The sequence below is a fragment of the Thauera propionica genome (assembly GCF_002245655.1).
Classification (GTDB): Bacteria; Pseudomonadota; Gammaproteobacteria; order Burkholderiales; family Rhodocyclaceae; genus Thauera; species Thauera propionica.
In genome coordinates, this window is record NZ_NOIH01000002.1 from 1 (window position 1) to 209,173 (window position 209,173).

The 209,173-nt window shown below is 66.8% G+C and carries 190 protein-coding genes, 4 tRNA genes, 1 pseudogene and 2 riboswitches; of the genes and pseudogenes, 124 read left to right on the plus strand and 71 right to left on the minus strand.

The annotated features are described in order from the left end of the window. Nucleotides 1-375 precede the first annotated feature (375 nt). The 6 genes from CGK74_RS19365 to CGK74_RS00445 all read left to right on the plus strand — a co-directional run bounded on the left by CGK74_RS19365 (nt 376) and on the right by CGK74_RS00445 (nt 4,198). A complete protein-coding gene (locus tag CGK74_RS19365; protein WP_004335670.1) occupies nt 376-555 on the plus strand; it encodes a prepilin-type N-terminal cleavage/methylation domain-containing protein in 180 nt (59 codons plus the stop codon). A 28-nt stretch (nt 556-583) separates the two neighbouring features. Further along, complete coding sequence (locus CGK74_RS18720; RefSeq protein WP_133091746.1) at nt 584-1,024, plus strand: hypothetical protein; 441 nt, start codon at nt 584-586, stop codon at nt 1,022-1,024. 624 nt (nt 1,025-1,648) lie between these two features. Further along, nucleotides 1,649-2,026, plus strand: a complete 378-nt coding sequence (locus CGK74_RS19095) for a hypothetical protein (protein ID WP_240498580.1) — start codon at nt 1,649-1,651, stop codon at nt 2,024-2,026. Beyond that, nucleotides 2,026-2,874, plus strand: a complete 849-nt coding sequence (locus CGK74_RS00435; RefSeq protein ID WP_094266434.1) for a hypothetical protein — start codon at nt 2,026-2,028, stop codon at nt 2,872-2,874. The genes CGK74_RS19095 and CGK74_RS00435 overlap by 1 nt, the downstream gene beginning before the upstream one ends. Before the next feature lie 66 nt (nt 2,875-2,940). Further along, nucleotides 2,941-3,240 carry a nucleotidyltransferase domain-containing protein gene (locus CGK74_RS00440; RefSeq protein ID WP_094266737.1) on the plus strand — a complete coding sequence of 100 codons (300 nt, stop codon included), beginning with the start codon at nt 2,941-2,943 and terminating at the stop codon, nt 3,238-3,240. Nucleotides 3,241-3,295: 55 nt separating this feature from the next. Continuing rightward, nucleotides 3,296-4,198: an ABC transporter ATP-binding protein gene (locus CGK74_RS00445; protein WP_094266435.1), complete on the plus strand. Its 903-nt coding sequence runs from the start codon at nt 3,296-3,298 to the stop codon at nt 4,196-4,198. 36 nt (nt 4,199-4,234) lie between these two features. On the opposite strand, the gene mobB is transcribed toward CGK74_RS00445, so the two are convergent. The 5 genes from mobB to CGK74_RS00470 all read right to left on the minus strand — a co-directional run bounded on the left by mobB (nt 4,235) and on the right by CGK74_RS00470 (nt 9,688). Then, entirely contained in the window at nt 4,235-4,726 is a 492-nt protein-coding gene (gene mobB, locus CGK74_RS00450) for a molybdopterin-guanine dinucleotide biosynthesis protein B (RefSeq protein ID WP_094266437.1), read from the minus strand. Continuing rightward, nucleotides 4,723-6,834 carry a sensor histidine kinase gene (locus tag CGK74_RS00455; protein WP_094266439.1) on the minus strand — a complete coding sequence of 704 codons (2,112 nt, stop codon included), beginning with the start codon at nt 6,832-6,834 and terminating at the stop codon, nt 4,723-4,725. The genes mobB and CGK74_RS00455 overlap by 4 nt, the downstream gene beginning before the upstream one ends. Before the next feature lie 39 nt (nt 6,835-6,873). Next, entirely contained in the window at nt 6,874-8,295 is a 1,422-nt protein-coding gene (locus CGK74_RS00460; RefSeq protein WP_094266441.1) for a sigma-54-dependent transcriptional regulator, read from the minus strand. 24 nt (nt 8,296-8,319) lie between these two features. Beyond that, nucleotides 8,320-8,730 carry a CopD family protein gene (locus CGK74_RS00465; protein ID WP_094266443.1) on the minus strand — a complete coding sequence of 137 codons (411 nt, stop codon included), beginning with the start codon at nt 8,728-8,730 and terminating at the stop codon, nt 8,320-8,322. Between the two features lie 79 nt (nt 8,731-8,809). Next, complete coding sequence (locus tag CGK74_RS00470) at nt 8,810-9,688, minus strand: NAD-dependent epimerase/dehydratase family protein (protein ID WP_094266445.1); 879 nt, start codon at nt 9,686-9,688, stop codon at nt 8,810-8,812. Between the two features lie 21 nt (nt 9,689-9,709). Between CGK74_RS00470 and CGK74_RS00475 the strand changes: the two genes are divergently transcribed. The 4 genes from CGK74_RS00475 (at nt 9,710) to CGK74_RS00490 (ending at nt 16,209) form a co-directional block, all read left to right on the plus strand. Then, complete coding sequence (locus CGK74_RS00475) at nt 9,710-10,732, plus strand: CDP-6-deoxy-delta-3,4-glucoseen reductase (protein ID WP_094266447.1); 1,023 nt, start codon at nt 9,710-9,712, stop codon at nt 10,730-10,732. Between the two features lie 34 nt (nt 10,733-10,766). Further along, nucleotides 10,767-11,903, plus strand: coding sequence for an EAL and HDOD domain-containing protein (locus CGK74_RS00480; RefSeq protein ID WP_094266449.1), 1,137 nt, complete (start codon nt 10,767-10,769; stop codon nt 11,901-11,903). 96 nt (nt 11,904-11,999) lie between these two features. Then, nucleotides 12,000-13,988 carry an ATP-binding protein gene (locus CGK74_RS00485; protein WP_094266451.1) on the plus strand — a complete coding sequence of 663 codons (1,989 nt, stop codon included), beginning with the start codon at nt 12,000-12,002 and terminating at the stop codon, nt 13,986-13,988. A gap of 52 nt (nt 13,989-14,040) precedes the next feature. Further along, nucleotides 14,041-16,209, plus strand: coding sequence for an EAL domain-containing response regulator (locus tag CGK74_RS00490; RefSeq protein WP_094266453.1), 2,169 nt, complete (start codon nt 14,041-14,043; stop codon nt 16,207-16,209). Nucleotides 16,210-16,299: 90 nt separating this feature from the next. On the opposite strand, the gene CGK74_RS00495 is transcribed toward CGK74_RS00490, so the two are convergent. The 3 genes from CGK74_RS00495 to CGK74_RS00505 all read right to left on the minus strand — a co-directional run bounded on the left by CGK74_RS00495 (nt 16,300) and on the right by CGK74_RS00505 (nt 19,124). Continuing rightward, complete coding sequence (locus CGK74_RS00495; protein WP_094266738.1) at nt 16,300-16,608, minus strand: c-type cytochrome; 309 nt, start codon at nt 16,606-16,608, stop codon at nt 16,300-16,302. A 171-nt stretch (nt 16,609-16,779) separates the two neighbouring features. Further along, entirely contained in the window at nt 16,780-17,625 is an 846-nt protein-coding gene (queF, locus tag CGK74_RS00500; protein WP_094266455.1) for an NADPH-dependent 7-cyano-7-deazaguanine reductase QueF, read from the minus strand. Beyond that, nucleotides 17,625-19,124 carry a cobyric acid synthase gene (locus CGK74_RS00505; protein ID WP_094266457.1) on the minus strand — a complete coding sequence of 500 codons (1,500 nt, stop codon included), beginning with the start codon at nt 19,122-19,124 and terminating at the stop codon, nt 17,625-17,627. The genes queF and CGK74_RS00505 overlap by 1 nt, the downstream gene beginning before the upstream one ends. Before the next feature lie 173 nt (nt 19,125-19,297). On the opposite strand from CGK74_RS00505, the gene cbiB reads away from it, so the two are divergent. From cbiB to CGK74_RS00525, 4 genes are all read left to right on the plus strand, one after another. Further along, nucleotides 19,298-20,242 carry an adenosylcobinamide-phosphate synthase CbiB gene (gene cbiB, locus CGK74_RS00510; RefSeq protein ID WP_094266459.1) on the plus strand — a complete coding sequence of 315 codons (945 nt, stop codon included), beginning with the start codon at nt 19,298-19,300 and terminating at the stop codon, nt 20,240-20,242. Further along, the gene (gene cobD / locus CGK74_RS00515) at nt 20,235-21,224 is read left to right on the plus strand and encodes a threonine-phosphate decarboxylase CobD (protein WP_094266461.1); all 990 of its coding nucleotides are present in this window, start codon (nt 20,235-20,237) and stop codon (nt 21,222-21,224) included. Before cbiB ends, cobD begins: the two co-directional genes overlap by 8 nt. 59 nt (nt 21,225-21,283) lie before the next feature. Further along, nucleotides 21,284-22,222 (plus strand): cobalamin-binding protein, encoded by a 939-nt coding sequence (locus CGK74_RS00520; protein ID WP_094266463.1) that lies wholly within the window; start codon nt 21,284-21,286, stop codon nt 22,220-22,222. Nucleotides 22,223-22,345: 123 nt separating this feature from the next. Further along, nucleotides 22,346-23,392: an MBL fold metallo-hydrolase gene (locus tag CGK74_RS00525; protein ID WP_094266465.1), complete on the plus strand. Its 1,047-nt coding sequence runs from the start codon at nt 22,346-22,348 to the stop codon at nt 23,390-23,392. A gap of 13 nt (nt 23,393-23,405) precedes the next feature. Here the strand turns inward: CGK74_RS00525 and CGK74_RS00530 are convergent, their stop codons facing one another. Beyond that, the gene (locus CGK74_RS00530) at nt 23,406-24,431 is read right to left on the minus strand and encodes a M48 family metallopeptidase (RefSeq protein WP_240498581.1); all 1,026 of its coding nucleotides are present in this window, start codon (nt 24,429-24,431) and stop codon (nt 23,406-23,408) included. A gap of 412 nt (nt 24,432-24,843) precedes the next feature. On the opposite strand from CGK74_RS00530, the gene CGK74_RS00535 reads away from it, so the two are divergent. The 6 genes from CGK74_RS00535 to CGK74_RS00560 all read left to right on the plus strand — a co-directional run bounded on the left by CGK74_RS00535 (nt 24,844) and on the right by CGK74_RS00560 (nt 34,452). After that, a complete protein-coding gene (locus CGK74_RS00535) occupies nt 24,844-26,388 on the plus strand; it encodes a DEAD/DEAH box helicase (RefSeq protein ID WP_094266468.1) in 1,545 nt (514 codons plus the stop codon). 201 nt (nt 26,389-26,589) lie between these two features. Continuing rightward, nucleotides 26,590-28,833 (plus strand): putative bifunctional diguanylate cyclase/phosphodiesterase, encoded by a 2,244-nt coding sequence (locus CGK74_RS00540; RefSeq protein WP_094266470.1) that lies wholly within the window; start codon nt 26,590-26,592, stop codon nt 28,831-28,833. Next, nucleotides 28,830-29,930 (plus strand): ABC transporter substrate-binding protein, encoded by a 1,101-nt coding sequence (locus tag CGK74_RS00545; RefSeq protein WP_094266472.1) that lies wholly within the window; start codon nt 28,830-28,832, stop codon nt 29,928-29,930. Before CGK74_RS00540 ends, CGK74_RS00545 begins: the two co-directional genes overlap by 4 nt. Beyond that, nucleotides 29,930-31,864 (plus strand): sensor histidine kinase, encoded by a 1,935-nt coding sequence (locus CGK74_RS00550; RefSeq protein WP_094266474.1) that lies wholly within the window; start codon nt 29,930-29,932, stop codon nt 31,862-31,864. Before CGK74_RS00545 ends, CGK74_RS00550 begins: the two co-directional genes overlap by 1 nt. 79 nt (nt 31,865-31,943) lie before the next feature. Beyond that, nucleotides 31,944-33,242 carry an acetyl-CoA hydrolase/transferase family protein gene (locus CGK74_RS00555; protein ID WP_094266476.1) on the plus strand — a complete coding sequence of 433 codons (1,299 nt, stop codon included), beginning with the start codon at nt 31,944-31,946 and terminating at the stop codon, nt 33,240-33,242. Between the two features lie 103 nt (nt 33,243-33,345). After that, on the plus strand, nt 33,346-34,452 hold the full coding sequence (locus CGK74_RS00560) for an HPP family protein (RefSeq protein WP_094266478.1): 1,107 nt from the start codon (nt 33,346-33,348) through the stop codon (nt 34,450-34,452). A gap of 30 nt (nt 34,453-34,482) precedes the next feature. Here the strand turns inward: CGK74_RS00560 and CGK74_RS00565 are convergent, their stop codons facing one another. From CGK74_RS00565 to CGK74_RS00575, 3 genes are all read right to left on the minus strand, one after another. After that, complete coding sequence (locus CGK74_RS00565; RefSeq protein WP_094266480.1) at nt 34,483-34,917, minus strand: CBS domain-containing protein; 435 nt, start codon at nt 34,915-34,917, stop codon at nt 34,483-34,485. 233 nt (nt 34,918-35,150) lie between these two features. Continuing rightward, the gene (gene asd, locus CGK74_RS00570) at nt 35,151-36,005 is read right to left on the minus strand and encodes an archaetidylserine decarboxylase (protein WP_094266482.1); all 855 of its coding nucleotides are present in this window, start codon (nt 36,003-36,005) and stop codon (nt 35,151-35,153) included. Between the two features lie 103 nt (nt 36,006-36,108). Then, entirely contained in the window at nt 36,109-36,714 is a 606-nt protein-coding gene (locus CGK74_RS00575) for a LysE/ArgO family amino acid transporter (protein WP_094266484.1), read from the minus strand. 124 nt (nt 36,715-36,838) lie between these two features. On the opposite strand from CGK74_RS00575, the gene CGK74_RS00580 reads away from it, so the two are divergent. Continuing rightward, the gene (locus tag CGK74_RS00580) at nt 36,839-37,723 is read left to right on the plus strand and encodes a LysR family transcriptional regulator ArgP (protein WP_094266486.1); all 885 of its coding nucleotides are present in this window, start codon (nt 36,839-36,841) and stop codon (nt 37,721-37,723) included. A gap of 25 nt (nt 37,724-37,748) precedes the next feature. Here CGK74_RS00580 and CGK74_RS00585 read toward each other — a convergent pair whose 3' ends face one another. The 6 genes from CGK74_RS00585 to CGK74_RS00610 all read right to left on the minus strand — a co-directional run bounded on the left by CGK74_RS00585 (nt 37,749) and on the right by CGK74_RS00610 (nt 44,531). Continuing rightward, a complete protein-coding gene (locus CGK74_RS00585; RefSeq protein WP_094266488.1) occupies nt 37,749-39,044 on the minus strand; it encodes a cobyrinic acid a,c-diamide synthase CobB in 1,296 nt (431 codons plus the stop codon). 36 nt (nt 39,045-39,080) lie between these two features. Next, nucleotides 39,081-39,929 carry a uroporphyrinogen-III C-methyltransferase gene (gene cobA / locus CGK74_RS00590; protein ID WP_094266490.1) on the minus strand — a complete coding sequence of 283 codons (849 nt, stop codon included), beginning with the start codon at nt 39,927-39,929 and terminating at the stop codon, nt 39,081-39,083. A gap of 120 nt (nt 39,930-40,049) precedes the next feature. Further along, the gene (locus CGK74_RS00595; RefSeq protein ID WP_094266492.1) at nt 40,050-40,844 is read right to left on the minus strand and encodes an ABC transporter substrate-binding protein; all 795 of its coding nucleotides are present in this window, start codon (nt 40,842-40,844) and stop codon (nt 40,050-40,052) included. A gap of 10 nt (nt 40,845-40,854) precedes the next feature. Beyond that, nucleotides 40,855-41,664 carry an ABC transporter ATP-binding protein gene (locus tag CGK74_RS00600; RefSeq protein ID WP_094266494.1) on the minus strand — a complete coding sequence of 270 codons (810 nt, stop codon included), beginning with the start codon at nt 41,662-41,664 and terminating at the stop codon, nt 40,855-40,857. Beyond that, a complete protein-coding gene (locus CGK74_RS00605) occupies nt 41,661-42,641 on the minus strand; it encodes a FecCD family ABC transporter permease (RefSeq protein ID WP_094266739.1) in 981 nt (326 codons plus the stop codon). The genes CGK74_RS00600 and CGK74_RS00605 overlap by 4 nt, the downstream gene beginning before the upstream one ends. Nucleotides 42,642-42,695: 54 nt before the next feature. Next, complete coding sequence (locus tag CGK74_RS00610) at nt 42,696-44,531, minus strand: TonB-dependent receptor domain-containing protein (protein WP_094266496.1); 1,836 nt, start codon at nt 44,529-44,531, stop codon at nt 42,696-42,698. Between the two features lie 131 nt (nt 44,532-44,662). Further along, nucleotides 44,663-44,904, minus strand: a riboswitch (cobalamin riboswitch). Between the two features lie 92 nt (nt 44,905-44,996). Here CGK74_RS00610 and cobU point away from each other — a divergent pair. From cobU to rfaE1, 5 genes are all read left to right on the plus strand, one after another. Next, complete coding sequence (cobU, locus tag CGK74_RS00615) at nt 44,997-45,545, plus strand: bifunctional adenosylcobinamide kinase/adenosylcobinamide-phosphate guanylyltransferase (RefSeq protein ID WP_094266498.1); 549 nt, start codon at nt 44,997-44,999, stop codon at nt 45,543-45,545. A gap of 61 nt (nt 45,546-45,606) precedes the next feature. Next, nucleotides 45,607-46,653, plus strand: a complete 1,047-nt coding sequence (gene cobT / locus CGK74_RS00620) for a nicotinate-nucleotide--dimethylbenzimidazole phosphoribosyltransferase (protein ID WP_094266500.1) — start codon at nt 45,607-45,609, stop codon at nt 46,651-46,653. 10 nt (nt 46,654-46,663) lie between these two features. Further along, nucleotides 46,664-47,470 (plus strand): adenosylcobinamide-GDP ribazoletransferase, encoded by an 807-nt coding sequence (locus tag CGK74_RS00625; RefSeq protein ID WP_094266502.1) that lies wholly within the window; start codon nt 46,664-46,666, stop codon nt 47,468-47,470. Between the two features lie 11 nt (nt 47,471-47,481). Further along, nucleotides 47,482-48,033, plus strand: coding sequence for an alpha-ribazole phosphatase family protein (cobC, locus tag CGK74_RS00630; RefSeq protein ID WP_094266504.1), 552 nt, complete (start codon nt 47,482-47,484; stop codon nt 48,031-48,033). A 67-nt stretch (nt 48,034-48,100) separates the two neighbouring features. Next, nucleotides 48,101-49,414, plus strand: coding sequence for a D-glycero-beta-D-manno-heptose-7-phosphate kinase (gene rfaE1, locus CGK74_RS00635; protein WP_094266506.1), 1,314 nt, complete (start codon nt 48,101-48,103; stop codon nt 49,412-49,414). A 42-nt stretch (nt 49,415-49,456) separates the two neighbouring features. Here the strand turns inward: rfaE1 and CGK74_RS00640 are convergent, their stop codons facing one another. From CGK74_RS00640 to CGK74_RS00660, 5 genes are all read right to left on the minus strand, one after another. Next, nucleotides 49,457-50,785 (minus strand): UDP-glucose dehydrogenase family protein, encoded by a 1,329-nt coding sequence (locus CGK74_RS00640; RefSeq protein WP_094266508.1) that lies wholly within the window; start codon nt 50,783-50,785, stop codon nt 49,457-49,459. Between the two features lie 76 nt (nt 50,786-50,861). Continuing rightward, nucleotides 50,862-51,524 carry a sulfotransferase family 2 domain-containing protein gene (locus tag CGK74_RS00645; protein ID WP_004263223.1) on the minus strand — a complete coding sequence of 221 codons (663 nt, stop codon included), beginning with the start codon at nt 51,522-51,524 and terminating at the stop codon, nt 50,862-50,864. Between the two features lie 39 nt (nt 51,525-51,563). Beyond that, nucleotides 51,564-52,661: a glycosyltransferase gene (locus CGK74_RS00650; RefSeq protein WP_094266510.1), complete on the minus strand. Its 1,098-nt coding sequence runs from the start codon at nt 52,659-52,661 to the stop codon at nt 51,564-51,566. After that, complete coding sequence (locus CGK74_RS00655) at nt 52,658-53,767, minus strand: glycosyltransferase (RefSeq protein WP_094266512.1); 1,110 nt, start codon at nt 53,765-53,767, stop codon at nt 52,658-52,660. Before CGK74_RS00655 ends, CGK74_RS00650 begins: the two co-directional genes overlap by 4 nt. Beyond that, nucleotides 53,764-54,882 carry a glycosyltransferase gene (locus CGK74_RS00660; RefSeq protein WP_094266514.1) on the minus strand — a complete coding sequence of 373 codons (1,119 nt, stop codon included), beginning with the start codon at nt 54,880-54,882 and terminating at the stop codon, nt 53,764-53,766. Before CGK74_RS00660 ends, CGK74_RS00655 begins: the two co-directional genes overlap by 4 nt. 102 nt (nt 54,883-54,984) lie before the next feature. Here CGK74_RS00660 and CGK74_RS00665 point away from each other — a divergent pair, with 102 nt between their 5' ends. The 7 genes from CGK74_RS00665 to CGK74_RS00695 are packed head-to-tail and all read left to right on the plus strand — an operon-like array spanning nt 54,985 to nt 62,094. Further along, nucleotides 54,985-55,812 (plus strand): sulfotransferase domain-containing protein, encoded by an 828-nt coding sequence (locus CGK74_RS00665; protein WP_165770022.1) that lies wholly within the window; start codon nt 54,985-54,987, stop codon nt 55,810-55,812. Between the two features lie 24 nt (nt 55,813-55,836). Further along, nucleotides 55,837-57,165, plus strand: a complete 1,329-nt coding sequence (locus CGK74_RS00670; protein WP_165770023.1) for an O-antigen ligase family protein — start codon at nt 55,837-55,839, stop codon at nt 57,163-57,165. A gap of 12 nt (nt 57,166-57,177) precedes the next feature. Then, nucleotides 57,178-58,113 (plus strand): hypothetical protein, encoded by a 936-nt coding sequence (locus tag CGK74_RS00675; RefSeq protein ID WP_094266520.1) that lies wholly within the window; start codon nt 57,178-57,180, stop codon nt 58,111-58,113. After that, nucleotides 58,097-59,167 carry a glycosyltransferase family 9 protein gene (locus tag CGK74_RS00680; RefSeq protein ID WP_094266522.1) on the plus strand — a complete coding sequence of 357 codons (1,071 nt, stop codon included), beginning with the start codon at nt 58,097-58,099 and terminating at the stop codon, nt 59,165-59,167. Before CGK74_RS00675 ends, CGK74_RS00680 begins: the two co-directional genes overlap by 17 nt. Continuing rightward, nucleotides 59,164-60,252, plus strand: a complete 1,089-nt coding sequence (locus tag CGK74_RS00685) for a glycosyltransferase (RefSeq protein WP_094266524.1) — start codon at nt 59,164-59,166, stop codon at nt 60,250-60,252. The genes CGK74_RS00680 and CGK74_RS00685 overlap by 4 nt, the downstream gene beginning before the upstream one ends. After that, nucleotides 60,249-61,319, plus strand: a complete 1,071-nt coding sequence (locus CGK74_RS00690; RefSeq protein ID WP_094266526.1) for a glycosyltransferase — start codon at nt 60,249-60,251, stop codon at nt 61,317-61,319. Before CGK74_RS00685 ends, CGK74_RS00690 begins: the two co-directional genes overlap by 4 nt. Before the next feature lies 1 nt (nt 61,320). Further along, nucleotides 61,321-62,094: a polysaccharide deacetylase family protein gene (locus tag CGK74_RS00695; RefSeq protein WP_094266528.1), complete on the plus strand. Its 774-nt coding sequence runs from the start codon at nt 61,321-61,323 to the stop codon at nt 62,092-62,094. Nucleotides 62,095-62,147: 53 nt separating this feature from the next. Here the strand turns inward: CGK74_RS00695 and msbA are convergent, their stop codons facing one another. Further along, the gene (gene msbA / locus CGK74_RS00700) at nt 62,148-63,935 is read right to left on the minus strand and encodes a lipid A export permease/ATP-binding protein MsbA (protein WP_094266530.1); all 1,788 of its coding nucleotides are present in this window, start codon (nt 63,933-63,935) and stop codon (nt 62,148-62,150) included. A gap of 344 nt (nt 63,936-64,279) precedes the next feature. On the opposite strand from msbA, the gene CGK74_RS00705 reads away from it, so the two are divergent. From CGK74_RS00705 to rfbC, 25 genes are all read left to right on the plus strand, one after another. After that, entirely contained in the window at nt 64,280-65,581 is a 1,302-nt protein-coding gene (locus CGK74_RS00705; RefSeq protein ID WP_094266532.1) for a nucleotide sugar dehydrogenase, read from the plus strand. 1 nt (nt 65,582) lies between these two features. Beyond that, complete coding sequence (locus CGK74_RS00710) at nt 65,583-66,641, plus strand: Gfo/Idh/MocA family protein (protein WP_094266534.1); 1,059 nt, start codon at nt 65,583-65,585, stop codon at nt 66,639-66,641. A gap of 3 nt (nt 66,642-66,644) precedes the next feature. Then, nucleotides 66,645-67,685, plus strand: coding sequence for an FAD-dependent oxidoreductase (locus CGK74_RS00715; RefSeq protein ID WP_094266536.1), 1,041 nt, complete (start codon nt 66,645-66,647; stop codon nt 67,683-67,685). Continuing rightward, nucleotides 67,682-68,272 carry an acyltransferase gene (locus CGK74_RS00720; protein ID WP_004263264.1) on the plus strand — a complete coding sequence of 197 codons (591 nt, stop codon included), beginning with the start codon at nt 67,682-67,684 and terminating at the stop codon, nt 68,270-68,272. Before CGK74_RS00715 ends, CGK74_RS00720 begins: the two co-directional genes overlap by 4 nt. Continuing rightward, the gene (locus tag CGK74_RS00725; RefSeq protein ID WP_094266538.1) at nt 68,269-69,375 is read left to right on the plus strand and encodes a DegT/DnrJ/EryC1/StrS family aminotransferase; all 1,107 of its coding nucleotides are present in this window, start codon (nt 68,269-68,271) and stop codon (nt 69,373-69,375) included. Before CGK74_RS00720 ends, CGK74_RS00725 begins: the two co-directional genes overlap by 4 nt. After that, nucleotides 69,365-70,459: a non-hydrolyzing UDP-N-acetylglucosamine 2-epimerase gene (gene wecB, locus CGK74_RS00730; RefSeq protein ID WP_206186146.1), complete on the plus strand. Its 1,095-nt coding sequence runs from the start codon at nt 69,365-69,367 to the stop codon at nt 70,457-70,459. Before CGK74_RS00725 ends, wecB (CGK74_RS00730) begins: the two co-directional genes overlap by 11 nt. A gap of 96 nt (nt 70,460-70,555) precedes the next feature. Further along, nucleotides 70,556-71,338: an ABC transporter permease gene (locus CGK74_RS00735; RefSeq protein ID WP_094266540.1), complete on the plus strand. Its 783-nt coding sequence runs from the start codon at nt 70,556-70,558 to the stop codon at nt 71,336-71,338. A 31-nt stretch (nt 71,339-71,369) separates the two neighbouring features. Then, entirely contained in the window at nt 71,370-73,127 is a 1,758-nt protein-coding gene (locus CGK74_RS00740; RefSeq protein WP_165770024.1) for an ABC transporter ATP-binding protein, read from the plus strand. 12 nt (nt 73,128-73,139) lie between these two features. Beyond that, the gene (locus tag CGK74_RS00745; RefSeq protein WP_094266544.1) at nt 73,140-74,636 is read left to right on the plus strand and encodes a sulfotransferase family protein; all 1,497 of its coding nucleotides are present in this window, start codon (nt 73,140-73,142) and stop codon (nt 74,634-74,636) included. 20 nt (nt 74,637-74,656) lie between these two features. Beyond that, nucleotides 74,657-75,718, plus strand: a complete 1,062-nt coding sequence (gene wecB / locus CGK74_RS00750; protein ID WP_206186151.1) for a non-hydrolyzing UDP-N-acetylglucosamine 2-epimerase — start codon at nt 74,657-74,659, stop codon at nt 75,716-75,718. Between the two features lie 170 nt (nt 75,719-75,888). Beyond that, complete coding sequence (locus CGK74_RS00755) at nt 75,889-76,740, plus strand: glycosyltransferase family protein (RefSeq protein ID WP_094266548.1); 852 nt, start codon at nt 75,889-75,891, stop codon at nt 76,738-76,740. 19 nt (nt 76,741-76,759) lie between these two features. Then, complete coding sequence (locus CGK74_RS00760; RefSeq protein ID WP_165770025.1) at nt 76,760-78,178, plus strand: glycosyltransferase family 4 protein; 1,419 nt, start codon at nt 76,760-76,762, stop codon at nt 78,176-78,178. A gap of 250 nt (nt 78,179-78,428) precedes the next feature. Then, nucleotides 78,429-80,345 carry an asparagine synthase (glutamine-hydrolyzing) gene (gene asnB, locus CGK74_RS00765; RefSeq protein WP_094266552.1) on the plus strand — a complete coding sequence of 639 codons (1,917 nt, stop codon included), beginning with the start codon at nt 78,429-78,431 and terminating at the stop codon, nt 80,343-80,345. Then, complete coding sequence (locus CGK74_RS00770; RefSeq protein WP_094266554.1) at nt 80,338-81,567, plus strand: glycosyltransferase; 1,230 nt, start codon at nt 80,338-80,340, stop codon at nt 81,565-81,567. The genes asnB (CGK74_RS00765) and CGK74_RS00770 overlap by 8 nt, the downstream gene beginning before the upstream one ends. A gap of 84 nt (nt 81,568-81,651) precedes the next feature. Next, on the plus strand, nt 81,652-83,553 hold the full coding sequence (asnB, locus tag CGK74_RS00775) for an asparagine synthase (glutamine-hydrolyzing) (protein WP_094266556.1): 1,902 nt from the start codon (nt 81,652-81,654) through the stop codon (nt 83,551-83,553). After that, a complete protein-coding gene (locus CGK74_RS00780) occupies nt 83,550-84,806 on the plus strand; it encodes a glycosyltransferase family 4 protein (RefSeq protein ID WP_094266558.1) in 1,257 nt (418 codons plus the stop codon). Before asnB (CGK74_RS00775) ends, CGK74_RS00780 begins: the two co-directional genes overlap by 4 nt. Continuing rightward, nucleotides 84,803-85,705 carry an NAD-dependent epimerase/dehydratase family protein gene (locus CGK74_RS00785; protein ID WP_094266560.1) on the plus strand — a complete coding sequence of 301 codons (903 nt, stop codon included), beginning with the start codon at nt 84,803-84,805 and terminating at the stop codon, nt 85,703-85,705. Before CGK74_RS00780 ends, CGK74_RS00785 begins: the two co-directional genes overlap by 4 nt. Nucleotides 85,706-85,887: 182 nt before the next feature. After that, entirely contained in the window at nt 85,888-86,439 is a 552-nt protein-coding gene (locus CGK74_RS00790; protein ID WP_094266562.1) for a sugar transferase, read from the plus strand. Nucleotides 86,440-86,455: 16 nt separating this feature from the next. Further along, the gene (locus CGK74_RS00795; protein ID WP_165770026.1) at nt 86,456-88,291 is read left to right on the plus strand and encodes a polysaccharide biosynthesis protein; all 1,836 of its coding nucleotides are present in this window, start codon (nt 86,456-86,458) and stop codon (nt 88,289-88,291) included. Between the two features lie 165 nt (nt 88,292-88,456). Then, complete coding sequence (locus CGK74_RS00800; protein ID WP_094266742.1) at nt 88,457-88,972, plus strand: nucleotidyltransferase domain-containing protein; 516 nt, start codon at nt 88,457-88,459, stop codon at nt 88,970-88,972. Continuing rightward, on the plus strand, nt 88,962-89,405 hold the full coding sequence (locus CGK74_RS00805) for a hypothetical protein (RefSeq protein ID WP_094266564.1): 444 nt from the start codon (nt 88,962-88,964) through the stop codon (nt 89,403-89,405). Before CGK74_RS00800 ends, CGK74_RS00805 begins: the two co-directional genes overlap by 11 nt. A 135-nt stretch (nt 89,406-89,540) precedes the next feature. Next, nucleotides 89,541-89,819 carry a type II toxin-antitoxin system Phd/YefM family antitoxin gene (locus CGK74_RS00810; RefSeq protein ID WP_048706766.1) on the plus strand — a complete coding sequence of 93 codons (279 nt, stop codon included), beginning with the start codon at nt 89,541-89,543 and terminating at the stop codon, nt 89,817-89,819. Continuing rightward, complete coding sequence (locus CGK74_RS00815; protein ID WP_094266566.1) at nt 89,816-90,169, plus strand: type II toxin-antitoxin system RelE/ParE family toxin; 354 nt, start codon at nt 89,816-89,818, stop codon at nt 90,167-90,169. Before CGK74_RS00810 ends, CGK74_RS00815 begins: the two co-directional genes overlap by 4 nt. A 45-nt stretch (nt 90,170-90,214) precedes the next feature. Continuing rightward, nucleotides 90,215-91,096 carry a glucose-1-phosphate thymidylyltransferase RfbA gene (rfbA, locus tag CGK74_RS00820; protein WP_094266568.1) on the plus strand — a complete coding sequence of 294 codons (882 nt, stop codon included), beginning with the start codon at nt 90,215-90,217 and terminating at the stop codon, nt 91,094-91,096. Beyond that, nucleotides 91,096-91,644: a dTDP-4-dehydrorhamnose 3,5-epimerase gene (gene rfbC / locus CGK74_RS00825; RefSeq protein WP_094266570.1), complete on the plus strand. Its 549-nt coding sequence runs from the start codon at nt 91,096-91,098 to the stop codon at nt 91,642-91,644. The genes rfbA and rfbC overlap by 1 nt, the downstream gene beginning before the upstream one ends. Before the next feature lie 40 nt (nt 91,645-91,684). On the opposite strand, the gene gmhA is transcribed toward rfbC, so the two are convergent. Both gmhA and polA read right to left on the minus strand, forming a co-directional pair. Next, a complete protein-coding gene (gene gmhA / locus CGK74_RS19555; protein ID WP_094266572.1) occupies nt 91,685-92,740 on the minus strand; it encodes a D-sedoheptulose 7-phosphate isomerase in 1,056 nt (351 codons plus the stop codon). 115 nt (nt 92,741-92,855) lie between these two features. Next, complete coding sequence (polA, locus tag CGK74_RS00835; RefSeq protein ID WP_094266574.1) at nt 92,856-95,609, minus strand: DNA polymerase I; 2,754 nt, start codon at nt 95,607-95,609, stop codon at nt 92,856-92,858. Between the two features lie 85 nt (nt 95,610-95,694). Here polA and CGK74_RS00840 point away from each other — a divergent pair, with 85 nt between their 5' ends. From CGK74_RS00840 to CGK74_RS00895, 12 genes are all read left to right on the plus strand, one after another. Continuing rightward, nucleotides 95,695-96,420, plus strand: coding sequence for an LOG family protein (locus CGK74_RS00840; protein ID WP_094266576.1), 726 nt, complete (start codon nt 95,695-95,697; stop codon nt 96,418-96,420). A gap of 96 nt (nt 96,421-96,516) precedes the next feature. Then, complete coding sequence (locus tag CGK74_RS00845; RefSeq protein WP_094266577.1) at nt 96,517-96,837, plus strand: DUF2782 domain-containing protein; 321 nt, start codon at nt 96,517-96,519, stop codon at nt 96,835-96,837. Then, nucleotides 96,834-97,379 (plus strand): DNA-deoxyinosine glycosylase, encoded by a 546-nt coding sequence (locus CGK74_RS00850; protein ID WP_094266579.1) that lies wholly within the window; start codon nt 96,834-96,836, stop codon nt 97,377-97,379. Before CGK74_RS00845 ends, CGK74_RS00850 begins: the two co-directional genes overlap by 4 nt. 31 nt (nt 97,380-97,410) lie before the next feature. After that, complete coding sequence (locus CGK74_RS00855; protein ID WP_094266581.1) at nt 97,411-98,364, plus strand: homoserine kinase; 954 nt, start codon at nt 97,411-97,413, stop codon at nt 98,362-98,364. Beyond that, nucleotides 98,361-99,173: a BPSS1780 family membrane protein gene (locus CGK74_RS00860; protein WP_094266582.1), complete on the plus strand. Its 813-nt coding sequence runs from the start codon at nt 98,361-98,363 to the stop codon at nt 99,171-99,173. Before CGK74_RS00855 ends, CGK74_RS00860 begins: the two co-directional genes overlap by 4 nt. Nucleotides 99,174-99,183: 10 nt before the next feature. Then, the gene (locus CGK74_RS00865) at nt 99,184-99,987 is read left to right on the plus strand and encodes a BPSS1780 family membrane protein (RefSeq protein ID WP_094266584.1); all 804 of its coding nucleotides are present in this window, start codon (nt 99,184-99,186) and stop codon (nt 99,985-99,987) included. Continuing rightward, nucleotides 99,971-100,657 carry a nicotinate-nucleotide adenylyltransferase gene (gene nadD / locus CGK74_RS00870; RefSeq protein ID WP_094266585.1) on the plus strand — a complete coding sequence of 229 codons (687 nt, stop codon included), beginning with the start codon at nt 99,971-99,973 and terminating at the stop codon, nt 100,655-100,657. The genes CGK74_RS00865 and nadD overlap by 17 nt, the downstream gene beginning before the upstream one ends. 83 nt (nt 100,658-100,740) lie before the next feature. Further along, nucleotides 100,741-101,103 carry a ribosome silencing factor gene (gene rsfS / locus CGK74_RS00875; RefSeq protein WP_094266586.1) on the plus strand — a complete coding sequence of 121 codons (363 nt, stop codon included), beginning with the start codon at nt 100,741-100,743 and terminating at the stop codon, nt 101,101-101,103. A gap of 1 nt (nt 101,104) precedes the next feature. Then, the gene (gene rlmH, locus CGK74_RS00880; protein WP_094266587.1) at nt 101,105-101,575 is read left to right on the plus strand and encodes a 23S rRNA (pseudouridine(1915)-N(3))-methyltransferase RlmH; all 471 of its coding nucleotides are present in this window, start codon (nt 101,105-101,107) and stop codon (nt 101,573-101,575) included. 24 nt (nt 101,576-101,599) lie between these two features. Continuing rightward, on the plus strand, nt 101,600-102,211 hold the full coding sequence (locus tag CGK74_RS00885) for a Maf family protein (RefSeq protein ID WP_094266588.1): 612 nt from the start codon (nt 101,600-101,602) through the stop codon (nt 102,209-102,211). A gap of 84 nt (nt 102,212-102,295) precedes the next feature. After that, a complete protein-coding gene (rng, locus tag CGK74_RS00890; protein WP_094266589.1) occupies nt 102,296-103,750 on the plus strand; it encodes a ribonuclease G in 1,455 nt (484 codons plus the stop codon). Then, on the plus strand, nt 103,747-104,700 hold the full coding sequence (locus CGK74_RS00895) for a prenyltransferase (RefSeq protein WP_094266591.1): 954 nt from the start codon (nt 103,747-103,749) through the stop codon (nt 104,698-104,700). Before rng ends, CGK74_RS00895 begins: the two co-directional genes overlap by 4 nt. A 38-nt stretch (nt 104,701-104,738) precedes the next feature. Here CGK74_RS00895 and CGK74_RS00900 read toward each other — a convergent pair whose 3' ends face one another. The 6 genes from CGK74_RS00900 to CGK74_RS00925 all read right to left on the minus strand — a co-directional run bounded on the left by CGK74_RS00900 (nt 104,739) and on the right by CGK74_RS00925 (nt 110,196). Next, complete coding sequence (locus CGK74_RS00900) at nt 104,739-105,362, minus strand: Crp/Fnr family transcriptional regulator (protein ID WP_165770027.1); 624 nt, start codon at nt 105,360-105,362, stop codon at nt 104,739-104,741. 190 nt (nt 105,363-105,552) lie between these two features. After that, nucleotides 105,553-106,269 carry an ABC transporter ATP-binding protein gene (locus CGK74_RS00905; RefSeq protein ID WP_094266595.1) on the minus strand — a complete coding sequence of 239 codons (717 nt, stop codon included), beginning with the start codon at nt 106,267-106,269 and terminating at the stop codon, nt 105,553-105,555. Beyond that, nucleotides 106,266-107,015 carry an ABC transporter ATP-binding protein gene (locus CGK74_RS00910; RefSeq protein WP_094266597.1) on the minus strand — a complete coding sequence of 250 codons (750 nt, stop codon included), beginning with the start codon at nt 107,013-107,015 and terminating at the stop codon, nt 106,266-106,268. Before CGK74_RS00910 ends, CGK74_RS00905 begins: the two co-directional genes overlap by 4 nt. Next, nucleotides 107,012-108,013: a branched-chain amino acid ABC transporter permease gene (locus tag CGK74_RS00915; protein WP_276206030.1), complete on the minus strand. Its 1,002-nt coding sequence runs from the start codon at nt 108,011-108,013 to the stop codon at nt 107,012-107,014. Before CGK74_RS00915 ends, CGK74_RS00910 begins: the two co-directional genes overlap by 4 nt. A gap of 8 nt (nt 108,014-108,021) precedes the next feature. Beyond that, complete coding sequence (locus CGK74_RS00920; protein ID WP_094266600.1) at nt 108,022-108,942, minus strand: branched-chain amino acid ABC transporter permease; 921 nt, start codon at nt 108,940-108,942, stop codon at nt 108,022-108,024. 93 nt (nt 108,943-109,035) lie between these two features. After that, on the minus strand, nt 109,036-110,196 hold the full coding sequence (locus tag CGK74_RS00925; RefSeq protein WP_094266602.1) for an ABC transporter substrate-binding protein: 1,161 nt from the start codon (nt 110,194-110,196) through the stop codon (nt 109,036-109,038). 301 nt (nt 110,197-110,497) lie between these two features. On the opposite strand from CGK74_RS00925, the gene ruvA reads away from it, so the two are divergent. The 3 genes from ruvA to CGK74_RS00940 are packed head-to-tail and all read left to right on the plus strand — an operon-like array spanning nt 110,498 to nt 112,540. Continuing rightward, a complete protein-coding gene (gene ruvA, locus CGK74_RS00930; RefSeq protein WP_094266604.1) occupies nt 110,498-111,097 on the plus strand; it encodes a Holliday junction branch migration protein RuvA in 600 nt (199 codons plus the stop codon). A gap of 9 nt (nt 111,098-111,106) precedes the next feature. After that, nucleotides 111,107-112,162 (plus strand): Holliday junction branch migration DNA helicase RuvB, encoded by a 1,056-nt coding sequence (ruvB, locus tag CGK74_RS00935; RefSeq protein ID WP_094266606.1) that lies wholly within the window; start codon nt 111,107-111,109, stop codon nt 112,160-112,162. 21 nt (nt 112,163-112,183) lie between these two features. Continuing rightward, nucleotides 112,184-112,540: a hypothetical protein gene (locus CGK74_RS00940; protein ID WP_094266608.1), complete on the plus strand. Its 357-nt coding sequence runs from the start codon at nt 112,184-112,186 to the stop codon at nt 112,538-112,540. A gap of 18 nt (nt 112,541-112,558) precedes the next feature. On the opposite strand, the gene CGK74_RS00945 is transcribed toward CGK74_RS00940, so the two are convergent. The 6 genes from CGK74_RS00945 to CGK74_RS00970 all read right to left on the minus strand — a co-directional run bounded on the left by CGK74_RS00945 (nt 112,559) and on the right by CGK74_RS00970 (nt 117,634). Next, the gene (locus CGK74_RS00945; RefSeq protein ID WP_094266610.1) at nt 112,559-113,056 is read right to left on the minus strand and encodes a hypothetical protein; all 498 of its coding nucleotides are present in this window, start codon (nt 113,054-113,056) and stop codon (nt 112,559-112,561) included. A 204-nt stretch (nt 113,057-113,260) separates the two neighbouring features. Then, complete coding sequence (gene xerC / locus CGK74_RS00950) at nt 113,261-114,196, minus strand: tyrosine recombinase XerC (protein ID WP_094266612.1); 936 nt, start codon at nt 114,194-114,196, stop codon at nt 113,261-113,263. A 34-nt stretch (nt 114,197-114,230) separates the two neighbouring features. Beyond that, the gene (locus tag CGK74_RS00955) at nt 114,231-114,866 is read right to left on the minus strand and encodes a DUF484 family protein (protein WP_094266614.1); all 636 of its coding nucleotides are present in this window, start codon (nt 114,864-114,866) and stop codon (nt 114,231-114,233) included. Between the two features lie 87 nt (nt 114,867-114,953). After that, nucleotides 114,954-115,787, minus strand: a complete 834-nt coding sequence (dapF, locus tag CGK74_RS00960; protein ID WP_094266616.1) for a diaminopimelate epimerase — start codon at nt 115,785-115,787, stop codon at nt 114,954-114,956. A 102-nt stretch (nt 115,788-115,889) separates the two neighbouring features. Further along, entirely contained in the window at nt 115,890-116,762 is an 873-nt protein-coding gene (locus tag CGK74_RS00965) for a lysophospholipid acyltransferase family protein (RefSeq protein ID WP_094266618.1), read from the minus strand. After that, a complete protein-coding gene (locus tag CGK74_RS00970; RefSeq protein WP_094266620.1) occupies nt 116,759-117,634 on the minus strand; it encodes a lysophospholipid acyltransferase family protein in 876 nt (291 codons plus the stop codon). The genes CGK74_RS00965 and CGK74_RS00970 overlap by 4 nt, the downstream gene beginning before the upstream one ends. A gap of 303 nt (nt 117,635-117,937) precedes the next feature. On the opposite strand from CGK74_RS00970, the gene metK reads away from it, so the two are divergent. After that, on the plus strand, nt 117,938-119,101 hold the full coding sequence (gene metK / locus CGK74_RS00975) for a methionine adenosyltransferase (protein WP_094266622.1): 1,164 nt from the start codon (nt 117,938-117,940) through the stop codon (nt 119,099-119,101). A gap of 124 nt (nt 119,102-119,225) precedes the next feature. Continuing rightward, nucleotides 119,226-120,305 carry a calcium/sodium antiporter gene (locus CGK74_RS00980; RefSeq protein WP_094266624.1) on the plus strand — a complete coding sequence of 360 codons (1,080 nt, stop codon included), beginning with the start codon at nt 119,226-119,228 and terminating at the stop codon, nt 120,303-120,305. 23 nt (nt 120,306-120,328) lie between these two features. Here the strand turns inward: CGK74_RS00980 and CGK74_RS00985 are convergent, their stop codons facing one another. Then, nucleotides 120,329-121,963 (minus strand): methyl-accepting chemotaxis protein, encoded by a 1,635-nt coding sequence (locus CGK74_RS00985; protein ID WP_094266626.1) that lies wholly within the window; start codon nt 121,961-121,963, stop codon nt 120,329-120,331. 210 nt (nt 121,964-122,173) lie between these two features. Then, a riboswitch (S-adenosyl-L-homocysteine riboswitch) is annotated at nt 122,174-122,273 on the plus strand. Between the two features lie 102 nt (nt 122,274-122,375). Between CGK74_RS00985 and ahcY the strand changes: the two genes are divergently transcribed. From ahcY to CGK74_RS01020, 7 genes are all read left to right on the plus strand, one after another. Further along, complete coding sequence (gene ahcY / locus CGK74_RS00990) at nt 122,376-123,791, plus strand: adenosylhomocysteinase (protein WP_094266743.1); 1,416 nt, start codon at nt 122,376-122,378, stop codon at nt 123,789-123,791. A gap of 21 nt (nt 123,792-123,812) precedes the next feature. Beyond that, complete coding sequence (locus tag CGK74_RS00995; RefSeq protein WP_094266628.1) at nt 123,813-124,670, plus strand: TlyA family RNA methyltransferase; 858 nt, start codon at nt 123,813-123,815, stop codon at nt 124,668-124,670. Beyond that, the gene (metF, locus tag CGK74_RS01000; protein ID WP_094266630.1) at nt 124,667-125,500 is read left to right on the plus strand and encodes a methylenetetrahydrofolate reductase [NAD(P)H]; all 834 of its coding nucleotides are present in this window, start codon (nt 124,667-124,669) and stop codon (nt 125,498-125,500) included. Before CGK74_RS00995 ends, metF begins: the two co-directional genes overlap by 4 nt. Nucleotides 125,501-125,651: 151 nt before the next feature. Beyond that, entirely contained in the window at nt 125,652-127,676 is a 2,025-nt protein-coding gene (locus tag CGK74_RS01005) for a TonB-dependent receptor plug domain-containing protein (protein ID WP_206186148.1), read from the plus strand. A 43-nt stretch (nt 127,677-127,719) separates the two neighbouring features. After that, complete coding sequence (locus tag CGK74_RS01010; protein ID WP_240498584.1) at nt 127,720-128,250, plus strand: YfiR family protein; 531 nt, start codon at nt 127,720-127,722, stop codon at nt 128,248-128,250. Beyond that, entirely contained in the window at nt 128,247-131,015 is a 2,769-nt protein-coding gene (locus CGK74_RS01015) for a response regulator (RefSeq protein WP_094266632.1), read from the plus strand. The genes CGK74_RS01010 and CGK74_RS01015 overlap by 4 nt, the downstream gene beginning before the upstream one ends. Before the next feature lie 102 nt (nt 131,016-131,117). Beyond that, a complete protein-coding gene (locus CGK74_RS01020) occupies nt 131,118-133,034 on the plus strand; it encodes a sensor domain-containing diguanylate cyclase (RefSeq protein ID WP_094266634.1) in 1,917 nt (638 codons plus the stop codon). Nucleotides 133,035-133,040: 6 nt separating this feature from the next. Here CGK74_RS01020 and CGK74_RS01025 read toward each other — a convergent pair whose 3' ends face one another. Together CGK74_RS01025 and CGK74_RS01030 are read right to left on the minus strand one after the other, a co-directional pair. Then, on the minus strand, nt 133,041-134,546 hold the full coding sequence (locus CGK74_RS01025; protein ID WP_094266636.1) for a helicase HerA-like C-terminal domain-containing protein: 1,506 nt from the start codon (nt 134,544-134,546) through the stop codon (nt 133,041-133,043). A gap of 37 nt (nt 134,547-134,583) precedes the next feature. Continuing rightward, on the minus strand, nt 134,584-135,228 hold the full coding sequence (locus CGK74_RS01030) for a hypothetical protein (protein WP_133091748.1): 645 nt from the start codon (nt 135,226-135,228) through the stop codon (nt 134,584-134,586). Between the two features lie 134 nt (nt 135,229-135,362). On the opposite strand from CGK74_RS01030, the gene CGK74_RS01035 reads away from it, so the two are divergent. The 8 genes from CGK74_RS01035 (at nt 135,363) to CGK74_RS01070 (ending at nt 138,478) form a co-directional block, all read left to right on the plus strand. Continuing rightward, nucleotides 135,363-136,088: a YebC/PmpR family DNA-binding transcriptional regulator gene (locus tag CGK74_RS01035; protein ID WP_094266640.1), complete on the plus strand. Its 726-nt coding sequence runs from the start codon at nt 135,363-135,365 to the stop codon at nt 136,086-136,088. 76 nt (nt 136,089-136,164) lie between these two features. Continuing rightward, nucleotides 136,165-137,046 carry a DMT family transporter gene (locus tag CGK74_RS01040; protein ID WP_094266642.1) on the plus strand — a complete coding sequence of 294 codons (882 nt, stop codon included), beginning with the start codon at nt 136,165-136,167 and terminating at the stop codon, nt 137,044-137,046. A gap of 31 nt (nt 137,047-137,077) precedes the next feature. Further along, the gene (locus CGK74_RS01045) at nt 137,078-137,395 is read left to right on the plus strand and encodes a heavy metal-binding domain-containing protein (protein ID WP_004293210.1); all 318 of its coding nucleotides are present in this window, start codon (nt 137,078-137,080) and stop codon (nt 137,393-137,395) included. Beyond that, on the plus strand, nt 137,392-137,940 hold the full coding sequence (ruvC, locus tag CGK74_RS01050) for a crossover junction endodeoxyribonuclease RuvC (protein ID WP_094266644.1): 549 nt from the start codon (nt 137,392-137,394) through the stop codon (nt 137,938-137,940). Before CGK74_RS01045 ends, ruvC begins: the two co-directional genes overlap by 4 nt. Before the next feature lie 93 nt (nt 137,941-138,033). Next, a tRNA-Lys gene (locus CGK74_RS01055) sits at nt 138,034-138,109 on the plus strand. 78 nt (nt 138,110-138,187) lie between these two features. Continuing rightward, nucleotides 138,188-138,262, plus strand: a tRNA-Thr gene (locus CGK74_RS01060). 28 nt (nt 138,263-138,290) lie between these two features. Next, nucleotides 138,291-138,366 (plus strand) — tRNA-Gly (locus tag CGK74_RS01065). A 35-nt stretch (nt 138,367-138,401) separates the two neighbouring features. Next, a tRNA-Asp gene (locus tag CGK74_RS01070) sits at nt 138,402-138,478 on the plus strand. A 133-nt stretch (nt 138,479-138,611) separates the two neighbouring features. Here CGK74_RS01070 and CGK74_RS01075 read toward each other — a convergent pair. Then, nucleotides 138,612-139,193 (minus strand): phasin family protein, encoded by a 582-nt coding sequence (locus tag CGK74_RS01075; RefSeq protein ID WP_094266646.1) that lies wholly within the window; start codon nt 139,191-139,193, stop codon nt 138,612-138,614. 109 nt (nt 139,194-139,302) lie between these two features. Between CGK74_RS01075 and CGK74_RS01080 the strand changes: the two genes are divergently transcribed. Beyond that, the gene (locus CGK74_RS01080) at nt 139,303-139,986 is read left to right on the plus strand and encodes a methyltransferase family protein (protein WP_094266648.1); all 684 of its coding nucleotides are present in this window, start codon (nt 139,303-139,305) and stop codon (nt 139,984-139,986) included. An 8-nt stretch (nt 139,987-139,994) separates the two neighbouring features. Here CGK74_RS01080 and CGK74_RS01085 read toward each other — a convergent pair whose 3' ends face one another. The 6 genes from CGK74_RS01085 to CGK74_RS01110 form a co-directional block, all read right to left on the minus strand. Next, on the minus strand, nt 139,995-140,816 hold the full coding sequence (locus tag CGK74_RS01085) for a proteasome-type protease (protein WP_094266650.1): 822 nt from the start codon (nt 140,814-140,816) through the stop codon (nt 139,995-139,997). Nucleotides 140,817-140,889: 73 nt separating this feature from the next. Then, nucleotides 140,890-141,837, minus strand: coding sequence for an alpha-E domain-containing protein (locus tag CGK74_RS01090; RefSeq protein WP_094266652.1), 948 nt, complete (start codon nt 141,835-141,837; stop codon nt 140,890-140,892). Between the two features lie 37 nt (nt 141,838-141,874). Continuing rightward, on the minus strand, nt 141,875-143,305 hold the full coding sequence (locus tag CGK74_RS01095; RefSeq protein ID WP_094266746.1) for a circularly permuted type 2 ATP-grasp protein: 1,431 nt from the start codon (nt 143,303-143,305) through the stop codon (nt 141,875-141,877). Nucleotides 143,306-143,464: 159 nt separating this feature from the next. After that, nucleotides 143,465-144,400 (minus strand): transglutaminase family protein, encoded by a 936-nt coding sequence (locus CGK74_RS01100; protein WP_094266654.1) that lies wholly within the window; start codon nt 144,398-144,400, stop codon nt 143,465-143,467. Between the two features lie 16 nt (nt 144,401-144,416). Then, nucleotides 144,417-147,074 (minus strand): circularly permuted type 2 ATP-grasp protein, encoded by a 2,658-nt coding sequence (locus CGK74_RS01105; RefSeq protein ID WP_094266656.1) that lies wholly within the window; start codon nt 147,072-147,074, stop codon nt 144,417-144,419. 6 nt (nt 147,075-147,080) lie between these two features. Next, nucleotides 147,081-150,557, minus strand: coding sequence for a transglutaminase family protein (locus tag CGK74_RS01110; protein ID WP_094266747.1), 3,477 nt, complete (start codon nt 150,555-150,557; stop codon nt 147,081-147,083). Between the two features lie 296 nt (nt 150,558-150,853). On the opposite strand from CGK74_RS01110, the gene CGK74_RS01115 reads away from it, so the two are divergent. From CGK74_RS01115 to CGK74_RS01125, 3 genes are read left to right on the plus strand one after another with little or no spacing between them, the layout of a single operon-like run. Then, entirely contained in the window at nt 150,854-151,954 is a 1,101-nt protein-coding gene (locus CGK74_RS01115) for a VanZ family protein (protein WP_094266658.1), read from the plus strand. 60 nt (nt 151,955-152,014) lie between these two features. Beyond that, nucleotides 152,015-152,338 (plus strand): (2Fe-2S) ferredoxin domain-containing protein, encoded by a 324-nt coding sequence (locus tag CGK74_RS01120; protein WP_004292657.1) that lies wholly within the window; start codon nt 152,015-152,017, stop codon nt 152,336-152,338. Next, nucleotides 152,335-153,000, plus strand: a complete 666-nt coding sequence (locus CGK74_RS01125) for an alpha/beta hydrolase (RefSeq protein WP_094266660.1) — start codon at nt 152,335-152,337, stop codon at nt 152,998-153,000. Before CGK74_RS01120 ends, CGK74_RS01125 begins: the two co-directional genes overlap by 4 nt. 9 nt (nt 153,001-153,009) lie before the next feature. Here the strand turns inward: CGK74_RS01125 and CGK74_RS01130 are convergent, their stop codons facing one another. Genes CGK74_RS01130 through CGK74_RS01140 form a run of 3 tightly spaced genes read right to left on the minus strand, consistent with a single transcriptional unit; the run spans nt 153,010 to nt 158,125 of the window. Then, nucleotides 153,010-155,715: a PAS domain-containing hybrid sensor histidine kinase/response regulator gene (locus CGK74_RS01130; protein WP_094266662.1), complete on the minus strand. Its 2,706-nt coding sequence runs from the start codon at nt 155,713-155,715 to the stop codon at nt 153,010-153,012. Nucleotides 155,716-155,733: 18 nt separating this feature from the next. Beyond that, complete coding sequence (locus CGK74_RS01135) at nt 155,734-156,870, minus strand: response regulator (RefSeq protein ID WP_094266664.1); 1,137 nt, start codon at nt 156,868-156,870, stop codon at nt 155,734-155,736. After that, a complete protein-coding gene (locus tag CGK74_RS01140) occupies nt 156,863-158,125 on the minus strand; it encodes an HD-GYP domain-containing protein (protein ID WP_094266666.1) in 1,263 nt (420 codons plus the stop codon). Before CGK74_RS01140 ends, CGK74_RS01135 begins: the two co-directional genes overlap by 8 nt. Before the next feature lie 231 nt (nt 158,126-158,356). Between CGK74_RS01140 and CGK74_RS01145 the strand changes: the two genes are divergently transcribed. The 7 genes from CGK74_RS01145 to nusB all read left to right on the plus strand — a co-directional run bounded on the left by CGK74_RS01145 (nt 158,357) and on the right by nusB (nt 164,125). Then, nucleotides 158,357-158,968 carry a glutathione S-transferase gene (locus CGK74_RS01145; protein ID WP_094266668.1) on the plus strand — a complete coding sequence of 204 codons (612 nt, stop codon included), beginning with the start codon at nt 158,357-158,359 and terminating at the stop codon, nt 158,966-158,968. Nucleotides 158,969-159,074: 106 nt separating this feature from the next. Next, nucleotides 159,075-159,401 carry a divalent-cation tolerance protein CutA gene (gene cutA, locus CGK74_RS01150; RefSeq protein ID WP_094266670.1) on the plus strand — a complete coding sequence of 109 codons (327 nt, stop codon included), beginning with the start codon at nt 159,075-159,077 and terminating at the stop codon, nt 159,399-159,401. 34 nt (nt 159,402-159,435) lie between these two features. Further along, complete coding sequence (gene dsbD / locus CGK74_RS01155) at nt 159,436-161,280, plus strand: protein-disulfide reductase DsbD (RefSeq protein WP_094266672.1); 1,845 nt, start codon at nt 159,436-159,438, stop codon at nt 161,278-161,280. 58 nt (nt 161,281-161,338) lie between these two features. Further along, nucleotides 161,339-161,953, plus strand: coding sequence for a riboflavin synthase (locus tag CGK74_RS01160; protein ID WP_094266674.1), 615 nt, complete (start codon nt 161,339-161,341; stop codon nt 161,951-161,953). A gap of 60 nt (nt 161,954-162,013) precedes the next feature. Beyond that, on the plus strand, nt 162,014-163,102 hold the full coding sequence (gene ribBA, locus CGK74_RS01165) for a bifunctional 3,4-dihydroxy-2-butanone-4-phosphate synthase/GTP cyclohydrolase II (RefSeq protein WP_094266676.1): 1,089 nt from the start codon (nt 162,014-162,016) through the stop codon (nt 163,100-163,102). Nucleotides 163,103-163,121: 19 nt separating this feature from the next. After that, nucleotides 163,122-163,625, plus strand: coding sequence for a 6,7-dimethyl-8-ribityllumazine synthase (gene ribH / locus CGK74_RS01170; protein ID WP_094266678.1), 504 nt, complete (start codon nt 163,122-163,124; stop codon nt 163,623-163,625). Continuing rightward, nucleotides 163,622-164,125, plus strand: coding sequence for a transcription antitermination factor NusB (nusB, locus tag CGK74_RS01175; RefSeq protein ID WP_094266680.1), 504 nt, complete (start codon nt 163,622-163,624; stop codon nt 164,123-164,125). Before ribH ends, nusB begins: the two co-directional genes overlap by 4 nt. A gap of 9 nt (nt 164,126-164,134) precedes the next feature. On the opposite strand, the gene CGK74_RS01180 is transcribed toward nusB, so the two are convergent. Together CGK74_RS01180 and CGK74_RS01185 are read right to left on the minus strand one after the other, a co-directional pair. Further along, the gene (locus tag CGK74_RS01180; protein ID WP_094266682.1) at nt 164,135-164,809 is read right to left on the minus strand and encodes an Lcl C-terminal domain-containing protein; all 675 of its coding nucleotides are present in this window, start codon (nt 164,807-164,809) and stop codon (nt 164,135-164,137) included. Nucleotides 164,810-164,924: 115 nt separating this feature from the next. Then, nucleotides 164,925-165,911, minus strand: coding sequence for an META domain-containing protein (locus CGK74_RS01185; RefSeq protein WP_094266684.1), 987 nt, complete (start codon nt 165,909-165,911; stop codon nt 164,925-164,927). 125 nt (nt 165,912-166,036) lie between these two features. Here CGK74_RS01185 and hypA point away from each other — a divergent pair, with 125 nt between their 5' ends. The 10 genes from hypA to CGK74_RS01235 all read left to right on the plus strand — a co-directional run bounded on the left by hypA (nt 166,037) and on the right by CGK74_RS01235 (nt 174,591). Further along, on the plus strand, nt 166,037-166,378 hold the full coding sequence (gene hypA, locus CGK74_RS01190) for a hydrogenase maturation nickel metallochaperone HypA (protein WP_094266686.1): 342 nt from the start codon (nt 166,037-166,039) through the stop codon (nt 166,376-166,378). A 53-nt stretch (nt 166,379-166,431) separates the two neighbouring features. Then, the gene (gene hypB / locus CGK74_RS01195; RefSeq protein WP_094266688.1) at nt 166,432-167,388 is read left to right on the plus strand and encodes a hydrogenase nickel incorporation protein HypB; all 957 of its coding nucleotides are present in this window, start codon (nt 166,432-166,434) and stop codon (nt 167,386-167,388) included. Further along, nucleotides 167,385-168,680, plus strand: coding sequence for a Kae1-like domain-containing protein (locus tag CGK74_RS01200; protein ID WP_165770028.1), 1,296 nt, complete (start codon nt 167,385-167,387; stop codon nt 168,678-168,680). Before hypB ends, CGK74_RS01200 begins: the two co-directional genes overlap by 4 nt. A 2-nt stretch (nt 168,681-168,682) precedes the next feature. Continuing rightward, nucleotides 168,683-168,943 carry a HypC/HybG/HupF family hydrogenase formation chaperone gene (locus CGK74_RS01205; RefSeq protein WP_094266690.1) on the plus strand — a complete coding sequence of 87 codons (261 nt, stop codon included), beginning with the start codon at nt 168,683-168,685 and terminating at the stop codon, nt 168,941-168,943. Next, nucleotides 168,940-170,115 (plus strand): hydrogenase formation protein HypD, encoded by a 1,176-nt coding sequence (hypD, locus tag CGK74_RS01210; RefSeq protein ID WP_094266692.1) that lies wholly within the window; start codon nt 168,940-168,942, stop codon nt 170,113-170,115. The genes CGK74_RS01205 and hypD overlap by 4 nt, the downstream gene beginning before the upstream one ends. After that, nucleotides 170,112-171,173, plus strand: a complete 1,062-nt coding sequence (gene hypE / locus CGK74_RS01215; protein WP_094266693.1) for a hydrogenase expression/formation protein HypE — start codon at nt 170,112-170,114, stop codon at nt 171,171-171,173. Before hypD ends, hypE begins: the two co-directional genes overlap by 4 nt. 275 nt (nt 171,174-171,448) lie before the next feature. Then, nucleotides 171,449-172,045 carry a YXWGXW repeat-containing protein gene (locus tag CGK74_RS01220; RefSeq protein ID WP_165770029.1) on the plus strand — a complete coding sequence of 199 codons (597 nt, stop codon included), beginning with the start codon at nt 171,449-171,451 and terminating at the stop codon, nt 172,043-172,045. A gap of 136 nt (nt 172,046-172,181) precedes the next feature. Then, a complete protein-coding gene (locus CGK74_RS01225) occupies nt 172,182-172,985 on the plus strand; it encodes an amino acid ABC transporter substrate-binding protein (protein ID WP_094266697.1) in 804 nt (267 codons plus the stop codon). A gap of 180 nt (nt 172,986-173,165) precedes the next feature. Continuing rightward, nucleotides 173,166-173,816, plus strand: coding sequence for an amino acid ABC transporter permease (locus tag CGK74_RS01230; protein ID WP_094266699.1), 651 nt, complete (start codon nt 173,166-173,168; stop codon nt 173,814-173,816). 22 nt (nt 173,817-173,838) lie between these two features. Next, nucleotides 173,839-174,591 carry an amino acid ABC transporter ATP-binding protein gene (locus CGK74_RS01235; protein WP_094266701.1) on the plus strand — a complete coding sequence of 251 codons (753 nt, stop codon included), beginning with the start codon at nt 173,839-173,841 and terminating at the stop codon, nt 174,589-174,591. A 31-nt stretch (nt 174,592-174,622) separates the two neighbouring features. On the opposite strand, the gene CGK74_RS01240 is transcribed toward CGK74_RS01235, so the two are convergent. Then, nucleotides 174,623-175,498 carry a LysR family transcriptional regulator gene (locus CGK74_RS01240; protein ID WP_094266703.1) on the minus strand — a complete coding sequence of 292 codons (876 nt, stop codon included), beginning with the start codon at nt 175,496-175,498 and terminating at the stop codon, nt 174,623-174,625. Nucleotides 175,499-175,611: 113 nt separating this feature from the next. Here CGK74_RS01240 and CGK74_RS01245 point away from each other — a divergent pair, with 113 nt between their 5' ends. Further along, nucleotides 175,612-176,214 carry a cysteine hydrolase family protein gene (locus CGK74_RS01245; protein WP_048706892.1) on the plus strand — a complete coding sequence of 201 codons (603 nt, stop codon included), beginning with the start codon at nt 175,612-175,614 and terminating at the stop codon, nt 176,212-176,214. A 108-nt stretch (nt 176,215-176,322) separates the two neighbouring features. On the opposite strand, the gene CGK74_RS01250 is transcribed toward CGK74_RS01245, so the two are convergent. Together CGK74_RS01250 and CGK74_RS01255 are read right to left on the minus strand one after the other, a co-directional pair. Beyond that, nucleotides 176,323-177,633: a DEAD/DEAH box helicase gene (locus CGK74_RS01250; protein WP_094266705.1), complete on the minus strand. Its 1,311-nt coding sequence runs from the start codon at nt 177,631-177,633 to the stop codon at nt 176,323-176,325. Nucleotides 177,634-178,123: 490 nt separating this feature from the next. Further along, nucleotides 178,124-178,444, minus strand: a complete 321-nt coding sequence (locus CGK74_RS01255; RefSeq protein ID WP_276206031.1) for an HU family DNA-binding protein — start codon at nt 178,442-178,444, stop codon at nt 178,124-178,126. 186 nt (nt 178,445-178,630) lie between these two features. On the opposite strand from CGK74_RS01255, the gene CGK74_RS01260 reads away from it, so the two are divergent. Then, nucleotides 178,631-179,791, plus strand: coding sequence for a hypothetical protein (locus CGK74_RS01260; protein WP_094266707.1), 1,161 nt, complete (start codon nt 178,631-178,633; stop codon nt 179,789-179,791). 24 nt (nt 179,792-179,815) lie between these two features. On the opposite strand, the gene CGK74_RS01265 is transcribed toward CGK74_RS01260, so the two are convergent. Next, nucleotides 179,816-180,313 (minus strand): flavin reductase family protein, encoded by a 498-nt coding sequence (locus tag CGK74_RS01265; RefSeq protein ID WP_094266709.1) that lies wholly within the window; start codon nt 180,311-180,313, stop codon nt 179,816-179,818. A 130-nt stretch (nt 180,314-180,443) separates the two neighbouring features. Between CGK74_RS01265 and mutY the strand changes: the two genes are divergently transcribed. After that, on the plus strand, nt 180,444-181,511 hold the full coding sequence (mutY, locus tag CGK74_RS01270; RefSeq protein WP_094266711.1) for an A/G-specific adenine glycosylase: 1,068 nt from the start codon (nt 180,444-180,446) through the stop codon (nt 181,509-181,511). 7 nt (nt 181,512-181,518) lie between these two features. Here mutY and CGK74_RS01275 read toward each other — a convergent pair whose 3' ends face one another. The 10 genes from CGK74_RS01275 to CGK74_RS01320 form a co-directional block, all read right to left on the minus strand. Then, a complete protein-coding gene (locus tag CGK74_RS01275; protein ID WP_094266713.1) occupies nt 181,519-182,130 on the minus strand; it encodes an LON peptidase substrate-binding domain-containing protein in 612 nt (203 codons plus the stop codon). After that, nucleotides 182,130-182,765: a flavin prenyltransferase UbiX gene (locus CGK74_RS01280; protein WP_094266715.1), complete on the minus strand. Its 636-nt coding sequence runs from the start codon at nt 182,763-182,765 to the stop codon at nt 182,130-182,132. Before CGK74_RS01280 ends, CGK74_RS01275 begins: the two co-directional genes overlap by 1 nt. 35 nt (nt 182,766-182,800) lie before the next feature. Further along, a complete protein-coding gene (locus tag CGK74_RS01285; RefSeq protein ID WP_094266717.1) occupies nt 182,801-183,967 on the minus strand; it encodes an ABC transporter substrate-binding protein in 1,167 nt (388 codons plus the stop codon). A 100-nt stretch (nt 183,968-184,067) separates the two neighbouring features. Continuing rightward, nucleotides 184,068-185,042 (minus strand): branched-chain amino acid ABC transporter permease, encoded by a 975-nt coding sequence (locus CGK74_RS01290; protein ID WP_094266718.1) that lies wholly within the window; start codon nt 185,040-185,042, stop codon nt 184,068-184,070. Then, nucleotides 185,039-185,914, minus strand: coding sequence for a branched-chain amino acid ABC transporter permease (locus CGK74_RS01295; RefSeq protein ID WP_094266719.1), 876 nt, complete (start codon nt 185,912-185,914; stop codon nt 185,039-185,041). The genes CGK74_RS01290 and CGK74_RS01295 overlap by 4 nt, the downstream gene beginning before the upstream one ends. Before the next feature lie 87 nt (nt 185,915-186,001). Next, complete coding sequence (locus tag CGK74_RS01300) at nt 186,002-186,976, minus strand: NAD(P)H-dependent flavin oxidoreductase (protein ID WP_094266720.1); 975 nt, start codon at nt 186,974-186,976, stop codon at nt 186,002-186,004. A gap of 139 nt (nt 186,977-187,115) precedes the next feature. Next, nucleotides 187,116-189,281, minus strand: coding sequence for a phage holin family protein (locus tag CGK74_RS01305; RefSeq protein WP_094266721.1), 2,166 nt, complete (start codon nt 189,279-189,281; stop codon nt 187,116-187,118). Between the two features lie 107 nt (nt 189,282-189,388). After that, nucleotides 189,389-190,030, minus strand: a complete 642-nt coding sequence (locus tag CGK74_RS01310) for an MBL fold metallo-hydrolase (RefSeq protein WP_094266722.1) — start codon at nt 190,028-190,030, stop codon at nt 189,389-189,391. Between the two features lie 150 nt (nt 190,031-190,180). After that, on the minus strand, nt 190,181-191,524 hold the full coding sequence (gene gdhA / locus CGK74_RS01315) for an NADP-specific glutamate dehydrogenase (protein WP_094266723.1): 1,344 nt from the start codon (nt 191,522-191,524) through the stop codon (nt 190,181-190,183). 243 nt (nt 191,525-191,767) lie between these two features. Next, nucleotides 191,768-192,247 (minus strand): OmpA family protein, encoded by a 480-nt coding sequence (locus tag CGK74_RS01320; protein WP_094266724.1) that lies wholly within the window; start codon nt 192,245-192,247, stop codon nt 191,768-191,770. 190 nt (nt 192,248-192,437) lie between these two features. Here CGK74_RS01320 and lysM point away from each other — a divergent pair, with 190 nt between their 5' ends. The 3 genes from lysM to CGK74_RS01335 all read left to right on the plus strand — a co-directional run bounded on the left by lysM (nt 192,438) and on the right by CGK74_RS01335 (nt 194,831). Beyond that, the gene (lysM, locus tag CGK74_RS01325; protein WP_094266749.1) at nt 192,438-192,920 is read left to right on the plus strand and encodes a peptidoglycan-binding protein LysM; all 483 of its coding nucleotides are present in this window, start codon (nt 192,438-192,440) and stop codon (nt 192,918-192,920) included. Nucleotides 192,921-193,012: 92 nt separating this feature from the next. Next, nucleotides 193,013-193,444, plus strand: a complete 432-nt coding sequence (locus tag CGK74_RS01330) for an acyl-CoA thioesterase (protein ID WP_094266725.1) — start codon at nt 193,013-193,015, stop codon at nt 193,442-193,444. 37 nt (nt 193,445-193,481) lie between these two features. After that, nucleotides 193,482-194,831: a TIGR03862 family flavoprotein gene (locus CGK74_RS01335; RefSeq protein WP_094266726.1), complete on the plus strand. Its 1,350-nt coding sequence runs from the start codon at nt 193,482-193,484 to the stop codon at nt 194,829-194,831. 79 nt (nt 194,832-194,910) lie between these two features. Here CGK74_RS01335 and CGK74_RS01340 read toward each other — a convergent pair whose 3' ends face one another. Further along, nucleotides 194,911-195,936 (minus strand): TRAP transporter substrate-binding protein, encoded by a 1,026-nt coding sequence (locus CGK74_RS01340; RefSeq protein WP_094266727.1) that lies wholly within the window; start codon nt 195,934-195,936, stop codon nt 194,911-194,913. A 33-nt stretch (nt 195,937-195,969) separates the two neighbouring features. Next, nucleotides 195,970-197,274 carry a gallate dioxygenase gene (locus tag CGK74_RS01345; protein WP_094266728.1) on the minus strand — a complete coding sequence of 435 codons (1,305 nt, stop codon included), beginning with the start codon at nt 197,272-197,274 and terminating at the stop codon, nt 195,970-195,972. A gap of 145 nt (nt 197,275-197,419) precedes the next feature. Here CGK74_RS01345 and CGK74_RS01350 point away from each other — a divergent pair, with 145 nt between their 5' ends. The 4 genes from CGK74_RS01350 (at nt 197,420) to CGK74_RS01365 (ending at nt 201,435) form a co-directional block, all read left to right on the plus strand. Then, on the plus strand, nt 197,420-198,337 hold the full coding sequence (locus tag CGK74_RS01350; RefSeq protein WP_094266729.1) for a LysR family transcriptional regulator: 918 nt from the start codon (nt 197,420-197,422) through the stop codon (nt 198,335-198,337). A gap of 78 nt (nt 198,338-198,415) precedes the next feature. Further along, nucleotides 198,416-199,828, plus strand: coding sequence for a prephenate-dependent tRNA uridine(34) hydroxylase TrhP (gene trhP / locus CGK74_RS01355; protein ID WP_094266730.1), 1,413 nt, complete (start codon nt 198,416-198,418; stop codon nt 199,826-199,828). A gap of 60 nt (nt 199,829-199,888) precedes the next feature. Beyond that, nucleotides 199,889-200,557 (plus strand): DsbA family oxidoreductase, encoded by a 669-nt coding sequence (locus CGK74_RS01360; protein ID WP_094266731.1) that lies wholly within the window; start codon nt 199,889-199,891, stop codon nt 200,555-200,557. Between the two features lie 80 nt (nt 200,558-200,637). Beyond that, complete coding sequence (locus tag CGK74_RS01365; RefSeq protein ID WP_094266732.1) at nt 200,638-201,435, plus strand: EcsC family protein; 798 nt, start codon at nt 200,638-200,640, stop codon at nt 201,433-201,435. On the opposite strand, the gene CGK74_RS01370 is transcribed toward CGK74_RS01365, so the two are convergent. Further along, nucleotides 201,432-203,987, minus strand: coding sequence for an EAL domain-containing protein (locus CGK74_RS01370; RefSeq protein ID WP_094266733.1), 2,556 nt, complete (start codon nt 203,985-203,987; stop codon nt 201,432-201,434). The two genes, CGK74_RS01365 and CGK74_RS01370, sit on opposite strands and share 4 nt — an antisense overlap. Nucleotides 203,988-204,201: 214 nt before the next feature. On the opposite strand from CGK74_RS01370, the gene CGK74_RS01375 reads away from it, so the two are divergent. From CGK74_RS01375 to CGK74_RS01385, 3 genes are all read left to right on the plus strand, one after another. After that, nucleotides 204,202-204,405 (plus strand): heavy-metal-associated domain-containing protein, encoded by a 204-nt coding sequence (locus CGK74_RS01375; RefSeq protein ID WP_094266734.1) that lies wholly within the window; start codon nt 204,202-204,204, stop codon nt 204,403-204,405. A 76-nt stretch (nt 204,406-204,481) separates the two neighbouring features. Beyond that, nucleotides 204,482-205,900 (plus strand): 3'-5' exonuclease family protein, encoded by a 1,419-nt coding sequence (locus CGK74_RS01380; protein WP_094266735.1) that lies wholly within the window; start codon nt 204,482-204,484, stop codon nt 205,898-205,900. A 141-nt stretch (nt 205,901-206,041) separates the two neighbouring features. After that, nucleotides 206,042-208,699 carry a bifunctional diguanylate cyclase/phosphodiesterase gene (locus CGK74_RS01385; RefSeq protein ID WP_094266736.1) on the plus strand — a complete coding sequence of 886 codons (2,658 nt, stop codon included), beginning with the start codon at nt 206,042-206,044 and terminating at the stop codon, nt 208,697-208,699. A 243-nt stretch (nt 208,700-208,942) separates the two neighbouring features. On the opposite strand, the pseudogene CGK74_RS01390 reads toward CGK74_RS01385, so the two are convergent. Then, nucleotides 208,943-209,143: pseudogene (locus CGK74_RS01390) on the minus strand (transposase domain-containing protein); the annotation flags it as partial. Between the last annotated feature and the right edge of the window lie 30 nt (nt 209,144-209,173).

The window sequence follows — 209,173 nt, forward strand, 5'->3', positions numbered from 1 at the left end:
ACGAACAGCCGGTTGTCTTTGGCCGAACGCCCTCTATCGCCGGGCTTGCCGGGTAGAAGCCCTTCGATTGTCTGCCACTGTTCATCTGTCAACACCATCCGAAGCATCCTGATCTCCGCCCAAAGATCAGGATGTAAACACAAATCAGCTAATGTGAACAGCCCCTAACGCGGCCGAGAGAGATGTCGGTTTGTTTTTTTACTTTTCTCGTTTGTCCACTTCTGACATTCGACGACGCGTTTGTCATGGGTGAACCCTATCGAGTGTCAATCCGCGGCACTCCGTCACGGAAATCGCGGGTTTTCGAGCTGGCACGCCCTTTGCGTATATGACGACAAGCGGAAACGACCGCCGAACCTCGAAGGAGAAACTTCAATGAAAAAGATTCAGAAGGGCTTCACCCTGATCGAACTGATGATCGTCGTGGCGATCATCGGCATCCTGGCCGCCATCGCGATTCCGCAGTTTAACGAGTACCGCGCAAAGGCGAACGACACCTCCGCCGTTGCTGATGCCAAGAACGGTATTACAGCGATCATTTCGTCGCTTCGCTGATCCACGCCAAGCATATCGGAGATATACGATGAAGAAAATTTCTGCCCTCCTTTTTGGTCTCCTTATTTCGAGTGCAACTTTCGCCCAAGTCGCCGGCGGCACTTATCAACTCGAAGGCTCGGGCCCTATCACTACTGATCAATGCGGCCTCTTGAACGAGAACGTCACGATTAACCTCACCACAGGTGTGAATGCGGGCGTGGACTGCGACGGGGAGCGTATTGCAATTAGCGCATGCCATACTGCTGGCCGAACCGTTGCACGCCAAGTCGACAGACCGACGCCGGTTGGCTGCGGGGTACCAGACCCGACTACTGGTGAAACTGTTGCATGCACGGGAACTGAACGAGTAACCGCAACTGGTGCAAGCATGGCGACGGCCACGACCCTTGCCGGTACGGTAACGCCGGAATATCCTGGGGAACTCTGCAGCGCTGCTGCTGCTGCTGCCACCGCAGCTGAGCAATAAGACAAGCTCTCACCCTAATAGCTATTGACAAGGCATACAATAGCTATTCCATTAAAATTGGAAATAACAGGCCGCAAAGCATTAAGCTTACGCGGCCTGTTTTTTAGTGGAATTTAGTTACTACGTTACAAAGACACCCTCACCCTCACGATCGATCCAGAAAAAATACGAAAACATCGTGGATAAAATCTCATGCTATACCAAGCTCATTTCCGCAGTGCATTTCGCTTATGTGCAAGCACAAGATTTTTCCCCACCGTAGCGTGGTTAAGCGCCTCTTTAATTGTGGCAGCACTAGTTGCTGCACAGTTCAGCGGGCGCCAACCCTCAAGTGTCGCTCTTGATGTTGGCATTTCGGCTATCCGAATTTTGCTACCAGTGCTCGCCACTCTTCTAGTTCATGACTTATTGTTTCGAGAGTTCGATCGAAAGCTCTATCTAACGTCTATGACGTACCCACTCCCGAGGCAGGCGTTTCTCCTGAGTCGAGTTTTCGTTGCCGCCTTACTCCTTTTTAGTTTACTTATTGTTTTAGCCTCTGCTCTGGCCTGGCTTACCAATTGGGTCGGGCATGGCATTTCTCAGTCGAAACCGCCGGCACTAGGCCTGCCTTACGTTGTCACGATGGCCTTCATTGCGCTGGATCTTCTGGTCGCGCTCGCCATTGGAACGCTGATCGCCGTCACCACAACTACGCCCAGCTTTGTGCTGATCGGCACCATCGGCTTCATGGGGGTGGCTCGCTCCTATTCGGCCATCGTCGCGCTGCTGACGCGCGACAGCACGTTGGTCGGGAACGCCGACACCTACCAGTCTTCCCTCAGCCTGCTCGGCTACCTGTTGCCCGACCTGGCCGCGCTCGATGTGCGCATGATTTCGCTCTACGGCGACTGGCAATTCCTGCCCGACGACTGGCCGCTGCGCGTCGTCTCCACGCTGGCTTATGCTGCGGCCCTGTTCGCACTGTCGGTGTGGGCGCTGAACCGGAAGAAGTTCGCCTGATGAATGCGCGCAACGCATTGCCGCTCGCAATTGCAGCACTGGGATTCGGCCTTTTCGCCGCGATCTGGGCCATGCGGTCGCCTGCCAGCACCGAGCCGCCACCCGAAGTATTCGACCGCGTGGTCGTCTCGGCCCCGGTACAACTGCTGCTCGCCGGCGGCGACCGCTTTCTGGCCGCCAACATCGAATCCATCCGCGCCGTTGCGACCACCAGCGACAACCCCGAAGCGGCCGAAGCCAACGCCTCCTTCGCCATCCGTGCGCGTCGCGTGGTCGCGCAGTTGAACCCCTGCCACGAAGACAACTACTACCAGGGCAACGCCCTGCTGACCTGGGGCGGGGCGGTGGCCGAAGGCAACGACTTGCTCAAGCGCGCCACCGAGTGCCGCACCTGGGACGAGATCCCACCCTTCTTTTACGGCTTCAACCTGTATTTCTTCCTGCACGACGTCGAAGGTGCTCGCGCCTCGCTGGAGATTGCCGCCGAACGCGCCACCGACAACGCCGCCGGCTTCCGCAAGTTCGCCATCATGCTCGCAGCAGGCGAACTGAAGGACGACAGCGCCGCGCTCGACTTCCTGCAGCAGGAGCGCGCGCAAACCAGCGACTCCAAGTTGCAAGGCATGCTCGACAAGCGCATCGCCCGCCTGCAAGGCCTCATCACCCTGCGCGCTGCTCAGCAACGCTACGAAGCTCGCTTCGGCCAGCCCCTGACCAACCCGCAGGCGCTGATCGACAGCGGCGAACTTGAGGCCTTCCCCAACGATCCGCTGCGCATCGGCTACGAATTCGCCGATGGCCGGTTCCGGCTGAAGGAACTCAAGATCGCCGGGCTGGAGCGGCCTTAGTCCGCGAGACTTTCCTGTTTTTCGACTGCAGCTTACTCTATGGCTCACGCCAATGAGACGGACGCCATGCGACTCAGCACAGAACAACGCCACTTGATCCGCACTGCGGCTGCACGCACACTCGGCCCGGGTATCGACGTGCGGCTGTTCGGATCTCGAGCGAACGCAGACGCACGAGGTGGGGATATCGACCTGTTCGTAGAACTGGAGGGCGAGGCCGGCGAGGTGCTCGAACGCGAACTGAAGTTCTACGCAGCCTTGCAGCGTGCGCTGGGTGAGCAACGCATCGACATCGTAGTCCATCGAAAGAACACACCGCTGCGCCCCATCGACCGCGAAGCCATAGAAAATGGAGAGCCGATTTGATCAGCGAACATAGGCGCCTGTGGCAACACGCCATGCAGCAACAACACCGCTATCCATGACCCCCGCCCTCGAATTCCATTCCGTCAGCAAGACCTTCCGCTCCCGCGGCAAGACCGTACAGGCGCTGCGCAACGTCAGCTTCGATGTCACCGAAGGCGAGGTGTTCGGCTTCGTCGGCCCCAATGGTGCGGGCAAGTCCACCACGATCAAGGTGATGCTGGACGTCATCAACGACTACGAGGGCGAGGTGAAGCTGTACGGCGTGTCGGCGCGCGAGGCGGAGTCGCGCAAGGGCATCGCCTACGTGCCCGAATCGCCCGCGCTGTACGAACAATTCACACCGCTCGAGATCCTGCGCATGGCGCTGGACATGTACGGCATCCGCCGGCCGGATGCCGACGCCTGGTGCATGCAGTGGCTGGAACGTTTCTCGGTGGCGCAGAACGCCAGGCGCCGCATCCGCGAGCTGTCCAAGGGCAACGCGCAGCGCGTGGCGCTGGCCCATGCGCTGGTCGTCAGTCCCCGCCTGCTGGTGCTGGACGAGCCGCTGTCGGGCCTGGACCCGGTGGGGCGCAAGGACGTGGTCGACATCCTGGCCGAATACAAGCGCGACGGCGGCGCGATCTTCTTCACCTCGCACGTGCTGCACGACGTCGAGCGCATCGCCGACCGCTTTGGCTTCATCCATCAGGGCGAACTGCTGACCACCCGCTCGCCGCGCGACCTGGTAAGCGAGCGCGCCGACCGCTTCATCGTGCGCTACCAGGCCCGTGCCCCGCTGGATGGCGAACACGCGGCGATCCGCGAAGGCGAATACGAACAGGAACTCGACGAAGCCGCCCTGCCAGCCTTCCTGACGCGGCTTCAGGCCGAAGGCGGCCGGCTGGTGACGGTGAAGCCGGCGGTGTCGCTGGAGACGGTGTTCTTCAAGATTCTGGAAGGGCAGAAGCCGGCTTAAGCCGGCTCGCCCTCGACGGCCACTCGTCGCGCGCGATCAGAGGGCCAGATACCCCACCACGAAATCCGCCACCGCCTCGGGATCGTTGATGTCCAGCGTGGGCAGGGTGGTGGACACCTCGGTATCCGTCGCCACGGCGACGATGCGGCCGTCCTCCGGGAACAGTAGCGGCTCGGTCACTACGGCGCGATGCACCTCGATCTTGGGGATTTCGGCGCGCTTGAAGCCTTCGACGAGGACCACGTCGCAGGGACCGAGCTTGTCGAGCAGTTCGTCGAGCGTCGCCTCGGGCGCGCCGCGCAGCTCTCGCGTGAGCGACCAGCGCTGGCCGGAGCTGACCATGACCTCGCGGCAACCGGCCTGACGGTGGCGCCAGGAGTCCTTGCCGGCGTGGTCGATGTCGAAGCTGTGGTGCGCGTGCTTGACCAGCGAGACCGCGTAGCCGCGCGCCGTCAGCACGCTGATGACCTGCTCGACCAGCGTCGTCTTGCCACTGCCGGACCAGCCGGCAAAACCCATCACTTTCATGTTGCGTGTGCGTCCGTTGAGTCGTCGGCGCCCCGGCCGTCCGGGGCGGTGTCGTTGTGATAGACCGGTTCGGCCAGCAGGCTGACCGTGAAAGCCGTGCCGAGGCCGGGCGTGCTGTCGACCTCGATGCGGCCGCCGTAGCGCTCGACCAGCGTATGGCTGATCGACAGGCCCAGCCCGGTGCCCTGCCGCTTCTTGGTGGTGAAGAAGGGATCGAAGATGCGCGCCATGTCCTCGCCGCGGATGCCGCTGCCGGTGTCGCGCACGGTGATGCGCACGCCGCGGGCGTCCGTCGCGGGGTCGCGGTCGGCCGTCGCGAGCGTGAGGGCACCGCCCCCGGGCATGGCCTGCACGGCATTGACGATGAGGTTGATCAGCACCTGCTGCAGCTCCTGCAGGTTGATCTGCACCCGCTCGCGCGCCTGCAATTGCTGCACCACCTTCACGTCGGCGCGCGCGAGGTGCTGACGCGTCAGCACCAGGCAGTCGGCGACCGCGGGATTGACGTCCACCGCCTCGACATAGCCGGCGAACTCGTCTGGCCGCGCAAACTGAAGCAGCTTGGTGACGATGACGCGGATGCGATTGACCTGCTCGTGGATCAGCCGCATCTCGTTGGCGACCGGCTGTGCGGCGGCGCCGAGTTCCTCGCGCATCAGGTCCAGGTTGCCCTGGATGACGGCGGTGGGGTTGCTGATCTCGTGGGCGACGCCGGCCGTCAGTTCGCCGATGGCAGCGAGCTTCTCGCGCATCACCAGCTGGCGTTGCGCGGCGCGCAGTTCCTCGTTGGCGGCGGCGAGGTCGGCAGTGCGCTCGGCCACCTTGCGGTCGAGCGCGGCGTTGAGCGACTGCAACTCGGCACGCTGCGCAGCCTGGCTGTCGAGCAGCCGGTCGAACTCGGTCGCCAGTCGCCCGAGCTCGTCGCGGCTGTCGATATGGCCGACGCGCGCCGTGGCGTCGCCGGCTTCGATGCTGCCGATGGTGGCGTGCATGCGCTCGATCGGGCGGAAGACACTGCGCGCCCAGTGCAGCGTCCACAAGGCGCCGAGCCCGCTGATGATCAGCGAAATCGTTGCGACCACGGCCAGCGCGAGGTATTTCGCTGCACGGTAGGGCGCCTCCTGGAAGCCGACGTAGAGCATGCCGACGCGTTCGCCCAGGCTGTCGACCACCGGCTCGTAGCCCGACACGTACCAGTCGTTCACGACGAAGGCGGTCTCCAGCCAGGTGCGCCCATCGCGCAACACATGGTCACGCACGACCTGCGAGGCGCGCGTGCCGAGCGCGCGCTCGCCCTCGAACAGGCGCACGTTGGTGGCGATGCGCGCATCGTCCAGGAACAGCGTGGCCGTGCCCTTGCCGCCCAGCGGCAGCGTGCCCTCGCGATAGACGATGGCGTTGATGTTGTCGACGAAATCGAGATTGCCGTTGAGCAGCACGCCGCCCTCGAGCACCGCGACCAGGTTGCCGCTGCCGTCACGTACCGGCGCCGCCGCATGGATGACCATGCCGCGCTCTTCCACCCTGCGCCCGTCCTGGACCGCGCGCGGGGTGTCAATCAGCGTCAGGCGGGCCCGCTCACGCAGGGCGGGCGACAGCGCGCCAAGTTCGTCCGCCGGAAACAGGTCGATCACGCTGCTGCTGCCCGAGCGGATCGCCTGCGCCACCACCGGCCACCCCATGCGGTCGCTGCCCGGGGCGAGGTTGCCGGAAGACTGCAGCACGCGGCCGCTGACGTCGAGCAGGTTGAGGAAATCGAGCGCGTGTTCGGCGCGGCGCGCCTTCAGTACCGCATCGAGCATCTCGAGCTGCAGAGCCAGCGCCAGTTCGTGCGAATTCGCGAGCCCGGTCACGCGCATGCCGACATTGTCGATGACGCGCTCGAAGTAGCCGTGCGCGGTCGACATGTCGCTGCCGACCTTGGACACCATCAGGCGATGGTAATAGGTCTCGCCCCAGTACCAGGTCAGCCCCATGATGATCGGGAAGCCGAGCATCAGCGGCGCCAGCACCAGGAACAGCAGCTTGGCGCGCACCGACGCGCGCAGCGCAGCAAGCGGGCTGCGCCAGGTGACTGACGGGGACGACGCGGGGCGCGACGGGGTCATCGGATGCGTGGCATTCGGCAGCGAGCGCAGGCAGCGCCCTCAGGCGCGGCGCTCCAGCGTGTCGGCAAGGGCGGCTTCGCTCCACTCGGCGAACTTGCGCTCGAGCGTCTTGCGCGACACGCCCAGCCGGCGCGCAGCCTCGGTCTTGTTGCCACCACAGGCCTCGGTGACGCGCTCGATGTGGCGGCGCTCGACCTCGGCCAGGCTCAGCTCCAGCTCGCCGGCCGGGGGCGGCGGCACCACGTCGGCACCGGGCACCGGCTCGGACGGGAAGCTGCCGAGGATCATCGAGCGCTCGACATAGTTGCGCAGCTCGCGCACGTTGCCGGGCCAGGGATAGGCGGCCAGCCGGCTCACCACCTCGTGCGACAGCGGCAGGGGCGCGACGCCCAGCTGCACCGACAGTTGCTGCATGAAGTGGCGCATCAGGTCGGGAATATCCTCGCGGCGCTCGCGCAGCGGCGGCATGCGGATATCCACGACGGCGAGGCGGTAGTACAGGTCCTGGCGGAAACGGCCAGCCCTCACTTCGGCCGCGAGATCGCGGTTGGAGGCGGCGATGATGCGCACATCCACCGGCACCTCGCGCTCGGAGCCGACCGGGCGCAGCTTGCGCTCCTCCAGCACGCGCAACAGCCGCGTCTGCATGGCCAGCGGCAGCTCGCTGATTTCATCGAGGAACAGCGTGCCGCCGTGGGCGTAGTAGAACAGGCCGTTGCGGGTTTCGGTGGCGCCAGTGAAAGCGCCCTTCACATGACCGAACAGTTCGCTTTCGATCAGCTCGGACGAGATCGCCGCGCAGTTCAGCGGCACGAAGGGACGCTGGGCGCGCGGGCTGGTCTGGTGCAGCGCGCGTGCGACGACCTCCTTGCCGGTGCCCGATTCGCCCAGCAGCAGCACGGTGCTGGGCATCTGCCCGACGCGCCGCACCAGGCCGCGCAGCTGCTCGATCGCCGGCGAATGCCCGACCAGACCGATGGGATCGGCGGCCAGCCCGGCCAGCTCGCGCCGCAGCACGAAGTTCTCGCGCGCCAGGCGGGCACGCTCGAAGCAGCGCTTGATCGAGTTGAGAATCTGGTCGACGCGGAAGGGCTTGAGGATGAAGTCCGACGCGCCGCCGCGCAGCGCGTCGATGGCGGTCTCCATGTCGGCGAAGGCGGTGACCAGAATGACGTCACCGGTATAGCCGTGCTCGCGCAGTTCGTGCAGCCACTCGATGCCGGACTTGCCCGGCAGCGCGATGTCGAGGATCAGCAGGTCGAAATGCAGCCGCGCCATCAGCTCGGCGGCGTGTTCGGCGTCGGCCGCGGCCTGCACCATGCCGCAGCGCCGCGCGAGCGTGCGCTCGAGGAAGTTGCGCATGCCCTCCTCGTCATCGACCACCAGCACCGAATGGGCCTGCCAGTTGTATTCGGCCAGCTCCACCGGTCTTTCCATGCCCGTTGCCGTCTGCTGCGGCATGTCGTCTCCTCCGCGGACCATGGATCAGAAGGGTTTCAGCACGACGAGGAAGACCACCACCGCAAGCACGATCACCGGCACTTCGTTGAACACACGGAACCACACGTGGCTGCGGGTATTTCGCCCGGCCGCAAAGTCGCGCAGCAGGCGGCCGCAGTACAGGTGATAGCCGATCAGGAAGATGACCAGAAGGGTCTTGGCATGCAGCCAGCCGCCGGCGAAGCCGTAGCCGAACCACAGCCAGAAGCCGAAGACCACGGCCAGAATGCCCAGCGGGGTCATGAAGCGGTAGAGCTTCATCTCCATCATCGCCAGGCGTTCGCGCGTGGCGGCGTCCTCGACCATGGCGTGGTTGACGAACAGGCGCGGCAGGTAAAAGAGGCCGGCGAACCAGCTCACGACGAAGATGATGTGAAGGGCCTTGATGGTCAGCATGTCGATTGAAGAAGTTCCGAGTCAGTCGTAAGTGGGGTTTGTACGATGCCTGCCCGGCCGGACAAGATAGCCCGCCCGTTCAGGCACTGCGGCGCACTGCGTCACGCAGTCCGTCGGCAATCGTCGGATAGCGCAGCACGGTGCGCAGTTCCCGCTTGAGGCGGCGGTTGTCCAGCCGACGCGATTCGCTCATGAAGGACAGGGTCAGCGGCGACAGGCGCTGCCCGATCTCGCCGCGCGACAGCCGCGGCGGACGCGGAAGCTTGAAGGCGTCGGCAACGGCGTCGAAGTAGTCACCCATCTTCAGGTCGGAATCGTCGGCGGCGTTGTACACCCGCCCTGCCGGCGCTCGGAACAGGGCCAGACAGGCGAGCCGCGCCAGATCCTCGGCGTGGATGTGGTTGGTGAAGACGTCATCGGCGGCCGTCAGCACCGGATCCCCGCGCTGCAGGCGGTCGAGCGGCAGACGGTCGGCGGCATAGATGCCGGGCGCGCGCAGGATGGCAACGCGCACGCCACTGCGGCGGCCGAAATCGCGCAGGCGACGCTCGGCATCGACGCGACGCTGCGCGCGCGCGGTACTGGCGCGACAGGGACGCGTTTCATCGACCAACGCGCCGCCGCAATCGCCGTAAACCCCTGTCGTGCTTATGTATACGAGGCCCTGTGGTAGACTCCGGCCGGCTCCCAGCGCCGCCAGAAGCCGCGCCATACGGGGGTCTCCGGCTCCTTGCGGGGGGGGCGGCGCGAAGTGCAGCACGGCATCGGCCAGCCCCGCCAGCCGCATCAGGCTGCGACGGTCGTCGAGATCGGCTTGCACCGGCACCGCACCGGCCGCACGCAGGCTGGCAGCCGCCGCGCCACGGCGCACCAGCGCGAAGACGCGGAAGCGACGTGTCAGCCAGGGCAGGCAGCGAGCGGCAACGTCACCGCTGCCGACGATCAGGATTCTTTTCATTTTGTAATTATCACACGCACCATGACCTACCGGATTTCCCTCCAGCCCGGCGGACACGAATTCGAAGCCGCTGCCGACCAGACCGTGCTCGAGGCCGCGCTCGGCGCCGGCCTGTTGCTGCCGCACAGCTGTCGCGACGGTGCCTGCGGCGCCTGCAAGGGCAAGGTGCTCGAAGGGACGGTGGATTACGGCAAGTTCTCCGCCGGGGCACTGAGCGAGTCCGACCGTGCCGAGGGCTATGCGCTGTTCTGTTGCGCCAGACCGCAGTCGAATCTGGTCGTGGAGGCGCGCAACGTCACCCGCGCCGGCGACATCCCGGTCAAGAAGCTGCCGTGCCGCGTGCAGAAGCTGCAGCGCCTGGCGGACGACGTGATGCTGATCGACCTCAAGCTGCCTGCCAGCGAGAACTTCCAGTTCCGCGCCGGCCAGTACATCGACATCCTGCTCGCCGACGGCCAGCGCCGCAGCTTCTCGATCGCCAACGCACCGCACGACGGCGGCCACATCGAGCTGCATGTGCGCCGCATCGACGGCGGCAGGTTCACCGCCCACGTGTTCGAGGCGATGAAGGAGAAGGAGATCCTGCGCTTCGAAGGCCCGCATGGCAGCTTCTGGCTGCGCGAGGATTCGGCGCGTCCGATCGTGATGGTGGCCGGCGGGACCGGCTTCGCACCGATCAAGGGCATCGTCGAGCACGCCATCGCGATCGGCGTGAAGCGCCCGATCACGCTCTACTGGGGGGCACGCGACCGCGCCGGCCTCTACCTGGACGAACTGGCACGCAGCTGGGAAGGCGCGCTGCCCGGCTTCCGCTACATCCCGGTGCTGTCGGATGCTTCGGCCTCCGCCGACTGGTCCGGCCGTCGCGGCCTGGTGCATCAGGCGGTGCTCGACGACTTCACCGACCTGTCGGGCCACGAGGTCTACGCCTGCGGCGCACCGGCCATGATCGATGCGGCCCGTATCAGCTTCTGCGGCCAGCGCGGCCTGCCGGAGGACGCCTTCTACGCCGACGCCTTCACCTTCGCCGCGCCCACGAACTGACCCGACGCACCACGCGCCCGACACCGGAGCCCCCATGAGCCAGACCACCCTGCTGACCCGCGAACCCGTGGTGAACAAGAGTCGCGCGATCACCGCCAACCGCCTGATCGCGCACGGCCCCAACGTGGGGGCGGTCGTCGAGACGCTGAACGCGCTCGGCGACGTCTGGCCGACCCATCATCCGGTGTTCGTCAGCCTGGGGCGCCTGGTGCCCACGCCCGAGCTGATGGACTGGAAGATCCCGGACAACGCGACGATCGAAATCCCCGCCCAGACTCTGGCCCACCCGCAGACGCAGGCCTTGATGCCCCGGCTGCGCGACAGCGGTGTACCGATGAACCTGACCTGGTTCACCGCCGGCGCTGCGTTGCCGCCCGGCATCGACTGGCGTTTCGCGATCCTCGACGTGCGCCGAGGCATGGCGCCCGCGGGTGCCCCCGGGCTGAAGCTGGCCTGGGGCCTGCCCGACGTGAATGCCTTCCGCCAGGCAGTGGGCGCGGGCTTCGATGGCGCCTCGGGCTGGTTCTTCCTGCACGGCAACCCGCCCGCCAAGGAGCTGTCGCCCGGCCACGCGCAGATCGTCCGCCTGCTCAACCTGGTACGCAACAACGCCGAGATCCGCGACATCGAGAACGTGCTCAAGCAGGACGTGGCGCTGTCGTACAAGCTGCTGCGCTACATCAACTCGGCCGGCTTCGGCCTGATGTGCGAGATCCAGTCCTTCCGCCACGCGGTCAGCATCCTGGGCTACAACGCGCTCAACAAGTGGCTGTCGCTGCTGCTGGTCACGGCCAGCCGCGACCCCAGCGCGCCGTCGATGATGCAGACCGCAATCGCCCGCGGCCGCTTCATGGAAGAGATCGGCGCCAGCTACTTCGACGCCTCCGAGCGCGACAACCTGTTCATCACCGGCGCCTTCTCGCTGCTGCACCTGTTGCTCGGCACTTCGATGCAGGCCGTGCTCGACGAGATGAACCTGCCGGCCAGCGTGACCGACGCGCTGGTGCACGACGCGGGCGAATTCGCCCCCTTCCTGCGCCTGGCCCAGCACTGCGAGGCCTTCGACGGCGCCGGGCTGACCAAGGCCGCCGAAGAGCTGCACCTGCCCTTCGACAGTGTGAACCGCGCGCTGCTGACCGGCCTCGCCTTCGCCGACAGCCTGCAGGCTTGAGGCCCGACGCAGCGTCCACCGCAAACTGCGTCACGCTGTGCGTCTATTCGGCCGTCTAGAATCGGCTATCCAGTCCGACTAGCGGCCGTAGCCCCCATGCATCCTGCCGTTTCCAACCAGCCAGAGCTTCAGCCGCGCGCAGACGGCGCAGCGACGATCCTGCGCCTATTGTCGGCCAGTTCGCCAAACTGGCCCGAGGTCGCGCTGGTCGTTGCGCGCGACCCCGCACTGAGCCTGGCGCTGCTTGTCGCACAGCCACTGGCTGAAGGCGAGCTGGCGGACGGCCTCAACACGGTGCTGCGCCACCGTCTCGAGCGCATCGGCAGCGACCTGCTCCGCGCCTGGCTGCTCGGACTCGGCAGCCGCGGCAGCGCAATCGACGCCGCGCCCGATCGCGCACTGATGCGAGCCGAATGCGCGCTGCATCTGGCAATGGAGACCGGCTACGCCCGGCCCGACGAGGCCTATCTCGCGGGCTTGTGGCGCGGATTCGGCGCCTGCGCACGCAGCCGAGGCAACACCTCGGCCGACACGCGCCGCGCCGCGCGAACGACGCGTCCGCTGGCGGAACTCGTGCGTGACTGCGGCCTGCCGGCCAGCCTGGGCGACGCTCTCGAGCTGGGCGCCGTCATGGAGGAACAACTGCAGGGCGCACATCCGTTGTTGCGCCTGAGCGTTGCCGCGGAACGTCTCGCCGATGACGACTGGCAGGAGCGACTCGACGAGATTGGACGTCTGAGCGGACTCGCCGAACCGACGCTGACCAGCCTGCGCACCGACATCGGCTACATCGTGTCCGGCCACGCGGCCTACCCCCCGCCCGCCGCAGGCAGCACCGCGCTCGACGCGCGACCGCCGGCCAGCCTCGCCGAGGATCCTTATCGCAGCGCGGGCATGCTCGGCCTGCTGACCGCGGCCTTCGTCGACCTGGAGCGCACGGAGATCGAGGACCGGCTGGCCATCGCCTGTCCCCTGTTCGGCCTGCCTGCAGCACCCGTGCTGCTGTCGGCGGACGCCGCCGGGCGGCTGGCGCCGATGCTCGACACGCCGCCCGGATCGCCCACCGCGCTGATCGAGGAACTGCACCTGCGCCTGGACGACGAAGCGAGCATCATCGCGCTGTGCGCGCGCAGCGAGCAGGTCACCGTCTTCGCCCCGCAGGGCGGGCGCCCCGGCCGCAGCCTGGCCGACTGGCAGGTCGCCCGCTGGCTTGGCGGAGACGGCTTCTGCTGCCTGCCACTGACCACCAACGGCCATCCCTCGGTCGCGCTCATCGCCATCGATCACGGCAACGAGCTGGCCAGCGAACTGCAGTGGCGCTACGCCGCCCTGCTCGGTGCCGCCGTCCGCGCCCTGCGCGCCGCACTGCGCCAGCAGCACGCACTGGCCGACCGCGAGGCGCTGCTGCAGCAACGCTTCCGCGAGCATGTGCGCAAGATCGCCCACGAAGCCACCAACCCACTGACGGTGCTCAAGAGCCGCCTTGAGATGCTCGGGCTGGAGCGCCCGGAGGATGCGCCGCTGCAGAACGAGATGGTGCTGCTCAACACCGAGCTCGACCGCATCGACAACCTGCTGCGCAGCGCCGGCGACCTGCCGGTCGAAACCGTCGAGGCTGCCCGCTGCCGCGTGCCCGAACTACTGTTGGACCTGCGCTCGATCTACGGCGACGCGCTGTTCAACGAGCACGGCATCCAGCTCGAACTGCGTGCGGCAAAGGGCGTACCGGTCGCAGCCATTCCGCCATCGGCACTGAAGCAGGTACTGCTGAACCTGTTCCGCAACGCCTCCGAAGCGCTGCTGCCCGGCCAGCGCCTGGTGGTGTCGGTATCGTCCCAGGTCTCGGTCGACGGCAAGTCCTGCGTCGAGATCCGCCTGGTGGACAACGGCCCCGGCCTGCCCACCGACCGCGTGGCCGACCTGTTCTCGCCACGCCCGAGCAGCAAGGGCGGCGGACACCAGGGCGTGGGCCTGTCGATCGTGCGCGAAATCCTGTCGCAATGGAATGCGACGATACTGTGTCGCAGCCAACCGGGCAGCGGCACCAGCTTCCAGATCTTCCTGCCGCTGGAACATTCCGTCTGAGTGTTGCATTATGCCCGTTGCGACCAATCCTCCTGACGAGCGCTGACGCGACATGTCGATTCCGGGTGATCAACCCTTCCAGCCCCCGCGAGATGCAGGCGCCAGCGCAGCCGTGTTCCGCATCCTGATCGTCGATGACGATCCGGCGCTGAGGCGCACCTTCCCGCACGTCCTGGCCAATGCCGGTCGCACGTTCGACGAGACCGGCAGCATCGCCGAGGCCATCGATCATCTCGAGCGCCAGCACTACGATCTGGTGCTGCTCGATTACCGCCTGCCCGACGCCACGGGTCTGGCGCTGCTCGACTGGCTGGTCGAACACCGCCGCGACGAGGCCGTCATCATCATCAGCGGCGAAGACGCCATCGACGCAGCCATCGGCGCACTGCGCCGCGGCGCCGATGACTACGTGCGCAAGCCCTACCACGTCGCGCAGTTGCAGCGCGCGGTCGACAGCGCCCTGCACAAGGCCGCCCTGGAGAAGGCCAACCGCGCCATGAGCCAGCGCCTGAAGGCCTCGGAACGCCTGCACCGCTACCTGGTGGAGAGTTCGCCTGACCTGATCTTCACGCTCGATTCGGAAGGCCGCTTCAGCTACATCAACCCGCGGGTCAAGGCACTACTCGGCTACGAACGAAACAACCTGATGCGGCGCCCCTTCACCACGCTGGTGATGCCGGAGGATGTCGAGCGCATCTGCACCCTGCTGGCGCAGCCGAGCTCGCTGCCAGGCGAGAGCTTCAGCGTCGAACTGCGCCTGCGACGCGACCGCAGCGCGACGCATGAGGACGACAGCGTGACCGTCTCGCTCACCGGCATCCCCATGCAGGCACAGGGCGCCGACCCACGCAAGGCGGGCCTCTATGGCGTGGCGCGCGACATCTCCGAGCGCAAGCGCGCCGAGGAAATCATCTCGTTCCAGGCCTATCACGACCAGCTCACGCATCTGCCGAACCGCGTGCTGTTCAAGGACCGGCTCGAGCTCGCGATCGCCCAGGCCCAGCGCCGCACCGGCGCGCTGGCCGTGATGTTCGTCGACATCGACCGCTTCAAGCTCGTCAACGACACCTACGGCCACGCCGAAGGCGACGCGCTGTTGCGCGCCATCGCCGCACGACTGTCGGCCACGCTGCGACGCGGCGACACGCTGGCGCGGCTCGGCGGCGACGAGTTCACGGTGCTGCTGCCCGACATCAACACGCCCGAAGACGCCGAAGTCATCGCCAGCAAGATCCTCGAGGCTCTGGCCGCGCCGATCATGCTCAGCCAGGGCGAATACCGCGCCACTGTCAGCGTCGGTATCTCGCTGTTTCCGCGCGACGGCGCCACCGCCGAGGACCTGACGCGGCATGCCGACATCGCGATGTACCAGGTCAAACGCTCGGGCAAGAACGCCTTCCGCTTCTTCGACCCCGCTCTGAACACGCATCACCGCGAGCGCATCACGCTCGAGAACGACCTGCGCAACGCCCTCGGCCGCGCGGAGTTCGAGCTGCACTACCAGCCCCAGGTCAGCCTCGCCCAGCGCCGGATCGTCGGCCTCGAGGCCCTGCTGCGCTGGAACCATCCGGTGCTCGGCAGCCTCGGACCATCCGGCTTCATCCAGGTCGCCGAGGAACTCGGCCTGATCGGCGAAATCAGCACCTGGGTGCTGGAACAGGCCTGCGCACAACTGGCGCAGTGGCGAACCGAAGGCCATGACGGACTGCGCATGTCGGTTAACCTGTCGCCTTTCGATTTCGACAAGCGCGACATCGTCAGCTCGGTCACCGAATGTCTCGAGCGGCACGACGTGCCGGCCTCGCAGATGGAGCTGGAGATCACCGAAAGCATGATGATGAACGACTCGGCCGGCGTCGCCGCGAAGGTGCGCGCCTTGCGCGCGGCCGGCGTCAGCGTCGCGATCGACGACTTTGGTACCGGCTACTCGGCGCTGGCCTACCTGCAGAAATTCCCGGTCAGCACGCTGAAGATCGACCGCAGCTTCGTGCGCGACCTTGAAGGGCCGATGACCAACCCGATCATCTCGGCCATCACCGGCATTGCGCGCGGTTTCGATCTCGACATCGTCGCCGAAGGCGTCGAGCAGGCGGAACAGGCCGAAGCGCTGCAGATGCTGGGCTGCGACATCATGCAGGGCTACTACTTTGCCCGCCCGGCGCCCGCAGCCGAAGTGCGTTCGTGGCTGCAGCAACCGTCCATGGTGTTCCCGGTGCATTGAATCGGATGTGATCGGTCCGGTGAACGAAAAAGGCCGACGCTATGTCGGCCTTCTTGTTCCGGGCCTGCCGTGCAGGCCCGATGCGCAGAATTACTTCTGCGCCAGGATCCACTCGACCAGCGCCTTGGCGTCGGCGTCGTTGACCTGCGGGTTGGGGGGCATCGGGATCTGACCCCAGGCGCCCACGCCACCCTTCTGCACCTTGGTCGCCAGCTTGGCGACGGCGTCGGCCTGGCCAGCGTACTTGGCAGCCACGTCCTTGTAGGCCGGGCCAACCAGCTTCTTGTCCACCGCGTGACAGGCCATGCAGTTCTTGGCCTTGGCCAGATCCGCACTGGCGAAAGCCGGAGCGCTCGAGAGAAGACCCGCGGCAACCGCGGCTGCGACGAACAGTTTCATATTGCTTTCCTCGTTGATGTGTTGGCCCATGCAAGGCAGAGCCGATGTTAAACCACCGATGATCATTTTCCCACTTGCGAACATGATCGGAAACACCTTTTTCGACCGAAAAATGGTGAAAAAAGTCATGGTTTTAACGCAAATCAAGAACGCGTCCCGACATCGCGCCGGTCATTGCCGGACCTCCATACGTTCGTCCGCGATCAATCCGGGACGGCTGGCCCGGAACGGGTTGATGTCAAGCCCGCCGCGCCGGGTGTAGCGTGCCCACACCGCAAGCTCACGCGGCTGGCAGCGCTCGAGCACGTCGCAGAACACACGTTCGACGCATTGCTCGTGAAACTCGTTGTGCTCGCGAAAGGACACGATGTAGCGCAGCAGGCCTTCGCGCGAGATGGCTTTCCCGGAATAGCGCACCACCACCATGCCCCAGTCGGGCTGACCAGTAACCAGACAGTTGGACTTGAGCAGGTGCGAATACAGCGTCTCGCTGACCTCCGCCCCGCCCGCCGTCAGCAGTTCGGGCGCGGGCTGGTAGGTATCGATGGCAACGTCGAGCGTGTCGAGGCAGACCCCGTCCGGATAGCCGAAGACGCGCTGCGGGCGCAGGGCGAGCGGCTCGACCTCGACGCCGACCTCCGCGCCTGCCGCCGCCGACAGGTCGCGCGCGATCATCACCTGCACCTCGGCCGCGTCGGCGCAGCGCTGCTGGTTGAAGGCGTTGAGGTAGAGCTTGAGCGATTTCGACTCGATCAGCCGCGGCGAGGACGCCGGCACACGGAAGCGCGCCAGCGCCACAACCGGCTTGCCGCGCGGGTCAAGCCAGGACAGCTCATAGGCGTTCCACAGGTCCTCGCCGACGAAGGGCAGCGCACCGGGTTTCAGGCCCAGCTCGTCGCGCTTCAGCTGGCGCTCGATCGGGAACAGCAGCTCGGGCGCGTAGGTGTCGCGGTAGGCGACCGGCTTGCCAAGCGGGGAGGATTCGGCGCCATGCAGGCGCGGGGTGTCGGTGCTCATCAGGACGATTTCGCAGGCAGGAGGTTGTCGAACAGAGCGTCAATATCGCAATAGGTTTCAACCGCGTCGGCCAAGCGGTCGAGATCGGCTTCGCGCCGGGCGGCGAGATCGACCCGATGGGCGTCAGTCAGCCCCGCCCAGGCCAGCAGCGCAGCCTGTGCGTCGGGCGAATCGAACAGGCCGTGCAGATAGGTGCCAAGGATCTGGCCGTCGTCCGACATTGCACCGTCCGCACGCAAACCCTCGTCCGACGCCAGCCACAGCGCCGGGCGCTGCAGCGCCGCACCGCGCGAAACGCCCATATGGATCTCGTAACCCTTGACCGCCACAGCCTCAGCGCCGAGCGCGGCATCGAGATGGCCGTAGGCGTTGACGAGCTGCTTCTCGGCCTCGAGCACCGTCTCCATGTCGAGCCAGCCGAGGCCGGCGCTCGCACCCGTGCCCCCCTCGAGCCCGAGCGGGTCGGCCAGGCTGCGGCCGAGCATCTGGAACCCACCGCAGATGCCGACCACCTTGCCGCCATAGCGCAGGTGGTGGCGGATCGCCTCCTCCCAGCCCTGTGCGCGCAACCAGGCCAGATCTGCCTGCACGCTCTTCGAGCCGGGCAGCACGATCAGGTCGGCAGGCGGAATCGGCTGGCCCGGCCCGACCCAGCGGAAATCGACCTGCGGATGCAGGCGCAGCGCATCGAGGTCGGTATGGTTGGAGATGCGCGGGTACACCGGCGCCACCACGCGCAGCGCGCCCTCGCCCGCCTTCACGTCGGCCGCGCCGTCGGCCAGCGCATCCTCGGCATCCAGGAACAGGCCATGGAGGTAAGGCAGCACGCCGAACACCTTGCACCCCGTGCGCGCCTCCAGCCAGTCCAGGCCCGACTGCAGCAGACCAATGTCGCCGCGGAAGCGGTTGATGATGAAGCCTTTCACCCGCGCCTGCTCGGACGGCGACAGCAAGTCGAGCGTGCCGACCAGATGGGCGAACACGCCGCCGCGGTCGATGTCCGCCACCAGCACCACCGGCACGTCGGCCGCTTCGGCGAAGCCCATGTTGGCGATGTCGCGGTCGCGCAGGTTGATCTCGGCCGGGCTACCCGCGCCTTCGACCAGCACCGCCTCGTACTGCGCGCACAGGCGATCCCAGCTCTGCATCACCGCCGCCATCGCGGTGGGTTTGTAGGCGTGGTAGTCCCGCGCCGACAGGCTGGCGACGGCTCGGCCGTGGATGATGACCTGGGCGCCGATGTCGCTCGAGGGCTTGAGCAGCACCGGGTTGAAGTCGGTGTGGGGCTCGACGCCGGCGGCAAGCGCCTGCAGCGCCTGTGCGCGACCGATCTCGCCGCCATCGACGGTCACGGCCGAGTTCAGTGCCATGTTCTGCGGCTTGAAGGGCGCCACACGCAGGCCGCGGCGGCGCAGTGCACGCGCCAGGCCGGCAACCAACGTGCTCTTGCCGGCATCTGAGGTGGTGCCCTGCACCATCAGGGTGATCGGAGGAGACATGGCGTAGAATCCGGGGTCCTCGGTTTGGGGGACGGATTATCGCCGATCGCGCGGCCGTAAGCGCGAACGCTGGAGACAGGCAGGCGCGCGAACCGGTCCAACAGTGGCACCCCACGCCCGCGCCGCCTTCGCGGCAGTGCAGCATCGCGTTTCGATTTCGACTCCTCCCGTTCATGTCCTTTGCCCTGATCCTCGTCGCCAAATTCGCCGCCGGCCTGCTGGCCGACCGCCTGTTCGGCGAGGTGCGCCGCTTCCATCCGCTGGTCGGCTTCGGCCGCTGGTCACGCTCGGTCGAAGACGCAGTGCGCCGCGTCGTCGGCGAGCATCGCCTCGCCGGCTTGCTGGCGTGGGCGCTCGCAGTGCTGCCGTGGGTGGGGCTGGCGCTGATGGCGAGGGCGGCGCATCCGCTGGCGCACTGGCCGGTGGATGTCGCCCTGCTTTACTTCAGCCTCGGCGGCCGCAGCCTGGCCGAGCACGCCGAAGCCGTCGCCACGCCGCTGGCCGCGGGCGATCTCTCCGCCGCGCGCGAGCGCGTGGGCTGGATCGTCAGCCGCGACACGCGCGAACTCGATCCTGCAGGCGTCGCCCGCGCCGGCACCGAATCGGTGCTGGAGAACGGCAACGACGCGGTGTTCGGCGCCCTGTTCTGGTTCCTGCTCGGCGGCGGCGCCGGTGCGCTGCTGTTCCGGCTGGCGAACACCCTGGACGCGATGTGGGGCTACCGCACACCGCGCTACCTGCGCTTCGGCTGGGCGGCCGCGCGCATCGACGACGTGCTCAACGCCCTGCCCGCGCGTCTGACCGCGCTGACCTACGCCCTGCTCGGCAACACCCGCCGTGCACTCGCCTGCTGGCGTTTGCAGGCGCCGGCCTGGGACAGCCCCAACGCCGGCCCGGTCATGGCTGCCGGCGCCGGCGCCCTCGGCGTGGCGCTGGGCGGCGGCGCGATCTACCACGGCCAGTGGGAGGAGCGGCCGCCGCTGGGCGAAGGACCGGCACCGGATGCCGGCTCGATCCGGGCCGCCATCGCGCTGGTGCGCCGCGGCGCGTTGCTGTGGCTGGCCGTCGCCACCAGCGTCGCGCTGATCCTGCACTTCACGGGACTACCTCATGCTTGAGCACGGCGGCCGCCTGCGCCGCGCGGCGCAACGCTACGGCATTCCGCTGGACGACTGGCTCGACCTGTCGACCGGCATCAATCCGCACGCCTACCCTGTGCCGGCGGTGCCCGCATCGGCCTGGCACCGCCTGCCCGAGGACGACGACGGGCTGGAGACTGCGGCCGCGGCCTACTATGGCAGCGCCGCGCTGCTGCCTGTCGCCGGCTCTCAACCCGCGATCCAGTCCCTGCCTTCGGTACTGCCCGGTGAACGCGTGAGCCTGCTGGCGCCGAGCTACGCGGAACATGCACATGCCTGGTGCGAGCGCCAGCCGCGCTTCTTCACGGCCGACACCGGCGCCGCGGAAGCCGCGGTGGACCAGAGCGACATCGTCGTGCTGGTGCAGCCCAACAACCCGACCGGTGCACATTTCGAGCGCACCCGGCTGCTCGACTGGCACGCCCGCCTCGCTGCCCGCGGCGGCTGGCTGGTGGTGGACGAAGCCTTCATCGACGACACGCCGGCGGCCAGCCTCGTCCCGCTCGCGGGCGCCGACGGACTGGTGGTGCTGCGCTCGCTGGGCAAGTTCTTCGGCCTGGCCGGCGCGCGGGTCGGCTTCGTCTTCGGTCCCCACGCCATGCGCACGCGGCTCGAGGAACGCCTCGGCCCATGGACGATCGGCGGGCCCGCACGGCACGTCGCGCGCGCGGCCCTGAACGATACCGTCTGGCAGGCAGCCATGCGCGAGCGGCTGGCCCACGAGGGCGAGCGCCTCGCGCAGGTGCTGAACGCCGCAGGACTCGGCACCGCAAGCGGACCTTCCCTGTTCAAATCGGTGCTGCGCGCCGACGCCGCGCAGCTGCACGACGCGCTGGCGCGACGCGGCATCCTCGTCCGCCTGTTCGAGCAGCCCGCTTCGCTGCGTTTCGGCCTGCCGGCTGACGATGCCGGCTGGGCGCGCCTGGAGCAGGCCCTGGCGGAATGCCTCAGGGAACAGTGAGACACGAGCGGGCAAGACTTTCGACGCCCGTCCCCGACAACCTCAACGGACTCCACGCAATGAACCGACCCTCACGCCATCTCGGTCCCGCCCGCAGCTTCGCCCTTTCCGCACTGTGCGTCGCAGCCGCCCTTTCGCAGACCGCAAACGCAGCCATCGAGCTCACCGACGACGCCGGCAACGCGGTGCGGCTGGAAGCGCCGGCCAAGCGTATCGTCAGCCTCGCGCCGCACATCACCGAGCTGCTCTTCGCCGCCGGCGCCGGACCCGCGGTCGTCGGCGTGGTGGCCTACAGCGACTACCCGCCGGAGGCGAAGGCGCTGCCCCAGGTGGGCGGCTACACGAAGGTGGACCTGGAGGCGGTGGCGGCACTACGCCCCGACCTCGTTGTCGCCTGGCGCAGCGGCAACCGCGATACGCACCTCGACCGCCTGCGTGCACTGGGCATCCCGGTGTTCATCAACGAGCCGCGCAGCCTGGACGACGTCGCCCGCAGCATGGAACAGATCGGCCAACTGGCCGGATCGGAAGGTACGGCGAACGAGGCTGCGCAGGCGTTCCGCGCGCGCCATGCGGCACTGGCCACGCGCTACCGCGAGCGCCCGCCGGTGCGCACCTTCTACCAGATCTGGGACCGGCCGCTGATGACCGTCAACGACGAACACCTGATCGCCGACGTCATCCGCCTGTGCGGCGGACGCAACGTCTTCGGCGAGCTAGGCACGCTGGCCCCGACCGTCGGCGTCGAGGCGGTGCTGGCGGCCAACCCGGAGGCCATCGTCGCCAGCGGCATGGGCGTCGCCCGCCCGGAATGGCTGGATCAGTGGAAGCGCTGGCCCGACCTCAGGGCCAATGCCGGCGGCAACCTGTTCTTCATCCCGCCCGACATCCTGCAGCGCCACACGCCGCGCATCCTGGAAGGCGCCACGCAATTGTGCGAGCAGCTCGAGACGGTGCGCGTGCGCCGTGGCGACGCGCCTGCACCGGCCGGACAGTAAGGCAGGGCCCACCACCGCGGCCCCAACGCCGGATGCCGTCCCGTCGACGGACGCATCCGGCACGATCGATCAGTTTTCGTTAATATTCTGCGCACTCGCTCCATACCGCAGCAGGAGACTCCGATGCGCACACCCACCCCGCTCCCGCCCCCGACCACGATCTCGCGCAGGCGCTTCCTGCAGATGGGGCTTGCCGGCGCGGCCGGCGTCGGCCTGACTGCGAACTGGGCCGACCTGTCGGCCTTCGCCGCCGACCTGCATGACTTCATCCGCGGCCCGGCCGTGCCCGACATCGCGCCCCAGCGCCTGTCCGAGCACGTGTGGATGATCTGGTCCAAGGACGGCTTTCCCACCCCCGAGAACCAGGGGATGATGAGCAACATCACCTTCGTCGTGACGCAGAAAGGCGTGGTGATGCTGGACCCCGGCGGCTCGGTGCAGATCGGTGAGATGGCGCTGCGCATGATCCGCACCGTCACCGACAAGCCGGTGGTGGCGATCTTCAACACCCACTACCACGGCGACCACTGGCTCGCGAACCACGCCTTCGAGGATGCCTTCGGCAAGGACCTGCCGATCTACGCTCATCCGGTGACGAAGAAGGAAATCGAAGGCGTGCAGGGCAGCATGTGGCACAGCCTGATGGAACGATGGACCAACCAGGCCACCGCGGGCACGCGCATCGTCGCCCCCAACCACACGGTCGAGCACGGCGCGAGCTTCGACTATGGCGACGTCACGCTGCGCATCCATCACTACGGTGTCGCCCACACGCCGGGCGACATCTGCATCGAGGTGGTCGAGGACGCGCTGACCCACGTCGGCGACATCGCCATGGACCGTCGCATCGCCAACATGGACGACGGTTCCTACGTCGGCACCTTCCGCTTCTACGACGCGCTGGAGAAGAGTGCACCATCGAAGATCTGGGTGCCGGGACACGGCCACGCCAGCGCCGAGGTGCTGAAGTGGAATCGAGAGTTGTTCGAGGGCATCTACGAGAACTGCGTGAAGGCCGTCGAGGACGGGCGCGACATGGCGAGCGCGCGCGGGGCCGTGCTCAAGGACCCACGCGTGGCCGGCAAGGCGTCGGACACGGCAGGCTTCGACTCGAACATCGGCAAGTACGTCAGCCTCGCCTACCTCGAGGCGGAGAAGGAAGCCTTCTGACCCCTGGCGGGGCTCAGTCCTCGCGCACCATCTCGTAGCGCGCGCGATTGCGGCGCTGCCGGCGATTCTCGCGCGCCATGCGCCACCAGGCGCGATCGAACACCCAGGCCAGGCTCGGCAGCAGCGGCGCCAGGTAGCGTTCAGCCGCCGAGACGACCTCACCCTCGGGCACGCGACAACGCACGCCGAGTGCGCTGAGGCGCTGGTGCAGCGAAGGATGGAGGGCGAAGCGCTCGCCGCCGGCCTCTTCCAGCGCGACTGCATGCTCGGACACCGTGCGCGTGAAGCCGGCCTGCACGCCGAGTGCGAGGTCGCGATACGGGCGCAGCCGCGGCCGACGACGGCGGGAACCGTGCGCATCGACATGGGGCCAGAAGTCGCGCTCCAGAAAGCGCGCCTTGAGTCCCACTTCGACCAGGGCATCCCCCATCAGGCCATGACCGACAAGGCTCGCCGCCAGCGCATCGGCCTCGAACTCCTCGATTCGCGCAAGGCGCAGCATCGTGATGCAGTAGCGCTGCGTCATCCGTTCGAGCGGCGCGTCGAACCAGGGGAAGCGATCGACGGCACGATCGATCGTACGCACCCACCACGCCCGCAGATGCGCGCCGACTCCACCCCAACCCTGCCGCTGCGCGGCCAGGTGGGCCAGCTCGTGAGCCAGGACTGCGCCGAACTGCGCCGGCGACAGGCTGTGAACCAGCGGAAGTCCGATCATCAGGCAGGTCTGCAGCGGCCCGACACAACCCCAGCGCGGCCGCTGCGCGACATGGGCGTTCATGTGGTCGGTGACGAACACATGGCGCACCGGGTCGATGCCCAGGCGCGCGGCCGTGTCGTCGAGCAGGGCGAACAGATCCTCGGCCGCCCTGCGCGGCAGGCGGATTCCCTCGGGCCGAGGCGGCGCACTCAACAGCACCCCCCCGAGCGCACACGTCGCGAGCCCCGCCAGCACGGCCAGCAAGCTCCAGAGGCCGGAAACGACGGGGTCTCCGGCATTGATGGCGGCCCAACTGCTGCCCAGGGCATGAAGCGTCAAGGCCGCAAATGCCGCCGTCAGTGCAGCGAAGGCGCCCAAGCCGGCCAACGCACCCAAGGTCAATTGCCGGGCGAGCCTGAATCGCAGCGCAAAGAGCCTTCGGGGACGGACGGAGAGGGACATGAATGACGCCTTCAGAGCGAATTTGTAACTATACGTCAGTTGAGCTTGGGTCCGGTATCGACCGTGACATGGCGACTCCCCACGACGAGCGGTCGGCCGACGTGCGCTGCATTGCACAAAATGCTCGCTTCCCCCGCAGCAAGCCTCTATAGTGCCGGTTCGCCGCGAGTTGACCGATCGATCGCGGCAGTTCCCCCAACGATCCGGCGGCACCCTGCCACGGATCTCTCCCGCCAGTCCGGATTGGTGTCGCCACGAAGCGCGACGGCCTGGCGCCGGAAACCACTGAATGAATTCCCAAGTCACTTTCGCCAGCCTCGGGCTGGCAGAACCCATCCTGCGCGCCATCGGCGAGGCGGGCTACACGCACCCCACCCCCATCCAGGCCCAGGCCATCCCGCAGGTGCTCGCGGGCGGCGACCTGCTCGCCGCGGCCCAGACCGGCACTGGCAAGACCGCCGGCTTCACGCTGCCGCTGCTGCACATCCTGTCGCAGACCCACGCCCACCCGCATCCGCCGGGCCGCCCGCGCTGCCTGATCCTGACGCCGACGCGCGAACTCGCCGCCCAGGTCGAGGAGTCGGTGCAGACCTACGGCAAGCACCTGCCGCTGAGCTCGCTGGTGATGTTCGGCGGCGTCAACATCAACCCGCAGATCAGCGCACTGAAGAAGCGTGTCGACATCCTCGTCGCGACCCCTGGCCGCCTGCTCGACCACGTCGGCCAGCGCACGCTGGATTTGTCCGGCGTCGAGATCCTCGTGCTGGACGAAGCCGACCGCATGCTCGACATGGGCTTCATCCGCGACATCCGCAAGGTGCTCGCGCTGCTCCCGAAGAAGCGCCAGAACCTGCTGTTCTCGGCCACCTTCTCGGACGAGATCCGCGAGCTGGCACATGGCCTGCTGCACAACCCCGGCACGGTCGAAGTGGCGCCGCGCAACACCACCGCCGAACGCGTCGACCAGGCCGTCTACATGGTCGGCCAGAAGCACAAGCGCGAACTGCTCGCCCACCTGATCAAGGAAAAGCAGTGGTTCCAGGCGCTGGTGTTCACCCGCACCAAGCATGGTGCCAACAAGCTGGCCGAGTACCTCAGCAAGCACGACATCCCGGCGGCGGCGATCCACGGCAACAAGAGCCAGGCCGCGCGCACGCGCGCGCTGTCGCAGTTCAAGGACGGCTCGCTGCCGGTGCTGGTCGCTACCGACATCGCCGCTCGCGGTCTGGACATCGACCAGTTGCCGCAGGTCGTGAACTTCGAGTTGCCCAACGTGCCCGAGGACTACGTGCACCGCATCGGCCGCACCGGTCGCGCCGGAGCCGCAGGCAACGCGATCTCGCTGGTCGATAACGAAGAGGCGAAGCTGCTGACCGCCATCGAACGCCTGATCAAGCGCCGCATCGACCGCGCGGTGGCCGAGGACTTCGTTCCCAGCGCCGGCGCCGAAGCGGCGCACGACGCCGATCACCAGCGTGAGCCCATGCCGCGCCGCGGCGGCGGTCGTGCAGGCCAGGGCCGAGCCAGCGAGCGGCCGTCGACCGGCGGACGCAACACCGGCGCTGGCAAGCCTGGCGGCCGCGCACCGCAACGCCCGCGCGGCGAGGTCGATGGCAATCGCGCCCCCGCCCAGACCCAGCGCCGCGAGGTGGATGGCAACCGGATCACGCCGTCCCGCCCCGAGGTGGACGGCAACCGCGGCGCCCAGCAGCGTCGCCCCGAAGCGGACGGCAACCGCCGTCCCGGTGCCAGCCAAGCGCACCAGGGCCGCGACCGTCGCCCTGCGCCGCGCGCCGCGCTGTTCTCCGCCAAGCCGGGGGACGGCAACCGCTGAGCGGAGCCGGCTGGACCTGCCCCGCTCACCTTGGGGAAGGGCGCCACGCCGCCAGGTCGACAACGCTGGCGAAGCGCGTGAGTAAATGATTACACTGGATTTCGGCCGGGGTCGCGCGCGAGCGTGGCACCGGCCGAGCCATGTGCCGGGCTTGCTTGCTCGGCCTTTCCGATCCAGTGCAGCTCGCGGGCCCTACCCGACATGACGCAAGACGGCGACGACCTTCTCGATTTCCTCGACGATGCTCCGGGCTCGGCGCCCGCCCCTCGAAACGGTCGCCCGCCCTGGAAGGTGCTGGTCGTAGACGACGACCCCGATGTGCATGAGAGCACCGCCTTCGCCCTGCGCGGACTCGAGATCGAGGGCCGTGCGCTGCACTTGCTGCATGCCAGTTCGGGCACCGGGTGCATCGCCACGCTGCGCAGCGAGGAAGACGTCGCCGTCGTGCTGCTGGACGTGGTCATGGAGCAAAGCGACGCCGGGCTCATCACCGTCGGACGCATCCGCGACGAACTCGGCCTGCACCACACCCGCATCATCCTGCGCACCGGCCAGCCCGGCCAAGCGCCCGAGATCGACACGATCCGCCGCTACGACATCAACGACTACAAGACCAAGAGCGAGCTCACCCGCCACAAGCTGTTCACGACGCTGACAACGGCGATCCGCTCGTACGCACAGCTCTGCCGACTCGAAGAGAGCCGGCGCGGTCTGGAACAGATCGTCGTCGCCAGCTACGACCTGATGGCACGCGACGGCCTGGCCGGCTTTGCCGCCGGTGTCATCACGCAGATCGCCGGTCTGCTCGGCATTCCCTCGGAAGGCTTGGTGTGCGCGAGCCTGACCGACCCCGCGGCCGACATCTCGCCCGAGCACCTGCTCATCATCGCGGCGGCGGGCTGCTTCAGCCACCTCGTCCAGCACCCGGTGTCGGAGATCCAGGACCCGGAGATCGTCGCCAACCTGACGCAGGCCTTGCGCGAGCAGCGCAACCTGGTCACCCAGCGCAGCGTCACGCTGTGCTTCAACGGCCGCGAGGGTAGCCGCTTCGCTGCCTTTGTCGATTCGCCCGAACCGCTGGGCGAGGTCGACCGCCGCCTGCTCGAGGTGTTCTGCACCAACATCTCGCTCTGCGCCGACAACGTCGAACTGGTCGCCCGCCTGCGCGATACCGCCTTCGTCGACGCACTGCTGGGCCTGCCCAACCGCTCGGCGCTGATCCAGCGCCTTGACGATCTCATCCACGGTGGCTGCATTGCCGAGCACACCCTGGTGCTGATCGACGTCGACCAGTTTGCCGAGACGAACGACATGTTCGGCAACGTGTACGGCGACCGCCTGCTCGCCGCCATCTGTGATCGCCTGCGCAGCGCGCTGCCCGCCGACTGCCTGATCGCCCGCATCGCCAGCGATACCTTCGCGGTGCTGGGCCGTGCGGCAATGGTCGATGGCGCCGCCCTGTGCCCACTGTTCGAGCATCCGTTCGATGTCGAAGGCATCGAACGCCTGGTCTCGGTGAGCATGGGGTTCGCCCGCGGCGAAGGGCGCAGCCGGCACGGAATGGAGGTGCTGAACAACGCCTCCATCGCCCTCAAGCGTGCCAAGGCGCTCGGTCAGGGCGCGCAGCAGTGGTATTCACACGACATCGGCGAGGAAAGTCGCGCCCACATCCGACTGCTGCATGGCTTGCACCAGGCATTCGAGCGGAACCAGCTTTTTCTCGCCTTCCAGCCGCAGGTGTCGCTTGAGTCCGGCCGCGCTGTGGGGGTCGAGGCCCTGCTGCGCTGGCGTCGCGAAGACGGCAGCTTCGTACCACCCGACCAGTTCATCCCGGTTGCCGAGCGCTCGGGCCTGATCGTCGCACTCGGCACCTGGGTGCTGCAGACGGCGCTGGCAGCGCGGGCACGCCTTGCCGAGGCGGGACATGGCGATGTGCGCATGGCGATCAACGTGTCGCCCGTGCAGTTGCGCGATCCGGCCTATCTCGAGGCACTCGACGCCCTGCTGGCGCGCAGCCCGATCGCACCGGGCCGGCTCGAGTTCGAGATCACCGAATCGGTCGCAGTCATGGGCGTCGCACGCGCGTCGGGCCTGCTCGCCGGCATCAAGGCGCGCGGCATCGAGCTGGCGATCGACGACTTCGGCACCGGCTTCTCGTCGCTGTCGTACCTGGACAAGCTGCCCGTCGACCGGCTCAAAATCGACCGCAGCTTCGTCGGCCAGCTCGACAGCGCCGACTCGGGCGGCCGCATCGCCGAGATGATCGTCCCCCTCGGCCAATGCCTGGGCATGGGCGTCGTCGCCGAAGGCGTGGAGACGCCTGAGCAGGCCGAGCGCCTGCGAGCCCTGGGGTGCAAGGAAGTGCAGGGCTACCTCTACGCCCGCCCGATGCCGTTCGAGGAGCTGCTCGGCTGGCTTCAAACCCGCAAGGAGATGCACGCATGAGGCTGCGCACGCTACTGACCGCCCTGCTTGCGCTGCTGCTGGCCGCCTGCGGTGCCGACGAACCAATCCGCATCGCCTTCATCGGCGGCCTGTCCGAGCGCACGAACGACACAGGCGAGTCCGGTCGCAACGCGCTGATCCTCGCCATCGAGCAGCGCAACGCTGCAGGCGGCATCAACAGCCGCCCGCTCGAGCTCGTGGTCGGTGACGATGGCCAGGACCCCGACACGGCACGCAAGGCGATGAGCGAACTGCTCGCGGCGAAGCCGGAGGTCGTCGTCGGCCCCTACACCAGTTCGATGGCCGCCGCGGTCCTGCCGCTGGCCGACAGTGCCGGGGTTGTGCTGCTCAGCCCGGTGATCACGGCGCTCGACTTTGCCGGCAAGGACGACATGCTGATCCGGCTTAACCGGACCACGCGCGATAACGCCCGCGACTACGCCCGGGTCCTGCTGGCGCGCGGCCAGAAGCGCCTCGCCGTCGCCTACGACGTGCGCAACCGCGCCTTCACCGAATCCTGGCTTGCCGAGCTGGCAGCCGCCTATGAGGGCCAGGGCGGAGAGCTGGTCGCAAGGGTCGAGTTCACCTCGGCGGCCAACACGCCGTTTGGCGAGGTCGCCGAACGGCTTCAGGCGCCTTCTCCGGATGGCATCCTGTTCATCGCGGCAGCGGTCGACGTCGCCCGGCTTGCGCAGCAAGTGCGCAAGCTCTCGGCCGATACGCCGCTGAGCGCAGTCGAATGGGCCTCCACGGAACAGCTGCTGGAGTTGGGTGGCCGCGCGGTCGAAGGCATGCTGCTCGCCCAGTCGCACAACCGGGAGGACACCAGCCCCCGCTTCGTGGCCTTCCGCGACGCCTTCCGCGCACGCTTCCAGCGCGAGCCCGGCTACAGTGCCATCGCTACCTACGATGCGGCGATCGTGCTGTTCGATGCCCTGGCGAAGCGCGGCAGGGGCCAGCCGCTCAAGCAGGCGATCCTCGACAACGCCCCCTACCCCGGCCTGCAGCACGAGATCCGCTTCGACCGCTTCGGCGACAGCTACCGCGACATCTTCTTCGCCGAAATCCGCGACGGCCGCTTCGAACTGGTGCGCTGATGGCCGCGCGCGAGTGGAAGCTGCGCAGCTTCATTGTCGCGATCATGATCGTGACGACGCTGATCACGGTCTTCCTGGTCAGCGCGGCGGTACTGCTGCTGCGCATCCCGGTGATCGAGGCCGAGAACCAGCGCGAGGTGCAGCTGCATGCCAACGAGTACGCGGCCCACGTGCAGGTTCTGCTGGGCGGGATCGAGTCGCGGCTCGATGTCCTCGCCAACACCCATGCGCGGCTCTCCCCTTCGCAGTTCGAGGCGCTGCTCGAACAGATGGCACAGGGCACACGCGGCATCCACGCCCTGTATCTGGTCGCACGCGACGGCACGGTCGTGGCCGCCGGGCTGGGCGACAACGTCGAAATCTTCCGCGGGGACATCCTCGGTAGCGATCTTTCAGCCACGCCCTTGTTCCGGCGCGTCATCGACCGGGGACAGCGCCAGTGGAGCGACACCTATCTGTCCGCGCTGTCGGGCAACCTGACCGTCGGCCTGGCCACGCCAGCGGGCCCCAACCACGTGCTGATCGGCGAAGTCCCGCTCGCCAGCGTGCTCGACACCGTGAAGATGCTCGCACGCAAGTACGCGCCGCCTCTATGGGTGCTCGACAGCAGGGGCGAGGTCATGATCGAGACCGGCAACGGTCCGCGGGCAGGGCGTTCCAACCTGAAGGGGCTTCCGATCCTGCAAGCGGCCGGTGACGGGGAAGCACGCACCGCAGACCTCGAGTTCGGCGGCAAACGCTATCACGCCGGCGTGGCTTATTCGGAAGCGCTGCACTGGCACTTCGTCACCACGACGCCGGCGGGCCTGGACAACCCCCGCGTGCTCAGCACGGTGCTGATCGTGATCGGGGCCTTCGGTGTCGCGATTCTCGTCAGCATCTTCCTGTCGCCCACCTGGGCGCAGCAACTGGCGGCTCCCCTCGACCGCATTGTCGCCCAGGCCCGCGAAACGGCGCAGGGCGGCAACGGACGCTGGCCGCGAGGCCGCATTGCCGAGCTCAACGCCCTGTCTGCCGACCTCGAATCCATGGCCGGCGCGCTGCGCGAGCTGAACGTCGAACTGGAACACCGGGTGGAGAAGCGCACGCAGGCGCTGGCCGAGAGCAACGAATCGCTGTCGAATACCCTCGCCCGCCTCGAGCAGGCCCAGCACGAACTCGTGCGCGCGGAGAAGATGGCCGCGCTCGGTGGCCTCGTCGCCGGCGTGGCGCACGAGCTCAATACGCCGATCGGCAACGGCCTGATGGCGGTCAGCACCCTGAGCGACCAGGCGCGCGAGTTCCGCCGCACCATGCAGGAGGGACTGCGTCGCTCCGACCTCGAGCATCTGCTCGGCAGCGTCGAGCAGGCCACCGACATCGCCGCACGCAATCTGAGCCGTGCGGCCGACCTGGTGACGAGCTTCAAGCAGGTCGCGGTGGACCAGGCCAGCTCGCAACGCCGGCGCTTCGAGCTCGCCGAGGTGGTCGGAGAAATCGCAGTCACGCTCGGCCCGTCCCTGAAGCGCACGCCCTACGTGCTGACGACGAACGTGCCCGCGGGGCTGGCGCTCGACAGCTACCCTGGCCCGCTCGGCCAGACGCTCGCAAACCTGATCAACAATGCCCTGCTTCACGCCTTCGACGGCCGCGACGCGGGCCACGTCCACATCGCCGCACGCCTGGCGGACGACGGCATGATCGAAGTGGACGTGACGGACGACGGCAAAGGCATCCCGGCCGGGCTGATCGGACGCATCTTCGACCCCTTCGTCACCACGCGCATGGGACGCGGCGGCACCGGCCTGGGCTTGCATATCGCCTACAACGCAGTGACCCACGTGCTGGGCGGCTCGCTGCAGGTCGATAGCGCCGAAGGCCAGGGCGCACACTTCCGGCTGCGACTGCCTGCCGTCGCGCCGGCCGCGGCGGCAGGCGACATCCACGAAGTCTAGGCGCACCGCCATACGCACCGGTATGGTGCACGCTATAATCCGGGCGATACCAAACCGAGAAACCGCGCCCGGAGACAGCATGAGCACGCCGGAATCCCTGTACCAGCAAAAACGCATGACCGCCCCGGATGCGGTTTCCATGATCCGCGACGGCGACACCGTCGTCGTACCCACCGGCGTCGGCGAGCCGCCCGCGCTGTTGCATGCCCTGTCCGACCGCCGCCACGCGCTGCGCGACGTGGCGGTGAGCCAGATCCTGCCGCTGCGCAAGTTCGCCTACCTCGATCCGGAGACACGCGCCAACGTCCGCCACGACGCCTACTTCTTCGGCGGCGCCACCCGGGCCGGTGGCCAGGCGGGCTGGGTGGACTACGTCCCCGCCTACTTCTCCGAACTGCCGATGCTGATCGACCGCGGCCTGTCGCCCGCCGACGTCGTCGTGTCGATGGCCTCGCCGATGGACGAGCACGGCTACTTCAGCCTGTCGCTGGCGCCCGACTACACCATGGCAGCGATCCGTCGCGCGCGCGTGGTGGTACTGGAGGTGAATCCGAACGTGCCCTTCGCCAACGGCGACTGCCACATCCACATATCGCAGGTCGCCGGCCTGGTCGAGAGCGACGAACCGCTGTTCGAAGTCGGCCTGCCGCAGATCGGCGCAGTGCAGGAAGCCATCGGCAAGTACGTCGCCGACCTCATCGACGACGGCGCCACGCTGCAGATCGGCTACGGCGGCATCCCGGACGCGGTGGTGATGCAGTTGCAGCACAAGCGCGACCTCGGCATCCACACCGAAATGATCGGCGACGGCATCCTGTCGCTGATCGAATCCGGCGCGGTCACCAACCGCCGCAAGACTTTCATGCCGGGCAAGACGGTCGCCACCTTCGCGCTCGGCTCGAACCGCCTGTACCGCAAGCTGCATCGCAACCCGGCGATCGAGATGCATCCGGTGGATTTCACCAACGATCCCTGGATCGCCGCGCGCAACGACAAGCTGTGCGCCATCAACGCCACGCTGCAGATCGACCTGCTCGGCCAGTGCGGCTCGGAGAGCCTGGGCCACGTCCCCTACTCGGGCACCGGCGGCCAGGTGGATTTCGTGCGCGCCGCCAACCGCTCGAACGGCGGCAAGGCCTTCATCGTGCTGCCGTCGACGGCCAAGGACGGGACCGTGTCGCGCATCGCGCCGGTGCTATCGCCGGGCACCCATGTCACCACCAGCAAGAACGACATCAACTACGTCGTCACCGAGTACGGTGTCGCCCAGCTGCGCGGCAAGACCGCCAAGCAGCGCGCCGAAGCACTGATCGGCATCGCCCACCCGGATTTCCGTGGCGAACTGCGCGAGGCGGCGAAGCGCCTGAACCTCGCCTGACGCCGCCGAGGGCATGCACCACCTTGGAGCAGGACGCGGGCCGCGCTAGAATCCAATCCCCTTGTCCCGCTTCACCCGGCCACCTTCCTGACCGGGACATCTCGTGCCCTCCCTGCTTGACTGGCTGAAGACCTTCTGGCCGGCGCCGCTGCCGGTCAGCCTGCGCGAACGTACCTTGAGCGGGATCGGCGCGCTCCTCGGCCTGCTGGCCACGGAGATCGTGAGCAGCAGCGTCCTGGGCGCGTCCGTCCCGTGGTTCGTCGCACCAATGGGTGCCTCGGCCGTGCTGCTGTTCGCCGTGCCCGCCAGCCCGCTCGCACAGCCCTGGTCCATCGTCGGCGGCAACCTGCTGTCGGCGCTGACCGGGGTCGCCTGCGCCCGCTGGATCGACGACCCGGCGCTGGCCGCGGCGCTCGCCGCCGGCCTCGCCATCGTCCTGATGTTCCAGCTCCGCTGCCTGCATCCGCCTGGCGGCGCGGTGGCGCTGACCGCCGTGATCGGGGGCCCGGAAGTCGAGGCGCTGGGCTTCGGGTTCGCGCTCGTGCCCGTCCTGCTCAACTCGCTGTTGCTGCTGTTGATCGCACTGCTGTTCAACGCCGCCATGCGCCGGCGCTACCCGCAGCGGATCGCGGAAAAGCCCGCGGCCCGCACCCACCACACCGCCGACAGGCCACCGAGCGACCGGCTGGGCGTTCGCCCCGACGACCTGCAGGCGGTGCTCGAGGAGCGCGGCGAGATGATCGACATCAGCCGCGCCGACCTCGAGGAGATCCTGCTCGCCGCCGAACGGCGCGCCTGGCGTCGGCGCTTCGGCGACATGCGCTGCGCCGACGTGATGTCACGCGACGTCGTCACGATCACACCCGACGCCACGCTCGAGGTCGCCTGGTCGCAGCTCGCTCATCATCGCGTAGAGGCGCTGCCCGTGGTGCAGGCGGGCGAACGGCTGGTCGGCATCATCACCCTGCACGACTTCCTCATCGCGCAGGACATGCCGTGGCGGACGGTGGGCGAGGTGATGACGCAGGATGTGTTCTGCGCCAGCCCCGACAGGGCGATCGTCGAACTGGTCCCGGTCTTCTCGGACCGCGGCCTGCATCAGGTACCGATCGTCGAGGCGGACCGGCGCGTCGTCGGCATACTGACGCAGTCCGATCTCGTCGCCGCGCTGTTCCAGGCGGGGCTCGACCAGGCGCTCGCGGGCCGCTAGCGCCACGGGCGCGTGCAGCCCGCGGGGGCCTCAGAGGATGACCGTGATCTCCTCGCGTCGCACCAGTTCGGCGCCAAAGTCGAGCGCATCCAGCGCCAGGGCGTCGCGCGCGGTGACGACGCCGAGCGGACGCTTGTTGGCATCCACCACCGGAACGTGGCGCACACCGTTCTCGTACATCAGGTGCAGGGCGTGGCCGAAGGGCTTGTCCTCGGTCAGCGTCTGCGGGTTGTGGGTCATGACGGCGCCGACCGTCGTGGTCTCGGGATCGAGACCTGCGGCCAGCACGCGGAAGGTGGCATCGCGCTCGGTGAAGATGCCGGTCAGCACACCATGCTCGACGATCAGTGCGGCACTGCGCTCCTGCGCGTTCATGAGACGGGTGACGGCACTGACCGGCATTTCGGCCGGTACGCAGACGAAGGGGCGGTCGGCAAGGATCTGGTGGATCGGACGGCTGGGCATGATCTGTCTCCTGATGCTTATTGTGGAAAGGCACGGAAAGCCAAGCTTCAATCGTGCCAACTTGAACGCACTTGCCGAAGATCGGAAAGTCGCGCCCAAGCCACTGTTTTATCTCATCTTTCTTTCAGTTCGATGACCATGCCGAAGTGCTGCATCGCAGCATCCGGGGCTGCGCACGCACCCTCGCCGTGCATCCGCCCGCGGCGGCGCCCCGCGCCGGTGCGTGGCCGGGCTCAGGCCGACGGCGGACGCTGCCCCATCGCCTCGCCCAGGCGCACCGGACGCGCCGCCGCCCAGTCGGACGCGAAACGCATCGTGCCCTTCGGGAACAGCATCACCACGGTGGAACCGAGCAGGAAGCGCCCCATCTCCTCGCCCTGGCGCAACGCGACCTCGCCGGCCGCGTAGGCGTGCTTCTCGATGTCGGACTGGCGCGGCGGATTGACCACGCCATGCCAGGTCGTCGCCATGCTGCCGACGATGGTGGCGCCGACCAGCACCATCACGAAGGGGCCGGCCTCCCCCTCGAACACGCACACCACGCGCTCGTTGCGCGCGAACAGGCCGGGCACGCCGCGCGCGGTGGCCGGATTCACCGAGAACAGCTCGCCGGGCACGTAGATCATCTGCGTCAGGCGACCATCGCAGGGCATGTGGATGCGGTGGTAGTCGCGCGGACTGAGGTAGAGGGTGGCGAACTCGCCATCCTCGAACTGCGCGGCCAGGCTGCGGTCGCCGCCGATTAGCGTGGTGGTGGTGTAGAAGTGACCCTTGGCCTGAAAGATCTGGTCGCGTTCGATCGGACCGAACTGGCTGATCGCGCCGTCGACCGGGCACAGGTAGTCAGCCTCGGCGAAGGGCCGTACGCCTTCGCGCAGCGGGCGGGTGAAGAATTCGTTGAAGGTCGGGTAGCTGGCCGGGTCGGGGTTTGCCGCCTCGTCCATGTTGACGCCGTAGCGCCTGATGAACCAGCGGATCACCGCGGTCGTCGCCTTGCCGCCCTGCAGGCCGGCAAGCTTCCCGGCGAACTGGGTCAGCAGGTGCTTGGGAAGCGCGTATTGCAGGGCGACGGTAAGGCGTTCGGACACGGCGTGATCCAGCGGAAATGAGGACGGCGAATTATAGCGCCATCATCCGACCCGCCCCGGGCGAGGACGGTTCCCGCACGGCCGCGGGAGCCGTGGCCGCCGTTCAGGCCAGCAGCAGCGAGGCAGCGATCCCCCACAGCATCAGGGCCACCAGCGCGTCGAGCACGCGCCACGCAACCGGTCTGGCGAACAGCGGCACCAGCAGGCGGGCGCCATAGCCGAGCGCCACAAACCACACGACAGACGCCGTGATCGCGCCCGCGGCGAACAGCGGGCGCAGGTCCTCGGCCTGCTGGCTGCCGACCGAGCCGAGCAGCACCACCGTGTCCAGGTAGGCATGCGGATTGAGCAGACTGAAGCCGGCCGCCGCGAGCAGCGCCTGGCCGCGCGACATGCGCGCGTGTTCGGCGAAATCCATTGCCCGGCCGCCACGCAAGGCGGAGCGCAGCGCACGCGTGCCGTACCACAGCAGGAAGGCCGCGCCGCCATAGCGCGCCGTCGCCATGAGGTCCGGGCTGGCGACGAACAGGCTGCCCAGGCCGGCGATGCCGAGCGTGATCAGCAGCATGTCGCACAGCGCCGACACGCACACCGTCAGCAGCACATGCTCGCCGCGCAGTCCCTGGCGCAGCACGTGGGCGTTCTGCGCCCCGATCGCCATGATCAGGCCCAGCGTCAGCAGGAATCCGTTGAAGTAGACGTGGCTCATGATGCATTCCGTTGTTGTTATGGCCGGCCGCCTGCAGCGACGGCGCGGCAGGTCGGAATGCTAGGCCCGGAGGCGCTGGCGATTAAGTAGAATCGATTTAATTCTATTCACTCCATTTTTTCTTATGATCGACCACCGCCTGATCGCCTTCGAGGCGGTCCTGCAGGAAGGGAGCTTCGAGCGCGCCGCGCGCCGGCTGGCGCTGACGCAGTCCGCCATCTCGCAGCGCGTGAAGCTGCTCGAGGCCGAGCTTGGCCAGGTGCTGCTGGTGCGCAGCAAGCCGGTACGGCCAACGCCGGCGGGTCGTCGCCTGCTGCCCTATCTGGCCCAGCTGCGACTGATGGAGAGCGAGGCGCGCCGCGCGCTTGCGCCGCGCCAGGCGCACGGCCCGCTGCGGCTCGCGGTCGGGGTCAATGCGGATTCGCTGGCCACCTGGTTCATCGGCGCGGTCGCCGAGGTCGTGAAGGAGGAAGACCTGGTGCTTGATTGCGTGGTCGACGACCAGGACCACACCCACGCACTGCTGGCCGATGGCGAGGTGCTCGGCTGCGTGTCCACCCGCCCCGACCCGATCCGCGGCTGTGCCGCCGAGCGCCTGGGCGTGATGCCCTATCTGTGCGCCGGCTCGCCCGAATTCCGCGCGCGCTGGTTTCCGCACGGCCTCACCCGCAGCGCACTGGCGAAAGCGCCGGCGATCGTCTTCGGCCGTCACGACGACATGCACGACGCCTTCCTGCGCCGCCACTTCGGGCTCGACGCCGGCCAGTATCCGCACCACGTCGTGCCCTCGTCCGAGGGCTTCATGGCCTTCGCGGTGGCCGGGTTGGGCTACGGCTTCATTCCCGAGGTCCAGGCGCGCGAACACCTGGCGCGCGGCGAGCTGGTGGACCTGACGCCCGAGCGCGAGGACGTGGTGCTGTACTGGCATCACTGGCAGGTGCAGTCGCCGGTGATGGCGCGGCTGGCAAAGGCGATCGGCGAGGCGGCCGGACGGGCGCTCACAGGCTGAACGCCGCACCTGCGCGCTCGTGCGCTCAGGCGGCGCCGAACAGCGCGGCTACCGCCGCCGGCTTCGACGGGAACCAGAAATGCACGTAGGACGCGGTGATCGACCCGAGGCGATACACCGCCTCGCCCTCACTGCCGTCGGTGCCCTGCGCATGCAGCCAGGGCGCTAGCGGTGTCTCGGTCCTGGAGTAATGGAAGGTGTGGCCGGTCATGCGCCCTTGCGGCAGGTCGACCGCCTGCATGCCCAGCGCCGCGAGCCGCTTCTGCATCACCGCGCGACCGGGCAGCAGGCCGCCGAAGGCGTGTTCGACGCCAGCCTTGTCGACAATGCTCTGCAGCAGGCTCATCAGCCCGCCGCACTCTGCCAGCAGCGGCTTGCCCGCAGCGACATGGGCGCGCAGGTCGTGCCAGAAGCGCGTGTTCGCGGCCAGCGCTTCGCCATGGAGTTCGGGGTAGCCACCCGGCAGCCACACAGCATCACAGGTCGCAGGCAGGGTGTCGCCGGCCAGCGGCGAGAAGAAGGCGAGTTCGGCCCCAAGCGCCTGCAAGGTATCGAGGTTGGCCGGGTAGATGAAGCCGTAGGCCGCATCGCGCGCGACCGCGACCCGCTTGCCGGCCAGCAGCGGCGGAACGGCCGGCGCCGGCACGGCGGGAAACTCGACCGCGGGCGGCAACTCGGCTGCCCCGGTCTGCAGCAGATGGTCCGCCAGGCGGTCGAGACGCTCGCCCAGGTCGGCGATCTCCTCGGCCTGCATCAGCCCCAGGTGGCGCTCGGGCAACGCGGCATCGGCGTCGCGCATCACCGCGCCGAACCAGCGCATGCCGTCCGGCAGCGCTGCGCGCAGCATGTCGGCGTGGCGCGCGCTGCCCACGTGGTTGGCGAGGACGCCGGCAAACGGCAGGCCGGGCTGGTAGTGTGCCAGCCCGTAGGCCACGGCACCGAAGGTCTGCGCCATCGCCCGCGCATCGATCACCGCCATCACCGGGATGCCGAAACGGCGCGCGATGTCGGCGCCCGAGGGCGCACCGTCGTACAGGCCCATGACCCCCTCGACCAGGATCAGGTCGGACTCGCACGCGGCCGCATGCAGGCGCCAGGCGATGTCCTCCTCGCCGCACATGCCGAGGTCGACGTTATGCACCGGCGCGCCACTCGCCACCGCATGGATCTGCGGATCGAGGAAATCCGGCCCGCACTTGAACACCCGCACCCGGCGTCCGAGCCGAGTGTGCAGGCGCGCGAGCGCGGCGGTGATGGTGGTCTTGCCCTGGCCGGACGCGGGCGCGGCGACAAACAGCGCGGGGCAGCGCACGGCGTTCATGGGCGGGGCTGACGGGGTGTTCGATTCGGGCACGGCTCAATCCTTGTTGTTCGAATGCACGATCGCACAGCCGGCATGCGGCAGCGGCGAGGACGGTGGTGGTTCGCCCGGCTGGAACCAGGTCAGGCGCGGATACAGGCTGACGACGTCGCCCACCACCGTCAGCGAGGGCGGGCGGATGCCCTGGCGCAGCACCTCGTCGGCCAGCGTAGCGAGGTCGGCCCTGGCCACGCGCTGGGCGTGCGTCGTGCCGCGCTCGATGACCGCCGCTGGCGTGGTCGCCGGCAGGCCGTGGGCCACCAACTGGGCGCAGATCTCCGCCAGGCGCGACACGCCCATGTAGATCACCAGGGTCTGGCCGCGGTGGGCCAGCAGCGGCCAGTCGAGATCGAGTGCGCCGTCCTTCATGAATCCGGTGGTCAACACCACCGACTGCGCATGATCGCGGTGCGTCAGCGGAATGCCCGCATAGGCCGCCACACCCGCCGCCGCGGTCACGCCCGGCACAACTTCGACGGTGATGCCCGCTTCGAGCAGGTCCTCCATCTCCTCGCCGCCGCGACCGAAGATGAAAGGGTCACCGCCCTTGAGGCGCACCACGCGCTTGCCGACCCGCGCCAGACGCACCAGCAGCGCGTTGATCTCGTCCTGCGGCAGCGTGTGGTCGGCCGCCTTCTTGCCGACGTAGATGCGCTCGGACGCGGCAGGCGCGAGGTCGATGATGGCCGGCGCGACGAGGTTGTCGTACACGATCACGTCCGCACCGGCCACCAGCCGCACACCGCGCAGCGTGAGCAGTTCCGGATCGCCCGGCCCGGCGCCGACCAGATAGACGTGGCCGGGAAGCGGTCCGGGGCGGAAGCTGGAAAGATCGGGGAGACTCATACGGCACCTTTCGTATCTGCGTTTTGATGGAGTCTGAAAGCGGCGCCACGCATGTCCGCTGCAATCGCCCCGGACGTCGGTCTCGACCAGTTCACGCGCGGCTGTCGCGATCCTGTTCGCTCATTGTTTGGCTTGCTCCGCGAGTTGGGCAAGGCCGGTCAGCAGCGCCGGGCCGGGATGGAAGAAATGCCGTCCTTCGAGGCCGACCACGGGCACCGACACGAGACCGAGTTCGGCGCTGCAGGTCTCGGCATTCTCGGGGGTCAGCGAGAACAGCAGCTCGGGCTTGAAGCGTTCGACCGCCGCGACGATGCCCGGGATCTCCTCGCCGGGGCGCAGGTGGCGGATGCGCTCGGCGGTCTCCACGACCTCGAAGCCGGCGTGGGCGAAGGCATCGCCCACCACATGGCCACGGCCAAAGGAATAGGGCTGGGCCGAGCAGGCCGAGATCACCAGGACGCGCTTGCCGCCGCCTTTCACCGCCGCCGCGCGGGCACGCCATTCGCGGGCGTAGGCGGCGACCTTCGCCTTGCCGTCGGTCACGCCCGCTGCCTCGGCCAGACTCGTCAGCATCGCCTCGGTCTCCGCCATCGAATCGAAGCCGTCGACCTGCAGGATGCGCGCCTCGGGCTCCAGCATGTCGAGCAGGGCGGGATCAGTACCCTTCGACACAACGACCAGGTTGGGGTTCAGCGCGGCAATGGCACCGACGTCCGGGTCCTTGACACCGCCGGTGCGCGGCAGATCGCGCTTGTCGTAGCGCGACACGCCGACGATGCAGTCGCCCCGCCCGAGCCAGTCGAGCGCATGGGTGATGTAAGGCGACTGGCTGACGATGCGCGGGCAGGCCGCAGCGGCCGGCAGGGCCAGGGCGAGCAGCAGGCCGCCCAGCAGGTGGCGAAAAGTGTGTTTCATGATGAAAATCTCAATCCGGAAGGAAAACCACCCGCCCTTCGCTTTCGAGGCGGCGAAGCGGATGGCCAAAGGCCTGGCTCAGCAGGTCGGCGCGCAGCACGGTGTCGCGGTCGCCCGCCTTCACGCCGCCGCGGCCGTCGAGCAGGATGATGTGATCGGCGTAACGGGCGGCGAGGTTGATGTCGTGCAGCACCATCACCGCGCCATGCCGCAGCGCCTTACCCGCGTTCGCGCCGCGCACGGTGGTGCGGAACAGTTCGAGCGTGGCGATCTGGTAGTGCAGGTCGAGGTGGTTGAGCGGCTCGTCGAGCAGGAAGAGCTGCGGCGACTGCGCCAGCAGGGTGGCGATCGCGACGCGCTGACGTTCGCCGCCGGACAGCGTCAGCACGTCGCGCGTCTCGAAGCCCTGCAGCCCAACATCGGCCAGCGCCTGGCGGGCAATGGCCTCGTCCTCGGTCGTCTCCCAGCCCCAGCGGCCGAGGTGAGGGTGACGGCCGATCAGCACCGTCTCCAGCACCGAGGCGGCGAAGTGATCCGGCTGCTGCTGCGGCAGCAGGCCGCGGAAGCGCGCAGCCTCCAGCGGCGACCAGGCCGCATAAGGCAGGCCGCCCAGCCGCACCTGCCCCACCGAGGGTTCCCGCAGCCCGGCCAGGGTGTGCAGCAGGGTGGTCTTGCCTGCGCCGTTGGGGCCCAGCAACGCCAGGCATTCGCCCGGCGCCAGACTGAGGCTGAACTCGCAGCACAGCCAGCGCTCGCCCACCTGCAGCGCGAGGCGCTCGGCCTCCAGCAGCGGCACCGCGTCGGTGCGCGTGGCGCTCACCGCGGGTGCCTCGCGAGCAGGAACAGGAACACCGGCACGCCGATCAGCGCGGTGAGCACGCCCACCGGCAGCTGCTGCGGCGCGATCACGGTGCGCGCCGCGGTGTCGGCCAGCGTCAGCAAGGTGCCGCCGGCCAGTGCGGCGGCGGGGACCAGCACACGCTGGTCGTTGCCCAGCACCAGCCGCACCAGGTGCGGAATGATGAGGCCGACGAAGCCCACCGAGCCCACCAGCGTGACCGCGGTCGCGGTCAGCAGCGAGGCCAGCACGTACAGGCCCATACGCAGCTTGCGTACGCTGACGCCCAGCGCGCGCGCGTTCAACTCGCCGCGCGCGAGCACATTGAGGTCGCGCGCGAACGGCATCACCGCGGCCAGGCCCAGCACCAGCACCGCCAGCCCCGGCCAGGGCCGCGCGGCACCACTCGCATCGCCCATCAGCCAGAACAGCATCGACTGCACCCGCGTATCGGGCGCCAGCGCCAGCATCAGCGTCACCGCCGCGCCGCAGCCGGCGGCAACGATGACGCCGGTCAGCAGCAGCCGCGTCTGCGTCCAGCTGCCGTCGCCATGCGCCAGGCCGAACACCAGCAGCATCGCGGTGAGCGCGCCGCCAAAGGCCAGCGTATCGACCCAGATCGAGGCCGCGCCGAGCGTGAGCGCCACCAGCGCGCCCACCGCCGCGCCGCCGGAAATGCCCAGGATGTAGGGATCGGCCAGCGGATTGCGCAGCAGCACCTGCATCAGCGCGCCGGCGGTGGCGAGCAGGCCGCCGCAGACGAAGGCGGCGACGGCGCGGGGAAGACGGAGCTCGCGCACGATGTCCGCCGCCATGCCCTCGCTGCCGCCCAGCGCAGCAAACACCTCGGACAGCCCGATCGGCATGTCACCCGCCACCAGCGCCCACAGCAAGGCCAGCGCCGCCGCCGACAACAGGCCGGCGGCGAGCAGCGTGGGATGGTGGCGGCCGGGCCGCATCAGGACCCGGCCCCCGCCGACACGGGGACGGTCGGTGGCGACGAGCATCGCGGCTTAGTGCATCGCGTAGCGCACGGCCACGAAGGCATTCGCCCCTTGGGTGCCGTAGTTCTGGGCAAGCTCGTAGTCCTTGTCGAGGATGTTGTTGGCGCGCACTTCCACGCTCCAGTCCGGCGCCAGCGCGTAATGCACGTAGGCGTTCAGCAGGCCGTAGCCCCCCATGCGGTTGGCCGGGCTGTTCGGAGTGCGATCATACCGCCGCCCCTGCCCGTTCCATTCCACCCCCCAGGTCCACGGCCCGGTGGCACGCTCGATACCGAGCGAACCGCCGATGCGCGCGCGGCGGCCGAGTTCGTCGCCGGTCGCCTCGTCCTCGGTATCGAGAAAGTCGATGCTGGCGCGCACGCGGTAGTCCCACAGCATCGCGCTGGCGGCCAGCTCGACGCCCTGGATCGACGCCTGCGCCACGTTGGCCGGCGCCCAATTGCCCATCGGGTCGGCCGGATCCACCGGCGCCCATGCGATCAGGTTGTTGATGCGGTTGTTGAAGTAGGTCGCGCTCAGGCTCGTTCCGTCGCGCTCCCACACCAGGCCGGCCTCGCGGTTCAGTGCTTCCTCGGGCTTCAGGTTCGGGTTTCCGCTGAAGGGGAAGTAGAGGTCGTTGAACGTGGGCGCCTTGAATGCCGTGCCGATGCTGGCATGCGCACGCCACTCCGGCGTCAGCCGATAGCCATAGGCCAATGTGCCGGTGGTCTTGCTGCCGAACTGCGAATCCTCGTCATGGCGGGCGTTGACCTGCACGTGATGCCGGTCGAACTGCCCGCTCCAGCCGAGCAACACCGAATTGGTATGGCGGCGGGTCTTGTCATAGTCGGAGGTCGAATCAACTTCCTGTTCGAGGTACTCATAGGCGGCCAGCAGCGAGCCGACGCCCAGGGCGATGTCGTGCTGCCAGGTGAACTGCCGCTGCTCGGTCTCGAACGTGGACTTGGCGTTGCGATCCGAGTTGTTGTGCGACTCGTCGGCGCCATAGCCGAAGCGCATGGTGCTGGTCCAGTCGGCGGTGATCTGGTTGCGCATGTGCAGTCCGAGCGCATCGGTACGTTTGTCCAGATACGAGTCGAACACCTTGGCGTTGTCGTACCAGTTGCGCATGTCCGAATGCATCACGGTCAGGCCGATCTCGTCGGCGTCGCGGAAACCGAGCGACACCGAGCCGCTGAAGTACTCGTTGCGGAAACCATCGTCGTCGCGATCGCTGCCGCGCGTCGACTTGGGCTTGGCATCGATGCCATCGCTGCGTTCATTGCCCGCGGACACGCTGTAGCGCAGCCGCTCGACCCCGCCCGCCAGCGTCGCACCCAGCGTGCGTGCGCCGTCGGTACCAATGCCTGCGCGTACGCTGGGCTGGAAGCCCTCGCGGCCCTTGCGCGTGAACACCTGGATCACGCCACCGATCGCGTCCGAGCCGTAGAGCGCGCTTGCCGGGCCACGCAGGATCTCGACGCGATCGATGAGCTCGAGCGGAATGTTCTCGAGCGTGGGCGAGCCGCTGGTCGCCGACCCCACGCGCACGCCGTCGATCAGCAGCAGGGTGTGGCCCGAATTGGCGCCGCGAATATAGACGCTGCTGCTCGAGCCCGGACCGCCATTGCTCGTCACCTGCACACCGGGACGACCGGCCAGCAGTTGGACCAGGGTGGCATTGCCCGCACGGGCGATCTCGTCGCGGTCGATCACGTCGACGCTGGCAAGCGCCTCGTCGGCACTGATGGGCTGGCGGGTGGCCGTGACGACGACGTGGCCGAGTTGAGTATCGTCGGCCTGGGCCGGAACAAACGGGTAAGCGAGCGCACACGCGGAGACGAGCGCGGAAACACGGATCTTCATTGTCGGAACTCCCTGCGCCATGGCGCGCGTCCCCGCACGTCATGGCAACTTCACATGGACGCACCGCGAGCAGGGGAGAACCGAAGAGAGCAAGACAAACCGCGCCCGTCGCCGCCACCCCGCGGCACATCCGCCATTTCGCGTTCCGGCCGGTCTCCGGGCTCGTGCGCTGTACCGGCCACAGGGCCGGACGGGTGGATCGCCTTCCCGGGAGTCGTCCTCCCAGTGGCTGCGTGATCCGCCTTGCGCGCACTTACCGTTGCGGGGGCAGCACAGGCATTGCGGCCATCAAGCAGAGGATGGTCCGCGCACCTGTTTCCCGTTTAACCCTGGGCGAGAATCGCCCGTGGGCACCGATAACGCGCCGCCCCTTCCGGGGCAGTGGGGGCGGATGATACCGTACGGGCGGGTATCGTGCACTGCAATAAATGACAGTCCGCTTTGAAGACAGGAGTCATAAGAACAATGACATGCGAGCTGATCCTGGGCGGCGCGCGCTCGGGCAAGAGCCGCGAGGCCGAACGCCGCGCGGCCGAATCCGGGTTGGCGGTGACGGTGATCGCGACCGCCGAGGCGCTGGACGACGAGATGGCGGCCCGCATCCGCCGTCACCAGACCGACCGACCCGCGGGCTGGCGCACGGTAGAGACGCCAGTGGCGCTCGCCGACACCCTGCGGCGCGAAGCCGCCCCCGACCGCTGCCTGCTGGTCGACTGCCTGACGCTATGGCTGAGCAACCTGCTGGCGGACGCCGACAGCCTGCCGCCCGGTGCGGATGCCGAAGCCCTGCCCCTGTTTCGCGCGCAGCGCGACGCCCTGCTTGCGACCCTGCCGCAACTGCCCGGCCGCATCATCCTGGTCGCCAATGAAGTCGGCCTCGGCCTGGTGCCGGAGCACCCGCTCGGCCGCCTGTTCCGCGACGAGGCCGGCCGGCTCAACCAGGCGGTCGCCGCGCTGTGTCCGCGCGTAGTGTTCGTCGCCGCCGGCCTGCCGCTGGTGCTGAAGCAGGACTAAACTCGCCCCCTATCCGGCCGCCGCGGCGGCCCCGACACCGACTTCCCGGGAGTCTCGCCCCATGGACTACGCCATCACCCCGCCCGACCAGACGATTGCCACTGAGCTTCGGCACAAGATCGACCGCAAGACCAAGCCGCTCGGTGCGCTCGGCCGGCTCGAGCCGCTGGCGCTGCAGATCGGCCTCGTGCAGCAGACGCTGACGCCCGAACTGCGCCAGCCGCACATCGTCGTCTTCGCCGGTGACCACGGCGCGGCACGCGCGGGCGTGTCCGCCTATCCACAGGACGTGACCTGGCAGATGGTGGAGAACTTCCTGGCCGGCGGCGCGGCAATCAACGTCTTCAGCCGGCAGATGGGGCTGGGGCTGACGGTCGTCGACGCGGGGGTCAATCACGACTTCGGCAAGCGCACTGGCCTCATCGACGCCAAGATCGCACCGGGCACGGCGAACTACATCGAAGAAGCGGCGATGAGCGCCGAACAACGCGATGCAGCCCTGCAGCGCGGGCGCGAGATCGCGCATGCGCTGGCGGACAACGGCTGCAACTGCGTCGGCTTCGGCGAGATGGGAATCGGCAACACCGCGTCGGCCTCGCTGCTGACGCACTGTCTGGTCGGCGCCGAGCGCGGCGCCGACCTCTACACCGTGACCGGCCGCGGCACCGGGCTGGACGACGCCGGCCTCATCCACAAGCGCGCCCTGCTCAAGCAGGCGCTGGAGCGCAGCGACCGGCCGGCCGATCCGCTGGCGGTGCTGGCCGAATACGGCGGCTTCGAGATCGCGATGATGGCCGGTGCCATGCTCGGCGCCGCCGAACGCAGGATGCTGGTCCTGATCGACGGTTTTATCGTCACCTCGGCACTGCTGGTCGCGCACGCCATCGACCCGAACGTGCTGCCCTACTGCGTGTTCGCCCATCGTTCGCAGGAACCCGGCCACCGCGTCCAGCTCGACCATCTGCTGGCCGAGCCGCTGATGTCGCTGGACCTGCGCCTGGGCGAAGGCACCGGCGCCGCGCTGGCCTGGCCGCTGGTGCAGGCGGCCGTGAGCTTCCTCAACGAAATGGCGAGCTTCGAGTCGGCCGGCGTCAGCGATCAGGGCTGAAGCACGCGGCATGCGCTACCAGCTCGAACTGTTCTTCACCGCGCTCGGCTTCTTCACCCGCCTGCCAGTGCCGGCCTGGGTGCCGTGGTCGCCCGAGCGGCTGAACCACGCAGCGCGCTTCTTTCCGCTGGTCGGCTGGGTGGTGGGGGCCGTCGGCGCGGCCAGCTACGCGGTGTTCGCGCTGGTCCTGCCGGCCTCGCTGGCGGTGATCCTGTCGATGGCGGTGACGATCCGCCTCACCGGCGCCTTCCACGAGGACGGCTTCGCCGACAGCTGCGACGGCCTCGGCGGCGGCTGGGACAAGGCGCAGGTGCTGGCGATCATGAAGGACTCGCGCATCGGCAGCTACGGCACCATCGGCATGGTGCTGATGCTGATGGCGAAGGCGGCGGCACTGATCGAACTCACCCGTCTCGGCGCGACTGCCCCGCAGGGCACCGCGGCCGGCGTCGCCGCCGCGCTGCTCGTCGCCCACCCGCTGTCACGCCTGGCGGCGACCAGCCTCATCCACCTGCTGCCCTACGTGCGCCAGGACGACAGCGCCAAGTCCAGGCAGCTCGCCCGCCGCCTGACGCCGATGGAGCTCGCCATCGCCGGCACCTGCGGCCTGCTGCCGCTGGCCCTGCTTGCACCCTCGGAGGCGCTGGGCGCACTGGTCGCCGTGGTCGCCGTCACCGTCTGGGCCGCCCGCCTCTTCGTGCGCCGGCTGGGCGGCTACACCGGCGACCTGCTCGGCGCGACCCAGCAACTAGCCGAACTCGCCGCCTACCTCGGCCTGCTCGCCGCCCCGCGCCTCGCTGCCTTGGCCGCCGCATAGGACGCCCCGCCATGGAACTGCACCTCATCCGCCACCCGCGACCGGCAATCGAGCCGGGCATCTGCTACGGCCAGCACGACATCGGCCTGGCCGAATCCGCCGCCGAGGTCGCAACCCGCCTGCGCCCGCTGCTGCCCGGCCGCTTCGCGCTGCACGCCAGCCCGCTGATGCGCGCCCGGCTGCTGGCCGAGGAACTCGGCACCCCGCGACTGGACGCGCGCCTGAAGGAGATCCACTTCGGCGAATGGGAAGGGCGCACGTTCAGCGCCATCGGCACCGCCATCGACGACTGGGCCGCCGACCCGCTCGGCTTCCGCGCACCGGGTGGCGAATCCGCGCGCGAGATGACGACCCGCGTGCTGCACTGGCTCAGCGACCTGCAGCTTTCCGCCCCCGACGAGCCGGTGGTGATCGTCGCCCACGGCGGCCCGCTGCGCGCCATCGCCGGCCACCTGCTCGGCCTGCCGCCCGAGCGCTGGCTGGGGCTGGATTTCGGCTGCGGGCAGGTGACGCGGCTGGACGTGGAGAACTGGGGCGTGGTGCTGCGGTGGTTCAATCGCTGAGCCGGTGCGCCTGACGGCACGCCGCTTCGTGGGATAATCCGGCGCTTCCACCGCTTTCGGTCCGCCCATGCTTTCAGCGCTGCCCCAATTCGCCAACGCCCGCGTGCTCGTTGTGGGCGATCTCATGCTGGACCGCTACTGGCACGGCGCGACCGCGCGCATCTCGCCCGAGGCGCCGGTACCGGTGGTGCAGGTACGCGATGACGAGGTGCGCGCGGGCGGCGCCGGCAACGTCGCGCTCAACACCGCAGTGCTCGGCTGCACGGCCCGCCTCGTCGGGCTCGTCGGCGAGGACGAAGCCGGGCGCCTGCTCGCCGAGCGCCTTGCCGCCCGTGGCGTGGAGTGCCGGCTCCAGACCGTTGCGGATGCGCCCACCATCACCAAGCTGCGCGTCATCAGCCGCCACCAGCAACTCATCCGCCTCGACTTCGAGGAGCGCTTCGCCCAACGTCACGCGGCACGCGTTACCGCGGCCACGCACGACGCACTCGAGGGCGTGCAGGCGATGATCCTGTCGGACTACGCCAAGGGCACGCTGAGCGATACCCAGGCCCTGATCGGTCTGGCGCGCGAACGCGGCGTGCCGGTGATCGTCGACCCCAAGGGCCACGATTTCGGCCGCTACCGCGGTGCCACGGTGGTCAAGCCCAACCTTGCCGAGTTCGAGGCGATCGTGGGCCCGTGCGCAGACGACGCAGAACTGGTGGAACGCGGCACCCGGCTGTGCGCGGATCTCGAACTGGAAGCACTGCTGATCACCCGCAGCGAGCGCGGCGTGACGCTGATCCAGCGCAGCCAGCCCGCCTGGCACCTGCCAGCTCATGCGCGCGAAGTGTTCGACGTCACCGGCGCCGGCGACACGGTATCGGCCACACTGGGCTGCAGCCTCGCCGCCGGCCTGTCGCTGCGCGACGCCACCGCACTGGCCAACCTCGCGGCCAGCATCGTGGTCGGCAAGCTCGGCACGGCCACCGTGTCGGTGGATGAACTGCGCGCCGAACTGAACGCACACGCCCCGCGCCCGCGCGGCCTGATCGAAGCCGCCGAAGCGCGCGACGCCATCGCCACCGCGCGCCGCCTGGGCGAGCGTACGGTGGTGGCGGTCGGCCCCTTCACCCCCTTCGACACGCAGCGTCTCGCCTACCTCGAAGCCGCCGCCGCGCGTGGCGACCGGCTGCTGGCGCTGCCGCTTGCCGACGACGCCGGCGCCGGACTGCTGCCCGCACTGCGCATCGTCGACTGGGTGGTGGCGGCCCGGGACGCGGCGGAACTGCACGCCCTGCTGCAGACCCTTCAGCCCGACCTCATCGCCCTGCCGGCCACCCACGCCGGGAATATGCCGCAGACGACCGCCGAAGTGGTCGTGCTGCCCGGCGGCTGATCCTTCGGGACGGACCAGTCGCCGGCATGCAGCGCCGCGTGCTCAGACGCGGCCGATGCTGTAGTAGGTCCAGCCCTCGCTGCGCAGGCGCTCGGGGTGGTAGAGGTTGCGGCCATCGACGATGACCTTGGCGCGCAGGCGGTTCTGGATCTCGTCGAAATCCGGCGCGCGGAACTGCTGCCACTCGGTGCAGATCGCCAGCGCGTCGGCGCCATCCAGCGCCGAATACTTGTCCGCGGCGAGGCTGAAGGCCGGCCCTTCGGGATAGATGCGGCGCGTCTCCTCCATCGCCACCGGGTCGAAGGCCTGCACCTTCGCACCCGCCTGCCACAAGGCTTCGAGCAGCGTGCGGCTCGGCGCCTCGCGCATGTCGTCCGTGTTGGGCTTGAAGGACAGCCCCCACACCGCGATCGTCTTGCCGCGCAGCGCCTCCGGCCCGCCAAAATGCTTCGCCAGCTTGGCGAACAGCACCTGCTTCTGCCGATTGTTGACCGCCTCCACCGCCTTCAGCAGCGGCGCTTCGTAGCCGATCTGCTGCGCGGTACGCTCGAGCGCCTGCACGTCCTTCGGGAAGCAGCTCCCGCCGTAGCCGCAGCCCGGGTAGATGAAGTGGTAACCAATGCGCGGATCGGCGCCGATGCCCTTGCGCACCTCCTCGATGTCCGCCCCGAGGATCTCGGCCATGTTGGCCAGTTCGTTCATGAAGCTGATCTTGGTCGCCAGCATCGCGTTCGCGGCGTACTTGGTCAGCTCGGCGCTGCGCACGTCCATGAACATCGTGCGCTCATGGTTGCGGTTGAAGGGTTCGTACAGCTCGCGCATCAGTTCGCGCGCGCGCGGCGAGACGGTGCCGATGACGATGCGGTCCGGCTTCAGGAAGTCGCCGACGGCCGCCCCTTCCTTGAGGAATTCCGGGTTGGAGACGACGTCGAACGGCACCTCCGCCTTGCGCTCGGCCAGCACCTGCTCGACGCGCGCGCGCACCCTGTCTGCCGTGCCCACCGGTACCGTCGACTTGTTGATGATGACGCGGTAGCCGTCCATGTTGCGGGCGATGCTCTCGGCCACTGACAGCACGTACTGCAGGTCGGCCGAGCCGTCCTCGTCCGGCGGCGTGCCGACGGCGATGAACTGGATCTCGGCATGCTTGACGGCCAGCGCGGTGTCGGTCGTGAAGCGCAGGCGGCCCTCGGCAACGTTGCGTTCGACGATCGCCTCGAGGCCGGGCTCCCAGATCGGCAGCACGCCGCGGTTGAGGTTGTCGATCTTGCGCTGATCGATGTCGATGCAGACGACGCGGTGCCCCACTTCCGCGAGGCAGGCGCCGGTGACGAGGCCGACATAGCCGGTACCGAAGATGGTGAGTTTCATGATGGGCGACGTAGGAAGAAGAAAACGGTTGGATTCATGACCCGGCGATGTTACCCGCCGATGTCCGGCAAGGGGCTCATTCGGGATCGAAACGGTAGCCGAAGATGCGGATGTCCGGCTCGAAATGGCGTGCCACCATCTCGGCCAGCTCGTCCGTGTAATAGCTGCGGTAGTCCTTCTTGCGGTCGGTGGCCTGGCGCTTGTGCAGCAGCGCCGGCGGCTTCACGCCGATGCGACGGCAGGCCTCGTCGAAGTCCGCAGCCAGGTTCTCGTAGCGCCCCATGAAGTCGACCAGCACCTTGCCGTGCAGGTCGATGACGTAATCGCTCTGCAGTTCGATGCTGGTATCGACGTGGAACTGGTAGGGTCGCTCCGGATCGAGCTTCCAGCGCATGAACTGGTCGAAGGTCTCGATATGGCTCATCAGGTGCGGCCGCTCGCGCCGGATGTGATGGAAGGAGCTGACCTGCAGGTCCCACGGGTTGCGCACGAAGACGAACTTGAACAGCGTGTCGAAGGTCTCGGCCGGCAGCATCTCCTTGGCGGCGATGATCTTCGAGTGACGCGGAAACTTGATGCCGAGGCGATGACCGGACAGCGCCGACAGGCGCGAGCACAGGAACTGCACCGGGTACCACGGATCGCGCAGCCGCAGCGGACGCAGGGAATCGCGCACCGAGGTGCCGCCGGTCTTGGCAATGTGGACGAACAGGAAGTTGTACTTCAGCGACAAGAGCATTCAGGCATCTCCACAACCCGCAACCCGCGGGCCGAGCATTCACACCAGGCCGAGGGCCTCGAGATAGGCGGCCGCCGACGCATCGCGGTTGTAGGCCGCCACGGCGCCTTTCAACGCATCGGCCGGCAAGGGCGCATCGAGGGTACGCGCCATCGCGTCCCCCAATGCATCGGCGTCGCCCACGGCCACCAGGGGGCCGAAACGACCGCCGGCCAGCACCTCGCGCGGTCCGCTCGGGCAGTCGGTCGCCACGCTCGGCGTACCCAGCGCCAGCGCCTCGGTCAGTACGTTGGGCGATCCCTCCCACGCCGAACTCAGCACGAACAGGTCGGCGCGCGCCATCCACGCATAAGGGTTGGGCGTGAATCCCGGCAGCGCAACGTCCGCGGCCACGCCGAGTTCCGCGGCGAGCGCCTCCAGTCTGCCCCGGTGGCGGCCCTCGCCGAGGATCACCAGGCGCGCCGGGCGCTGACGCCGCAGGCGGGCGAAGGCACGCACCAAGGTCGGGAAGTCCTTCTGCTCGGTGAGCCGGCCGGCGCCGAGGATCAAGGGTTGCGCACGGTCGCCGAACCACGGGTGGTCGACCACCTGCGCCGCCAGCTCGGCCAGGCGCGGCGTCACCACCGGATTGCGGATCACCTGCAGGCGCTCGCGCGGCAGGCCGGTCAGGCGCATCGTGTCCTCGAGCACGCCATCCGATACGCACACCACACGATCGACCGAGGTGTAGAGCAGGCGCATCGGCGCCACACGCAACCAGCGGGCAACGCCCGAACGCCCCTCGAGCGCAGCCGACAGGTTCGTGCCGAGCCGGCCGACGATGCGCACCGTGCTGCCGGCAAGGCGGCGCGCCATCACCGCGGCCCGGATCGCCCTGTCCTTGGCAGCGAGCAGCGCATCGGGCCGGCTCTCGCGCAGGTAGCGCGCCAGCGGCCACACCGCCAGCCCGCTATGGCGCACACCGAGGTCAATTAGGCGTACCCCGGGCGGCAGCGTGCCGAGATGCGCGCTGTCGGCACGGATCGCGAGCATGTCGACCTGCACGCCGCGCGCGGCGAACCCTTCGATCAGGTTCAGCACCATGCGCTCGACGCCACCCTCGCCAGAGAACGAGATGAACACCGCCAGACGACTCATTGGAACTCCCTGAAGCCAAGCGCGGCAAGGTAGGCGCGGGCGCTGGATTCGTCCGTGTACCCCTGCACCGCGGCGCGCGACGCCGCGGCGGAGGTCGGCGCGTCGAGCTGCCGCAGCAGGCCCGCCGCCAAGGCATCGACAGCGCCCACCGGCACCAGCGGACCATGACGGCCCCCCTCCAGTACCTCGCGCGGCCCGCTCGGGCAGTCGCACGCCACGCTCGGCACCCCCAGCGCCAGCGCCTCGATCAGCACCACGGGCATCCCCTCCCAGCGCGAGGTCAGCGCGAACACGGCCGCGCGCGACATCCACGCATAGGGGTTGGAGCAGAAGCCGGGCAGCGCCACGTCGGCCGACACGCCCAGTTCGACCGCCAGCTTCTCCAGCTCCCCGCGGCGGCGGCCTTCACCGAGAATGAGCAGGCGGCAGGGGCGCTGCGCACGCACGCGGGCGAAGGCACGCAACAGGGTGGCGAAATCCTTGCGCTCGGAAAGTTCGCCGACGCCGAGGATCAGCGGCGGCTCGCCGGCGCCCAGCCACGGATGCTCGACGGCCTCTGCCGCCTTGGCGGTCATCGCCGGGGTGATGATCGGGCTCGGGACGACGCGGATGTGATCGCGTGCAAGGCCCGTATAGGCCGCGAGATCGTCGGCCACCCCGCGCGAAGGTACCAGCACGGCTTCAGCCGCGGGATACATCCAGCGCATCGACGTGCGCTGCAGCCAACGCTCGAAGGCGCCGCGGCTCGCCAGATTGACCGACACCGTCGTGCCGAGGCGCACCCCGACCCGCGTGGGCACATGCGCCATCCAGCGCGCGAACAAGGCCGCGCGGTTCACGCGGTCCTTGTCCGACAGCATCGCCTGCGGCCGCTCGCGGCGCAGGTAGCGGACCACACCCGGAATCGCCGTGTTCACGTGACTCACGCCTAGCGGCAGGTGACGGACGCCGTCGGGCAACGCATCGAACCTAGGCCCATGTCCGTCGACGCCGAGCACGTCGACCCGCAGGCCCAGACGCGCAATCGCCGGCACCAGATTGCGCAGCACGCGATCGACGCCGCTGTGGCCGGAGGTGGCCGCGAAGATGGCGAGATCGGTGCTCACGCGCGCGCCTCCCCGCCCGCCAGCAGGCGTTGGAGCAACTCGTGGTATCGCCGGGCGCAGGTCTCTACGGTGTACTCGCGCACGGCTTCCCTGCGGCGTACAGCCTCGCCAGGTGTGCGGAGCGCCCCAGCAATTGCGACCGCCATCGCTTCTACATCGTCCACTGGAACCAGAGGGGCTACCGCACCGCCCTCCAGGACTTCACGCGGTCCCGAGCGACAATCGGTAGCCACAACCGGCACACCGATCGCCAGCGCCTCAGTCAAAGCATTGGGCGACCCCTCCCAGCGCGAGGACAGCACGAAAACCGCAGCCCGGGCGAGATAGCGGTAGGGGTTGGGGTCAAATCCCGGCAGTGCGAAATCGGCTTCCACCCCGAGGCTGGCCGCGAGCGCGAGAAGATCGTCGCGCAAGTGCCCATCGCCAAGGATCATCAGGCGGCAGGACTGAGCGCCCCGCACGGACGCAAAAGCCCTCAGGAGGCAATCGAAGCCCTTCTGCCGGCGCAGGCCGCCAACACCGAGAATGACCGGAGGCTCTCCGCGCGCAAACCAGGGATGATCCAACGGCTCGGAGGCCTGCTGGAGAAGGTCTGGCGTCACGACCGGATTGCGGATCAGGTGCATTTTCTCCGGCGTAACCTGCGCAATCCGGGCGATGTCCTCGACCACTCCCTCGGAGTTCCCGACCACAGCGGCAGCAGAGCGATACGTGCTGCGAATCAGATGAAATGCGCGCCAGCGCTTCAATGCGTTGCGGCCGGCGACACGCTCGGAGACCGTCGTACCGGGACGCATCACCAGCCGGAACGGCACCCCTGTGATGCGACGACCCAGCAACGCAGCACGGGCGGCCTTGTCCTTGCCGCAAAGCACGAAGTCGGGGCGAGACGCCCGCAGATAACGGCAGAACGCCGGCTGCACTGACCAGAGGCCAGAAGATCGCGTCTCTATCAGCCGGACGGACGGATCGAGCCGGTTGAGGTAAGGTTCCCGCCCGCTCCGAGTCAGAAAGTCCACCTGCACGCCGCGCTGGACGAGCCCCCCCGCCAGATTGACAAGCATCCGCTCGACGCCACCATCACCGAAAGATGGCATGAAGATTGCAAGACGCATTGGGCCTGAAGGGATTAAAAAGGGAGCATGTTATCATGTGAAGCTTTTCACTTCGCCTAATGCCTCGCAGGCTCGCGCGCGACGACCAGGAGGATTTTAATCGTGCTCATTACCTGGAACCTCAGCCGGCGACGGTGGCGCTACAGCCGCCCCGATGTATTGGTCCTTTCAGTCGGCAAGAGCGGCAGGACCTGGTTGCGGGTCTTGCTGAACAAATATCTTTCGCTCCGCTTTAACACGGATTTCTCGCTCGACGATCTGCACGCCGTTGACCAGCGAATTCCGAGCATCGGCTACGAACACGAGCACTGGTCGCACCATGCTCTGTCGAACTGGCATGAGCGTCTGCGCGGCAAATTTCTGGTGCCGGCAGACATCCTGCGCAAGAAGCGCGTGATCGTCCTTTACCGCGACCCACGCGACGTCGCCGTATCCCTTTATTTCCAGAACCAGAAGCGCTCCAACAACCGGATTGACTGCACGCTCGAGGAGTTCGTGCGCCTTCAGGGACGCGGCGTCCGAGGCATCGTCACGGTCATGAATGCATGGCGCAAGCGTCTCGAAGGCCACCCCAACTGCCTTTGGGTCAGCTACGAAGCTCTCCGTCGCGACACGGCTTCGGAGTTGCGACGTATCGTGGACTTTCTCGGCACTGCGACCACATCTCCCGAACAGGTTGAAGAGGCTGTAGCGTTCGCCTCGTTCGACAACATGCAACGTTTGGAAGCGAGTGGGGGTTTCTCTCGCGGAATGCTCAAACCTGGCGTACCGGGTGACCCATCCTCCTTCAAAGTGCGCTCAGGCAAAGTCGGCGGCTACCGCGAACGTTTCTCAGCGGAAGATCTGCGCTTCCTGGACGAATCCGTCGCTGCTCTCGATCCATTCTTTGGCTACGCAGCCAACCCTGCAGCCGCGACCGAGCGGTCCTGACCCTTGCCTCGGATGAGTGTGCCCATGGATGCACGCAACCATGGCCTGACAAAGCCATCCGACCTGCTCGGCCTTGCAGGTCTTTACCTGTACGCACTGGGTGCAATGCCCAGCACCGTGGCGGCGAAAACCGCGCTGCTCTGCATGGCCATCGGCGCGGCGCTGCAGTGGCGCAGTTTCTGGCAGGCACTGCGCTCACAGCCCCTGTTCTGGCTGCTGTTAGCTTTCGCTGCTTACCTGGCCATCGGCGCCGTCATCGCCTCACAGGCCTTCCCACAGACGTCGGACGACCAAAGGCGCGCTGTCCTTGACCTTCTCGCAGCTAGTGGCCCTCCCCTGCTCCTCGGCGCGTACTGGCTGAGGCATGACGGGCAGCCAAGACGAAGAACGACACACATTCTCCTACTGGCAGCGGTAGGACTACTGCTTACGATAACGTACAAGGGAGCGTGGTCTTCGCTGGTGCAGGTCGCCAACTCTTCAAGATTCACCATGGGCATGAGCCCGAACGCGGCAGGCATTCTCGGGGGAGTGCTATTCTGGGGCGCACTGCTCGGCCTGCTCTCTTGCATCAGGCTGTCCGTTGCGATCCACATGCGGTGGCCATTTGCCTTGTCCATGCTCGCACTCTGCCTGCTCGGCAGCATGATGCTCGTGCTGTCGGGCTCGAAATCCGCTTGGGTCGCAACCGCGCTCGCGCTGCCTCCGCTCGCTCCCCTTTACATCCGGCATGCGCTCTCTCAGCGGCAACGGCGGGTTGCGCTAGCGGTGCTCGCCATTGGGGTCTTACTGGTCGCGCTCTACGCCTCGACACTCGGTCGGGGCGTCCTCGAAACCCGAACCGGCAGCGCGATCACCGCCTTGGCGCAGATCCTTGACGAAGACTCGATCGACGTGAAGGACGGCTCGATCGGCCCTCGCCTTCAGATGTGGAATGAGGCGATCGCGAACGTCGAGCAACACCCCCTCACCGGCTGGGGCCCCGGCAGCACAAAGATGCTGCTGCGCAATAGCGAAAACCCCGAGATCCGCAACTTCCCCCACTTCCACAATTTGCCGCTGCATTTCCTCGTGAGCCTCGGACTGCTGGGCACCCTGCTCTTCTATGCAATCCAGGCCGGACTGGCGCTGAAGGCATGGCAGTCGTTCAGAAGCGGCGCTGCCGCGGCGGAACATGCTTTCTTCACCCTCGGCGGGCTGGCGCTTTTTCATGTCGCCCATCTGTTCCAGTACCGCCTGAACAATACGCCGGGTCAGTTCCTGCTTACGCTGGCCGGCATGGTTGCGCTCAGCGCTGCCCTGCAGCACCAACGACATGACGCTCGCAACGAATCGCCCGCAGCCCCCCACTGACGAATCCGCGCAATGCCCCTCCCGACCCTCGTACATATCGGCTATCACAAGACGGCCACCAACTGGTTTCAGCGCATCTTCTATCCGGCAGTGAGCAACTACAGCTACGTGCATCGGAAACGCTCGCGCGCCGCCTTCACAGAAGATCACGCGTTCCAGTTCGACCCTCAGGCTGCATTCGCCAGGCTGGAGATTCCCACCGCGGAAGGGCTCATCCTCTGCGAGGAAGAGCTCTCGGGCAATCTGCACAACGGCGGCCTGTTCGGTTTCATGTCGAAGGAAATTGCACACCGGATCAAGGCAACTTTGCCCGACGCACAGATCATCATCTTCATCCGCAGTCAGACGGAAATGATCGGGTCCGTTTACAAGCAGTACGTCAAGGAAGGCGGAACCCATTCGCCGCGCCGCTACCTGTTTCCCTTCGATAGCCTTGACCCCCACGGCTTCTCTCCGAAGAAAACGCCGCTGTTCGCGTTTCAGCACTACGATTACCGCTTGCTCATCAATCATTACCGCGAGGTCTTCGGCGCTGAGCGAGTACACGTCTTCCTGTATGAAGAGTTCAGCCGCAACCAGGCAGCATTCATGACGCGCTTCATCGAGCGCTTCGGCTTCGAGGTAAACCTGGAAGCGGTCCCGAAGACGCGACTGAACGTGTCGAACAAGAAGTTCAGCCTATGGGTTTCACGCCTGATGAACCGTTTCGCCTACCGCAACGTCATCGACAAGCACTACTTCTTCAACGTGCCAGGCATGTACCGTCTGCGCGGCAGGGTCGTCGCCCCACTACTCGATCGCATCGCGTTCTTCAGTGGCCCCGCGCGACCTCGCGATATCCTCGGCCCGGACATCGTTCGCCACATCGAGGACACCTACCGGGAGTCGAACCGCCTCCTCGCCGAGGAACTCGATCTCCCCCTCGCAAAGCATGGCTATCCCGTCTGACGCGCCAATAGCGCGCCTCCTCATTGTCCGCACCTCCGCCATCGGCGACGTCGTCTTCGCGTCGCCCTTCGCTGCGGCGGTCAAGCGCACGTGGCCGCAGGCGCATGTAGCGTGGCTGGTCGAGCCGGGCATCCACGAGCTGCTCGCGGCCGACCCCTGCATCGACGAGCTGATCCTGTGGCCGAAGGGCGAGTGGAAGCAGCTCTGGCAGGCGCGGCGGTTCGGAGAGCTGTTCCGACGCATCCGTGCATTCCGCGCCCTGTTGCGGGCAAAGCGCTTCGACACCGCTATCGACATGCAGAGCCTGCTGAAAAGTGGCCTGCTGACCTGGCTTTCAGGCGCACCGCGCCGCATCGGGCTCGGTTCGCGCGAGGGGAGCCAATGGCTGATGACCGAGCGCGTCCCCAAGGGCGGCATCGCGCGCCGCATCGGTTCCGAGTACCGCTACCTGGCCGAACAGCTCGGCCTCGATGCCGGCGAGTTCCTGCCGCGGCTGTGCGTCGGCGACGATACCGAGGCGAAGGTGCAGGCGCTGATGGCGGCACAAGGCCTGGCGCGGAAGCGCTTCGCCGTGTTTGCCCCCTTCACCACGCGACCGCAGAAGCACTGGTTCGAGGACGCCTGGCAGGCGCTGGTGCCAAAGGTGCGTGACGAACTGGGGCTCACACCCGTCATCCTCGGCGGCCCGGCGGACCGCGAGGCCGCGGCGCGCATTGCCGGGAGCACGCCCGGGGTGATCTCGCTGGCCGGCGCCACCCGCCTGCCCGAGGCGGCCGCGCTGATCCGCCATGCCGGCCTGCTGGTCGGCGTGGACACCGGACTCACCCACATGGGCACGGCCTTCGCCACCCCCACCGTCGCGCTGTTCGGCTCCACCCGCCCCTACCTCGACACCGGCCGCAGCAACGGCCGCGTGATCTGGCTCGGGCTTCCCTGTTCGCCCTGCCGCCGCCGCCCGACCTGCGACGGCGCCTTCACCTGCCTGCGCGACATCACCGCCGACCGGGTCATGGACGAAGCCCGTACCGTGCTCAGCGTGGGACATGCATCATGAAGGTGCTGCACGTCGAGGCCGGCCGCCACCTGTACGGCGGCGCCAAGCAGGTGCTCTACATCCTCGAGGGTGTGGCGCGGCGCGGCGTGGAGAACCTGCTCGCCTGCCCGACCGGCGCCCACATCGCAAGCGCTGCGGGCGCCCATGCCCGCGTGTTCGAGATGCCGATGAAGGGCGACGTCGACATCGGCCTTGCCTTCCGCCTGCGCCGCCTGATCGCCACCGAGCGCCCCGACCTCGTACACATCCACAGCCGCCGCGGTGCTGATCTGTGGGGTGGGCTGGCGGCCCGACTGGCCGGCGTGCCCTGCGTGCTGTCGCGCCGCGTGGACAACCCCGAGGCACGCTGGATGGTGGCGGCAAAATACCGGCTGTACGATCACGTCATCACCATCTCGGACGGGATCCGCGACGTGCTGCTGGCCGAGGGTCTCGCACCCGACCGGGTGTCCTGCGTGCGCAGCGCGGTCGACCCGGCGCCCTACCTGATCGACTACGACAAGGCCGGCTACCGGGCGCAACTCGGGCTGCCCGCCGACACCCTGCTCGTCGGCATCGTCGCGCAGCTGATCGCGCGCAAGGGCCATCGCCACCTGCTCGCGGCGCTGAAGGACGTCCTGCCCCACCACCCCCACCTGCAGGTGCTGGTCTTCGGACGCGGCCCGCTCGAGGCGGAACTGCGCCAGGCCATCGCGGACGGGGGACTCGCCGGCACGGTCCGCCTGATGGGCTTCGTCGACAACCTGCCCGACATCCTCGGCTGCCTCGACCTGCTGGCCCACCCGGCCGACATGGAAGGCCTGGGCGTGTCGCTGCTGCAGGCCTCGGCAGCGCGGGTGCCGATCATCGCGAGCCGGGCCGGTGGCATGCCCGAGGCCGTGCGCGATGGCGAGAACGGCCTCCTGATCCCGCCGGGCGACGTCCCGGCCCTGGCCGCAGCCATGAACCGCCTGCTCGGCGATGCGGACTTGCGCGCCCGCATGGGCGAAGCCGGCCGCGCCCTGGTGCTGCGCGAGTTCTCGACCGAGGCGATGTGCGACGGCAACCTCGCGATCTACCGCAAGGTCCTGGAGGAACACCGATGAAATCGCTGCACATGATCGGCAGCACCCACATGGGCGGCGCCGAGCGCTGGTTCACGCGCTTCCTCGCCGCCATGCTGCGCCAGGGCGAGGAAGTCGAGGCTGTGGTGCGACGCGGGTCCGAACTCGCCCAGCATCACCTCGCCGGCATTCCGCATCACGAGCTGCCGTTCCGCACCGTCTGGGATCCGTTTTCGCGCCATGCCGTGTCGCGGCTCATCGCCCGCAGCGACGCGCCCATCGTGCAGACCTACATGGGTCGCGCCACCCGCCTCACCCATCTCAAGCGCGGCCGCGGCAAGGTCCATGTGTCCCGCCTTGGCGGCTACTACAAGCTCGCCCCCTTCCGCCACGCCCATGCCTGGATCGGCAACACCAAGGGCCTGTGCGACTGGATGATCCAGGGTGGCCTGCCCGCCGAGCGCGTGTTCCACATCACCAATTTCGCCGATCCGGCCCGTGCGGTGGCCGCGGACGAACTGCATGCCCTGCGCCAGCGCATCGGCGTGCAGCCCGAAGACTGGGTCATGGTGACCGCCGGGCGGCTGATCGACGTCAAGGGACACCGCTACCTGGTCGACGCGCTCAGCCGCCTGCCCGCCGAGATCGACGGCCAGCGCCTGCGGCTGGTGGTCCTGGGCGACGGCGACCTGGCTGCGCCCCTTGCCGAGCAGGCGCGCCAGGCGGGCGTGGCCGATCGCATCCTGTGGGCGGGCTGGCAGCATGATCCGGCACCCTGGTTCCACGTCGCCGACATGGTGGTGTTCCCCTCGCGCGACGCCGAGACCCTGGGCAACGTCATCCTCGAGGCATGGGCCTACGGCAAGCCGCTGGTCGCCAGCGCCTTCCGTGGCGCGCGCGAGATCACCCGGCCTGGCAAAGACGCCTGGGTCGTCCCGTGCGACGATGGCGCAGCACTCGCGGCCGGCATCGAACACGTCATCCGCAACCCCGGCCTGCAACGACAGATGGTGGCGAACGGCCTCGCCCGCATCGAGCGCGACTTCTCCGAGGCCGCGGTGATCGCACAATACCGTGCGCTCTACGCCCATTTGCTCGACAATCGCTGACATGAGCAACGGCATCAACATCCTCATGTACCACCAGGTCGGCGAGTTCGCACCGATGAAGGCGCACCGCTCGACCTACTGCGACCATCGCCGCTTCGCCCGCCAGATGGCCTTTCTGGCGCGCTTCGGCTACACCGTGCTGTCGATGGACCAGGTGCTGGCCTGCCTGCGCGGCGAGGCGCCCGTCCCGCCCAAGGCGGTGGCGCTGACCTTCGACGACGGCTACGAGAACTTCTACGAGTACGCCTTCCCGGTGCTGAAACAGCACGGTTTCCCGGCGATGGTGTACCTGATCTCGGGGCTGCTCGGCCAGCCCTCGAGCTGGTTCGCCAAGGACGGCCGCGACACCCCGCCGCTGATGAGCGCCGAACGCGTGCGCCAGCTGCATCGCGAAGGCATCGACTTCGGCTCGCACTCGGCCACCCACGTCAAGCTGGCCGAACAGGACACGAACCGCATCCGCGAGGAAGTCACCCGCTCCAAGCGCGAACTGGAAGACGTGCTCGGCGCCGCGGTCACGCATTTCTGCTACCCCTACGGCAGCCACGACATGCGCGCGGTCGAAGCCGTGGCCGAAGCCGGCTACCAGTGTGCAACCACCTGCGTGCGCGCGCCCGCCACGACCGACGATGACCCGCTGACCCTGCCACGCAAGGCCGTGTCCTGGGGCGACAACCTCATCGGCCTGTGGTGGCGCCTGCACATGAAGAACACGCCCAAGCAGGCACCGATCAGGCGGCCGGACAGCAGCTTCAGCGCCGCAGGCAATCGGTAGGCAGGTCGATCGCGCCGGCCCGGCGGACCCTCAGCACCGGCCCTCAGCTGACCTCAGTTGCCGTACTCCTCGCCCCCTACGGCCTGCAGCCGCGCATAAGGGCCGCCGCGAACAGACAGTTCGGCGTGCGTGCCACGTTCGACGATGCGGCCGTTCTCCATCACCAGGATCTGGTCCGCCTTCTCGATCGTCGACAGCCGGTGCGCGATCACGATCGTGGTCCGCCCCACCATCAGGCGCTCGATCGCCGCCTGGATCAGGCGCTCGGACTCGGTATCCAGCGCCGAGGTCGCTTCGTCGAGAATCAGGATCGGTGCGTTCTTCAGCAGCGCACGCGCAATCGCCAGCCGCTGCCGCTGGCCGCCGGAGAGCATCACGCCGTTCTCGCCGATCTCGGTATCCAGCCCATTCGGCAGCCGGTCGATGAACTCCTTCGCCGCGGCGGCCTCCACTGCCGCCTCGATCGCCTCGCGCGGCGCGTCGGCCAGGTCGCCGTAGGCGATGTTGTTGGCAACCGTATCGTTGAACAGCGTCACCTGCTGCGACACCAGCGCCACGTGGCGGCGCAGGTTGCGCAAGGTGTAGTCACGCACGTCCACACCATCGATACATAGCTCGCCGCAGTCGTGGTCGTAGAAGCGGGTGAACAGGCTGGCCAGCGTGGACTTGCCGCTGCCCGAGCGCCCCACCAGCGCCACCATCTGCCCGGGTTGTACGTCGAATGAAAGCTCGTGCAGCACCTCGCGCTCCGTTCCCGGATAGCGGAACGACAGCCCGCGCACCTCGATGCGCCCCTCGACCCGCTCGCGCGCCACCGTACCGCTGTCGGCCTCCGAAGGCTCGTCGAGCTGCTCGAAGATGCTCTCCGCCCCCGCCACGCCACGCTGGATCTTGGAGCTCACCTCCGACAACTGGCGGATCGGCTTGGGCAGCATCGCCGCCGCGGTGATGTAGGCGACCAGGTCGCCCGCGCTAGCGTCGCCGCGCAGCAGCAGCACCAGGAACAGCACCACCGACATCGCCGAATAGATGACCACCTGCAGCATCGGCGTGTAGGTGGCGTTGGTCTTGCCCATGCGCAACTGCTTGCGCGTGTTGTTCTCGCTCGCCTCGCGAAAACGGCGCGACTCGTAGTCCTCCCCGCCGAAGCTGCGCACCACCCGGTAGCCCTGAATGGTCTCGGACACGACATGGGTCACGTCGCCCATCGCACGCTGGATCTTCTTCGCCTGCTTGCGAAACTTGCGCGACGCCCGCGACACCAGCACGCTGATCACCGGCAGCACCGCCACCATCACCAGCGTCAGCTTCCAGTTCATCCAGATCAGGTAGCCGAACAGGAAGACGACACTGAGCCCTTCGCGGATCACGATCTTGATCGCATCGGTCGCCGCCGCGGTCACCATCGTCACGTTGAAGGTGATGCGCGAGATCAGGTGCCCAGAGTTGTGGCGGTCGAAGTAATGGTTGGGCAACCGCAGCATGCTGTCGAACAAGGCCAGGCGCAGGTCATGCACCAGCCCGAGCGACACCTTGCTCATGAAGTAATTGCCCAGGTAAGACCCCACCCCCTGCCAGATCGCGATCAGCACGATCATCACCGGCACGGCCTTGACGAGGTCAATGCCATCGAGAAACGGCACGCCGAGCTGCAGACCCTCCGTCGCCCCCCCCAGGCCATCGACGAAGTACTTCATCACCCCGGCCAGCATCGGCTGGGACGAGGCGAAGATCATGAAGCCGAGGATGCTGACCGCGAACGTGCCGACGTAGGGGCGCACGTAGCTTAGGAGGCGGAAGTAGATGCGCAGGCTGGAGGGGGGGGAAATCACTGAAGCCATTGGGAATAAAGCTCATTTGTACAAAAAACAGCGCGAGTTTGGCGCCGCCTCAACTACTGTTGATAAGGCAAGAAGGCATCATACGTGACGTCACGTGACACCCCCCAACCGAACTAAGCCCTTTGTTTGAGATTTTCCATTTCATACATTTATCACTTCATACTCTTTGTAGGGATGCAATGTTGCTGCGATAATTTCGGGTTTTCACTTCCTCATGACTGACGACCAAGGCGACGCACAGATGCGGCGCATGGTTGTCTTTTTTGACTCTTGACATTGGAATCACTTGGCGCCTCCGCGCTAAGCAAGCACGTTTCAGTAACTCACATTCAGAGATTCAAAGCATGCCCAAGCTCTCGGAAATAAAACTTGCAGTCATAGGACTCGGCTATGTCGGCCTCCCCCTCGCGGCCGAGTTCGGCAAGCGACGTTCGGTGGTCGGTTTCGACATCAACCACAAACGCATCGAAGCGCTCCAGGCTGGGCACGACTCGACGCTCGAAGTCTCGGATGATGAGTTGCGCGAGGCGACCGGCCTCACCTACAGCGCCAATCCTCAGGACCTTGCCGCCTGCAACATATTCATCGTCACCGTTCCCACGCCCATCGACGAACACAAGCGGCCCGATCTGACACCGCTGGTGAAAGCCTCGGAAACGATCGGCAAGGTTCTGAAGAAGGGCGACATCGTCATCTATGAATCCACCGTCTACCCCGGCGCCACCGAGGAGGACTGCGTCCCGGTGCTCGAGCGGTACTCCGGCCTCAAATTCAACGTCGACTTCTACGCGGGCTACAGCCCCGAACGCATCAACCCCGGCGACAAGGAGCATCGCGTCTCCACCATCAAGAAGGTCACCTCGGGCTCCACCGCCGAGGTCGCGGACTTAGTTGATGCGCTGTACCGCGAGATCATCGTGGCGGGTACCCACAAGGCACCTAGCATCCGCGTTGCAGAGGCAGCGAAAGTGATCGAGAACACCCAGCGCGACCTGAACATTGCGCTGATGAACGAACTGTCGGTTCTGTTCGCGCGTCTCGACATCGACACGCTTGCCGTGCTAGAAGCGGCCGGCACCAAGTGGAACTTCCTGCCCTTCCGCCCGGGTCTGGTCGGCGGACACTGCATCGGCGTCGACCCCTATTACCTCACCGACAAGGCCGAGAAGGTCGGTTACATCCCGCAGGTCATCCTCGCTGGGCGCCGCATCAATGACAACATGGGACGCTACGTCGCACGCACCACAATCAAGAAGATGGTGCAGAACAAGATCGATCTTTCGAATGCCTCCGTCGGGGTGCTGGGTCTCACATTCAAGGAGAACTGCCCCGACATTCGCAACAGCAAGGTCATCGACATCATCCGCGAATTCCAGGACTTCGGCATCCGCGTCGTCGCGACCGATCCTTATGCAGATCGGCAGGAACTGGCCCACGAATACCCTGGCGTCGACATCGGGACGATCGATGCCAACGCCCCCGTCGACGCGCTGATCGTCGCGGTTGCCCACAATGAATACGCAACCATGGATGCGAGAGCGATCAAGCAGCTTCTCCGGGGCGCTGCCCCCGTCGTCGCCGACGTGAAGAGCCTGTTCGACCTCGATCAACTCAAGCAAGCCGGCATTACCGCCTGGAGACTCTGACATGCATTTCGCCCCCCCGATCACCGACCGCAAGATCCGCTTCGCCCTCGTGGGTTGCGGCCGCATTGCGCAGAACCACTTTGCCGCAATAGAAAAGCACGCCGACCGCTGCGAACTCGTCGACGTCTGCGACATCAACCCCAGCGCACTTGCTGCAGCAGTCGAGAAGACCGGCGCCCGGGGCCACGCTCGCTTGGCCGATCTGCTGGAAACGACCACCGCCGACTGCGTCATCCTTACCACCCCGAGCGGCCTGCATCCGACGCAAACCATCGAGGTGGCGGAGGCCGGCAAGCACGTGATGACCGAGAAGCCCATGGCCACCCGCTGGCAGGATGGCCTGAAGATGGTCGAAGCCTGTGACAAGGCTGGCGTACGCCTCTTTGTCGTCAAGCAGAACCGCCGCAACGCCACGCTGCAGTTGCTCAAGCGTGCCGTCGAACAGAAGCGCTTCGGCAAGATCTACAGCGTGGGGGTAAACGTCTTCTGGACCCGCCCCCAGGACTACTACGACAGCGCCAAATGGCGCGGCACCTGGGAATTCGACGGCGGTGCCTTCATGAACCAGGCCAGCCACTACATCGACCTTCTCGACTGGCTGATTGGCCCGGTCGAATCCGTCATGGCCTACACCGGTACCTTGGCGCGGGACATCGAGGTTGAAGACTCGGGCGTCGCCGCGCTACGGTGGCGCAGCGGAGCAATGGGCACGCTCAACGTCACCATGCTCACCTACCCCAAGAACCTCGAGGGCAGCATCACCATCCTCGGCGAAAAGGGCACGGTTCGCGTCGGCGGCGTGGCGGTAAACGAGATCCAGCACTGGGAGTTCGCCGAAACCCTACCCGAAGACACGGAGATCAAGCAGGCCAACTACGCCACCACCAGCGTGTATGGCTTTGGCCACCCGCTCTACTACGACAACGTTATCAACACGCTGCGTGGCGAAGCCGAGGCTGAGACCGACGGTCGCGAAGGCCTCAAGAGCCTGGAACTCCTGATCGCGATGTACCTGTCTGCACGCGACGGCAAGCGCGTCGCCCTGCCCCTGGAATACTGATCCGTGCGTGTTGCCGTAGTCGGCGCCGGCATCGTGGGAGCGTGCACTGCATGGGCGCTCGTACGCAAAGGCGCGGAAGTGAGCCTGTTCGAGCGCAAGCACCCCATGACCGAAACCAGCCGCGCGTCGTCGAAACTGCTGCATGGCGGTCTTCGCTACCTCGAGGGCGGCCACCTCTGTCTCGTGCGCAAATCATTACAGGCCCGTGCGGTATGGCTTCAGCAGGCACCACACCTTTGTGAACCCCTGCAGTTGCTGCTACCCGTGTACGCCGACGTCGGGCGCCCGCGTTGGATCGTCGGCATGGGCATCCGGCTCTACGATCTGCTGGCGCGGGGCAGCGGCTTTCCGAAGGGCCGATGGCTGTCGGCGGAGGAAGTTGCAACACTCCAGCCCGGACTGCTCCGGAAAGGTTTGCAGGGCGCCTATGCCTTCTACGACGCACAGATGGATGACCAAGCCCTGGGCAACTGGGTCATCGAGCAATTCTGCGCCGCGGGCGGTACGCTGCAATGCGAGCATGAGATCGCTCAGATCGACGCCCTGAGCGGCTTCGACCGAATCGTCAATGCCGCGGGGCCATGGGCGCTCGATCTTCGCAGGACCCAGCCCGGCCCGCCGTCCTATGCACTGGACTGGGTGCGCGGCAGCCACATCGTGCTCGACCGCCCCTGCCCGGCAGCCATGTTGTTGCAGATCCCCGGCGAGAAGCGCATCTTCTTCGTGCTGCCCAGACGGAATCAGACCCTCATCGGCACAACCGAGGTCCGCCAGCCTGGCCCCGACAACCCTGGCCCAAGCGAGAAGGAAATCGACTACCTACTCGACGCACACAACCACTACCTGACGCCGGTTGCCCTACGCAGCGACATGGTCGAAGCGTTTTCAGGCGTCCGCCCGCTGCTACGCAGTGCAGACAACCCCTCGGACGCTACCCGGGAATGGGCCTTCGAACGCGTCGGCAAGGTACTCCATATTTACGGCGGCAAATGGACAACCGCCCAACTGCAGGGCGAGGAAGCCGCAACAAGGATTCTCCAATGACACAACCCAACTACACGGCACATCCTAGCGCCATCGTCGACGACGGCGCGCAGATCGGCGAAGGCTCGCGCGTCTGGCACTTCGCCCACGTCTGCGCCGGCGCCCGCATCGGCAAGGGCGTTTCGCTCGGCCAGAACGTCTTCGTCGGTAACAAGGTCGTCATCGGCGACAAATGCAAGGTCCAGAACAACGTCTCGGTCTACGACAACGTCACCCTGGAAGAAGGCGTGTTCTGCGGCCCTAGCATGGTCTTCACGAACGTTTACAATCCGCGCTCGCTCATCGAGCGCAAGAGCGAATACCGCGACACTCTGGTCAAGCGCGGCGCCACCCTGGGCGCCAACTGCACCATCGTATGCGGCACCACCATCGGCGAATTCGCCTTCGTCGGCGCCGGCGCCGTCATCAACAAGGACGTCAAACCCTACGCCCTGATGGTCGGCGTGCCAGCCCGCCAGGTCGGCTGGATGAGCGAATACGGCGAACAGATCCCGCTGCCGGTGAAAGGCAAGGGCGAATACACCTGCCCGCACACCGGCCAACAATATCGACTCAACGACCAAATCCTGGAGCGCATCAGCAAATGAGCATCCCCTTTATCGACCTCAAGGCCCAGTACCGCGCACTGCAACCGCAGATCCAGGCCCGCATCAATGCGGTCCTGGAGCACGGCCAATACATCATGGGGCCCGAGGTTCGCGAACTCGAAGAGCGCCTCGAGGCCTACACCGGTGCAAAGCATTGCATCACCGTCGCCAGCGGCACCGAGGCCCTCCTGATCAGCCTGATGGCCTTGGGTATCGGCCCCGGAGACGAAGTCATCACCACCCCGTTCACCTTCGTGGCCACCGCAGAGGTCATCGTCCTGCTTGGTGCCAAGCCGGTCTTCGTCGACATCGAACCCGACACCTGCAACATCGATGCGAACCTGATCGAAGCCGCAATCACCCCGCGCACCAAGGCCATCATGCCGGTCAGCCTGTACGGCCAGCCGGCAGATATGGATGAGATCAACGCCATCGCCGCGCGCCACGGCAATATCCCGGTGATCGAAGACGCCGCGCAGAGTTTTGGGGCCGAGTACAAGGGACGCAAGAGCTGCAACCTGTCCTCCATCGGATGCACCAGCTTCTTCCCGAGCAAACCGCTGGGCTGTTATGGCGACGGCGGCGCAATCTTTACCAGCGACGACGCGATCGCACAGGCCTGCCGCGAGATCCGCGTTCACGGCCAGAGCAAGCGTTATGTGCACACCCGCGTCGGCGTCGGTGGGCGCATGGATACGCTGCAATGCGCGATCGTGCTCGCAAAGCTGGAGCGATTCGATTGGGAAATCGCACAGCGGCTCGAGATCGGTGCGCGATATAACCAGCTACTCGACGAAATCGGTTTCAAACGCGTAATCCAGCGCCCCGACCGTACTTCTGTATACGGCCAGTTCACGGTGCTCTGCGAAGACAGGGAGGCGGTTCAGTCGTCATTCCAGAAGGCGGGCATCCCGACAGCGGTGCACTACCCTGTTCCGCTGAACGAACAGCCGGCCTACAAGCATCTCTGCTGCCCGGATTGCACGCCTATTGCCAAAGAAACAGCAAAGAAGGTTATGAGCTTGCCGATGAGCGCGGACTTTTCGTACGAAGATCAACGGACAGTCTGCAATCTCCTCAAGACTGGAGTTCATGATGCTTAAGATCCTCACTATCGTCGGCGCCCGCCCGCAGTTCATCAAGGCGGCAGCCGTGTCGCGCGTCATTCGCAATGACCATGCAGGCACCATCGAAGAGTTCCTGGTTCATACAGGACAGCATTACGACACAAATATGTCGCAGGTCTTCTTCGACGAGCTCGACATTCCACACCCGAAGTTCAATCTCGAGATTTCAGGCGGCACTCACGGTGTAATGACCGGGCGCATGCTGGAAGCAATCGAGAATGTGCTGCTGTCGGAGAAACCTGATTGGGTTTTGATTTACGGCGATACCAACTCCACACTAGCCGGCGCACTGGCCGCGGCTAAGCTGCATATTCCTGTCGCCCACGTGGAGGCTGGACTGCGCTCGTTCAACATGCGGATGCCCGAAGAGATCAATCGCATCCTGGCGGACCGTGTCTCCAACCTGCTTTTTTGTCCTACTGAAGTCGCAGTGGAAAACCTGGCACGGGAAGGCGTTACGAAGGGCGTATCACTCGTCGGTGACGTGATGTACGACGTATCCCTGTACTACCGTGATGTCGCGCGATCGCGTAGCGATGCGCTCGATCGCTTCAACCTCAAGGAAGGTGAATACGTGCTCGCAACCTGCCATCGGGCAGAGAACACGGACGATCCTACCCGGCTTCGCGAAATCGGACTCGCACTTGCAGATCTTGCAGCCAATCAAGCAGTGATCCTTCCGGTTCACCCACGAACAGCGAAGATAATGGCAGACCAAGGACTCATCGCAGCTATGCGAAACGTAAAGCTGGTCGATCCCTTGCCTTTTCTCGACATGATTCGCCTTGAACAGTCCGCGCGCGTGATTGTCACCGACTCAGGTGGCGTGCAGAAGGAGGCTTTTTTCTATGATGTCCCTTGCGTCACGATGCGTGATGAAACCGAATGGGTGGAAACCGTGGAACTGGGCTGGAATGTTCTGACAGGTGCATCACGGGAACGAATCCTGTCAGCTGCATCCTCGCCTGCTCGACCTGTAGGGAAGGGCCATCATCCATACGGACACGGAGACGCGAGTGCCATGATCGTCAGACAGCTTCTTGCAGGCGGACTCTGCTAACCGAGCTCTTGTTTTTGACGACTCTCTCAGAGGGGACAGCCCTCTTCCATTCGCGACAACCTTTGCTGCCCTGTGCCCTAGCCAGATACGATAAATATGAAAGCTGCATTTGAATTGTGGAAATACCGGCGAACACTGTTCGCAACCGCATGGAGCGACATCCGCGGGAAGTATCGCGGGACCTTCCTCGGCATGGGGTGGAGCATCTTATACCCTATCGTTTTTCTTATTCTCTACGCAGTCGTTTACCTTTTTATTTTCAAGATCCGACTTCCAAACTATACACCTTTTGAGTACATACTTCTCATATTCTCAGGGCTAATCCCTTTCCTCGGTTTTTCGGAGTCATTATCCACAGGAGTCGGCTCAGTACTTGCCAATCGGGGACTGATTCGCAACACAATGTTCCCGATTGAGCTGGTACCCGTAAAAGCCGTCCTCGCCTCCAGCGTCACTATGATAGTGGGCCTTTCCATATTGCTGCCTATCCTGTGGCTACGCGGAACGATACTCCCTAGCCAAGCCCTTATTCCTCTCCTTCTTGTTCTGCAGCTCGTCTTTACTATCGGGTTGATTTGGCTCCTTTCTGCGCTGAATGTATTTTTTCAGGACATAGGACAGATGACTGGCGTTATGATTCTTTTCCTGATGCTAGTGTCGCCGATTGCTTATACACAGGACATGATACCAGCAGCCCTTATGCCGTTGATGTATCCTAATCCGCTCTTTTACATGATCATGCTCTATCGCGACACAATCATTCTCGGTGAAATCCCATTGGACCTGCTAGGCATCTTCACCTTAATTTCCCTAACTACCTTTTTCTCCGGGTACTACGTCTTCAATCGCCTCAAGTCCCTCTTTGCTGACTATGTCTGATATCGCCATTCGCGCAACTCGCGTCTCCAAGATGTACAAGATGTTCAAGTCACGCCGGGACCAGGTTATCGACCTACTCGGATTGCCTTTCTTCAAGGGACGTCATGATGAGTTCTGGGCACTGAGGGATCTCGATCTCGTGGTCCCACGCGGCGGCAAAATCGGCATCATTGGGCACAACGGAGCAGGCAAGAGCACGCTCTTAAAGATCATTGCCGGTCAAGTCACACCAAGCTCAGGCCAGGTCGAGGTAAATGGCAGGGTTCAGGCCCTTATGGAGTTGGGAACGGGATTCCACCCAGAATTCACCGGTAGGGAGAACGTTTTCTCGGCCCTTAGCTATCAGGGCATTGTCGGTACCGCAGCGCGGAGAAGATTCGATGAGATCGTCGAATTCTCTGAACTGGAGGAATTCATCGACAACCCCGTAAAGACTTACTCGGCAGGAATGTACGCACGCCTTGCCTTTTCTGTCGCAACTGCAATAGAGCCAGAAATACTCATTATTGATGAAGTCCTCGGTGCAGGTGACGCGTACTTTGCAGGAAAATGCGTTGACCGCATGAACGAGATAACTCGGAAAGAAGGAGCGACCATCCTCTTTGTGAGTCACGACGCCTCTTCAGTCTTGCGCCTATGCGATCGCTCAATTTGGATGAAGAAGGGCCGCTGTATCATGGACGGCCCAGCGCACGAGGTCGTAAAGGAGTATGTCGATGCAATGCGGTTCGAAACAGAACTTCGGCACCGATCCCGCGAAATGCATCTCGGAAAGGGGACCGCTCGAGGCATCATGGCCTCAAGCGACGCATTTAAAAAATTTCTTTTTCGCTTCAAGGTTAACGGTGAGCATCCGCAACGCAGTCATCTCATACGCCGAATAACGCTCCAAAAGGGGGAATCCGCCCTATCAAGCCTAGACGTCGGCGACGCGATGGATAATGCGATTCAAGAACCCAATTACATCATTTCCGAGAAAGATGCAACCGATTGGTCCCAACCCATCCAAGACAATGGTGGTCTTGCGCGTCTCTATTGCGACTGCCGGGGTACCGAGCAGCACGCTCCATTCGTGCTGTCGGTCCCTGCATATCTTAGGAGCGAACTTCCGGAACTTCTATTGGTGGTAGAGGGTGATGTCGATGCGCGGGAAGAGGTTTTCGTCGAGATCTGGGATGACGCGGGTCATTACACACGTGTTGGGACACTGAATGACCAAGGCAACGGGCGATATGCTATCCCGCTATCAGACCGCGCAATCGATGAACCGAATACGCCATCGGCTTGCAAAAGTAGTGCTGTCTCCAAAACGCAATCCCAAACGGAGGACGAATTCTCTCCAGATCGAGTACTGGCGATCACGCAAGTAGAGTTGACCGACTCCACGGGCACATCAAAGCGCGTCTTCCCAATGGGGACAGAACTCGACGTCACGATTCACTATGAGGCATTTCGTGAGGTTAAAGATCCTGTCTTCGCGGTCACGTTCCATCGCCTCGACGGGGTGCAGATGGATCATAAGAACAGCAAGCTACTTAACTTCAACATAGGCAATGTAATGGGCACTGGCGTTGCGAAATTTTCCTTTTCGCCACTACGACTCGGCCCAGGAGACTATCTCGTTACAGTTGCAGTTTTGAAATATTTAGATATCGATAGCTGGATCGATCAACCACCCAGCTATGACCGTCACGACCGACGCTATTCATTCTCTGTTTTCTCGACTCTCCCAGGAGCAAAGAACTTAGGCGCGGTCTTCCAAGACTGCTCCTTCATCTTCACTAATTGACAAAACAGCCTCATGAGCATGCAGATAGAGAGAACGGTGCTAATTGGGGGCACACCTAGCAGTGGATCGACGCTTTTGAGCGTAATGCTCGACGCTCACCCTGAGATACATTGCGGCCCCGAGATCGGGCTACTCGCAAATTCTGCCCTATACTCGGCTGATTTCAGGGCAACAGCCCAAAATCTGTGCAAACGTCTGCAGCCACATGAGTGGCAAAAGAACGACGCGCTTGCGAATCTCGAGGCAGGGTTTTGCCCTTATGCACTCATTGATGAATCAAACCTTGCGTCTTATGACCATAGCTTGGGTTCGGTATTGCATCTGCTCTCATATTGCGAGTCGGTGACATCCTTTCTAGAGCGCCTTTATATGAGCGCGTACTCAAGGCACGGCAAAGCCATATGGGCTGAGAAGACGCCATCTAATCTTTATGCTTTCGAGGCCTTCCTAAACCACTTCCCGGCAGGACGAGTCCTCTATGTCGTTCGCGACCCTCGCGCGGTCATTGCAAGTCTTCTCAAGCGGGGGATGAGTCTACGTCGCGCTATATCGATCTGGTTAGTTGAGGTTGCGATATGCGAGCGACTTGCCAGTCATCCACGTGTATTGCGCGTGAAGTATGAAGAGCTGGTACAGGACACAGCGAGCACCCTCCACAGGGTAATAACATTTCTGAATGTCGCTCCAGAAATCAGCACGATGCTCCGTTACAACGAGACGTCTGATCGAATTAATAACGACACTACCCTCAAGTCCCTGGAAAGCTGGAATGCCAACCCAACACAGCCTATTACGAAGAAGGCGCTTGACGCCTGGAGAGGGGATCTTGACTCCACAACGTTGAGCATTTTGGCTCACAGTGAAGTGGTGCGCGCGCCTGATCAGATGCAGTGGGCTGAGGGCATCAGACTTTTCGACCTCGCAGCACGGCTCGGGTATGCTTTAGATCATGCGCCTGCCAGCGAGGCGGACGTATGGGAAAGGCTTATTGGCGAGCGCCTGCTTTGTATAAAGGAGCAGGTGTTCGACTCCAATGTTTTTCATGAGCGCTTTGTTGAATCGCACCCAATCCTCACGCGAAAATTGAGCGCAAACCTCTGGACGGCTGTCGTCGATGGAACAAGAGCCTCCTATGGCATTGACAGGCAGTTGCATGATGAGCTTCGGCGCGTTCGCTCAGTCTGCGACCATTGGTATCATGAGCACTCAAAAGCCAATCAAGCGTTGTCTGAAATGAGCGCCTCGAAGGATGATCTTGAGCGTCGGTTCGCATCGATCGTCACCGAAAACGTAAGCCTCAAGGCCGAAATAGCTAAGCTTAAGTCGGTTTATACGCAGCAAAGCCCAGTAGCTGACAGCCAGAGTTCCGACATTCTACAATTCGACGAGAAAGATTTCGCAGACGTGCGTTCTCAATTCCGCCACGAATCGACCACGATACGAGTCATCTTTAGAAGGATGCATCGTCGAATCCGAAGATTCGCGAAGCGGATTATTGATTCAATATAGAGGTATTTTCAATGATTCTAATGAGAGTTGTAGGTGCGCGGCCACAGTTCATGCAGGAAATCGCTTTTCGCCACGAAGTAGATATACGAGGCTATCGCGAGATCTTAGTGCATACCGGGCAGCATTATGACGAAAAAATGAGCCAGATCTTCTTCGACGACCTAGGCATACCTAGACCCGATATCAATATTGGCGTCGGCTCTGGTAGCCATGGCCATCAGACTGGGCGCATGCTCGGGTCGCTCGACGACATTATTGAAGAGTATCGACCCGACGTGCTCGTTGTAGACGGAGACACAAACTCAACACTAGCAGGCGCGTTAGCTGCCGCCAAGATGCACGTGCCTCTGGTACATGTAGAAGCCGGCTTACGCAGTTTTGATCGCAGAATGCCGGAAGAGGTCAATCGCGTTATTGCAGACCACCTCGCTAATCTCCTTTGCGCCCCTACACCGACCGCAGTCCGCAACCTTAGCCAAGAGGGGCTCAGCGACCATGTCGTGCTAACTGGCGACCTCATGTATGACTGCTTCATGCACTTCAGGGATCAAGCCGACAGCACAGCAATCTCCCGGTGTGGAGTAGCTGACACTGACTTTCTGCTCGCAACAGTCCATCGAGCGGAAAACACCGATAACCCTGAGCGTTTCGCAGAAATTATATCTGGACTTATGTCGCTGCCTCTCCCCGTGATCATCCCCGCTCACCCGCGGATTCGCGGTCAGCTCGAACGCATTACTAAAACGCTAATCGGACGAGATAATCTGATCATTATTGATCCGGTTGGCTATCTCCAAATGCTTGCGCTCGAGCAACAAGCGAAATGTATTCTGACAGACTCCGGCGGAGTACAACGAGAAGCATTCTTTGCGGGCAAGCCATCAATTATTCTCCGTGACACCACGGAATGGAGGGAGCAGATTGACAGTGGCTGGTCATATCTCTCGGGAGCGAGCGCAAGCGCTATCTCCCTTGCTTACGAATCGGTCTGTGGATGCGACATGCCGACTCAGCCCCAGATATACGGGGACGGCAAGGCGGCAGCAAAAGTCTTGACTGCCATCGAGGAGTTCCTTCGGTGAGAATCCTGCATGGCCCCCAGAATATCGGCGGCATGGCGGGGGTGCTTGCGAGGGCACAACGGCTATGTGGGATCGATGCATACTCCTACTGCTACCCGACTGGGAACTTTCAGTACTCGGCCGATCGACTTATTCAAAGCAACGGGTCTGGCGCTCGCGCCCGAGAAATCATGGACTTTTTCCTCCACGAGGGTAGGTCTTACGACGGATTTCAGTTTTATTTCGGCTCATCTTTCGCAGGACTCAGTCTAGCTGACGTTCCCATCCTCAAGGCCTTGGGCAAAAAAGTTTACTTCTATTTTTGCGGCTGCGACGTGCGCGACAGCAAGATTACGATTCAAAAGTATAGATTTAGTGCCTGTCATCACTGCTGGCCAATGCTCTGCAGCCCTAATCGCGCCAAGGCAATTGAGGTTGCGGAACGCTATGGTGACGCCGTTTTCGTGAGCACCCCCGATCTTTTGGAGTTCGTTCCAGGCGCGGTGCTGTTGCCCCAGCCAATCGATCTCGAGATGTTCGGTCCAATTCGTGAGCAGGCTCTGCTTCGGGCCGCGACTCGATCGGCCGCGGATCCAGTCCGGGTTGTACACGCACCGTCCAGTCAAGCGATCAAGGGGACCAGATTTTTGCTTGATGCAATCGAGTCGCTCAAGAATGGAGGAGCCCATATCGAGCTCGTTCTAGTCGAAGGAAAGAGTTATGCAGAAGCGATGCGGATTTGCGCTTCGGCTGACATCGTCGTTGATCAGTTGCTTGTGGGAGCATATGGACAGTACGCCGTTGAGATGATGGCGCTCGGCAAACCAGTCGTCTGCTACATTCGCGAGGATCTTTTGAAGCATTACCCGAACGAACTCCCGATTGTCTCTGCAAACATCGAGAACATTGCCTATGTCCTACGTGATTTGATTGATGATCGCGCAAGATGGGCTGAATTGGAGAGGCGGGGACTGGAATATGTTGAGCGCAATCACGAAAGCACAGCTGTTGCGCGAAAGTCAATAGAGAACTATGTGAGATGAGGCGCCAATGAGAATTGTCATGCTCACCGACGATATACAGGTCGATCGCCGGATACTGCTTGAAGCGGAGTCGCTCCATCGCGAGGGCCACGAGATCATCCTACTCGCCGAGCATGCGGAGGGTTGTAGGGATTTCGAGCGACTAGGCAACGTCAAGGTCGAGCGGTTACGAGCTTCAGGGCCATCTCGCGAGGAGCTCGTGGTGCTGAAGGCGTTAAACTTTGTCAACAGGGGGATTGGTTTTTTTAGTTCCTTAGTACAACGGGGACTGAGTTCTTTATCACGCCTAAGTTCCGCTTTTTTTTCTCTTATCATTCAAGCTATCCAGCGAATTGTCGGACTCTTCAGTTCCGTAGTGCAGACGGGGTTAAGTCTTTTATCACGTATAAGTTCTGTTTTTTTTTCCCTTCTCATTCGAGCAAATCAGAGAATTAGCGTCTTTTTCCTTAGAGCTATTCGCCACGCAAAGCGCCTCCCTCCGCGCGAGCAGACGATGGTTGAGCGGATAGTTTTTTACCGTGCGGATGTTATCCATGCGCACGATCTACCGCAACTTCGCGCCGGCGCTGTCGCAAAGAAGCTGCTGAAGGTACCGCTTATTTACGACGCACATGAGCTCTACCCGGAGATCGGAACCCTCACTTCGGACCAGAAGCGGGCTCTTTCTCGCCGAGAACGACGTTACGTGCGATGTGCCGATGCAGTTATTACTGTGAACAAGTACATCGCCGAGGAGATGAAGAAGCGGTACTCGATTGACCTTCCTCACGTGATCCTCAATGCGACGAATTGGCCGACTGAACCTAGGCTGCGGGAGCATGCTGACAGGTTCCGCGAGAAGTTTCACATTCCCCTCGATCATCGGATCGTGCTGTTCCAAGGATGGATGTCATCGCAGCGAGGGCTTCAACCAATGGTCAAGGCGATGCGCATGCTTCCCGCCGAGTTTCATCTTGTCTTCATGGGGTACGGCGAAGGGAGAGACGAGCTGATACGTATCGCACATGAAGAGGGGCTGACGTCGCGAGTTCATTTCATGGATGCTGTACCTCAGTCCGAATTGCTCAACTGGACGAGTTCAGCTGATGTCGGCGTGATTCCTTATCAGCCGATCGATTTGAACAATTACTACTGCTCCCCAAATAAACTCTTTGAATTCATACAAGCTGAACTGCCTATCATCGCCAACGATCTCCCGTTCTTAAGAGACGTGGTGATGGGTGAGGGCTTCGGACTCGTGCATCGTTTGGAAGAACCGTCAGACTACGCAGCGGCTGTGTCCCGCATGTTTGACGGAGACACACTTACGCGCTGTAAGGGCCAGCTGAGATCAAGAAGCTCAGAGTATTCCTGGGACAAGGAAGAGAAGATTCTGATTGAAGTGTACTCGAAGCTTTCCATAAGAGAGGACGCCTCTCCAGCGCTGCAAGCGCCTTAGTATGGCTCTTTTCCCTATCCGTTGATTAAATGCGCCTTTCTTTTAAGGGTTTTTCAAGGCGCTTTCGAAGGCGCCACTGAGCTTTAACACGAGTAGTCGGCAGTATTCTGTCGCCTAATGTGGCGAAGGGCTTGATGCACCCATCCGGGATATGAGTTTCGTGCGCTGTGTACGCACGCTGTCTTTCTACTGATAGATTCGAGTCTTTTCCAAGTAAGGATTGACTCGTTTGAGTGCGGGAGTACAAAGTATGTGTGGTTTTGTTGGACTGCTCGGCCATAATTCTGAGAGCGAGGAAGCTGGTGCAGTTTTGCGGCGCATGATGGCCAGCATTGGACATCGGGGGCCTGACGGCGAAGGTGAGTTCAGGGAGATAAGCCCACGCATCCACCTCGGACATCGGCGCTTGGCAATCATCGATCCGGAGCACGGCAGGCAGCCGATGAGCACTGAGGATGGTGAGCTTACTATTGTGTTCAATGGCGCGATCTACAATTATTTGGAGTTGCGGCGCGAACTCCTTCGAATGGGACATCCTATCCACTCCTACTCCGATACGGAGGTATTGCTTTACGCGTATCGTCAGTGGGGCGAGCACTGCGTTGACCGCTTTCTTGGGATGTTTTCTTTCGCGATCTGGGATAGGCGAAATCGACGTTTGTTTTGCGCACGTGATCGGATCGGAATCAAACCCTTCTACTACGCATTTGACGGAAGAACGCTTGCGTTCGGCTCCGAGATCAAGGCAATCCTCGCGTCTGGCGTGGTGAAAGCGGAGGCGGACAGGCCAGGACTGCAGGACTACCTCACGTTCCAGTTCTGCTTGGGCGACAAGACGCTCTTCAAGAATATCCTCAAGCTGGAGCCGGGCCATTGCATGACGGTCCAGTTCGATGGCGATCGCCTTTCGCTGCATACGCGGCAGTACTGGGATCTCAGGTATGAGATCGACGAAGGGCACGACGAGCGCTGGTTTGTGGACCATCTCGCAGGCCTGATCGAAGACGCCACCCGTATGCATTTGCGTTCGGACGTTCCGCTGGGCGCACATCTCTCCGGCGGCCTGGACTCAAGCACCGTCGTATGTCTGGCCGCCGGTCTGTTGCAGGGTGAACGGATCAAGACCTTTACCGGGGCCTTTCCGGAAGGTCCGCAGTTCGACGAAACGGGCTATGCGAAAGAGGTATCCTCGTTTGCGGGGACAGACTACAAGGAGATCTACATTCAGGGCTCTGAGCTGCCCGATGTTCTCCCGAAGCTGATGTACTACATGGACGAGCCGCTGGCGGGGCCAGGAGTCATTCCGCAGTACTACGTGTCGAAGCTCGCATCGGAGCATGTGAAGGTCGTACTCGGGGGGCAGGGTGGCGACGAACTCTTCATCGGCTATACGCGCTATCTGGTTGCGTACCTCGAGAAGTGCCTTGCCGGCGCGATCTATCAGACCGCTGACCAGCATCGATACGCGGTCTCCCTGGAATCGATTGTCCCGAACCTGCCGCTTCTGCAGACCTATCGCCCAATGCTCCAGGGGTTCTGGAGCAAGGGGCTATTCGATGCACCTGACAAGCGCTACTTCAGCTTGATCGACCGTAGCGAAGGCATGAACCACCTGTTCAGCAACGACCTGTTCTCGAGTGGCTATTCGCCCTTCGAGTCTTTCCAGCAGATCTTCAATCGCGATGGACTGCATTCGCTCATCAATCGGATGACCTATTTCGATCTGAAGGGCTCGTTGCCGGCTTTGCTCCACGTGGAGGATCGCACGAGCATGGCGGCATCGATCGAGTCGCGCGTCCCCTTGCTGGATCACCGTATCGTGGAGTTCATGGCGACCATTCCGCCGAATATCAAGTTCGCCGGCGGTCGCATGAAGCATCTGTTCAAGGAAGCCGTTCGTAACACGGTGCCGAAGAAGATCTTCGACCGTCAGGACAAGATGGGCTTCCCGACACCGCTCGCGCAGTGGACGAAGGGCGTAGCACGCGAGTTCGTACGGGATATCCTGCTTTCCGATCGAGTTCGGCAACGGGGTATCTATAACGTCAATGCGATCGAACGTGCAATTGACAGCGAACGCGAGTTCGGGCGCGTGGTCTGGGGGCTGCTGTGTCTCGAGCTCTGGCACCGGATCTTCATTGACGGAGACATGAAGGTCAATGCCTGAGTCGAAGCATGCAGCTAAGTCGGTAGTGATGCTAACCGCCGACCGTCAGATCGACCGACGCATTCTGCTCGAGGCAGACAGTCTCGAGGCCGCAGGTTGGGTGGTTACGATCGTCGCGATGCCCCTCGATTCGGCACGGGATGACGGGGACCGTCGGATCGTGCGACTGTCTGCCGGCAGCGCGGCAACGCGTGAGAACCTGGTTCTACAGGCCTATCGTTGGATCAGGGGTACGATTCCGATGAATGGATTCGCCATGCGCACGCTGAAGCGTCTGACTTGGCGTTATCTGGTGGATCAGGAGGCGTTCTTTGTCCGACTCTTCGCGGCTACGGCAGCACGCTACTCGCCTGATGTGTTTGTGGCGCATGACTTGCCAATGCTCGCCGTTGCCCGACTGCAGGCGGAACGCTGTGGGGCGAAGCTCGTCTATGACAGCCATGAACTCTACTGCGAGCAGGAGTTCTCCGAACGCGAGCGGAAGCGCTGGGCTCAAATCGAAGCAAAGCACATCCGTGCCTGTAATGCGGTGATCACGGTCAATGCGTCAATTGCAGCGGAACTTGAAAAACGGTATGGAATAGGCCGTGTGGGCGTGATCCACAACGCGGACCGTGCATCAGCGCCGCCGGAGCCCACCAAACTCTTCCATACGCGATTCAAGCTTCCAGAGTCAACGCGGATTCTGCTCCTCCAGGGAGGGTTGTCGGCGGGACGCAACCTGGAATCGCTCGTTGCAGCGATGGCCCATGTCCGCGACGATTCGATTGCACTGATCATCCTCGGCGATGGTGCGCTCTCTAAACCACTGGCGGCGAAAGTGAAGGAGCTCAAGCTAGGCGGTCGTGTTTTCTTCCACCCTGCCGTCGCACAGGAAGAACTGCCACGTTACACGGCGGCTGCAGATGCTGGCGTCATCCCCTATCAAGCTACGTGTCTTAACAATTACCTCTGTACGCCAAACAAGCTCTTCGAGTTCATCGCCGCCGGGCTCCCGATCCTTGCCAGTGATTTGCCTGAGATAACGAAAATGGTCAAAGGGCGCGACATTGGCCTGGTTGGCGACATGAGCGCCCCTGAAACCATAGGCCGATTAATTGAAGATTTTTTTGGTGACACGACGCGCCTCTCAACGTGGAAACGAAACGTGTCTCTTGTACGGAACGATGTTTGCTGGGAAGTCGAGGGTCAGAAGCTTGTCGCTATCTACGACGAACTTTGATCAGTCAATCCCCAGCATGCTTTTTGGGCAACGCCCGATGGGGAGTGCAGTTGAGATGATCGGTCGAAACGCGGGGGCATTCTGATGTGCGGAATTGCTGGGCTGGTATCCAGGAATGTTCGTGATCTGCGCTCGATCTTCGCGATGACGGCCGTGCAAGCTCATCGCGGCCCGGACGGGGCCGGTCACGTGTTGTTCGATGACAAAGGAAATGCAGGCCTCTGGCGCGAGCAGCCAGACCTGTCCAACGCATCCATCGGCCGCCTTGCCTTGGGGCATCGGCGTCTTTCGATCATTGATTGCACGGACAGTGGTCATCAGCCGATGAGCTATGACGGGGGCAGATACTGGATCACATACAACGGCGAAGTCTACAATTATCGCGAACTGCGTGAGGAACTCCGAAGACGAGGTTGCACCTTTCGGTCTGAATCGGACACGGAAGTGATCCTTGCAGCCTATTCCGTATGGGGTGCGGATTGTTTTTCGCGGTTCAACGGAATGTGGGCCTTGGCCATCTGGGATAGCGTCGAGCAATGCCTCGTTCTCTCTCGCGATCGCTTTGGCGTCAAGCCACTTCATTTCTGCACCCAGAACGGATCACTCTGGTTTTCGTCCGAAATTAAAGGCTTGCTCGCGGCCGGCACTCTACCCATCAAGACGAATGACCAAGCCATCTACGATTATCTTGTTCACGGGACCGTCAATACCTCCAATCACACGTTCTTCGATGGCATCGTTGCCTTCCCATCCGGTTGCTATGCGGTCGTTTCACCGCAGGACCTCACGGTTTCGCCCAAGGCATACTGGCAGCTAGACCTCTCTGCGCCTGCGGAAAACTTAGCTTCTTTCGAACAGGCCTGCGATACCTTTCGGGAGTTGATCACGTCAGCAGTAGCGTTGCGCATGCGTAGTGACGTTCCTGTCGGCGCGTGCCTTTCCGGGGGACTGGATTCGTCAAGCATCGTCTCGCTAATGGCGAGGATGACGAAGGGATCTCTCCATACGTTTACTGCGCGATTCCCTGAGCCCGAATTCGACGAGGGGCCATGGGCACAACGTGTCATCGATGCCGTGGGTGCCTCGGGGCACATGTCCGAGCCGACCGAAGCAGGATTGATCTCGGATTTCGCGCAACTTGTCTGGCACCAGGAAGAACCCTTCTCGTCTGCCAGCCTGTATGCCCAATGGCTGATCATGCGACAGGCTCGCGAAGCAGGGATCCCCGTACTGCTCGACGGCCAAGGGGCCGACGAGATCCTGGGCGGCTATAGAAAATTCTACGCCTTCTACGTAATGTCGCTGTTGCGGCAGGGACGTGTCATCGACGCGTCTAGGGAAGTACTCGCATTATTGCTGAAAGGTGATCGCGGATACTGGCGCTGGCATGAAGGGTCGCGTTATCTCCCGCGTGTTCTTCGCCGACACAGCTTTGATATGGAGCGTTTGCTGCGACCGACCACGCACGCCCTGAGCACGACGAGTGCGGTCTCACTAGGCGCGACGCCGGACATACGGCAGCGGCAATTGCTCGATCTCAATCGCTACAGCGTACCAAGCCTCTTGCGTTACGAGGACCGTAACTCCATGGCCTGGTCAGTCGAGAGCCGTGTCCCCTTTCTGGACTATCGCTTGGTGGAGTTTGCGATCAGGCTTCCAGTCGAGCACAAACTTCGTGCCGGGCAAACAAAGGCTGTGCTGCGGGCCGGTCTGCGCGGCATCGTGCCCGACGCAGTGCTCGATCGGCGAGACAAGATGGGATTTGTTACGCCCCAATCTCGTTGGATGAATGGTGCGCTAGGCGAGCATATCGAAGCGGTTTGTCTCGATTCCGCATCAACCCTGGACCGTTGGGTCGACTTGCGAGCCGCCTTGCACGTCTGGCGCACTGCTTCTCCATCGGGGCGGGAGATCGGTCAGTCCCTCGTCTTCCGGCTCGGTACGCTTGCGCATTGGCTGAATCGATTCAAGGTTTCTGCATCTTGAGCGCCCCGAACATCTGGTACATCCATCCTTATGCCGGAGGCCCCGGGGTCGGTCGTTACAACCGCCCATATGAACTGTCTCGCGCCTGGCAGCATCAGAGGGCAAACCCCATGGTCATCACGGCCGGCTTTCATCATTTGATGGACTCTCCAGGTGCGCTTCGGGGTAGCCATGACATCGAAGGCGTGCCGTATGAGTTTCTCCCAACCCCCGCGTATCAGGGCAACCGTGCCGGACGAATCCTGAACATGGCTTCGCTTGCTGCGTTGCTACCCTTTCATGCTGATCGCCTAGCACGACGATACGGTCGCCCATCGATGGTCGTGGCCTCTTCACCGCATCCGTACGTATTCGCCACCAGTCATCGTGTCGCGCGCCGCCTGGGCGCCCGTTCGGTTTTTGAAGTACGTGATTTGTGGCCTCTTAGCCTTACGGAACTCGCAGGCGTACGGGCCAGCCATCCACTCGTGCTTGTAACGGAAAGACTGGAGCGATACGCATACACGCATGCAGACGCAGTCGTCTCACTGCTTCCTGAAACCTTGTCTCATATGGCCGAACGAGGGCTGGCTCCTGAACGTTGGCACTACATCCCCAACGGCGTCGACACTCATGCACCGCGGGTCGGAGGCTCGAGCGGCGAGGCTCTGACGCGAGCGCTAAGGTGGCGTGCCGACGGCCGACTGGTCGTCGTCTATGCGGGTGCATTGGGAGCGCCGAACCACGTCGAATCGTTGATTGAAGCAATTGATTTGCTGCACCAACGCGGGGAACAGCGTGTCGTCGCAATTGTCGTCGGACGAGGGGAAAGAAGCTCCGCGATCGCAGCTTCAGTTGTTACGAAGGGGCTGTCGGATCGAGTCGCCATTTTTGACCAGATCCCGAAGCGAGAGATTCCCACGCTGCTGGAAGCCTGTCAGGTTGGCTACATTTCCTTACGCCCAGAGCCGCTTTTCCGTTTTGGCGTCAGCCCGAACAAGCTGTTCGACTATATGCTGGCGCGGCTGCCCGTATTGTTTGCGATCGATGCTGGAAACAATCCAGTGGCGGAGTGCGATGCAGGATTGTCCGTTTCTCCCGGAGACATCCCCGGAATTTCAGAGGCACTCGCCAGTTTTGCAGAAATGCCAATAACTGAACGTGTGGCCATGGGTGAGCGCGGGTACGAGTATGTGATCGCAAGGCACAGTTACGATGCGCTCGCTGCTCGTTACCTGGAGTTGCTCGACGTCCCCCCCAGGGAAGGCACATGAAACTCATCATTGCTGGAGCTTCCGGCTACATCGGACGTTCGTTGGTGCATCTTGCCGTCGAGCACGGTCATCAAGTCCTGATGTTATTACGGCGCAGGAGCGAGACACTGGCACCGTATGGTGAGCAAGCATCTATCGACGAAGCTAAAGACCTGATCGGCAGTTCGGCTGATGCGCTCATCAATGCGGCCGGAACAGCACATGTACGCGGAACGATCGCCGACTTCGACATCGCCAATCGGCGGCTGCCATTGGAGCTTGCTGCTTGCGTACTGCATGGACGGGTCGGTCGAATGATTCATCTCAGTTCGTTGGGAGTCTACGGGAACTGGAGCGCCCAACCGATTACAGAGATGTCGGAGCCATCTCCGATGACACCTTATGCCGAGTCAAAGTTGAGGGCGGACCATGAGCTCGCGGCGCGATTCAGATCCGATAAAGACCGTCTGACCGTCGTGCGGCCTCCAATGGTCTACGGTGCAGGATGCCCTGGCAACTTTACGCGTCTCTGCCGTTTAGTGAGTAGTGGCATTCCTCTGCCCTTTGGTGCCGCGCATGCTCGACGATCCTTCATCTTTGTGAACAATTTGGTCGATTTCCTCCTTCAATGCAGCGAAATGAACCGGCCTAGCGGGCTATTCGTGCTTGGCGATGGCTCCGATTACAGCACGTCAGAGTTGATCCGGGAGATTTCGCTGATTCTCGGAAACCGAGCGATCAATATTGCGGTACCAGTTCCGTGGCTTCATGTGCTCGAAAAAGCGCCCGGTGTGAGCCGGGCCATGGACAGTCTGACCCGCCCGATGCTCGTCGATTGGACTTCCGCTCGCAACCTGATTGGTTGGACGCCGCCGGTGCGTCCCGCTGACGCGATGACGATGGCGATTTCGCCGCGATAGGCGTTGAGCGTCTCTGTGTAAATGTATAGAGACCGACCACGACTCAATGGTAGACGTGCATCGCAAGAGTGCTGGTATAACAAGCTTCAGGCATGAATCAACCAAATTCATACGACGTCGAGATGAGCGTCTTTCTATCCTTAAGGATTAGTCAAGTCTTACGTTAGGCTTAATTTAGTTCGATGATCCGCATTCTCGATATTCTATTTTCCTCGTTGGGCCTGGCACTGGGATGGCCTCTACTGCTGCTGATCGCATGCGTTGGTAAGTTGGACACGGGCTCGCCCATGTTTCGCCAGCAACGTGTGGGGCGCTTTCAACAACCGTTCACGTTGATAAAGTTCCGCACAATGCGTCCCGGGACAGCATCGGTCGCCACGCACCTTGCAAGCGCCAGCGCCGTCACCCCCTTCGGTCGTTTCCTGCGCCGCACGAAGCTCGACGAGTTACCTCAGCTGTGGAACGTGTTGAAGGGAGAGATGAGCCTGGTCGGGCCGCGGCCGTGCCTATTCAACCAGCACGAGCTGATCGAGGAGCGTGCGCGGCGCGGCGTCTTCGATGCGCGTCCGGGCATTACCGGCCTGGCGCAGGTCAATGATATCGACATGTCAACACCGAAGTTGCTGGCCGAGACGGATGCGCGCATGCTGCGCTCCCTGAACACGGCGGCCTATTTCCGCTACATCCTCCTGACGGTGACCGGCAAGGGGGCCGGCGACCGGATTCGTTCCTGAGACCCTCTCGTTCTTCATGATCACTCGCCACGCGCGATCGACGCTCGTTTTTCTCTTCGACCTTCTGGCCGCCATCGTCGCGTGGGTTGGAGGTTTCCTGCTGCGCTTCAACTTGGAATGGCCGGCGCATTACGAGAGCAAGCTGCTTGTGGCTGGCGCGATGCTCTTGTTCATACATGCAATCGGATGCCGGGTCGCGGGTCTTTACCGCGGCATGTGGGTGTTCGCCAGCCTGCCCGACCTGAAGCGGGTCCTGAAAGCGGTGGCCCTCTCCGCGCTCGCGCTGACCATTCTGATCGCACTCGACCGCGGCGTCCCCGCGCTGCCGCGGTCGATGATCGTGCTTTACCCGATGCTGTTATTGATGATCATGGGCGGCGGGCGCGCGGCCTGGCGCATGTGGAAGGAGCACCGCCTGTACGGCGATCTGGTCGCGGCAGGCAAGCCGGTGATTGTGGTCGGCGCAGGCCGGGGCGGCGCCATGCTGGTCCGGGAACTCGAGCGAAGCCCCGACTGGCGCGTCGTGGCGATGGTCGATGACAATCGCGACAAGTGGGGTCTTGAACTGAATGGTCACCCCGTTGCGGGTGGCATCCATACGCTGCCGGCCGTGCTCAAGGAGTACCGCGCTAATCACGTCATTCTCGCAATGCCGTCAGCGGCGTCGGACGCCCTGAAGCATGCGACCGATCTCGCGGTACGTGCGGGTGCGCATGTGTTCACCGTGCCGGGCATCGAGGACCTCATGAACGGCAACGTGGCGATCAACGCCATGCGTCCGGTCGACATTGAGGACTTGCTGGGCCGGGCCCCTGTGCACATCGACACCGCACACGTCCACCACATGATTATCGGCAAGACCGTGCTGATCACCGGCGCCGGAGGCTCGATCGGCAGCGAACTCTCTAGACAACTCGCCCGCTTCGAGCCCGCACGGCTGGTGCTGGTGGAATCGAGCGAGTTTGCGCTCTACAGCATTGAGCAATGGTTTCGTGTGCATCGGCCCGAAGTCGAGATCGTGCCGCTGGCCGGCGATGTGAAGGACGCGGCGCGACTCGAGGAGATCTTCGCGACCTGGAAGCCGCAGCTCGTCTTCCACGCCGCCGCCTACAAGCACGTGCCGCTGATGGAAGTGGGCAACGCCTGGCAGGCAGTACGCAACAACGTGCTCGGCACGCTGCTGGTGGCGGCGCACGCGCAGCGCCACGGCGCCGAGCGCTTCGTGCTGATCTCCACCGACAAGGCGGTGAACCCCACCAACGTGATGGGCGCCACCAAACGCCTCGCCGAGATGGCCTGCGAGGCACTGCACAGTTCGGGCAAGGGCGGCACGCAGATGGAGATGGTGCGCTTCGGCAACGTGCTAGGCAGCACCGGCAGCGTGATCCCCAAGTTCGCGGAACAGATCGCCCGCGGCGGACCGGTGACGGTGACCCACCCCGAGATCAACCGCTACTTCATGTCCATCCCCGAAGCGGCACAGTTGGTACTACAGGCCGCGGCCATGGGCCATGGCGGCGAGATTTTCGTGCTCGACATGGGCGAGCCGGTGAAGATCGTCGACCTCGCACGCAACATGATCCGGCTGTCAGGCTATGCGGAGGACGAGATCCGCATCGAGTTCACCGGGCTACGGCCGGGCGAGAAGCTGTACGAGGAGTTGCTGGCGGATGCCGAGGAGACCCGTGAGACGCCGCACCCCAAGCTGCGCATCGCGCGCTCGCGGCCGGTGGCCGAGACCTTCCTGGACGAGTTGGGCACCTGGCTGTCGCAGACGGGGCCGGTGAGCGATGATGAGGTGCGCGAGGGTCTGAAGCGCTGGGTGCCGGAGTATGAACCCGCGAGGCATTGAGACGACGCGGTCGCAAGCAGGAACAGTGCTACACCGGCCGACGTGCCCTACAATACCCTTGTTTCTCATTAGGCAACATTCGTTTCTTTTTTGAAAACATACGCCCCCGCCTCCGACCTGCTCTTCCCAAACCAGTACCGGCGCAAGGTGTTGGGACTGTTGCTCATGCGGCCCGACCAGCAGATTCATTTACGCGAGCTTGCAAGGATGATCGGGGCCGCACCGGGAACACTGAAGAAGGAGCTGGATGCGCTTTGCGAAGCGGATTTGCTGCGTGCCGAGCGCACCGGCAACCAAGTGCGGTTCTGTGCAAACACCGAACATCCCGTATTCCCCGAGTTGCAGGCCTTGATCAGAAAGACGATAGGTCTTGCCGACACCCTGAGGCTGAGCTTGGCCCCGCTCGCCGACCGGATCGACGCAGCCTTCATCTTCGGCTCCATGGCCAGCGGAACTGAAAACGCCAGTAGCGACATCGACCTCATGGTGGTCGGCAATGCCAGCTTCGCCGAAATCGTCGATGCGACCTACGAGGCACAACTCGCGCTAGGGCGCGAGATCAATCCCAAGGTGATGAGCACGCGCGAGTGGCAGACGAAGAAGGCCGAGCGCAACGCCTTCCTTCAGGACGTGCTGCACAAGCCCCGGATCATGCTGATCGGAAACGCCGATGCCCTCTGACGCTGCTCTCGAAAACCTCGCCCGCATCGGTCAGCTGGACAAGGTGCCGTTCTCGCAGGATCTGATGACCAGGATGCTGGCGACCGCACGAAGCAGACTGACTGATGCCCAACGCAACGAGAACAGCACGGAGACCCGCTTCGACTGCGCTTACACCGCGATTCGTGCGATCGCGGACGCAGCATTGCTGGCGCACGGTTACCGGACCTCTACGAGCAAGCCCGGACACCACCAGACGACGATTCAGTGCTTGACGCACACGCTCAGCGTGAGCGTTGGCATCGTGCGGGTACTCGATGCGCTCAGGAAACAGCGAAACCTCAGCGACTACGATGGCGAATCGATCACCGAACAAGCCCTGACGGAGTGCATCGATCAAGCATTGCGCCTGCAGGAGCTCGCTGTGGCGAAGCTCCCTGGTGCTGGGACGTGACTCGAAGGTAAAAATGATGCACTTCGACAACGTACTCTTGAGGAAGACCGGGGACCGCCCCCGATTTGCCCCTACGCGTTGCAAAGGACCGTAAAAAGACTATATTCAGTCCCATCTAGCCTCCGGATTGCAGCCATGCGCTACTCAACACAGGTCAAACCCATAAGCTACCTCAAGGCCCATGCGGCCGAGGTGCTGGTTCAACTAGCCGAATGCCGGGAGCCCTTGGTGATCACCCAGAACGGTGAAGCCAAGGCGGTATTGCAGGACGTGGCAACGTTCGAGGAAACGCAAGAGACCTTGGCCCTTCTGAAGCTCTTGGCGCTGGGCAACCAGGAGGTCACGGCAGGCAAGGTCAGACCAGCGACCGAGGTCATTTCCCGCCTGCGCTCGAAGCGAGCCAGCGCGGAGTGAGGGAGTCGTCCTCCACGTTCGAGGTCTTGCTCACCGAAGGCGCCGAGCAGGACCTCGAGTCGATCTACGACTACATCGCCCAGTTCGACTGTGCAGCGAGCGCTGACTACGTACTCGACCAGCTTGGCAGCGTCATCGAAAGCTTGGCAACGTTTCCCGAGCGCGGCAGCCATCCCAAGGAATTGCTCGCGCTCGGCATCAAGGAATACCGGCAGACTTCGTTCAAGCCGCATTGGGTGATCTACCGCGTCATAGGCAGGCAGGTTGTCATCTACGTGATCGCCGACGGCCGGCGCGACATGCAGTCGGTGCTTGCGCGAAGACTGCTCAGGGGCGGCGAGCTGCGCTGAAGCGCTGCTGAAAAGCCATCTGCTCGAAACCAGGAATATGACCTTATGACCCGCAAAGGCATCATCCTCGCCGGCGGTTCCGGCACCCGACTCCACCCGGCCACGCTGGCCATCAGCAAGCAATTGCTGCCGGTGTTCGACAAGCCGATGATCTACTACCCGCTCAGCACCCTGATGTTGGCGGGCATCCGGGACATCCTCATCATCTCCACGCCGCAGGACACACCGCGCTTCCAGCAGCTGCTCGGCGACGGCGCGCAGTGGGGCTTGTCGCTGCAGTACGCCGTACAACCCTCGCCGGACGGCCTGGCGCAGGCCTTCCTGATCGGCGAATCCTTCCTGGCGGGCGGCGACTGCGCGCTGGTGCTCGGGGACAACATCTTCTACGGCCACGACCTGCATCGCCTGCTCGACAGCGCGATGGCCCAGCGGGACGGCGCCACCGTGTTCGCGTATCACGTTCAGAACGCCGAGCGCTATGGCGTTGTCGAGTTCGATGCGCGGGACCGCGCACTGTCGATCGAGGAAAAGCCGGCTCAGCCGAAATCAAACTATGCGGTAACGGGGCTCTACTTCTACGACGGGTCGGTGGTCGATCGCGCAAAGCGCCTGCGCCCCTCGGCACGGGGCGAACTGGAGATCACCGACCTCAACCGTCTTTATCTGGACGACGGCGCGCTGCAGGTCGAGATCATGGGGCGCGGCTACGCGTGGCTGGATACCGGAACGCATGAATCCCTGCTCGACGCGAGCCAGTTCATCGCCACGCTGGAACGCCGCCAGGGGCTCAAGGTGGCCTGCCCGGAAGAGCTCGCCTACCGCCAGGGCTGGATCGACGCGACGCAGCTCGAACGCCTGGCCCTGCCCCTGGCCAGGAACGGCTACGGCCAATACCTGCTCCGTCTGCTGACCGAGCGGCCCTACTGATGCAGGCCACACGACTCGCGATCCCGGATGTGATCCTGCTCGAACCCAGGGTATTCGGCGACGATCGCGGCTTCTTCATGGAGACTTTCAACCAGCGCGACTTCGAGGCCACCACCGGCTTGCGGCCTCACTTCGTGCAGGACAACCATTCACGCTCGCAGCGAGGCGTGCTGCGCGGCCTGCACTACCAGATCCGGCAGCCGCAGGGGAAGCTGGTACGGGTCGTGGGCGGTGAGATCTTCGATGTGGCCGTCGATCTGCGGCGGCGTTCCCCAACATTCGGCCGCTGGCTGGGCTGTGTGCTTTCTGCGGACAACAAGCGGCAAATGTGGATCCCCGAGGGCTTCGCGCACGGCTTTCTCGTGCTCAGCGAATCCGCCGACGTGCTCTACAAGGCAACGGACTACTACGCCCCGGCGCATGAACGCTGCCTGGCGTGGAACGACCCGAGCGTCGGCATCGAGTGGCCACTGGAAGGCATCCAGCCCCTGCTGTCCGCGAAGGATCAAGGCGGCCTTCCACTGACCGACTGCGACACGTTCGACTGAACTCAGCCCGGCGCCGTGGCCAGCCAGCCAAGAGGGGAGCTCAGCCCCCCTCGCGGATCCGCTCGATCAGCCCGGTCGTCGAATGCCCTTCGACGAAGCCCAGCACCTTCACCTCACCGCCGGCACGGCGTACGCATTCGCCGCCCGCGATCTGGTCCGGCGTGTAGTCTCCGCCCTTGACCAGCAGGTCGGGGAGCACTGCGCAGATCAGGCGCTCGGGCGTGTCCTCGGCGAAGGGCACGACCCAGTCCACGCAGCCCAGCGCGACCAGCATGCGCAGGCGGTGGGGCAGCGCATTGACCGGGCGACTGTCGCCCTTGAGGCGGCGCACCGAGTCGTCGTCATTCACCGCGACGATCAGGCGGTCGCCAAGGGCGCGAGCCTGTTCCAGGTACTCGATGTGACCGGGATGCAGGATGTCGAAGCAGCCGTTGGTCATCACGACCCGTTCGCCGGCCTGGCGCGCGGCGCGCACGGTCTCGATCGCCTGCGCCTCGCTCAGCACGCCAGCGGAGGAATCGCTGCTCGCCACCGCTTCGGCAAGGTGGGCATCGACATGGGCGCACCATATGTGGCCGACCATGATGTGGCATTCCTGGATGTGCGCCGTCTCGGCCACGCCGATCGTCACCGCCAGGTCCACCAGCTCGCGCAGCTTGCCGCCATCGCGCCCGAGCAGGCCGACGACCTGCACGCCACGTCTCCGCGCCGCCTCGACCGCGGCGATCACGTTGGGACTGTTGCCGCTGGTGGAGATGCCGACCAGCACGTCGCCCGGCTGGCCGAGGGCCTCGACCTGGCGCGCGAAGACGTCGTTGAAGCCGTAGTCATTGCCGACCGCGGTGAGGATGGAGGTGTCGGTGGTCAGCGCGATGGCCGGCAGGCCGCGACGCTCGGCGACGAAACGGCCGACGAGTTCGGCGGCGATGTGCTGCGCGTCAGCCGCGCTGCCGCCATTGCCGCACAGCAGGACCTTGTTGCCGCGGTTGATCGCGGCGCTGATGCACTGCGCGGCAGCCTCGACCGCCGGCTCGATGGCACGCAAAGCGTTGACGGCGGCGAGGTGCTTGTCGATGTACTGTGAGATGAAACTCATGGCGTCTCTCGCGTTTGGCCCGGGGGTGCGGTCGGGCCGGAGCAGTTGAATCGGGGAAGATGCTAGCACGCCGGATTTCGACGGGTCGCTATCGGGGTCATTGACGCAGCGGGGCTCAATGCGCCTCATCCCAGTTGTCCCCCGCCCCCACCTCCACCAGCAGCGGCACCTTGAGATCTGCCACGCCGCCCATCAGCCTGGGCAGTTCGGCGCGGATGGTATCGAGCTCGGCCTTCGGCACCTCCAGCACCAGTTCGTCGTGCACCTGCAGCACCAGCTTCGACTTCAGCCCCGAGCCCGCCAGCCAGTCGCTCACCGCGATCATCGCCTTCTTGATCAGGTCGGCGGCCGTGCCCTGCATCGGCGCGTTGATCGCCGCGCGCTCGGCGGCCTGGCGGCGGCCGGCCTGGCTGGCGCGGATGTCGGGCAGGTAGAGGCGGCGGCCGAACACGGTCTCGACGAAGCCCTGCTCGCGCGCCTCGACGCGAGTGCGCTCCATGTAGTCGGCGACGCCGGGGTAGCGGGCGAAGTAGCGGTCGATCCAGCCCTGCGCCGCGGCGCGCTCGATGCCGAGGTTCTTCGCCAGGCCGTGCGCGCTCATGCCGTAGATGAGGCCGAAGTTGATCACCTTGGCGTAGCGGCGCTGCTCGCTGGTGACCTCCGCCGGCGGCACGCCGAAGACCTCGCCGGCGGTGGCACGGTGCACGTCCTCGCCGTGGGCGAAGGCTTCGAGCAGGCGGGCGTCGCCCGACAGGTGGGCCATGATGCGCAGCTCGATCTGCGAGTAGTCGGCCGATACGATGAAGTGGTCCTTCGGCGCGATGAAGGCGGCACGGATGCGGCGGCCTTCCGGCGTGCGGATCGGAATGTTCTGCAGGTTGGGCTCGGCGCTCGAAAGCCGGCCAGTGACGGCGGTGGCCTGCGAGAAGCTGGTATGCACCCGGCCGGTCTTCGGATTGACCATGCGTGGCAGCTTGTCGGCGTAGGTGCTCTTGAGCTTCGACAGGCTGCGGTGTTCGAGCAGCAGCTTGGGCAGCGGGTAGTCCTCGGCAAGCTTTTCCAGCACCTCCTCGTCGGTGGAGGGCTGGCCGGTTGCGGTCTTCTTGACCACCGGCAGGCCGAGCTTGCCGAACAGGATCTCGCCGAGTTGCTTGGGCGAACCGAGGTTGAAGGGCTGGCCAGCCAGGTCATGGGCCTCGCGCTCCAGCTCGTGCAGGCGGCGGCCGAGTTCCTCGGAATGCTGGCTGAGCAGGAAGGGATCAATCAGCACCCCGGTGCGTTCCATCTGCTGCAGCACCGACAGCACCGGCAGCTCGATGTCGCGGTACAGCGCGGCAAGCTGCGGCACCGCTTCGAGCTGCGGCCACACTTTTCGATGCAGGCGCAGCGTGACGTCGGCGTCCTCGGCAGCGTATTCGGTGGCGCGGTCGATGGCGACCTCGTCGAAGCCGATCTGCTTGGCGCCCTTGCCGCACACCTCGGTATAGGGGAGGGTCGTCAGGCCGAGGTGGCGCTTGGCGAGCGAATCCATGTCGTGCGGCTTGTCGGACTCCAGCACGTAGGACTCGAGCAGCGTGTCGTGGGCAATGCCGCGCAACGTGATGCCGTGGTTGGCGAGCACGTGGGCGTCGTACTTCAGGTTCTGGCCCAGCTTGGCGTGATAGTCCGATTCCAGCCAGGGCTTGAGCTTGTCCAGCACCTCGGCCAAGGGCAGTTGCACCGGCGAGTCTGCCGCGCGATGCGCCAGCGGCAGGTAAGCGGCTTCGCCCGGCTCGGTCGAGAAGGACATGCCGACCAGTTGCGCGACCATCGGGTCGAGGCTGGTGGTTTCGGTGTCGAAGGCGGTGAGTTCGGCCGCGGAGATCTTCGCCAGCCAGGTGTCGAAACTTGCCCAGTCGAGAATCGTGACGTAGCCGCCGCGATGCGCCCCCGACTCGCCCGGCGGATCGTCGGCCACCTCGGCCGGCTCGGCGGCGAAGCGGCGGCTGTCGGTCGCCGCCTTCGACACCGCGACGCTCGCCGCGCCGCCGTCCAGGTCCTTCAGCCAGCCGCGAAACTCGAAGCGCTCGTACAGCGCGCGCAGCGCCGCCTTGTCGTCCTCGCGTGCCGGCAGCTCGTCCAGCGCGACCGGCAGTTCAACGTCGGTCGCCACCGTCACCAGCTTCTTGCCCAGCGGCAGGAAATCCAGGTGCTTGCGCAGGTTCTCGCCCACCTTGCCGCCGACCTTGTCGGCGTTGGCGACCAGGTTGTCGAGGGTGCCGTACTCGGTCAGCCACTTCACCGCGGTCTTGGGTCCGCACTTTTCCACGCCCGGCACGTTGTCCACCGTGTCGCCGACCAGCGCCAGATAGTCGACGATGCGCTCGGGCGGCACGCCGAACTTCGCTTCGACGCCGGCGGCATCCAGCACTTCCTCGCTCATCGTATTGACCCACCGCACGCCGGGGCGCACGAGCTGGGTGAGGTCCTTATCCCCGGTGGAGATGACGACTTCCCAGCCGCGCTCGAGCGCCTGACGGGTGAGCGTGCCGATGACGTCGTCGGCCTCCACGCCCTCCACCGACAGCAGCGGCCAGCCCTCGGCCTGCACCGCTTCGTGCAGCGGCGCGATCTGCGCGCGCAGGTCGTCGGGCATCGGCGGGCGGTGCGACTTGTACTCGGGATACCAGTCGTCGCGGAAGGTCTTGCCCTTGGCATCGAACACGCAGGCGCGGAATTCCGCCTTGTAGTCGCTTTCCAGCCGACGTAGCATCGAAAGCACTCCCCGGATTGCCCCTGTCGGCTCGCCCTGCGAATTGCGCAGGTCGGGCAGCGCATGGAAAGCGCGATAGAGATAACTGGAGCCATCGACGAGCAGCAGGGTCGGCATCGTGGAAAATCCTTGCGGGGAAACCGCGTGGGCAAGGCCGCACTCCAACCGACGTGGGCGCCCGACGCACAATCAAGAGAACAACATGACCGCGAAAGAAAAACTCCCCCGCAGCGTGCCCGACAGCACCGCGCCGCGCTACAACGCGCGCGAGTCCTGGCGAATCTTCGGAATTATGGCAGAGTTCGTCGAGGCGACCGAACGGCTCGCCGCGATCCGCCCCGCCGTGTCGATCTTCGGCAGCGCGCGCACGCCGCCCGACCACCTGTACTACATACTCACCGAGCAGATCGCCCGCCTGCTGTCGGATTCGGGCTTCGCCGTCATCTCCGGCGGCGGCCCGGGCATCATGGAAGCGGCCAACAAGGGCGCCTATTTCGGCAAGAGCCCGTCGGTGGGTCTCAACATCCAGCTACCGCTGGAGCAGAGCGCGAACCCCTACCAGGACATCTCGCAGACCTTCCAGCACTTCTTCGCGCGCAAGTTCATGTTCGTGAAGTTCGCCGCGGCCTATGTCGTGATGCCCGGCGGCTTCGGCACGCTCGACGAACTGCTCGAGGCGATGACGCTGGTGCAGACGAAGAAGAGCCGCCGCATCCCGATCATCCTGGTCCACCGCCCGTTCTGGCAGGGCCTGCTTGACTGGCTGCGCGACCGCCTGGTCGCCGAAGGCATGATCAGCGCCGAGGATCTCGACCTCGTGCAGGTCATCGACAAACCCGAGGAGGTCGTCGAGGCCATCTTCAAGCACTACGAGCGCCGCGGCTTCCAGCCCCTGCCGGCCGAACACGAGATGATGCTGAACCTGTGAGCGCCGCCATCGGCGTCCCTCTGACCGGCAGATCGGCACCGGCACAGCCTTGCGCGGCTTAAACCGCTAGAATTACGGCATCTCCAGGAGAACACCATGCGCCGCACCCTGATCGCCCTGCTGCTGGCCGCCACCGTCCCGGCTTTCGCCCAGCAGCCCCCCGCCCTCGAGCCCATCCCCGAGCCGCCGCCGATGCCGGCCGGCGCCGAGGCCGACGAGCCCGAGGTGACCATCGTCAAGCGTGGCGAGGACACAGTCACCGAATACCGCATCCGCGGCAAGCTCTACATGGTCAAGGTCACGCCACCGCATGGCGTGCCCTACTACCTGATCGACAAGGAAGGCAACGGCCAGATGGTGCGCCACGACGGTGCGGCCGATCTCGCCGTGCCGATGTGGGTGATCAAGTCCTGGTGAGCACACCGGCGCCGCCCCGCCTGCGCAGCTTCGCACCGGTCGCGCGCGCCGATGCGCGGGTGCTCGTGCTCGGCAGCATGCCGGGCGCGGCCTCGCTGGCGGCAGCCGAGTACTACGCGCACCCGCGCAATGCGTTCTGGCCGATCATGGGCGCGCTGTTCGGCGCCGGCCCTGCCCTGCCGTACGCCGAGCGCCTGCAACGCCTGAACGCGGCCGGCATCGCGCTGTGGGATGTCATTGCCGCCTGCGAGCGTGACGGCAGCCTCGACAGCGCCATCGCGCCCGACAGCGTCGAACCCAACGACTTCGCCCGCCTCTTCCGCGACTGCCCGCACATCGCCCACGTGTTCTTCAACGGCACGGCCGCCGAGACCGCCTTCCGCCGCCACGTGCGCGGTCGCATCGCCCTGCCGACCCTGCGTTTCACCCGCCTGCCCTCGACCAGCCCGGCGCATGCCGCGCGCGGCTTCGACGCCAAGCTCGCCGCCTGGCAGGTCGTGCACGAAGCTGCGCGCACGGCCGATCACGCGCTCGCGGCCTGAACCCTTCCAGCGTTTCGCTCCCGGAGCCCGCATGTCCGTCTTCACCCCCGTTCCCGAACCCATTCTCGCCGACTGGCTGAAGGACTACGCCGTCGGCCGGCTGGTGGAACTCAAGGGCATCTCCGCCGGCGTCCAGAACAGCAACTTCTTCGTCACCACCACGCTCGGCCGCTACGTGCTGACGCTGTTCGAAGGCATGCCGCGCGCCGAACTGCCCTACTACCTGCACCTGATGGCCCACCTCGCGCGCCACGGCCTGCCGGTGCCCGGCCCCATCGCCAACCGCCACAACGAATACCTCGGCACCCTGCAGGAGCGTCCCGCCGCGCTGGTCGTGCGCCTGTCGGGCGCCTCCGAGATGAACCCCGGCGCGGCGCACTGCGAAAAGGTCGGCGCCATGCTCGCCGGCCTGCACCTGGCCGGCCAGTCTTACGGCCGTCGCCAGGAGAACCCGCGCGGCACCGGCTGGCGCAGCGCCACGGCCGCCCTCGTGCGCCCCTTCCTGCCCGCCGACGAACAGGCCCTGCTCGACGCCGAGCTCGCCTTCCAGGCCAGCGTGGACATCGAATCGCTGCCCGCCGGCGCCATCCACGCCGACCTCTTCCGCGACAACGTGCTGTGGGACAACGACGACGGCACGCCGCGCATCGGCGGCGTCATCGACTTCTACTTTGCCGGCTACGACGCCCTGCTGTTTGACGTCGCCGTCACCGTCAACGACTGGTGCGCCCAGCCCGACGCAGCGCTCGATCCGCAGCGCACCGCCGCCCTGCTCGAGGCCTATCACGCTGAACGCCCCTTCACCGACGCCGAACGCGCAGCCTGGCCCGCCATGCTGCGCGCCGCCGCGCTGCGTTTCTGGCTGTCACGCGCGGCCGACTTCCACCAGCCGCGCACCGGTGAGATGGTGTTGGTGAAGAACCCCAACGAGTACCGCGACATCCTGCGCCTGCGCGCCGCCGGTGTGCCGCCCCTGCCGCTATGAATTCGCACCGACACCACCCGCCCCCGCCCGCCCCCGGCGACGTCGTGCCGGGCCACGCCCTGCAGTGGCTCGCCGACGGCTGGCGTCTGTTCATCAAGGCACCCGGCGTGTGGGCCATCCAGGCCCTGATCCTGTTCGTGATCCTCACCGCGCTGACGTTCCTGCCCTTCCTCGGCTGGGCCGCGGCACCGATCGCACTGCCCGTGCTGGTCGGCGGCATGCTCGCCGGCGCGCAGGCGCTCGACCGCGGCCAGACACTGCGCGTCGACCACCTGTTCGAGGGCATCCGCCGTCATGCCGGCAACCTGCTGCTGGTCGGCGTATTCCACCTGCTCGGCGCACTCCTGGCGGCGCTGATCGCCGCGGCCATCGGCGGCAGCGCCGTGCTCACCGGCATGATCGTCGGCGCGGTGCCCGGCGCGGGCGTTGCCGCGGGGGGCATGATGCTCGGCGTGCTCGTGTTCACCGTGTTGTGGGCGCTGCTGATGATGGCGCTGTGGTTCGCCCCGGCGCTGGTCATGCTGCACGACGTCGCCCCGCTTGACGCCATGAAGCTGTCGGCGCGCGCCTGCCTGCACAACCTGCTCGCCTTCCTCGTGCTCGCCACCCTGCTCTACGTGCTGGTTTGGGTGGCGATGATCCCCGCCGGACTCGGCATGCTGGTGCTGATCCCGGTGATCGCCGGTGCGCTGTATGCGGCCTGGCGCGAAACCTTCGCGCCCGCGCTGCTCGCACTGCCGTCGCCGGACGCAGTCACCGCCGACGAACCCGCCACGCCGCCCCCCGGCGACGTGCCGCCCCAGAACTGAAGACCCCCTCATGCAAGCGAACCAACTCCCCTCCCAGCGCGGCTGGGCCTGGCTGCGCGAAGGCCTGCAGCTGTGGCGCCGCAACCCGGCGCTGCTCACCTTCGCCGCCTTCGGCTACCTGCTCGCCCTGGTCGTGATCAGCGTCGTGCCCTTCATCGGCCAGCTCGCTTCCTCGCTGGTCATGCCGGCGCTGTCGGTCGGCGTGCTGAACGCCTGCCGCGCCATCGACGCCGGCCGCAAGGTCGGCCCCGACGTGCTGTTCTCGGGCTTTCGCACCAACCTGCAGGCGCTCGTCACCATCGGCGGCATCTACCTCATCGGCACCCTCGTCGTGCTCTTCCTGGTCGGGCTGGTGGACGACGGCACGCTGAGCGAAGCGCTGCGCAGCGGCGAGGTGGACGAGCAGGCCGCGGCCGACTCCAACCTCGGCTTCTCGCTGCTGGTGGCACTGCTGCTGTCGACCCCGCTGATGATGGCCTACTGGTTCGCGCCGATGCTGGCCGCATGGTGGAAGGTGCCGGCACCCAAGGCGATGTTCTTCAGCTTCTACGCCTGCCTGCGCAACTGGCGCCCCTTCCTGGCCTACGCGGTGGGGCTGCTGCTGTTCGGCGCCTTCGTCCCCGGCCTCATCATCGGCATCCTCGGCCTGGTGTCGCCGACGCTCGCCACGCTGGCGTCCTTCCCGGTACCGCTGATCCTGATCCCGGTACTGTTCGCCAGCTTCTTCGCCAATGCCCGCGACGTGTTCGGCCTGCCCGAGGGCAACGCCGCGCACGTGCTGAACCCGCCCGACAACGATGGCCCCGCCGACTGAACAGCCGGACGGCAACGGCCCGCTCGGCCTGCTCGGCGGCACCTTCGACCCGATCCACCTCGGCCATCTGCGCCTGGCCGAAGAGGCGCGCGAAGCCCTCGGACTGGCGCGCGTCCGCCTGATCCCCGCCGGCCAGCCGCCCCACCGCAGCGAACCCGGCAGCACCGCCGACGACCGACTGGCGATGGCGCGGCTCGCCGCGACAGGCAACCCCGGGCTCGAGATCGACGATGGCGAGGTCCGCGCCGAACGCAAGAGCTACACCATGCTCACACTCGAGCGCCTGCGCACCGAACTCGGCCCGCAGCGCCCGCTGGTCCTGATTCTCGGCGCCGACGCCTTCGAAGGCCTGCCGACCTGGCACCGCTGGCAGGAGATCTTCGGTCTGGCGCACATCGCCGTTGCCAACCGTCCGGGCTATTCGCCGCACGCCCGCCGCTGGCCCGCCACGCTGTCGCCGGAACTGGCCGCCGCGTGTCAGGACCGCCACACGGCGGATCCGGCCGACCTGCGGCACACCCCGGCTGGCCACGTCATGCCGTTCGACATGACGCCGCTGGCCATTTCCGCCTCGCTGATCCGCGACCTCATCGGCAACGGCCACAGCGCGCGCTATTTGCTGCCCGATTCCGTTCTCGACTATATTGGGTCGCATGGGCTTTACCGCTGAGGCGGTCACGAGCCCTTTTGTTTTTTGCTGTCCTCCCTGTTTCTGTCGTCCCTTACCCAACCAACCGGACCTGCCCCCACTTGATGGATACCCCCGCCCTGCAGCAGATCGTCGTTTCCGCCCTCGAAGACATCAAGGCGCGCGACATCGAAGTCATCGACACCTCGCGTCACACCCCGCTGTTCGACCGCATCATCGTCGCCAGTGCCGAATCGAACCGTCAGACCCGCGCCCTCGCGCGCAACGTGCACGACAAGGTGCGCGAAGCCGGCGCAGACGTCATCAGCATCGAAGGCGAGGACACCGGCGAATGGGTGCTGGTCGACCTCGGCAGCATCGTCGTCCACATCATGCAGCCCGCGGTGCGCAGCTATTACCGCCTGGAAGAGCTGTGGAACACCGCCCCCGCCTCGCGCAAGCCGGCCCACGCAGCCGCAGGCGAGTGAGTTGAAGCTCTTCGTCGTCGCCGTCGGCCACCGCATGCCGGCCTGGGTCGAGGCCGGCTTCGACGAATTCGCGCGCCGCATGCCGCGCGAACTACCGCTGCAGTTGGTGGAGGTGAAGGCCGAGCCGCGCACCAGCGGCAAGACGGTGGATGCGATGATGACCGCCGAAGCCGCGCGCATCGAGGCAGCCCTGCCACCGCGCTGCCGCCGCGTCATCCTCGACGAGCGCGGCGCCGACCTCACCACCGTGGCGCTGTCGCGCAAGCTCGAAACCTGGCAGGGCGAGGGCCAGGACGTGGCGCTGATCGTCGGCGGCCCCGACGGCCTGTCGCCCGCCTTCAAGGCCACGGCGCACGAGGCGATCCGCCTTTCCAGTCTGACCCTGCCGCACGCCCTGGTGCGCCCGCTGCTGGCCGAAGCGCTCTATCGCGCGTGGACGGTACTGCGCAATCACCCCTATCATCGCGAATAAATATTCTTTGCTGCCAACGCACCGATGAGCCCGCGCATCTACCTTGCCTCCACGAGCCCGCGCAGACGAGAGCTGCTTCGCCAGATCGGCGTGCAGTTCGACGTCCTGACCTTTCGCAGCGGCGAACGCGGCGAAGACGCCGACGTTGATGAAACCCCGCTCGCCGGCGAAGCCGTCGAGCACTACGTCGAGCGCCTCGCATTGGCCAAGGCCGAGGCGGGCGTGCGCCGCATCCAGTGGCGCAAGATGGTGCGCCGCCCGGTGCTGGCCGCGGACACCACGCTCGATCTCGATGGCGAAATCATCGGCAAGCCGGTGGATGCCGCCGACGCCCAGGCCATCCTACGCCGGCTCTCGGGCCGCAGCCATCGCGTGCTGACCGCGCTCGCCGTCAGCGACGGCGAGCGCACCCGCAGCAGCATTTCGATCAGCACGGTTAAGTTCCGCGAACTTTTGGACAGCGAGATCCGCCTCTACGTCGCCAGCGGCGAGTCGATGGACAAGGCGGGCGCCTACGGCATCCAGGGCAAGGCGGCGATCTTCATCGAGGAGATCCAGGGCAGTTGCTCCGGCATCGTCGGACTGCCGCTGTTCGAAACCGCGCAATTGCTGAAGGGCTTCGGCTATTCTCTGTAGCCTGCGCGCGATGAGCCATGCGCAAGGGCGGCCAGCGTCGAGAGACGGGCCGCCCTTGCGCATTTCCCATTGACGCAGGCTTTCATGAGCACCGAGTTCCTCATCAACTTCACCCCGCAGGAGACGCGGGTCGCGATCATCGAACAAGGCGTGGTGCAGGAGCTCCACGTCGAACGCACCGCCAGCCGCGGCATTGTCGGCAACGTATATCTGGGCAAGGTGGTCCGCGTGCTGCCCGGCATGCAGTCCGCCTTCATCGACATCGGCCTCGAACGCACCGCCTTCCTGCATGTGGCCGACATCTGGAGCGACCGCCAGAATGGCGAGCCGGCCCGGCCGATCGAGAGGATCCTGGCCGAGGGCCAGAGCCTGATGGTACAGGTGCTGAAGGACCCGATCGGCACCAAGGGCGCGCGCCTGTCGACGCAGATCAGCCTCGCCGGCCGGCTGCTGGTCTATCTGCCACAGGAAAAGCACATCGGTATCTCGCAGCGCATCGAGGACGAGGCCGAGCGCGAAGCCCTGCGCGGCCGCCTGACCGCGCTGGTGCCCGAGGACGAGCCCGGCGGCTTCATCGTGCGCACGATGGCCGAATCCGCCTCGGACGAGGAACTCGCCGCCGACATCGCCTACCTGCGCAAGCTGTGGCGCGAGGTGCAGAACAGCACAACCGGCCTGCTGCCGCCCAAGCTGCTGCACGAGGACCTCAGCCTTGGCCAGCGCGCGTTGCGCGATCTCGCCAACGAGGAAACCGCCCGCATCCGCGTCGACTCGCGGGAGAACTACCAGAAGCTCACCGCCTTCGCGCAGGAATACACGCCCAAGGTACTGCCGCTGCTCGAGCACTACAGCGGCGAGCGCCCGCTGTTCGAGCTCTACAACGTCGAGGAGGAGATCCAGAAGGCGCTGGCGCGGCGCGTGGACCTCAAGTCCGGCGGCTATCTCATCATCGACCAGACCGAGGCGATGACCACCGTCGACGTGAACACCGGCGGCTTCGTCGGTGCGCGCAACTTCGACGACACCATCTTCAAGACCAACCTCGAAGCCACCCAGACCATCGCCCGCCAACTGCGGCTGCGCAACCTGGGCGGCATCATCATCATCGACTTCATCGACATGGAGAACGCCGAGCACCGCGAGATGGTGCTCGACGAGTTTCGCAAGGCCTTGTCGCGCGACCACACCAAGATGAGCATCAACGGCTTTACCGCGCTCGGTCTGGTGGAGATGACGAGGAAGCGCACCCGCGAATCGCTCGCTCACCTGCTGTGCGAACCCTGTCCCACCTGCGGCGGGCGTGGGGAAGTGAAGACGGCACGCACCGTGGCCTACGAGATCCTGCGCGAACTGCTGCGCGAGGCGCGCCAGTTCAACGCCCGCGAGTTCCGCGTGCTCGCCGCGCCGGACGTGATCGACCTCTTCCTCGACGAGGAAAGCCAATCGCTCGCCATGCTGTCGGACTTCATCGACAAGAAGATCTCGCTGCACGCCGAGGCCAGCTACACCCAGGAACAGTACGACATCGTGTTGCTGTGAGCCCCCGTCCTGCCCCGAACCCGGCCGAGCCGCAGCCCGACAGGTTCGGCAGCCCGCTCGGCCGATACTTCGCCGCCACCCGCCCTGCCTTCCTGTCGGTGACGCTGGTCGCCTGCCTGATCGGGCTCGCCTCGGCATGGCGCAGCGGCATCGCACCCGACGCGGCCACCGCGATCGTGACGGTGCTGTTCGCGCTCGTCGCGCACGCGGCGGGCAACGTCATCAACGACTATCACGATGCCGTGAGCGGGGCCGACGACGCCAACACCGGGCGCCTGTTCCCATTTACGGGCGGCAGCCGCTTCATCCAGAACGGTGTGCTCGGCCTGCGCCAGACCGGCGTGTTCGGCTACGGCCTGCTGGCCACGGTGGTGCCCGCCGGCCTGTGGCTGAGCTGGCAGGCCGGACCAGGCCTGGTGCTGATCGGGCTGGCGGGCCTCGTACTCGGGTGGGCGTATTCGGCACCACCGCTCAAACTCGTCAGCCGCGGCCTGGGCGAACTGGCGATCGCCGCATGCTGGCTGCTGGTGGTGGTGGGCACCGACTACGTCCAGCGCGGCGCCTTCGATGCGCTGCCCTTCGTCGCCGGCCTGTCGTACGCGCTGCTGGTGGCCAACCTGCTGTTCATCAACCAGTTCCCCGACCACGCCGGCGACGCGGCGGCCGGCAAGCGCACGCTGGTCGTGCTGCTCGGCCCACAGGTGGCCAAGTGGGGTTACCTGCTGATCGCGATCCTCGCCTACGGCTGGCTCGTGGCGATGGTCGGCAACGACACCCTGCCGCAGAAGACGGCCGCGGCGGCGATGACGCTGGTGCTGTCCTTTTCCGCCGGACGCGACCTGCTGGAATACGCCTCGGAGCCGGCTGAACTCGTGCCTGCGATCAGGCGAACCATCCTCGCGGCCAACCTCCACGGCCTGATCCTCGCCGCTGCGCTGGCGTTCGGCTGAGCTGCACGGACGCCGTGAACGGTTGCCGGAAGCCTCCGCTATCTGCCTGAAGCGTCTTTTTCCTTCTCCGCCGTAGATTGCCCGTCCGTGAGGCCCGGCAAACCCTCGCCACGGAGTTGCTTGATCGTGCGTGACACAGTCTCGATGGTCAGGCCCGTGATTTCCGCAATGTCCCGGAGGCGGGGCAATACCTGACCGGCCAGGGTACGTCTGCCAACGACACCAAAACTCATGATCGAAAGCAGACGCGCAACGCGATCGGCTGCGCGCCCCGTACGCAGGGCGAGAATGTCGGCAAAACGCTGCTCCGCCCGCGCGAGTGCTTTCAGCAGACCCTCATGCCCGGGACGCTCGCCGTACTCGTTCCACGGGATGAGCGTGCAGTCGGAAAGCGCTCGCGCCGTGAACGTATAGCGCCCGAACAACAGCGTCTCCGCGCCGATGATGTCCCCGACTACGGCGAGGCTGGCAAGGGCGTCGTTGCCGTCCCCATCCTGCCCGCGGTCAAGACGGACCGTGCCGGCGACAACCCGCCACGCGCCCCCTTTCTCGCCCGCCTGATAGATGGAATAACCGCGCGGAAAATGCCTGGGCGTGTTCACGACCAGATCGGAAAGATCCCCAGTCATCCCAAACCCGTCCGATCCGCTGAACTCCACCATCCTGCGCTGCTCCATGCCACGGCGAGGCCGACGCAGCCTCGCGAAGGACGAGATTGTCCGTGTACGGCGCGCCAAGGCAAGGCCGTTCCCCCGAATGCAATCGCGATCCTTCTGAAATTTGATCCATGTCAAAAAACATGGTCGAGACGGTTCTTGCGAACGACACCATGCCGCCCGCTCCGCCCGGGCATCAGACGCCCAGATAGCGATGCCAGACCTCGCGCTGCGCATCCAGCTCGGCCGAACTGCCCTGCCAGGCGATGCGCCCGCGCTCCAGGATCAGGTTGCGGTCGGCCAGCGGTAGCAGCTTCTCGACGTACTTGTCGACCACCAGCGTGGTCTGGCCCTGCGCCTTCAGCAGCGCGAGGCAGCGCCAGATCTCGTCGCGGATCACCGGCGCAAGGCCTTCGGTGGCTTCGTCCAGGATCAGCAGGCGCGGGTTGGTCGAAAGTGCCCGCGCGATCGCCAGCATCTGCTGCTCGCCACCGGAAAGCTGGTTGCCCATGTGGTCGGCGCGCTCGGCCAGGCGCGGGAACAGGCCGTACAGGCGCTCCAGCGTCCAGGGCTCGGCCACGCCGTTGCGGCGGTCGGCGAAGGCGACGAGGTGCTCGCGCACGGTCAGGTTGGGGAAGCACTGCCGGCCCTCGGGCACGATCGCCACACCCAGGCGGGCGATGTGGTCGGCGCGCGCGGCCTGTATCGGCCGGCCGTCGAACAGGATCTCGCCGCGTTGCGGGCGCAGGCCGCCGACGATCGTCCTGATGGTCGTGCTCTTGCCCATGCCGTTACGCCCGAGCAGGGCCATGACCTCGCCCGGGCGTATCTCGAAGTCGAGTCCGAACAGCACCTGGCTGGCGCCGTAACCCGCCTCCAGGCCGCGGCAGCTGAGCAAGGGAATAGCGCTCATGCGTGCCCCTCGGTGCCCAGATAGACCGACTGCACCTCGGGATGCCCCTTCACGTGCGCCGCGTCGCCGGAGGTCAGCACGCGGCCGTACACCAGCACCGAGATGCGGTCGGCAAGCTGGAACACCGCATCCATGTCGTGCTCGATCAGCAGGATCGCCGCGTCGCGCCGCAGGCGGTCGATCAGTGCCACCATCTGCAGCGAATCCTCCGGCCCCATGCCCGCCATCGGCTCATCGAGCAGCAGCAGCTTGGGCCGCGCCGCCAGCGCCAGCGCGACGTCGAGCCTCTTCTGCATGCCGTGCGGCAGCGTGCCGGCCGGACGGTCGAGCACCTCGGCCAGGCCGACCTTGTCCGCCAGCGTCAGGGCACCGTCCATCAGCACGGTCTCGGCCTCGCGCCGCCGCAGGCAGCGGAAGCTGGAACCGGCCTGGGCCTGCACCGCCAGCAGCAGGTTGTCGCGCACGGAATCGTTGCGGAACACGCTGGTGATCTGAAAGCAGCGCGCCAGGCCGTGGCGCACGCGTTGGTGCGGGGCCAGTGCGGTGAGATCGACACCATCGAGCACGATGCGCCCGGCGTCGGCCGGTATCAGGCCGCTGATGAGATTGACGAGCGTGGACTTGCCGGCGCCATTGGGTCCGATCAGCGCGTGGATCTCGCCCGGCGCCACCGTCAGGTCGACATGGTCGGTGGCGAGCAGGCCGCCAAAGCGCTTGACCAGGCCTTCGGCCACGAACAGGCTCATGCCGCGCCCCCCTGGCGGTCGCCACGGCGCTCGAGCAGCGCGGCCAGCCCCTGCGGCGCATGGAACACGACCAACAGCAGCAGCACGCCCAGCGGCCAGTGCCAGTAGTCGGTGTGCATCTTCAGCGCTTCCTCCAGCGTCAGCCACAGCGCCACGCCCAGCGGCGCGCCCCAGCGCCGACCAAGACCACCGAGGATCACCATCACCAGCAGCAGCGCGGACTGCGTCCAGTGCATCATGCCCGGGCTGACGAAGGTGTTGTGGCTGGCGAGCAGGCCGCCGGCCAGCCCCGCAACCGCGCCGGCGGCGACGAAGCCGGCGAGCTTGAGGCGGAAGACCGGGTAGCCGAGCGCGACCATGCGGGTCTCGTTGTCGCGGATGCCGCGCAGCGCATGGCCATAGCGCGAATGCGCGACCCGACTGAAGAGTGCGAACACCCCGGCCGCGATCGCCAGCACCACCCAGTAGAAGACGTCCGGATGCGCGCCGTCGAGCCAAGGGCCCATCGCCAACGGCGTGTATAGCCCGTAGCCATCGTCGCCGCCGTAGGTGCGCAGCGATACCGCCAGGTAGTACAGCATCTGCGCGAAGGCGAGCGTAATCATGATGAAGTACACCCCGCGCGTGCGCAGCGACACCGCGCCGATCAGCGCCGCCGCCAAGCCACCGAACACCAGCGCGCCACCCCATGCCAGCCAGGCTGACGAGACGCCCGCCTCGACCAGCGCCACCACCGTGTAGGCGCCAACGCCGATGAAGCCGGCATGCCCCAACGCCGCCATGCCGCCGTAGCCGAGGATGAAGTTGAGGCTGGTCGCGGCGATGGCGACGATCAGCACGCGGCGCACGAAACCGACGTAGTACTCCAGCCCCAGCGTCGGCGCCAGCAAGGGAAAAACGGCCAGCAGCGCGAGCACCAGCCAGGGCAGGCGGCGCACCGCACCGGGAAAGCGGGTGGCGAAGGCAGGTTGCGCCACGGCGGAAACAGGATTCGTCACGACGGTCTTCAGGCGCGGGCGGGGAACAGGCCCGCGGGTTTGAGCGTGAGCACGGCCGCCATCAGCACGTACATCGCGATGCCGGCCAGCGCCGGCCCGAGATCGGCCGCCACCGAAGGCGGCAGTACCGCGCGCAGCGCCGGCGGCAGGAAGGCGCGGCCGGCGGTGTCGACCAGCCCGACCAGCAGCGCGGCAACGAAGGCGCCGCGCACCGAGCCGATGCCGCCGATGACGATGACCACCAGCGCCGGGATGAGGATGGCCTCGCCCATGCCGACCTGCACCGAGCTGATCGGCGCCATCAGCGCCCCGGCCAGCGCCGCGAGCCCGGCACCGAGCGCGAACACGAAAGAAAACACCGCCCCCACGCGCACGCCCATGAACTCCGCCATCTGCCGGTTCGAGGCCCCGGCGCGCACCAGCATGCCGACACGGGTGTTGTTCACCAGCAGGTAGAGCCCGAGCGCCACCAGCAGGCCTGCACCGATCAAGAGCAGGCGGTAGGCCGGATATGGCAGGCCCTCGAACAGCTGCACCGGACCGGCGAGCGCGGCCGGCGTCGAGGCCATCAGCGGCGCCACGCCCCAGATCGCCTTTACCGCATCGTCGGCGATCAGGATGATGCCGAAGGTAGCCAGCACCTGCACCAGATGGTCGCGTCGATAGAGGTGGCGCACCACCAGCAGCTCGAGCAGGGCCGCGACCGCCACGGTGACGAGGACCGCCGCCAGCACCGCGCCGGCGAACGAGCCGCTCGCCTCGTGCACGCGCGCGGCGACGTAGGCGCCGGCCATGTAGAGCGAGCCGTGGGCGAGGTTCATCGTGTCCATGATGCCGAACACCAGCGTCAGGCCGGCGGCGATCAGGAACAGCATCAGGCCGTAGCCGAGGCCGTTGAGCAGTTGCTCGAAGACGAAAATGGCATCCATCGGGGAGATCCGGAGGCGATGCGGCAAGGCGCGCGGCATCGCGCGGCGGGACGGACACAGGCACGGGAACGCCTGCGCCCGTCGCGCGCGGTCTTACATCTTGCAGGCGCCGACGTAGGCGTCCTGGTGCTGCTCGAGCGTGGTGCCCACCAGCTTGTTGGTGATGCGGCCGTCGGCGTCCTTGCCGACTTCGCGCAGGTAGTAGTTCTGCACCGGGAAGTTGTTGACGCCGTACTTGAACTCGCCGCGCACCGACGAGAAGCTCGGGCTCTTCAGCGCCTTCAGCACCGCCTCGCGGTCGGCAACCTTGCCGCCGACGTCACGCACCGCGGCATCCATCGCCATCAGGGTGTCGTAGGCCATCGCCGCATACACCGAGGGGTAGCGGCCGTCGTACTTCTTGCGGAAAGCGGACACGAACTCGGCGTTGGCCGGATTCTGCAGATCGTGGGTCCAGTGCGCGGTGTTGAGCACGCCGATCATCGGCTCGCCCACGGCCTGGATCACGTCCTCGTCGGCCGAGAAGCCGGGGGCGATCAGCGGGATGTCCTTCAGGCCGCCGCCGACGAACTGCTTGACGAAGTTGATGCCCATCGCGCCCGGCAGGAAGAAGAACACCGCATCCGGCTTGGCGGCGCGGATCTGCGCGATCTCGGCGGCGTAGTCGATCTGGCCGAGTTTGGTGTAGATCTCGTCCTTCACCGCGCCCTTGTACAGGCGCTTGAAGCCGTTGAGGTGGTCCTTGCCCGCCGGGTAGTTCGGCGCGATCAGCACCACGTTCTTGTAGCCCTTCTCGTTGGCGACCTTGCCGGCCGCCTCGTCGTAGGTGTCGTTCTGATACTGGGCGAAGAAGTACGGGCTGCACTTTTCGCCGGCGTAGGCGCTCGGGCCGGGGTTGGCCGACAGGTAGGGCACCTTGGCGGCGAACAGCGCCGGCCCCACGGCGAGCGCGGCGTTGGAACCGATCGGGCCGGTGAAGAAGTCGATCTTGTCGCGCTGCAGGTAGCGGGCGACGAGCTGGTTCGCCTGCTCCGGGTTGCCGCCGAAGTCGGTGCGCAGGAACTCGGCCGGCTGGCCGCCGAGCTTGCCGCCCAGCTTCTCGATCGCCAGCTCGAAGCCGTCGCGCGCCTCGGCACCGAGCGCCGCGAACGGGCCGGAAATGTCGAGCGCGATGCCGACCTTGATGTCGGCAGCGTGGGCGGCGGCAGCGCCGCACAGCGCCAGGGCGACGGCCAGGTTCTTCATCTGCAGCATTGAGTGTCTCCTCGGTTTGTATCGACAGGGGTACGGAAACGGCGCGGCATCGCAGGGATCGCCCACGATCGGTGCAATCGCGCGAATTTGCCCGATTCTAGCCTGAGCTCGATGCTCATCAGCAGGAAAATCCCCTGCACGGCGCAGGACGCAAGCTCAGGAGAGCGTGCCCTGCCAACGGTGTGGGCCCACGGCACGCCCCACCTGTATGAAATTTCACCTCGCAATGCAGGCAGCGACCGACGGCACTGGTAGACTTGCGCATCCTCATAGTGACAGCCCGCAGCCCAGGACCGCGATCATGATCGGACGCATTACCGGCACCTTGTTGGAAAAGAATCCGCCGCAGATCCTCGTCGACGTGCACGGTGTCGGCTACGAGATCGACGTGCCGATGAGCACCTTCTACAACCTGCCCGCCACAGGCGCCCAGATCAGCCTGCATACCCATCACGTGGTGCGCGAGGACGGACATTTCCTCTTCGGCTTCGCCACCGACGAGGAGCGCGCCGCCTTCCGCCAGCTGCTCAAGGTGTCCGGCGTCGGCGCGCGCATGGCGCTGGCGGTGCTATCGGGGCTGTCGGTCAATGATCTCGCGCAGGCCGTGGCGCTGCAGGAAGCCGGGCGGCTGGTGAAGATCCCGGGCATCGGCAAGAAGACCGCCGAGCGCCTGCTGCTGGAGCTGCGCGACAAGCTGGGCAAGGCACTGCCGAACATGGCCGGCGCCCGGCTCGTCGCCGCGCCGGGCGCCGCGCCCGATGCGAAAAGCGACATCCTCAACGCGCTGCTGGCGCTGGGCTACAACGAACGCGAGGCGCTGGGCGCGATGAAGGGTCTGGACGAGGCGGTCGGCGTGTCCGATGGCATCCGCCAGGCGCTGAAGCTGCTGTCGAAGGGCTAAACTGCCGCCATGATCGAGACCGACTCGCTGCGCGCCGGAAGCCCCGAGCGCCTCATCTCCGCCCAGCCCGCCGACCGCCAGGAAGACGCGATCGAGCGCGCGCTGCGGCCCAAGCGCCTCGCCGAATACGTCGGCCAGGCCAAGATCCGCGAACAGCTGGAGATCTTCATTCAGGCCGCGCGCAACCGCAGCGAGGCGCTCGACCACGTGCTGCTGTTCGGCCCGCCCGGGCTGGGCAAGACCACACTGGCCCACATCGTCGCCGCCGAGATGGGCGTGAACCTGCGCCAGACCTCCGGCCCGGTGCTCGAGCGCGCCGGCGACCTCGCCGCGCTGCTGACCAACCTCGAGCCGCACGACGTGCTGTTCATCGACGAGATCCACCGCCTGTCGCCGGTCGTCGAGGAAATCCTCTATCCGGCACTCGAAGACTTCCAGATCGACATCATGATCGGCGAGGGCCCCGCGGCACGCTCGGTCAAGCTCGACCTGCCGCCCTTCACCCTGGTCGGCGCCACGACCCGTGCCGGCATGCTGACCAACCCGCTGCGCGACCGCTTCGGCATCGTGTCGCGGCTGGAGTTCTACACGCCGGAAGAACTCGGCTTCATCGTCGGCCGTTCGGCGCGCCTGCTCAACGTCGAGATCGACGACAGCGGTGCGCTCGAGATCGCCCGACGCGCGCGCGGCACGCCGCGCATTGCCAACCGCCTGCTGCGGCGGGTACGCGACTACGCCGAAGTCAAGGCCGGCGGCCACATCACCGCCGCAGTGGCCGATGCCGCGCTGCGCATGCTGGATGTGGACAACCTCGGACTCGATCTGATGGACCGCAAGCTGCTGTCGGCCATGCTGGAGAAATTCGGCGGTGGCCCGGTCGGCCTGGACAACCTCGCCGCGGCGATCGGTGAATCCACCGACACCATCGAGGACGTCATCGAGCCCTACCTGATCCAGCAGGGCTACCTGCAGCGCACGCCGCGCGGGCGCATGGCCACGCACTCGATCTGGCAGCACTTCGGGATTGCGCCGCCACGCAGCGGCGGCGACCTGTTCAACGCCTGACACGCAAGCCGTAAACTGGCGATGCGCTCGGTTCAGGTCGTGATGTTCATGCTGTGCGTGCTCGGCGGGCTGTACCTGCTGACGCAGGCGCCGGCCTTCTTCCTGCCCAGTCGCGGAGATCCCGCCATCGGCCTGCAGTTCGACGCTGTGGCTGCTCGACTGCTGGGTGCCGGGCTGCTCGCACTGGCGGCCCTTGGCAGCCTGTATCTGCGCACGATGTACTATTCGGCGGGCCAACGCCGCCTGCCCGGCCCGGGTGAGCAGCGTCGCTACTTCGGCCTGCTGCTGCTGGCACTGGCCCTGCTGCTGGCAGCCTTGCTCAGCGCCGAGATCGGCCCGAACCCAGACTACCGGCCACGGGTACAACAGACCAACTGAAGCCGCAGTCGTGCAGCCTCACTCTTCGAGCAGCTTGCGCGCGCGATCCGCAATTTCGATGACTTCCGACAATTCGCGCGAGGTCAGCACCTTGCCGAAATGATCGAAAGCCGTTTCGGTGACGAACAGATGCCCATTGCCGCGCCGCTCGATCCAGCCAAGTTCGACCAGGCGCACGATCTTGCGCCGCACCGTCTCACGCGGCAGCCCGGTTGCGGCGGCGATCGAATAGGCGTTGCAGGGGCGCAGCGTACACGTGCGCCAGGCATCGGGGCTGCCAGGCAGGCTTTCCTCGGGACGCCCGTTGCGGCCGCCGTTGCCGTTCGCCGACGCGTGTTCGAACGCGCCAGTGTTGTGCATCGCGATCTCACCGAGCAGGATCGGCAGCAGGATGTCGCGATCGAACTCCTCGAACCAGCGCCGCAGGTTGCGGATCTCGTGGCGCATGAGCAGCAGCGCCACGGTGCGGATGGCAGCATGCGTCGAGTCGGGGGACTGCTGTTCAGTCTCGACCATTCCCTCGCTGGTCGAGCTCGCCTTGGGGGGGGCTGTGTTTGACATGTTTTCCCGAGCGGAGCCGTGCTCCTGTGATGGGCAGGCCGCGTGAGCTTGGAATATTAGATATTTATCAACTGCTCCAAGACTAAAAGCATAACGCAAGCCCTCAATAAGCTTCCGTTAAAAAATGCCCAATTTGGGCAAAAACGCGGGAATTGCGAATCACTTGCGCGCGCGCGGGTGCGCCTTGTCGTAAACGCTCGCCAGATGCTGGAAATCGAGGTGGGTATAGACCTGGGTGCTGCGAATGCTCGCGTGCCCGAGCAACTCCTGCACGGCACGCAGATCCCCGCTTGATTGCAGCAGATGACTGGCGAAACTGTGGCGCAGCATGTGGGGATGAACATGCACGCCAAGGCCGAGCGCACGGGCGCGATGCGCCAGCCGGCTGCGGATGCCGGCTGGCGACAGCCGCTGCCCGGTACGACTCAGGAACAGTGCCTTCTCTCCTGCGGCGGCAAGCGGCCCGCGCACCGTGAGCCATTGGCGCAGCGCCTCGAGCGCCTTCCCGCCCACCGGAACGCTGCGGCTGCGCTGACGCTTGCCGGTGACGGTGACCATGGCCTCTTTCAGGTCGAGACCGCCGTCGACGTCGAGTGCGGCCAGCTCGGCCAGGCGCAGGCCCGAGGAATAGAACAGCTCGAACATTGCCACGTCGCGCAGCTCCAGCGGCCCCTCGGCCTCGGGATCGAGCAGGGCCTGGGCCTGATCGGGCGACAGCGCGCGCGGCAGCGTGGTGGCCGATTTCGGTGCACGGATGCCCTCGACGGGATTCGCCTTCAGGCCATGATGACGGGCGAACCAGCGATACAGGCCGCGCCAGGCCGACAGGTTGCGGGCAATCGAACGCCCCGACAGTCCTTCGCCGTGCAGACGGGCGACGAAACGGCGAATGTCGTGCACCGCCAGCGTCGGCAGCGGCCGTCCTTCGGCCAGACGAAGCAGGTTGCCAAGATCGCGCCGATAGGCCGCCAGCGTCAGCGGCGATGCGCGTCGTTGACTGGCCAGCCAGCCCAGCCAGGCCTCGGCCTCATCCGGCAGGGGCAGCCCTGCGGCTGCCTGTGTTGCTGGGGACGAGCCCGTGGGCAGCGCGCTCATGCGATGTCAGCGAAGGGCTGGCGCCGTGCCGGCATCAGGGCTGCGGCTTCAGGGCCGCCGCGGCAAGCTCGCCGATGCGGCCGAGGTAGAGCGTGCCCATCTCGGCGTAGAAGCGCTCGGGCTCGGCGCCACCGAGTGCCAGCAGGCCGAATACGGCACCGGCCGCGCGCAAGGGGATCAGCGCGACGGAGCGGACGTGAGGCGCGGATTCGCCGAAGCAGGCCAGCAGCTCCATGCTCTCGGGCGCCCCGCAGTAGGGATGGCGCATCGCCTCGATCTGGCGCTGCACCGAATCGGGGAAGCGGCAGGGCACGTCGCCGGCTCCCCACAGTTCGAGCGCGACATAGGGCACGGCAAAATCCTCGCGCAGGCTCTCCGCCAGAAGCTGCCCCGCCAGCCCGGGCTCGCGCGCCTCCAGCAACTGCACCGCCAGGCGGTGCACCTTGGCACTGATGTCGTCGTTCTCCTCGCCGAAGCGGATCAGCTCGACCAGCTTCAGCTCGAGCTGGCGAATCTTGTCGCGCAGTGCGTACAACTGGCGTTCGGCAAGGGAAATCGCCTGGCCGCCATGCTGCGGATGCGGCACCGTGAGCTGGGTGAACAGCTCGCCGTGCTCGGCGAGGAAATCGGGGTTGTCGCGCAAGTAGCGGGCGACGTCTTCGGCGTTCATCGGCAATACTCCCGTCGGGCGACGCATGCGCCCGGCATCATACATCGCACAGCGGCCGGCGGCCGCTGCGCAGCGAATTCCATGGATTCAGTCGAGCGACATCTCGCCCTCGAACACCGTGACAGCAGGCCCGGTCATCAGCACCGGCGTACCCGGACCACCCCAGGCGATCTCGAGTTCGCCGCCGCGGGTCTCTACCCGCACCGGCGACACCACCAGATTGCGCACGATGCCCGTGACCACGGCGGCGCAGGCGCCGGTGCCGCAGGCAAGCGTCTCGCCCGCGCCGCGCTCGAACACGCGCAGTCGCACCCGGTTCGCGTCGACGACCTGCAGGAAGCCGGCATTGACCCGTGCCGGGAAACGCGGGTGGCACTCGATCAGTGCGCCCTGCTCGGCCACCGGAGCGGCGTCGACGTCGGCCACCACCTGCACCGCGTGCGGGTTGCCCATCGACACCGCGGTGATCGCCACCGTGGCCTCGCCCACCTGCAGCGGTTGCACGAAGGCATCGGAGTCGGACACGAAGGGCACCTTCGCCGGCGTCAGCTCGGGCACGCCCATGTCGACCGTGACGAGCCCGTCCTCGCGCAGGCACGGCGCGATCACGCCGGACTTTGTCTCGACGCGTATCTCGCGCTTGTCAGTCAGGCCCTTGTCGTGCACGAAGCGCACAAAGCAGCGCGCGCCGTTGCCGCACTGCTCGACCTCACCGCCATCGGCATTGAAGATGCGGTAACGGAAGTCGACGCCGGGCTGGGTCGCCGGTTCGACGACCAGCAGCTGGTCGCAGCCGACACCGAAGTGGCGGTCGGCGATGGCCTTGACGCGCGCCGGCGTGAGATCGACCTGGGTGCGCGTGGCATCGATGACGACGAAGTCGTTGCCGAGGCCATGCATCTTGGTGAAGCGCAGTTTCATCGCAGCTCTTTCAGGAGTAGGCGGTTGCAGGGCAGACAGGGTCTGCAGGCGGCGATTGTCCTCCACTGCGCCGACCAGCGTCCACCGGACCGGCACGCCCTCTCAGTAAAAGCGCGGCTCGCCCTTGGGCCGCGTCTTGAAGCGGCGGTGCACCCAGTAGTACTGCTCGGGCATGGTGCGCACTACGCCTTCAAGCCAGCGGTTCATGCGCAAGGTATCTGCCTCGACGTCGTCGGATGGATAGTCCGCCCACGGCTCGCCCAGTTCCAGCACGTAGCCTGCGCCGCCGGGCAGCACGCGCGCGATGCTGGGCACCACTGCCGCACCGGCCAGGCGCGCGAGGCGCGGCAGGCCGGTGATGGTGGCGGCCGGTACGCCGAAGAAGGGCACGAAGATCGATTCGCGGCGGCCGTAATCGAGGTCGGGCAGGTAGTAGAGCGGGCGGCCGGCTTTCATCGCCTTCACCGTGGATCGCACACCATCGCTGCGCGACAGCAGCAGCTGGTCGTTGAAGCGGCTGCGGCCGTGGTGCAGCCAGCGGTCGAAGACCTTGTTCTTCTGCCGGGCATAGACGCTCACGAAGTCGCCTTCCATCGACAGCCGGGTGCCAGCCATGTCGAGGCCGACGAAGTGCGGTGTGAGCAGGATCACCGGCCGTCCCGCAGCCTTCAGCGCGTTCAGGCGCTCGAGGCCCTCGATGCGCACCAGTTTGCGCAGGCGCTCCGGGCTCGCCCACCAGGCCAGGCCGCGCTCCAGCATGCTGCGCCCGGTCACGGCGAAGTGCCGCCGCGCCAGCGCCCGGCGCTCGGCCTCGGACAGTTCGGGAAAACACAGCCGCAGGTTGGTCAACGCCACCTTGCGCCGCGGCACCACGAAGACATATAGCAGCAGCCCGAAGGCTTGGCCGATGCGCGACAGCACCGACAGGGGCAGCCAGTGGAGCAGCCAGAAGGCTGCGATGGCGAGGCGGCTCATTGCCCGGCCTCCCCGCTGTCGGCCGCGGCGGCACGCTCGCCGCGCGGCTGCTTGTAACGGTTGTAGCCCCACAGGTATTGCTGCGGGCATTGCAGGATGATGCGCTCGACCTCGCGATTGATGATGGCGACGTCGGCCTCGAGTTCGCCGGTCAGCGCCTCGGTCGGCGCCTGCAGACGGAAGACGTAGCCTTCGCCGCGCGGCAGACGCTCGGCCCAGGTGTAGATCACGCGCACGCCCTTCACCGCCGCCAGGCGCGCCGCCAGCGTCATTGTCCACGCCGGCTTGCCGAAGAAAGGCACCCACATGCCTTCGCCTTCGCCGGGCACCTGGTCGGGCAGCATGCCCACCGCCTCCTGGCTGCGCAGGGTCTTGACCAGCTTGCGCACGCCCGACAGGTCGGCCGGCGCGGTGCGCATCTGGCCACGCGCGCGGCCCGCTTCCATCAGCGGCTGCAGCTCAGGCTTGCGTGGTGGCCGGTAGAGCACCGTGATCGGAATCTTCGCCGCGATGCACTGCGCGGTGATCTCGAAGCAACCCAGATGCGGCGTGATGAACAGGATGCCCGCCCCATCGGCGCGCGCCTGTTCGACGAGCTCCCAGCCTTCGGTGCGCACGGCAGCCGCCACGACCTCCTCGGCCGGACGCAGCCAGATCCAGGGCAGCTCCAGCGCCTGGCGCCCGGCTTCGGCGATGGCGGCACGCAGCACGCCTTCATCCTCACGACCCAGCGCATTGAACAGGTTCTCGCGCAGGCGGCGCGCATACGAGGGCGAGGCGCGATACACGAGCCAGCCCGCCCAGCTGCCGAGGCGATGCAGGCAGGACAGGGGCAGGCGGGAGAGAAGACGGAACGAAAGGTCGACCAGCACGTCAGAGTCGGGCGAGAGGAAATCCAGAAGGGAACGGGGCCGCCGCAGCCGGACGACCAGGATCGGGTGCCCGGCGCAATACCTCACACCGGGCGCAGGGGTGAATGCTTACACAGCCGACGATCCGGGTCTATAATCCGTGCGACCGCCGAGTTAAATCGACAACTTGCAGGGCGGTGACGCGGCAACGATGCCCGCGCGACAAATACTGCTAAAGCGTCGGCTGCTCGACGAAATCCCCGGAGCTGGCCGCAGACGCAAGGCCATAACGACGGGGATTTTTGTTTTTCAAGGAGCAGCAGCATGGCAGAGTTTCTCTTCACCTCCGAATCGGTCTCCGAAGGCCATCCGGACAAGGTCGCGGACCAGGTCTCCGACGGCGTGCTCGACGCCATCCTGGCCGAGGACCCCAAGGCGCGCGTCGCCTGCGAGACGCTGGTATCCACCGGCCTCGTCGTGATCTCGGGCGAGATCACGACCACCGCCCACCCCAACTACCGCGAGATCGCGCAGGACGTCATCCGCCGCATCGGCTACGACAACTCCGACATCGGCTTCGACTACAAGAGCTGCGCGGTGCTGGCGGCGATCAACCGCCAGTCGCCCGACATCGCCCAGGGCGTCGATGCCGCCAACGACGACCCGCTCGACCAGGGTGCCGGCGACCAGGGCCTGATGTTCGGCTACGCCACCAACGAGACCGACAGCCTGATGCCGCTGCCGATCTACTACGCGCACCGCATCATGCAACGCCAGGCCGAAGTGCGTAAGGATGGCCGCCTGCCGTGGCTGCGCCCGGACGCCAAGAGCCAGCTCACGGTGAAGTACGTCGACGGCAAGCCGGTGGCGATCGACACCGTGGTCGTTTCCACCCAGCACGACCCGGACGTGACCCAGGAGCAGATCCGCGAGGCGGTCATCGAGCTGATCATCAAGCCGGTGCTGCCCAAGGAGTTGATGCAAGGCGATGTGCGCTACCTGGTCAACCCCACCGGCCGCTTCGTGGTCGGCGGCCCGCACGGCGACTGCGGCCTGACCGGGCGCAAGATCATCGTCGACACCTACGGCGGCGCGGCCCACCACGGCGGTGGCGCGTTCTCGGGCAAGGACCCGTCCAAGGTCGACCGTTCGGCCGCCTACGCCGGGCGCTACGTGGCCAAGAACATCGTCGCCGCCGGCCTGGCGGACAAGTGCGAGGTGCAGGTGGCCTACGCCATCGGTGTGGCACGCCCGGTGTCACTGATGGTCAACACCTTCGGCACCGGCAAGATCGCCGACGAGAAGATCGTCGCACTGGTCTGCAAGCACTTCGACCTGCGTCCGAAGGCGATCATCCAGACGCTGGACCTGCTGCGTCCGATCTACTCCAAGACCGCCGCCTACGGCCACTTCGGCCGCGACGAGCCGGAGTTCAGCTGGGAACAGACCGACAAGGCCGCCGCGCTGCGCGCCGACGCCGGGCTGTAAGCTGCCCCACCCTGGCGCCCCCCGCCGGCAACGGCGGGGGGCGCCTTGCTTGAAGGCTGCCGCGGCGGCGAACGCCCGGCCTCCTATACTGTCTTTCGTTATCCCCAACACATCCGATCCGCCCATGCTCCAGCAAGTCCTGATGTTTGTCCTCGGTCTCACCGTCCTCGTCATCGGCGCCGACGTGCTGGTGCGCGGTGCCTCGCGCCTCGCCGTGTCCTTCGGCGTGTCGCCGCTGGTGGTCGGCCTGACCGTCGTCGCATTCGGCACGAGTGCGCCGGAAATGGCGGTATCGGTCGGCTCGGCGCTCAACGGCAACCCCGACCTCGCGATCGGCAACGTCGTCGGCAGCAACATCGCCAACATCCTGCTGATCCTGGGCATCTCGGCGCTGATCACCCCCTTGCTGGTCGATGAGCAGATCATCCGCCAGGAGATCCCGATCATGATCGGCGCCTCGGCGCTTCTGGTGGTGATGGCGCTCGACGGCAGCATCGGCCGCATCGAGGCCGCAGCGCTGTTCGGCCTGGTGGTCGCCTACACGGTGTTCCTGATCGTGCAGTCGCGCCGCGCCTCGAAGAACGTGCAGGACGAGTTCGAGACCGAGATCCCGACCTCCAACTGGGACCGCCACTGGGCGGTGCAGGTGGCGCTGATCGTGGTCGGTCTGGTCATGCTGGTGCAGGGCGCCGGCTGGCTGGTCGACGCTGCCGTCGCCTTCGCCCGCGCCTTCGGCGTCAGCGACCTGGTGATCGGCCTGACCGTGGTCGCCGTCGGCACCTCGATGCCCGAGATCGCCACCTCGATCGTCGCCGCGATCCGTGGCCAGCGCGACATCGCCGTCGGCAACGTCGTGGGCAGCAACGTGTTCAACATCCTCGCGGTGCTCGGCGTCACCGGGCTGGTGTCGAGCGGCGGCCTGCCGGTGTCGGATGCCGCGCGCAACTTCGACCTTTGGGTGATGCTGGCCGTCGCCTTCGCCTGCCTGCCGATCATGATTTCGGGCCGCGAGATTGCGCGCTGGGAAGGCGGTGTTTTCATCGCCTACTACGCCATCTACACCGCCTGGCTGGTGCTGCAGGCACAGCAGCACAGCAGCCTGCCGGCGTTCTCGGGGGTGATGCTCAGCTATGTGCTGCCGATCACCGTGATCACGCTGGTCGTCTCCATGGTGCGGCAGCCCGGCAAGAGCGCCAGCCACTAAACCCGGCCGGCGGCGCCGGCTGATCAGGCAGACACGCGGAAGCGGCGCACCGCCTGTTCGAGGGCGTCGGCGAGCTGGCTCAGCTCCCCGGCGCGCTGCAGCGAATCGCGCGTCGCGCCGTGGCTTTCCTCGCTCATGCGGGCAATGCGCTCGACGCTCTGGGCGATGTCGGTACTGGCCTGACGCTGCTCGCCGAGCGCGACGCTGATCGAACCGACCACCTCGCGCACCTCGACCGCGCCGCCCTCGAGCGCGGCCACGGCAACACGCGCACGCTCCGCATTCTCGGCTCCGCGCTCGGCCAGCTGACGGCCGTCCTCCATCGTCCCCACGGCCTGGCGGGCATTGGCCTGCACGCGCTCGATCATGGCGTTGATCTCGTGCGTCGACTGGCGGGTGCGCTCGGCCAGCTTGCGCACCTCGTCGGCGACGACGGCGAAGCCGCGCCCCTGTTCGCCCGCGCGCGCGGCTTCGATCGCCGCATTGAGCGCCAGCAGGTTGGTCTGCTCGGCGATCTCCTGGATGACCTGCGCGATGTTCGAGATGCTCTCCGCACTGACCCCCAGATCCGTCACCACGGCGGCCGACGCGGTCATGCGCTGCGCCACCAGGCCGATCGTCTCGACCGCCTGGTTGATCACCGCGACGCTGTCGCGCACCTGTGCCTCCGAGTTGCCGCTGAGCCGGTCAGCGTCGTTCGCATGCTCGGCCACCACCGAGATGCTGGTGCTCAGCTCCTCGATCGAGGCCGCGATGGCCTGCGCGGCATCCGTCTGCGCCAGCGAGGCGGCGGCCACCTTCTCCTCGTTGCTGCGCAGCGTGTCCGCCGCGGCGACGAGTCGCGCGGCATCGGCACGGATGCCACGGATGATGGTCTCCAGCCCACCCTGCATGTCCTGCATGGCCGCAAGCAGGCTGCGGCGGTCGCCACCGCGGATGACGACGCGCTGCTGCAGGTCGCCGTCGGCGATGCGGTGCGCCACCTCCGCCGCATAGGCGGGCTCGCCACCCAGGCGGCACAGCACATTGCGCGTCACCAGCACCGAGGCCACCACGCACACCAGCAGCGCAAAGGCCCCCAGCCCCAGCACGACGAGGCGGCTGCGCTTCAAGGCCTCGGCCGAATCCGAACGCATGCCGGTGGTCAGCTTCTCGAGATGCTCGATCTGCTTCATCAGTTCGCCACGGATCTCGCGCCAGGCCGGCGTCTCGCCACGCACCAGCACCTCGCGCGCGGCCTGCAGGTCATTGGCCCGCACGTTCGCGATCACCTGCGCCTGCAGCGGCGCCCAGCGCTGCACGATCTCCTGCATGCGTGCGGCCGCCGCGGCGCCACCTTCGAGGACGTGCCCGCGCGCGACGATCTGCGCGAGCATCCCGTCGAACTGCTTCTTGGCCTGGTCGAAGTTCTCGTAGGCCTTCGGGTTGGCCGGATCGAGCAGGATGTTGCGCAGCGCCTGGCCCATCTGCAGGCCCTGCGCATAGGTGCGTGTCACGTCGCGCTCGACGGCGAGTTCGGTGTCGATGAAGCCCGACAGGCGCTCGCCGCCAAGCTGCATCTGCCAGAGCGCGCCGCCCAGCGCAAGCAGGAAGAGACCGCAGGTCGAGGCGGCCAGCAATACGAGTTGCGATCGTACGGAAAGGGTCTTGGATGCCATCTTCGTTCTCGTGCGTGCAGTAAGGGAGTTCGACCCGGTACCGGAGTCCGGGCATAAATAAGAATATTTTCATAAGCATATCGGCAGCATGACGGAAGCCTTTAGGCACGATGTCACGCCCGGGACGCAGATAGCGCATTGACCACCACTGCGCCTGCATCCGCCACCTGCATCACGATCCACGCCGGTCGCCATCAGCTATAATCCAACGACTCCGAGGAGCGCTGCGAGGCGCCGGGCCGTCCGGCCCAGGCCCCCAGGCTCGGACCCCGCCCCATGGCGGGTTGCAGTTCAACGGCGCTCACCCTGCTAATCGTCTTCAACCCTGCCGGGTTCGGGATGTCGGGTGAGCCCCTCGCAGCCAGTTCGCGCTGCCCTCCCCCTCCCGCCCGGCCATAGCATGGAGCTCCACATGAACGCTGTGGCTGACAAGAACTTCACCGATTTCGTCGTCGCCGACCTGTCGCTCGCCGACTGGGGCCGCAAGGAAATCCGCATCGCCGAAACCGAAATGCCCGGCCTGATGGCGATCCGCGAGGAATACGCCGCCAGCCAGCCGCTGAAAGGCGCGCGCATCACCGGCTCGCTGCACATGACCATCCAGACCGCGGTGCTGATCGAGACGCTGACCGCGCTCGGCGCCGAGGTGCGTTGGGCCTCGTGCAACATCTTCTCGACCCAGGACCACGCCGCCGCCGCCATCGCCAAGGACGGCATCCCGGTGTTCGCGGTCAAGGGCGAGTCGCTGGCCGACTACTGGGACTACACCCACCGCATCTTCGAATGGGCGGACGGGGGTTACTCCAACATGATCCTCGACGACGGCGGCGACGCCACGCTGCTGCTGCACCTGGGCGCGCGCGCGGAAACCGACCTTTCGGTGCTGGCGAAGCCGGGCTCGGAAGAGGAGACCGTGCTCTTCGCCGCCATCAAGGCCAAGCTGGCGCAGGACCCGACCTGGTACTCGACCCGCCTGGCGCAGATCAAGGGCGTGACCGAGGAGACCACCACCGGCGTGCACCGCCTGTACCAGATGCACGCGCGCGGCGAACTGAAGTTCCCGGCGATCAACGTCAACGATTCGGTGACCAAGTCCAAGTTCGACAACCTGTACGGCTGCCGCGAATCCCTGGTCGACGGCATCAAGCGCGCCACCGACGTGATGGTCGCCGGCAAGATCGCCGTGGTGTGCGGCTACGGCGACGTGGGCAAGGGCTCGGCGCAGGCGTTGCGTGCGCTGTCGGCCCAGGTGTGGGTGACCGAGATCGACCCGATCTGCGCGCTGCAGGCCGCGATGGAAGGCTACCGCGTGGTGACCATGGAGTACGCCGCCGATAAGGCCGACATCTTCGTCACCGCCACCGGCAACTACCATGTGATCACCCACGACCACATGGCGAAGATGAAGGACCAGGCCATCGTGTGCAACATCGGCCACTTCGACAACGAGATCGACGTCGCCTCGGTCGAGAAGTACCAGTGGGAAGAGATCAAGCCGCAGGTCGATCACATCATCTTCCCTGACGGCAAGCGCATCATCCTGCTCGCCAAGGGCCGCCTGGTTAACCTCGGCTGCGCCACCGGCCACCCGAGCTACGTCATGTCGAGCTCCTTCGCCAACCAGACGATCGCGCAGATCGAGCTGTTCACCCGCACGGCCGACTACCCGGTGGGCGTCTACACCCTGCCCAAGCACCTCGACGAAAAGGTCGCCCGCCTGCAGCTGAAGAAGCTCAACGTGCAGCTCACCGAGCTGACCGACGCGCAGGCGGCCTACATCGGCGTGCCCAAGCAGGGCCCGTACAAGACCGACTCGTACCGCTACTGAGCGACGCCGGAGGCCGTCCCGATGAGCATGAACTCCTTCCATGCCCGCCAGGGACGGCCGCGCCATGCGGCCGAGCACAAACAGCCGGTCGATCGCCACGGCCTGCTGCGGGTCGACCAGCTGCTGGTGGCGCAGGGGTTGGCGCCGTCGCGCACCGCGGCGCGCGCGCTGATCGAGGCCGGACGGGTGAGCCACGAGGGCCAGACGGTCACCAAGCCCGCGCACGAGCTGCCGCCGGATGCCCGGCTCGACGTGGTTCCGGACGACAGCGACCGCTTCGTCTCCCGCGGCGCGCTCAAGCTCGAAGGCGCGCTCGCGCGCAGCGGCCTGGATGTGCGCGGCGCAGCCTGCCTCGACATCGGCCAGTCCACCGGCGGCTTCACCGACTGCCTGCTGCAGGCCGGCGCGACGAAGGTGGTCGGGGTCGAGGTCGGCCACGACCAGCTCCATCCGCGCCTGCGCAAGGATCACCGCTGCGTCACGCTCGAAGGCCTCAACGCCCGCCAGCTCACCGCAGCGGATCTCGGCACGCACTGCCCGCCGCACGGGTTCGACCTGCTGGTGTGCGACGCCAGCTTCATCTCGCTCGCCCTGCTGCTGCCGCAATGGGCTGCGCTGCTGTCAGCCAACGGCCATGTGCTGGCGCTGGTCAAGCCGCAGTTCGAAGTCGGCCCGCAAGGCCTGGGCAAGGGCGGCATCGTGCGCGACGCCTCGCTGTACGCCGAGGTCGAAACCCGCCTGCGCGAAGCGGCCCACGCCGCCGGGCTGATCATCCTCGACTGGTTCGACTCGCCGATCACCGGCGGCGACGGCAACCGCGAGTTCTTCTTCCACGCCATCCGCACACCGGATGGCGACACCGATCCGGACACACCATGAGCATCGACATCTCGATCGAGTTCTTCCCCCCCAACACCGCGGAAGGCGCCGAGAAGCTGCGCGCCACACGCGACAAGCTGGCAGCGCTGAAGCCCGCCTTCTTCTCGGTGACCTACGGCGCCGGCGGCTCCACCCGCGAGCGCACCTTCGCCACCGTCAAGGAGATCGCCGCCGCCGGCTACGAGGCCGCACCGCACCTGTCGTGCATCGGCTCCACCCGCGACAGCATCCGCGAGATCCTGCAGGAATACGCCGACGCCGGCATCCGCCGCATCGTCGCGCTGCGCGGCGATCTGCCCTCGGGCGCCGGCGCCGCAGGCGAGTTCCGCTATGCCAACGAGCTGGTCGAGTTCATCCGCGCCGAGACCGGCGATCGCTTCCTCATCGAGGTTGCCGCCTACCCGGAATGGCACCCCCAGGCCCGCAGCCCTAAGGACGACCTGCTCGCCTTCAAGCGCAAGGCCGAGGCCGGCGCCAACTCCGCGATCACGCAGTACTTCTACAACCTCGACGCCTACCTGTACTTCGTCGATGCGGTGCGAAAGCTGGGCGTCGACATCCCGATCGTGCCCGGCATCATGCCGATCGGCAGCTTCAGCAAGCTGGCACGCTTCTCCGACGCCTGCGGTGCCGAGATCCCGCGCTGGATGCGCAAGACCTTCGAGAGCTACGGCGACGATGCGGATGCGATCCGCGCCTTCGGCCTCGACGTCGTCACCCGCCTGTGCGAGAAGCTGATCGCCGAGGGCGCGCCCGGACTGCACTTCTACAGCATGAACATGGCTGGCCCCACGACCGAGATCTGCCGCCGACTCGGACTGCATAACTGAAGCCGCTCACGGTCGCAGTTCAGCCTGCGGCCGTGACCAATCGCACTCGGGCAGGCGGTCTTGCGGCATATGATACGGGGTGAATTTTCGCATCCGCACGGGCACCCGATGCCCCCGGACCCGGCCCGACATCCCGCAGACCCGTCCGCTCATGACGCGACACGCTTCCGCTAACGCCCAGCCGCCCTGCGCACGCCCTGCCCGCGAGGCGCGCCATCGTGCAGTCACCTGCGCCCTGCTGATTGCCGGTCTGATCGGCACGACGGCCGCATCGGCCGCCGGTGAACTCACCGGCATGAGCCTCGAGGACCTGATGGCGGTCAACGTCGTCGGCGCCTCACGCTACGCGCAGACACAGCGGGAAGTCGCCGCAGCGGTCAGCGTCATCACCCGCGACGAGATCAAGGCCTTCGGCTGGCGCACCATCGACGAGGCGCTCGCCAGCCTGCCCGGCATCTTCACGACCTACGACCGCCAGTATTCCTTTCTCGGCGTGCGGGGCTTCGGCACGCCGGGCGACTACACGACGCGGGTGCTGATCGCGATCAACGGCAACCGCTTCAACGAGCCCCTCTACGACGGTGGCCCGACCGGCCGCACGCTGCCGCTCGACATGAGCCTGATCGAGCGCATCGAGTTCATTCCCGGCCCAGGCGGCGCCATCTACGGTCAGAACGCGATGCTGGGCGTGGTCAACATCGTCACGCGCACCGGCCAGACGGTCGATGGGAGCGAGGTGGCGGTGTCCTACCGCTGGCCGCAGGCCGAGCGCACGGCGCGCGCCACCTGGGGCAAGCTGCTCGACAACGACCTCGAGGTGCTCGTGTCGATGTCGGGCCTGGTGTCGCGCGGCGAGGATCATTTCTACGACTTCGGCGCTGCGGGCGTGCGCGGCACGGCGCGCGGCATGGACGGCGAACGCGACGCCGACTTCAACGCCTTGCTGAGCCGCGGCCCGTGGAAGCTGGAGTTCATGAGCGGTGACCGCCGCAAGGACGACCCCACCGCGGCCTTCATGTCCGACCCGCTCAGGGACGGCCAGAAGCAGCGCGACCGCTACACTGGTGCCCAGCTCCAGTACCGCGACCAGATCGGCGACGACCTGACGCTGTCGGCTCGCCTGTACGGCACGGACTACCGCTACGAAGGCCGTTTCTTCTACGACGGGGCGCCCTACGGCTACACGTCCGTCAGCGAACAGCGCGGCATCGAACTGCAGCTGATCTCGACCGCTTTCGCCGGTCACACGCTGTCCTTTGGCGCCGAGTACCGCAACGAAGGGCGCATCGACCAGTATGTCCACGACCTGACCTACCGCGCGAACGACACCGCGATCGAACGCGATGGCTACCGCGCGGGCCTCTACGTGCAGGACGAATGGCGCCTGAGCGACACACTGTCGAGCACCGCAGGCCTGCGCGTGGACCGCAACCGCGACGGCGACATCGAGCTGAGCCCCCGCCTGGGCCTGATCTGGGCCGCACGTCCCGACACCACGCTGAAGGCGCTACTGGGCCGCGCACACCGCGAACCGAACGCCTACGAACGCGACTACGAGGAAGACGGCACCCAGGCGGCCAACCCCAACCTCGACGGCGAGTCCATCGACACGGTCGAACTCGTCATTGACCATGCCGCAACCGATCAGCTGCACCTGCGTGCCGCGCTCTATCGCTGGCAGATCGAGGACATGATCCGCCTCGGCGAAGACCCGGTCAGTGGCCTGCCGCAGTTCCAGTCGGCCGGCCGGGCCCGCGCCAAGGGCATCGAGCTGTCGGCGAGCCAGAGCTGGCGCACGGGGGCGCGCCTGCGCACGAGCCTGGCTCTGCAGAAGCTCGACGCCGAATACGGCGACAAGGTCGAGAACTCGCCCGAAGTGCTCGCCAAGCTCAACTTCTCGACGCCCATCCCGCACACCTCGCTGCGCCTCGGCTACGAACTGCGTCACGACGGCAGCCGCTACAACGGCGTCGGCGACAGGATTCCCGGATACTGGCTGTCGAACCTGCACCTCGTCGCCGAACGCTGGGCGAAGGGGCTCGAGGTCTCGCTCACCGTACTGAACCTGTTCGACCGCGAGTACGCGCATCCAAGCGCCATCCCGCGCCTGAACTGGCAGCGCGACATCGAGCAGGACGGCCGCAGCGTGCGCCTCGGACTCGAGTACCGCTTCTGAGGCCATGATGCGTCTGTCCGCGCCTTCACGCCTCCGCTATGGCATGCGTACCTTGACGGTGCTCTTGTCGGGCTGCCTGCTCGCGGCGTTCTCGCTCGGTGCGATGCCGCGCGCGCACGCCGACAGCGCGGAGGAGTACCGGCTGAAGGCGGCCTTCCTGTACAACTTCGCCAGCTTCACCGACTGGCCGGAGACGCTCGGCGACACGCTGGCCTTCTGTGTCTATGGCGAAGACCCCTTCGGTGCCCATCTCGACGCGCTTGCCGGCACCGCGATCGGCAGCCGCCGTATCGCCGTGCATCGGGCACGCAGCGTCGAGGCGCTGCCGCGCTGCGACCTCGTCTATGTCAGTCCGGCCATGGTCGGCAACCTGCCGCGCCTGTTCGACGTGCTGGGCCGCAACGCCACCCTGGTCGTCACCGACGCGCCAGGCAGCCTGCAGCACGGCGCCATGCTGAACATGAATACCGCCGCCGGCCGTGTCACCTTCTCGGCCAACCTTGCCGCCACCCGACGCCAGGGCCTGAACCTGAGCGCCAAGCTGCTGCGGCTGGCCACCGAGGTCGTGCAATGACCCCGCCCGCCCCGCAGACACCGGAGTCGCCGCTGCCGATCACGCTCGGCAAGCAGATGCGTCGCGCCAACCTGATCGCGCTCGGACTCGCGGTGGGGCTCGTCGCGTTCATCCTCATCATCGGCAACCTCGTCATCAGCGCCCTCGCCCTCGAGTCGAGCACGCGCACGATGGCGCGTGTGCTGGCCGACAACGCCGCAGCCAGCCTCATGTTCGACGACGCCGAATCGGCCCGCAGCGTCCTCGACACGCTGCAGCAATCGCCCGACGTGCTGCACGCCGCCATCTTCGACAACGACCACGCCCTCGTCGCCGAGTACAGGCGGACCGGGCAGGCGGCGGATCAACGCCGTTTCACCCCCCTGCCCGCCGGGGAAACGGGCCGCTTCACGCTCTCCGCGCTGCGAGTCGCCAAGCCGATCACCCAGCAGGGCCGCACACTCGGCACGCTGCAACTCGACGTCCAGCTGCGGCCGATCTACCTGCAGGCCGCAAGCTACGCGGCCATCACGATCCTCGCCGCGCTGCTGGCGATGACGGTCGCGGCGACGCTGCTGCGCCGCCTGAACCGCAGCATCCTGTGGCCGCTGGCCGGCCTCACCGCACAGATGGAGCGCGTGGCGCACGACGACTACGAGGCCCGCGCCGAGCGCAGCCACATCGTCGAGATCGACGCCCTGGCGCGCGGTTTCAACCGCATGCTCGAGCAGATCGCCGAACGCGACACCCGGCTTGCCCAGCACACCCAGGAACTGCAGCAGGCCAAGGACGCCGCCGAGGCGGCAAGCCTGGCCAAGAGCCACTTCCTGGCAACCATGAGCCACGAAATCCGCACGCCGATGAATGGCGTGCTCGGCATGACCGAGCTGCTGCTGGCCAGCCCGCTCGACCGGGAGCAGCGGCGCTTCGCCGAGGCGGTCGACAGCTCGGGTCGACACCTGCTGGGCATCATCAACGACATCCTCGACTTCTCGAAGATCGAGTCCGGGCGGCTCGAGCTGGAACAGGTCGAGTTCGATCTCGGTGAGCTGCTCGAGGAGTGCGTGTCGATGTTCACCCGACCGGCCGAGGAGAAACAGCTCGAGCTCGTCCTCGACCTGCCGGCCGACACCGCGCGCCGCGTGCGGGGCGACCCGTTCCGCATCCGTCAGGTCATCGCCAACCTGCTTAACAACGCGATCAAGTTCACCCTGCAGGGCGAGGTCGTGGTGCGAGCCCGACTGCTTGCGGAAACGCCCGCTGGCTGCCGCCTGAAGCTCCGTATCGAGGACACCGGCATCGGCATTCCGCAGCATGCCCAGCAGCGCATCTTCGAGCACTTCGCGCAGGTCGATGGCTCCACGACGCGCCGCTACGGAGGGACCGGACTCGGGCTCGCCATCTGCCGCCGCCTGGTCGAGCTCATGGACGGCCACATCGGCGTCGACAGCGAACCCGGCAAGGGCTCCTGTTTCTCGATCGAGCTCACCCTGCCGGCCGGCGCCAGCGCCAAGCCGACCGAGGCCGGTGAGCTTGCCGGCCTGCGTGTCCTGGTCGTGGACGACAATCGCACGCAGCGCGAGGCACTCCGTGCGCAGTTGCAGGCCTGGCAGATGCTCGTCGAGTGCGCGGACGGCGGCGAACATGCGCTCGCGCCCCTGCGCCAAGCCGCTGCGGGCGGTACGCCGTTTGCCCTTGTGCTCATCGACCTGCAAATGCCCGGCATGGACGGCATGGCGCTGGCGCGCGAGATTCGCAGCCTGACGGCGTTGTCGGCAACGCCGCTGGTCATGATGCGCACCAGCCACGCCCGTGCCGAACTGCGCGAAGGCGGGCAGGCGCTCGCACTCACTTGGCTGCACAAGCCGGTATTCCGCGCCGAACTGCGCCAGGCGCTGCTCGCCGCCCTGCACCCGCAGACAACCGTCGGAATGACGTCCGCTGCAGCCACCGAAGCCGCCGAGGCACCATCGCCAGCAGCGCTGACGGGCCGGGTGCTGCTGGCCGAGGACAACCCGGTCAACCAGCATGTGGCACGGGCGATGCTGACGCGGCTGGGGCTGGAGGTGACCGTCGTCGGCGACGGCCTGGCGGCGAGCGAGGCCGCTGCGCAGGACGCGTTCGACCTCATCCTGATGGATTGCCACATGCCGCGGATGGACGGTTACGAAGCCAGCGGCGCCATCCGCGAGCGCGAGGCGGGCAAACGCCGCATCCCCATCATCGCGCTGACGGCCAATGTGATGGAGGGCAACCGCGAGCGCTGCCTCGAGGCCGGCATGGACGATTACCTCGCCAAACCCTATTCACTCGACCAGCTCCGCGCGGCGCTGGCGCGCTGGATCGCGATCCCGGCAGACAAGGCCGACGATGACGGCCCTCCGTCGGCGGCCCCTCCGCAGCCCGAAACCGCCCGCGACGCTGCATTGCCGGCCATCGATCGCGGGTTCCTCGCGCAGTTCCGCGAACTCGATCCGCAGGGCGGCATGAAGCTCGCGGGCCGGATCATCGGCATCTACCTCGGCTCCAGCCCCGAGCTGCTCGCCAACATCGAACACGCGCTGGCCAGCGGCGACGGAACCGCCGTCCACCGTGCAGCGCACAGCCTCAAGTCGAGCTCGGCCAACGTCGGCGCAATGACGCTCCACCAGCTGCTGATCGACCTCGAACGCGCCGGCAAGGACGGCCGACTGGAGGAAGCCCGAACCCTGTTCGCGCGCGCTCACGACGAGTACCGGCGCGCGACCGCCGAACTGCTGCCGCTGCAGGCCGAGCTGGCGCGATGAGGAAGCCCAGCGCGCACATCCACCGCCCGCCCCCTCCTTCCGCCGTCCGGTTTAACATGCCGGCATCAAGTGCGGCATGTACCCACGTCTGACGAAAGCCTCATGCTCAAGAAACTGCAACACATCCCGCTGACCGGCGAGCTGCCGAGCCCGAAGGGCGTTGCGCTCGCAATCCTGGAGATGTGCCGCAAGGACGACACCACGATCACCGAGATCGCGCACATTGCGCAGACCGACCCGGCATTGGCGGGGCGGCTGATCCGCAATGCGAACGCGGCCAGCACCGGCGGCGGCCGGCCGATCGCCTCCGTCACCGACGCGATCATGCGCCTGGGCATGGGCACGGTGCGCAACCTGGCGATGGGCTTCTCGCTGATCGACCAGTACCACTCCGGTCCCTGCGCGGGATTCGACTACGAGCGCTTCTGGTCGCACTCGCTGCTGGTGGCGCTGGCGATGCAGGAATTCAGCCAGATGACGGGCGCGGGCGCGGCCGAGGAGCTGTTCGCCTGCGGCCTGCTTTCGCAGATCGGACGGCTTGCGCTGGCGACCCTCTATCCGCAGGAGTACGCCACGCTGCTGAAGGAGGCGGACGCGGCGGACAGGCTGGCCGAACTCGAGCACGAACGCCTGCACACCGACCATAACGAACTGACGGCGGCACTGCTGTCCGACTGGGGCCTGCCGCTGGCGCTGATCGAGCCCATCTACCATCACGACGCGCCAGACAAGGCCCCGTTCACGCCCGGCTCGCGCCCGCACCAGCTGACCCAGCTGTTCTACCTCGCCAAGCGCATCGGCGACCTGGGCATTTCGCCGGACCCCGAGCGCAACCGGCACACGGCCGACCTGCTGCTGCTGGGCGGGAAGATCGGCCTCGACGCCGACCAGTTCGGCGCCCGCATCGACGGCATCGTGGCCGCCTGGCACGAATGGGGCGAACTGCTGAAGGTGCCGGCTTCGGCGCTGCCGAGCTTCAAGCAGATGTGCGCCGGCCAGGCCCCGCGCCCGGAGGACAGCAACAGCCCGGCCGCGCTGCGCGTGCTGCTGGTGGATGACGATGCCACGATGCGCTGCATGCTCGAAGGCGTGCTGGGCGATTCGCTCGGCCACACCGTGCAATCGGCAAGCGGCGGCGAGGAGGCCCTGGCGATGGCGCTGCAGTTCATGCCGCAGATCGTCATCACCGACTGGCTGATGCCCGGGATGAGCGGCATCGAGCTGTGCCGTGCCCTGCGCGCCACCGAATGGGGCCAGACGATCTACATCATCATGCTGACCGGCATCGACACCCGCGAGGAGGTCACCGAGGCCTTCGAGGCCGGTGTGGACGATTTCCTCACCAAGCCGGTCGACCTGCGCTCCCTGCGCGCCCGCCTGCGTGCCGCCTGGCACTACGTGCAACTGCTCGAGGCCTGGGAGAAGGACCGCGCACAACTGCGCCAGTTTGCCGCCGAGCTTGCGATCAGCAACCGTCGCCTGTCGCATGCGGCAATGACCGACCAGCTCACCGGCCTGCCCAACCGCCGCGCCGGCATGAGCGAGCTAGACAAGGCGTGGAGTGCAAGCGGACGCTCGGCGCAGCCGATGGCGGCGCTGGTCATCGACGTCGACCATTTCAAGCGCATCAACGACAGCTACGGCCATGCCGTGGGCGACCAGGTGCTGCGCGAGGTGGCGCAGACCCTACAGCATTCGGCGCGCCGCGACGACGTCGTCTGCCGCCTCGGCGGCGAAGAATTCCTGATGGTGTGCAACAACACCGACCTGCGCGCCGCGCTCGGCGCCGGCGAACGTCTGCGCAAGCTGGTGGAGGTGCTCGCGATCAAGGTCGGCGGGCACGAGATCCAGCTCTCGATCAGCGTCGGCATCGCCGCCCGCGACGCCTCGATGAAGGACGCGGACGAGCTGGTCAATGCCGCGGACCGGGCGCTCTACCGTGCCAAGGAAAGCGGCCGCAACCGCAGCTGCATCAGCCTGAAGGGACAGCTGCGCTGCGGCCCCTGGCAGGCGGGCTGAGCGGCTTCAGCGCCGGCTGCTGCCACCGAGCAGCGAACCCAGGATGCCGCGCACGATCTGACGGCCGATGCTGCTGCCGATCGTGCGCGTCACCGTCTTGGCCGCGATCTGCACCAGCCCGTCACGCTGGCCGCCACGCGGGCCGGTGGATCCGAACAGGATTTCGTTGAGCCCGCCGCCCTGACCGGCCTTCGCGGATTCGGCGGCCTGCGACCCGGCGCGTGCCGCCGCACCCTCCGCCTGGGCACGCAGCATCTCATAGGCCGACTCGCGGTCGACCACCTTCTCGTAGTGGCCATAGATGACCGAGCCGGCGATCGCTGCCCTTCGTTCGGCCTCGGTCAGCGGGCCGAGGCGCGAATCGGGCGCGATGACGAAGCAGCGCTCGGTGACCTGCGGCCGGCCCTTCTCGTCGAGGAAGGAGATCAGCGCCTCGCCCACGCCCAGTTCGGTGATCGCCGCCACCGCATCGAAGGCCGGGTTCGGGCGCATGGTGTCGGCCGCGGTCTTGACCGCCTTCTGGTCGCGCGGCGTGAACGCGCGCAGCGCGTGCTGCACGCGGTTGCCGAGCTGGCCGAGCACCGTCTCGGGCACGTCGAGCGGGTTCTGGGTGACGAAATACACGCCGACGCCCTTGGAGCGGATCAGGCGCACCACCTGCTCGATCTTCTCGACCAGCGCCTTGGGCGCATCGTTGAACAGCAGGTGGGCCTCGTCGAAGAAGAACACCAGCTTGGGCTTGTCGGGGTCACCGACCTCGGGCAACTGCTCGAACAGCTCGGACAGCATCCACAGCAGGAAGGTGGAGTAGAGCTTGGGCGAGTGGAAGAGCTTGTCGGCCGCCAGTACGTTGATCACGCCGCGGCCGTCGGCGTCGGTCTGCATCAGGTCGGCAATGTCGAGCATCGGCTCGCCGAAGAACACGTCGCCGCCCTGCTCTTCCAGCGCCAGCAGGTTGCGCTGGATGGCGCCGATGGACGCGGTGGAGATATTGCCGTACTCGGTGGTGAAGCTCTTCGCGTTCTCGCCCACGTACTGCACCATCGCGCGCAGGTCCTTGAGGTCGAGCAGCAGCATGCCGTTGTCGTCGGCGATCTTGAACACCAGCGTCAGCACACCGGTCTGGGTGTCGTTGAGGTTGAGCAGGCGTGCGATCAGCAGCGGCCCCATGTCGGAGATGGTCGCCCGCACCGGGTGACCCTGCTCGCCGAACACGTCCCAGAACACCGCAGTGTTGGCACGCGGCGTGAACTCGGTGATACCGATGGCGGCCAGGCGCTGCATCAGCTTGTCGGACTTGACGCCCGCGGCCCCGATGCCCGACAGGTCGCCCTTGATGTCGGCCACGAACACCGGCACGCCGATGGCTGCGAAGGACTCGGCGAGCTTTTGCAGGGTCACCGTCTTGCCCGTGCCGGTCGCCCCGGTGATCAGGCCGTGGCGGTTGGCCAGCCGCGGCAGCAGGTGGATCTCCTTGTCGGCGGTCTTGGCAATCAGCAGCGCTTCGGTCATCGCATCCCCCGGGGTGGTCGTATTGCGCCCGAGTGTATCAGGGCGCTCCGCAGCCCGCGATGCAGCTCGCGTAAGCCGATTCGCAATCGGCGCAGCGGCCTGCCGCGCAGCGCGCCTGGCAGCGGTAGAGCGGTGCGGCGCAGGCGCGCACGCAGGCATTCCAGCCCGGCTGGCCGGCCGCCGGTTCGCCATACAGCCCTCGGCCCGAACCGGACGGGCAGGCGTCGAGCGTGAAGCCGCGGCGCGGACCCGGCACCCACGCCCATTCGTCCTCCGCCAGCTTCAGATCGGCTTCGAGGGCGGGCTGGGCGCCCGCCGCGAGCAGGCCGGACCGGCGCAGACTGTCGGCGGCCGCGCAGTCCGCCCGCCGCGCCTGGTCGGCATCGAGTTCGCCAAGCGCCGGATAGCCGAGGTTGATGCGTGCGCAAGCCTGCGCGAAAAGGAAGCTGCGGGTCACCGGCAGCAGCCGCGGCAGCGCGGCCGGGTTGTAGCGGATCACGGCCCGCCCCGCCTCGATGCCGGTGGCGACCACCGCAGGCAGCTGGTCGTCGCTCAGGGCCGGCACTGCCGCCCCTCGCGCATCCACGCAGCCACCGTAGATCGGCTCGCCCGCATCCGTGGCGCATACGCCTCCCGCCAGCAGCGCAAGCGCCATCCCCACGATCCACATCGCTTTACGCATCGTCCCTCCCGTCGAAATCCCTTGTCATTATCGCGGTTCGGCCGCATGTTCCGCGTCCCGCGCAGGTGCAGCCGACCTTCCCCGGGTTGTATACTGCGCCACTTTCAACCGCTTACGGCAGTATCGAGGGTCATATGGCTGGTCATTCCAAGTGGGCCAATATTCAGCACCGCAAGGGGCGTCAGGACGAGAAGCGCGGCGCCGCGTTCTCCAAGCTGGCAAAGGAAATCACCGTCGCCGCCAAGATGGGCGGAGGTGACCCGGGCTTCAACCCTCGACTGCGCCTGGCGGTGGACAAGGCCAAGGGCGTGAACATGCCCAAGGACAAGATCGACAACGCGATCAAGAAAGGCACCGGCGAACTCGAGGGCGTGAGCTACGAAGAGATCCGCTACGAAGGCTACGGCATCGGCGGCTCGGCGGTGATGGTCGACTGCCTCACCGACAACAAGACCCGCACCGTGGCCGACGTGCGCCATGCCTTCTCGAAGTACGGCGGCAACATGGGCACCGACGGCTGCGTGGCCTACCAGTTCAAGCACTGTGGCCAGTTGCTGTTCGCCCCCGGCACGAGCGAGGATGCACTGATGGAAGCCGCCCTCGAGGCGGGCGCCGAGGATGTCGTCACCAACGAGGACGGCTCGATCGAAGTCATCACCGGCCCGTGGGAATTCACCACGGTGAAGGAAACGCTGGAGAAAGCCGGCTTCACCGCCGAGTTCGGCGAAGTGACGATGAAGCCGGAGAACGTCATCGAACTGGCCGGCGACGACGCGGTGCGCATGCAGAAGCTGCTCGACGCCCTCGAAGGCCTGGACGACGTGCAGGAAGTCTATACCTCGGCGGAGTTCGACGAGTAAGCTGTCGCCACTCGTTCCGCATCCCCCGCAAAGCGGCGCCCGGCGCCGCTTTTGCTTTTCCGGCCCCCTTACCGACATGACGACCGCCTCCCTGTTCCAGCGTGTCACGCCCCTGCTCTTCGTGCTGCTGTGGAGCACAGGCTTCATCGGTGCCAAGTTCGGCCTGCCCTATGCCGAGCCGCTGACCTTCCTGAGCACCCGCTACGTGCTGGTGATCGCACTGATGACGCTGCTGGCGCTGGCGATGCGCGCACCCTGGCCTGCCAGCCCGCGCGAGGCCTTCCACATCGGCGTCACCGGGCTGCTGGTGCATGCGCTGTACCTGGGCGGGGTGTTCATGTCCATCCATCGCGGGCTGCCGGCCGGCGTGTCGGCCCTGGTCGTGGGCATGCAGCCGCTGCTGACGGCTGCCGCCGCGGGCCTGTTGCTGGGCGAACGGGTATCGCGCTGGCAATGGCTGGGGCTGGCGATGGGCTTTGCCGGCGTCGGCCTGGTAGTGGGCAGCAAGGCCACGATCGACGCGGCAGCCCTCGCCGAGCTCGGCCACATGCTGGCGCCGGCGCTGGCCGCGCTGGTCGGCATCACCGCCGGCACGCTGTACCAGAAGCGCTTCTGCCCGCGCTTCGACCTGCGCACCGGCTCGGTGGTGCAGTTCGTGCCCTCGCTGGCGGTCACCGCGCTGCTCGCCAGCCAGACCGAGACGATGGAGATCGCCTGGGACGGCGAATTCGTGTTCGCCCTGCTGTGGCTGGTGCTGGTGCTGTCGCTGGGGGCCATCAGCCTGCTCAACCTGCTGATCCGCAGCGGCAGTGCGGTGAATGTCGCCAGCCTGTTCTACCTCACGCCGCCCACCACGGCGCTGATCGCGTGGGCGATGTTCGGCGAGACCCTGAGCGCGCTCGCGCTCGCCGGCATGGCCATCGCCGTGGCCGGAGTCTGGCTGGCACGCAAGGGCTAGAATGCACGCTCCACTTCACGGAGGGACCACCATGCTGATGACCACCACCGCCACGCTCGACGGCCGTCCCGTGCGCCAGTACCTCGGCGTCGTCAATGGCGAAGCCATCATCGGCGCCAACCTGTTCAAGGACATGTTCGCATCGATCCGCAACGTCGTCGGCGGCCGCGCCGGCAGCTACGAGCGCACGCTGGCCGACGCACGCCGCATCGCCATGGAGGAGATGCAGGAAGAGGCGAAGAAGCTCGGCGCCAACGCCGTGATCGGCATCGACGTCGACTACGAGGTGCTGGGCGCCGACAACGGCATGCTGATGGTGTGCGTCAGCGGTACTGCGGTGCAGGTTTGAGCACCGCCTCGCGCAACGTCGCCACGCGCATCCTCGGGCTGGACCCGGGGCTGCGCATCACCGGCTTCGGCCTGGTGGACCAGCTCGGCAGCCAGCTGCGCTACGTCGCCAGCGGTTGCATCAAGACCAGGGACGGCGAACTGCCCGGCCGCCTCAAGACCCTGCTCGATGGCGTGCGCGAGGTGATCGCCACCTACCAGCCCGACGTGGTCGCGGTGGAGAAGGTGTTCGTCAACGTCAACCCGCAGTCCACCCTGCTGCTGGGCCAGGCACGCGGCGCGGTGATCTGCGGCGCGGTGTCCTGCGACCTGCCGGTTGCCGAATACACCGCGCTGCAGGTCAAGCAGTCGGTGGTGGGCTATGGCAAGGCCGCCAAGGAGCAGGTGCAGCACATGGTGCAGCGCCTGCTGACGCTCGACGCCAGCCCCAGCCCCGACGCCGCCGATGCGCTGGCCTGCGCCATCTGCCATGCGCACGGCTCGCAAGGCCTGGGCGGCCTCGCCGGGGTCGGCACGCGACGCCGCGCTGGCCGCATCCTGGCCTGAAAAAATTCCGTTGCAGGTGTTGCGCTGCGGGAAAGTCATCGGTATCATTCGCGGCTCTTGATCGACGGTAACGGCGATCAGCCGCAAGGCACCGGGGGTATAGCTCAGTTGGTAGAGCAGTTGACTCTTAATCAATTGGTCCTAGGTTCGAGTCCTAGTGCCCCCACCAGATTAGATGAAAGGCCGATTCGCGAGGGTCGGCCTTTTTGCTCCCGAAGGTAGCAGGTTCGGGAGCAGGCAGGGGTCTGCCCATGTAGCTCAGTGGCAGAGCACTCCCTTGGTAAGGGAGAGGCCGGCAGTTCAATCCTGCCCATGGGCACCAAGCGGGCCCTGCCGACATACGGTTTCATGCGGGAATAGCTCAGTTGGTAGAGCGCAACCTTGCCAAGGTTGAGGTCGCGAGTTCGAGACTCGTTTCCCGCTCCAGTTTCACTGCTGTACGCCGCAAGGCATGCAGCCCCGGAGTGGTAGTTCAGTTGGTTAGAATACCGGCCTGTCACGCCGGGGGTCGCGGGTTCGAGCCCCGTCCACTCCGCCACGCATCGCAAGCAAAACGCCAATCCTTCGGGGTTGGCGTTTTGCTTTTGCGCGCCCGCCTGCGGCAGAAGCGATCCCCGGGCGTAAAAAAGCCAGCCGCGCGGGCTGGCCTTCCTGTCTTGCGGGCGAAACGATCAGGCTGCGGTCTTGAGCAGCGAGACGGTCGCCGTCGTGCCCTTGCTGACCGCGTCGAAGGTGGCCGCTGCAGCCTGGTCGACGTTGGCCTGGGCCACTTCGGACACCTGCCGCACCAGCTGGGTCGCGCCTTCGTAGGCGGACGAAGCATTGACCACGGCGGTCTTCAGCGCAGTGACGGCAAGATCCGAACCCATAGGCGCATTGCGGTTCAGGCCTTCGAGGGTCACGATCACGCCCTGCAGCCACTGCGACATGCCGGCCTCGACCAGCTTCAGCAGTTCAGCCTGGGTCTGGCTGGCGACGCTGCCGACCGTCTTGGCATAGGCGAAGCTCTTCTGCAGCGCCGGAGTGATGGTGCCGAGCTGCAGCTCGATCAGTGCCTTGGGGTCGCGCGCGGCGAGCAGGGCCTGGCTTAGCGCGATGCCGTCGTCGAGCAGGGCGCGCGTGGTGTTCAGGTTCAGGGCGGTCAGGTGCTCGGCGGCCGACATCAGGCTGTCGCCGGCGGCGGACAGGTCGGAGACGCGCGCTTCAGCGGTGGTCTTGAGGGAGGCGAGCATTTTCTCGGGCGAGGCGTTCATGGTGTACTCCTTTGCGTAGGTGACACCGAAGCAGTCCTGCGGTGTGGTTTTATGTTGCACTGCAACATGGATTTACGCAAGCGTTTTTTATGCGGGAATTTTCGAAACCATGACGCTGTCGGCGGATCAACTCGTACTTCTGGTAATGGCCTGGAGCGCGTACGCGGTACTGCATTCCGCGCTCGCATCGCTGACGGTCAAGCGCTGGGTCGCCGCGCGCTGGCCGCGCCGGGCGCATGGCTACCGGCTGGGCTTCAACCTGCTGGCGGTGCTGTTGCTGCTGCCCCCGCTGTGGCTGACCTTCGCCTGGCGCGGCTCCCTGCTGTGGAGCTGGGGTGGCGTGTGGGCCTGGGTGGCCAACGGGCTGGCGCTGGCGGCGGTGGCGGGCTTCCTGTGGTCGCTGCGCTACTACGACATGGCGGTGTTCAGCGGCAGCGCACAGTGGCGCAAGGCGCACCGCGCGGCCGAAGACCCCGGCCGCCTGCGGCTGTCGCCGCTGCATCGCTACGTCCGCCACCCCTGGTACAGCCTGGGCCTGGTGATCCTGTGGACGCGGAACATGGACGAGGCACGACTCGTGAGCACGCTGTGCATCACGCTGTACCTGTGGCTCGGTTCGCTGCTCGAGGAGCGCAAGCTGCTCGCCTTCCACGGCGAAGCCTACGCGGCGTACCGCCGACGCGTAGCCGGTCTGCTGCCCTGGCCAGGGCGCATCCTGGGCCGCGAGGAGGCACGCGACCTGGAGGCACGGACAGCGGATGCCGGAGCGACGCCGCCGCGGCCCCGCGACTGAAGCGCGCCTCAGTCGGCGGACACGTCGCCCGCGGCCGGTTCGCGCAGAGGCACCCCGGACCCTTCCTGGATGCGCGGCCGCGGCTCGATCTCCTGCGGCCAGGTCGTCCAGTCGGGGTCGGGCAGTTCGGCGAACACTCGCCGCAGGCTGGCACCCCACTGGCCGTGGATCATGTCGAAATAGGGGTTGTCCCAGTCGATGCTGACATGGCGGCTCACCTTGAGGCCATCGCGCTTGTAGATCAGCAGGTCGAGCGGCAGCCCGACCGACAGGTTGGAGCGGATCGTCGAATCCATCGAGATCAGCGCGCACTTGGCGGCCTCGTCGAGCGAGGTACGACTGCTGACCACGCGATCGAGGATCGGCTTGCCGTACTTGGACTCGCCGATCTGGAAATACGGCGTGTCGCTGGAGGCCTCGATGAAGTTGCCGGCGGCGTAGATGTTGAACAGCCTCGGCGGCTCGTCGGCGATCTGGCCACAGAGGATGAAGGAGGCGTTGAAGTCGACGCCGAACTGCTGCAGGGCCTCGGCATCGCGCTGGTGCACGCGGCGGATCGTGTCACCGACCAGGCGCGCGCACTCGAACAGCGTCGGCGCGTTCCACAGGCTCTGGCGGTCCTGCACCGCCGCATGCTCGCGCAGGATGTTGATGACCGACTGCGTGATGGCGAGATTGCCGGCGCTCATCAGCACCAGCACGCGGTCGCCGGGGCGCTCGAACACCGTCATCTTGCGGAAGGTGTTGATGTGGTCCACGCCCGCGTTTGTACGCGAGTCGGACAGACAGACGAGCCCCTCGTCGAGGCACATCGCAACGCAGTAGGTCATGCAGGCAATCCTGTCAGGTCATTGCTCGACGACGACGCCCGGCGGATCGGCGGGCGGCAGCGCCATGAAGCGTTCAGGCGGCGACCGGAACGAGAAAGTTGTCGCCGATGCGGTCCCCCAGGCGGTTGATGCGCTCGAGGAAACGCTCCAGCCACGGGTGCAGGCCGGTGTCGAAGATGTCGTCCATACGGCCATAGTGCAGGGTCGCGTGCAGTTCGCCCGCCTGGCGTGCGGCCTCGGCCGAATGCAGGTTGGCGATCTGGCCGAGGATGTCGTTGACCGCGTCCACGCAGGAATGAAGCGAACGCGGCATGGCATCGTTGAGGATCAGCAGCTCGGCGACCTTGTACGGCGTGATGACGTCGCGATAGACATGGCGGTAGGTCTCGAAGGCCGAAACCGAGCGCAGCAGCGCCCCCCACTGGTAGTAGTCAGTGGTGCTGGTCGGGCTTTCGTTCTGCGGCAGCAGGCTGTGGTACTTCACGTCGAGCAGGCGCGCGGTATTGTCGGCGCGCTCGAGGAAGGTGCCCAGGCGCACGAACTGGAAGGCGTCGTCGTGCAGCATGGTGCCGAAGGTGACGCCGCGCAGCAGGTGCGAGCGGAACTTCACCCACTCGAAGAACTCGCCCAGGTCGGTGGCCTGCAGCTTCTCCGGCGTCATGTCGCGGATCTCGAGCCAGGTGGCGTTGGTGGTTTCCCACATCTCCGCGGTGAGCGTGCCGCGCACCGCGTGCGCGTTCTCGCGCGCGGCGCGCAGGCAGTTCCACACGCTCGACAGGTTATTGCGGTCGAGTACGACGAACTCGATGACGTCGCGCGGCGTCAGCGGCCGCCCGGTGCGGGCGAAGGCCTCGGTCAGCTCGCTGATGGCGAGGATGGCCCCCCAGCCGTCGTCGTGGCTACCGTTGTTGCGCGGCAGCAGCGACATCCGGTAGGACACGTCCAGCATGCGCACGGTGTTCTCGGCACGCTCGGTGTAGCGTGCCATCCAGTACAGGTGGTCGGCGGTGCGGCTCAGCATGATGATTCTCCCGGCGTGATTCGATGCGCGATCGGATTCAATTGACGACCCAGGTGTCCTTGGTGCCCCCGCCCTGCGAGGAGTTGACCACCAGCGAGCCTTCCTTCATCGCCACGCGGGTCAGGCCGCCGGGCACCATGCGGATCTCCTTGCCCCCGGACAGCACGAAGGGGCGCAGGTCGATGTGGCGCGGTGCGATGCCGGCGTCGACGAAGGTCGGGCAGGTCGACAGGGACAGCGTGGGCTGGGCGATGTACTTCTCGGGCGCAGCGAGGATGCGCAGGCGGAAGTCCTCGATCTCGGCCCTGGTCGCGGCCGGGCCGACGAGCATGCCGTAGCCGCCGGCGCCATGAACTTCCTTCACCACCAGCTCGGGCAGGTGGGCCAGCGTGTAGGCCAGGTCGTCCGGCTCGCGCAGCATGTAGGTCGGCACGTTGTTGAGGATGGGTTCCTCGCCGAGGTAGAAGCGCACCATCTCCGGCACGTAGGGGTAGATCGACTTGTCGTCGGCCACGCCGGTGCCGACCGCATTGGCCAGCGTCACCCGCCCGGCGCGGTAGGCGGACATCAGGCCCGGTACGCCCAGCATCGAGTCGGGGCGGAACACCTCCGGGTCGAGGAAGTCGTCGTCGAGACGGCGGTAGATCACGTCGACCCGGCGCGGGCCCTGGGTGGTGCGCATGTAGACCGTGTCGTCCTTGACGAACAGGTCCTGCCCCTCGACCAGCTCGACGCCCATCTGCTGGGCGAGGAAGCTGTGCTCGAAATAGGCACTGTTGAAGGCACCCGGCGTCAGCACCACCGCCGTCGGGTCGAGCACGCCGGCGGGCGCGACCGCACGCAGGGTCTCGAGCAGCAGATCGGGGTAGTGCTCAACCGGCTGCACGTTGTAGCGCGAGAACAGGTCAGGAAAGAGCCGCATCATCATCTTGCGGTTCTCGAGCAGGTAGCTCACGCCCGAGGGCACGCGCAGGTTGTCCTCCAGCACGTAATACTCGCCCTTGCCGTCGGCGCCCGCGGCACGCACCAGGTCGATGCCGGCGATCATCGCGTACAGGCCGCCCGGCACCTCGACGCCCTTCATCTCGGGGCGGAACTGGGCGTTGTTCAGCACCTGGTCGGCCGGCAGGCGGCCGGCGCGCAGGATCTCCTGGCCGTGGTAGATGTCGGCGAGGAAGGCGTTGAGCGCCTTAACGCGCTGGCGCAGGCCGGCTTCCAGCGCCGTCCATTCGTCGCCCGGAATGATCCGGGGCAGCAGGTCGAACGGGATCAGGCGCTCCTTCCCCCCTTCGGCGCCATACACGTTGAAGGTGATGCCGACGCGGTGGAAGGCGACATCGGCTTCACTGCGCTTGCGCTCGATACGCTCGCGCGGCGTATCGGCCAGCCAGTCGGCGTACGCGAGGTAGTGCGGACGGACCGAGCCGTCAGGGGCGTGCATCTCATCGTAGGGTTTCGCGGCGGTCATCTTGCTGTCTGCGGTCATGATTGGGCTCCCTTCGGGGGCCATTCAGCAGAAAGCGTGCCAACCCCGCCAAGCACGCACGGATGCGGCTTCGCGACGAGATGCACGGCCGCAACCGCGGCGGGCACTGCGGTGGTGCGCACCACCACGGCATCCGATGCATCAATGTGGTGCGCGAATGTCGTCGCATGCGGCCTCCACCGGCATCACCGTCACCGCCACCTCCGCCGCATGCCCGGCCCCTCCGAGGATGACACCGCGCAGCGGACACACGTCACCATAGTCACGTCCCCAGGCCAGCGTGATGTGGCCATCCCCCGGCTGCATGTCGTTGGTCGGATCGAACTCCACCCAGCCCACGCCAGGACACCACACGCCCACCCAGGCGTGCGAGGCGTCGGCACCGACCAGCCGCGCCTGCCCCGGCGGCGGCTCGGTCAGCAGGTAGCCCGATACATAGCGCGCCGCCAGCCCGAGCGAACGCAGGCAGGCGATCATCAGCTGCGAGAAGTCCTGGCACACGCCGCGCCGCGCGGCGAAGACCTGGGCGACCGGCGTGGCGACGTCGGTCGCCGCAGGATCGAAGCGGAAGTCCGCGTGGATGCGCGCCGACAGCGCGGCGGCCGCCTCGAGCAGCGGACGCTCGGGCGTGAAGCACTGCAGGGCGTAGTCCGCGTAGCGCGCCGCCTCGGCACCGAGCGCCACGAAGGGCGAGGCGAAGCGGTACTGCCCGGCGTCGCGCGCCTCGGCCTGCAGCGGCGCATGGCCCGACAGGGCGTCGAGCAGGTAGTCGCGCGCCGCCTCCCACGGCAGGCTGGCGGCCGGGGCCGGCCAGTCCGGCGCCAGCACGCCAACGCGGCTTCGCGCCCGCACCGTCAACCGGTCGTGCGGGGCGTAAAGACTGAAGCAGCTCACCGGGTTGCCGAAGAAATCCGTCCGCTCGCGCCGCTGCGCCGGCGCCGGATCGATCTCCAGCACGTACGACACCAGCCGCTGGCGCAGGATTTCACGCGGCCGCAGGTGCGCGACCTGCTGCGACAGCAGCACCGGGCTGGTGTAGCGGTAGGTCGTGTCGTGAAGCAGCTCATAGAACTGCATCGCGTCGGCAGGCCGTTCAGCGGGAGGCCGTGGCATGGCTGCGCGCGTCCAGGTGGGTGAAGTAACGCTGCGAAATGGCGTCCGACAGCGCGTTGCCGGCAGACCAGATGCGCTGGAGCAGCCCGAAGACCGCGCCGCAGGCTGCGGCGTCGTGCGTCGCCTGGCCGTCGGCGGCAAGGCCGGCAAGGCAGTCGCAGTCCGTGACCGCGTCCAGCTCCCGCATCAGCGCCGCAAGGGGTTCGCCCAGCGCGGCGCCGTCGGGCAGGCGCGCCAGGTGGTCGATCAGTGAATCGAGCTGGTAACGCAGCGCGCGCGGATTGTCGCCGTCGAACATCACCAGTTCGGCCACCGGCCGCGGCGCCAGTCCGCGCGCATGGCGGCTGCGATAGCGGATCTCGCCGTCGGTCACGGCCAGCAGGGCCTCTAGGGCGCCGCGGTGCGGCACGGCCAGCAGCACCGCGAGCGCCGAGGCGAGGAACTGCAGGCGCTCGATGCGGCGGCCGATCGACAGGAAGCGCCAGCCGGCATCGCGCGGCATGCTCTCGATGACGAAACCCGACAGCGTCACCAACGACAGCAGCGATTCGTCGAGGCGGTGCATCGCCTCGCCCAGGCCGGGCGCCTCGGTCACCGGCGTCGCAAACCCCGCCAGGCGGTTGTAGATGCGCCAGCTGTCGGGAGACAGGCGGTCGCGCAGTTGCGAGGCCAGCCGCAGCACCATGCGCAGGTTGGTGACGACGCTGCCGCTGCGCGCGTCGTCGAACAGGGCGCACGCCAGCACCTGCGCGGCAGCGCTGCCTTCGACCCTTTCGGTCCCCTCGCCGCCCTCCGTATCCTCGCCTGCCCGCGGCAGCACGCCGCAGCGCCGGCACAGCTCGGCCAGCGCAGCCACCGTGGGCGAATCCGCCTGCGCACCTGCCTCGCCGGCGGCCGGCCCGACGTGATCGAGCACGGCCAGCCCGCCGAGGCGGCCCAGCGTCTCGCGCCCCAGGCGCGCTGCGCCGTCGGCACGCTCGCTGTAGCGCCCGAGCCAGAAGAAGCTTTCCGCCACGCGGCTGGCCAGCCCCGGCGCGGCGAGGCTGCGCTCGCGCAGCGCGATCTGCCCCGGCACCGCGGGGCGCCGACTTGGCCCCGTCGCTGCGGCCGGGCCGCTGAGCACCCACGCATCCTTGCTGCCGCCCCCGTGCTGCATGGACACCACACGCATGTCGGTCTCGGGCGCAACCCGCACCAGGCCGCCCGGCATCACGCGAAAACCGTCGGGGCCGACCGCCGCGAACACCCGCAGGCCGATGTTGCGCGCCACCAGGCCCGCGGCCGGTTCGTCCTCGGTCGCCAGCACCGGCGCCTGCGAAATGTTCACCATCTCCTGCGCGACGAATTCGAACGGGCGAGCGGCAATGCGCGCGGCAAGGGCGTCGAGCTCCGCCGCCGGCAGGTCGCGACAGAACAGCGGACCGGCGCCCACGGTCGGGTAGGCCGGCTTCACCACCAGTTCCCGCAGGTGCTTCAGCGTGTAGTCGCAGGCCGCCTTCTCGCCGCACCACCAGGTCGCGACCGAAGGCATCTTCAGCTTCTGGCCGAGCAGGTGTTCGGCCAGGCGCGGCAGGTAGCCCAGCAGCGCACCGGTCTCGAGGATGCCGCTGCCCAGCGCATTGGCGACCGCAACCTGCCCGGCACGCACCGCCGCCACCAGTCCGGCCACCCCCAGCGCCGAATCGTCGCGCAGCTCGAGCGGGTCGCACCAGATGTCGTCGACGCGGCGCAGGATGACATGCACCCGGCGCAGGCCCTCGAGCGTGCGCAGGAAGACCTTCTCGTCGCGCACCGTCAGGTCCTGCCCCTCGACCAGCGGAAAGCCCATCTCGCGCGCCAGGAAGGCGTGCTCGAAATAGGTTTCGTTGTAAGGGCCGGGCGTCAGTACGACGATCAGCGGGGCGTCGCCGTCCTCGGTCCTGCCCTCGCCGCCCTTCTCCTCTGCACCGGCCTCCGGGGCCAGCGTCGCCAGCCCGTCGCGGAAGGTCTCGAAGAAGGGCACCAGCGGCTGAACGCCGGCGGCGCGATACAGCTCGGGCAGCGCCCGCGCCACCACGCCGCGGTTCTCCAGCGCGTAGCCGGCGCCGGAAGGGGCCTGGGTGCGGTCGGCCACCACCCACCAGCGGCCATCCGGCGAGCGCGCCAGGTCCACCGCGTACAAGTGCAGGAACAGGTCGCGCGGGGGCTTCGCCCCCACCAGCGGACGCAGGAATCCGCTGTGGCCGTAGATCAGCGCCGGCGGAATCAGGCCCTGCTGCAACAGGCTCTGCTCGCCGTAGAGGTCAGCGAGGATGCGGTTGAACAGCGTCGCGCGCTGCAGCACCGCCGCCTCGATCTGTGCCCATTCCGCCGCCGGCAGGATGTAGGGCAGCAGATCGAGCTCCCACGGCCGTTCGAAGCCGCGCGGATCGGCATACACGTTGTAGGTGATGCCGTTCTCGTGGATCTGCCGGCGCAGGGCCGTGCGCCGCGCCGCGGTCTCGGCCGCCGGCATCGCGGCCAGGCCGTGGAAGAAATCGCGCCAGTGCGGACGCAGCACCACCACACTGCCGATGCGCTGGCACAGCTCGTCGTAGCGATCGGGCCGTGCAGCGTAGTCGGCGAGCAGCTGGGGCGGGCTGTGCGGCTGGACCTGCATGCTTCGTCAGCCCTGTCGACGCAGGTCGAGCGTGAACGGGAAGTCGGCGTTGCGCTCCGCCGCCGCCGGCGCGATCCGGCCCGGCGTATGGCCGGTGGTGGTGAAGCGCGCCAGGCGCCGGCCCTCGGCCTCGTACGGGTTCACCGGGTAGCTCTCGTAGTTGCGCCCGCCCGGATGCGCCACGTGGTACATGCAGCCGCCCATCGAGCGCTGCATCCAGCCATCGACCAGATCGAACACCAGCGGCACATGCACGCCGATGGTCGGATGCAGGCAGGACGGCGGCTGCCAGGCGCGGTAGCGCACGCCGGCGACGAACTCGCCGACCACGCCGGTCGGCTGCAGCGGCACGGCGCGGCCGTTGCAGCTCAGCACATGGCGGTCATCGTTCAGTCCCGACACCTTCACCTGCAGGCGCTCCACCGAGGAATCGACATAGCGTACCGTACCACCGGGCGCCCCCTCCTCGCCCATCACGTGCCAGGGCTCGAGCGCCATTCGCAGCTCGACCTGTACGCCGCGCGCGGCGAACTCGCCGTACTTCGGGAAGCGGAACTCGAAGTGCGGCGCGAACCAGTCGAACTCGATCGGATAGCCGGATTCGCGCAGCTCGGTGACGACGTCACGGAAGTCCTCCGCCACCCAGTGCGGCAGCAGGAAGCGGTCGTGCAGTTCGGTGCCCCAGCGCCGCAGACGGCCGGGCGCATAGGGCTGCTGCCAGAAGCGCGCGATCAGCGCGCGCAGCAGCAGTTGCTGGGCGAGGCTCATGCGCGCATGCGGCGGCATCTCGAAGGCGCGCAGCTCGAGCAGGCCGAGCCGCCCGGTGGCGCTGTCCGGGCTGTAGAGCTTGTCGATGCAGAACTCGGCGCGGTGGGTATTGCCGCTGGCGTCGATCAGCAGGTTGCGCAGCAGGCGGTCGATGAGCCAGGGCGGCACGGCCTTGCCGACCTCGGGGAACTGCTGGAAGGCGACCTCCAGTTCGTGCACCGAGTCGTGGCGCGCCTCGTCCACCCGCGGCGCCTGCGAGGTCGGGCCGATGAACAGCCCGGAGAACAGATAGGACAGGCTGGGGTGGTTGTGCCAGTAGCTCACCAGGCTGCGCAGCAGGTCAGGCCGGCGCAGGAAGGGCGAATCGGCCGGCGTGGCACCGCCGAGCACGAAGTGGTTGCCGCCGCCGGTGCCGGTGTGGCGGCCGTCGAGCATGAACTTCTCGGTCGACAGCCGCGACTGGTGGGCTTCCTCGTACAGGGTGGTGGTGCGCTCGACCAGTTCGTCCCAGCTTGCGGCAGGGTGGATGTTGACCTCGATCACGCCCGGATCGGGGGTGATGCGGAAGCTCGCCAGGCGCGGGTCGGACGGCGGCTCGTAGCCCTCCAGCACCACCGGCAGCTTGAACTCGACCGCGGTGTCCTCGATGGCAGTGACGATCTCGAGGTAGTCCTCCAGCGCCACCGTCGGCGGCATGAAGAGGTAGAGCAGGCCGCCGCGCGGTTCGGCACACAGCGCGCTGCGGGTGATCCAGGCGGCGGACTCGAAGGGCGCCGGGCGGCGCGCCGGGTCGACACGTTCGTCGCGGCTCGCCAGCGCGGCCTCGGCGGCACCGGGAAGCGGCATGGCGGCCTCGCCCTGCACGCCATGGAAGCCGGCATGCTCGGCCCGGCCGGGCGTCCAGCCGCCGCCGTGGGCGGTAAAGCCAAGGCCACTGTCGGCGCCGACGGTCACCCCGGTCGGCCGCAGTTGCTGGCGCAGTTCGGCGTGGGCGGGCAGCGCAGGGAAGGCCTGGTTGGGGTCGGCGGCATGGATCCACGGGAAGTCGCCCCTGCCCACCCAGGGCTGCGAATCCAGCGGCAGGCGGTAGCCGATCGGCGAATCGCCCGGGATCAGGTACAGGCGTTCGGCACGCAGGAACCACGGACCGCTCTGCCAGCGGCCGGCACCGCCGTGATTGCGCACGATCGGCAACACATGGCCGATGACCTGCTTCAGGCCCCGGTCGAAGACCTTGGTCAGGCGCGCGCGCTCGAGCGGATCGTCGACGCGCGAGTCGTGCGGGTCCACGTTGGTCGGCAGCCGGCGCTCGCGCCACAGGTAGTACCAGGCGTCCTCGAAGGCCGGCATCATCCACTGCGCATCCACGCCCAGGCGCTCGCCGACGCGGGCAAGGAAGCGCGCCGCCATGGCCTCGTCCACCGCGGTGTCCGAGAGTTCGCGCGCAAACAGCTCCGGATCGCGCCAGATCGGTTCGCCGTCACGGCGCCAGTAGCAGTTCAGCGACCAGCGCGGCAGCTGCTCACCGGGGTACCACTTGCCCTGGCCGAAATGCAGCAGGCCCTGCGGTGCATAGTGATCCTTGAGGCGGAACATCAGGTCCTCGGCCAGCGTACGCTTGCTCGGCTTGCTGGCATCCCGGTTCTGCGGGTCGAGCGCGTCGCTGTTCCAGGCCGCGCCGTCGCGGTCGTCAAGCGACACGAAGGTCGGCTCACCCCCTTGCGTGAGGCGTACGTCACTGGCCGTCAGGTCGCCGTCGATACGGTGGCCCAGGGCCTCGATCGCGGCCCACTGTTCGTCGGTGTAGGGCTTGGTGACGCGCGGCGCCTCCCACACCCGCTCGACCTTCATGATGTGCTCGAACTCGCACTCGCATTCGTCGGTGAAGCCGGTGATCGGCGCCGCCGACGAGGGCTCGGGCGTGCACGCCACCGGGATGTGGCCCTCGCCGGCAAAGAGGCCCGAGGTCGGGTCGAGGCCGACCCAGCCCGCACCGGGCAGGTAGACCTCGCACCAGGCGTGCAGGTCGGTGAAGTCCACCTCGGTGCCGGACGGCCCGTCGAGCGACTTCACGTCGGGGGTGAGCTGGATCAGGTAGCCGGACACGAAGCGTGCCGCCAGCCCGAGGTGGCGCAGCAGCTGCACCAGCAGCCAGGCCGAGTCACGGCAGGACCCGCTCGCCAGCGTCAGCGTCTCCTCCGGCGTCTGCACGCCGGGTTCGAGCCGCACCAGGTAGCGGATGTCCTGCTGCAGGCGCTGGTTGAGCCCGACCAGGAAATCGACGCTGGCCTTCGGCTCGCGCGGGATGGATTCGAGGTAGTCGAGGAACTTCGGTCCGAGCGCATCGGCCGGCGCCTTCAGGCGATAGGGCGCCAGCTCCACGCTCAGACCCTCGTCGTAGGCGAAGGGAATCTTCTCCGCCGCTGGCTCGAGGAAGAAGTCGAAGGGGTTGATGACCGACATCTCGGCCACCAGATCCACCTCGATGCGCAGTTCGGTCGCCTTGTCCGGAAACACCAGCCGCGCCAGGTAATTGGACTGCGGGTCCTGCTGCCAGTTGATGAAATGCCCGGAGGGCTCGACCTTCAGCGAGTAGGCATGGATCGGTGTGCGGCAATGCGGCGCCGGACGCAGGCGCACGACCTGCGGCGACAGGCTGACCGGGCGGTCGTAGCGGTAGTGGGTGACGTGGTTCAGCTTGACGTGGATGGACACGAAGGCCTCGCGATGCGCAGATGGGCAATGCCGTTCCGACAGCAAGAAGCGTGCGCGGACGGCGATGCGCCCCCACCCTCGCTGCGGGTCCGTGGACACCGGCTCCACCCCCGCCAGCGCGCACCAGCCCGGCGCATCACGCACCACCCCGGTGCGGCGTCGCCTCGCCGCACACATCAAGGAATGCCGCGCCGGGAACTGGCAGAATCGGGACAGCTCAGAAAACGGCTGGCCCGGAAACGACACGGGGCAGCTTCGCGAACCCAGCCGGCGCCGTCTGCCGACGTTCCATCCCGATGACCCGAACCGCGCCCGCCTCGCTGCCCCGCAACCTCGCCCTCGCCTACGCGCTGCTGATCGCCTACGCCTGCCTGCATCCGCTGACCGGCTGGCAGGCGAGCGGACTGCCGCTGTTCGACTACCTGCTCGCCCCCTGGCCGAAGTACTTCATCCTCGAGGACTTCATCTTCAACATCCTCGGCTACCTGCCCTTCGGCTTCCTCGCCGCCGCGGCGATGCCGGCCGGATGGCCCGCAGGGCGCGGCATCGTACTGGCCACCCTGCTCGCGGGCCTGCTCAGCCTCGGGCTCGAGACTGCGCAGAACCTGCTGCCCAGCCGCATCGCCAGCAACCTCGACCTGGGCGGCAACATCCTCGGCGCCCTGCTCGGCGCAATGCTGGGCGTGCGCTGGGGACAGGCGTGGTTCGGCGCACGCGGCATCTTTCACCGCTGGCGGACGGAATGGATCATCGGCGGACGCACCGGCGAAGCCGGGCTCATCCTGCTCGGGCTGTGGCTGCTCGGCCAGCTCAGCGCCACCGACCTGCTGTTTTCCAGCGGCGACCTGCGCAGCCTGCTGGGCATTGCCGCGCCGCTGCCCTTCCAGCCCGAACGCTTCATCGCCTTCGACACCGCGCTCACCGCGGCGTCGATCCTCGCCGTCGGGCTGTTCGCACGCTGCATGATGCGCGGGCGCAACCCGCTGCCGATCGTGCTGCTGCTGGCGCTGGGCGTCGGCGCCAAATCGCTGGCGACCGCCACCTTCTTCGAGCCCGGCGCGCCGCTGGCCTGGCTCACGCCGGGTGCCGAACGCGGCCTGGTGATCGGGGGCGCCGTGCTCACGCTGACGCTGCTGCTGCCACGCCTGCTGCAGCACGCGCTGGCGGGCACCGCGCTGCTGGCCGCGACGGCGCTGGTCAACCTGATGCCGGAGAACCCCTACCTGGCCTACAACCAGCGCCTGGCCCAGTTCAGCAACATCCTCAACTTCCACGGCCTGACCGAACTCGTCGACAGCCTGTGGCCCTTCGTCGCGCTGGCCTACCTGTCGGCGCTCGGCCTGTGGCGCGGCGAACACCTGACCGCCCGGGCGGGGCACAGCACACGCGGCCTATAATCCGTCCTCCCTTGGTGCGCCGACCGGTGCACCCGAACCGCTGCGAGACACCGAGACACCATGAGCTACTTCAAACACCACGTCTTCTTCTGCTGTAACCAGCGCGCCGCCGGCGAAACCTGCTGCAACGACCACCAGGCCAGCGAGCTGCAGACCTACGCCAAGGAGCGCACCGCCGCGCTCGGTCTGAAGGGCAAGGGCAGCGTGCGGGTGAACAAGGCCGGCTGCCTGGGCCGCTGCGACGAAGGCCCGGTGCTGGTCGTCTACCCGGACAACGTCTGGTACACCTACGTCGACAAGGAAGACATCGACGACATCATCGACAACCACCTGGTGCATGGCCGCGTCGTCGAGCGCCTGCGCCTGCCGGAGGACGCTGCATGAGCCGCCCGCTGCCCACCGAATCCGCCCTGCTGCGCGGCCCCGAAGGCCAGATCGAGGTGCTGATCGACACCCCGGAGACGGTGCGCGGCATTGCGCTGGTGTGCCATCCGCACCCCCTGTTCGGCGGCGCCAACACTAACAAGGTGGCGCACACGCTGGCGCGCAGCTTCCGCGACCTGGGCTTCGCCGCGCTCCGGCCGAACTTCCGCGGCGTGGGCAAGAGCGAAGGCACGCACGACGAAGGCGTCGGCGAAACCGAGGACATGCTGTCGGTGCTGAGCTGGGCGCAGTCGCGCTGGGGCAGCCTGCCGCTGGCGCTGGGCGGCTTCTCCTTCGGCAGCTACGTGCTGACGCGCGTCGCCAACCGCCTCGCCGACGGCATCGCGCCGCCGCGCCAGCTGATCCTGGTCGGCATGGCGGCCGGCGCGACCACCGGCAGCGGACGCCACTATGAGACGCCGACAGCGCCGGCCAACATCCCGACCCTGGTCATCCACGGCGAGAACGACGAGACCGTGGCGCTGGCCAACGTGCTCGACTGGGCACGGCCGCAGGAGCTGCCCGTCACCGTGGTGCCCGGCGCCGACCACTTCTTCCACGGCAAGCTGCACGTGATCCGCGATGTGATCGCGCGCAACGTCAGCCGTGCCGACACGGCCTGAGCGCGACGCTCAGTGCCTGAGGCGCGGCTCGCGCGCGACCAGCGCCTCGAGTTCGTGCGCGGCCTCATCCAGGGTGAAACCCTGGATGTGCGCGGTGAGCGGCGCGAGGGTCGCACCGAACAGGCCCTCCAGCGCTGCGCGGCAGCGGTCGAAAGCCTGCAGCGCCTCGATGTCGTCCTCGGCCAGCAGGCGGGCCAGCGTGGCGACCTGGACGCGCAGCGCGTCCCAGTCGATCGCCTCGACCGCCGACGGGGCAGCAAATGCGCCGGTCCGCGGCGCCGGCACGGCGGGCAGCCAGCGGCGTAGCGTTTCGTAGAGCATCTGCGGCTCGACCGGCTTGGGCAGGTGGGCGTTCATGCCGGCGGCCAGGCAGGCCTCGCGGTCTTCCTTGAAGATATTGGCGGTCATGCCGAGGATCGGCACGCTGCAAGCGCCTTCGGCACGCAGGCGGCGGGTCGCCTCGAGCCCGTCCATGACCGGCATCTGCACGTCCATCAGGATCAGGTCGTAGCCGCCGCGGCCGGCCATTTCGACCGCCTCCTGGCCGTTGCCGGCGCAATCGACCTCCAGGCCGGTGCGGCGCAGCAAGGCCAGCGCCACCTCGCGGTTGACCGCGTTGTCCTCGGCCAGCAGCACCCGCAGACCCTCGAAACGGCTCGATTCCGCGTCGTCCCGGCCTGCGCCGGGCCTGCGCCGGGCAGCGTCCGCACGACCGCCTCCCGCCAGCTCACCCACGGCTGCCAGCGGCACTTCGATCCAGAAGCAGCTCCCGACGCCGGGCGAGCTGCGCACGCCGATCTCACCGCCCATCAGGCGCGTCAGGCTGCGCGCGATCACCAGGCCAAGACCGGTGCCCTCGTGAGCCCGGGTAGTTGACGCATCGATCTGCTCGAAGGCCTGGAACAACCTTTCCTGCTGCTCGGGACGGATGCCGATGCCCGTGTCCTCGACCTCGAAACGCACCCACTGCGTCCCGTCGTCGTGCGGCACGGTGAGGCCGCGCAGCACGACGCGGCCTGCCTCGGTGAACTTGATCGCATTGCTGACGAACTTCTGCAGCACCTGACCGAGCCGCAAGGGGTCGCCGAGCAGGCGGCGCGGCAGGCGCTCGGTGTCGACCTCGAACGCGAGACGCTTGTGCGCCAAGAGGTCGCGCGCCTGCGCGGCGAGGTTGTCGATCACCGAATCGGGATCGAAATCCACCAGCTCGATGGACACCGCCCCGGCCTCGATGCGCGAAAAGTCGAGGATGTCGTTGATGATCGACAGCAACTGCATGGCCGTCGCGTGGATGGTGTCGAGCTGCGCGCGCTGCGCCTGCAGCGCCGGATCGCGGCGCAGCAGGTAGCTCAGGCCGATGATGGCGTTCATCGGCGTGCGGATCTCGTGGCTCATGTTGGCAAGGAAGGCGCTCTTGGCGCGGCTGGCCGATTCGGCCGCTGCCTTCGCCACGGTCAGCTCCGCGGTGCGCTCGCGCACCAGGTCCTCGAGTTCGTTCTGGTAGCGCAGCAGCTCGCGCCGCGCTTCCATGTGCTCGGTGATGTCGGTCCATACCGAGGACAGGTACTTGCGTCCGCCGATGTCGATGACCTTGATCGTGACCCACACATGGCGCACCGAACCATCCTTGCGCCGGCGCTGGTTCTCGAACGACGCCGAGCCGGTGACGAGGATGTCTCGCAGGCGCGTGTCCACTTCGTGCCTGGACCAGTTGGCCTGCACATCGTAGAGACTGAGGCGAGCGAACTCCTCGCGCGAGTAGCCCAGCGAGGCGCAGGCCGCGTCATTGAATTCGGCAAAATGCAGGGTCTCGACATCGACCAGCACGATGCCGCTGCTCGACTGGTCGACCAGCGAGCGGTAGATCTCCTCGCGCCGCGCGAGCGCCTGCGAAGCGACACGCCGGGCCCGGATGACGTCACGGAAGGCGAGCACCGCCTCCGCCACATCCTGCAGCAGGCCATGACCGTGGTGTAAACGCTCGAGCCGGTCGAGCACCGGCGCCTCGGTGTCGGCCCCGGCCAGCGCGCCGAGCGAGTCCGTGATCGTGGCCATTCGCCAGTTGAGCCAGAACGCGCCGAGCAACCACAGCCCGGCGACCAGCAGCATGCCGACGATGGTCAGCAGCGTGGCCTGCTCGACGTGATCCGTGAGGTTGTGCTCCAGCGCATGCAGGCCTTCCGCCGCGCTGCGCACCATTGCCGAGGACAGCAGCGCGCGATGATCGGCAAGTTCGGTGTGGAGCCGGTCAGCTTGGCGGATAAGATCCAGTACCCGCTCGGGCGCCGGCCGGGCATCCAGGGCCGGCACAAGAAAACGGCGATAGTCCTCGAAGCGAGCCTGTTCTTCGGCGAACTGGGCGGCGATGTGCGCCGGATGGCCCCGCTCGGCGGCGAAGGCAAGCAGACGCTGCATGTCGCGCAGTTCGCGCAACACCTCGGCACGCCGGATCGCTCGCGCCTCCTCGTCGACCGCCCCCTGTGCAACGTCGTGGATCAACTCCCTCGCCTTGCGGTGCAGGAACAAGACGCCGTGACTGAATTCGACCACATCATCGACCCCGCCCAGCGCCTCCATCTGCGCCGACTGGATCACGCGCTGCTTGCGCTGCAGGTCGTCGAGCGCGCCAATGTTGAGCGCAGCCGCGGCACCGAGCACCAGCATGACCGGCAGCAGCAGATAGACCAGCAGCGGTATGCGGCGACGGGGCCTCATGATGTCTCGCACAAGGGCTCAGGCGTCATCAGCGTAGCGGACGGCGATCTCGGCGAAGCGATCCTTCAAATCAAGGAAGGCATCCACCAGTTGCGGGTCGAAGTGCGAGCCGCGCCCATCGACGATCAGGGCCACGGCCTTTTCCAGCGGCCAGGGCGCCTTGTAGGGGCGCCGGCAGGTCAGCGCGTCGAACACGTCGGCCACCGCCATCAGCCGCGCTGCCAGGGGAATGGCGTCGCCGCGCAGGCCGTCGGGGTAGCCGCTGCCGTCCCAGCGTTCGTGGTGATGGGTGGCGATGTCGCGCGCGACCTCGAGGAAGGTGAAGTCCTCCGGCGCAGGCAGGTCCGCATGCTCGACCCGCTCGCCCACCACCCGCTTCACCGCGTCCACGATCGCGTCGCCGCCGATGCGGGCATGCGTCTTCATGATCTCGAACTCGTCCGGCGTCAGCTTGCCCGGCTTGAGCAGGATGTGGTCGGGGATACCGACCTTGCCGATGTCGTGCAGCGGCGCGGCCTTGGCGATGATCTGGCGAGCCTCCGGCGTGAGTGCGGCGGCGTAGTCGGGGTGCTCGCACAGATGCGCCATCAGCGTCTCGATGTAGGCGCGGGTACGGTGCAGATGGTTGCCGGTCTCGTTGTCGCGCACCTCGGCCAGCGCCGCCAGGCCGTAGAGCGTGACGTCCTTGATCAGTTCGTTGGTACGCATGCGGCGCGCGATCTCGGCCTCGAGCCAGTCGTTCTGGTCGCGCAGGCGGTCGCGCGCGTGCTTGAGCTCGAGCTGACTGCGCACGCGGGCAAGCAGGATCGCGGGCTTGAGCGGCTTGGTGACGTAGTCCACCGCGCCGAGCGCCAGTCCGTGCTCCTCATCCTCATCCGCATTCAGCGCGGTGACGAAGATGACCGGGATGTCGGCGGTTGCAGGATTGGCCCTGAGGCGGCGCATGACTTCGTAGCCGTCCATCTCCGGCATCATCACGTCGAGCAGGATCAGGTCGGGACGCGGCGCGCTGTCGGCGACGGCGAGCGCGCGCGCGCCGGAGTTGGCGACGCGCACCTGGTAGGTGTCGCGCAGCAGGTCGCCGACCACGCGCAGGTTCTCGGGCTTGTCGTCGACCACCAGGATGGTCGCGCGATCGGGGGCAAGCTCAGACATGATCGGCTCCTTCGGACTGGACGTCGCGGCTCGCGCCCGGCCGCGCGGCGCGCATGGCCTCGTCGATGAAGGCCGACAGCGTGGCGAAAACCGTGCGGTCGATGCGGCCCTCGCCGGCGAGCTTCTGCAAGAAGGCCAGCGCCTCCTGCGCGCCCAGGCCGGCGCGGTAGGGACGATCCTGCACCATGGCCTGGAAGATGTCGGCCACGCGCAGGATGCGCGCCTCGATCGGCAAGGTGGCGGCATCGACGTGGAAGGGGTAGCCGCTGCCGCCGGGCTCCTCGTGGTGGTACGCCGCCCACGGCGCGATCTCCTCGAAGCCCTTGACGTTGCGCAGGATCTGGAAGGTCTCGAAGCTGTGGCTGTTGATGACGAGGCGCTCGGCCGGATCGAGCTTTCCAGGTTTGTCGAGGATCTCGTCGGGCACACGCAGCTTCCCCAGGTCGTGCAGCAGGGCGGCGATCTCGAGCTTGTCGACGTTGTCCGGCGCCACGCCGAGGCGCCGGGCCAGCAGGCAGGCGACGCCGGCCACGCCCAGCGAGTGTTCGGCGGTGAAGGGACTCTTGGCATCGACGATGCGCGAGAAGATGCGTGCAAGCTCGCGCAGGCTGCCCGTCGGCGCATTGCCTTCGCCGGCCAGCGCCAGGCGATCCTGCAGCGCAGCCTGGATCGAGCGCGGCTCGAGCCTGAGCCAGAAGGCCTCACGCGCCGATGCCGTCAGGAAGGCGGCGACCAGCTCGGGCGCGAAGCGGCCACCGGCGTTGCGCGCGATCTCGTCGCGGATCTGGTGCATGTGCGGCAGCACGCCGTTGCTTGCATAGTGCGGCGCCGCCAGCGCATCGACCCGGTCGACGAGGAAGATCAGGTTGGCCGCCCGCGCCACTGCCGGGTCCAGCCCCTTGTCCTGCAGCTGGCTCCAGTGCGTGTGGTGATAGCGCACCGGCACGGCCATCGCCGCCAGCGGCGCGTAGTCCTTCAGCAAGGCGTAGCCGGTCTCGGCATGCTGCTGCGAGCCCGCCCAGTCGAACTGCTCGACCAGATTGCGATGGATCCCGGTCGAGGACACGCCGATGTCGTGCAGCATGCCGAGGTCGAACAGGAAATCCTGCTCCTGCCCGCCCAGGCCAAGCTCCGCCGCACACTCGGCCGCCATGATGCCGACGCGCTTGCCATGCGCGACATCGTCCACGCCGACCAGGTCGAGCGCATCGGACAGCGCGTAGATCACACTGCGAAGGTCGGTGTGGATGCTCATGGGCAGATCAGGCGGGTGATGACGATTCCCATTTTGCCGATTTTCCCGTTTTTCAGGGATTTTTGATCGAACTCTTGCGAACCCGATCACACTTTACTGCGATTTCCCCGGCGCCCTTTCGAGGGCCGAAGCATCGGCACAAACTCTGTGACAATACGGCCTGCACTGGCGGACGGCACCGCCGCAAACCTGCTGCGCCCACCAATCAGCCTTCACACGGAGACTCGCCCCATGAAGCTGCTCGCCTCGCTCACCAGCCCCTACGCACGCAAGATCCGCGTCGTGCTCGCGGAGAAGAAGCTGCCGTTCGAACTCGTCGTCGATTCGCCGTGGGAAGCGAACACGCGCGTGCCGACGCTCAATCCGCTCGGCAAGGTCCCGGTGCTGGTCGCGGACGATGGCGAGGCCTTCTTCGATTCGCCGGTGATCGTCGGCTATCTCGAAACCCTCGGCGCCGAACCCTGGCTGCTGCCGGCCGAGCCGCTCGCGTGCGTGCGCGCCCGCCAGGCCGAGGCCCTGGCCGACGGCATCACCGACGCCGCCGTCACCGCACTGCTGGAATCGCGCCGCCCGGATGGCGAGCGCAGCGCGCGCGAGATCGAACGCCAGCACGACAAGATCGAACGCGGGCTGGTCGAACTCGAGGCGCGGGTCGGCAGCCGGCGCGGCTTTGATGGCGCAACGCTGCAGATCGGCGATGTCGCCGCCGGCTGCGCACTCGGCTACCTCGACCTGCGCTTCCCGACGCTCGACTGGCGCGGCCGTCACCCCGCGCTGGCCACCTACGCCGCACGCCTGCTGGCACGACCGAGCTTCGTCGACACCACGCCGCCAGCGGGCTGAGACCGGCCGTATCGGCTGCCCCCCCCGCGCGTCGCCCAATTGATTCGGCGCAGGTCAAACGGCGGGCGACTCTGGGACAATCGCGCTCTGTCTCCCGGAGACCGCCATGGCCGATACGCTGCTTGTCCTGACCAACCTGCCCGACCGCGACAGCGCGGACGCGATGGCCGCTGCGCTCATCGAGGCGCGGCTCGCCGCCTGCGTGAACATCCTCGCGCCCTGCACCTCGGTCTATCGCTGGCAAGGCGCGGTCGAGACCACGACGGAGGTGCCGCTGCTGATCAAGACCACCGCCGGGCGCTACCCTGCGCTCGAGGCTGCGATCCGCGCCCGCCACCCCTACGAACTTCCCGAGATCGTCGCGGTCCCTGTGGTGCTGGGCTTGCCTGGTTATCTCGACTGGGTCGCGCGCGAGGTCACCACGGATGCCTGAGCCCCGCCCTTCACTCCCCGCCACGAAGAACACGATGCACCGCCTGCTGATCCTGCTTTCACTGCTCGCCAGCCTGCTGCTGCCGGGCCTGTCCCACGCCGACCCGATCGAACCCGAGAAGGCCTTCAAGCTGCGCGCCCAGGCACTGGATGCGCAGACGGTCGAGGTGGTCTTCGAAGTGGCCAAGGGCTACTACCTGTACGGCGACAAATTCCGCTTCGAGGCCGAGCCCGCCGACGTCAGCTTCGGCCCGGCGGAGAAGCCGGCGGGCAAGACGCACAAGGATGACTTCTTCGGCAACGTGGAAACCCACCGCGGCGAGTTGCGCATCCTGCTGCCGGTGCAGGCGCCGGCGGGCGTGACGCGTTTCGAACTGATCGCGACCAGCCAGGGCTGCTGGGATGGCGGCATCTGCTATCCGCCGACGGCGCAGACCGCAGCGATCGACCTCACCGCGCCGCCGAAGAAGGCTGGCGGCGGCTTCCTCGACAAGGTCATGGGCGGGGGCTTTTCTGCGTCAGTGTCCAGCCCGGCCTCGCCCTCCGCGCCGGTCGCCGACGCCAGCCCGGAATCCGGCAGCGCCGTCTCCAGCGACGAAACGGGCGACATCGCGCGCCTGCTGTCCGGCGCCAGCGTGCCGCTGATCCTGCTGAGCTTCTTCGGCTTCGGCCTGCTGCTGGCCTTCACCCCCTGCACCTTCCCGATGATCCCGATCCTGTCGGGCATCATCGTCGGCCAGGGCCACAAGGTCTCGCACATGCGCGCCTTCGTGCTGTCGCTGGCCTACGTGCTGGGCATGGCCGTCACCTACGCGCTGGCCGGCGTCGCGGCAGGGCTGTCGGGCACGATGCTGACCGCGGCGCTGCAGAACGTGTGGGTGCTGTCGGTATTCGCGCTCGTCTTCGTGCTGCTGTCGCTGTCGATGTTCGGCTTCTACGAGCTGCAGTTGCCGTCGTCCTTGCAGAGCAAGCTGGCCGACACCGCCAGCCACAACAAGGGCGGCAGCCTGGGCGGCGTGACCATGATGGGCGTGCTGTCGGCACTCATCGTCGGCCCCTGCGTGGCCGCGCCGCTGGCTGGCGCCCTGCTCTACATCGCCCAGACCGGCGATGCGGTGCTGGGCGGCTGGGCGCTGTTCGTGATGGCGCTGGGCATGGGCGCGCCACTGCTGGCGGTGGGCGTGGCCTCGCGCAGCCTGCTGCCCAAGGTCGGGCCGTGGATGGAAGGCGTCAAGAAAGCCTTCGGCGTGATGCTGCTGGCGGTCGCACTGTGGATGATCACGCCGGTGATCCCGCCGCTGGCGATGATGCTGGGCTGGGCGGCGCTGCTGCTGTTCTCGGCCATCTTCCTGCACGCCATCGATCCGCTGCCGCCGCAGGCCAAAGGCTGGCAGCGCTTCTGGAAGGGCGTCGGGGTCGTGCTGCTGCTTTCGGGCGCGGCGATCCTGGTCGGTGCGCTGGCCGGCTCGCGCGATCCGCTGCAGCCGCTGTCGATCCTGCGCGCCCAGGCCGCCGCACCGGTGAACGTGCCGCAGTTCGAGAAGGTGAATTCCGTCGCCGAGCTTGATGCGCGACTCGCCGCCACCGACCGCCCGGTGATGCTCGACTTCTATGCCGACTGGTGCGTGTCCTGCAAGGAGATGGAGCGCTTCACCTTCAGCGACGCGCGCGTGGCCGAACGGATGGGGCAGATGCTGCTGCTCAAGGCCGACGTCACCGCCAACGAGGACGAACACAAGGCACTGCTCAAGCGCTTCGGCCTGTTCGGCCCGCCGGGCATCATCTTCTTCGACGCCGAGGGCCAGGAGCGCGAAGGGATGCGGGTCGTGGGCTTCATGAAGGCGGAGCCGTTCGCGACGGTGCTGGATCGGGCGCTCTGAGCGAGGGCGGGGTTTTTCCCCTACAATCCCGCCTTTCCCCTTTCGGTTCAAACCCTTCATGTTCTCCGGCATCGTCGCGGCCGTCGGCCGCATCGAACATATCGAGCCGCTCGCGGATGGCATCCGCCTCACCGTCGACACCAACGGCCTCGACCTGTCCGACGTCATCGTCGGCGACAGCGTCGCGCACAGCGGCGTGTGCCTGACCGTGGTCGAGATGAACGGCCTCAGGCTCAAGTACGACGTCTCGCGCGAGACGCTGAACTGCACCGTGGGCCTCGACGCGGTGGGCAACGAGGTGAACCTGGAGAAGGCGCTGCGCCTGGCCGACCGCCTGGGCGGGCATCTGGTCACCGGCCACGTCGACGGCGTGGGCGAGGTCGTGAAGTTCGCCCCTGTGGGCGAGAGCCACGAGCTGGTGATCCGCGCCCCGGCAGCCATCGCCGGCTACATCGCGAAGAAGGGCTCGATCACCGTCAATGGCGTCAGCCTCACGGTGAATCGCGTCGAGGGCCGCGACTTCTGGATCAACCTGATCCCGCACACCGTGGCGATGACCAACCTCAAGCACCTGCAGGCTGGCAGCAAGGTCAATCTCGAGATCGACCTCATCGCGCGCTACGTCGAGCGCATGCTCGCCTGGCGCAGCGAGGAAGCGGCCGCGCAGGGCTGAACCACGCACACCGCAACGGGTCGTCAGAACGCCCGCAAGAACATCGACAAAGGACACAGCATGAGCGCACTCGCGCCGATTACCGAGATCATCGCCGACATCAAGGCCGGCCGCATGGTCATCCTGGTGGACGAGGAAGACCGCGAGAACGAGGGCGACCTCGTGATGGCGGCCGAATTCGTCACGCCGGAAGCAATCAACTTCATGGCCAAGCACGGCCGCGGCCTGATCTGCCTGACGCTCACCGACGAGCGCTGCCGCCAGCTCGGCCTGCAGCAGATGGTGCGCGACAACCGCACCCCGCACGGCACCGCTTTCACGGTGTCGATCGAGGCTGCCACCGGCGTCACCACCGGCATCTCAGCCCACGACCGCGCACGCACCGTGCAGGTGGCCGTCGGCCGCCACGCCAAGCCCGAGGACATCGTCACCCCCGGCCACATCTTCCCGCTCACCGCGCAGAAAGGCGGCGTGCTGATCCGCGCCGGCCACACCGAGGCCGGTTGCGATCTTTCACATCTCGCCGGGCTGGAGCCGGCCGCGGTGATCTGCGAGATCCTCAAGGACGACGGCACCATGGCGCGCCTGCCCGATCTCATCGAGTTCGGCAAGGCGCACGGCCTCAAGATCGGCGCCATCCGCGACCTGATCGAATACCGCGCCGCCACCGAGCATCTGGTCGAGAAGGTCAGCGAGAAGGAGGTCGACACCGCGCACGGCCGCTTCACGCTGTCGGCCTTCGAGGACAAGACCTCGGGCGACGTGCATTTCGCCCTGTCGCGGGGCGATATCGTGCCCGGGCGCGAGACCCTGGTGCGGGTGCATGAGCCGATCTCGGTGGTCGACTTCCTCGACCCGGCGAGCGGCCGCCACAGCTTCCCGGTGAACGACTCGCTGGCGACCCTTGCGGCGGCCGAAGCCGGCGTGATGGTGCTGCTCTACCGCCCGATGTCGGGCCGCGAGCTGCTCGCCAACCTCAACGGCACCCAGGACCGCCCGGTGAAGTGGGACGCGCGCCTGTTCGGCGTCGGCGCGCAGATCCTGCGCACGCTGAACGTCGGCAAGATGCGTCTGCTCGCCAGTCCGCGCAAGATTCCGAGCATGACCGGCTTCGGGCTCGAAATCACCGGCTTCGTCGACAAGAACTGACCGAATCACAGAGAACCGCATGCAACGCAACCAACCCGAAAACGCCCGCCAGGGCGCCCGCTACGACGGCATTGACGAGATCGACCCAAACTTCGCCGGTGCCGGTGTGCGCGTCGGCATCGTCATGGCGCGCTTCAACCTCGACATCTGCGAAGGCCTGCTGTCGGCCTGCACCGACGAGCTGCTGCAGCTCGGCGTCGCGCGCAGCGACATCCGCATCGTCACCGTGCCGGGCGCGCTGGAGATCCCGCTGGTGCTGCAGACCATGGCGAAGAGCGGCAAGTACGACGCACTGGTGGCGCTCGGCGCGGTGATCCGCGGCGAGACCTACCACTTCGAACTGGTCTCGAACGAGATGGGCGCGGGCGTGACCCGTGTCGGTCTCGACACCGGCCTGCCGATCGCCAACGGCGTGCTGACGACCGAAGATGACGACCAGGCGATCGCGCGCATGCGCGAGAAGGGCGCCGACTGCGCCCGCGCCGCCGTGGAAATGGCCAACCTGCTGAAGGTGGTGCGATGAGCGACATGGACAACACCAGCCCGGCGCCCGAAGGCGCCGGCACCCCCAACCCGACGAGCAAGATGGCACGCCGCCGCGCGCGCGAACTCGCGCTGCAGGGCGTCTACCAGTGGCTGCTGTCGGGCAACACGATGGCCACCGTGCAGCGCCACCTCGAATCGGAAAGCGAGAGCCTCGACAAGACCGACCGCGAGCTCTTCGTCAGCCTGCTGCGCGGCGCCATCGGCAGTGCCGACGAGTTGCGCGGCTGCTTCGAGCCGCTGCTGTCGCGTCCGGTGGTCGAGCTGTCGCCGATCGAGCACGCGATCCTGCTGCTGGGCACGCACGAGCTGCGCCACAACATCGACACGCCCTACCGCGTGGTGATCAACGAGGCCATCGAACTGGCGAAGGGCTACGGCGGCACCGACGGCCACAAGTTCGTCAACGGCGTGCTCGACAAGCTCGCCGCCCGCCTGCGCCCCGAGGAGGTCGCCGCGGCCCGTGCCGGCCGCAGCTGAACCGCGCGCCTACTGTCGCGGCGCCGGAGTGGCGGTGCCGCGCACCAGCCGCACATTGACGTAGTCGGTGTGCGTGCCGATGCCAGTCGCGCCGTTGTAGAAGGACACGCCCCAGGCCGCGAAGCGGTAGCGCTCGTCCGGCGTCGCCGACCAGTACTTGTGCGCAGGCGCGTTCGGGAACACCGTGACGAGCAGCGTCGGGGCACGGAAACCGCCCTCGCAGCTCCCCGGCACGCCGTCGGGGTCCGGCGCCCGGCGCATGCCCGAACTGCAGTAGATCAGTCCCGCCAGTTCATCGCGGGTGGGCAGGCGCCAGTCGGCGTGGCCGGCAAAGACCATCTCCTCCCCCGCCTTCTGCGCCTTGTCCCAGCTCATCAGCGTCGATTCGCCGGCGCACACGCCGCCCTGCCAGGCCTGGCCGACCGTGCAGCGCATCCAGGTCAGGCCGGTCGTCCCATCCACCGCCGTCCCATCCTCGCGCAGCTCGAAACGCGCGGTGAAGGTCTGCTCACGCTCATCCACACCCCGCAGCGCCTGCTGATGCGTCGCTTCGGCCGCAGCCAGCATCTCTGGCGAAACAAACCCGGGCGCGGTCGACGGTGCATCGGAACTACAGGCAGCGAGCAAGCCCGCGGCCAGCGCGGCAGTCAGGACGGAAAGACGGGAGTTCTGGAACAGGGGCATTGCTTCTCCATCGGCCGCCTCACGAGTGCGGGTGGCATTGGATTGGGGCGCACAGCGCCGGGCAGGCGATCGTACGCGGAATCGTGGCAAAGCGGGGCGGTGGAACGTCAAGGCATCAGTTGCGTCGGGCCCGCATCACGACGCGGTCACCGGCCTTCAGCTCGAGCACACCGTTCGCAGTCAGGGCGAAACCCTGGACACGCGCCGCCGCGGACATGAAGCGCTGCTCCTCGTCCATCAGCGCCGGCGCGCAGGCCATCCGCGTTGCCGCCAGCTGTGACAGGCGCAGGCCTTCGCCCGACAGCGCGTAACTGCCCGTATACCGGTTGCAGGCCGCGATGCCGGCGACCCGCCCGTCGACCGTGAAGGCCAGCGTCAAACGCGCCGGGTCCTGCACCCGGTTGCCGTCGATGTCGTTCACCTGCCAGGGCTCGCCTTGCAGCAGCGCTGCCGGGTCGCCACCGCAGCCCTTGAGCACGCGGTCCTGCCAACGCACCTCGACCACCTTCGGATGCGGCATGCCGCTCATGCTGTCCTGGCAGAGACCGTCGATCACCAGCGCAACGAGTTCGCCACCGGCCGTAATGCCCTGGTAGCTGCGCTGTCCAGACGTATCGATGACGAGCGGCCCGGCCGCAAACGCGCGCAGTTCGCCGCCATCCGCAAGCAGTTCCATACCCTGCGCGCCGATGTCCAGCCGCCAGCCCGGCTCATTACCAACCGCACGGAACAGCGGCTTCGCGCCCTCGATCCGGCACTCGGGCTGTTCCGCGCCGTCCAACCGCAGGCGCGCAGCGTTGCCCTTCACCCAGATCTCGGTGTCGTCCTCATCCACCGACACCATCCGCATGCCCGAGGCGGTGCGCTCCGGGCGCAGCGTCCAGTTGCGGCCGTCCACGCTGAGGGTCGCCAGCTCGCCGAAGTGGCGCAGGCTCGCGACGCGCTGGCCGCAGCGGAAGCTGACCGGCGGCTGCGGATCGAGTTCGAGCACGGCAGCCCGACCCGCGGAAGGCGTCGAGGGGGCCGAAGAACCGAACAAGGAGCAGCCGGACAGCACGACGGCCGCAGTGCTCGGCAGGAGGCAACGGGAGATCGAGGACATGGGGATCCGGGTGGAAAAACGTGTCCGCGCATTCTATCCGCTTCGCGTACCCGGACCCGCTGTCGCGGACAATGCTTACACCTGCCACCGCGTAGCGGTAAGCTCGAGCCAGGAGGAGAAGCCCCATGCATGAGATGTCCCTGGCCGTAGGCGTGCGCAGCATCATCGAGGATGCGGCGGCTGCGAACGGCTTCGGCAGGGTCCGCCGCGTGATCCTCGAAATCGGCGAACTCGCGACCGTCGAGGTCGAGGCGCTGCGCTTTTGCCTCGACGTGGTGCTGCAGGACACGCCGGCCGCAGGCGCTTCGATCGTGGTGGAGCCCATCGCGGGAGCCGGCTGGTGTCCGGTCTGCGCGACGGCGGCACCGATGCATGCGCGCTACGAGGCGTGCCCGCACTGCGGCAGTTATCAGCTCGACGTGACCGCCGGCGACGAAATGCGCGTCAAGGCGCTGGACGTGGACTGAACGGGGCATCGGTTGCCGGGCGGCGGGCAAACCGAACGGAGGGAAGTGGAACCATGTGTACGGTGTGTGGTTGCGGGACAGGAGAAACACGCATTGGCGCGCTCGGTGGCGGCAAGACGTCGGCGCGCCCGGGACCGGGCGCGACACGCGCCTGGCGACCACTCGCCGGCCCTGACACCACCGCCAGGCCAGACGCCGCGCCCCCGTCCGGGAGCGCATCCGCCACCACGGCAACGCGGATCGCTGCGGCTGGCGAGACAACCGCCCAGCCCGGCCATCACCACCTCGACTTCGGCACCGGCCCCGCGCGGGCGCACGCCCCCGGCCTGAGCCAGGGGCAGATGCTGAAGATCGAGCGCGACATCCTCGGCAAGAACAACGCCCGCGCCGCCGAGAACCGCGCCTGGCTGCGGGCGCGCGGCATCTTCGCGCTCAACCTGGTCTCGAGCCCGGGCTCAGGCAAGACCTCGCTGCTGGTACGCACCCTGCAGGCGCTGGGCGGACGCGTGCCGGCCGCGGTGATCGAGGGCGACCAGCAGACCGAGTTCGACGCCGAGCGCATCCGCGCCACCGGCGCACCCGCGCTGCAGATCAACACCGGCAAGGGCTGTCACCTCGATGCCGACATGGTCGCCCGTGCGCTGCCGCGCATGGCGCTCGCCGATGGCAGCCTGCTGCTGATCGAGAACGTCGGCAACCTGGTCTGCCCGGCGGCCTTCGACCTCGGCGAAGCGCACAAGGTCGCGATCCTTTCGGTCACCGAGGGCGAGGACAAGCCGCTGAAGTACCCGGACATGTTCGCCGCCGCCGACCTGATGCTGCTCAACAAGGTGGACCTGCTGCCCTATCTCCGCTTCGATACCGCACGCGCCATCGACTACGCGCTGCGGGTGAATCCGCGGCTGCGCGTGATCCGCAGCTCGGCCACCAGCGGCGAAGGCATCGACGAATGGCTGGCGTGGATCGACGCCGGCCTGGCTGCCGCACACGCGTCGGCGCGACGGGCATGAGCGGCCAGCCCGATCCACAGCCGCGGCCGCCCCACAGCAACCCGGTCGTGACGCCGGCACCGGCCAGCGGCGGAGGCGAGTTGGCGCCAGGCCCGGAGATCCGCTTCACCGAAGGGCTCGCCGGCAACGGACACCCCCTGCCCATCCTTGCGCTCGGCGCCTGGTTCAAGCACGCGGCCTGCCTACTGGAACGCGATCGCGCGCGGTTCGGCCCCAATCTGGGCGACCTCGACAACGCCGACGCCTGCCGCGGCGTCGAGCCGGCTGCCGAAGCGCTGCTCGCGCAGGCGGATGGCCGCGTGCGCGCCGTTGCCCACGACCTCCACCCGGACTTCCACTCCACCCACGTCGCCGCCGCGCTCGCGGCGCGGCTGGGGGTGCCGGCGATCGGCGTGCAGCACCACCACGCCCACGTCGCCGCGGTGCTTGCCGAGCACGCACGCTTCGATGCGCGCCCGGTGCTCGGCCTCGCGCTCGACGGCGTCGGTCTCGGCACCGACGGCGAAGCCTGGGGCGGCGAACTGCTGTGGGTCGCCGGCGCACACTTCGTGCGCCTCGGCCACCTGCGTCCGCTGCGCCTGCCAGGCGGCGACCGCGCCGCACGCGAACCCTGGCGCATGGCCGCCGCCCTGCTGCACGCCTGCGGCCGCGGCGACGAGATCGCGGGCCGCTTCGCCACTCAGCCGGCAGCAGCGATGCTCGGCCAGGTCCTCGCGCGCCCAGCCCTGTGCCCGGCCACCTCCAGCCTGGGTCGTCATTTCGATGCCGCGGCCGCCCTGCTCGGGCTGTGCGAAGTAATGCAGACGGAGGCCGAGGCCGCCATCGCCCTCGAACAGCTCGCCGCCCGCAGCACCGCGCCCGCCGTCTCGCCTGACGACTGGCGGATCGCGCAGGTGACGGTAACGCACGGGCCCGCGGATCCCTCATCCGAAGCCTCACCATCGATCGGCGCGCTGCCACCCGACGTCAGGCTGCAACTCGACCTGCACCCCCTGCTGCTGCGCCTCGCCGACGAGCCCGATGCCGGGCGGGGCGCGGCCTGCTTCCACGCCGCGCTGGCCGCCGCACTGACCGAATGGGTCGCCACGGCACGCCGCCTCACGGGCTGCGACACGGTGGTGCTGTCCGGCGGTTGCCTGCACAATCGCCTGCTGTCCGCTGCACTGCACGCCAGCCTGCCGGCCCTGGGCTGCGAGGTGCTCGGCGCACGACGCCTGTCGCCGGGCGACGCCGGCCTCGCGCTGGGCCAGGCCTGGGTCGCCCTGAACCAACTCGCTGCCAAGGAAACCTGAACATGTGTCTCGCCCTTCCCGCCCGCATCGTCGAATTGCTCGACGGCGACCGTTGCCGCGTGGAGCTCGGCGGCGTGCGCAAGGAGATCTCGCTCGCGCTGATCGACGGTGCGGCCGTCGGCGACTACGTGATCGTGCACGTGGGCTACGCGCTCACGAAGCTTGACCCCGAGGAAGCCGCGCAGACGCTGGCGCTGTTCGCCGAGGCCGGGCTCGATCCGGCCACAGCCTTCGCGCAGGACGACACGGCCACACCGCAATGAAGTACGTCGACGAGTTCCGCGACCAGGCGCTTGCCGCCGGCCTGGCGCGCGCGATCGCGCACGAGGCCGGCACCGGCCGCGACTACGCCTTCATGGAGTTCTGCGGCGGCCACACCCACACCCTGTCGCGCTACGGCATCGCCGACCTGCTGCCGCCCACGCTGCGCATGATCCACGGCCCCGGCTGCCCGGTTTGCGTGCTGCCGATCGGCCGCGTGGACATGGCGATCCGGCTGGCGCTGTCGCGCCCCGGGGTCATCCTGTGCACCTACGGCGACTGCCTGCGCGTGCCCGCGTCCGACGGCCTGTCGCTGCTGAAGGCGAAGGCGCTTGGTGCCGACGTGCGCATGGTGTATTCGGCCGCCGACGCGCTCGCACTGGCCCAGCGCGAACCCGGACGCGAGGTGGTGTTCTTCGCCATCGGCTTCGAGACCACCACGCCGCCCACCGCGCTGGTGCTGCGCCAGGCCGCGCAACAGGGTCTCGCCAACTTCAGCGTGATCTGCAACCACGTGCTGACACCTGCGGCGATCGCCGCCATCCTCGAGCCGCCCGGCGGCAACGCCCCGCAGGCGGTGCACATCGACGGCTTCATCGGACCGGCCCACGTGTCGACGATCATCGGCAGCCGGCCCTACGAGGCCTTCGCCGCGACCCACGGCAAGCCGGTGGTCATCGCCGGCTTCGAGCCGCTTGACGTCATGCAGGCCATCCTGATGCTGCTGCGCCAGGTGAATACCGGCCGCGCCGAAGTGGAAAACGAATTCACCCGCGCCGTTACCCGTGACGGCAACCTCAAGGCCCAGGCTCTGGTCGCGGAAGTCTTCGAGCCGCGTGCTAGCTTCGAATGGCGCGGACTGGGTACGCTGCCGGATTCGGCGCTGCGCATCCGTCCTGCCTTCGCGGCCTGGGATGCCGAAACGAAGTTCGGCCTCGACTACACGCCCGTGCCGGACAACAAGGCCTGCGAATGCGGCGCCATCCTGCGCGGGGTGAAGGCCCCCATCGACTGCAAGCTGTTCGGCACCGTGTGCACGCCCGAGACGCCGATGGGTTCGTGCATGGTGTCCTCCGAGGGCGCCTGCGCCGCGCACTACAACTACGGGCGCTTTCGCGACGTGCCGGTGCAGGTCACCGACACAGCCGCGTCCCGGAACCAGGAAACCGCATGAGCACCGTGAAACCCGGCTACGCCCGCCCGCTGGACCTGCGCAAGGGTCGCGTCGACCTTGCCTTCGGCGCAGGCGGACGCGCAATGGCGCAGCTTGTCACCGAACTGTTCGCGCGCGCCTTGGCCAACGACTACCTGGAACGCGGCGATGACGGCGCGGTGCTGCCTGCCCCGGGTCCGGGCGAGCGCCTGGTGATGTCGACCGACGGCCATGTGGTGAGCCCGTTGTTCTTCCCCGGCGGCAACATCGGCAGCCTGTCGGTGCATGGCACGGTGAACGACCTCGCGGTGATGGGCGCGCGCCCGCTGTATCTGGCAGCCGGCTTCATCCTGGAGGAAGGCTATCCACTCGCCGATCTCGCCCGCATCGTCGAATCGATGGCCGCCGCCGCGCGCGCGGCCGGCGTCCAGGTCGTCACCGGCGACACCAAGGTGGTCGAGCAGGGCAAGGGCGACGGCGTGTTCATCACCACCACCGGGATCGGCGCCCTGCCCGCCGGGCGCGACCCGGGCGGCGCACGGGCGCGGCCGGGCGACGTGGTGCTGGTGTCGGGACGCCTCGGCGAGCACGGCATGGCGATAATGGCGCAGCGCGAATCGCTCGCCTTCGATTCCGAGATCGTCTCCGACAGCGCGGCGCTGAACGGCCTGGTCGAGGCGCTGTACGCGGCCGCGCCTGCCGACGCGATCCGCGTGCTGCGCGACCCCACCCGCGGCGGCCTGGCGACCACGCTGAACGAGATCGCCGCGCAATCGGGGGTGGGCATGGAACTCGACGAGGTGGCGATCCCGGTGTCGCCGCAGGTGCGGGCGGCCTGCGAGCTGCTGGGGCTCGATCCGCTCTATGTCGCCAACGAAGGCAAGCTGGTAGCGCTGTGCGCGCCCGAACACGCCGATGCCCTGCTCGCCGCAATGCGCGCCCATCCGCTCGGCAGCGAGGCGGCGCGCATCGGCATCATCACCGCCGACCCGCAGCATTTCGTGCAATTGCGCACCGGCGTCGGCGGGCGGCGGATGGTGGATTGGCTCGCCGGCGAGCAACTCCCCCGGATCTGCTGAAACGGGCGCGAGACCGGCGGCCCGGCCCGCCGTGGACGCCAGGTCCGTCGCGGCATCATGCCGCCTTACAACTCATTACCGCGCGATACACACAAGGGCGACGAGTCGGCCTATCGTTCGATCCGAGACAGCAGGGAGGCTTGGACCGGGTGGCCGGGGCGATCGCCCCGGCGCCCGCCTCCAGCCGACGTGCAAAGGACGATGCGATGCGCTTTCCATTCCGACTGTGGCCCCTTGCCCTCGCCGCCGGCGCGGCACTGGGCGGATGCGCAGTCGTGCCCGCCGAACGCTACGAAGTCCGGGAACACCGCGACGTCTATTACGGCTACGGCGACGAGACGGTGATCATCACCTCGACGCCGCGCGTGGAGTATCGCGGCTACCCGCCGGCGGTCGGCTACGTCTGGATCGACGGCTACTGGAACCGGGTCGGTGCGCGCCAGGTTTGGGTGCCCGGCTACTGGCGCCCGCCGCACGCGCATCCGCGACCGATTGTTCGCGATCGTGACCATGGCCGCGACGACGATCGCAGGTCTCACTGGCGCGAAGAGCGCCGCAGTGATGACCGTGATCGTGCCCGCGAACGTGACCGCTCGCCATCCGGGTCGCGCGACAGCTTCAGCCGCGATCGTGATCGCGACGCCGACGGCACACGACAACGCAGCGAGGTGCGCACGCCAGCATTGCTCGGCGCCTCGCGCAACCGCGGCGATGGCCCGGTCACGGCCGGCGAGCGCCGCGAACCGCGCGGTGAAAAGCGCGACGACCGACGCGACTCACCGCGCCTCATTCGGGATCGCGACCGCGACGATGACAGGCGGGACGCAAGACCTGACTGGCGCACGCAAATGCAGTCGATCCGCGCCGATTGATCGCCCGTGCCGGGCGTCGGCGAGGTTGCTCAGTTGCCGCATCGCAGCGAGAATCACGCCTTTGGTGCCGCCACCCGCGGTACCGCGTTCCGGCGTGCCCATCCTGCGCGCCTTCTTGACCCGCTCAGGCAAAACCATGAAGAAACTTTCCTCGCTGCTGTTGCTCTCCCTCACCGCCTGCGTCCTGCTCACCGGCTGCGGCAAGAACGAAACCGCGCCGGCCACGCAAACCGCCGCCCCTGCGCCCGCGGCCCCCACGAAGATCGTCATCGGCCTCGACGACAACTTCCCGCCGATGGGTTTCCGCAACGAGAAGAACGAACTCGTCGGCTTCGACATCGACCTCGCCAAGGAAGCTGCCAAGCGCCTCGGCATCGAGGTCGAGTTCAAGCCGATCGACTGGAGCGCCAAGGAGGCCGAACTGAACGGCAAGCGTGTCGATGCGCTGTGGAACGGCCTCACCATCACCGAAGAGCGCCGGAAGAACATCGGCTTCACCACCGCCTACATGGAGAACCACCAGATCATCGTGGTGCCGGCCAACTCGGCGGTGAAGACCAAGGCCGACCTCGCCGACAAGGTCATCGGCATCCAGGACGGCAGCAGCGCGATCGACGCGGTGCAGAAGGACCCGATCGCGGCTTCCTTCAAGGAGCTGAAGAAGTTCGGCGACAACGTCACCGCGCTGATGGACCTGACCACCGGTCGCCTGGACGCCGTGGTGCTGGACGAAGTCGTGGGCCGCTACTACACCGCCAAGAAGCCCGGCGAGTATGTGGTGCTCGATGACCACTTCGGCACCGAGGAATACGGCGTTGGCACCCGCAAGGACGACACCGAGCTGCTGGCCAGGCTGCAGAAGGCGATGGACGACATGAAGGCCGACGGCAGCGCCGCACGCATCTCGACCGAGTGGTTCGGCAAGGACATCATCAAGTAAGCCGCCCCGGAGTCGCGCAGGGCGTGCCCGATCCGGTACGCCTGCGCCCCTTCCTGACGCTGCACGGCGCCTGACACGGCGCCGCATTTTTTGCCGGCGCCGCGATCGCCGCTTCCGGACTCGCGACCGGGCTCACCGCCCCGCCGGCTTCGCGCCCCGCGCACTTCCCGGAGTCCGCTCATGGACTACATCCTCAGCATCCTCGGCCCGCTCGCCGAAGGCTCGCTGGTCACGCTCAAGCTCTTCTTCATCACGCTCGCGCTGGCGGTGCCGCTCGGCCTGGCGCTGGCGCTGATCCGCATCTCGCGCTTCACCGTCGCCAGTCAGGCGGTCAATGGCTACATCTGGCTGATGCGCGGCACACCGCTGATGCTGCAACTGCTGTTCATCTACTTTGCGCTGCCCTTCGTGCCGGTGATCGGCATTCGCCTGCCGGACTTCCCGGCAGCGATCGTGGCCTTCGCGCTGAACTACGCCGCCTATTTCGCCGAGATCTTCCGCGCCGGCATCCAGTCCATCGACCGCGGCCAGTACGAAGGCGCGAAGGTCCTGGGGTTCAGCTACAGCCAGACCATGCGCCGCATCGTGCTGCCGCAGGTGGTCAAGCGCATCCTGCCGCCAATGAGCAACGAGACCATCACCCTGGTCAAGGACACCTCGCTGATCTACGTGCTCGCGCTCAACGACCTGCTGCGCGCCGCGCGCGGCATCGTGCAGCGCGACTTCACGATCACCCCCTTCATCGTCGCCGCCGGCTTCTACCTGCTGATGACGCTGGTGCTGACCTGGCTGTTCCAGCGCCTGGAGAAACGCCATGCCGTCTATGACTGAGCCCGCAACGGTGAATGGGCCGATGATTCTCGCCGAAGGCATCCGCAAGCGCTTCGGCGCGCACGAGGTCCTCAAGGGCGTGTCGCTGACGCTCGCCAAGGGCGAGGTGGTGGCGGTGATCGGCCCCTCCGGCTCGGGCAAGAGCACCCTCCTGCGCTGCCTGAACCACCTCGAGACCATCGACGCCGGACGGCTCGTCATCGAAGGCGACGTGCTCGCCGACAACGACGCCAGCGGCCACGCGCGCTACGTCGCCGACGCCGAGGTCCGCCGCATCTGCCGTCGCATGGGCATGGTGTTCCAGCACTTCAACCTGTTCCCGCACCTCACCGTGCTGCAGAACGTCATCGAGGCGCCGGTCACGGTGAAGGGACTGAAGCGCGAGGCGATCCTGCCCAAGGCGGAAGAACTGCTGAGGAAGGTGGGCCTGTACGACAAGCGAGATGCCTACCCGTCACGGCTGTCCGGCGGCCAGAAGCAGCGCGTGGCGATTGCGCGCGCGCTGGCGATGGAGCCGGACATCATGCTGTTCGACGAGCCTACCTCGGCGCTCGACCCGGAGCTGACCGGCGAGGTGCTGCGCACCATGCGCCAGCTCGCCGACGAACACATGACCATGCTGGTGGTGACACACGAGATGGGTTTTGCGCGCGAAGTGGCGAGCCGGGTGGTGTTCATGGACGGCGGCGAGCTGATCGAGTCGCAGCCGGCGGCGGCGTTCTTCGCCAGCCCGCAGCATCCGCGCACGCGCGCCTTCCTTGACAGCATGCTCTGAGGCCCGGGCGCGGCGCCGGTTTCGTCCACGGCTATGGACGCACCAGGACTCCCGACAGCCGCCCGGCCTCCTCGCCAAAGCACGCCACCAGCCAGTCCGCCGTTGCAGCCACTCGAGGCAAGGGGCGCGCATCCGGATGGATCAGCATCCAGAGTTCCCGGCTCAGAACCGGGTGCGGTCCGGACAGGCGGGCCAGGCGCGGGTCCGGGTCGGCGAGAAAACAGGGCAGCAGGCCCTGCCCGACGCCGTCCGCCACGGCCCTGGCCAGCCCGCGCACGCTGTTGGCACGCAGCCGGATACGGCCACTGCCGAGCATGGCCTTCAGGCGCCGCATCTCCGGCGTATGTGCCAGATCCTCGTTGTATGCCACCCAGTCGCCGGCACTGACCTGCAGGTCTCCGCGCGCCGCCCCATAGAGCGCGAAACCCACGTCCGCCAGCTTGCGGATCAGGAGGTCACCACTCGCAGGGCGCGCCAGGCGGATGGCGATGTCGGCCTCGCGGCGGGCGACATTGAGGTTGTCGTTGCTGGCGACGAGATCCACGCAGAGTTCCGGGTGGCGGGTGTAGAGGCCGGGCAGGCGCGGCACCAGCCAGTCGCCAATGAAGGCGCCGACCGCGGTGATCCGCACCACGCCGCCGACCGCAGCGGCGCCGGCCTCGGCCAGGCGGCTGATCCCGGCCACGTCTTCCTCGATGCGCCCCACCCGCTCCAGCACCCGGCCACCGACCGCCGTGGGCCGCCACAGGCCGTCGTTGCGCTCGAACAGCGGCGTGCCCAGATCCTGCTCGAGTGTGCGCAGGCGGCGGGCGACGGTGGTCTGGTCCACGCCAAGCTGACGCGCAGCCGCGGCCAGCGTGCCCTCCCTGCCAAGCGTGACGAGAAAACGCAGATCGTCCCAGTTCATGTGCGCAGCGCCTGCAAATTTGCAGCAGCATAGCGCATCGCCGCACATTTACGCTGGCACACGGCGGGATGTAGTCTCATGGCACGTTCCATGACCTCGCGAGGATCCTGCCCATGAGCACCGCATCGCCCACCCTGCGCCACTTGTCCGGCCTGCCTGTCGCACCGGCCCGCCTGTCCGAGTCCGCCCTGATCATCGTCGACGCCCAGAACACCTACCGCAGTGGCGTCATGCAACTCACCGATGTGGAGCCGGCACTCGATGAATGCGCACGGCTGCTCGCCCGCGCCCGCGCGCTGAGGGTGCCGGTGGTGCACATCCAGCACGATGCCGGCCCCGGGTCGCCCTACGACCCAAAGGCCGAATGCGGCGCGATCGCCGACAAGGTGGCACCGGTCGTCGGCGAGCCGGTGGTGGTCAAGCATTATCCGAACTCCTTCGTCGGCACCGAACTCGACGGACATCTCAAGGCGGCGGGGGTGAAGAACCTCGTCATCGTGGGCTTCATGACCCACATGTGCATCAACTCCACCGCGCGCGGCGCCTTCAACCTCGGCTACGCGGTGACCGTCCCGGCCGCCGCTACGGCCACGCGCGCGCTGCCCGCGCCCGACGGCAGCGTCATCGAAGCGGCGACCCTGCAGTCCGCGGCACTGGCTGCACTCGCCGACCTGTTCGCGGTCGTGGTGGCCAACGGCGCAGCCATTCCGGACTGAGCCGCGGCGGGTGAGACCGTAGACGGCCCACGGCCCCCGACAGCGGATGCGCTGAAGGGGGCCGTGACGGTTCACGAGGCCGGCGAACCGGCCGGCGTCAAGACTCGGTCAGCCGCGCGAGCGACGGTCGCCGTGGCTACGCTCGCTGCGCGACGGATGACCATCGCGATTGAAACCGCCACTGCTGCGACGCGCCTCTCCACCCGGACGCCCGTAGCCACCGCCGCTACCAAAGCGACGACCGCCGTTGCCGGCCGGACGCGGACCAGCCGGCTTGCGCGGCGAGGGCTCCATACCCGGGATGGTGTGCACTTCCAGACGACCGCCGGTGAAGCGTTCGATGGCGCGGATCAGGCCGGTTTCGCGCGGGCCGGACAGTGTGATCGCAACGCCGTCGCGACCGGCACGACCGGTGCGGCCGATGCGGTGCACGTAGTCCTCGGCCTGGCGCGGCGGGTCGAAGTTGATGACGTGGCTGATGCCGGCGACGTCGATGCCGCGCGCGGCAACATCGGTCGCCACCAGCACGCCGATGCGGCCCTGGCGCAGGCGGTCGAGCGTGCGGTTGCGCTGGGTCTGGTGCATGTCGCCGTGCAGCGCGGCCGCGGCAATGCCCTTCTCCTGCAGCGACAGCGACAGTTCGTCGGCGCTGCGCTTGGTGGCGGTGAACACCACCGCCTGGTTCATCCCTTCCTCGCCGAGCAGGGCGTGCAGAAGGCGGCTCTTGTGGCCGAGGTCGTCGGCGAACATCAGGCGCTGCTCGATCTGGCCACGGTCTTCCTGGGCGACTTCGATCTCGATGCGCTGCGGGTCGCGTGTCATGCGGGTAGCCATGCTGCCCACCACGCCGTCGAGCGTGGCCGAGAACAGCAGGGTCTGGCGCTTGGCCGGGGTGGCGGCGACGATTGCGTCGATGTCTTCGGCGAAGCCCATGTCGAGCATGCGGTCGGCTTCGTCGAGGATCAGCACTTCGACGTCGGACAGCTTGACCTTGCGGCGGGTCAGGTGGTCGAGCAGGCGGCCCGGCGTGGCGACGACGACGTCGCACTGGCGCTGCAATTGCTTGATCTGGGCGAACATCGGCGCACCGCCGACGAGGCAGGCGGTATTGAGCCAGCGCAGGGCCTTGCCGTAGGTCTGCACGGCCTTCTCGACCTGCAGCGCGAGTTCGCGGGTCGGCGTCAGCACCAGCACGCGCGGGCCGCTGCCCTGGGCGGGACGGCGATCGATGATCTTGTGCAGCGCGGGCAGCGTGAAGGCGGCCGTCTTGCCGCTGCCGGTGTGGCTGGACACCAGCAGGTCGCGACCGGCGATGGCGGCGGGAATGGCCTGCATCTGCACCGGAGTCGGCGTGGTGTAGCCGGTCTGTTCAACGGCCTTGAGGAGTTCTGCGGCGAGGCCGAGGCTCTGGAAAGTCATGTGATTCTTCCTGTGTCTTGCGCGCCGGCCTCGATCGATACGAGGGCCGGACGGGTTCGGGCCCTGGAATGGGCCTCAATGGCATCGCGCCGCACCGTACCGGATCATCCGGAACGGAAGCGGGATCGCAAGGGCGACAAACGCGCGATGGGCGTGGCTGGTCTCATCGGCTTCATCGAAGCCGGGTAGACCGCGCATCGGCACCAACCGGTTGTCACGATGCCAGACGATCGGAAGAACGAATGGGGTTCGGCGGGAGGTCGGGGGCGATGGGGCTGTGGTTACAGTCCCTCGGGCCGGGTTGGCGGGCATCCTTGTCCGCGCCAAAAACCGCTATGGCCCTGCTGCTGCATTGCACAACGGCGTGAAGTATATCGGCTTTCGCTGCCGCTGTCGCCGGATTTTTGCGAAAAGTGCTTGACCGGAAAGAAAAAGCGGGCCGGCACACACGGCGCCGACCCGCCCTGGAAGGGGTGTTGCCCCGTCCGAATTACTTGTTGACCGCGGCCTTCAGCGTAGCGCCAGCGGTGAACTTGGGCACGCTCGACGCGGCGATCTCAATGGTGGCGCCGGTCTGCGGGTTGCGGCCGGTGCGGGCAGCGCGCTTCGAGACTTCGAACGAGCCGAAGCCGGTGAACGCAACCTTCTCGCCCTTGCCGAGCTGCTCGGCGATGATGTCGAGCACGGCGGACAGCGCGCGATCAGCCTGGGCGCGGGAAACGTCCATACGGTCAGCCAGGGCTTCGACGAATTCACCTTTGTTCATGCTTTTCCTCGATTGGTGTGAGTGGAGTTTTCTGGGAAGTCCGATCTACGCGGCGGATTCTAGCACCGTCGCGGCTTGTGGGGCATTTCGTAACACGCTGGCGTGACATGTGGCATAAAGTGCTGCCGATGGGCGGCCTCGGCCGCACGATGAAAGGCCGCGCGGGCTGCATGTGCGACCGACTTCCGCGCTATCCTTGCGCCACGAAGGAACCCGTGCCCGAGGGCCGCAATGCAGCAGCAACCATCCGGCGACGACGAAGGCGTTGTCCGCATCACCGCACACCGCCGCGCCAACCGCATCGTCAGGACGACGGTGGCCATACCCGGCTCGGCAGCCCAGAGTCGTCGGCTCGTCGGACTCGATCCGGCTGCGGCGGTCGACACGCTCGCCACCCTCGCCACGCACAGCCCGCGTGCGCATGCGCTGGCGCTCGGCCAGGCCTGTGCCGCCGCCCAGGGCAATGCCGCGCACGATCACGCCAAGCTCGTCGCCATCGAACGCGAACTGGCTGCCGAGGCGGCCGACACGCATCTGCGGCGGCTCTTGATCGAATGGCCGCAGGCGCTGGGACATGACGCGCGCCATACCCGCTACAACGAATTCCACCGTCGCCTGACGACGAAGACCGACCCGGCCTCGTGCTTCGAGCTCGGCGGCGACGTACTCGACCTGGTGGCGCGCGAGATGCTCGCCGGCTTCTTCAACCGCATACGCATGCCGCACAACCTCGCCGAATTCATCGAGCGGGCGGACACCGGCAGCATCCTTGGTGCGGTGTTGCGCGACATGATCGAGCTCGGCCCATCGCAACCGAGCGCCGGACGTGGCGTCGCCATCCTCGGCACACAGACGGCTGCCGCCTGGGTGGCAACGATCGGGACCTGGCCGTCGGACGAATTCGTCGCGCATCCGACCTTCGCCGGCGAGCCGGCGGAAACGGGCCCGCTGGCGCGGCACGCGGCCTCGCCGCTGGTACGACTGCTGCTTGACCGCGGCCACCGGCTGTCGGCTCGCCTGTTCTCGAAGATCATCGACCTGGCCGACTGCGCCAGCCGCATGCGCTATCCGCTGACCGACGACGTCCCCCCATTGCTCGATGCCTCGGCGGGTCCCGGCGTCGGCATGGCCCGCGTCAGCACGGCGCGTGGCGTGCTGCTGTGCTGGGTCAGGATGGAAGGGGGATGCATCGCCGACTGCCGCATCGTGCCGGCCGCAGCATGGAACTTTCATCCCGAGGGGGCATTCTGCCGCGAGGCCTGCAGCAGCATTGACGAAACCCCGGAGGCCGCACTGCGCCGCCTGTCGCTGCTGGCGCTGGCACTGGACCCCTCGGTGCCCTATCGCATCGAACTGGTCGAGGAGGCGGGCAAGAGCCGCAAGCGCGCCTGAACGCAGCGCCGGCGACACGGAGACTCAGGCGGCGACGCGGCGATAGGCGCCACCGAAGTACAGCAGGGGCAGACGTTCCTCGCGACCGAAATCGACCACTTCGCTGATGAATACGATGTGGTCGCCGCCGTCATGACGCACGGTGTTGCGGCACACGAAACGGGCGCAGCAGCCCTTGAGCAGCGGCACGCCGCCCTGTCCGGCGTCGATCTCCAGCCCGGCGAACTTCTCGCCGTTGCGGCTGGCAAAACGTTGCGACAGGTCCATCTGGTCTTCGGCCAGCACATTGATCGCGTAGTATTCGCAGCCCTCGAACAGCGGCCGGCTCGGCAGGTCATTGGCCAGGCTCCACACGATCAGCGGCGGCTCGAGCGAAACCGAGTTGAACGAATTCACCGTCAGGCCGATCGGTTCGCCGGCCGGCGTGCGCGTGGTCACCACCGTGATGCCGGTCGCGAACATGCCGAGGGCGTTGCGGAAACGGCGGGAAAAGTCCTCGCCGGGGAGCGTCTGCTGGGTCATGGGGGTGTCGTGGCGGTGAGATCCGCGCCTGTAGTAATACGAACGAAGGCGCGGATTATGGCCGCCCATGGGACCGACGTCGAGGGTGGGCGCCCTGATTCATCACAAAAAACGCAGGAAAAACCGTGACATGAGAGATTTCGCCGACCGTCTGATCGCCTGGCAGCGCCACCATGGCCGCCATGATCTGCCCTGGCAGGGCACGCGCGACCCGTACCGCATCTGGCTGTCCGAGATCATGCTGCAGCAGACCCAGGTCGACACGGTCATCCCCTACTACCAGCGCTTCCTCGCACACTTCCCGGATGTCGCCAGCCTCGCCGCCGCGCCGGTGGAGGACGTGATGGCGCTGTGGAGCGGCCTCGGCTACTACGCGCGCGCCCGCAACCTGCACCGTGCGGCACGCACGATCATCGAGGCGCACGGCGGCGCCTTTCCGCGCAGCGCGGCGGAGATCGCCGGCTTGCCGGGCATCGGGCGCTCGACCGCCGCCGCCATTGCTGCCTTCGCCTATGGCGAGCGCGCCGCCATCCTCGACGGCAACGTCAAACGCGTGCTGTGCCGGGTGTTCGGCGTGGACGGTTTCACTGGCGAGAAGGCGGTCGAGAGCCGGCTGTGGGCGCTGGCGGAGTCGCTGCTGCCCGAACGCGAGGTCGGGCGCTACATTCAGGCCCAGATGGACCTCGGCGCCACCCTGTGTACCCGCGGCAAGCCCGCCTGCGCGCGCTGCCCCTTTTCCGAGGACTGCGTCGCACGCCGGGAGAACCGCATTGCCGAGCTGCCAACGCCACGCCCGAAGAAGGTCGTGCCGCGCCGCCAGGCGCGCTTTGCGGTCATCACGCGCGAGGACCGGGTGCTGCTGGAGCGTCGGCCCCCGACCGGGATCTGGGGCGGACTCCTGGCCCTGCCCGAGATTCCGGACGAAGTGGCCGACGTGGGAGCCTGGACTGCCGAGCGTTTCGGGCTCGCCTGCGCGGCGCCGCAGCTGCTGGCCCCGCTGACGCACGCGTTCACCCATTTCGTGCTCGACATCGAGCCGATCCGACTGCACGCCACAGCAAATGCGGCACCGCACACGCTGGCCGATGAACCCACGCTGCTGTGGCAGCCGCTTGCCAGCGCAGGCGATGCCGCGCTGCCCACGCCGGTGCGCCGCATCCTCGACGCCCTGCAAACCCCCGACCTGTTTTCGGACTGAAACAGGCTCAGGCGAGCTTCGGCAGCAGCCCGTGCTCGCGCAGGAACTGCTGCAGGATCTCCAGCCGGCTGACCACGTCGTCGAGCTCGAGCAGGCGCTGCTTGGCTTCCAGCGGCACCGGCAGCAATTCGGCGTAGCGCGCACCGACCCAGCCCGCATCGTCGAAGCGGTGCGGCGGCGGCAGGCGGTCGCCGAGTTCGGCGACGATGGTCTGCAGCAGCGGCAGCAGATCGAGCTGGGCATTGGGCATCGGCTGCGGCGCGGGCTCGTCGAGCCAGCGCACTTCGCCCACCAGCAGGCCGTCACGTTCGACCTCATGATCAACGATGCGGAAGCGCCGGCCGCCGCGCGTCAGCAGGGTCAGCAGCCCCGCCTGCTCCATGTCCCACTGCTCGATGTGCGCTTCGGTGCCCACCGGATGCGGCACGGCGGCCTCGCCGACCTCGTCGCCGGCGGCGATCAGACACACGCCGAACGGCGTGCCCTCCCTCATGCAGCGCGTGACCATGTCCATGTAGCGCGGCTCGAACACGCGCAGCGGCAGCACGCCCTCCGGGAACAGCACGGTCTTGAGCGGGAACAGCGGCAGGCGCGTCAGCAGGGTGGATGACTCACTCATCAATCTCGATTCCCAGGTTGCGCGGGGTCCTCGCCCCAGCGCGCCATCAATGCATGCGTGACGCCGAGTTGGTCGAGGATGCGTGCGACGACAAAGTCCACGAGATCCGCGACCGACTGCGGATGGTGATAGAAGCCCGGGTTGGGCGGCAGGATGCACACCCCGAGGCGAGCGAGCTTGAGCATGTTCTCGAGATGGATCGCCGAGTACGGTGTCTCGCGCGGCACCAGCACCAGCTTGCGTCCTTCCTTGATCACGACGTCGGCCGCGCGCTCGATGAGGTTCTGGCTCAAGCCACCGGCGATGGCCGCCAGCGTGGCCATGGTGCACGGGCACACCACCATCGCATCCGGCGGATTGGAGCCCGACGCCGGCGGCGCGAACCATTCCTCGCGGCCAAACACGCGCAACTGGCCCGGCACGGCGCCGAAGCGCGCCGACAGCTCGGCCTCGACCTCGGCCGGGCGCGCCGGCAGGTTCCAGTCCATCTCCTGCCGCGCGACGATCTGCGCCACCTGCGAATACAGCAGCCACACGCGATGTCCGGCCTGAAGCAGGCATTCGACCAGCCGCACCCCATAGGGCAGGCCGGACGCGCCGGTGAACGCGACGGTAATGGTACGTGGGGCGCTCATCGGCCTCCTTCAGCCAGGAATGACAGCGCGCAAAGTCAGCGCAGGTAGTCCGTGATCAGCTCCCAGCGCCCGTTGCGGATCTGTGCCAGACGCCCATGGCGGTTGCCGAGGTGGTCGTCGGCGCTGAAGCGGTACGACGGGCTGCCGAAGTAATCACGGGTGAATTCGAGGCGTTCGAGGGTGCGCGCGAACGCCTCGGGCGTCAAGTCGCGACCGGTCGCCTCGGCGGTACGCACGAACATGTCGGCCAGCGAGTAGCCCATCACGCTCCAGACGTTGGGCGCCGCACCGAAACGCGCGCGGTAGCGCTCGATCCAGTCGGCGAGCTGGCTGTTCGCGCCCTCGGCATAGGGGTGCGGCAGCACGCTGACGCCGTACAGGCCCTCGACTGCGTCACCGCCGAGTTCGTGCGTCTGGGCCGAATAGCCCGACGCCGTCACCAGCATATCGACCTTCCAGCCGATGCGCCTCGCCTCGGCCATCGCTGCCACGGTTTCGCGCACGACGGTGGCAAGCACGACCAGATCGCATTCGGCCGCACGCAGGCGTGCGACCTGGCTCGACAGGTCGGTGGCGCCGCGCTTGTAACCGGTGCGCTCGAACAGCGTCTGGCCGAGCCTCTCGAGGCCTGTCTCGACGCCCTTCATCACCTCGAGACCGTAGTCGTCGTCCTGGTACAGCAGGCAGGTGCGACGATAGCCGCCAGCCTGCACCATGTGCCGTGTCGCAGCCTCCATGTAGTCCTGGTAGGGCGCGAAGTTCTGGAACTTGAGCGGGTGCAGCGGTTCGTAGGTCGCCTTGTGCGGCGAGAACGGGAACAGGTGCAGGCGCCCGGCCTCGAGTACCACCGGCATCGTCGCCATCACCACCGGCGTGCCCATCGTGGCGATGAAGGCAAAGGCTTTGTCGCGCTGCACCAGCTTGCGCGCCGCCAGCACGCCGCGCTTGGGATCGTAGCCCGCGTCCTCGACCGCCAGCCGCAACCTCCGACCATGCACCCCGCCGGCGGCATTGGCCTCGTCAAAGCGCATCAGCATTCCGTCGCGCACCGGCGTGCCCAGCATCGCGATCGGCCCCGACAGGTCAGAGATGTGGCCGACGACGATCTCGCGCGCGCTGACGCCGGCGACATCGGCCGCATGAAGGGAGGTGCCGGCCAGAGCGGCAAACAGGGCAAGGGCGAGGCGACGCAAGCGTTTCATCGCGGAGGATCTCCTGGAGGAATACAAGGCGGCAGTCACGCCGCTTCACAGGGCTCGGATTGTCGAATGATCCAGAATTGCGAGCAAGCGGGTGCCGGCGTCATCCGCTGCGCGGGCCGCTGGCCAGCCCCTGCGGCCGCAGCAGGACGACCGCCACGATGATCGCGCCGAACAGCACCAGTTCCAGCCCCGCCGAGCGCGCCCAGTCGCCGGGCAGGGTGTCGCGCAGCACGGCGATCGCCTGCGGGATCGCCACCACCACCAGCGCGCCCCACACCGCACCGGACAGGCGCCGCGCGCCGCCGATGAACGCCAGCATCAGCAGCTCGAACGAGAACACGAGGCCGAACTGCTCGGGGCTGATGAAGCCGATCCAGTGCGCGTAAAGGCTGCCACCCAGTGCCGACAGGCTGCCGCCGACGATGAAGGCGCGCAGCTTGGCCGCGCCGGGCGCGATGCCGCAGGCATCGGCGGCAGCCTCGTCCTCGCGTACCGCACGCCACGCGCGCCCGAGACGCGAGCGAAGCAGGCGGGCAGCGAGCGCGAGCGCGATAAGCAGTACAACGATGCTGACCGCCGCCTGCGCCAGCGGCGTGTCGGCCTGCCAGCCCGCCAGGCCGAAGCCCGGCACCATCAGGCCGGCCGCGCCGTGCGTCAGCGACTCCCAGCGCACCAGCGCCTCTTCGACGATCAGCGCGAAGGCGAGCGTACTCATGCCGAAGTACAGCCCGCCGAGTCGCCCCGCCGGCAGGCTCGCCAGCACGCCGCCCAGCGCACCGACGGTGGCCGCCAGCGGCAAGGCCAGCAGCGGCGCCACGCCGGCCTGCACCAGCAGGGTCTGGGCATAGGCCCCGAGCGCGACGAGCGCGCCCTGCCCGAGCACGATCTGCCCCGCCTGGCCGACGATGATGACCACCCCGAGACCCGCGATGGCGTAGGTCGCGACCAGCGTCGCCTGGCTGAAGGCGAAGTCGGCGCCGAGCCACCCCACCGCGAGCGCCAGCAGCAGCCCCCAGACGAAGGCTGCACGCAGCACGCGCAGCCCCTCCGGGGCCGCCACCGGCGTCGCGCTCATCGCCCGCCCCCGCCCGCACGCCCCGCGGCCAAGCCCTGCGGGAACAGCAGCAGCGCGGCCATCAGCAGCACGTAGGGCACGACGTCCTTCGCCCCCTCCGGCAGCACCAGCCCTGCAAGCGCCTCGACCACGCCGAGAAACAGACCGCCGGCCAGCGCGCCCGGCAGGCTCGTGAGCCCGCCCAGCACCGCCGCCGGAAAGGCCTTAAGCGCGATCAAACCCATGTTGAGGTGCACGAAGGTGATCGGCGCCAGCAGCAGGCCGGCCACCGCCGCCAACCCCGCGCCGAGGGCCCAGGCCAGGGTGTGCATGCGCGCCACCGGCACGCCCATCAGCGCCGCGACGCGCGCATCCTCGGAGCAGGCGCGCAGCGCGAGGCCGGCGCGGGTATGCCGAAAGAACAGCGCGAGCAGCAACACCAGCACGACGGTGGCGAGCACGACCCACACATGGCTTGCTGCCAGCACCAGCGGGCCGATGCCGAGGGTGTCGGCCGCGAAGGGCAGGCGGTACATGTCCTGCGCCGCAGCCGGCACCGAGGCCACGCCGCCGCGCATCATCATGCCGAGGCCGAAGGTCAGCAGCACCGCGACCAGATGCGGCTGGCCGATCGCACGCCGCAGCGCAACCCGTTCGAGCCCGGCGCCGAGCAAGGCCACCGCCAGCACCGCGCCAACGGCCGCCAGTGCCAACGGCCAGCCCGCCGCGAGGTGCAGCGCCAGCCCGGCAAAGCCGCCCAGCATCAAAAGGTCGCCCTGCATGAAGCTGACCGTCTCGGTTGCCTTGAACACCAGCACGAAGGACAGCGCCACCAGGCCGTACACGCAGCCGATGGCGATTCCGCTGGAGAGGACCTGGAGGAAGGAAAGCATGGGGGCGAAGCATAGCAGCCGATCCGCCCCCTGCACCGCTGCCCGGCTGGTGCCGCGCAGCAGGCTGCCGTGATCACGCCGAACTGATCACACCGAAGTCAGCGCCGCACTCGGCGGCAGGGCGCAGGCGGCACGGTACTCGCGCGCGAGGCGGGCCACCAGCTCGGCCGTGGTCGGCACATCGTGGATCGTCGCCACGCCGTGGCCCGCACTCCACACGTCGCGCCAGGCCTTGGCCTCCTCGGCGAGGTCGTGCAGCTTGCCCTTGCCGAAGCCGGCGGCCAGTTCCTCGCGCCGGTAGCCCGCACGCTCGAGGCTCTGCCACATGAAGTTGGCGTTGGTGCCGGAGATGGCATCGGTGTAGACGATGTCGGCCGGGACGCAGTCGACCACCATCTGCTTGTATTCCGGCTGGGCCATCGCCTCGCGGGTAGCGATGAAACGCGTGCCCATGTAGGCGAGGTCCGCCCCCAGCACTTCGACCGCGCGGATCGCCGCGCCGTCGGAGATCGCACCGGCCGCGACCAGCAGGCCGTCCCAGAACTCGCGGATCTCGCGCACCAGGCTGATGACGTTCTGCCCGCCCGCATGCCCGCCCGCGCCGCCAGCCACCGCGATAATGCCGTCGACGCCCGCCGCGATCGCCTTGCGCGCATGGTAGGCATGGACGACGTCGGACAACACCAGCCCCCCGTAGCCGTGCACCACCTTCACGACCTCGGCCGGATTCCCCAGGCTGGTGATCACGATCGGTACCTGGTGACGGACGAGGATCTCCAGGTCTTCCTGCAGCCGCACATTGGACGCATGCAGGATCAGGTTGACCCCGTGCGGCGCGCACGGCGCATCGGGATTGGCCGCGCGATGGGCAGCGAGTTCAGCATCGATGCGCGTCAGCCACTCGTCGAGCTGCGCCGCCGGCCGGGCGTTCATGGCCGGGAAGGTGCCGGCGACACCGGCCTTGCAGGTTTCGATGACGAGGTCCGGGCCGGACACGAGGAACATCGGGGCGGCGATCGCCGGCACGCTGAAACGGCCGCGCAGGCTGGCGGGAAGGCTCATGGGCTAGTCTCCTTGAATGGATCGGGACGCCTTCGCAGGGGCGTCTGCCGGACAGCGACTCTAACATCGCCCCGGCAGGATTCAAACGATCGTTTAAATTTACGCACCCACCCCTGCGTCCCGACCATCGGAAGGGGCTTCAGCCCAGGAAACGGTCGTAGACACCCTGGCGCCACAGCACGATCGCGATGACGACCACGATCAACAGGAACATCCAGGTGCCCCAGGGTGTTTCCTTCTCCGCATAGGGGTCTGCCATCGAACGCGAAGCTCCCGCCGGCAGGCTTGCCACACCGGTGAGCGCACTGCCGAATGGAATGTTGATGCGGGCGCGGGTGTTCACCGCCCAGCCGTTGGCGTCGAGCAACGGCCCGAGGTTGCGCTGGCGCAGCTTGAGCCAGGCCAGCAGCATCGACGGTCCGGAAATGAGCAACATGACGCCGGCGATCACCAGCGGCATCTGCCAGCCGGGCAGCGACAGAAAGCCCGTCACGACCGCCGCCAGTGCAGTGCCCAGGGCGCCGAGCGCGAGGCCGATGGCGGCGAAGATGCCGGCGAACTTGGCGATGTCGAAGGCCTGGGGCGCGGGGGCTGGAGCGGGCGCGGGCGCTTCGACCTTGGCCCCGGCACCGGCCACGCCGGCCGCCGCCTTGTCCTCGACCGCCTTGTCGCGCGAAGCCGCGAACTTCTGAATCTGGTCGCCGATCATGCGGCCTACGCGCTTGTATGGCGACCAGAAGGCCTGGCGCACGCTGATCGGCGCTTCCACCACCTTGACCACGGCTGCGTTCCAGTCCCGCCCCCGGCGGTCATAGAACACGCCGTTGCGGCCCGGCACCATCATTTCGTCGGCATCGCCGCCGGTCATCGCCGCGACGATGGTGATCGGCGCCTCGCCTTCGCGCCTGCATTCGCAATACACGAGGTAGGCACCGGACAAGGGCGCCAGCGCGGCGTGGCGTCCCATGTCGGAAACGCGCAGGCACAACTCGCAGCTGCGCTGATCGAGGTAGAGCGTGCCCGCCTGGAAGATGGCCTTGTTGCCGGCGTTGTAGAAGTCGCTGAGGGTGACGAAGTTGCGCAGCAACGTGACCAGGTCGCGGTTGTAGCGCACCAGGCGCTCGAGCGCATCGACCTGGGCGGCGGCGGTCTCGGCCGCGAGGTCCTGCTGGATCAGCGCCGTCAGCTCGGCCTGCGCGGAACCGGCGAGCAGCGCGCGCAGGGTGTCGGCGGGCACGGCTGCAAGCGGCGTCGCCGGCGTCGCGGCCAGCCAGGCGCGATAGGCGTCGAAGCGTGCGGCAATGTCCTGCCACTCGGCGTGGGACAGCGTGGTCCGTTCGCCGAGGATGGGCTTGATGACGTCCTCGCGCAGCGCGGTGATGCGCGCCTCCCAGGCCGGATTGAGCCCATCCTGCAGCGGCAAGGAACGGCCGGCACCGACCTGGGCCAGCGGCAGCGCGGCCACGCCTTCGGTGTCGGTGGCCAGCGTCTGCACGGCAAGGCCGACGTAGGTGGTATCGGCGGGGTTCAGCGCAGTGGCGGCGCGTTCGTCGAAGGCGGCGAGGCGGCAGCGGGTGAAGTAGTCCTCCACCTTGGCGCGTACGGCATCGAACACCGCAGCCGCGGCCGCCGTGCACTCGCCCAGCGGCAGCACGCTGTCCGGATTTGCGGCGGCTTGGTCATGCCAGTCCACGACCGACTGCGCCGCGGTGAAGAAGGCGCTCACCTTGTCCTGGTCGATGCCCGGCTTGCCACTGCGGTCCTCGACGGCGCCGAAATGCTCGATGACGAGGCCGATCGTCTTCGCCAGCTCGGCGTCCGGGGTAAGTTCGGCCGGCACGATGCCGTCGCCGTTGTAGTGATCGGGCGCGAACAGCCGGGACGGGTCAGCCAGGTCGGCGACCGCGACCGAGTCGGCGTCAGGCTTGCCCATGTAGGCGAGCACCTTCCTCGCCGTCGCCAAAAGCTTTCCGCCCTCGGGGTGATCGTCCGCGATCGCCGCGAGCGGCAAGCCATCCACGCCGCGGAACAGCACGTCCGGCGTCTTCAGCACGGCGCACATCCAGTTAGCCGCGGCGATGACCTCGGGCGCGCGGATACGACCATCGCCATCGGTGTCCAGCAGTTGCAGCGTACGGGTGTCGAACTCGAGCCCGGAGGTGGGGCAGGCCAGCACAGACCACAGCTTCTGGTCGAGTTCACCGAGGTGACGCAGGTCGTCCGCGTTCTCGATCAGGACCTGGTCGAAGCCACCGGAGCGAAAGAAACGCCACCGATAGCCCTTGTCGTTCTCTTGCGTGCTCATCTTTCACTCCCTGTCGTGATCCGGTTGTTATCCGCGCTGCTTACACCGCCGGGATACTGCGCCGGAATCGGACCGCCGACAACCGCCCGGCACCCGGAGCGGGCGCCTCAGCCGTAGGCGCCGACGAAGGGGTTGGTCTCGCGCTCCTCGCCGAAGGTCGAGGTCGGCCCATGACCCGGAATGAAGGTGATGTCGTCACCGAGCGGAAACAGCTTCTCGCGGATCGAGCGGATCAGCGTCTGGTGGTCGCCGCGCGGAAAGTCGGTGCGGCCGATCGAGCCGGCGAACAGCACGTCGCCGACGATGGCCAGGCGCGCGCCCTCATGCACGAAGACGACGTGGCCCGGCGTGTGGCCCGGCGTGTGGATGACCTTGAGGCTCTCCTCGCCGACGGTAACGGTGTCGCCGTCATGCAGCCAGCGGTCCGGCTCGAAGGTCTCGACGTCGGGAAAGCCGAACATCTTGCTCTGCTGCGGCATGCCCTCGATCCAGAAGCGGTCCTCTTCCTGCGGCCCTTCGACCGGCACGCCGAGCTCGCGCGCCAGCCTGGCCGTGCCGCCGGCATGATCGATGTGGCCATGAGTGATCAGGATCTTCTCCACCGTCACCCCCAGCTTGGCTACCGCCGCGAGGATGCGATCGATGTCGCCACCGGGGTCCACCACCGCCGCCTTTTTCGTCTTCTCACACCAAAGGATGCTGCAGTTCTGCTGGAAGGGCGTGACCGGGACGATGCTGGCCTGGATCATGGGGCGGGCTCCTGAATGGCGTGGGATCGGGCGGCAGTTTAACTGATCGCGGCAGACGGTCCGGTGAACGAAAAACCCGCCTGTCGGCGTAAGGCGCGACAGGCGGGCTTGGCGTGCTGCCGGGCGCCGCAGCGCCGCGGAGTCAGGCGATCAGATCACGCCCTGGGCGAGCATGGCCTCGGCCACCTTGACGAAGCCGGCGACGTTGGCGCCGTCGGCGTAGCTCACCGAACCGTCCTCGCGCTTGCCGTACTTCAGGCAGGCGGCGTGGATGCCGAGCATGATTTCCTTCAGGCGGGCGTCGACCTCTTCACGGGTCCACGACATGCGCATCGCGTTCTGGCTCATCTCCAGACCCGAGGTGGCCACGCCGCCGGCGTTGGAGGCCTTGCCCGGCGCGTACAGCACGCCATTGTGCTCGAAGATCTTCACGGCTTCGGCCGTGCTGGGCATGTTAGCGCCTTCGGCCACGGCGATCACGCCGTTCTTGACCAGGGTGGCGGCGTCATTGGCGTCGAGTTCGTTCTGGGTCGCGCACGGCAGGGCCACCTCGACCGGCACATGCCACGGACGCACGTTCGGCTCGAAGCGGGCACCAACACGGGCGGCGTAGTCGGACACACGGCCGTAGAGGTGGTTCTTCACTTCCATCAGCACGGCCAGCTTCTCGGTGGTGAAACCTTCCTCGTCGATCACCGTGCCGCTCGAATCCGAGCAGGTGATCGGCTTGGCGCCGAGTTCGAGCAGCTTCTCGATGGCGTACTGGGCAACGTTGCCCGAACCGGACACCGACACGCGCATGCCACGGATGTCACGACCCGCGTGCTCGAGCATCGCATTGGCGAAATACACGGTGCCGTAGCCGGTCGACTCCGGACGGATCAGCGAGCCGCCGAAGGTCAGGCCCTTGCCGGTGAACACGCAGGCGGCGTTGTTCGACAGCTTCTTCATCATGCCGGCCATGAAGCCGACCTCACGGCCGCCCACGCCGATGTCGCCGGCCGGCACGTCGGTGTCGGGACCCACGTGGCGATACAGCTCGCTCATGAAGGCCTGGCAGAAGCGCATCACCTCGCCCGGGCTGCGGCCCTTCGGATCGAAGTCGGAACCACCCTTGCCACCGCCCATCGGCAGCGTGGTCAGCGCGTTCTTGAAGGTCTGCTCGAAGGCGAGGAACTTCAGGATCGACAGGTTCACCGAGGGGTGGAAACGCAGGCCGCCCTTGTAGGGGCCGATGGCCGAGCTGTGCTGGATGCGATAGCCGCGGTTGACCTGCGTCTCACCCTTGTCGTCCACCCAGGAGACGCGGAACATGATCACGCGCTCGGGTTCGATCAGTCGGTCGAGGAGCGAATGCTCGGCATAACGTTTGTTGGCGGAGATGAAGGGCCACAGGCTCTCCATCACCTCGGTCACCGCCTGCAAAAATTCGGGCTGGCCGGGGTTGCGTTGCTCAACGTAAGCCAGGAACTCCTCGAGAGACTGATATTTCATGATGTTTGGCCTGCTTGGTGGATGGACACGCGCACGCGACCGCCTCGGTTTTACCCGAGGCGGTCGCGTGAATTCACCAATATTGTGCATCAAATTCACACAATTGGTGCGCAAATCTCAATGACAGGCCGCCAACCATCCTTACGTCATTGTATTTGCACCTCTGCAGTGCGCGCGCACTACTTGAGGGCATAAAAAGGCCGGGCAAGCCCGGCCTTTTTGAAAACGCGCCGCTGGTGATGCTTACTGCACGCGCACCTCGACCCGGCGCGCCTCGGCGGCGTCTTCCCCGCCCAGGGTCACCGCCGGGCGGCGCATCAGCACTCGCTTGGCCGGCACGCCGGCGGCAAGCAGGCCCTCGCGCACCGAAAGGGCGCGATTCCTCGCCACCTCGGCATTGATCGCGGCGGCACCGGTTTCGTCGTGATAGCCGGACAGCAGCGCATGGGCCTCGGGCGCTGCCGCCAGCGCGGCGACCACGGTGTCGATCTGCGCCGCAGCCGTAGGAGGCAGCACCGTCTCGCCGAGGTCGAAATGGATCTTCACAAGCGGCTCGCCGACTTCTGCCACCTCCACGAACATATCGGTGGCCGGCTCGACCGGCGCCTGCGCGCCACGCAGCTGATACGCACCGAGGCCAATGACGAAAGCAATGACCAGCGCAATGATGCCGAACACCACGCCCATGACGACGTTGAGTTCGCTGTCTTCCTGATCGAACATGTGCTGCACCCCCTTGAAAAGACGAACCGACCGGCCTGAGCGCTGCAATTCTAGCCGAACGCCATGACAGATCCGATGCGCGGCGTGGCGCCACGGGGAACGTACATCATTTGTTTTCGGCAAATGCGCTCGCCCGCCATGAATCGTCTATCCTGAGTGCCCTGTCATACGGATGATCACGGAGGCAAAAATGGGGTTCTTCGATTTCGTCAAGGAAGCGGGCGAGAAGCTGTTCGGCGGCGGTGAGGCCAAGGCAGCGCAAGCCGCGCCCGATCCTGCAGCGGCCAATGCCAAGGCGGCGGCGGCCATCCACAATTACATCAGCGCGCTGCAGCTTGCGCCGGCCGACCTCGCGATCAGCTTCGACGGCGCCAGCTCGGTCGTCACGGTCACGGGCACGGCGCCCGACCAGGCGACGCGCGAGAAGATCCTGCTTGCTGCGGGCAACGTCGCCGGCGTCGCCAGGGTCGAGGACCGCATGGCCGTGGCGCGCAGCGAACCCGAAGCGCAATTCCACACCGTTGTGCGGGGCGACACCCTGTCGGCGATCGCCAAGAAGTTCTATGGCAACGCCAACAAGTACATGGCCATCTTCGAGGCCAACAAGCCGATGCTGACCCACCCGGACAAGATCTATCCGGGCCAGGTGCTGCGCATTCCGCCGCAAGCCTGATCCGCTGCGGCCGACAGGCCGTGCTGCTTGCAACGTCGAGGCCCGGGCCGTTACGCTCGGGCCTCTTCACGTCTACGTCCGGAACTGCCCCCATGGCCCGCGTCCGCATCGAGTTGCCCGACCGCTTTCCCTTCCGCACCGCCATTGCGCTGCTGATCTCGCACATCAACTACGGGCGCCATCTCGACAATGCGCAGCTGCTCGGCCTGGTGTCCGAGGGGCGGGTGCGCTTCCTGAAATCGATGGGCTACACCGAGCTCGACATCGAAGGTGTCGGCATCGTCGTCGCCGATGCGGCGGTGCAGTACCGCTCCGAAGCCTTCCACGGCGAGACCATGGTGGTGGAGATGGCGGCCGACGACTTCAGCGAATTCGGCTGCGACCTGGTGTGGCGCCTGACCGATGAAGCCAGCGGACGGGAAGTCGCGCGCGGCAAGACCGGCATCGTGTTCTTCGACTACGGCGAACGGCGCAAGACGGCGGTGCCCGAAGGCTTCCGCCGCCGATTCGCACCGGCATCATGAGCCTGATCTTCCCGGCAGACGCGGCGGAACCCAGGTCATGAACGCCGGCGCTCGCCCTCCCGTTGCGCCGCCGAGGACACCACACGTCGCCATCGTCGGCGGCGGTCCGGCGGGACTGATCGCCGCAGAGACGCTTGCTGCTGCAGGCGTGCGCGTGACCGTGTTCGACGCCATGCCCTCGGTCGGGCGCAAGTTCCTGCTCGCCGGACGTGGCGGCCTGAACCTGACCCACAGCGAGGCGCTGGACGCCTTCCTGTCGCGCTACGGTGCGCGGCGCGAGGTGCTCGTGCCCATGGTGCAGGCCTTTGGTCCGCAGGCGCTGCAGGACTGGGCACACGGACTGGGGGTGGACACCTTTGTCGGGACCTCGGGCCGCATCTTCCCGCGCGAGATGAAGGCCGCCCCGCTGCTGCGCGCCTGGCTGACACGCCTGCGCGCCGCGGGCGTGCAGTTCGCCGTGCGCCACCGCTGGCTCGGCTGGGCCGACAGCGATGGCGATGACGGTCCCAACCCAACGAACGACGCACCGACCAGCGACACACCGCTGCGCCAGCACCTGCGCTTCGCAACGCCCGAGGGCGAGCGCCGGGTCGAGACCGACGCCCTGCTCCTCGCCCTTGGCGGCGGCAGCTGGGCCAAGTTCGGCTCGGACGGGGCCTGGGTGCCGCTGCTGCGCGCCACCGGCACCGACGTTGCCGAGCTGCGGCCGGCAAATTGCGGCTTCGACGTCGCCGCGGGCGGCGAAGGCGGCACGGGCTGGAGCGCGCATTTTCTGGAACGCTTCCGCGGCCAGCCGCTGAAATCGGTCGTGGCCCGCTTCACCGATGCCTCTGGCCAAGCACAGGAGCGGGCCGGCGAATGCCTCGTCTCCGCCACCGGCATCGAAGGCGGTCTGATCTACGCCCTTTCCGCGCCGCTGCGCGACGCGATCGCCGCGCAGGGCGAGGTCACGCTGCGACTCGATCTCGCCCCCGGCCGAAGCCTCGAACGCCTTGGGGCGGACCTCGCACGCCCGCGCGGCAGCCGCTCGATGGCCAGCCACCTGCAGGGACAGGCCGGCATCAAGGGCATCAAGGCCGCCTTGCTGCGTGAATGCCTCTCCAGGGACGATTTCGACGACCCCTTGCGCCTGGCGGCCGGCATCAAGGCCCTGCCGCTGCGGCTGACGGCGCCGCGTCCGCTCGACGAAGCCATCAGCAGCGCAGGCGGCGTGCGTTTCGAGGCGCTCGATGCCCACCTGATGCTGCGAGTCCGGCCCGGCGTCTTCATCGCCGGCGAGATGCTCGACTGGGAAGCGCCGACCGGCGGCTACCTGCTGACCGCCTGCTTCGCCAGCGGAGCGGCGGCCGCGCACGGTGTGCTGGACTGGCTGCGCCCCAAGACCTGAACGCATTGCGCCACAAACAAGACGGGCCATCCGCGCACGAGACCGTGCGTGGATGGCCCGAACGCATCGCGCGGCGCGCTCAGTTCTTGCTGTAGCGCGCTACCAGCGCCGCCGCGGCGTCATGCATGGCCTTGCCGTCGACACCGGTGGCGCTGAGCTCCTCAATCCAGCCCTGGACGACCGGGCGGGTCGCGGCTTCCCAACGCGCCAACTCCGCACCCTCGATGGCGTAGATGGTGTTGTTGTTGGCCACGGTGGCTTCACGGCCGATGACGTCGGCCTTGATGAACTGAGTCGCGACCCAGGCGGAGGTTGCGGCACCGCTGTTGTCGTCGATCACCTTCTTGAGATCGTCGGGCAGGCTCTCATACTTCTTCGCGTTCATCAGGAAGACCATCGTGGCGACAGTCATCGCCTTGGGCCCCTTGAACTCGGCGTGGTAGCGGGTCAACTCCTGCGTCTTCGTCGCCGGCACCACCTCCCAGGGCACCAGCGCCCCCTCGATGACCCCCTTGGACAGGCTTTCGGCCATCTGCGGAACCGGCATGCCCACTGGCGTTGCGCCCAGTGCAGCCAGCATCTTGTTGCCCAGGCGCGACGGCGCACGAACCTTGAGGCCGTTCAGCTCATCCAGCGTCTTCACCTGCTTGCTGCGCAGATGCAGTACGTTAGGACCATTCACCCAGATCGCGATCGGTTTGGTGCCCGCGAACTCCTTGGCGGCATGCGCCTGGGAGAAATCCCACAAAGCGCGCGAGGACGCTTCGGCCGTGGTCGTGAAAAACGGCAGTTCGAACACTTCGGACACCGGGAAGCGGCCCGGCGTGTAGCCCGGCAGCGTCCACACGATGTCCGCCACGCCGTCGCGCACCTGGTTGAGCAATTGGGGTGGTGTTCCGCCGAGCTGCATCGACGGATAGATCTGGCACTTCATGCGGCCCCTGCTCTCCGCCTCGATCTTGTCGCACCAGGGTTGCATGAACTGAGTCTGGGCCAGCGAGCTGGGCGGCAGGAAGTGCGAAACCTTCAGCACGACCTCCTGTGCGGCGGCGGGCAAAGGCAGCAGCGCGGCAGCCAGCAGGCCAATCAGGGTACGGGATTTCATCGATGTCTCCTCCTCGGGGCTTGAATTGTCGGGTCATGCAGTTTCGGGACGCTTGCCGGCGTCCCAATCGAGGGCAGGCGCTTCCCTGCCGGCGACCGAGTACAGCGCCCCGGGCGCATTCCGGGTGCGCTGGAACTGTTCGAGCGATTCTCCACGCATGGCAGCATAGATGTGCAGGTTGGACACGCCCAGCACAGCCCCGAGCTTTTCCAGCATGAAGAAGATCACGCCATAGTGGATCAGCCCACGCCAGTCCCGCCTGCGAACCAGGTCACGCTCCTGCTCGATCAGCCCGGCGGCCTCGAAGCTCGCTTCCTCGTCGGCGAGGAAGCGCTTGCGATGCGCCGGCACGATCATGTCGTGCAGGAAGCGGTTGAGGCGGTAGGCGCGCTGGCTGGTGGCCAGGCTGAAGGGATAGGTGCCGGCCAGCGCCTGCGCGCCCGCCAGTTGCGTGGCAACATGGGCGCGGTGGCGCTCGACCTCGCCCGCGACCGCGGGGGCGGCCCGGTTCTCGTAGATCGCGGTGGCGATGCCGGTCATCGACGGCAGGTAATAGGTCTGGTGGATCTTGTTCACCGAGGCGGACAGGGCGCCGCGCATGACCAGCCACATGATCACCTCGGCCCCTTCCAGCCCGCCGAGCGTGGCGTATTCGGCCTGAGTCAGCTCCGTCAGCCGTACCGGGTCATGCTCGAACAGCGCCAGGAACTGCTCGTCCCAAGGCGTGTTGTTGAACCCGGCCCGCTCACCGTGCACCTGGTGCGACAGGCCGCCGGTGGCGACGATCGCGACCGCGAGGTCTTCCGGATAGCTCTCGATCGCACGACGCAAGGCCTGCCCAAGCCGGAAGCAGCGCCGCGCTGTGGGGATCGGGAACTGCAGCACGCCGACCTGCAGCGGCACGATCGAAACCGGCCACGCCGGTTCATGCGGGCACAGCATCGACAAGGGCGAGAAGCAACCGTGGTCCAAGGGCTTGTCCTGGAAGAAGGACATGTCGAACTCGTCCGCCATCAGCGAATGGCCGATGTGCTGCGCCAGTCCGGGATGGCCCGCCACCGGCGGCAGGTCGCGCGCGCCGCCGCCCTCGTCGGCCACAGCGTAGTGGTCGCCGATCCCCAACGCGAACGCCGAGTAGTGGTCGAAGAAGAACGACGTGACGTGGTCGTTGTAGATGAAGAGCAGCACATCGGGCTGCGTGTCCTTCACCCACTGACGAACCGGCGCGAAGCCGTCGAAGATCGGTTTCCAGACCGGATCGTCCTGCTTGTTCTTGTCGAACGCGAAGCCGATGGTCGGTGTGTGCGAGCAGGCGATGCCGCCGATGATGCGTGCCATGCAGGTGTCTCCTTCCTGGTCGATCGTGTGCCGCGGGCGAGACCAGCCGCCCGAGCCCGAAGTGCGTGCAGAGTCTAGACAGGCATCCCACTGTGGATAAGATGTCTGGATCAGTAGCGCGATAACCGGCGGTTATCACAACACCATGAAACTCTCCGCACTCCAGGCCTACGTGGCCGCAATCAACGACGGCAGCCTGCGCAAGGCGGCCGCCCGGCTCGGCCTGTCGCAGCCGGCGCTGAGCAAGATGCTGCGCGAACTGGAGGTCGAGCTTGGCGCGTCCCTCGTCGTGCGTTCGACGCGCGGCGTCATCCCGACCGCCCAGGGCAAGGTGCTGTACGAGCGCGCCAGCGCGGCCGACCGCGAGCTGACCCGGGCGGTCGAGGAGATCGGCCAGCTCGGCGGACGCATGGTGGGCGAGTTGAGCATCGCCGCCGTTCCCCTGGCGGTGATGCTCGTGCTGCCCGAAGCCGTGCGTACCTTCAGCCAGCAGTTCCCCGAAATGCGCCTGCGCATCAGCGAGGAGCTCTACATCGCCCAGCTCGCCTACCTGCGCAAGGGCGAGGCCGACGTCGCCATCGGCCCGATCCCGGAAGGCCTGGCGCAGGGCGAATACCTGGTCGAGCCCCTGCTGCCGATCGACATGGTGGTGGCGGTACGCAAGGGCCATCCGCAGGCCCGCTGCACCCGGCTGGCCGAACTGAGCGAGGCGCGCTGGGTGTACACGGGCTTGTCTGGCGCCACCGGCTACGCCCGCGAACTGTTCAGCCGCAACGGCCTGCCCCCGCCGCCGGTGGCCGCCACGGTCAATTCGACCCTGGCGCTGCTCGCCCTGCTCGGCTCGGGCGACTTCATCGGGCTGATGCCGGCCCCCCTCGCCCGACACCCGGTGACCTCGAGCTACTTCGACGTCGTCCCGCTGCAGGAAGGTCCGCTGCGGCTCACGCTGGGCGTGATGGTGCGCGAGGAAATGGCCATGTCCGTCATGGTCCGCCACTTCCTGTCGCATCTCCACCGCGCCGCCCACCATCTGGGCGGCATGGCCGGCACCGCAACCAGCTGAAAAGGCCTGCGCCCTGCGGACGGCGCAACCGGCACACTCGGCTAGAATGCCCGCCTTCAAGACCAAGAGTCCGGTTCGATGCCCACACCCCTTCACCGCCGCCCCGAACTGCTCGCGCCCGCCGGCACCCTCGACATGATGCGCACCGCCTTCGCCTACGGCGCCGACGCGGTGTATGCCGGGCAGCCGCGCTATTCGCTGCGCGTGCGCAACAACAGCTTCGGCCAGCTCGACACGCTCGCCGCCGGCATCGACGAGGCCCACGCCGCCGGCAAGCTGTTCTACCTGGTCGCCAACATCTACCCGCACAACGCCAAGATCCGCAGCTTCGAGGACGACATGGCGCCGGTGATGGCCATGAAGCCCGATGCGCTGATCATGGCCGACCCCGGCCTGATGATGATGGTGCGCGAGCGCTGGCCGGAGACGGACATCCACCTGTCGGTGCAGGCCAACACCACCAACTACGCCTCGGTGCGCTTCTGGCAGTCCATGGGGGTGAAGCGCATCATCCTGTCGCGCGAGCTGTCGCTGGACGAGGTCGCCGAGATCCGCGACGCCTGTCCGGACATGGAGCTCGAGGTGTTCGTCCATGGTGCCCTGTGCATCGCCTACTCCGGCCGCTGCCTGCTGTCGGGCTACTTCAACCACCGCGACCCCAACCAGGGCACGTGCACCAATAGCTGCCGCTGGGACTACAAGCTGCACGAGGCGGGCGAAGACGGCGCCGGCGACCTGCAGGCCCGCGGCAACACGCCGATCGGCAATCCCAGGGACGCTGGCGCGGTCGGCACCGCCACCCGCAGCAAGCTCGACACCGTGCAGGGCCTCGCGCTGGGCGGCGGGCCGCGCCACATCGGCGGCAGCAAGGTCTGGCTGCTGGAAGAGGGCACCCGCCCCGGCGAGCTGATGCCGATCGAAGAAGACGAGCACGGCACCTACATCCTCAACTCCAAGGACTTGCGCGCCATCGAGCACGTGCAGCGCCTGGTGGAGATCGGCGTCGATTCGCTGAAGATCGAGGGCCGCACCAAGAGCCCCTACTACGTCGCCCGCGCGGCCCAGGGCTACCGGCGCGCGATCGAGGACGCGGTCGCCGGGCGCCCCTTCGACCCGCGCCTGCTCGGCGAGCTCGAAGGGCTGGCCAGCCGCGGCTACACCGACGGGTTCTACCAGCGTCATTCCACGCCCGAACACCAGAACTACCTGCGCGGCCACTCCGAATCGGGCCGCAGCCTGCTGGTGGGCGAGGTGGTTGGCTGGGACGCCGCACGCGGCCTGGCCGAAGTCGAGGTCAAGAACGGCTTCGGCGTTGGCGACCGGCTGGAGTTCGTGCAACCGGGCGGCAATCATGAACTGCTGCTCGACCGCATCGTCGACGCCAACGGCGACGCCGTCACGCGCATCCCGGGCAGCGGCCGGCGCGTGTGGCTGCCCTTGCCGCCGGGCGCCGATCCCGCACAGCCCTGCTTCATCGCGCGCTTTCTCTGACCTCGCGCGGCAGAGCGGCTACGCTGCCGCCTTCTGCCCGCCCCCACACGGCCCGACGCCATGATCCTGAACATCGACCTCGTTTCCGACTTCGTCTGTCCCTGGTGCTTCCTCGGCAAGGTGCGGCTTGACCGCGCCCTAGAGGAACTGAAGGCTTCGCGCCCCGACCTCGACGTGCGCGTCAACTGGCTGCCCTTCTTCCTCAACCCGGACACGCCCGCGGCCGGCGAACCTTACCGCGAATTCCTCGAAACCAAGTTCGGCGGCCCGATCAAGGCCGAGGCGGTGCTCGACCAGGTGCGTGACGCCGCCGCCGACGACGGCCTGCAGTACGCCTTCGAGCGCATCCAGACCCGACCCAACACCTTGCAGGCGCACCGCCTGATGTACCGCGCCCAGTCCATCGGCCAGACGCCCGCACGCATCCGCATGCTGGCGAGCGCGCTGTTTGCCGCCCACTTCCAGGAGGGCCGCGACATCGGCGACAAGGACACGCTGGCTGACATTGCCGCCGCGTGCGGCGAGCGTCGCGATGCGGTGCGTGCCTACCTCGATGGCCGTGAAGACATCGACAAGGTCAAGCGCATGGCCGAGGGCGTGCGCAAGCAAGGCATCGAGGGGGTGCCCTTCTTCATCCTCAACCGCAAGCTGGCGGTGTCGGGTGCGCAGTCGGCAGCGGTGCTGGGCGCGGCGATCCTGCAGTCGCTCGAGACCGGCAAGCCGTCCTGAAGCGCCGGCACGGTGTTGCGGAACGCAGGACGCCGGCGCGCGTCTGACCGAACAGTGACGTTCGCCCCAACGCGGCCCGCATGACCACACCGCTGCTCTCCCCCGCCGACCTCGACACCCTCGCCCGCGCCCGCGCGCTGCTCGAGCGCCCGAGCCTGACCGCACGGCTCAGCAGCCTCGTCGGCAGCCCGCTCGAGAAGGGCATGGCGCACCTGCCCGCAAGCTGGCGCGGCAAGGTCGGTGCGATCGCACACGACGCGCTGCTGAAGGCGATGGACACGGCGGCGAAGACACTCAAGCCCGAAGCGCGCGACGCCTCGCCGCGCCTTCACAAGCTGCTCGGTTCGGTCAGCGGCGGCGCTGGTGGCGCCTTCGGCCTGGCCGGACTGGCGGTGGAGATCCCGGTGTCGACGGTGCTGATCATGCGCGCCATCCTCGACATCGCCCGCGCCGAGGGGGAGGACATCGGCAACGCCCGGACGCGGCTGGCCGCGCTGGAAGTGTTCGCGCTTGGCGGCAGCAGCCGCAGCGACGACGCGGCGGAGTCCGGCTACTACGCTGTCCGCGCGGCGCTGGCGACAACGGTGGGCGAGGCCGCCCGCCATCTGGCGGAGAAGGGGCTGACAAGCGAAGGCGCGCCGGCGCTGGTGCGGCTGATCACGCTGGTGGCCGCGCGCTACAAGGTACAGCTGACGCAGAAGGCCGCCGGCATGCTGGTGCCTGGGATCGGCGCGGCGGCTGGCGCCGGCATCAACCTGATGTTCATGAACCACTTCCAGGACGTCAGCCGCGGCCACTTCACGGTGCGCCGGCTGGAACGGCGCTACGGCGCCGAGGTCGTACGGGCCGCCTGGCAGGCGCTCGAGGCCGCGCGCTAGCCCAGGGCCATGAAGGCCGGCCAGGCCAAGGGCACGCTGAAGTGGAAGCCTTGGGCCACATCGCAGCCCTGCTCGCGCAGCACCTTGAGGTGATCTTCGCTCTCGACGCCTTCGGCCACGACGCGCAAGCCCAGGCTGTGCCCAAGCGAGATGATGGCCGCCACCAGCGCAGCATCGCGTGTGTTGCGGTCAATGCCGCGCACGAACAGGCGGTCGATCTTGAGTTCCTCGATCGGGAAGCGCTTCAGGTAGGCCAGCGACGAATACCCGGTACCGAAGTCGTCGAGCGCCAGATTGACCCCCAGCGCCCGCAGCCGGTGCATGCGCACGATCGACGAATCGACGTCGTCCATCAGCATGGTCTCGGTCACCTCGAGCGTCAGCAGCGCCGGCGGCATGCCGGTCTCCTGCAGCACGCGGTCCACGACATCGACGAAGGCGTCGTCGCGGAACTGGCGGGCCGAAATGTTCACCATCATGCGCAGCTCGCCACGACCCGCCTCGCGCCACGCGCGGTGATGCTCGCAGGCATTGCGCAGCACCCATTCGCCGATCGGCACGATGAGCCCGGTTTCCTCGGCCAGCGGAATGAAGTCCGCCGGCGACACCAGGTCGAGCTCGGGGTGGCACCAGCGCAGCAAGGCCTCGGCGGCGACGACCGTGCCGGTCTCCAGATCGATCAGCGGCTGGAAATGCAGCAGCAGCTCGTCGCGCTTGAGCGCACCATGCAGCGCGGTCTCCAGCGCCAGATGCTCGAGCGAGCGGGCGTTCATCGCCGGCTGGTAGAGCTGGTAGCTGTTGCGCCCGTCTTCCTTGGCGCGGTACATCGCCACGTCCGCGTTCTTGATCAGCGTGGTCGCGTTCTTCGAGTCATCGGGGCAGATGCTGATGCCGATGCTGGTCGTCACCACCAGCTCGCGACCGTCGATGACCACCGGCCGGCGCAACGCCTCGACGATGCGGCGCGCGGTCACCACCGCGTCCTCGGGCCCGTCGAGGTTGCACAGCACGATCAGGAACTCGTCGCCACCCATGCGCGCGACGGTGTCGTCCTCGCGCAGGCAGGCGCGCAAGCGCTTCGACACTTCGATCAGCAGGTGGTCGCCAATCTCGTGGCCGAGGCTGTCGTTGATGCGCTTGAAGCGGTCGAGATCGACAAACATCACCGCCAGCCGCTTGCCCGAGCGCGATGCATGCGCCAGCTCGACCGCCAGGCGGTCTTCGAGCAGGCGGCGGTTGGGCAGGCCGGTCAGCGGGTCGTAATAGGCAAGGTCGCGGATGCGCGCCTCGGTTTCCTTCAGCGGGCTGATGTCGGTAAACAGCGCCGCATAGTGGGTCAGCGTACCGTCGTTGTCGGTGATCGCCGCGATGTGCAGCAGCGCGGGATAGATCTCACCCGATTTGCGCCGGTTCCAGATCTCGCTCTCCCACTGCCCCTCGGCCTTGAGCCGTTCCCACATGCGGGCATAGAAGGCGCCGTCATGGCGCCCCGAGGACAGCATCGAGGGGCGTTTGCCGACGACTTCCTCGGCGCTGTAGCCGGTGAGGCGGCAGAAGGCGGGATTCACCGACACGATGCGTGATTCGGCATCGGTCACCATGACGCCTTCGAGCGAATTCTCGATCACCTTCTCGGCCAGACGCAGGCTGCGCTGCGACGAGTGCAGCGCCTGGTCGCGCGCCTGCAGCGCGTGCTGCAGCTCGTGCAGGTAGGCCAGCTCCATGCCGCCGATGATGTCACCGAAGCTGATCAGGTCGGCCAGGGTGCCGTCCTCCCGCAGCACGCCGATGTGGCGGAAGCGACGCTCGGCGAGCAGCGTGCGCACGCGGTAGAGGCTGTCGTGCTCCTGCACTGTCAGCAAGGGCCGGTTCGCGACCGCGTAGAGTGGCTGCTCGGCCTCGCACTGCGCCACCATGCGCGTGACGTCGCGCTCGGTGAGGATGCCGTAGCGGCCCAACGGATCCTCGGCTGCCTCGGGTCCGAAATCGACCACGATGGCGTCGGTCGCATGCTCACGCATGCAGCGCGTGGCCTCGCCGAGCAGGGCGTCCGCCGGCAGGGTGCGCAGCCCGCCCTTGACCAAGGACTCCACCTTGCGCAGGCGCAGGTAGTGCTCGACCCCCTGGTTGAGCACGACATCGGATTGCGAGACGATGCCGCAGGGTCGACCCTGATCATTCTCGACCAGGTAGTGGCGCACATGCTCCTCGCGGAAGCGCAGCGCGAGTTCATGCAGACCGATCGTTGCCGACACGGTGCGCACCGGCGTGCTCATCACGCTGCGAATCGGCCGCGAGAATGCGCGCACATCACGGAAGTCGATGGCGAGCGCATCGCGTTCGGTCCAGATGCCCACCACATCGTCGTCATCGACGACGACGATGGAGCTGACGCGACGCTCGCTCATCAGGCGTGCCGCCTCGAACACGGGCAGTTCGGGCGAGCACTCGAGCAGGTCGGCACGGGCAATCGCGCCCACGCAAACAGCATCGTTCGCCGCGAGATGCAGGGAATCGTCAAGGACGCGGCGCAGGCAATCTTGTTGGGACATCGGCAAAGGACCCGACTTGCACCGACACGGTACGAGGCAGGCCGAAAAAACGGCGATTTGCGATTGTCGCACCCAAAGCGGGGAATGAGCGCCCACTATTCAACACTTGGCCGTCATTCGTCGCGGCGAAGCGGGCATGCCGCGACCTGCCGCCCGCTTGCGTCGAGGCCGTCCTGGGGACACCATGCAGGCTATTTCGCGCGGAATTCAAACGATGCAGACCACCACCCTGACGATCGACGGCATGCGCGACGAGCAATGCCTGCGCCTGGTCACCAACGCCATACAGGACCTACCGGGCATCAGCTATCTCGAGATCTCGCTCGAAACCGGACAGGCAACGATCGAGCACGGCGCCTTCGTCTCCTCGGCCGACATCTACCAGGCCGTCGAGGACGCGGGGTTCAGCGCGCGCTGACGTTCACGACGAGCCTCAGAGCGCCGGAAACCTTCCGCGTCGTGGCCCAGTCTATTGCCGCGTGTCTTCAGCAAGCGTGCCCCCCCTCCTTCGCGCCGCTCCCGGCGGCCTCGCCTTCGTCGATATCGAGACCAACGGCGGCCCCGCGCAGCTTGAATCGATCACCGAGATCGGCATCGTCCAGGTCGACGAGGACGGCGTGCGCGAGTGGTCCACGCTGGTCCGTCCGGCATCGGGCATCCCGGATTACATCCAGCGCCTGACCGGCATCGACAACGACATGGTGGCCGACGCCCCCCGGTTCGCGGAGATCGCGGACGAGGTTTTCGATCGTCTGGACGGCCGGCTCTTCATCGCCCACAACGCGCGCTTCGACCACGGTCACCTGCGCGCGGCCTTTCGCCGCGCCGGGCTCGACATCCGGCCGCAGGTACTGTGCACGGTCAAGCTGTCGCGGCGGCTGTTCCCTGAGCATCGCCATCACGGGCTGGACCACCTCATCACGCGCCACGGGCTGGTTGTCAGTGACCGCCACCGTGCGCTGGGCGACGCCACACTGCTGTGGCAGTTCTGGCAGAAGATCCACGATCGTTTCGCGCCCGGCCACATCGAACAGCAGGTGCGCGAGCTCATCGGCCATCCGAGCCTGCCGCCGCACCTGGACGCCGAGCAACTTGCCGGCCTGCCCGACGCCCCGGGCGTCTATCTCTTCTACGGCGAGCGCGATGGCCAGGCCAGCCTGCCGCTCTACGTCGGCAAGAGCACGCGCCTGCGCAGCCGAGTGCTGTCGCACTTTGCCGCGGACCACCAGAGCGACCGCGAACTGAGCCTGAGCCAGCAGGTACGACGCATCGACTGGATCGAGACCGCTGGCGAGATCGGCGCGCTGCTGAAAGAGGCGGAGCTCATCAAACAACTCCAGCCCACCCACAACCGCCTGCTGCGACGCAACCGTGACCTTTGCACCTGGCGGCTCGCGACCGACATCGTCGGCGACTGGCGACTCGAACTCCTGCACGCGGTCGACCTCGACTTCGGCCGGCACGACGATCTTTTCGGCCTGTTCCGCAGCCGGCGCGAGGCCATCAACCGCCTGCGCGCACTCGCCCGCGACCACGCGTTGTGCCCGCCGTTGCTGGGGCTCGAAAAGCACACCGCCGGTGCGCGCTGCTTCGACTTCCAGCTCAAGCGCTGCCGAGGCGCCTGTAACGGCGGCGAGGCGCCCGCCGCACACGGCCTGCGCCTGATCGAAGCGTTGCACGGCCTGAGGCTCGAGAGCTGGTCGTGGACGGGGCCGATCGGCCTGCGCGAGGGAGCGACGCTTCACGTTGTCGACGGCTGGCGCTATCTCGGCAGTGCGCGCGAAGAAGGCGAACTGGCCGATGTGCTCGAACGCGGCCGGCCGACGTTCGACATGGACATCTACAAGATCCTGGTGAAGGCAGTGAAGCACCTGCCGGTCGTGCCGCTACCTGCACCCAAGGCCCCGGCATGAGCCACTGGCAGGCGGCATGCGTGCAGAAGTTCCTTTGAGCTGGTGACTTCCGCCGCCTGCTCATCCACCCGGGATGGGCAGTCGATGACATCCGTGGCAGCATAGTGGCTCGACTCAAGAGAAGATCCGCATCGGCCGCGCATGAATCTGGATCAAAGCGTTCACCTGCAGCGGCGCATTCACCGCTTTGCCGTGATGGGTATTCTCATCACGGGCCTGCTCGTGGCGCTTGCCACCGCGATCCCGATGTATCGCCATGCGCACACGCTGGTATCCAGCTCGCACATGGAAGGCGTGCGCGCGCAGGCGCAGGCGGTTGGCCAGTTTCTCGAGAAGGCCACTGAGCTTGCCCGACAGATTGCAAGCCGCAGTGCCGTGCGCGACAAGCTGGCCGAGTACAACCGCTGGGAAATCAGCCTGGCGGAGATGGCCCAGTTCTCGGCGCCACGCATTCGCGAGGCGCTTGACCAGGCGGGAAACATCGCCGGCATGGTCCGCTTCGATGCGGAAGGAAACCCGGTACTCGAACTCGGTATCGCGCTGCCGGACGCTGCCCAGGCTCTCGCCGGCCAGGACCCCATCGCCACCCGACGCACCGGGCCGGTCGCGACCGCCGCCGGGCCCCATCTGCTGGTCAGTGCGCCAATCCTGTCACGCGATGGCGAACGTGTCGGGACAGACGTCCTCGCCTTCGGGCTGTCGCAATTGCAGGCCCCACTGACGCGCGCGCATGGCTCGCTACCACGCACCCGGCTGCTGGTATTCAACGGCGAAAGCGGTACCACCGTAGAACTTGGGCCGAGCGGTACCGTCGTCCGTGTGTTCGACACCACCGAGTCAGCGCCAGGCTATCTGCGTCGCGCAGTCGATGGCCCGGCAGGCCAGCAGCATGTAGCACAGAACGGTCCCGACGAAATTGTGTTCTACACGGCCATCCGCGAGATGCCGGGCTGGAGCTTCGCCTACTCGATCCCGGCGACCGACTTCTACCGCCCCGTGCTGTGGCAGATCCTGCTGCCACTGTCGATGATCGCACTGCTGGTCAGTGCCGGCGCCGTGCTTACCGCACGCACCATCCGCCCCATGGCCGAACGCGTGCTGCAGCAGGCGCGCGACCTTGCCGAGCTCGGCGAAAGTCGGCTGCTTGCCGCCAGCGTGTTCGACGCCAGCCCGCAGGCCGTCCTCATCATGGATGCTTCGCACCGCATCATCGAAGCCAATCGCGCGAGCGTGCGCATCACCGGCTATGGCCAGTCCAAACTGCACGGAAAACCGCTGTGCGAGGCGCTGTTCCGTCCCGAAAAGCGCGCCTCATGCGACGAACTGCTGTGGCAGCGCGTCGATGCGCACAACGGCTGGCAGGGCGAGACCGAGCTCCTGCGCTGTTCCGGCGAGGTCTTTCCCGCCTGGCAGAGCGTCACCCCGGTTCGCGATGCCAGTGGCGTCATCCGCCACTATGTCTGCATGTTCACCGATATCGGCGAAAAGAAGCAGGCCGAGGAACGGATTCGCCACCTCGCGCATCACGACCCCCTCACCGACCTCCCGAACCGCACCCTGCTCACCGACCGTCTGGCGCACGGACTCGATCGCGCACGAAGGCACGGAACCTCGCTTGCCGTCCTGTTCATCGACCTCGACCGCTTCAAGTACGTCAACGACAGCCTCGGGCATCCTGTCGGCGACGCATTGTTGAGAATTGTCGCCGAACGCTTTGCCACCGCCTTGCGCGAGGAGGACACCCTCTCTCGCATCGGCGGCGACGAATTCGTCGTGATCCTGGAAGAACTCGGTGGCGCCGACGATGCGGCCCGTGTCGCCCGGAAACTGCTCGACGCGCTGGAAACGCCATCGCGGGTGGACGGCCACGACCTCTTCATCGGCGCAAGCATCGGCATCAGCCTGTTCCCCACCGATGGCGACTCGATCGATACGCTGGTGCGCTGCGCCGACTCGGCGATGTATCGGGCAAAGGAAGTCGGGCGCAACACCTTCCAGTTCTTCACCCCCGAGCAAGCCAGTCAGAGCCGCGAACGCTTCGAACTCGAACGTGATCTGCGCCAGGCCGTCGAGCGTGGTGAGCTGCGCCTCGTCTATCAGCCGCAAGCCGACTGCGCCACCGGTCGCATTGTCGGTGTCGAGGCCCTGGTGCGCTGGCAACACCCGACTCGGGGACTCGTTCCGCCCGACCGCTTCATACCCCTCGCGGAAGAAATAGGCCTCATCAGCAAGATCGGCGCGTGGGTGCTCAACGCGGCCTGCGCGCAAGCTTATCAGTGGGAAAAACAGGGGCGCAGTCTGCGAATCGCGGTTAACCTGTCCGGTCAGCAGATCTCGCGCGACGGTCTGGTCGAGCTCGTGCGCGAGGTACTCGGGACAACAGGACTGTCGCCCACGCAGCTTGAGCTCGAGATCACCGAAGGCCACCTCCTGCAACGCGTCGAACAGTGCATCGCCACCTTGCGTGATCTGAAATCGCTCGGCGTAACACTGGCGATCGACGACTTCGGCACTGGCTACTCCTCGCTCAGCTACTTGAAGAAGCTGCCCGTCGACCGCCTCAAGATCGACCGCAGCTTCGTCGAGGGCATCCCCGACGACCGCGACGACGTCGCCATCGTCGCCACCATCCTGTCCATGGCCCGCAACCTGGGTCTCGATGTCATCGCCGAAGGCGTGGAGAACGAGACTCAACTCACCCACCTTCGCGGTGCCCGCTGCGCCGAATATCAGGGCTACCTCCTCAGTCGCCCTGTGTCACCAGCCGAACTCGAAGCACTGCTGGACGCCACAACCTGAACATCGCAGCAGACACCCCGCGACATTGAATGGCTGAAAGTCAGTGCTTCTGGCTGAGGCAAGTGGCGTCTGTACGCCGCACAGCACCCGCCATCCCCACAAGACAGCGGGCACGACGCTTGGGACCACCCGTCTGCCTGCTCCGCAAGAGTGAAATTCCGGGCCTTTGCTAACCAAGCGTTGGTACTAAGGACGGGGGCAGGTCAGGGGTAAGCGCCCGGCGAACCCGTCTTGCCGTTTCGCTCAGACGCTGACGGCTGGCTGCCAGCGATGCGGCAGCAGTTCGCCAATCCTGCTGTAGGGCTGGCTCGGCAGTCTTTCGAGCACATCCTTCAGGTACGCGAAGGGCTCGTGGCCATTCAGTCGCGCGGACTGGATCAGGCTCATGACGGCAGCCGCGCGCTGGCCCGCCCGCAGGCTACCCGCGAAGAGCCAGTTCTTGCGCTTATGCCAACCTTTGCATAAGCGCAATTA

Excerpts from the sequence above, each read along its gene's own strand:
- CGK74_RS00555 (WP_094266476.1), top strand. The coding sequence starts at position 31,944 with ATGAGCACGCCGGAATCCCTGTACCAGCAAAAACGCATGACCGCCCCG.
- CGK74_RS00920 (WP_094266600.1), bottom strand. The coding sequence starts at position 108,942 with ATGGATGCCATTTTCGTCTTCGAGCAACTGCTCAACGGCCTCGGCTAC.
- CGK74_RS01285 (WP_094266717.1), bottom strand. The coding sequence starts at position 183,967 with ATGAAACGCTTGCGTCGCCTCGCCCTTGCCCTGTTTGCCGCTCTGGCC.
- CGK74_RS19095 (WP_240498580.1), top strand. The coding sequence starts at position 1,649 with ATGGCCTTCATTGCGCTGGATCTTCTGGTCGCGCTCGCCATTGGAACG.
- gdhA (WP_094266723.1), bottom strand. The coding sequence starts at position 191,524 with ATGAAATATCAGTCTCTCGAGGAGTTCCTGGCTTACGTTGAGCAACGC.
- rsfS (WP_094266586.1), top strand. The coding sequence starts at position 100,741 with ATGGATACCCCCGCCCTGCAGCAGATCGTCGTTTCCGCCCTCGAAGAC.
- CGK74_RS00495 (WP_094266738.1), bottom strand. The coding sequence starts at position 16,608 with ATGAAACTGTTCGTCGCAGCCGCGGTTGCCGCGGGTCTTCTCTCGAGC.
- CGK74_RS01130 (WP_094266662.1), bottom strand. The coding sequence starts at position 155,715 with ATGAGGCCCCGTCGCCGCATACCGCTGCTGGTCTATCTGCTGCTGCCG.
- cobC (WP_094266504.1), top strand. The coding sequence starts at position 47,482 with ATGGAACTGCACCTCATCCGCCACCCGCGACCGGCAATCGAGCCGGGC.
- CGK74_RS01310 (WP_094266722.1), bottom strand. The coding sequence starts at position 190,030 with ATGATCCAGGCCAGCATCGTCCCGGTCACGCCCTTCCAGCAGAACTGC.
- CGK74_RS01370 (WP_094266733.1), bottom strand. The coding sequence starts at position 203,987 with ATGTCCCAACAAGATTGCCTGCGCCGCGTCCTTGACGATTCCCTGCAT.
- CGK74_RS00900 (WP_165770027.1), bottom strand. The coding sequence starts at position 105,362 with ATGGTGGAGTTCAGCGGATCGGACGGGTTTGGGATGACTGGGGATCTT.
- CGK74_RS00845 (WP_094266577.1), top strand. The coding sequence starts at position 96,517 with ATGCGCCGCACCCTGATCGCCCTGCTGCTGGCCGCCACCGTCCCGGCT.
- CGK74_RS00925 (WP_094266602.1), bottom strand. The coding sequence starts at position 110,196 with ATGCTGCAGATGAAGAACCTGGCCGTCGCCCTGGCGCTGTGCGGCGCT.
- asnB (WP_094266552.1), top strand. The coding sequence starts at position 78,429 with ATGTGTGGTTTTGTTGGACTGCTCGGCCATAATTCTGAGAGCGAGGAA.
- CGK74_RS00675 (WP_094266520.1), top strand. The coding sequence starts at position 57,178 with ATGCCCCTCCCGACCCTCGTACATATCGGCTATCACAAGACGGCCACC.
- dapF (WP_094266616.1), bottom strand. The coding sequence starts at position 115,787 with ATGAAACTGCGCTTCACCAAGATGCATGGCCTCGGCAACGACTTCGTC.
- CGK74_RS01350 (WP_094266729.1), top strand. The coding sequence starts at position 197,420 with ATGAAACTCTCCGCACTCCAGGCCTACGTGGCCGCAATCAACGACGGC.
- CGK74_RS00745 (WP_094266544.1), top strand. The coding sequence starts at position 73,140 with ATGAGCATGCAGATAGAGAGAACGGTGCTAATTGGGGGCACACCTAGC.
- CGK74_RS00710 (WP_094266534.1), top strand. The coding sequence starts at position 65,583 with ATGCATTTCGCCCCCCCGATCACCGACCGCAAGATCCGCTTCGCCCTC.
- CGK74_RS00565 (WP_094266480.1), bottom strand. The coding sequence starts at position 34,917 with ATGCCCAGCCGTCCGATCCACCAGATCCTTGCCGACCGCCCCTTCGTC.
- CGK74_RS01020 (WP_094266634.1), top strand. The coding sequence starts at position 131,118 with ATGCTCAAGAAACTGCAACACATCCCGCTGACCGGCGAGCTGCCGAGC.
- CGK74_RS01225 (WP_094266697.1), top strand. The coding sequence starts at position 172,182 with ATGAAGAAACTTTCCTCGCTGCTGTTGCTCTCCCTCACCGCCTGCGTC.
- ahcY (WP_094266743.1), top strand. The coding sequence starts at position 122,376 with ATGAACGCTGTGGCTGACAAGAACTTCACCGATTTCGTCGTCGCCGAC.
- CGK74_RS01030 (WP_133091748.1), bottom strand. The coding sequence starts at position 135,228 with ATGCGTAAAGCGATGTGGATCGTGGGGATGGCGCTTGCGCTGCTGGCG.
- wecB (WP_206186151.1), top strand. The coding sequence starts at position 74,657 with ATGAGAGTTGTAGGTGCGCGGCCACAGTTCATGCAGGAAATCGCTTTT.
- CGK74_RS01345 (WP_094266728.1), bottom strand. The coding sequence starts at position 197,274 with ATGGCACGCATCATCGGCGGCATCGCCTGCTCGCACACACCGACCATC.
- CGK74_RS00470 (WP_094266445.1), bottom strand. The coding sequence starts at position 9,688 with ATGAAAAGAATCCTGATCGTCGGCAGCGGTGACGTTGCCGCTCGCTGC.
- ribH (WP_094266678.1), top strand. The coding sequence starts at position 163,122 with ATGCAACGCAACCAACCCGAAAACGCCCGCCAGGGCGCCCGCTACGAC.
- CGK74_RS00545 (WP_094266472.1), top strand. The coding sequence starts at position 28,830 with ATGAGGCTGCGCACGCTACTGACCGCCCTGCTTGCGCTGCTGCTGGCC.
- CGK74_RS01025 (WP_094266636.1), bottom strand. The coding sequence starts at position 134,546 with ATGACCGAAGCGCTGCTGATTGCCAAGACCGCCGACAAGGAGATCCAC.
- CGK74_RS00805 (WP_094266564.1), top strand. The coding sequence starts at position 88,962 with ATGCCCTCTGACGCTGCTCTCGAAAACCTCGCCCGCATCGGTCAGCTG.
- xerC (WP_094266612.1), bottom strand. The coding sequence starts at position 114,196 with ATGAGCGCGCTGCCCACGGGCTCGTCCCCAGCAACACAGGCAGCCGCA.
- CGK74_RS00705 (WP_094266532.1), top strand. The coding sequence starts at position 64,280 with ATGCCCAAGCTCTCGGAAATAAAACTTGCAGTCATAGGACTCGGCTAT.
- rng (WP_094266589.1), top strand. The coding sequence starts at position 102,296 with ATGAGCACCGAGTTCCTCATCAACTTCACCCCGCAGGAGACGCGGGTC.
- CGK74_RS01295 (WP_094266719.1), bottom strand. The coding sequence starts at position 185,914 with ATGCTTTCCTTCCTCCAGGTCCTCTCCAGCGGAATCGCCATCGGCTGC.
- lysM (WP_094266749.1), top strand. The coding sequence starts at position 192,438 with ATGGGGTTCTTCGATTTCGTCAAGGAAGCGGGCGAGAAGCTGTTCGGC.
- CGK74_RS00490 (WP_094266453.1), top strand. The coding sequence starts at position 14,041 with ATGTCGATTCCGGGTGATCAACCCTTCCAGCCCCCGCGAGATGCAGGC.
- CGK74_RS01015 (WP_094266632.1), top strand. The coding sequence starts at position 128,247 with ATGACCCCGCCCGCCCCGCAGACACCGGAGTCGCCGCTGCCGATCACG.
- CGK74_RS00680 (WP_094266522.1), top strand. The coding sequence starts at position 58,097 with ATGGCTATCCCGTCTGACGCGCCAATAGCGCGCCTCCTCATTGTCCGC.
- cobT (WP_094266500.1), top strand. The coding sequence starts at position 45,607 with ATGGACTACGCCATCACCCCGCCCGACCAGACGATTGCCACTGAGCTT.
- CGK74_RS01045 (WP_004293210.1), top strand. The coding sequence starts at position 137,078 with ATGCTGATGACCACCACCGCCACGCTCGACGGCCGTCCCGTGCGCCAG.
- CGK74_RS00855 (WP_094266581.1), top strand. The coding sequence starts at position 97,411 with ATGTCCGTCTTCACCCCCGTTCCCGAACCCATTCTCGCCGACTGGCTG.
- CGK74_RS01300 (WP_094266720.1), bottom strand. The coding sequence starts at position 186,976 with ATGAGCCTTCCCGCCAGCCTGCGCGGCCGTTTCAGCGTGCCGGCGATC.
- CGK74_RS00795 (WP_165770026.1), top strand. The coding sequence starts at position 86,456 with ATGATCACTCGCCACGCGCGATCGACGCTCGTTTTTCTCTTCGACCTT.
- CGK74_RS01265 (WP_094266709.1), bottom strand. The coding sequence starts at position 180,313 with ATGACCCAGCAGACGCTCCCCGGCGAGGACTTTTCCCGCCGTTTCCGC.
- ribBA (WP_094266676.1), top strand. The coding sequence starts at position 162,014 with ATGAGCGCACTCGCGCCGATTACCGAGATCATCGCCGACATCAAGGCC.
- CGK74_RS01075 (WP_094266646.1), bottom strand. The coding sequence starts at position 139,193 with ATGAACGCCTCGCCCGAGAAAATGCTCGCCTCCCTCAAGACCACCGCT.
- CGK74_RS00910 (WP_094266597.1), bottom strand. The coding sequence starts at position 107,015 with ATGAGCCTGTTCGTGGCCGAAGGCCTGGTCAAGCGCTTTGGCGGCCTG.
- CGK74_RS00940 (WP_094266608.1), top strand. The coding sequence starts at position 112,184 with ATGCGCTCGGTTCAGGTCGTGATGTTCATGCTGTGCGTGCTCGGCGGG.
- CGK74_RS00580 (WP_094266486.1), top strand. The coding sequence starts at position 36,839 with ATGATCGACCACCGCCTGATCGCCTTCGAGGCGGTCCTGCAGGAAGGG.
- CGK74_RS00575 (WP_094266484.1), bottom strand. The coding sequence starts at position 36,714 with ATGAGCCACGTCTACTTCAACGGATTCCTGCTGACGCTGGGCCTGATC.
- dsbD (WP_094266672.1), top strand. The coding sequence starts at position 159,436 with ATGCACCGCCTGCTGATCCTGCTTTCACTGCTCGCCAGCCTGCTGCTG.
- hypA (WP_094266686.1), top strand. The coding sequence starts at position 166,037 with ATGCATGAGATGTCCCTGGCCGTAGGCGTGCGCAGCATCATCGAGGAT.
- queF (WP_094266455.1), bottom strand. The coding sequence starts at position 17,625 with ATGAGCACCGACACCCCGCGCCTGCATGGCGCCGAATCCTCCCCGCTT.
- CGK74_RS01330 (WP_094266725.1), top strand. The coding sequence starts at position 193,013 with ATGGCCCGCGTCCGCATCGAGTTGCCCGACCGCTTTCCCTTCCGCACC.
- CGK74_RS00435 (WP_094266434.1), top strand. The coding sequence starts at position 2,026 with ATGAATGCGCGCAACGCATTGCCGCTCGCAATTGCAGCACTGGGATTC.
- CGK74_RS01040 (WP_094266642.1), top strand. The coding sequence starts at position 136,165 with ATGACGACCGCCTCCCTGTTCCAGCGTGTCACGCCCCTGCTCTTCGTG.
- CGK74_RS00645 (WP_004263223.1), bottom strand. The coding sequence starts at position 51,524 with ATGCTCTTGTCGCTGAAGTACAACTTCCTGTTCGTCCACATTGCCAAG.
- CGK74_RS01095 (WP_094266746.1), bottom strand. The coding sequence starts at position 143,305 with ATGACCGCCGCGAAACCCTACGATGAGATGCACGCCCCTGACGGCTCG.
- CGK74_RS01180 (WP_094266682.1), bottom strand. The coding sequence starts at position 164,809 with ATGCCCCTGTTCCAGAACTCCCGTCTTTCCGTCCTGACTGCCGCGCTG.
- CGK74_RS01105 (WP_094266656.1), bottom strand. The coding sequence starts at position 147,074 with ATGCAGGTCCAGCCGCACAGCCCGCCCCAGCTGCTCGCCGACTACGCT.
- metF (WP_094266630.1), top strand. The coding sequence starts at position 124,667 with ATGAGCATCGACATCTCGATCGAGTTCTTCCCCCCCAACACCGCGGAA.
- CGK74_RS00485 (WP_094266451.1), top strand. The coding sequence starts at position 12,000 with ATGCATCCTGCCGTTTCCAACCAGCCAGAGCTTCAGCCGCGCGCAGAC.
- CGK74_RS00885 (WP_094266588.1), top strand. The coding sequence starts at position 101,600 with ATGAGCCCGCGCATCTACCTTGCCTCCACGAGCCCGCGCAGACGAGAG.
- CGK74_RS01100 (WP_094266654.1), bottom strand. The coding sequence starts at position 144,400 with ATGCAGTTCTATGAGCTGCTTCACGACACGACCTACCGCTACACCAGC.
- CGK74_RS00660 (WP_094266514.1), bottom strand. The coding sequence starts at position 54,882 with ATGCGTCTTGCAATCTTCATGCCATCTTTCGGTGATGGTGGCGTCGAG.
- CGK74_RS00945 (WP_094266610.1), bottom strand. The coding sequence starts at position 113,056 with ATGGTCGAGACTGAACAGCAGTCCCCCGACTCGACGCATGCTGCCATC.
- hypE (WP_094266693.1), top strand. The coding sequence starts at position 170,112 with ATGAGCACCGTGAAACCCGGCTACGCCCGCCCGCTGGACCTGCGCAAG.
- CGK74_RS00585 (WP_094266488.1), bottom strand. The coding sequence starts at position 39,044 with ATGAACGCCGTGCGCTGCCCCGCGCTGTTTGTCGCCGCGCCCGCGTCC.
- cobD (WP_094266461.1), top strand. The coding sequence starts at position 20,235 with ATGCTTGAGCACGGCGGCCGCCTGCGCCGCGCGGCGCAACGCTACGGC.
- cutA (WP_094266670.1), top strand. The coding sequence starts at position 159,075 with ATGGCCGATACGCTGCTTGTCCTGACCAACCTGCCCGACCGCGACAGC.
- CGK74_RS00605 (WP_094266739.1), bottom strand. The coding sequence starts at position 42,641 with ATGCGGCCCGGCCGCCACCATCCCACGCTGCTCGCCGCCGGCCTGTTG.
- CGK74_RS00525 (WP_094266465.1), top strand. The coding sequence starts at position 22,346 with ATGCGCACACCCACCCCGCTCCCGCCCCCGACCACGATCTCGCGCAGG.
- asnB (WP_094266556.1), top strand. The coding sequence starts at position 81,652 with ATGTGCGGAATTGCTGGGCTGGTATCCAGGAATGTTCGTGATCTGCGC.
- CGK74_RS00800 (WP_094266742.1), top strand. The coding sequence starts at position 88,457 with ATGCGGCCCGACCAGCAGATTCATTTACGCGAGCTTGCAAGGATGATC.
- CGK74_RS01090 (WP_094266652.1), bottom strand. The coding sequence starts at position 141,837 with ATGCTGAGCCGCACCGCCGACCACCTGTACTGGATGGCACGCTACACC.
- ruvB (WP_094266606.1), top strand. The coding sequence starts at position 111,107 with ATGATCGAGACCGACTCGCTGCGCGCCGGAAGCCCCGAGCGCCTCATC.
- CGK74_RS01230 (WP_094266699.1), top strand. The coding sequence starts at position 173,166 with ATGGACTACATCCTCAGCATCCTCGGCCCGCTCGCCGAAGGCTCGCTG.
- CGK74_RS01035 (WP_094266640.1), top strand. The coding sequence starts at position 135,363 with ATGGCTGGTCATTCCAAGTGGGCCAATATTCAGCACCGCAAGGGGCGT.
- gmhA (WP_094266572.1), bottom strand. The coding sequence starts at position 92,740 with ATGAGTTTCATCTCACAGTACATCGACAAGCACCTCGCCGCCGTCAAC.
- CGK74_RS01140 (WP_094266666.1), bottom strand. The coding sequence starts at position 158,125 with ATGAGCATCCACACCGACCTTCGCAGTGTGATCTACGCGCTGTCCGAT.
- CGK74_RS00460 (WP_094266441.1), bottom strand. The coding sequence starts at position 8,295 with ATGCCGCAGCAGACGGCAACGGGCATGGAAAGACCGGTGGAGCTGGCC.
- CGK74_RS00785 (WP_094266560.1), top strand. The coding sequence starts at position 84,803 with ATGAAACTCATCATTGCTGGAGCTTCCGGCTACATCGGACGTTCGTTG.
- CGK74_RS01320 (WP_094266724.1), bottom strand. The coding sequence starts at position 192,247 with ATGTTCGATCAGGAAGACAGCGAACTCAACGTCGTCATGGGCGTGGTG.
- CGK74_RS00625 (WP_094266502.1), top strand. The coding sequence starts at position 46,664 with ATGCGCTACCAGCTCGAACTGTTCTTCACCGCGCTCGGCTTCTTCACC.
- CGK74_RS00860 (WP_094266582.1), top strand. The coding sequence starts at position 98,361 with ATGAATTCGCACCGACACCACCCGCCCCCGCCCGCCCCCGGCGACGTC.
- CGK74_RS00725 (WP_094266538.1), top strand. The coding sequence starts at position 68,269 with ATGAGCATCCCCTTTATCGACCTCAAGGCCCAGTACCGCGCACTGCAA.
- CGK74_RS00965 (WP_094266618.1), bottom strand. The coding sequence starts at position 116,762 with ATGAGCCGCCTCGCCATCGCAGCCTTCTGGCTGCTCCACTGGCTGCCC.
- CGK74_RS00770 (WP_094266554.1), top strand. The coding sequence starts at position 80,338 with ATGCCTGAGTCGAAGCATGCAGCTAAGTCGGTAGTGATGCTAACCGCC.
- CGK74_RS00840 (WP_094266576.1), top strand. The coding sequence starts at position 95,695 with ATGACCGCGAAAGAAAAACTCCCCCGCAGCGTGCCCGACAGCACCGCG.
- cbiB (WP_094266459.1), top strand. The coding sequence starts at position 19,298 with ATGTCCTTTGCCCTGATCCTCGTCGCCAAATTCGCCGCCGGCCTGCTG.
- CGK74_RS01385 (WP_094266736.1), top strand. The coding sequence starts at position 206,042 with ATGAATCTGGATCAAAGCGTTCACCTGCAGCGGCGCATTCACCGCTTT.
- CGK74_RS01120 (WP_004292657.1), top strand. The coding sequence starts at position 152,015 with ATGAGCTACTTCAAACACCACGTCTTCTTCTGCTGTAACCAGCGCGCC.
- rfaE1 (WP_094266506.1), top strand. The coding sequence starts at position 48,101 with ATGCTTTCAGCGCTGCCCCAATTCGCCAACGCCCGCGTGCTCGTTGTG.
- CGK74_RS00735 (WP_094266540.1), top strand. The coding sequence starts at position 70,556 with ATGAAAGCTGCATTTGAATTGTGGAAATACCGGCGAACACTGTTCGCA.
- CGK74_RS00740 (WP_165770024.1), top strand. The coding sequence starts at position 71,370 with ATGTACAAGATGTTCAAGTCACGCCGGGACCAGGTTATCGACCTACTC.
- CGK74_RS00690 (WP_094266526.1), top strand. The coding sequence starts at position 60,249 with ATGAAATCGCTGCACATGATCGGCAGCACCCACATGGGCGGCGCCGAG.
- CGK74_RS00650 (WP_094266510.1), bottom strand. The coding sequence starts at position 52,661 with ATGAGTCGTCTGGCGGTGTTCATCTCGTTCTCTGGCGAGGGTGGCGTC.
- rfbC (WP_094266570.1), top strand. The coding sequence starts at position 91,096 with ATGCAGGCCACACGACTCGCGATCCCGGATGTGATCCTGCTCGAACCC.
- CGK74_RS01085 (WP_094266650.1), bottom strand. The coding sequence starts at position 140,816 with ATGACCTACTGCGTTGCGATGTGCCTCGACGAGGGGCTCGTCTGTCTG.
- CGK74_RS00535 (WP_094266468.1), top strand. The coding sequence starts at position 24,844 with ATGAATTCCCAAGTCACTTTCGCCAGCCTCGGGCTGGCAGAACCCATC.
- CGK74_RS01290 (WP_094266718.1), bottom strand. The coding sequence starts at position 185,042 with ATGAGCGCGACGCCGGTGGCGGCCCCGGAGGGGCTGCGCGTGCTGCGT.
- msbA (WP_094266530.1), bottom strand. The coding sequence starts at position 63,935 with ATGGCTTCAGTGATTTCCCCCCCCTCCAGCCTGCGCATCTACTTCCGC.
- CGK74_RS01145 (WP_094266668.1), top strand. The coding sequence starts at position 158,357 with ATGAAGCTGCTCGCCTCGCTCACCAGCCCCTACGCACGCAAGATCCGC.
- CGK74_RS01185 (WP_094266684.1), bottom strand. The coding sequence starts at position 165,911 with ATGTCCTCGATCTCCCGTTGCCTCCTGCCGAGCACTGCGGCCGTCGTG.
- wecB (WP_206186146.1), top strand. The coding sequence starts at position 69,365 with ATGATGCTTAAGATCCTCACTATCGTCGGCGCCCGCCCGCAGTTCATC.
- CGK74_RS00810 (WP_048706766.1), top strand. The coding sequence starts at position 89,541 with ATGCGCTACTCAACACAGGTCAAACCCATAAGCTACCTCAAGGCCCAT.
- polA (WP_094266574.1), bottom strand. The coding sequence starts at position 95,609 with ATGCCGACCCTGCTGCTCGTCGATGGCTCCAGTTATCTCTATCGCGCT.
- CGK74_RS01250 (WP_094266705.1), bottom strand. The coding sequence starts at position 177,633 with ATGACTTTCCAGAGCCTCGGCCTCGCCGCAGAACTCCTCAAGGCCGTT.
- CGK74_RS01115 (WP_094266658.1), top strand. The coding sequence starts at position 150,854 with ATGACCCGAACCGCGCCCGCCTCGCTGCCCCGCAACCTCGCCCTCGCC.
- CGK74_RS00720 (WP_004263264.1), top strand. The coding sequence starts at position 67,682 with ATGACACAACCCAACTACACGGCACATCCTAGCGCCATCGTCGACGAC.
- CGK74_RS01125 (WP_094266660.1), top strand. The coding sequence starts at position 152,335 with ATGAGCCGCCCGCTGCCCACCGAATCCGCCCTGCTGCGCGGCCCCGAA.
- CGK74_RS01235 (WP_094266701.1), top strand. The coding sequence starts at position 173,839 with ATGATTCTCGCCGAAGGCATCCGCAAGCGCTTCGGCGCGCACGAGGTC.
- CGK74_RS01160 (WP_094266674.1), top strand. The coding sequence starts at position 161,339 with ATGTTCTCCGGCATCGTCGCGGCCGTCGGCCGCATCGAACATATCGAG.
- CGK74_RS00595 (WP_094266492.1), bottom strand. The coding sequence starts at position 40,844 with ATGAAACACACTTTTCGCCACCTGCTGGGCGGCCTGCTGCTCGCCCTG.
- CGK74_RS01335 (WP_094266726.1), top strand. The coding sequence starts at position 193,482 with ATGAACGCCGGCGCTCGCCCTCCCGTTGCGCCGCCGAGGACACCACAC.
- CGK74_RS00980 (WP_094266624.1), top strand. The coding sequence starts at position 119,226 with ATGCTCCAGCAAGTCCTGATGTTTGTCCTCGGTCTCACCGTCCTCGTC.
- cobA (WP_094266490.1), bottom strand. The coding sequence starts at position 39,929 with ATGAGTCTCCCCGATCTTTCCAGCTTCCGCCCCGGACCGCTTCCCGGC.
- CGK74_RS01240 (WP_094266703.1), bottom strand. The coding sequence starts at position 175,498 with ATGAACTGGGACGATCTGCGTTTTCTCGTCACGCTTGGCAGGGAGGGC.
- CGK74_RS00540 (WP_094266470.1), top strand. The coding sequence starts at position 26,590 with ATGACGCAAGACGGCGACGACCTTCTCGATTTCCTCGACGATGCTCCG.
- CGK74_RS00695 (WP_094266528.1), top strand. The coding sequence starts at position 61,321 with ATGAGCAACGGCATCAACATCCTCATGTACCACCAGGTCGGCGAGTTC.
- CGK74_RS00550 (WP_094266474.1), top strand. The coding sequence starts at position 29,930 with ATGGCCGCGCGCGAGTGGAAGCTGCGCAGCTTCATTGTCGCGATCATG.
- metK (WP_094266622.1), top strand. The coding sequence starts at position 117,938 with ATGGCAGAGTTTCTCTTCACCTCCGAATCGGTCTCCGAAGGCCATCCG.
- rfbA (WP_094266568.1), top strand. The coding sequence starts at position 90,215 with ATGACCCGCAAAGGCATCATCCTCGCCGGCGGTTCCGGCACCCGACTC.
- CGK74_RS00865 (WP_094266584.1), top strand. The coding sequence starts at position 99,184 with ATGCAAGCGAACCAACTCCCCTCCCAGCGCGGCTGGGCCTGGCTGCGC.
- CGK74_RS01260 (WP_094266707.1), top strand. The coding sequence starts at position 178,631 with ATGCAGCAGCAACCATCCGGCGACGACGAAGGCGTTGTCCGCATCACC.
- CGK74_RS01245 (WP_048706892.1), top strand. The coding sequence starts at position 175,612 with ATGAGCACCGCATCGCCCACCCTGCGCCACTTGTCCGGCCTGCCTGTC.
- CGK74_RS01360 (WP_094266731.1), top strand. The coding sequence starts at position 199,889 with ATGATCCTGAACATCGACCTCGTTTCCGACTTCGTCTGTCCCTGGTGC.
- CGK74_RS00790 (WP_094266562.1), top strand. The coding sequence starts at position 85,888 with ATGATCCGCATTCTCGATATTCTATTTTCCTCGTTGGGCCTGGCACTG.
- CGK74_RS01005 (WP_206186148.1), top strand. The coding sequence starts at position 125,652 with ATGACGCGACACGCTTCCGCTAACGCCCAGCCGCCCTGCGCACGCCCT.
- CGK74_RS00760 (WP_165770025.1), top strand. The coding sequence starts at position 76,760 with ATGCTCACCGACGATATACAGGTCGATCGCCGGATACTGCTTGAAGCG.
- CGK74_RS00905 (WP_094266595.1), bottom strand. The coding sequence starts at position 106,269 with ATGAGCGCTATTCCCTTGCTCAGCTGCCGCGGCCTGGAGGCGGGTTAC.
- CGK74_RS00475 (WP_094266447.1), top strand. The coding sequence starts at position 9,710 with ATGACCTACCGGATTTCCCTCCAGCCCGGCGGACACGAATTCGAAGCC.
- CGK74_RS01275 (WP_094266713.1), bottom strand. The coding sequence starts at position 182,130 with ATGAGTGAGTCATCCACCCTGCTGACGCGCCTGCCGCTGTTCCCGCTC.
- CGK74_RS01305 (WP_094266721.1), bottom strand. The coding sequence starts at position 189,281 with ATGAGCACGCAAGAGAACGACAAGGGCTATCGGTGGCGTTTCTTTCGC.
- CGK74_RS00640 (WP_094266508.1), bottom strand. The coding sequence starts at position 50,785 with ATGAAACTCACCATCTTCGGTACCGGCTATGTCGGCCTCGTCACCGGC.
- CGK74_RS01365 (WP_094266732.1), top strand. The coding sequence starts at position 200,638 with ATGACCACACCGCTGCTCTCCCCCGCCGACCTCGACACCCTCGCCCGC.
- CGK74_RS01340 (WP_094266727.1), bottom strand. The coding sequence starts at position 195,936 with ATGAAATCCCGTACCCTGATTGGCCTGCTGGCTGCCGCGCTGCTGCCT.
- ruvA (WP_094266604.1), top strand. The coding sequence starts at position 110,498 with ATGATCGGACGCATTACCGGCACCTTGTTGGAAAAGAATCCGCCGCAG.
- CGK74_RS00480 (WP_094266449.1), top strand. The coding sequence starts at position 10,767 with ATGAGCCAGACCACCCTGCTGACCCGCGAACCCGTGGTGAACAAGAGT.
- CGK74_RS01205 (WP_094266690.1), top strand. The coding sequence starts at position 168,683 with ATGTGTCTCGCCCTTCCCGCCCGCATCGTCGAATTGCTCGACGGCGAC.
- cobU (WP_094266498.1), top strand. The coding sequence starts at position 44,997 with ATGACATGCGAGCTGATCCTGGGCGGCGCGCGCTCGGGCAAGAGCCGC.
- mutY (WP_094266711.1), top strand. The coding sequence starts at position 180,444 with ATGAGAGATTTCGCCGACCGTCTGATCGCCTGGCAGCGCCACCATGGC.
- CGK74_RS00755 (WP_094266548.1), top strand. The coding sequence starts at position 75,889 with ATGGACTTTTTCCTCCACGAGGGTAGGTCTTACGACGGATTTCAGTTT.
- hypD (WP_094266692.1), top strand. The coding sequence starts at position 168,940 with ATGAAGTACGTCGACGAGTTCCGCGACCAGGCGCTTGCCGCCGGCCTG.
- CGK74_RS01280 (WP_094266715.1), bottom strand. The coding sequence starts at position 182,765 with ATGAGCGCCCCACGTACCATTACCGTCGCGTTCACCGGCGCGTCCGGC.
- CGK74_RS00445 (WP_094266435.1), top strand. The coding sequence starts at position 3,296 with ATGACCCCCGCCCTCGAATTCCATTCCGTCAGCAAGACCTTCCGCTCC.
- CGK74_RS18720 (WP_133091746.1), top strand. The coding sequence starts at position 584 with ATGAAGAAAATTTCTGCCCTCCTTTTTGGTCTCCTTATTTCGAGTGCA.
- CGK74_RS00455 (WP_094266439.1), bottom strand. The coding sequence starts at position 6,834 with ATGACCCCGTCGCGCCCCGCGTCGTCCCCGTCAGTCACCTGGCGCAGC.
- nadD (WP_094266585.1), top strand. The coding sequence starts at position 99,971 with ATGGCCCCGCCGACTGAACAGCCGGACGGCAACGGCCCGCTCGGCCTG.
- CGK74_RS01010 (WP_240498584.1), top strand. The coding sequence starts at position 127,720 with ATGCGTACCTTGACGGTGCTCTTGTCGGGCTGCCTGCTCGCGGCGTTC.
- nusB (WP_094266680.1), top strand. The coding sequence starts at position 163,622 with ATGAGCGACATGGACAACACCAGCCCGGCGCCCGAAGGCGCCGGCACC.
- CGK74_RS00440 (WP_094266737.1), top strand. The coding sequence starts at position 2,941 with ATGCGACTCAGCACAGAACAACGCCACTTGATCCGCACTGCGGCTGCA.
- CGK74_RS01200 (WP_165770028.1), top strand. The coding sequence starts at position 167,385 with ATGAGCGGCCAGCCCGATCCACAGCCGCGGCCGCCCCACAGCAACCCG.
- CGK74_RS00955 (WP_094266614.1), bottom strand. The coding sequence starts at position 114,866 with ATGAACGCCGAAGACGTCGCCCGCTACTTGCGCGACAACCCCGATTTC.
- CGK74_RS00520 (WP_094266463.1), top strand. The coding sequence starts at position 21,284 with ATGAACCGACCCTCACGCCATCTCGGTCCCGCCCGCAGCTTCGCCCTT.
- CGK74_RS00505 (WP_094266457.1), bottom strand. The coding sequence starts at position 19,124 with ATGTCTCCTCCGATCACCCTGATGGTGCAGGGCACCACCTCAGATGCC.
- mobB (WP_094266437.1), bottom strand. The coding sequence starts at position 4,726 with ATGAAAGTGATGGGTTTTGCCGGCTGGTCCGGCAGTGGCAAGACGACG.
- CGK74_RS00685 (WP_094266524.1), top strand. The coding sequence starts at position 59,164 with ATGAAGGTGCTGCACGTCGAGGCCGGCCGCCACCTGTACGGCGGCGCC.
- CGK74_RS00995 (WP_094266628.1), top strand. The coding sequence starts at position 123,813 with ATGAGCATGAACTCCTTCCATGCCCGCCAGGGACGGCCGCGCCATGCG.
- CGK74_RS19365 (WP_004335670.1), top strand. The coding sequence starts at position 376 with ATGAAAAAGATTCAGAAGGGCTTCACCCTGATCGAACTGATGATCGTC.
- CGK74_RS00670 (WP_165770023.1), top strand. The coding sequence starts at position 55,837 with ATGGATGCACGCAACCATGGCCTGACAAAGCCATCCGACCTGCTCGGC.
- CGK74_RS01375 (WP_094266734.1), top strand. The coding sequence starts at position 204,202 with ATGCAGACCACCACCCTGACGATCGACGGCATGCGCGACGAGCAATGC.
- CGK74_RS01080 (WP_094266648.1), top strand. The coding sequence starts at position 139,303 with ATGACGCTGTCGGCGGATCAACTCGTACTTCTGGTAATGGCCTGGAGC.
- hypB (WP_094266688.1), top strand. The coding sequence starts at position 166,432 with ATGTGTACGGTGTGTGGTTGCGGGACAGGAGAAACACGCATTGGCGCG.
- CGK74_RS00465 (WP_094266443.1), bottom strand. The coding sequence starts at position 8,730 with ATGCTGACCATCAAGGCCCTTCACATCATCTTCGTCGTGAGCTGGTTC.
- trhP (WP_094266730.1), top strand. The coding sequence starts at position 198,416 with ATGCCCACACCCCTTCACCGCCGCCCCGAACTGCTCGCGCCCGCCGGC.
- CGK74_RS00610 (WP_094266496.1), bottom strand. The coding sequence starts at position 44,531 with ATGAAGATCCGTGTTTCCGCGCTCGTCTCCGCGTGTGCGCTCGCTTAC.
- CGK74_RS01135 (WP_094266664.1), bottom strand. The coding sequence starts at position 156,870 with ATGTCTGAGCTTGCCCCCGATCGCGCGACCATCCTGGTGGTCGACGAC.
- CGK74_RS00985 (WP_094266626.1), bottom strand. The coding sequence starts at position 121,963 with ATGGCATCCAAGACCCTTTCCGTACGATCGCAACTCGTATTGCTGGCC.